Source organism: Novipirellula herctigrandis (assembly GCA_007859835.1).
Classification (GTDB): domain Bacteria; phylum Planctomycetota; class Planctomycetia; order Pirellulales; family Pirellulaceae; genus Novipirellula_A; species Novipirellula_A herctigrandis.
In genome coordinates this window covers 675440-895773 of the sequence record SJPJ01000001.1, presented here as the reverse complement: position 1 = coordinate 895773, position 220334 = coordinate 675440, and the positions used below count along the sequence as shown (strand labels likewise).

Here is a 220334-nt window from a genome sequence, read left to right as displayed (position 1 = left end):
CAGCGTGCCTGCGTTGACCGTGGTTGCACCGGTGTGGGTCATCGTGCCGCTGAGCGATTGGGTGTTATCGCCCGATTTGATCAAGCTAATCTTGCCGTCGATCGAGCCGCTGTAGAGAGCCTCGCCACTGTTGCCGTCGATCGTGAGGATTCCTCCCGTGTCCGCGGTGGGATTGCCCGAGACAATCGCCCCACTGCCGTGCAGTCGGCCCATGGAGATGTTAAGGTCGTTGAGGTCGTTCCGGCCATTGATGTCGAGCGTGCCATCGAGGTAGACATCGCCATCGGTGTTGATGAAGTTGTTCCCCAGGCCGGAGATCGATGTCCCCGCCGCCAGGTTCAGGTCGCGATGCACGACGCCTGGCCGTGCGATGATGGCGCCCTCGGCGACGATCAGGTTGCCGTCATACGTGCTGGACTTGCCCATCACCAGTGTGCCGGCGCCCCGTTTGGTCAGGTCGCCCACGCCCTGGATTCGCCCGACGAGCAACTGGTTGGCCGCGACCCCGACGCCGATCGACGAATCTCCGTTGAGGAAGATCGTGCTCCCGTCATTGTTGTTGCTGCTGCCGAATCGGGTGTTGGAGTCGTTCGATCCATCGGAGTAGAGGGCACCGTTCCCGTCGACACCGTCGCCGGTGATGGTCAGCTTCTCGTTCTGGATTCTCAGACCGGAGTTGATCTGCAGCGTTGCGCCATTGAACACGACGGTGCCGTTAGAATCGTAGGTGTCTGCGGTCGCGGTGCCGGTGTAGACGATGCCGCCGTCACTGTCGAACTCAGCTCCGGTTTCGACGCCGCTGTTGCCCAAACCCTTGACGTGGGCTACTTCCAGATTTGATCCGGTGGGGACGATCGTGACGCCGTCGTAGTAGTTTTCTTTGCCGTTGCCGATCACCCCACCTTGAGAGCGGCCGACGTTGCCGCTTGCCTGCTCGCCAAGCACCAAGAGCGTGTTAGTGTCGTTGATGAGGACCGAGTTGATGTGGTCGTAGCCGTCGACGTCGAAGGTCGTGGTGTCATTGGTTTCACGCCAGTTGTCGTAATAGAACTGGGCGGTGCGGAACAGGGTGGTGTTCTCGAAGTCTTCCGCAGGGCGGTTGCTACTGATGTTGATGTCGACATTGTTGCCGTTGGCGTAGACCAGGGCGTAGTCGTGGTTGAACGGTTGGTCCCCGACCAGCTCGATTTCCACCGCTGTATCCCGAATATCGTTACGATCAAAACCCAAGATCGGTCCATTCACCCCGTCTGCCTTGGCATTGGTGATGGTCGTGTTGTTTCCGACTCCAAAGCCGTTTTCGGTGCCGTAGGCCTCGACATTGTTGAGCGTTTTTGTGCCACCACCAAGCGATGTGGCGAATCCGCTACGCATGTTTGTGACCACAACATTGTCCACCGTCAATCCTGACGAGCCTGTATACATCCGCACGCCCCCTTCGGCGCCAGAGATCAGAAGGTCGTCGGGGATTTGGTTTTGGTGGTAGGTGACGCCGTGCTCCTGGTAGAGCGGGTGATCGATGACATTCTGAGAGGGGAACAATTCGCCAGTCACCGTGCTGTTAGTCAGCGTCGTATCGGTGGAAGTTTGTACGAAGAAGCCGTGTCCGAAAGTGTTGACCTCTAGGTGCATATCGTTGATGACGGCATCGGTGGCCTCACCAACTCGAAACGCGGATGCCTTACGGTGTGCGAGGAAGGGGGTGATGCCTCCCGAAGCGCCCTTGCCGAACGCGTCGCCAAGTCCGTAGGCATCGGTTCGTGAACCTCGCGTCACGACGTGGGCACCGTCCACGGTATTGCTATCGCCGGACAGTTCGACGTACTGCGTCGCCCAATCGGCGTAGCGTTGAGCATTCGGGTCAGTATCCAGAGCGATATCCTGCCCTATCAAGTTGATTCCTCGAACGGTGTTGTTGGAACCCGAAATCCGGATGACATCGACTCCGCTGTCGTGTCCGAGATTCCGCCCGAAGCCGTCGAGTTTGCGGGTGTCGAGATTGATGGTCGCGCCGGCGAGGTGGTAGGTGTTGCCGGTACCACCGAGCTCCATAAAGACCGGCGCGCTGTTGGTCGGGTCGGTATAGTGGTCGCCGTTGATCCAATAATGGCCGGGCGTGACGACGCCGGTCACCGGGTGAGGGTCGCCGCCGGTCGCGCTAAGCGTGACGGTGGAATTGTTCACCGACAACCCGTAGCTCCGCAGCTCCGCAAGGCTGTTGGCGGTGACGGAAGTTTGGGCGTCGGCCGAGGTCACGGCAAACCACGAAAGAGCCGCCATGAACAGAACGATCTGCACATCTCGGTGAGGAAGTAGCGAAGTCAATAAGACCATGAGTATATCATCCTAAAATAGAAAAGCTTTACGGCGTCGACGCAGTATCAGCGGCGACCCCAATCCGATCAACAACACCGCTGAGCTAGGTTCGGGAACCGCGGTGACGACGAAGTCAAAGCTCTGGACCCCTGTGCCCAACTCTCCCACATAAGTCGATCTTTCAAACAGGCCAACCAGTTCGGCGTACGTCAGATTGGGTGCCAAGATCGATCCAAAATCAATCGAGGCTAGCCCGGTCGCCAACGGATCACTGGCAGAAATCTCACCTGCATTGGCGGTGAAGAAGAATCCATCAAACGGATTGCTCAGTGCCCCGGTATTGATGAACATGTCGTCGCTTTCAAGCACAAAGTTCGTGATTCGACCGCCGTCCGCTTCGCTGCCATCGAGCATGACCGCGCCGGTCCGCGGGTTGTAAATCAAATCTGCCAAGTCCGAACTTAGCAAGGAAGCGGCAGCAGAGCTGATGAGTGCATTTTGTGGCGGTAGAGTGGCGCCGAAGTTGCCAAATACCACTCCGATGTCGGCGTTGTCGACGTCTAAGTCCCCATCAAAATCGCCGATCGTCCAATCGGCGTCCGTCGTCGATTGATACGACCCAAAGACCGCTCCGATATCGGCATTGCCAACCGAATCGGAGAAATCGGCATCGCCCATGATCGAGACCCTTGCGGTCACATCGTTAGCGCCGTATTGCACGGCCAATCCAGCATTGAGTCCGTTGACCGTCCCCATCGAGACGCCGCTGATCGAATTAAACTTACCGTTCATTGCGCCGGTGGAGTTAACCAACGTGACGTTGTTTCCGATCTGGTACTGTGAAAGATTGTTCGAGCTGAGTTCTAATTCACCAGCGAGCGAAGTCGTTCCACCGACACTCAAACTGTCTTTAATATCGAGCGCCAAGGCTGCACCGTCTGCTTGGGAATAGTCCCCACCAATCGTCAATTGCTGACTACCAAAAGTGTTTGCGTTGCCTGGTGAGAGTCGGCCGCCGGTGGTGAGGACAACATGCGAAGCGATCGATCCGTTTCCACCGAGCGTTCCGCCGTTAACGGTGTAGTCGCCACCACCGGTATGCGTGCCGTTGATCAGCAGCGTGCCTGCGTTGACCGTGGTTGCACCGGTGTGGGTCATCGTGCCGCTGAGCGATTGGGTGTTATCGCCCGATTTGACCAAGCTAATCTTGCCGTCGATCGAGCCGCTGTAGAGGCCGTTTCCGGTATCGCCAGCGAAATTGAGTGTGCCGCCGTCAGTGTTGCTCGAAGTGAACTGCCCGCTGCCAGACAAACGACCGATCGTTCCGCTGAGAGTTCCACTACTGCGTCCGTTAAGGTCGAGCGTTCCGTCGAGTTGGATCAATCCCTCGGGTGTGTTGAGCATGTTGCCAATGCCCTTGATCGAGGTTCCGGCCATCACCGTAAGATCATGGTTTACCACTCCGCCACGTGCGACCACGTCTCCTTCGGCAATAATCAGGTTACCGTCGAGCGTGCTGGACTTTTCCATCGACAGGATCCCAGCGCCGAGTTTGGTCAGGTTGCCGGTCCCTTGGATGCGTCCCACCAACATTTGGTTGCTGGCGATTCCGACGCCGATCGATGCATCACCGTTAAGAGCGATGGTGCTCTCGTCACTGCGGTTGGAACTGCCGAAGCGGGTGCCGGTACTGGTAAGTCCGTCGCTGTACAACGCCCCCTTGCCGTCGACGCCATCGCCGGTGATCGTCAGTTTCTCGTCTTGAATGCTGACTCCTGGGTTGAGTTCCAGTGTCGCGCCATCGAAGACGATCGAGCCATTGGAATCCAAGGTGCCGTCATCGGCCGAGCCGTTGTTCCCCATTGCTTGAGCATCTTTTGCAGTCATGCGAGTCCCACTTAATACCAGCGTGACACCGTCGTAGTGGTTGCCATCACCACCGTTCACGGTTCCTGCACTCGAGAAACCACCTACATCGTCGCCGTTTGTCCCCAGGACTGTGATTTGGCCAGTGAGATTGTTGACGACCACGCCATCGGCCGGCAGGCTGGTGTTATCAAGATCACGGAGGTCGTGCCGCCAATCGTTGAATCGCTGTCCAACTCGGACATAGGCATCGGCAGGAAGCAAGTCTGGATCGATGTCGCTGGTTAGGGTTACAACGTTGTTCGTACCATTGATGTAAGCGACATCCCAAGTCCGACCGACTTGCGGCACATCGCCAACCAACTCGATTTCAATATTGGTGTCGTCCACGTAACCTTGGCGATAGTAGAGCAGTGGGCCGTTGGTCACGTCGCCTCGCGAATTGGTGATAACGGTACCCAACCCCGGTTCAAAGCCAGTTTCGTTACCGTAGGCCGAGGCGTTATTCACCGTGACTTCACCACGGGCAGCAATCAACGAGAACCCCTCTCGCATGTTGGTCACTTCCACGTTTTCGATAACCAAACCCTCGGACCATGCTAGGTTGGTGCCATCGCCGTAGTAGCGGATGCCGTCTTCGCTGCCGGAGATCAAGATGTCGGGGAACATTTCTTGGCCGTAGACGTTGACGCCATACTCTTGATAGACCGGATTGTTGATCACATCGTTGCTGCTAAACAACTGACCGGTTACCGACGAGTTTCGGATCTCGATGTTGTTACCACCTTGGACGAAGACGCCATGCCCGAACGTGTTCATGTCCAAATCAAGGCCATTGATCTTGATTCCGCTGGCGAATCCGCTGGCGTTGCCGCCGTCGCTCCCGTTAATCAGGACGCCAGACGTTTTGTTGTGACCGATGAAGGCGACGCCACCTTCGCCGGGCGGCAGATCACGGCCAGCGGGTGGCGCACCTTTGCCAAACGCATCGCCATATCCGTAGGGGTTCGAGCCTGCGGTCACGATGTGCGCGTTGTTCAGTTCGTTGTTGGTGCCGCTAATTCGAAGGTAGTTTGCGGATCGGTTTGAATAACGACGAGCATCGGGGTCGGTATCCACGTCGACGTCCAAGCCGGTAAGTTTCAATCCGTTGACCTTTAAATTGCTCCCCTCGATATTCATCACTGAAAAATTGGTCACACCGCCGTAGCCCGCCAATTCCCGAGTATCCAGTTTGAGCTGGGCTGCTGAGAAATCGTAGACCGTGTTGCTGCCGGTGAGACTAATAAACGCGGGACCTGTCAGAGAGCCGTCGATCCAGTAGTCGCCGGCCGCCACCGTGACGACATGGTTGTCGGCGTCGGCGTAAGTCCTTAACTCTGCGATGCTAGTGACCGTGACGTTGGTTTGCCCGAAGGCGGGAGCAGACAACAGCCCCACGAGCCAGAGCCCCAAGAGCCAGAATAAGTGCGGGCCAAAGACGCGTCGTTGAGAAGTTGGATGAATAATTCGTGTCATGAAGAGGGTGCCAGATGTTTCCAATTTCAATGAGTCGTATGCGACCGATTGCGGACCAACGGCCTGTCAGTTGCACATAAGTCAATTTCATCCCGAAGGGATTGCAAGCCATTAGCCGTAGGTAAGCGAAGCGCCACCTACGGAAAACGGCAAGCAAACCATTGTTCGACCCCGAAGGTGGTCGCAGCGAACAGGCTGGGTTATCTGCGACCACCTTCGGGGTCGAAAAACATGCGTTGTCGTTCTGTATCCGGTGGTATCGCTGCGCTCAACCACCGGCTAATGGCTTTAACGCCTCCGGCGTAGTTCGACCAAATGGTCCTCAGGCTGCGGTAGCCTGAGGACCGTTGGCAGATCAACCACTAAAACTACTTGCGTCGACGACGCACCATCGCCAAACCACCGATCGCCAAAAGCGCGAACGAGGAAGGCTCAGGAACAGCGACTGCGGTTAGACGAACCTGAAGGTCGTTGCCGCTGATCTGGCTTTCCCAACCTGAGGAAATTGCGGTCGCACTCAGGGTAGGAGCACCCGTCAGCGTGCCTTCCCAAGTCATGACCGTTGTCCAGACGTTTTCTGCAGCACCGCCCAGGTCATAGGGATCCAGGAGCGAACCGGCTGCGAAGACCACATTGCCTTGCGTGCCAGCCCCGTCGTCACCGACGTCGTCGACAAGGATCACGGAGCTGCCGCCTGCATCAAGTCCGATGCGAAGCATGCCACCGGCATCCTGTTCCCAATATCCATCAGTGGTACCAAAAGTACCGACACCGACCGTCGCGGAACTACCGGCAATATGGAAGGTGCCAGAGTCGCCGATCTCAACATCATTGCGGGAGGCGAACGAGCCACCGGTAATGTTCAGGGTTCCGTCGCCACCGCCGGCGACATTACCGAGTTCAAGGCCCCCTTTACCCGTAATGAATTCGCCACCACTGACGTTGATTGTCCCGCTACCGCCTGTTGCCGTGCCCACCCGAACTCTATTCGCCTCAACGTTCGTAATGCCACTCACAATATTCAGAGTGCTGAACTTGTTGGCCCTGCCGCCAATGACCGCGCTGGTGCCGTTCGTAACGAGAACGTTATTGCTGGCGCCTGAAGCCCCAAAGTCAAAGGTAAGGGAGTGAGTTCCGTTGGCACCACCAGCAGTACTATCCCCCATCAACAAGCGTGCAATCCGGTACTGCGTCGCAGACTGCAAGTTGCCGGCAGTGTTTAGAGCAGTCCAGGTATCAGCATCGAAAACAACCTGGTGATTGTTATTGATTAAGGTGTTTCCACTGCCGTTGTTTAACGGCACAGCATCGGCGGCCCAGTTCAACGCGTCCTCCCAGGAGGTGCCGTCACCCCCGCCATCAAAGGTGTCGGCCTGAGCGACGCCTCCAAATGCCATGGCCAAGGCCATAGCGGCTATAAATCTTCCTGTTGCAAATTTCATTTTGTATTTTTCCATGGAGTTGAAAAGAAACGTGGTGAGGTTGACACCTCACAAATAACGCTTGTTTGACCGTGGGTCACGTGCCCCACAGTCCTTCTTTACGAACCAACTATGGTAGTTGGTCTTCCTGCAAGAGTTACCGAAAAACATTGCCGCCTAAGTCCATGGATGCAATTTTCAGACTTCATCTCGCAAGTCATCTTCTACTTTCGACGGCGTCGGTTCGCCACTCCCATTCCGATAAGAATTAACAAGGCAAGGGCATTCGGTTCCGGCACAGCACTAACAATGATGTCGAAGCTAGGATTGCCGGAACCTAACGACCCCACATAAGTTGACGTTTCAAAAAGACTAACCAATTCCGCATGACTCAAATTGGGTGCCAGGATCGATCCAAGGTCCATCGAGGCTAGCCCGGTCGCCAGCGGATCACTGGCAAAAATTTCACCCGCATTGGCGGTGAAGAAGAATCCATCAAACGGATTGCTCAGTGCCCCGGTATTGATGAACATGTCGTCGCTTTCGAGCACAAAGTTCGTGACCCGACCGCCGTCCGCTTCGCTACCGTCGAGCATGCCCGCGCCGGTCTGCGGGTTGTAAATCCAATCTGCCAAGTCCGAACTTAGCAAGGAAGCGACGGCAGAGCTGATGAGTGCATTTTGTGGCGGTAGTGTGGCGCCGACGTTGCCAAATACCACTCCGATGTCCGCACTATCGACGTCGAAGTCCCCATCAAAATCGCCGATCGTCCAATCGGAATCGGATGTCGAGCCATACGACCCAAAGACCGCTCCGATATCGGCATTGTCAACCGAATCGGAGAAATCGGCATCGCCCAAGATCGAGACCCTTGCGGTCACATCGTTGGCGCCGTATTGCACGGCCAATCCAGCATTGAGTCCGTTGACGTCGCCCATTTAAACGCCATCGATGGAGTTGTTGTCGCCCGTCATCTTCACGTATACCGCTGGCCAGTCGGCAGGCCGACGCGCGTTGGGATCCGTGTCCACGTCATAGCCGGCAAGGTTGTAGGTGTTGTTCGTGCTCGAGAACTCAAGGCACGTAGGCTCGGGATGGCACGTAGGCTCGGGATGGGTCGGGGGCTCGGGATGGGGCGTAGGCTCGGGGTGGGTCGGGGGCTCGGGATGGGGCGGGTTAGCAATGTGGTCGCCATCGAAACGGTAGTCGCCCGCGGCGAGTGTGATCGTCGCATTGCTTAAACTGGAATACGTAAGTAACTCGGCCAAGGTATTGGCGACGTACTGCGCTTTGACCGGAGTGCTGATGCCAAACATGATCTGGGTAACCATTGCTACGCCGATCCATCTAACAACTCGATTTTTGTTAATCAATTGAGGCTCTTTCTCTGTGAATCGAATTCCATGTGTTTGGAAGGATACTTAGGGTTGGGTGGATATCACTCGCAGCGTGTCGCTACGGCCTGAGCCGTCCGTGTCAACAAATTCAAAATGCCAAACGTCCGGATCAACGCCGTGGGCGAACTGCAATCCTTGATCGGTAAGGACGCCATCCCATTTTATGATGTCCCAAGAACCCGAACGATGGGCATCAAGGAAACCAACATCTAGCCAAGCACCTTCTGCGAACGTCACGTCCCCGCCTTCATCGCCACCGACCTCGTCAATCGAAATGGGGGTCACCCCTTGATCATCGATCAAGACTTTCAGAGTGCTGCCGGGATGTTGTATCCAGAACCCGTCATGATCTTTCTCTTTGCCGATTTCGATGCTTGTGGCTGCCGACCCTTCAACGAAAAAGCTCCCCACGCCGTCATCACGGCCCAACGACACACCCCTTCGAGTTAGCAACGAACCGCCACTGATCTTAAAGGTTCCAATTCCGCTTTTGGCGCCAATGTCCAAGCTTCCGACCGCATTATTGACGGCACGCGAGATGGTCAGGTTGCCTCCTTTGAGGTGATAGGTGCCGATCGATCTAGGATCCAAGCCAATTTGAAGTGAATTCAGGTTGACGTCCCCGCCATTTTGGTTGATCGTTCCGTCTCCGCCTCGCAATCCAACTCTGGTGTGACGGCTCGAATTAGAATGGGCATTTAAATTCCCTCCTATGATGTCTAGCTCGCCGGTTCCTCCAATGTTCGACCCGACGTAGAGCGATTGAAATGGTTCGGATGTTCCCTCACTGTAGATTGCCTTGTCGGGGCCAGCGGTATCGATCAGTACCGTGTCGGCACGCAATGGTGTAATCCGTTCGGCCCAGTTTTCAACGTTGCCCCACACATTGTCACCGCCTTGGTTGGTCCAGGATACATTTTCCAAGTCGTGGTGAGCAAGGATCTCTTGAGGGGTGAGAGCTCGGTCGAACATAGCGAACTCGTCCATCCGACCGTTGAAGTTCTGCGCGATCGATTGATCGAGCACATGACCGGCGTTCCCGTTCCCCAATTCGAGTTGTCCGGTTTTCAAGATCGATGCTTGTGAACTCAACCGTGAAAGACCAACAAGTTCGCCGTTGACGAATTGACTGCACGTCCCTCTATGAGCGTCCCATACGAATGCGAGTTGGACCCATGTGCCGAATCTTTCTGGTCGAAGAATTGGTTTGCTCGAATAGCAATCCAACCACGTCGATTCCGATTGTACGTATTGGCCCAAACGCAACCGACCGACGGATAGATCGACTTTGTTTCGCGATATTTGCCATTGGAGATTTCCTTCTGATGAATCGTCCGGCATCAGCAATGCGGCCACATTGGTATCCATTGCGTCAAGTCGTACCGATGCGATTGCCGTCAATGTCTCGTGTTCTCCAGGAACAGAGAATAGGACTCGATCAAAAACATTCTTAAATTCCAAGGCATGTTTTCCCGGCCAACGGCCATCGGTAAAGTCACAGCCAATGATCGTTCCGTCGGTCACGTGTTCCTTGGCACCGCTCGGCCTCAACGCATGGTTTTCCATCACAGTATCGTCCGAATCGGAACCTTCGAAGTCGAAGTAAACCAAACAACTCGGGTCCTCGACAATTGCTGCACGCCGACGCTCCCATGCCTTTCGCTGTAGAACCTTTGCCCTCTGCGTTCGCGACATGACGATGGCGGCCGACGGGAACGTCTCTGCTTTCGAGGGGATTTCACGATAGGTTCCGTCGGTGACGACACCCACCGATTCCCCTTGGCGCAGTTCTCGAATTGGATTATCCGTCGATGGCGAAATCAGTTCCACCATTCCTTTGATGACATGGATTTCCGCTTCATTGTCCGCACTCACATTCATGGCGAACGACGTGCCGCGATTCACGACGTAGACGTGCTCGGTCTGAACGAGAAAGCCGAAGGCCGGTGGTGGGGCATCGACTCTAATGCGCCCGCTTCGGCAACGCATCGCCATATCGCTGATGATCTCAATATCCGCTGGCCCTTCGACTGTGATCAAAGCGCCTCGATTGGTCTGGATTTCGATAAGCCCACTTTCCAATTGAAACCGGCTGGGGCCCATCGGTTCGCCCACTCGCGGTGCACCTTCTGGGTCGAGCCACTGAACAGCCACTGCTCGACGAACGGCCGCCATCCAAACCACATTGTGAGCCGGACTGCCAACAATTTGCTGTGCGTCGAACGCGATGTCTGATTTGGAGGTCGAGTGAAAAATGGACCAGTAGCCAAACACGGCGATCAGCATCGACACGGCGATGCCCGAGACGATCCACTGACTCAGCAGCGGTGAGAGGGATCGTGCTACGTTCGGTTGTTGGGCGGGGTCCTCTAACCGTTGGACAAACGCTTGGTCGTCCCCCCAAACCTCTTGGCCATTTTGCCGCAGCAGCGAATTTAATTTCCCTCGTTGCCAAAATAATTCCCTGGCTTGAGGCGAACTCAAAAGCTCTTCCTCAAGCTCTTGTTTGGTCGCCTCGGTGAGTCCTTCGTCGAAGTAACGGTCAAGCAGCTTCTCTAATCGTTCTGTATCCATGGGGCCTCTAACCGTTTATTTCGAGTTTGGCGTTGATGCATTTTTGCAGCGTGCCTCGTGCACGCGACAACACCACGTAGACCGAGTCGATCGACCATCCCAGGATCGTTGCGATCTCCGAAGCGCTGTGAGCGCGTTTGTAACGCAAGTCGATGGCCCGCCGTGTGTGGGGCGACAGCTCGCACAGGCACTTTTTGAGCGCCGACATTTCCGCTTCGTCACCTTCGTCCAACAGCGGATCGTCCGCTGCACAAACCGCTTCAATTGCTTCGGGTGAAAGCAAAGTCTTGGATTTTTTGAGTCGCTTGCACTCTTCGAGCACTTTGTATCGAGCGATCGTACAGGCCCAAGCCACGAAATTTGTCCCGGCCACAAAGTCGTTGGCCTTCAAGGATGCCGTCAAGAATGTCTCTTGAAGCACGTCATCGGCACGCCCAATGTTCGGCAAAATACTTAGGATGTAACCACGTATTCGCGAGGAGTGTTGGACAAACAAGGCATGGACGCGGTCCTGGTGGGATGGCTCTTTCTGGCTAAACATTGTTGTTCCTAAGTCAATCCTGACGCAATATTTCACGCCTGATGGCAATGGGCGTGCCTTCTTAAATCTAAACTAGTGAAGTCGGAAAAATTCGCAAAAATCAGTGAGTTACGCTCGTTCTTTCCCAGGCCATTTATCCCCCAGGCCATTTATCATCCGTCGAGCACCTAAGCTATACCAATTGGTGTAAGAATTGGATTGAGGCCTCTCGCTACCGTTGGGGCAGGCCAGCCAAAATAGGTGGTCGCAACGGAATTTAGCCGAGACGCGTTAACGTTCCGTAACCCTCCCTTAATTCGAATTCTGCTTCCAAAACATGGGAAAAAAATGCCTTTGATGCTCTTCACGCAACGCTCAGCCCCCTTATGGCGAGTAAAGAAGGTTCAGGGACGCTTGTGAATATCGATTCGCCTTTGAGACCGCTGAAGTGGGTTCATTGGGTTTTAAGCTTCTTTACACGGAAATGGATGTTCTGCGGTCCGGCGATTTTGGCCGGAAGATTATAGGTCTGACTCCAACGCTTGCTGGTCGCGTCGTATTCCGTCTGCCAAAAATCGTTGCCATGAACGCTTTGATCGAGCGGATGGCCATCGACGACAAGTTCATAGTGGCTTGGTGAACTCAGGTCGGTGAAGGTGATCGGCACGTAACCAAGGCCGCCCGAAAGCGTCAATTTTGCTTCGTTGTTCAGCGTGTGAATGCGGACATCGGGGTAGGTGCGTTGGATCTTGCCAATCGATGCTTCTGCCTTGCGATCGTTGTTGACCGCCTCGCGATGAATCATTTGCCATGTGTTCTCGTGCTGCGCTAGTGCAGATCGAAGAGCTTCGTTGGGTCCGTAGTAGTTGCGGGCAAACTGTGGCATAACAATGTGTTCAATCGTGGCGTCGACGAAATCGCCAGGTTCCAAACGAGTGATTCCAGGCGGCGCAACGAAATCGATCGTGGACGTGTCATGGCCTCGAGCATTGACACCGTGTTCTGCGATCCAAGGCGGAGTGTCCTTTCCGCCAAGCCTCGCTTTCCATGAACGAATCACGACGCCACGATTCGCGCATGCTTCTTGATTGCCTTGTTTGGGGCGAGCCACCGCATCGTGAAGTGAGACCCAGGTAGCGCGGCCGGTGCAGGCAACCGGATTGGTTCGATAAGTATTGCCGCCCCATTGAGTGTTCCATTCTTTCAACAATCCGGTAGTGTCGCCGATCGCCATTTTTCGCTCGCCGGTGGAGCTATAGGTGTCAGCTCCGATCTGGAAGATCACCAATCGTGAGAAGTCCGTGGCTTTTTTTACTGCCATCCGCAATCGGTAGGTGCCACGAACCAGATCATCGGTGCGCGACAAACTGACCGTCGCCGCTTGACGGATACCGCTTCCTAAGTGACCGTCAAAAGTGACTTCGGTAAGGCATGGGCCTTGACGATGTTCGGTCGTTTTCATCGCCGTATGGGGAACTCGATTCCCGCTTGGATCGAACATGCGAAAGTAGTCGCCACCACCGACGTTACACGTCCATCGCCACGCCTGAGCATTGTCCGTTGCTCGGACCATCAACGGTCGCACATCCGTGATGCTGCAATTCGCTTGTACTTGATCAGGCTCGTAGCAAATGCTCTCGCCCCACGCCCCGAGCGCACTTTGGTCCCATCTTTGGTTACTTCCCCAGCCGATCAGGCAAAGCTGGGTATGTGATGCGGCGGCAACACCACCCCAGTGTCCGTAGACGATCGACAATTCCAACTCAACCGTCGCGTTCGCCAACAATCGCACTTGCGAGATCCCATGAAACCAATCGCCACGGTAGGTACCGGCTTCCGCGTCGGTGTGCCAATTCTTGCTTAGCTGAACGGGGATGCCAGTTGGATGACCTTGGGCGTCACGAAGCACCGCGGAAACACCCGTAATTGACGACCCGACATGTTGCTTGATACCACCCGATGTCTTCTCAAACATCAGCCTTGCGATCTGCGGCTGATCGCTAGGGTTGGACAAAACGAGCTTGATGCGTTCCATCGAATTATTTTTGTTCGCTTCGGCATCTTTGCCCGCCGTGTTCGGCACGATCGGTTCAATTCCATCCAAGTTGATCCGATGCCAACCGAGCACCGAGTTGTACTTGACCGGCCTTGCTTCGCCATTTGCGATCTCCGTGGCGCGAACATTGACATCGCACTTTGCAGAGACCTTTTCAAATGCGATGGGGTCGATGGCAAGCGACACTTCATTCCATTGTGAAGGATCTGTTTTTCCTTTTGTTGGAAGATCAAGAGAATTCGACAATGTACCGTTTGGTCCACGCAGTCCAATCGCCAACGAGGCCGACTTCCAAATCGAACGGGGTGCGGTCTTCAATCCGACACCATCGCTGCGGAATCTCCATTGCTTTGTTGGCTTAACCTTGGCATCGACTACATCCGGATGTCGAAAATGCTGAAGGATTTCACTGCTGCTGAGAGCGCGATCGTAGTACGTTGATTCATCGATGACACCGCGAAAGTGATATCCGTCGCCACTGTTGTCTTGCCTTCGGCCGAAGGTCAAGGGGCCATCGCTGGGCACACGTTTTCGGCCGATCGGCTGTTTTGCCGATTCCCGGCCGTTGACATACAGTCGTAATGAATCACCGTCGTAGCTAATTGCCAAATGGTTCCAAGTGTTCAATTTCAAAGCATCGCGGAGATCAGCCGTCGCAGTAAACGCGTTGTCGCGGCCGCCACCGATATTGAGTCTTGCTTGTGCCCGACCATGAAGAAAGATGATTCCGAAGTTGCCATCGACCTCTTCATTTCGATCTTTGCAAACCAGCCACGGAAACGTTTTCTCGGAGGCTTGGTAGTTGTGGGGTACATAGGCCCAAAGTTCGATCGTGAAATGTTTGCTATCCAATTCAGCGGAATGCTTTACTTCAAGATGGTTTGTACCGTCGAGCCCGAAGCCGCCGCCGATTCGACCAAAGCTCTTTTCACCCGCTTCGATCGGCATGATTGCGGGGCGAGCTGCGAAAATGAGTCCAAGGCGATCTGACCAGGCGGCCGTTTCAAATCTTGCTTCGACGTTGAGTTCTTGCTCGTCGGTGGATGTGAAAACTAAATCGGTTACGTCGCCACGTTGGAAAAATCGGCCCGATTCGATCAGTCTCGGGCCGCCGTGCTTAGTCCACTTTCCGCCTGCGGCACACTCGTAGGTCTTTCCGTCGACCACGATTCGCAGGCCAAGTTGTGCAGGTGGCAATGTCGTTACTGCATTTGGAATGTCCAGCGGTCCAAAGTGCGGGATTTGCATCGTCTCGGTATCAAGAACGAATCCGTAATTCCCCGATTGGAAACAACGATGCCACCGAGCTGAGGGCGAATGCGATGGAAACCCGTCGGCCCACCACATGGTCGTCCGATCCGATTCCTGAGGCATGATTGAAATTGGATCCAATGCCGATAGGCGGCTGGTGGCGAACACGAGCATCAGGATGCAGGAGAGCGGCTTTAGCCCAATCACGGAGTTATCGGAGCCTCACTTTGGTAGACTCGTTCGGTCTGGAAAGCGTACTCGCAACAATCATTATGGCTTCCTCTTTGGCGATAGCGGCAACACGTTGGCTCGTTCGGCGTACGTGTCCCAAAGGGCGGCCAGTTCCTTTTGCTTCTCGGGCATCTCGCTGCTCAAATCGTTTTGCTCGCTTCGGTCTTTGGCAATATTGTAAAGCTCCCACTTTCCATTTTTGCCTTTAGCGACCAATTTCATATCGCCCACGCGCACCGCTCGATTGCCTTCGTGTTCCCAATAGATTGCTTCGCGATCGATTGGTTTCCCTTGAAACGCGGGGATCAAACTCTTTCCTTCCATCGGCGAGATGGCTTGGCCTTCGTGGTAGGTTGTCGGATACTCTGCACCGGAAATATCCACTGCGGTGGCCATCAAATCAATCAAATGGCTAGGTGTTCTTTCGAGCTCTCCGCGACGCGATATGCCGTCTGGCCAAGACACAATAAGAGGAGTCGAAATACCGCCTTCGTGTACCCAATGTTTGTACTCACGGAACGGTGTATTTGATACGGTTGCCCATCCGATTCCGTAACCGATTGCCGTATCCGCTGGGCCTGCCATCGCTCCTTTGCCTCGTCGTATTGGGTAGCCATCACGAGTTTGTTTCGGTAGTGCATCCGGTTGTATGTAGTCGGCAGACAGCGGAGATAGTGGCGGTTTGGACGCACGATCGGTTCCTTTGCCACCCCGTCCGTAGGCTTCGGCACATCCGCCGTTGTCTTGCAAGAAACAGATCAACGTATTGTTGAATTGTCCAGTTGCCTTGAGCGATTCGACCATCCGTCCGATGCCACGGTCCATCGAATCGATCATCGCAGCGTAGACTTCCATGTTCCGTTTGTCCCAATCCCAATGTTCGGTTTCTTTCAACTTTTTGGGAATGGGCCAATTGACGGTGTTGTCCGCGTCGATCAGTCCAAGTTCAATCATCCGTTCATATCGTGCGTTTCGGATCGCGTCATAACCAGCGTCGTATTCGCCTTTGTACTTTTCAATGTCCTCGGGCAACGCGTGCATAGGCCAATGCGCCGCGGTGAAGGCAACGTACATAAAGAACGGTTGATCGCCCGATTGAAAATGATGTTCGCGAATGAATTTGGACCCTTGGTCAGCGATTGCATCGGTGTAGTAGTACGTTTCACCGGGCCAATGACTCTCAGGATACTCAGGATCATTCAAGGGCGACACAAACGTATTGTCACGAACCAATGATGAGGGATCGAAGAAGCTCCCCGCGCCAGTGATGGTGCCGTAATAGCGATCGAATCCACGTTGTAGCGGCCAATTCTGTTTTTCCGCTTCTGTTTTCGCTTTTACCGCTTTGGTGACGTGCCATTTGCCGGTCATATAACAGCGGTAATCGGCGGACTGCAATGCTTCCGCGATCGTTACGCAATGACGATTTAGTTCGCCGCGATAGCCGTCGTAACCACGGTCTTCCATCATGTGTCCGACGCCGGTTTGGTGTGGATAGAGTCCCGATAACAAACTGGCCCGCGTCGGACAGCAGCGGCCCGTGTTATAGAACTGAGTAAATCGAACACCTTGCTCGGCGAGCAAATTTAGGTTTGGTGTATCGATTTCGCTGCCGTAGCAGCCCACATCCGAGAATCCCATATCATCCGCGAGGATATAGATAATGTTTGGTCGCTGGAAAGATTCAGCGTGGCTAGATTGAGCCTGTATGTTTGGCGGCATCATGGCCTGCACGGCCAACGCCATCAGTGTGGTGAGGAAGATTGTGGTGAGGCGATGATGATTCATGGTGGAAATTCCAAGGTGGGCTGATTTGAACACGTTCACCAGACGGGCAACGATTTGGCGCTATTCGCGGCTACTTTGACGCTCGTTCCAGGAGCAGCATCATTGTAGCGGGATTGTTTAACTGAATGTGCCAACCGTTGTCTTGCAGGTAGGTCGTGCACCTATTGTCGGTGGGCTGACCGAGTGAATCGAGAACGGTGGCTTGTAGCGGGGCTCCCTTATCGAGTCCCCCAAGACTTACTTTTCCGGAAACAGGCTTGATTGCGACAGGGCCGGCACCCCAATTGGCCACCGTTTGAAAATCGTCTTCCCAAGTGAGGTCCCTGTTCGCGGATCGATCCCCGACAAATAGCAACATTTTCTGGCTCGAGCGGATCGGTTGGTCGTCGAGGCTGACTAACACGACGGCGGCGAAGAGGTTGCGGATGTCGACCGATAACTGCGAAGCCCCCGGATAGTTCCCGTTTTGTTCGTCACGCATGAACCCAATCATCGCTTGAACGTTAGGTGTATCGATCACCACTCGGCCTCGTTTCTTGTCCGCTCCGTGCCAACGCAGTTCATTTGTATCCGAAACGATGTCAGCCGGATTCGGCTCCTCAGGATATTCTTGTGTTACTGGTTCAGGCGATAACTTCCATCGCACCCGGTGGACGAGTGGTAAGGTCTTTGGAAAGGCATTGTCAAAGAATGGTCGCTCGAGCCATTGTTCGACGCGAGTGTTGGCAAGCAATTCCGATGGAGAGATCGTGCGGACGATCGTTTGTTTGGCCGGTTTTACGTCGCCACGGTGCCACATCAAAGCGGAGACCATCATCTCGTTGATCTTCATTGGATCCGAACTGAGTCTAAACCACCCGTTCTTTTCAATCGCATTTGGATGGTCGTAGACACCTCGTCCAAATTCATGAAAAACGATGCCGTCCCAATCGTGAAGCATTGCGTATGCTGCGGCGATTGGGAATCCTTCCACGGCATAGCGATGCGGGTAGGGATGATTGGTTTCGCTGATGACAAACGGTTTACCGACCATTGGTGTTCGAGCGAATTGCACAATGGTCGAATCACTCGGGTCATTCACCATCGGATCATTTTTCACTTTCGTGAGTTGACCAATCGATGGGTGCTGCCAATACCCATGTCCATCCAAATAATCGAAGATCGAATTGTTGAGAATATGCGGAAAGCCATTGATGGAATCACTATGGTCCGCATCACCGATCAGCATCGATTTTAGCCCGATCGTCTCTTTGATTAGCGTCTTCATTTGGGACAGAAACGATCGTTCGGTCATCAGGATAAACTGATAGTCCGCCTTAAACCGATCAAGGGAAACCGCTCGGAACTGATCGGGTGAAAGAAGCGTGAACGGTTGGTTATCCGACAAACTCGATTCGTTGCGGAAGCCGGCAATTTGTTCAGCGGAGTAATTTCGGGAGAGCCAACCATTGAATTGGCGATTGAGTTCTTCGGCATACACGACCGGTAGCGGACTCCACGTGTCGCCACTGTTGTCATTCTTGCCGACTAAGCGACCGTTGATCCAACCTTCGATCAGCGAGTTTTCATTGACGATTTCGACGACCAATACAGCGGGTTCGTCGGCGTAGCGGTTCCCGGTGTAATGGTTAACATGGTTGAGCAAATCGGTTGCGTACTTCTTTTCGAGTTCAATGATCCTTGGATGAAAATGGGTGGCCCATTTTCCCAGGCCTAGTTCATCGACATCGGGAAGTCCGTCCTTGTCCCCGTAGGTGCGAAAGACATTCAGGTTCAAATTGCCGTAAATGCCGCGACGACGCAGTTGATCAAAGAGATAGTCGAAGCGTTCAAGATTCGTCTCATCGAGCTGCGATGATTTGCCACCGGTGCGATCAATCGAACTGGTTCCCCAGTTGGAATCGAGGCCATGGAAGCGGACACAGTTGACGCCCAAACGAGCCAACGCATCGGCAAGCTTCTCGGCATCGGCGTGTGAGGGAAAGCAAGAGGGCCCACCCAGATTGACTCCCCAAATCCGCAAACGTTTGCCGTTTTTGTCCACTAAATGTTCTCTGGCGGGGCGGATGAAACCACCGGCGCCAGCGGGCGCATCAAGGAAACCGCTCAGGTCGATGACCGATTGATTAAACGTCGTCCAGTCTAAGGAAAACGGTGCTTTCTCTTGTGCGACACTCGGCACAGAGAAGACGATCAAAAGGACGGCAAGGCAAATCGAAACGATCGGGCGGCGTTTCACGGTGTTAAGGTGGGGTAGGAAGGTGGGAGTTGGAAGGCATGATTATAGTGGATCGATGGTATACCGGCAGTGGCTTTGGGTGCGACACATGGAAACTTTTTGCTGGATGCTCCACTTGGCTTGGTTTTCGGAATTCGCATCAACGGCTATGATCGTTGCTGTGAAATAGGGGCCCCGCCGATTACTGATTTTGATTCGGATTCGTTCACCATGGACGCTGATATTATCCTGAGACAATACCGAATGCTAAAACGGTATGTCGAATGGACAAGCGACGATGCGCAACGTGTTGCCGATTCGTTTGAGCTGGTGGAGCCTTCTCTTGCGCTGTTGATCGATGATTTCTATGAAGAAATCGAACGGCATCAAAGCACACGCCGAGTCATCACCGGCGGTCACGACCAAGTCGAGCGACTCAAAGGCTCTTTGGTACAATGGCTCCGCGAACTCTTTTCGGGAGTGTACGACGATGCGTACGTTCTAAGGCGTTGGCAGGTGGGTGGCCGTCACGTAAGCATTGGACTGCAACAAATATTTACAAATGCCGCTCATTCACGATTGCGGAAAGGGTTGATCCGTGTCCTGCAAGACCGTTGGGTGGGCGAAACGAGTGAATTGTTCCAAGTGTTGGAGTCGCTCAACATGCTTCTCGACATGGATTTAGCAGTGATCCAATCGGCGTACGAATGGGAACACAGCGAACGTCTTAAGCGATCGGAACGTTTGGCCACCATTGGCCAAGTCGCCGGTGGGATCGCGCATGAGCTTCAAAACCCGCTACATGCACTCAAAGCGGGCGTGTATTATCTGACTCGCGCAAGCGATATTCCGGCTGAAAAACTGAGCGAGCATTATCAATTGCTGGATCGGCAGGTCAACAAAGCCAGCGCGATCGTCAAGACATTGACCGACTTTGCTCGACTGCCGATGCCGGTACTCAAACCGATCGATTTGAAAATCACAATCAACAGTGTGATTGAATCCCAAAGCATTCCTAAAAACATTGATGTAGCCGTCGAGATCGGGGAATCCGCTCCGACGCCACTCGGTTGTGCCGACCAAATCGAAGTGGTGCTTTCGAATTTGCTTCGCAATGCGATCGATGCGATGCCCCTCGGAGGCGAAATTGTATTTCGTGTGAGTGAACATCGTGGTTCTGCAAAGATTGTCGTCAAAGACAATGGCGTAGGAATCGATAAAGCGAATTTGGCAAAAATTATGGAGCCGCTTTTCACGACCAAGACACGCGGTTGTGGTTTAGGTTTGGCTCTTTCCAAAGCGATTATCGAGAAGCACGATGGCTTGATGACGGTGTCGAGTGAGCCAGGCGAAGGAACTGAGTTTTGCCTCGAGATCAAGTGCGACCGGTCGCGGCAAGCGCCAAGCTAGAATGTGGATCGATGGTTATTTGACAGAATTGACCGAACCGCCCCAGCCGAGTTTTTCCCGAAGCGTTCGGTAGTCGTCTTGCCCTGGAACCGAAAGCATCTTGAACGTGGGGTCGGCTCGTTCGACTCGCACGCGGTCGCCGGGCAGCAATTGGCTCAATATTCGTCCGTCTACTACCACGCTAGTCGACTCGTAAGGTTCGGTCACCGACAACTCAAACACCGTATCCGCTGAATCAACGACCGGACGATAGGTCAGCGTATGAGGACTGATTGGCGAAATCACGATGGCCTGCAGATTCCGTCTCAGGATGGGGCCACCGGCTGACAAGTTATGAGCGGTGGAGCCAACCGGAGTCGCAAGGATCAAACCATCGCAGCGGTAGCGAGTCGCTAAATGCCCGTCGGCATACAAATCGATATCCAAGATCAGATAAGGCGCACCTCGAAGAATCGCAACTTCGTTCAGTGCCAATTGCTCGGCAATCTCTTTACCATCTCTTAGCACCTTGATGTTAATCATTAAATGATCGATCACATCAAACTCGCCTCGAATCACAGCCGGCCATGCGTGCAGAAAATCATCTGGGGAAAGTGCTGCTAAAAAGCCGAGTCGGCCGCAGTTGATCCCTAAAACCGGTGATTGAGTTTGTCCCATTTGCCGGGCAGCTTGCAAAATTGATCCGTCGCCACCAAGGACGATGACCAAGTCAATTTCTTCGTCTTGGAATTCGTACCGAAACAGCAAGTCTTCGGCAACGATATCGGCTTTGGCGGCGATCACCGGTCGCAAACGGTCAAGTTCCGCTTGCACGCGGTCACGGTTCGGCGCCCCCAACACCACCACGCTTGGCCGATCACCATCGTGACACCATTTAACTGTTTCGCGTGATGGCATGATTCTTTCGTTTTATGTTCGTTTCAAACCACGCTCTGGGAAACGTAGCTTCATGCTTGTCTCAAAATGCATTAACTAAACTCGAAGCTTCCCGACACGTTTGAGCGATCTGTTCGGCGCCGAGTCCCTGCTGGGCCAATAATTCATGGCGATCACCATGGTCAATAAATGTGTCACTTAGACCTAAAAGATGGATCAACCGAGTGTCCAATCGTTGCTGGACAGCGGATTCCAAGAATGCCGATCCAAACCCACCGACCTTTGTATGTTCTTCAAGAGTGATGACGAATTTTCCTTCGCTCATCGTTTCGCGAACCATTGCATGGTCGATCGGTTTGACGAACCGAGCGTTGACGACACCAACATTCAGTGAATGTTCCGTTGCGGAACTGAGTAATTCGGCTGTCGCCAATGCTTGATCCAACATCGCGCCACAGGCGACAATCGTGCCATCGCGTCCTTCGCGAATCCGCTCGCTCTTACCAATTTCGATCGGAGCGGGCGAATGATTCAATCCTAAACTTTCCAATTCAATGGCGGATGCTTTCGGATAGCGAATCGCAACAGGATGTTCGTGCGTCAAACCCTTGCAGAGCATCATGTCAACTTCCGCTGCATAGCCCGGAGCCATCACGACCATGTTGGGGAATAGTCGCAAATAGCCGAGGTCGTAGACGCCATGGTGCGTCGGTCCATCGGGGCCGGTCAACCCCGCTCGGTCGATCATGAAGACGACCGGCAAATCTTGAAGTGCTACTTCTTGGAAAATTTGGTCATAGCTCCGCTGCAAGAACGTGCTGTATATGTCGACGATCGGTCGCAGGCCTGTTTTGCATTGTCCCGCAGCAAACGCAACCGCGTGTGATTCGCAAATGCCAACATCAAAGAAGCGATCAGGGAATTGTTCGCGGACGGGTTCGAGCTTGTTTCCTTGGCACATTGCCGCAGTGATGATCGTAACCCGTTCATCTTCGGCCATGGCACGACTGATCGCGTTGCGGGCATGCAGTGTGAATGGCGGGCATCCGCTACTGGCCGTTGCGATCGGTTTGCCGGTTTCTTCTTGGAATGCAGGTGGCGTGTGGAAAAAAACGGGGTCTTCGGCCGCGGGTTTGTAGCCGTGTCCTTTTTCTGTCACGACGTGAAGTAGCACGGGGCCCTTCATTTCACGAGCCATCGCCAAGTATTTACGCATTAACGCAACGTCGTGGCCATCAATTGGACCGACGTAACGGATGCCTAATTCTTCAAACAACATGCCACCAAGCAGGCCTGCTTTGACACCCTCTTTCATCTGTGCCAATAACCGCTCGGTCGGGTCACCGAACATCGGGACACGATCGAGCAATCGGATGACTTCTGTTTTCAGGCCAGTGTAATAGGGGTTCGAACGCAATCGGTCTAAGTAGGTGGCAACGGCACCGACGCGAGGGCAGATTGACATCTTGTTGTCGTTCAAAACGATGGTCATATCTTCTTCGAGTTCTCCGGCATTGTTCATTGCCTCGAAGACCATTCCACAAGGGAACGCACCATCCCCAATCACGGCAACCGTGCGTCGTTTTTCATTGCCGTTCAGAACATCGCCACTACGAAGGCCTACCGCAGTACTAACGCTTGCACCGGCGTGACCCGTCATGAACAAGTCGTAGACACTTTCGTGCGGATTCGGATAACCCATCAACCCGCCCTGCGTCCGGATGGCGGGAAATTGGTGATATCGGCCAGTCACCAATTTATGCGGATAAATTTGGTGGCCCGTATCCCAGATCAATCGGTCGGTGCGAAAGTCGAACTCGCAGTGCAAAGCAATGCATAGCTCTACAACGCCAAGGTTCGAGGCAAAATGAGCCGTCCGAGTTGCCAACAGGTTGCAAAGCACATCGCGCGTTTCGGCGGCCAAGCAAGCTAATTCGTCACGCGACATCCTACGAAGAGGCGTCGCATCAGCGAGGCTCGCCAAAAGTGGGTGTTTTGCAGCTGCTTTTTCAGGGGTGTTCATCATCGTGTCCGCCAAAAGACGTTCCATCTAAATGTCAATTCAGTGCGTCCGTTGCAATACAAAGTCTGCTAACCGAGTTAACCGCCAAGCCGACTCGCCGAAAACAGCAACATGTTCACGAGCGGATTGGACGAGTTGTTGTGCCTTTGCCCTCGCACCGTCGATGCCCATCAACCCAGGATAGGTCAATTTGCCCTTGGCAGCGTCTTTTCCAACACGTTTTCCCAAGGTTTCATTGTTCGAAGTCCAATCGAGCATGTCGTCTACGACTTGGAATGCCAATCCTAAGTCACTAGCGTAATTGGAAAGGGCGAGCCGTGATTTCGGTATGGCTCCCGCAAAAATCGCCCCAAGTTCGAGCGAAGCCGAAAATAATGCACCTGTTTTGCGTCGATGGATCGATTCGAGGTGGGTTAGTGTACGCAAGGTAGGGTCGTTTGGAAGTCCATTTTCCGCCGGTTTCGGAGGCTGTTCGGCTGCCAAATCATCAAATTGACCACCGACTAGGTGAGCGGCCCCAGCGGCGCGAGCCAATACGTGGACCGCTTCGGCCGTTTTTGCGGGGGCAATATTTCGAGAAATGCTGTTAGAACAAAGTTGTGCGAACGCTTCGGCTTGCAGCGCATCGCCGACCAAGATCGCAGTTGGTTCATCAAATTCAACATGAACGGTGGGTCGGCCACGTCGCAAATCGTCGTCATCCATGGCTGGTAAATCGTCGTGAACGAGGGAATAAGCGTGAATCATCTCGATTGCGACTGCCGCGCCCATCGCGTCGGCAAATTGGCCACCACATGCTTCGGCTGCCATTAGCACCATTGCGGGACGGAGCCGTTTACCGGGGGCCAACACCGCGTACCGAATAGCGAGACCCAGTCGAGGGGGGCAACCATCCCCGAATTGGCAAGCCTTTTCAAGAGCATCTTCGATTAGTGGACGAAGATCATCCATTGCAGAGGGGTTTTCTTGATTCATGGGTCAAAACAGGCCGGGCACATCATCGTCGTCACCGGCATCATCGTCGAAATCCTCTTTACGAGTCTTCTTCGAACTCGGGTTGGTCGACGTCGTTTTGTTGGTTTTGGACTTCGCGTTTCGATTCTTTCGCCCTGCTTTGTTGGGTGACACCTCTGCATCGTCGTCGAAAGGTTCGGTGAGAGGATTTCCGTCAGAATCAAAGCCTGACAACAACGAAATTTTTCGCTCGGCCGACTGCAACAATTTGTGGCATTCGTTCAAACGCTTGATCCCAACTTCGTAATGGTTTAGCGATTCGGTCAGGCCAAGTTCACCTGATTCGAGTTCATGGACGATCCCTTCGACCTCGCCAATCGCGGATTCAAAGTCCATCTCGTCAGGATTGGTACCTTCGTCAGAATCCGAAGGAGACCTTTTCTTTTTTGCCATGTGTATTTTTGACAGCGTTTCGGTTACGACGTAGAGATGAAGTATAGAAAGGGTGATCAGATACGGCCCTTTTTTAATTGATCCTACGTATCAAGAAGATTCGCGGATCAGACAATCAACCGTATTTTAGCGTTTCGGTGAACGAGGCGAAATGCGTCTGGTTGCGTTTAACGTGTCTCATAAAACGATACTCATGTCTCGGAAGTCTCAACGAAATCGAACGACCAGTCCCCAGCGGTCGCCGCACGCCCCGAAAGCAGGTTCGGTAGCAGTCGGTCAGGTTGGCGATAATGTCGTTGAGACGGTTGAGCATGCTGAAGCGGTAATAACGCATGAATCGGTTATCGAATCCGTGGCGATAAGGGCGGAAGGACCGGTTGAGACGGAAGAACTTGGTACCGCCGAAAAGTCTGGCAACATTGAAGAAGCCAGTGCCGCTGATCTGAAAGAGTCCAGTTCGGTTAATGATCGCCTCGTCGAAGCGGTTGTCGGAAACTCATCGCTGCTGTTGCAGCTTCTTGCGGATGTCGACGAGCTGCGTCAATCGGTTCAACGTGAACCGGATCCCGTTGCGTCTTCGGAACCAATTGCGTCGCCAGTGTCCGCAGACGATTTGCTTGAACTCGAATCGCTTCGCGACCAAGTTTTCGAGCTGACCGCCGCGAACCAGCGAATGCAGGAAGACTACGATGAACTCGAGCAGCAGAACGCACATTTAGCGGCAAAAGTCGCTAGCCAAGGCGTTAAGAAATCACTCGAAACGACTTCCTCCGATTCAAACGAGTCACTTTCGTGGGAAGAACGTAAACAGTTGATTCTCCGTCAAATGGAAGAAGATTCGTTTGACGCCGACGACTTTATTAGCAACACGATCGAACAGCACTTAAAAGACGACGCCGCAGCGGAAAATACAATCGACGATCCGGTTGCCTATGTCAACGATTTGAACGAAGAATTATCGCGGCGCACCCGAGAACTGGAGCGTCGCGAGGACGAGATTACGGAGCTCAATCATTTGCTCGAAAATCGGCCTGATTCAAGCCAATCGGGGATCGCCGTCGGTGCGGCCGCGATCGCAGGGATGATCGACGGTGACGAGCTAGTCCGCGAAGAACGCGAGCGTTTGCAACAATTGCAAGTCGAATGGGAAGAGAAGTTCCGTCAATCGGAAATCGAATTGTCGCTCGAGCGAGCTAAGTTGTCGCGTGAACGGCAAGAGTTGTCAAAACAAGCGGCGGGGTTAGAAGAACAGCTCGAACATCTTCGTCACGAATCAAGACAAAACGAGCAAGCGGACGGGCATTCAAGAAAATGGCTCGCCAAGCTAGGTCTGGCCGGTAACGATTCCTAGGGAAACCAGCGTCATCGATCCGTCCTCTGGCGTAAGCGGGGAAGGGACTAACGGCGTGGCTGTAGGTTAGGCAAGTTGTGGCAATCTGGAATCGAGAGCTTTCCGAGGGGCGTGCCGATCGGATTCGGTTCACGGAATTTCGAAAATTCGTGGGCCGCCGCGTGAAAGCCAGCGTTTTCTGTGTGAAAATACCATGAAAGCGCAATAAACTCGCTTTCCAAGGCAGATTAAAGTTGCATAATGTTGAACAGCTATTGTACGAATTGCGTACCACTTGCACGTTTCTATCTGTCTCGGTGCTCAATACCCTGTTCCTTTCTGTGACAAATTCGATTTCCCGAATTGCTTTGGTTGCCTACTTGGTGGGTGGTTGGCTTTTGCCCGCCTCGCATCATCATGTGCATCCACAATCGGACGTTTCGCTCGAGACGAGCGTTGCGGCCACGGCGGATGCTTCTTCGGAAGCGATCTGCTCGGGGCATTGTTGTTGCAGTCATCAAGAAACTGCATCGGTAGAATCCAAACAACAAGAGCTTTCACAGATAGAGCCGTTCGGACGCTCCGCATGTAACGGTTTGTGCGCTCTGTGCGCTGCTCGGACTTTGACGAGCCAACCGGTCCGGATCGTTTTAAACGTCCCGACGGGCCCGCATGTTTGCGAAAATGTTCGTCCCGACGATCGGCTCGTTGCGCTGCAAGAAGAACGAAATGGCATTTCGTCTCGAGGACCGCCGGTATTGGTTTGAAGTTTCTACTTGTCTTCATTCCTGTTTTTCTACCGTTGATTCTTGAAAGAGTATTTTTATGCCTTGCCGATACCTAATGCGCGTGCCGAATCGCATTCGAAACAACACGCGAAAGTCTGCATTTACCCTGGTTGAACTCCTGGTCGTGATCGCGATCATTGGCGTTTTGGTCGGGTTGCTGTTACCAGCCGTACAAGCGGCCCGCGAAGCTGCTCGCCGAATGAGTTGCAGCAACAATATGAAGCAACTGGGGCTTGCGATACACAATTACCATTCCGCTTTTGACCAACTGCCAATGCATGGTGGTGGGACCTGGGTCAATGGGACACCGATTGGAAGTGATCTTACGAACCGGATGGACTTGTCTATCTGGGTCGGCTTGACGCCATTTTTTGAACAGCAGTCGTTGTGGGAGCAAATCAGCAATCCCGCCGAAAACGCGTCAGGCGTTCCCAACCCTTGGCCAGCAATGGGGCCCGAAACGAACCAAGCCAACTATGACCCTTGGGTCACGGAAATTCCAACGTTGCGTTGTCCAAGCGATCCTGGTGTCGGATTGCCAGCGATGGGGCGGACTAACTATGCAGCATGTTTGGGCGATTCGTCCTACTACATGGACAAAGGTCCTTTGGGGATCGTTTCGGATTCGACCGTGACGATTGCCAATTTAGGCGTTCATGGTCAAGAGTCTCGCGCGGCTTGCCGCGGTGCATTCGTCGCTCACAGCAGTACACGATTCCGAGATTGTCTTGATGGTTTGTCGACCACAGTATTCGTTGGAGAAGTTGCAACGGATCTGGGCGACCGCGACATTCGAACCATTCCTGCGGTCGGTAACGATTCGGGTGCAGAATCGGTTCGCGAAGAACCGGATTTGTGTCAACACGAAGGGTTCGCCGACCCAGTGCGTCCGCAGTTTTGGATTGCCGGCAACCCGCCCAACCTCGCTGCGGCTAATCAGGGCCGCGGATACCGTTGGGCTGCGAGTGGTGCGGCGTTCTCAGCGGTGAACACGATCTTGCCTCCCAATCGCGAGCTCTGTTTCGACGGGGCGACTGCTAGTAGTACTGGGATCGCGTCGGTCAGTAGTCGCCACCAAGGTGGTGCCCATATCGTAATGGGTGACGGTGCGGTCAAGTTTATCACCGATTCGATCGAAGCGGGCGACGTTCATCACGGCAACGTATGGTTGTCTGGAACGGGCGAAAGTGCCGCTGGATCGAAGAGTCCCTACGGATTGTGGGGAGCGATCGGCACGCGAGCTAGCAAGGAAGTGATCAGCGATGATTTTTAACCGCCGCCGACGAGTGTGACTAATTCCACTTCGTCGCCGTCGTTGACCATCGTCGCCGCGTATTCTTCACGCGGGACGACATTTGCGTTCACCTCAACGGCCAAATAGTTTGGCGGAACGTCGACCGTGTTGAGCATACGCTCGACACTCATCGGCGATTCGATTTCGACCCTTTGGCCGTTGACAGTGATGTGGATCATCGCTTTTGAACCCTCGGGGTTAATCGTCGAACGCTGCGTCAAACGCAATGTTGCTTGGCGAGAAGTCGAGTTTCTTGGTGAACTCACAGGCTTCTTTTGCACCAAACGTTCGTTCCATTCCACTGTCTTCCCATTCGATCGACAGTGGGCCTTGGTAACCGATTTCGTTAAGGGCTCGGATGATCTCTTCGAAATTCACTCCACCGCGACCGGGGCTGCGGAAGTCCCAACCACGACGTGAATCGCCAAAGTTGAGATGGCTGCAATTGATTCCGGTCCGGCCGTCGAGCGTCACAATCGCATCTTTGATGTGGACGTGGTAAATGCGATCGGGGAATGCGCGAATAAATTCGACCGGATCGACACCTTGCCAAATCAAGTGGCTGGGGTCGAAGTTGAAACCAAATTCTTTGCGATGATCAAGCGCCTCAAGCGCTTTTTGAGCCGTGTAGATGTCGAACGCAATTTCGGTTGGATGAACTTCGAGTGCAAAGTTGACGCCGCATTCGCCGAAAACATCCAAGATCGGGTTGAAGCGATCGGCCAACAATTGGAATCCGTCGTCGATCATGCTTGGGGGAACCGGTGGGAACGAATAAAGCAGGTGCCAAATGCTGCTGCCCGTGAATCCGTTGACCACATCCACGCCGAACTTCTGGGCGGCGCGTGCGGTTTGTTTAAGCTCCTCGATCGCTCGCTCATTCACCCCGGCTGGGTCGCCGTCACCCCAAACGTAGTCAGGAATAATCGATTGATGGCGAGCGTCGATGTTGTCCAATACAGCTTGGCCGACCAAGTGAGCACTAATGGCGTGGCATTGGAGTCCGGCGTCGTCCAGGAATTTCCGCTTGTTATCGCAGTAATCGTCTTCCGCCATGGCTCGGTCGACTTCAAAGTGGTCGCCCCAGCAGGCGAGTTCGATACCGTCGTAGCCGAATTCGGCTAACATCGGTGCCAATTCGGCCAGCGGCAGGTCGGCCCATTGGCCGGTAAACATCGTGACAGGTCGTGCCATTGCAAAAGTCTCCGTGTTGCAAAAGAGGGGAAAGAGGTGGGAAGGTGGATATTGTGACTTTGCTAGCTCTCTGCTGCAACAACCCATAGAAAAAGGCGAGAAGCCCCCTGCCTCTCGGAGCCTCCCGCCTTGAGTTACAAACAAATGGAAGTCTCGAACTACGATCGGAGACTACCGCGACTGAGTCGTTTGCACTCGGGGTCAAAGAAGTATCCATGCAGGTCAAGCCCGGTGGTGTGGCCTTGTGGATGCCGAGTGTCGCCATTTTTCCCAAATTGTCTGGCTCGAGGTCTCCGCGACACTTTCGATTGTTTTGGGGCACGTCGAAAGGCGGGTTAGTTTTTCTTGGGTGATTGGGCAATCAGAGCGAGTGGAAAAATAAAGCGGAATCGGATCGCAATTCGCGGCTGCCCCACTCGGGGAAAGAAAAAGCTTGGATATGAATCGCAAAAAGTGACTGGCGGTTTGCGAACTGTTGTTGTCGCCGCCATCAAAAGACCGTTCACCCCGCACAGGAATATGAGGTGACCGACCGACCCGAGGGCAATGGACTCCGCTGAGGTTCCGTTTCACGCGTCGGAAAGGTAAATGGCGAATGCGACATGCGGGGATCGTGGCAATCAAATCGGTCCCCATGGCCCATGGGCGGTTCGAGACGTTGCAAGCGGAACGCCACTTTGCGGGGCGCGGGACGGCGAAATCCCGACAGGAATCGATCTGCTACGATTTGGCGATTGTTCACAATCCCGACGACAAGGATCTTGCGCCGCCGGACTCAAAGGCTCTGTAAAAGATGATCAAGGCAGCCGAGTCGGTCGGTATTCGTGCGGAATGGGTGACTTGCCAAAATGCAGGCCAGTTGATGAAATGCGACGCGCTGTTTATTCATGGAACCAGTTCCATAAACCACCACACCTATCGGATGGCGCGATGGGCTGAACGTGAAAGGTTAGCGGTGATGGGCGATCCGCAATCGATCATCCGTTGTACAAATAAGGTCTACTTAGCGGAGATCTTGGAGAGAGCCAAAATCGATACGCCAGCAACGATCGTGGTTCCCCGTGGCAATGCGGACTAGATCTTGGCGGTGACCGGTTTGCCTTGTGTCTTGAAACGTCCCGACAGTGCATTGTCGCTCGGTGTGACCAAAGCAGAGACCGAGCACGAGTTGGCTGAAAAACTCGATGCGATGTTTGCAGATTCGGAATTGGTGATTTCCCAGGCGTTCACGAGGACTGACTTTGATTAACGAATCGGGGTGCTGGATGGGCGAGCATTTTTGCCTTCAAATGGCATGTCGCGCGTCGCCATTGGCAAATCGCTAAACATGGAGCCGAAGGAAAACGATCCTTCGGCCGCTCCGAAACCTTGTTGGTCGAAATGGCGCCGAGGCGAGCGATTCGTATCGTTGTGAAAGCAGCCCATTTGATCGGCGATGGACTTTTCGGCGTCGACGTCAAAGAGAGTAACGGCAAGTTTTTCATTGTCGAGGTGAACGATAGCCCGAGCCTCGACAGTGGTGTGGAGGACGCGGTTTTTGCGAGAAGATTTGTATCGCCGAATGATGGAGTCGTTTCTGCGAAGAATCGAACGGGAACAGTCGAGGGGCACAGCGATATGAGTTCAAAGCAAAGGCGTCAGTTGTTTGTAGTGTTCGGTGTGGAACTTGAGTAGGTCCTGGTCGACCGAGACGATGGTTCGGTTCGTAGTCAAGTCGATCAAGTTTTTAAAGTGTCTCGCCAAAACGATTGCAGCAGCCGCATTGACGGGGGTGAATTCCCCTCGCTGATAGTTTGCAGCCAAGCCAACCAATGGTGCCTGAGTCGCTAATCGCAGAACGATTGAGTGCGGCTAGGCAGTGTCAAGCAATGGCTTAATTGGGCTTGGAGATTCGATTAAATCTTTGATCGTTACACCAACGAAAATCGCCTCGGTTGCTGCGTAGGCTTTGTCGATTGTGTCGTGCAGCGGACAGAGGTTCGTGTGACTCTCTCTGTTTAACGGGCATTTGTGGATCCGTTCCATTGGTGAAACGGCATTGACCACATCGAGGATTGTAAGCTTATCGATGGGTTGGCAAAGTTCGTAACCGCCTCCCGGTCCAGGGCGTGAACGCACGAGCCCCTCAACCGCTAAGTCTTGCAACACTCTCGTCAAATAACGCCGCGGCACTTTGGTTTGCTCGAACAGTGCGTCCGCTGAGGCCGGCTTCCCGACTCGACTCCCCAAGCATGTTATCGCTCTGAGTGCATACTCGGCGGTTTTGGAGAGCATCGTCGTATCCTACTTAGTTTTTTTAAGGAGTAGTAATAACATGCGTGTGGGTTTGGACGCCGCGATACTGTGCGGCAAATTCGCCGACATGTGGACAAACGTGTTCGCTTGCGAAGCGAATTTTTCGTCACCCACTTTGACCGTGGCCTCGCCGTCCAAGAACTGCAAGATTGCTGGCACCGCCGCCGTATGTTCAGACAACTCTTGCCCGGCCGCAAATCCAAACAGTACCACTTTTAACTGGTCATCCTGATAAAGCGTTTTGCTAATCGTGCTATTATCAGGGATCTCTACCTCTGATGCTAGGTCAAGATAGGTTGTTGCCACCATTAAACTCGGTTCCTTCGGTTTGGAAACCCATAAAAATGTAACTCCGGAAATCTTCACGTAAGAGTGTAGATTGGTCTTCGATATACCGCCATCGGTTATTCCGGACATTGCTCGAAAATGCTATTCTGGCGGCTCGCTCCAAACATCCTTCCTCCCTCCCTGTGAAGTTAGCTGTGAACCGTTCTTCGACCAATTTGACTGAAAAGAAGCAATCTCGGACCGATTTGGAGGTCAAAGACGCGCAATTGATTTTCAACTCCGTCTTGAAGGACCTTGAAGCCGAATATGGCCGCAACCAGTTGCGGTTCCCCAAAGAGTTGATTCTGCTTGGCGGGGCGCCGGGGGCCGGAAAAGGGACTAATACCGATTATATTCGCAAAGTCCGCGACATTACGTCCAAACCGATCGTGGTCAGTGCACTGCTGGACAGCCCTGAGGCAAAAGCCATCAAAGCGCGTGGTGGCATGGTCGGCGACCGCGAAGTCATCGGGATTTTGTTCCGCGAACTACTCAAGCCCGAACATCAAGCCGGTGCGATTCTTGACGGATTCCCTCGGACCAAGGTCCAAGTGGAATGCCTCAAAATGCTCAACGATGAAATGAAGTCGCTACGCCGCGAACACGCTGGGTCGCCCGAACAGGTTCACTTCAAGCAGCCTTGTTTCCACATCATGGTGTTGTTCGTTGACGAAGCCGAAAGCATCTCGCGACAAATGACGCGTGGACGGCAAGTGATCGCGCATAACGAGGAAGTCAAGCGAACGGGCACAGGAACGCTTTGGGAAGAACGCCCGACTGACTTCAATGAAGATCTCGCTCGGAACCGCTATCGTGTGTTCAAGGAACATACTTACGACGCGCTCGTTTCGCTAAAGCAGATTTTCCATTACCACTTCATCAACGCCCAAGCACCGATGGAAGTGGTGAAGGACAACATACTGAGGGAGCTAGAGTATCAAAGTTCGCTGGAGTTGGACCCGCACACGTTCCATTCGGTTTCGCGGATTCCGTTGGCGAGTGACATTTTGTTGCACGCCCGCCGCGACTTGGTGAGCCGATTGGACGCCTACGCAATGAATCATAGCGATTTGTTTGAGCAGGTGATTGAGTTGATCGAGAGCAAGATGATGCCGATCGTGATTCGCCACGCAATTTCCGGTTACTGTAGCATCAATACGGAATCGGAATTGTTTGGTAATCCGTTGTCCTTGAAGATGTTGATCGACGTTTTTTCCGAACGAGGCTTTCACGCCAGTATCGACTTGCAACGGGATCAGATTCCGGTCCGGTTTAATTTGAAAACAGGCGAAGTGGTTTGTAGCGAAAAGAAAGTGTATCGAATTGCAATCCGGTTCCGAGGTTCCGAAATCCGGCGCGGGTAAGAAGAGGCAGTGGATCGCGTGCCTGTTGGAGTCTAGCGTTCCGCAGCGTCTCCATTTCCGAAACCGAGCCAACCCCAGCTTTGATTTGAGGGAAACGCTAGGCTGCTGTGCGATCTTCGTCAGCTGAATCGGCTTGCGTTGATCTCTCGCCAAGCGAATTTTCGACGGGTCCGATCAATTCGCCCATTTCGCAATCGTGTGAACGTGGCGACTTTGGCTTTCGTTCGGATTCCATGCGATCAAAAATGCCTCCCAGAAATTTCGGGTGGAAGCAAACGTACGCCCAGCTCAGTCCGAATGCGGCTCCGCCACAAACATCACTCAGGTAGTGGGCTCCCGAGAACATTCGCTGCAGCATCACTCCCACCAGAAAAATACTGAAAATCCATCGGCCTCGTGGCAGTACGGCCCATAACCCGACAGCGAACGCGGTTGCCGTTGCCATGTTTCCGCTCGGGAACGCTCGCGTGCTCGAATCGAACGCCGCGACTCGGTCAAGCGACCAATCAAAGACCCATCGCCACGCGATATCGTACGATGCCAATTCGAGGTTGAATGTCCCTGGACGTTCACGAAGAACGAACATCTTCACGATCGTTGCAACCGCGCCGGCGCCCATCGCTAGCACTGCCAAACGCGATATGTAGCGGCGGCTACGAGGGGCCATGAGAAGAATACAGAGCAGGATCAGGAAAATGCCCATCCCGTGTGAGAAGAAACTCGTTAAATCGAGCAATTCATCGATTTCGCGAGGCAGCTTGACTCGGGCGAACCAACGACCCACGGAAACGTCAACGAGCGTCAACATTGGGACGCTAAGAAGAGCAATGCCCGAGATCCACATCAAACTTGTTGTGCGGAACGGGGCGAATTCGTCAGCGTGAGCGCCTCCGAACATCGACAATTTGGGTCGTAATTTCGTGTTGTCACTTGTCGACATGGGACAGCCGAATGGTGTAGGGATGAAGCTAGAGAGGAACGATAAGGTTGGCACGTTACTGAATAAGAAGCCTGCAAGGGAAGATCAATCAGACGCAGCCAACCCCGTCGTCATCGCCAATTCGGGGGAATCCCCGTGGGATCGATGTTTTGGCGAGCTTCGTTTTGGCAGGTATTGGTTCGGCGATCATGGCGGTTGGCACGCATGTTGTTTTGGTGGCATATTGTCGCATTTCACCAACAGAAACCGTGGGAAACTGGTCTAGTCCCCGTTGCAGAGGATTCGCTACGTTGCCAGCAATCGGTTGCACCGCTGTGCGACCAAGAGTAGAACTTATGATGTCATTCTCGTTCGGATGGCATTGAATTATGGATGGTTATGAATGGGCTTGCGAAGAGGCCCGCTCACGGAGGAGAGACATGCAAACGATAAAAACTGCTGCAATCGTCGTTCTATTGATGACGGTGATGTACGGAGCATATGTCTCCCTCACCACCCCCCCGGACACGCTGCCCCCGGAAGTCGCTGAATTGGTGATGGATGGCTCTGGGTTCGATATCGAACATGGGCTTCCCGAATCGCTCGGTGGATTAGAAATCAACACGGGTGTACCGGAGTCTGGTTCGGGGGCTTCCGGTTTTGCTGTTTCCTCGGGCGTACCCGAGGGGCAAGCCTTACCACCGGGTCAAGGAACGTTTGCAAGAATCGATTCTGCTGGAACTCCGGCGGGTACATTCGCGTCGCCATACTCGCCCGCTGGGGAGGTTGGTTCCGAGGCGATCGCTGACGCCAATTCCTACGCACTCACCGGTGGTGTTTCGGCTCAATTGAGTGACAGTGATGAACGGTCTGATTTGACGATTCATCAGCCCGATGACAACGACATCCCCAATCACAACACGACCATCGCATCGTTAGCGTCCGCTAGCACCCACAAGGCTACGTCGCCCAAGGGCGCGCCAACGCAATATCCTTCGACGAACATGTCGTTTGAATTGCCCGAACCTAATCAAGCATCATCAGGTCAAGCGTTCGATCCATCGGCTGCGAGTGCGACTTCGGTGACAGCATCCGTAAGTGATGATGCGTCAAGTATTCAAAACCAAGTGAATATCGAATCCGCAGCCGATCTCTCGGCGGCTAGCTCGTCCCATACGAACATTGGTTTGGCCAACGCATTCAAAGCAGCCGACGCACAATATGCATCCGATCAACGCAAAGAGGCGTTGGCGACGTTGAGTCTATTTTACAACACACCGAATTTGAGCCCCGCCGAACGGGAAGAACTGCTTGGCCGGCTCGATCCTTTAGCGGCCGAAGTGATTTATTCGAAACGGCACCTGCTCGAACAAGCCTACCGCATTGGTCATCATGAAACTCTGATGCAAATCGCCGTTCGTTACGAGGTTCCTTGGCAATTGCTTGCGAATATTAACGGCATCCAAGACCCGATCACCGTGCTGCCAGGAACGGAGTTAAAAGTGGTCCGCGGACCCTTTCGAGCGGAGGTCGATTTGACGCGTCTTGAATTGACGTTGTTTGTCGGCGAACTCTACGCGGGTCGGTTCCCAATCGCAGTCGGCAACGATCCAGCACCCCAACCGGGAACGTTCACGATTCAGGACAAGCAATCCGAGCGAACCTACTATGACGCCAATGGTACGGCGGCTCCTCCGAATAGCCCAAATAATCCGTACGGGACTCTGTGGCTGGATTTGGGTCGCCAATTGTGCATTCACGGCAGTCCCTATGCGACCAAGCCGAGCCCACAAGGGTGTATTAGTGTGGCAGCTGATTATGCGGACGATTTATACGGCATTTTGACACAGGGTTCCTCAGTCACGATTCGCCGTTAAAATGCCGACTCGTCCCACTGAAGACAAAAACCCTAAAGAATGAATCTCGAATGAGTTACGATCGTGACGCGTTAATGGACCTCCTTCGCACCGAGGCCTTGGCTCGCGGCGACTTCACGCTAGCCAGTGGCAAGAAGGCGTCGTATTACCTTGATTGTCGAAAAATTACGCTCCATCCCAAAGGAGCCAATTTGATTGGTCAAGGGATGCTTGACGTGATCCAATCCGGATCTGAAATGCCTGATGCCGTCGGTGGGATGGCGATCGGGGCGGATCCCATTACCGCATCCATCGTCACGATTGCCGGGCAACGCGATTTGCCATTAAAAGGTTTCATGGTTCGTAAAGAGGCCAAAGGGCATGGGACCGGCAAGCAAGTCGAAGGGCCCGTCGAAGCTGGTCAAAGCGTTGTGATTGTGGAAGACGTGATCACCAGTGGTGGTAGCGCGATCAAGGCAGTCGAAGCAGCGGAAGCATTCGGTTTGAAGGTGCTCTACGTGGTTGGGATTATTGACCGTTTAGCAGGCGGCGCCGAAGCATTCGCAGCCAAGGGCTTGGAACTCAAGACGCTTACGACGATCCGCGACTTCGGAATTGAACCCGCATAAACACGGAGGTTTCGCCAACCGTGATGCGAAAGGCGAAGGTGAAACATTCACTCTCAACGGTAGTGATCAAGGACGATGGAAACTTCGCTTCATCAACAACTCAAACGCTGTTACGCGGCGGATGAAGCGGATACGGAAGTCGTGCTGGGGGCCTATCGTATTGACGTCATTCGCGATGACGAATTGATTGAAATCCAATGCGCGGGATTGTCAGCAATCCGAGACAAGTGCCGTGACCTTCTGAAGCGTCATCGTCTGCGCGTGGTCAAGCCGGTCATCGCGCGGACGCGAATCGCAAAAGCAGCCAAAGCGGGCGGACCGATTAAATCGAGTCGAATGAGTCCCAAACGCGGCAACATTCTCGACGTTTTTGAGGATTTGATCTACTTCACTCGAGTATTCCCGAATCGCAATTTGGTTTTCGAAGTTCCCATGGTTCACGTCATTGAGACGCGAATCCCAAGCAAGCGTCGCCGACGGCGCTGGCACAAAGATTATACGGTCGCTGACGTCGCACTCGAATCGATTGGCGAAACTTACGAATTTACTCAAGCAGCTGATTTGTTAGAACTCGTCAACATCCCCGTGGGGACGACCGAGTTTAACACTTCGGATCTAGCCCGATGGATCGATCGACCTCGCTGGGTCGCTCAAAAAATCGCGTACGTGCTCCGGCACATTAGCGCGATTGATACCGTCCAGCGAAAACGCAGCGGAATCGTGTACGCCTGCAAAGAAGTTGAAAACGGATCTCGCCGATCCAACGCTGCGTAACTCCTTCGCCGTTTGTTCATAACGGGTTTCAGCACTCAGGACGATTCGCCGGTTCCGCCGTCACTTTGGTTTCGAGCTCTCGCTCAAGTTTGGCGATCTTTCGCCGCACGAATCTCGCTTCATCGTCGAGTTCTTTGAGGCGTGTTTGCAATCGTTCCAGTGACTTCTCCGGCGATGGGCTGATCACTCGTTCGAGGAAATCGAGCAGCACCAGTGCTCGCAGCACCTTCATTGCTGTGCCACGAAGTCGATACATCCGCGCGACTTGGTTTAACTGAGATAGTCGAACCAGTTTGGTGATTCCAGTCGCCCGGAGCAAACGAAGGGATCGGAGAAACGAAAACAGTGGCAATAAGATGATCGCCAAATCGATCCAGTGCGTTTTGCAATATTTGATCTTCTTTTCGGCAAGCGAAACCATAAGAATGAATTCACCAGCGAAGCAGAACCATATCATACCGGTGGAAAAGTGCAGTGCGAATCGCAACCATTGGTAGTCAGCGACTTGCGACTTCAAAAAGAATTCGATCAATAACACAGGCAGGATTAGGAGAGCGATTCCGATCATCGGCAGGCTGAATTTTCGCTCCAACCGCCGGCGCATTCGCGCGTTCGCTTTTCGCCATCCCAATTCCGGTAGCCATAACCTCTCGCCCATCACAAGACTGCGGGCGCACATCCTTAGCGAAGGGCACAGACAAAACAGCAGCGAGAAAAAGTGAAACCGAATGGTCGATCGATTCCATGGGCAAGTGACCGCGTGAAACATCGATTCGAGAATGATGATTGGCCAAATCAACAGCATCAGGTTGATGGCGAACGCTTCAATTCGAAGAGACGTTGGATCGGGTGTGTAAAATTGTGGGGTTTGGGAGAACTCGCCTGTTTCAGTCACGCCCGATTCAATCACGGCGGTTTCCAAAGCAGTCGCCTCGATTGCCAAGTTATTGCGAAGGTTTGGAACATCGACCCACATTACCACCAAAACGGCCTGGCAGACCAGGAACGTGAGTGACAACCAAAACATCAACGGCGCAGTATGAACTGCGATCAATGTAAGAGCGGCTTGCTTGCGGATGGTTGTCATTTCAGTTTTTGTTCGTTGAGGCGTCTAGCCTTGAGCCACTTTGACCATAAATGCCCGACGCTTGAGGGCTCAACACCCTCCTTTAATGTAGTGAGCATTTGCGGAAGTGAGCTGCGAATATTTCTAAGGTTGATGTCGGTCAGGACGGGTTCTTGTCGACGATCGCCGTACGTCGCTTTGGAAAGTGCTTCAGGGGCACAAACGTCCATCTTCAAGGCCCAAGTCAGCGTTTCACTGGGCGCTGCGTTTGCCACCTTCGTAGACTCTCTTAAATTGACATTTACGCACTCTTTTCCTCACAGCACCTATGTTTTACCGAATATTGTTCGCCTGCGGCTTCGTTTTTACTGTCGCTTCTCCCACTTTTTCTGCTCCACCGAGTGGTGAGCCGCTGCAAGCATTGACTTGGAACCAATGGCGAGGTCCCAACCGGGATGGCCAAATTTCCACTCTCCGCTGGCCCGACAAATTTGAGGGACATCTCGAGCTTGTTTGGCAGCAACCACACGGTCCTAGTTATAGCGGTCCCGTGGTAATGGACGGCTTGGTCTATACCACAGAAACGATCGCCAAGAAAACCGAGCGTGTCACCGCACACAGCCTAGCCGATGGAACGATCGTTTGGGAAAAAGAATGGGACGGGGCGATGGCGGTGCCGTTTTTTGCCGCGTCCAATGGCGATTGGATTCGCTCGACACCGATCGTGGTTCCGGATCACTTGGTCGTATTTGGTATGCGAGATGTCTTGGTTTGCCTTGACCCCAAGACGGGTGCGGAAAAATGGCGAGTTGATTTTCCAAAGGTCATGGGGACTCCGCTCCAATCGTTTGGAGCGGTTTGTTCGCCTTTGATTGACGATGACGCGATCTATGTGCAAACCGGTGGCGCATTGGTCAAACTGGCTTTGACCAGTGGCAAAGTGATTTGGAAGACGTTGCAAGTCGAAGGTGGGATGAGCGGGGGTGCGTTTTCTAGCCCCACGCTCGGTGTCCTCGGTGGCGTCAAACAATTGGTCGTGCAAACGCGTGAACAACTTTGTGGCGTCTCGCTTGACGATGGTGCTGTGCTATGGAATGAACCAATCGAAGCGTTCCGCGGGATGAATATTTTGACGCCGCTTCTGGTTGGTGATGCGATCTTCACGGCGGCCCACAGTGGAAAAAGCCAATTGTTCAATGTCATTCGTTCCGAAAATGGACAATGGAATGTTGCGGAAGCGTGGTCGCAAAAAACACAAGGTTATATGTCGTCGCCGGTATTAATCGGTGATGCAATCTACCTGCACCTCAAAAATCAGCGACTCGCGGCACTAAGTGTTGCGGACGGCAAAATTCGATGGACCAGTTCTCCGTTTGGCAAATATTGGAGCATGATTGCCGCAGGTAACAAAATACTCTGTCTCGATCAAACGGGTGACTTGCGATTGATCGCAGCGGACAATTCAGAGCTAAAGGTGCTCGACCAAATTCGCGTGGGCAGTGACACATGGGCTCATCTCGCTGTTGAAACCGAACTATTGATCATCCGCGATCTAGCGGCATTAAAGGTGTACCGTTGGAAGTAGGTGGCGAACGGAGTGAAGATTCCTTTCCCCTTAAATTTAAATACGAACCCTATCCAAATACGAAACCATGAGCTCTGTTAAACAACAATATGTCAACGCTAGCGAAGCCGACGTGCTTGAATCCATCAAGCAGCGATGGAGTCCCTATCGATTTGAATCTCGCCCGGTCGAGGACGGAAAAATTGTTTGTTGTCTTGAAGCGGCACGCTGGGCGGCAAGCAGTTTTAATGATCAACCTTGGTCGTGGATCGTTGCACGGCGTCAGGAGAGCGAAGCGTTCGATGCAATGGTCGGATGCTTGCTAGAATCCAATCGGGCTTGGGCCAGTCGTGCCGGTGTGTTGATGATCAGCGTTACACGTAACACGTTCCGCCAAAACGGAAAACCGAATCGCGTCGCACTGCATGATCTTGGACAGGCCGCGGCCCACATGGCGTTGCAGGCGACACAGTTGGGGCTTCAGATTCATCAAATGGCGGGGATCAATCTCAGTGCAACGAAGCTGCAATATGACATTCCCGATGGGCACCAAGCGCAAACGGCGATTGCGATCGGCTATCCCGATTTCAGTAAGCCGGAAAGCGACTTTGATAGACAAATGCACAACCGTGAAACGGCTCCACGGACGCGATTGGGTTTAAGCGAGCAGGTGTTTTCCGAAAAATGGGGCGTTTCAAGCGGTTTAGTGGAGGCGTAAAACAATGCGGGATAGGTTGACTTTTACGATTTCATCCAACGGTTGTCGTATTTGGATCGGTGTCGAAAAACCGGTCATCGACGCTAGGGTGATTTATTCTCGGCGTCCTTCGATGTACACTGAAGCAATATTGGGACATACCTCTTTTTGACAAATCTAAACTCTTGAGTTGTCGCTCTGTGTCGGATAAATGGAAATCAGGAATCGCGTTCTCGCAACTTACCGATGTTGGAATGCGTCGAGCGAACAATCAGGATTCCTTGGCATGCTTACCGGCATCCAGTGGCGAGCGGTTTGCCGATCGTGGTCACTTGTTCGTCGTCGCCGACGGAATGGGGGCTCATGCTGCTGGGGAAATGGCTAGCCGTATCGCAACCGACCACATCGCGATGCAGTATTTCCGATCCATTGAGGGAAATTGTGCCGAGGCTTTGCGGGTGGCTGTCGAAGAAGCGAATATTGAAATTTTTCGGCGAGGACAGCAGAACCCCGAATTCTACAACATGGGTACGACCGCCAGTTCGTTGGTGCTTTTGTCGAGCGGTGCTCTGATTGCCCACGTGGGTGATTCGCGAATCTACCGCTTGCGTAATGGCGTTCTCGAACAATTGACTTTCGATCATTCGTTGGTTTGGGAATTTGAAGCCAGCGGCCAAATGGAACCAGGCAGCGTTCTCGGCCAAGCGATTCCCAAAAACGTCATCACTCGCTCGCTTGGTCCGAATGACGTCGTCAACGTCGATATCGAAGGTCCATTTCCGATTCAAGTCAACGACTGCTTTTTGCTATGCAGTGACGGTTTGAGCGGCCAAGTCGAAGACGAAGAAATAGCGACGCTATTGGATTGTTTGCCCGAGGATTTAGCGGCGCGTGTGTTAGTTGACTTAGCCAATTTGCGTGGTGGACCTGACAATTCCACTGTCATTATCGTTCGCGTTGACGAATCGTTTACCAATGCATCCAACGATGCCAAACCATCCAACAAGCGTCAACGAAACTCGCAATCGGCCGTTTCGCCACTCTTGATTGGCACGGTGGTCAGTTGTTTTCTTGGCGCCGCGGTGCTTGGGGGGATGGCAGCGTTTGGGGTGAAGGAAGCGTTGGGACCCATGGTCGTTGCGATCATTTTGGGGTTGATTTCCGTCGCCGTTTGTTTGGTGCAGTATTTCCAATCGAGTGGGAATACGTCACGCAAACCTCTGCCGCAAGTTCCTGGCGGAAAAGGGCCTTACCGTCGCTACAACGCTCAGCCAACGAAGGAATTATTCGAACGCCTTGGACAAACGGTCGAGGAGTTACGAGAAGCGGCCAACCAGAGGAATTGGTTGATGGATTGGAGGAAGATCGACGAGCTTAAAAAACAAAGCGCCGAAGCCTTGGCGAACAAAGACTCTAAGGCTGCGATTCGACTTCAAGCAGAACGGATCATCGAAACGATGCATCAACTCCGCGAATTGAACAATCGAGCTGCCAACGAAACCGCGATTGATCATTAGTCAATCTCGCTAGCATCCACGAAGCCAGCGGACCGGTGTGGCCCGCCATGCGGCTGTGTACGCTGGTTACTGTACCTTGCCCGCATTTTGCGTTCCCGCCTGATTTTTGGAAACCGTTTACCGCGAGAAAGCGGCTCGCGCGGCGGTCCCATCTTCGTGAGTTTACCGACAGTGATTCAAGAAGGAAGCTCGCAAGTTTGGGTTGAAAGCCTCTGTTCCTACCTAATGATACGCCATGAACGCTATCCATTCTCGACGTCATTTTTTGCGGCTTGCTCCAATGCCGCTTGCGTTTCCAGTTCTTGATTTTCTAGCCCAGGATTGCCGAGCTGCGGAATCGATGCAGCCGCTAAACCGGTTTCCTCGCATGGTGCATGAGTACTTTGTGAATCAAGTGCAGATATCAGCCCGCCGTGGTGAACGCGCGTTTTCGAAAGTGACTGACGAAACACAGGCGACCGAGTACCTCAAAAAGACAAAAGCAAAGATCCGCGAATGTTTTGGGCCAATGCCTGAGCGGACACCCTTGAATGCACAAATCACAGGGGTTGTGGAGCGCGATGGTTACCAGATCGAAAAACTGATTTACGAAAGTCGACCCGGTTTTCCGGTTACGGCAAACCTATACGTGCCTACGAATCGGAAATCTCCGATGCCGGGTGTTGTTGGGACCTGTGGGCACTCGCAAAACGGCAAAGCAGCCGAACCCTACCAAGCTTTCGCTCAAGGACTAGCACGGCAAGGATACGTTTGTTTGATTTATGATCCCATCGGACAAGGTGAGCGTTCACAATACATCGACGATGACGGCCACTTGAGATTAAATGGGACCGTGCGAGAACATCTGATGTGCGGAAATCAGCAGTTCTTGGTTGGCGAATTCCTGGGCACTTGGCGTGCCTGGGACGGTATTCGAGCACTGGATTATTTGTTGACTCGAGACGAGGTTGATCGTAATCAAGTTGGTGTCACCGGCAACTCGGGTGGCGGCACGATGACAACTTGGCTATGTGGTTTGGAGTCGCGCTGGTCGATGGCGGCTCCGGGATGCTTTGTCACCACATTTGCCCACAATATGGAAAATGAATTGCCAGCCGATACGGAACAGTGTCCGCCCAAATCGCTGGCTCTTGGTCTCGATCACGCCGACTTTTTAGCCGCAATGGCTCCCAAGCCGATTGTGATTTTGGCCAAGGAACGGGATTTCTTCGATGTGCGTGGTGCCGCCGAAGCTTACGACCGATTGCGACGTCTCTATGCATTCTTCGATAAGGAAGACCAAATCAGCTTGTTTACTGGACCCACAACCCACGGTTACTCGCAAGAGAATCGTGAGGCAATGTATCGTTGGTTCAATCAGGTAACCCGCGTCTGTGATGCAACCAGTGAACCTGAGTTAACAATGGAAGCAGACGAGACTCTATGGTGTACTGCCAAGGGCCAGGTTGGATTGCAGGACGCGAAGAAGGTTTTCGATTTCACGCGGGAAAAGTCACTTGAACTTGCAGTGAAACGTGATCCGGTCAATGCCGACACATTGCCAGACAAGGTACGTGAGGTGTTGAAACTGAAACCACGTTTAGAGGCGTCGCCGCCGTATCGGGTTTTACGCGCCGGGCCAAAGCGAGGCTATCCGTTGCCGTATAACGCAACGTATGCGGTCGAGACCGAACCGGGAATCCTTGCTCTGGTCTACATGATGAGCAACGAGAGGTGGTATTCACGTCCACCGCAGGATACCGAGAAGGCGATTCTATACGTCTCGCATCGAAGCAGCGATGTGGAATTGCGTACCGAAGCGTTGATCCGTGAAACGATCGAAGACGAGCCGGATGCGAGAGTCTTTTCGGTCGATGTTCGCGGCGTTGGCGAATCGCAGCCGAACACCTGCGGAAACAATACTTTCGACGATCCTTATGGCTGCGATTACTTCTATGCGATCCACAGTTTGATGTTGGACCGGCCCTACTTGGGGCAAAAGACCTATGACGTTTTGCGAGTGCTCGACTTTTTGAAGGAAAACGGTTTCACCCAAATTCACTTGGTGGGGAAAGGTTGGGGGGCGCTCGCGGCCACTTTTGCGGGGCTGCTGAGCAATTCGGTTAGGCAGATATCGCTCAAGAATGCGCTGACTTCGTACGCGGATGTTGCCGAGCACAAAGAATACAACTGGCCGCTCGCGACATTGTTACCGGATGTACTATCCCATTTCGACCTGCCCGATTGCTATCGAGCACTCCAATCGAAATCACTTCGACTTATCGAGCCTTGGGACGCTAGTGGCGAGCCCTTGGGACGCTAATGGCGTGCCCTTGGGACGCTAATGGCGTGCCCTTGGGACGCTAATGGCGTGCGGTCTGAATGAAATGACTGATGGAACCGAAGCTGCAACGCCAGAGGACAGTGCGGTGGGGTGCCGTCGAAGGTGGCTGGCTTTCAACCGATCATCAGCAACGCAATATACGGAACAAGGTTGAATACCAAAAACATCAACTTGAATAGGCCGAGGAAACAGTAGATCGCAATCGTGAAGACGTCTTTCGATATCGGAAAGAATTTGTGCTGCGTTCGGTAGACGGCATCGGGGGCGATTACGCATGCCCCAATCCAGAACACCAACAAGCTTCCGTTGAGGATGGTGCACCACATAAAGAATGACTGAAGCATCTCAATGTTCATGATGTTCTCGCTTTTTTTGTGTCAAACGTGTTTCCAACGCGGTGTGTGTCGTCGAACAGGAAAATTCAAACGTTCCGGTAAATGTCTCGGTCCATCGAAGTTGCGCCTTGAAGTCCGCAAATACGAACCGCAAATTGAACGCACCGATCGAGGACGTTTTGATAGGGAAGGTCGCGAAGCAATCCGTCAATCGTTGCAGCGGCAAACGCGTCACCGGCGCCAACGGTGTCGACCATTTGTGGTGGTTTGGGGGCGGCCGCAAAGACGGTTTCGGTTGGGGTAACGGCGTAGGCGCCTTTTGAGCCGCAAGTGATGAAATAGACTTCACCTCCGTATTGCCCGCGAATTTTCGCAACGGCCGCTTCGATTTCTTCCGTCTTTGTGATGGGCATCTGAGTGAGTTCGCTCAGTTCGTCGTCGTTAAGTTTGACGTACTTCGAACCGGTGATCAGCGACGGTAACCACGCGGTATCGAACCAGGGTTTGCGGATGTTGATATCGACAAACCGAGGGATCGAATCGTCTTGAGCGAGTTGCTTGATCGTGTGACGTGATTGGTCTCCGCGCATCGCGAGGCTGCCGTAATACAATAGCGAGAAACCTTCGAGCGAATCGGCAAACGGTGGCGGGCTGATGAAGTCCCAGGCCGATGGAAAGACAATCTCGTAACTTGGTTGGCCATCCTTGACAGTGACATCGACCACGCCTGTCTTTTGACTGGGTAGCGTTTGCAGGCCCTTGGTGTTCATCCCCCATTGGTGCATGCGATCGGCCACGAGATGCCCCGCCGGATCGTCGCCCACAGCGGAAACGAATTGGGGGGCCAGCCCGAGTCCTTGTAAGTTCCATGCGACGTTAAAGGGGGCTCCGCCGAGGACACTGCGTCCATCCGCAAATTGATCGAAAAGAACTTCGCCGACGATTAGTGGTGGTAATCGATCTTGATCAATTGACTTTGACATGTGTTCCTTTTTTCGTTTTCACGTTGGAAACCATGTATTGTATCGGATCGCCGAGCAAGGAATAGGTTGTGGGCCATCATTGCGTATGCAAAAAGCTTGGCCTGACTAGCGCAGTTGGTAAGACAATTCGCAGGTGGTTGCTTGGAAGTCGCAGGGTTGCTTGGAAGATTCGGTTCACATGCGTTGGTCTATTCGCAATGTCTTTGAGTGGACGCCGTATTCATGGATCGCGTTTTGAATCGCTTCCTCGCCGAGATTCTCGAAAAAGCCATACCATGAACCTTTGGGGCGAAATCCCAGCCCGCCTGCCATGGCCGATTCGATATCCTGTGGACCTGCTGCGACGTTCTCTTGAAGCAACAAATTCGCCTCGGTCCACATGGCAATGCTGAGTCGTAGCAGCACTTCGCCGTCGTCTAGCTGGCGGATTTCCCGCTGGTAACGTTGGCAAATTGCCAAGGCGTCAGGTGACAAATCCGTTGACCGCGTGCCGTCGTTGTAATCATAGAAACCGCCGCCTGCGGAGCGGCCCAGGCGGCCGGCTTTGATCATCGCCGGCAAGATCGGTGATGGGTCAATTCGAGTTGGGAACGCTTGCCAATAGACTCGGCCCGCATCAAACATCGTCCTTGATCCGATCAGGTCAATCAGTTCCAGTGGCGAGAGTGGCATGCCGAATGCGATTGCGGCGGCTTCGATTTGCTGCGCCGTCGCACCTTGCGACAGTAGTACCGTCGCTTCGTTCAAGTAGGGCGATAACATTCGATTGACGATGAACCCGGGCGAATCAGATGCGATCAGCGGCGTTCTTCCAAGGCGACGAATGTGGTTTTCGCCGATGGTGATTGTTTCTTCTGATGTGGCAGGCGTCCGAATCAGTTCCACCGCATCCCGGTCGATCACGGGCATGAAGAAGTGCATTCCGCAAACGCGATCGGCACGCGAGAGTGTTTGAGAAATCTCGTTGATGCGAAGGGTCGAAGTGTTGCTACACAGAATCCAATCGGCTGATAACTTCGTTTCGGCCAACTCAAAAAACCCCCGCTTGATTGCTAAGCGTTCAGCGATTGATTCGATCAGGATCGGTGTCAGGGAGGTTGCTGATGGCGTAATCCAAGGGGCCCTTGGATGCAGCGTCGCGGCGGGCATCCCAAGCGGACCGGTGTGAATTTCCGAGATGATCCAATCGGTTGAAGGGATCGAAAGGCTATCGAGGGCTGTTTCAAGAATGCTCGCGTCTTGATCGATGACGGTGACAGCGATGTCTTGAGCCAAGTGAGCTTCGAAAATCGCACGCCCAACTACACCCAAACCTACGAGCGTAATCAGCGGCGTGTCGTCCATGAAAAGCAAGCGGAATGAGAAAGTGTTGGTTTGAAACCGACGGACGCCCGAGGCGTCGCACACTTACTAATCAAGGCGACTATGGCCTGAACCCCAGCGCAGATCAACCTCGGAGATTTTTATGGAGCGACCGTGGCGAGACAAATTCGTTCAACCGTTCTTCAAGCACCGTCAATTGCTCGGTCATCCATTCATCAAAGCGATCGGTTGACTCGATCGACAAGGTTGCAGTCAATTCGTTCCAATTCCCGTCGTCGGGTTTTGGTGTCAGGTTTTTGCTTGAAGTCGTCATTGGAGGAGTCTCCTTGGGTCGCGTTCCATCGCAGATTGATAAGGTAAGCTAACCACGAAAATGATGAAAGGTGAAGCCGCAATATTCTTGTCGTCGTCCGCTTTCACTCACTTAGACAACTGCGATTCCAACTCGGTTCACTGCAAGCGGTATGCCTATGATCCTTTGTTTGCCCGTTGTTTGGACGTAAGTCCATAACATTAAAGGCTTTAAGTTAAATTTGGGATTCTGGCTGCCTGTTTCTTGCGTTATCAAAACGACACTCCATGTCGCAAAATGCCAACAACACAACCAATCCCGCCTCGTTATCGGCCAATTTGGCCCCACAGGTCAAGTATATTCCATTAGGAGGTAATTAGGAAGGAAACAACACCTGTGGTCCCTTCGGTTTTTTTAGAAAATTCAACTCGCGAAGACTGGCTAAATTGTCCTGATTGAATCGGTGCCTGTAAATTTGGCAGGGGGGTGAGTAACTCATCGGCAAGGCGGCGCCCCCGCATGCTAAGCTCGGGTTTGCAGGTTGCATCCTGTGACGCATTTCCTTGCGCTGCAACGCCCGAAAAGCTAGCAACTATTTTCCGTTCTCTTTTCGTGAAACATGCCAAATACGACTTGGTGGTTTTTTGCAACTTTCGTTAAACTTCCGAGATTACGTAGCCGCTGCCGCGCTGCCTAAACCATCCAAAGGGACTTCACAAGATGTGAATGACGCAACTGGGTGGGGCAGTATCCGCAGGCAAACCGCACAGGAGGGAGCCCATGCCAGGCGAGTCGTTTCGTTTTATACACGCCAGTGATTTTCATCTTGAAACGCCACTGGGAGATCTCGATGCAATCCCGAGTCATCTTCGGGAAGCAATGGCCGATGCGCCACGCCGTGCCGCCAAGGCGGTCTTTGAAGCGGCGCTGGCTGAGAATATTGACTTTTTGGTGCTCAGCGGTGATTTGCTGAGTCCCCAAGCTGCTGGCCCGCACGGCATGTCGTTGCTGCTCGATTACTTTGAACAGCTTCACGCTAAGAAGACGCCGGTTTTCTGGGTTGCTGGTATCGTCGATGATCCTCCGAAATGGCCCGACGCCGCGCCGTTGCCTCCCAACGTGACGCTGTTCCCCAAGAATCGGGCGGTTGCCGTGCCAGTTCAGCGGGCGGGGCGAACCATTTGCGTGGTCGTTGGGCGAAGTAGCGAAGGTCGCACGCAGCTACATGTTCCGAGCTATCGTATCGAGCCGACGGACGAATATACCGTCGCGGTGGGGTACGGGACCTCCGATGCCGATGCGCTGGCCGAGGGCCGGTTTGACTATTGGGCACTCGGTGGCGAACACAATCGCGACGAAATCGATGGTGGTGCCGAAGGGGGGGCAGTTGTTTGTGGCAGCCCGCAGGGTCGCAGTCTTGATGAGCACGGTCCCCATGGTTACACCGTCGTTGATGTCGATGCGGATCAGACGACTCGAGTGCATTCGGTGGAGTGCGATGCTTTTCGGTATTGCCGTGTCGAGGTCGATGCATCGGAAATTGCTGCTATGGGCGGGATTCGCAATTTTCTCGGCGAACGAATCGGGCGGCTGCAGCACGACAATGGTGGTCGGCACTTGTTGATTGGATGGGATATTTCGATCACCAGTGGTGAAGATTTGCAGGCGATCGGCGATGTTGAGGAGTTGCGTACTTGGTTGCGCCGCGAATTCGGTTCCGGGGCACCGTCGGCTTGGACTGCGTCACTCGTCGTTCGTCCACCAAAGCAATATCCGAAATCATGGACCGACGAGGATACAATTCTTGGGGACTTCTTGCGAGCGGCAGATAAGTTCGACAAATCCAATGGCCGCGAAATTAACTTGCTTCCTTACACTGAAGAAGTTTCGGGGGTCGTTGGCACCACCGCATCGTTGTTGGCAGATGTGTCACCCACGGTGCGTGAAGAAATATTGGATCAGGCGACGTTGTTGGGTGTGGAATTACTTCGCGGCGGCAAGCCAAATTTGGCATAGGCAAAATTTTGTCGCCTTTTGCTCAGCAGAAGTGCGTCGAGGGAAACGCACTTTCGCGGAGCGAAGGGCGTCATTTACTAGATGAAACGCAACCTCAATTGGTGCAACAATCATGAGAGTCAAGGACATTCAAGTCGACGGATTCGGCGTCTGGACCGGTCTTTCGGTCGACTCGCTACCGGATGGGATGACGTTATTCTATGGCCCGAACGAAGCGGGCAAGACGACGCTGATGCAGTTCCTTCGAGCGCAGTTTTACGGATTCACGCCTGATCGTCGCGAGCGTTACCTGCCGCCCGTTTATGGCGGGGTCCCAGGCGGAGCGATCCGCGTGACGGGGCCTGGCGGTGGTTATCAAATTCGACGCACTAGCCAGTTGACGGACTCGGGTGTGACCGGCCAATTGACCGTGACTGGTCAAGATGGGTTGGCACAAGGCCAGCACCGTTTGACTAATCTGCTTGGCCAAATTGACGAGCCGATCTTTACGAATGTCTTTGCTATCGGTATCCGGGAATTGCAAGAGCTTTCGACGCTTGACGACACTTCCGCGGCCGACGAACTCTACAAACTCTCGAGTGGTTTGGATCGTGTTTCACTAGTAGACGTTCTTCGCTCGCTTCGCGATGGTCGAAAATCGATGGTCGGCAAGGAAGTTGCTGATTCCGAAGAATCGTCCAAGCTCGCTGGAATGATCAAGAAACGAGAAAAGCTTCGCGATGAGGTCGAGCAGTTCACTCGGCATGGGCGTCGTTGGAGTGAATTGGCTAGCCAGCGACGCACGCAGCAGCAAGAAATCGAACAGTCGACCGAGCGAATGGCGGCTTGGGAAACAGAGGCTCGATCGGTCGAAATCGCAACCAGTGTCTATGAAACTTGGCAAGATCGCGCGCGTTTGGCAGATCAGATTGTTCAAACCGAGAAGCAGTCGCAGTTACCAGATGAAGCGCCTGGGCAATTGGTGCAAATTGAGGCTATGGTCGAAGACGCCAAGGCAAAGATTGAAGAGGTGAAGGCGAAACGCCGGGAAATTCGTGTGAAGGCAGAGCAAATTCCTGTTAGTAAGCGGATGTTTGATCTGCAGGGGCGAATCGAAGCGGCGTCCGAGCAAGCAACCTGGGTCGAAGCCCTCGAAGAACAAATCGAACGGCTCGATGTGCAAATTGAAAAAGCTCGCAAGCAGCTTGAGGTAGACGCGGATCGTTTGGGGATGGACGAACGGGATCGAGCGGCGGTTCTCGAGGGCGACATGTCAAAGATGCCCGATCTGTCAAAGCAAGCCTTGTCCGCTCTGGCAGGACCCGCCAAGCGAGTGAAGGAACAAGTGTTCCTGTTGAACCAAGCCCGCAATGAAAGTGCCGAGCATAAAACACGGTCAGAAAAACTTGGGGCCCAGTTACAGGATGTCTTGGCGAGGGCACATGCAACGAATCTGCAGCAAGCGATTCGAGAGCAAACTGAGATGATCGCGAGCTTGCGTCACCGAGTCCAGCTAGGCGAACATCTCGATAAATTGAAACGGCATTATCGCGATCTTGAAAAAGAATCGGTTGATTTGACCACCGACGAAGCGTTGCCGATCGATCGGCTGATCCTGTTGTCGGTTCCGTTTATCTTTGGCGGAATGGCATTGATCTATGGCTTTGCAAACCTTGTAGGTTTGGATTGGTTCGTTGCGGAGCCCGATCCAACATGGGGCATGTTATGGTTGATGGTTGGTATCGTCAGTATGATGGCGTACTATTTCGGTCGCGAAAATGGCATGCGATCTACGTCTCGAGACCTGGATGATTGCGAACGCCAAATTGATAGCCTTCGAAAACAGATTCGCGAAATTGAGGCCGAACGAAGTGATGTTGATTCGTCGCTGCCGACCAGTGCTGAGTCTCTCGAATTGAGAATTCGAGAAACCGAGGCTTTGCTAGCAGAGCTCGAATCCGTCCTGCCAACATATCACAATCACGAAGCGTCGATGCAGTCGTTTAAGTCGGCCCGGTCGCGAGCGAGTGAGGCTGCGGATGGTTTGAAAGAGGCGCGTCGCGATTGGTCCGGTACGCTTGAAGAGCTTGGGCTTAGCGATTCTTTGTCGCCGTCGAGTGTTCGAAAATTAAGCGATGGTTACGAGGCGTTGCAGCAGAGTTACCGTCGGCTCGATGAGCTTAAAGCAGAGAAGGAGCAGCGGCGACGCGAGCGGCAAACGATCGCACGACGTATCGAGGCCCTCTATTTCGAAGCCTTGGATTTGTCGGACGACAGGGCTGAGCTTTCTAGTCGCGAACGTGATCACGACTACCAGGACGATGACCAACAGTCACGCGATGTGACGGCCACGCGAATTCACGCTCGGACAAATCCACTCGATCAATTAAACCATTTGCATGAAGAATTGTCGCGTCAACAGCATTGGATCAAACGACGCCGCGAATTGAAGGAACAGGACCTGAAGCTAAAGAAGCAGCAAGGTTCCTATTTCCGAGCGATCGAACGTGGCGAACAGCAGCGTCGAGCATTGTGGGCTAAGTGTGGTGTTGCGACCCCCGAACAATTCTATGGGATGGTTGACAGTAAGGCGAGTTTGCTGGAGATGCGAAAGGAGCATGCTGAGTTAGAGAAGCAAGTTCGGTCGATCATTGGGAGCCACGTCGAATACGATTCAGTTGCTCGCGAGATCGAAGGTGCGAAGATGGGCGATATCGAGAAACGATGGGACTCATTGACCACGCGAATGACCGAAACCGAAACGCGCATCGCGCAGCTCCGCACTCAGCAGGGTGAGATCACTCAAGAGATGAAGCAGTTGGGCGAAGATGGTCGGTTGACGGCAGCCCAATTGGAGCTCGGTTGCATCGAGCGAAAAATTGCTGCCTCCGCTCGTCGCTGGCAGACCTTGTCGATGGCCAGCTACCTGCTAGAAGACGTTTGCGGAACATTCGAACGCGAACGCCAGCCCGAAACGCTTCGCGAAGCTTCGTCGTTTTTGACTCAGCTAACTGACGGAAAGTACAACCGCATTTGGACGCCGCTCGGAACAAACCAGTTGAAGGTCGATGATACGGCAGGGAAATCGTTGTCGATTGACGTTCTGAGTCGAGGTACTCGCGAGGCGGTATTTATTGCTTTGCGGCTATCGCTTGCAGCGTCCTACGCCCGTCGTGGTGTGATGTTGCCGTTGGTGCTCGACGATGTGCTTGTCAACTTCGACGGTGATCGAGCGATCGCTGCGGCGAAGACATTGAAGACCTTTGCGGAGCTTGGGCACCAAGTGTTGATGTTTACTTGCCACGACCACATCGTTGATATCTTCCACGATATTGATGTGCAGGTTCGGTTAATGCCCGCCCAGGGTGAGCCTGGCCGCGCCGAGATCTTGCTGCCTGAAGAACGAAGTGAAGAAGAAGCGTTCGAAGAAGAGTACGAGGAAGAAGAGGTCGGCGACGAGTCGGTGATGGAACAGGAAGAAGTCGAAGAGCCCGAGCCAGAGCCGGAACCGGTGATGGAAGATCCGAAGCCAAAACCGAGGATCGTCTATCGTGAAAAGAAGCTGGTTCGGCCCGAGCCGAAGGTGATCGTCGTCGAGCGAGCCCCGGAAAAGCCAAAGGTCGTTGTCGAGCCAAAGCCGGCTCCAAATCCGGTTCCCAAACCGGCGCCAAAACCCGTTGTGATTGAGCGTGAGTACGTCGAGCCCGAGTACGTTGAAGATGAGTATGAACAGCCTCAGCCATCAATCGGTTGGGCGTGGTTCGAGCAAGATGCTGAGCAAGACCGAGTCGAAGAGGACAAGATGGCATCGGTGGCCCGCAGCGAATGGATCGAGGAATCTGAGTCCGAAGAGGTTCAAGATGAGCACGGTCCGTGGTGGCGAGCGACAACAGAGTAGGTTCGCCATAGTTGAATTTTCCAACGGCGAGACTGGCGCGCGGTTCGCCCGGTACTGGCAAAAGCCGAAAATCTCGCCATCTTTCGCTGCCTTTTTCGAACTCGTAGTCAAGGCGAGTCGGAATGCGAATTGGGGCGTTGATGTTCGCCAGTAATTTCTTTTGAAGCGGACGCCGGGTTCGTGTCTTTGCGAAGCAACGGGTGGGATGTCTGCGGTGCAAGTATTGTGCATTCGGCGCCACCTTGCCAACATCGGTTGTTCGGAATACCGGTAAATCGCCCTTTCGCTAGAACGAGACCGTTTGATAAGCTGCTTCAAAGTTTGGCTGTAAGGATACAGTCAACATGAGTTTCACGATCAAAATTTCACGCAGGCGTCACGGATGAAACGATTTTCCTGGACTGGCTTCTTGCTAACCGCTTTCATGGCGGTCCAACCTCTCGCCCCGACAGAGAGCTTCGCCCAGCAATCGGGTGGCGTTCCCTCTTATGCTCAACAAGCGAATCCGCAGCAAACGGATGCACCTGATGCGAGGATCGCGGCACAGCAACGTCAGCGACCTGCGGCAAATCGTTCGGCTCCGCAGCAGCCTTTTGAACCGCTCAATGCTGCACAGCAAGCACAGCTAAACCAGCTCCTGTTGGCGTGGCAACAACAAAGCCAGGGGACGAAGACGCTCGATTGTAAGTTCCAACGTTGGCACTACGATAATCAAGCGGCTCCCGCAGGCATTCACGCCACTCGTGCCGATGGCGTCGTGAAGTACGCCTCGCCCGACAAGGGGCTATTTCGCGTTGACTCTTTGGTCTACTTCAAGGGGATGAAGGAAGGCAAGCCAGAGTTCGCGGGTCAGCCGGGGATGTATGGCGAGCACTGGGTCTGCAACGGAACTCAGTTGATCGAGTTTGACCGGAGTGAAAAGAAATGCAACATCCAAGATCTCCCGCCTGACATGCAGGGTCAGCAAATCTTTAATAGTCCATTGCCGTTCGTTTTCAATTTGAACGCTCAGGAAATTCAGCAGCGATATTGGGTCCGCCAAGTGCAAGCACCCGCCGAAGGGTTGATCTTGATTGAAGCGTGGCCAAAGCGCCAAGACGATCGAGCCCAATACAAGATGGTGCAGATCGCGCTCGAGGAGAAAACCTTCTTGCCTAAAGCGTTGATTCTCTACGCACCTAATTTTCATCCTGTCAACGCGGCCAAGTGGGACCAGTACGAGTTTGTTGAGATGAAGAGGAATGGTGTTGGCAATGCGTTGGCGAACTTCATGCAGAACTTCATTAGTGACAAGCCACCGAGCGATTGGACAATCTTCCGCGATAAGTTTAATCCTGTGGTCGATCCACCAGCCCAGCAAGCAGCGAATCCTCAGGGAAAGTCCATGAGGTAGTCGGCGGCTAGGTTCATTGGCCCCGTGCGATTGGAGCGTATGTCAGGATGTCTTGTGCATCGGGGCGTGCTGGGGCCATTGTTCGGTACGCGATCCGCTAGCCAAACGGTCGCTATGGGTGAATTGCTTTGGTTGAATTGGTCGTCTGCTTTTGCGGGTGGCCGTCTGGCCTCAGTCCTGCTTTCTAAATTCTTGGCTCTTTCAGTGCTATGTGCTGCCAAGCAATGCGGGGTTTCTTTGGTGTGCTCGCCGGTTTGTAGCATAAGTTTCTTGTGAAACCAGTCTTGTTTCCGCAAGCCGATTCTTCGTAATCTCCATCATCGTCAACGGATTGGCGGGATGCAAAATACGAACGAGGGCAATAAGCCGTGGGCCGGATTCTTTGTGTGGTGAATCAGAAGGGTGGCGTGGGTAAGACTACCACGGCGGTAAACCTTTCGGCTGCGCTCGCAATTTCCGGCAAGCGGTCACTGCTTCTCGACATGGACCCGCAATGCAATGCGACCGGTTCGCTTGGCCATGAACCGACCGACGGCCATGCAATGATCAGTGATGGATCGCTCGATTCCGCGATCATTCAAACCAAGGTTAACAACTTATCGATAATTCGTGGTAGTCGTACCTTGCAGGATGTTGATCGCTTGGCCGCTGCAGGTGAAAGCGAAACCAGTATCGTTCGCAAGCATCTTGATTCGATCATTGATCAGTACGACTATATCCTGGTGGATTGCCCACCTAGTGTTGGTCCGCTCACGCAGACTGCCTTGGCTGGCAGTACCGAGGTGTTGATGCCAATCCAATGCGAATATTTCGCGATGGAAGGATTGACCCAACTTATTCAAACAATAAAGAAGGTAATTGTCGCTACCGATGGCAGACTGACCTTTGGTGGAATCCTACTAACTATGTATGATCCATATCTTGAATTGACACGAGAAGTCGACGACGAAGTGCGTGACTTCTTTGGTGATATTGTTTTTGACTGTGTCGTGCCTCGGGACGTTTCGCTGTGCGAAGCTCCGAGTCACGGCCAAACCGTGTTTGAGTATGCACCGCGATCCCGCGGCGCGTTTGCTTATACCCAGCTGTGCATGGAGGTGCTCGAGCGTGACTAGTGCAACAACCAATAAGGACCGTCGTTTAGGAAAAGGGCTAGCGGCTCTCTTGGGGACACCGCTCGACGACGAAGGTAATCCTTTGTCCGACTCGGCCGGTGGGCAGGAGGGCGTGAAGATCCAGTCGCTTGAGTTAGCGGTCGGTGACATCCAAAACAATCCTTTTCAACCTCGCCGTGAATTCAATCCAGAAGAGATTGCATCGCTCGCCGAGAGTCTGAAAAACCATCAGCAACTCCAACCGATCCTGGTTCGGATTGTTGACGGAAAGTACCAATTGATCAGCGGCGAGCGTCGGCTTCGGGCCACCATCCACGCTGGCTTGCCGACGATCCGCGCGGAAGTGCGCGAAGCTGATGATCGCCTCGTCGCAGAATTGGCGATTATCGAAAACCTCCAACGGAAAGATTTGAATCCGATTGAAAAGGCGTTGTCCTTCAAACGGTACATCGATGAGCACAAGTGCAAACAAGATGATCTGGCCCGGCGGCTCAGCATTGACCGTAGCACGATTGCGAACCTGATGCGGTTGTTGGAATTGCCAGATGGAATTTTAGATATGTTGCAGGGTGGCGAGTTAACGGCTGGGCACGCTCGAGCACTGCTGCCCATCGGTGACGAAGAAATCCAACGTCGTACGGCCGAAAAGATCAAGGAAGAATCGTGGAGTGTCCGGGCCACCGAGACGCATGTGGCGGAGCTTCTGAAGGCCGAGGAAGACGCAGAGACTGGTAAGAAGGTCGTCAATGCGACGCGTCAGAAGCGGCGAACGATTTCGCCGCAGGTCGAGGCGATGCAACAAGAGATGCGAATGATTTTTGGCACCAAGGTCGAGATCAAAAGCTCGGCTCGCGGTCGTGGAAAGATCACCCTTCACTTCACCGATCCCGATGAATTTGAACGTTTGCGAGACATGCTCTCCGACGCGGGTAAGCCAAGACTTAGAGTAGCTGGTTAGTCAGTGGGTAAGTTGCTTAGAACAATTCAAGCATAATTTGGCCAAGATTCCTCCTGGCAATTCAGCGTCGGTGCAGCTACTGGCGCATGGTGTTGTCCCGCCAATGTTCAAAATTCTCAACTGCTTCATTCCGGTTTAAAACTGGGTTTGGCAGCGAAACGGATATCGTCAAGACTTCTTGCGATTGACGGTACTGATCGAAACGCGAGAGGCGTTTCGCTACCCTGAAAGGTACGGTTACCGAACGCCGGGCATGTTCTCATCTGCAAGGATATTTGCGTCGTAAGTCTTTGTGGTGAGCGTCGGTGTTGATGTAGAGGCCAATGTTAATTTGTGCCGATTGTGGCGATTGTGCAATCTGCCAATTTGGGGCTCTAACAAACTGTACGCTCGCACATTGATGTTGTGTGAAACTTTTTGTTTTGCTAATTGCAGGCAGTCGCTTTTTCTACCACCCGCTGTTGCCGTGATGGAGGCCGGAATGGGATTACTTTTCGGGCGTTCAAGGCGACGCTCTTCTCGGTCTGTGTTTTCCTACATTCCATTTATCCGGTGGATCGGTCCGCTGGTAAGTGTTGGTGGGATCGCGGCTGCCTGCTTGTCTGTCATAACGGGGCGCATCGATTTGTCGGTGCTTGATAAATGGGCAGGTGTGGATGATGAAACAGCAGAGCTGGCAGCTGCCAACGGCGATCTAATTGTCAATCGCAAAGTGCCCCGCGAGCGGTCGAGTTCAACCGTTCGGATTGCGACCTTTAACATCCAGATGTTCGGTGACAAAAAATCTCAGACGCGAACCCTCAGTCAAGTTCCTGGCGTAGATGTGATGGGGACAATTGCGAGCATCATTCGCCAATTCGATCTTGTCGCAATTCAAGACATCCGGTCAGGTGATGTTGGTCCCGTTCGCCGTATGATCGAACTCGTTAATGCGGAAGGCGGTACCTATACGGGGACCGTTAGCCAACCCATTGGACGTTCCTATCAGGACACTCAATGTTATGCGTTCGTGTGGGACGCTCGGCGAATTCGGTTGTTAGGCGAACCGTATGTCGTTCAAGATTCGGCGGACCGCATGCACCGCGAGCCGATGGTTGGGTCTTTCGCGACGATCCCGGTTTCATCGGATGGTCAGATGGATGGAGGTCGTCCTTTCTGTTTCACGCTTATCAACGCGAACAATGATCCAGACCCGGCGCAGCACGCCCTTGCTAGCGCGGAAGTTAATGTTCTTGATGACGTCTTTGTTCGCGTTCGTGATTACGAGTACAGTCGAACAGGCATCGAAGACTATTTGTTGGTCGGTAGTTTGAATACAGGCGTTTCCGGGCTGGGCGAATTGTCGAGGATCCCCAATGTGGTATCGGTGGCGGGTGACATTCCAACGGATGTGCGCCGTCGTGAAACTCTCGATCACATTTTGTTAGACCGGACAATGACGACTGAGTTCACAGGACAAACGGGGGTGATCGATTTGCAGCGAGACTTTGGTCTAAGCGAAATGCAGGCTGCATTGATCAGCGATCACGCCCCCCTGTGGGCCGAGTTTAGCGTCTACGAAAGCGAGCATTCCCAAGAAGTCGCCGTAGAACAGCGGATGATTCGGTAGGCTCGCGGTTGCCGAGCTTGGGGGATGCTCAGGGGGAAATTGACGGAGGCTTACCAGAGCGGGTTTGCAGCACAAAATTCGCTGCGTGCTGTTTGCATCGCTGGAGCACTGCGGCGTTGGGTGACGGACGCACGAGGGCCACGTGAATCGTGAGCGAATTCAACTGCTCTCCGAATTCAACATGCAGGGGCTTAATTAAGCGGTTTTTCGACCACCATTGATGCCGGAAAATCTGCCGATTGCTGGCCACCTTGCTCTTCCCAGCGTTTGTTGTTGATACCACCGGCGGGCTGGTTCATCGGGATGTCCATTCCGCCGCTTTCCCCCAACATCTCGTACAAGCGGTTTTCCATCTCTTTTGCAACCGACTTGTAATCAGGGTTGTTAATCAAATTGATCGTTTCGCCGGGGTCGGTCGTCAAGTCGTAGAGTTCGTCGACATCCCAAAGTCCATAATACGTGATGTACTTGAATCGATCGCCGCGAAGTGCGAATTGGGTCGGCGATTGGGGAAAGTTCTTTTCCCAGTAGTAGACGTACAAGAAATAGTCACGCCATTTCATGTTTGGATTGTTTGGCAAGTCGAGGAAGCTCATTCCGTCCATATAGTCGGGAGCTTTCAAGCCGGCGGCGTGTAAGATCGTTGGTCCGATGTCGATATTTCCAATTACTGAATCGAGGACGGTTCCGCCTTTGTACAGTTCGGGGCATTGCATCATCATCGGGACGCGAATCGATTCTTCGTAGGAGACGCGTTTGTCAATCAAACCGTGTTCGCCCCACATGAAGCCGTTGTCGCCCATGTAAATGACGAGCGTCGAATCGTAGAGGCCCATCTCTTTGAGTTGCTCCATCACACGACCGACACTGTCGTCAACTCCCAGCAATGTTTCACAGTACCTGCGATACAAATAGTCGAGTCCTTCGTCGCTGTGGTACGAAAAGTCGATACCGTGCCAGCTGTTCTTTTGGTCGCGAACCCAACGGGGCGCATCGTTTTGTGCGGTGATGTTTTCGCCTCGAGGCAGAAAGCTCAAATCAGCATCGGCATACTGCCCCGCATGCCTTTCGGCCGGGGTGAAGTTAGCGTGAACTGCTTTGTGGGAGAGGTATAGACAAAATGGTTTGTCGGAGTCCTGCTGTTCTTTGAGCCAATCAATCGCATAATCGGTCAGTTCGTCGGTGATGTAGCCATTTTGTTTAACCCGTTTTCCGTTGACGTTCAGCGTGTAACTCGGTCTCGGCGGCAAGTAGACGCCTTGGCCGCGAAAGCTAATCCAGTGATCAAACCCAGGTCGCGGGTCATCGTGATGCCCGCCCATGTGCCATTTTCCAATGAAGGCTGTCGAATAGCCGGCGTTCTGCAGGTATTGAGGAAAGAACACGGTTCCTTCGGGCACGGTGCGATTATTGTCAATGACGCGGTGTTTGTGGGTATAGAGTCCCGTTAGGATTGACGCGCGGCTCGGCGAGCAGAGCGAAGTCGTTACGAATGCGTTTTTTACATGCACACCATTGTTGGCGATTGCATCGAGGTTGGGGGTTTTCAAGAACGGGTGCCCCATAAACCCCATTGCATCATAGCGATGATCGTCGGTCAAAATGAAGACGACGTTGCGTGGCTTGACGCCATCGTGTTGCTCAAGCGGTTGCAGGATGTTCTGTGGTTCTGCGGCGAAGCAATTCAATAGGTTAATCGCCATGAAGGCGACGATAATTTGGGATCGACCAAGCATAATGTGATGCATATTTGTTGAAAGTGTCTGAGGCGGGCAAAGAAAGACGCGATTCGCAAATTGTCAAACGAGTATACCCTAAATTGTTCGAGATTTCAGTATTTGGGAATTGGATATCGCTTTTAGGGCCTATCGTATCGAGCAATCCGGCTAGGGGTAACTGCAGCGGTCAGGGGCGGCTACGACTACCGCTGCGTTTTGTACCCATTGCGACTGTTTCTCTTAGTAAGCCGACCAGCGATTCTTTCTTCGATTGTTTTCCGCGAAGGGACGAAGACTATTTTGTAGCCCAAGCGTCCGATTCAGTTCCAGTTCGTCGGCGACGAAAGACCACCCTCCTTTCGTCGTAGTGATTGGCAGGCGTCGACGTAGAGTCAGTCCTGAAGAAAATGAAAACCAAGTGGTGCCCTCCCTTTACCGCTTCTCGTTTTTTCTAACTGTGCGTCGACGCCTTGGCAGATTGGCTACTCCATCCATCGTTAGAAACCCTGCTGTTTGCTTCCGAATCGGTTCTTGCAGCAGCTTCCGTTTTGCATTGCAGACGCCAACCCCCCCCCTTCCCGGAGGCATCATGGCCAAGAAAGATACATTCCGCATCGTTTCACGCGGTAGTGACGGTTCGCTTTTGATTCGCGATTACCCTAGTTGTGACCCGCTTGTGGGGATTCACTGTCAGATTGGAATCGACGATTGCAGTACTGATTTGGACATCCGCGGGATGCCCGTTTTTCGCGGTTTGATCGGACCGATGCCGGAGGGCAAGACAATTGTCCGCTATGAGACTCCTGAGGTTTTTGAAGCGTTGACCAAGGATTGGGCCAATGCCAAGCCACGACGCCGAACGCGGCGCAGCAGTGCAGCTGTGGCTGAAGCGAGGGCTGCCGAATCGGCTGCTGCTTCCTGAGCGTTTTCCTACGACTTCGCTCTTAGCGATTTAGAAACAATCCGATGAATAGCACGCTGGCGCATCCGCAGCAGGCTGCTATGTTATGATCCGTCAAATCTTCAGACGTGTATTATTTCGCTTCGGATCATTCGTGGAAAACTGGTACGACTATCCTCAGTATTTCGACATGGTGTTCCGTGACGAAACGGCTGCGGAAGTTCGATTCTTTGAAGCCGCATTCAAGCGGTACATGAAAACCATGCCGCGCCGGTTGTTGGAACCTGGCTGCGGCAGTGGTCGGCTTGTCGGTGCGATGGCAAGCCGTGGCTACGATGTCACCGGTTTGGATCTAAGCCAACCGATGCTCGATTATCTTAAGCGGCGATTGGTCCGTCGCAAGCTCGACGCGACGCTCGTACTTGGCGATATGACCGAAATGTCTTTTCGTAGACGTTTCGATGCAGCGTTTTGTACGTTCAATACGTTCCGTCATCTAACAACCCAGGCAAGCGCATTGTCACACCTGAGGAGCGTTGCCGATGCATTGCGACCGGGTGGCATTTATATCCTCGGTTTTCACTGCATCCCGCTCGATGCGGACGAAGAAAGCGACGAGCGGTGGACGGCGTGTCATGGTGGAACCAAAGTTCATGTAACGTTGAAAGTGATTGACTTCAACCGAAGCCAGCGGATCGAAACTTTGCGAGCCAGTATCAAGGCGGTCACACGGACTGGGCAAATCCACCGTGTCCGTAGCGAGTTTCCGCTGCGATTGTACACGATCAGCCAAGTGAAGCAGCTCTTTGCGAAGGTCGCCGATCAGTTTGAAGTTGCTCAGGCGTTTGATTTTGATTACGACATCGACTGTCCGCGACGGATCGATAACGATTTGTGCGATGCCGTGTTCGTGCTTCGAAGGCGTGCTTTTTGATGCCCGCATCGCCGCCTTTTTGGGTAGCATAGCATTTGGCATCAACGTCCGTCGTCTATCTTCATTGACGACTAAATTCTGTTATGCGGATTAGCGCAGTGACCTCTCGTTCACCGCTGCGACAGAGGTCGCCGTTGCAATCGGTAAAATTGATTCGATATGAACGGCCGTCGCAATAGGTCAGCCCAAACGGAATCTTTTGCCTTGGCGAACTTCTTTGCATGTTCAACCCTTAGTCCGTAGACGATGTAGTCAGTGCATCACAATTCGTTTGACTTGATTTCCAGGTCTGCGTAATCGATCCAAGTTCCAACATCTCACAATAGTCTGCGTGTTGGTTCACAATCGATTTTTTAGTGACGTCAGTCATTAAGTGAAGTTCGAATTGTTGATGTCGAGCCGAGGGGCGGGTGCTCCAGTGGCTTAGGTAAGCTGCGTCCTTGCAACACCCGTATTTGATTCCAGTGGAGAATGTAAGATGAAAAGGTTTTTGTTACCCACGATGACGATCTTGTCGGTCGTCTTTGGGGTGAGTTCAGCTAGCGCTGCCTGTTGCGGTGCTGTAAGTTATGAAGGTTGTGGCGGTTGTGGTAATTCAATCGTCGAAGGCGGTGTCGTTGGTGACGGCGCTGCTATCGGTGGCGGCGGAGCTGTCGCTGGTGGAACTTACACCGTGATGCGAAATGTTCAAGAAACCGTTTACGAGCAAGTTCAAGAAACTCGCTATCGTACACGCAATGAAACTTATTACGAGGACAAGGAAGTAACGGGAACCCGGATGGTTCCTGAAACGACCACTCGTGAAGTTCAATATACCGTGAATGTTCCTACGTACGAAACTCGTACCAAGACGATCAACTACACGGTCATGAAGCCCGTTCGTGAAACACACGAACGAGTGATCAATTACACCGTGCGTAAGCCTGTTTATCAGCAGCACACCAAGACGATCAACTACACCGTCTGCAAGCCAGTGTACGAAACTCACCAAAAGGTGATCAATTACACTGTCAAGAAGCCAGTGTGGGAAACTCGCACCAAGACGATCAACTACACGGTCATGAACCCTGTTCGTGAAAACCACAGCAAGACCGTTAACTACACCGTCATGGTTCCTGTTCAAGAGCAAAAGTCTCGCACGATCAACTACACGGTTTACAACACCGTGAAAGAGCAAAAAGTTCGCACCGAGAACTACAGCGTTGTTGTTCCTCAGCAGTACACCAAGACCGTTCAGGTCAAGGGTGGACATTGGGAAACGATCACGGAAACCGTTCCTGGTCGAATGATGAAGAAAACCATTCGTGAGCCTGGCACATGGACCTACGACGCAAGCAGCTGCAAGTGCGTCTACGTTCCTGGTTGCTGCCGCACCGAATGCGTTCAAGGTTGCCCAAAGACGATCTGCAAGAAGGTCTGGGTCCCCACTTGCGAAACCAAGGAAGTTTGCTGCACAAAGTACGTACGTGAGTGCCGTACTCGTGAAGTACCTTACACGGTATGCCGTAAAGTCCCAGAATGCCGCACCAAGGTGTGCAACTACACCGTCTGCAAGATGGTTCCTGAGTGCCGCAGCAAGGTTGTCAACTGGACGACTTGCAAGATGGTTCCAGAATGCCGCAGCAAGGAAGTTTGCTACAAGGTTTGCAAGATGGTTTGCGAACAACGTCAAAAGACCTGCAACTACACGACCTGCAAGATGGTCAAAGAGTGCCGCAGCAAGGACGTTTGCTACACAACTTGCAGCTACGTCTGCGAGCCACGTACCAAGACTTGCAGCTACACGACTTGCAAGATGGTTCCAGAATGCCGCAGCAAGGAAGTTTGCTACAAAGTATGCAAAATGGTTCCAGAATGCCGCACCAAGACCGTTTGCGAAACGACTTGCCGCAAAGAATGCTTCACCAAGATCGTGAAAATTGCTAAGTGCCGTAAGGTTTGCGAACCTTACACGGTCACCAAGTGCGTTCCACGAGTTATCTGCAAGCAAGTTCCAGTCGAAGTATGTGCTCCAGCACCTTGCTGTGGCGGAGTTGCTTCGGCTTCGGACATGGGTTGCGGTTGCTGCGAAGCGGCTCCAGTTTGCTGCCCAAGCGAAGGCCCAATCCGCGGCATGCTTCGCAAGTTGTTCAGTGGCTGCCACAAAGATTGTGGTTGCGACGCCGGACCAGCTTGTGGTTGCGACGCTGAGCCAACTTGCGGTTGCGAAGTTGCTGCACCAGCATGCGGATGCTAATCAATAGTGATTCTCTCTCATGCCCTGTATAGGGCGTGAGCGAATCAAAGTTGTAGGACGTATGCTACAAAAAACCGAGGCGGGGTGAGACTCTTTCGAGAGACTCGCCCCGCTTTTTTTTTTTGATGATTGCTTTGAGAACGGACGCGGCAGAAACACGCTTTCCCACCGAGCCGGCGGACACAATCTATCAGCATGCTCTTATTGGTAAGCTAAGTTTCACCAGGAGGATGTGCTGCAATGTCGCGAAGGCTTTCCAAACAAAATAAACCAATTGAACGAACGAAGCTCTTCGGGCTGTGGATTGAAAACCGCATGCTTCAAGTCGCTATTGCTACGCCCATCAATAGTGACCGCTATCGATTGGAAATTGACTACTGCGAATGCCCGTTTGAAAGTGGATGGTTGGACTCGAAGAGTCTTGATGCGTTTTCCGATGCAATTGAATCGCTTGTTGAGAAACACGGGATGCGCCGCGGCACCGTCGCGGTTTCGCTCGATGGCGATTTTTGTGTCAGTCGAATTGCACTCGGCAATCGCGATGCGGTGGAACGCGAAGTCCAATCGCTCGATAGCAGAGTCCCTCGCTACTTGCAGCTCGGCCCTGGTGTTAAAGTAACGGGCCAAGTGCGTCAGCGAGTGGATGACGAAACAGACTACGCGATTACCAGTGTTGTGAATCAATCTTTGATTGGCTTGGTCTATGGCACGTTTCGAGCCCATGACGTCGAACTCGCGTACGTGGAACCTTCACTGGTTAGTATTTCTCGGTTGATTGGCCAATCAAAAGCATGCTCCGAGCATCCAGTGCTGATTGCCGACGGAACGGGGTTAACATGGGACGTGGGAATCGTCTTCGACGGTCGGTTGATTTTGGATTACCGTCCTGCAGCGGCCGCATCGGAAACCGAGTTTCACGCCGCTCTTGATGGGCATATTTCACGGTTGCATCGATTCTGCAATCGTTACCTTGGTATCAAGGCAGGTCAACTCGACAAGATGTTGATTTGCGGTAGCGAGGCCCGAGTCAACCAAACGATTGCGTTGTTTCAGCAAAGTGGTGCAATCAAGTCGGAAGCGTTGAGAGTACCACGACTTGACTCGCTGTATGAGATCGACGAGGACCGTCGGCATTCACACAGCGTCCCTGCGGTGGCTTCCGTTTTGCCGTTAATGTTGGACATTCAGGCCGATCAGGTGCCCGATTTGCTGACTGCCGTTCGGCGTGAACCCGATCAGCCGCTCTGGATGCAATCACTCCGAGTGGGGTGGCCCGCAATTGCCGCATTGGTGTTGTGCTTGTTTGGGTTTGGTATTCTTACTCGTCAACGATCTCATGTGACAGAGATGAAAAGTGGTGAAGGTCAAGTCCAGGCAACCGTCACAGCCACACAAAGCCGTATGCACCGATTGGCGGGACAACGGGAACGGATCAACTATCTCCATTCGATCGCTTGGCATTGCCAGGAATCGGATTGGGGAGGGCGACTTAAACAGATTACCCAAAGTTTGCCGGATACTGCTCGGTTAAACGAATTTAGGGTCGAGGATGGACGCAGTATTCGAATTGATGGCAGTGTCTTTGAGGAACGTCTCGTCTACGACATTTTGGCGCAACTTGAGCAATTACCGGGGGTGGCTGAGGTTGCTCTTCACAACACCACCCCCGATACAAACTCGGATACGACACGGTTTGTCATCCGCTTGACGATGGTTGGGCCCGGTGTTCAGGGGCAAGTTGAGGATGCAGGAGCGAACGACAATGAATAAACCAAATAATCGGGCGATCCGAGCAATCGTTGCGAGTGTAAGTTTGCTTGTGATCATCGCGATAGGTACACGGCTGGTCGATGAATACCTACACCTTAGGCAAGACGCTATCACGCTTAGTGAAATGGGAGACCAATTCACGCAAGCTCAGCAGCAAGCCGAACGGCTACAGCAGATCGAGTCAAAGATTCAAGCGGAATTCGAATCGGCAACACGGTCTTCAATTGATCCTGAGACGATCCAAGATGTTCGCAGTCAATTCATCACGATCATTCGTAATGCTGGCGGGCGTTTAAGGACGCTCGAGATCAGCGAAGGACGAAGTCGGCCGTGGGCGTTTGAATTGGATGACCCAAGAAACGAAACGATGCCTCAGTTTGGCGAAGAGTCGGCGTATGACCTTCATGCGCATGAGATTGAACTTCGCGTCGAAGGCTCGCTTGAAACGGTCACACAAGTATTGAGAGGAATCGCAGATCAACACTGGTACATGATCACGAAGAACTTGGTAATGATGCCCACGGATGGGGATTTGCCAATCATCGCTGTCGAAGCAAGGCTAATCGTTTACGGATTAGTTCTGCGACCCGAGGAAGCGGAAGAAGAATTCGCGTTGGAACGACCAAACCGGAAGGCTGATCTACTGATTGCCTTTCATACGGTTAGCCTTCGCGACTGATTGAATTGATACGGAACACTTTTGCCAAGGATGGCAATTCGATGCAAAAATTGAAGCGACTCTTTTTAACGCCACGCCAACAATGCCGGTTGCTTGTATTGGCGTTCGCAGTCGTTTCGTGTCAAAATGCTTTTGGACAATCGGGGTATCACGAAATCGAGCGAACAGAATCGATCCCGACCGACCATCGTGACGTGCCGGACCTCGTGCCGATCCGTCGACAGCGAAAACCGTTGATCGTCCATTCCGCAACGCTTGTAAAGCCGCATGGTCGAATCCACGTCTCCGCAAAGACCGTGCAAGCTCCCACGAATGACGCGTATAGGCACAGTGTTGCACGAAGAGACATTGCCATCGTCGACTCGGGCAATCGCTTCGAAGACGCCGGGCCGCTGACTCCACTGCACCCGATTTCGACCGCCCAATTCCGCGCAGAACCGATTGATTCGCCGACCTCGCCAAATTTGGATCACGCGGTGGAATTGCCGCAGCCTGAGGGTGCATCCGAGCAATTGCAGGTTCCGGTTGTCGCCGATACGATCGAACAAGCACTCGACAGAACGGGGAGCATCACGTTTCGCAAAACGCCGCTTAATGAGGTCGTCTTTTTACTAAGCGAATTGTGGAAGGTGAATATCGTTGTTGGCGAAAGCGTCTCGGGGGAAGTCAGTGGCACGTTTCATGAAACGCCGCTAAAAGAAGTTTTGTCGGCGGTTCTGACGACTTCGGGGTATAGCTACCGGAAAACCGGTAGCAGTTTGATCGTTTTGCCGATTGATCAAATTGGCTCGAGCAACCCGGACTTTGTTTCGCGAACGCTGCGGCTTCCTGGTAAAGAAGAAGATGCTGCTGACACGATCGACGCGGCTCAGCTACTGCTTGGCGAACGAGGCCAAATTCGAAAAGTGGGTAGCGATCGGGTGTTGGTCATCGCAAATGCCGAGTCGGTTGCAAAGGTGGAATCGCTGTTCGCCAGTCTTGTCGAACCCCAAGCAGAGATGTTGCCCGAGCCAGCTGCTGCGTTGGACTCGTCCTTTGGTTCTTCGGAACGTGTCGGTTCGGACGAATCGATTGAGCCATTGATGGCGCAAAGTGGGATCGCATACTTCACACCTCAATACACCGAGGCAGAAGAGATGTCTGAATCACTTCGCCAAGCCCTCGGCGATAGTGTGATCGTGGCGGTATACAACGAAGAAAACCGCATCATGGTTCGCGGGACGGCTGAGGAACTTCGGATTGCATCGCAAGCCATCGAGCAATTGGATGTGCCACGTCCTCAAGTTCGCATTACGGCGGTTATCTACGATGTCGCGATTGGGGAACTGGAACAGCTTGGCGTCAACTGGACGAAAGGCGCGCATAGCAGTACCACGACAACCGATGGGCTCAATAGTGAGGATTTAATCTATCGAAATCTTGTGGGTGGCGCGACGAGCATGTTGACGACGGATTCAGCCACCGCAGGCATAAGTTCGCTAGCAATTCGCACACTCAATAGTACCTATGACGCGACGATGCTGATTCAAGCACTCGATTCCAATTCGGAAGCGAAGATCTTAGCGGATCCTACGATTACCGTTGGCGATCGTAGCGAAGCGTCCATCAAAATCGTACAGAAGTTGCCGGTCCAAAGTACGATTTCGACCACTGGTGGCAGTACAGCCAATGTGACGTTCGTAGATGCCGGAATCATCCTGCAGGTCACACCCCGAATCAGTCGCGATGGAACCATCGAAATGAAGGTTCATCCGGAATACAGTTACAAAGTAGACGAAATCGAGGGTAATCCCGTCATCGATAGTCGAACCGCCGATACCACCGTGCGAGTCGATGACGGTCATCTTTTCGTGCTTGGCGGTCTTCGCCAAAAGAACATTGTGGAGACGGTACGAGGTGTTCCCTATTTAAAAGACATCAAGTACATCGGGAAGCTCTTCCGCAGTCACGATACAGATGTTCGTGAAAGCGAACTGATTGTTTTCTTAAAGCCCGAGATTGTCACACCTACGACAATGGGTTCGCGGCGTCAAGAACAAGCGGCTTGTGTGGTCCAACACGAACTTGGCAAGATTCCCTACGCGACAACCCGTCCCTTGACGCCCGATTGCAAGAACCCGTATTGCCCGAACCACCATCGGCGTTGCCGAGTCAACGGGGGGACATTAGAGCTCGAGATGCTTGGCGGTAGCGGCATCGGGTGTTCGTGCCAGGAGTACGAATTGTACGATGCTCACCATGACTACGGCGCTCACCATGACTACGGCGCTCACCAACACCACGAAGCGAACCAAACCGTCGAAGTAATCGTCGCGGACGATTACTATCAGTAGACGTTGTGTGAGATGCCGGCTTACAAAGGGACCGCTTAGAACGGGCTCTCGAAACTTTCTTTGCCCGCGCGAGTACCAAGAGCACCCCAAATTCCGTAAGGGCTCTTTTGTCCCTGTTCGATATTGGCCATTGGGAACTCGGTGTTTCCAGCGTCAATCGAATCGGTAACGAAGCGAACTGCTCCATCACCAAGCAAAATGTGTACGCCACCTTGATGACGACTACTAGCGGACCAATTCCCTTCCGCAGATGGCCCCCATGATCCCATACAGAGTTCTGTATTGGGCGCCAAGATTGTCGTCATTGCTGTGAAGATGTTGTGGCTCGATGCCCACGATCCACCGCGAGTGGTTCCTGACAAAGTGGCTCCAGTGAATTTTGCGCCGGCGGTCGCGCCAGGGTCATGTGTTGGGAAAATCGACGGATCCCAAAAAGAGGGACGAGTCGCATCGATTTGGTTCGACGAACGGCAATGCTTGACACCGGGTGTAGTGGTATAAACCATGTCACCGTTCTCGAAGGAACCACGAGTTCGTATGTCGCTGTCACCAAGGTCCGTTGCAATCTCGCCCGCCATAATCGTATTGGATAGTCCATCAATAATATCTTTGAAGGCCATCACTTTTCGCGGAACGAAAAATCCTCGCAAATGTCGTTTTACGGCTCTCCGGTCAGCGTCGGACAAGCTTCCTGAACCGCCACGTCTGTGGCTCCATCCCGACGACGATCGTACGCTGTCATCGCCGATGCATGCTGCGTAGTTTGTTCTCGCTAAACCGATGGGCGTTCCTGGATCGCTCGGGCAGCGGAACCCTGGAATTTCGATCATCCAGGGTGAGTATTCTGTGTAGCCAGCGTAGGGCGTTGGTCCCATCGGATTCCATGGGGTCGGTCCAGCACCGGAAGTATTCGCCAGCGGTTTGCTGATTTCATCCCAAAGGGATTGCTGTTCCAAGAAGGGCAGCAAACCAACCATGTAGCTCAAATGCAGTTGATTGGAATTGTATGACTGTTCGTAGATATTTAGTGTCGTATCATCCCAATCGGTGCCGCTGCCTTGTGTTGGCAACTGATTGTGGGTTGTGTGGTAGTTGTGAACCGCCAAGCCAATTTGCTTGAAGTTGTTGCTGCAACTCATCCGTCGAGCGGCTTCGCGAGCCATTTGAACTGCTGGCAAAAGTAGGCCAACCAACACGCCGATAATTGAGATGACGACCAACAATTCGACAAGTGTAAACGCTGACTGTTTCCGACGACGCATTCGATCCACCCTTAGCTAGAAGTCCTGTGATTGGCCCGTGACCGGACATTGACCAACCGAAATAAAACAAACGCAGTGCAATTGCACTGCGTTCAGTTTTGAAAAGCCGATTAGAAGAAATCGTTCGATTCCAACACTATGACGCTCATGATTCAACTATTTTTTTTTGCTGAACCGAGTCGTTTTCGTCGGATCGCCAAAATTCCAGTGCTGCAAATCATTATAGCTAGCGAAGAGGGTTCGGGTACCGCAGTTACGGTGATGTTATGGTCATTAGCAAAAATGCTTGGTGTGTCTTCTGGTCCCAATTCAATGCCAACGAACACAGTGTTCGTAAAACTAAGTAAATCGTTCGAACTCGGTGTGTTGGATGTGTTAGAGGCTAAGAAGCTGATTTCGCCGATGGTAAATGTCGTCGTGGTTCCACTCAATGCTTCGAGGTAATTCCCTGTCAACGTATCTGGTCCACCGCCAAATTGACCGACACTTGCACCGCTGCCACTGATCGTGGTCGCAATAGTGGATTCTTGTTTAAAACCTGCAAGCCCGTCGCGCATCGAAGTGTCGGTGCCTAACACCGTTAAATAAGTGGGATCGAAATCGATGTCGAAAGAAAAAGACTCGACTTCCGCAGGGCCAACTAAATCCATCAACAGGCGAACATTGATTGTGTCTCCAGGCGAAGCCGTGAGCGTAGGCTCGACTGTGCCCGAATTCGCGTCCAAGTCAAAATAGAGCACGACATCCGCCTCAGCCGGAGCTTGCACCAATACCGTTGCGAGGATCGCCATTGCGATGAAACCAGATTTCATGTGGGTAATTCCTGTCATGGAAGTTGTGTGCAAAATCCGCGTCGTTCGCTAGTCGGTCACCTTTGTCGGACCCCACAATCAATCTCAGCGATTGGTCGGGGGGACTCTTGGTACCTGATCGACTAGTGTTGATCCGGCTAGGATACTGAGTCTAACTGAGAAAATCGAGCCTTGCTCGGACAAAAACCTCGGTTTTTCTCGGTTCGGATGTGGCTTTTTGTCACAGGGAGTGTGTTGGGGTACCCCAACCTAGAAGAACATATTGCGGAATTGGCCGTAATTTCCCGTGGTCAATGCGTGTTTAGCAGGCTTTCCAAGTGTATTCGCAGTAGATTTTCGTATTTATCCACCATTTTGTCCCAACTGAATTGGGTGGCGACTTCGGTCGCCGATTTTGCAACGCGTTCTCTTTCGGTGGGATTGTCGACAAGATGTCTCAGGGCGGCGGTTAGGTCTGGGATGCTGTCTGCGACGATCAGGCCGTTTTCACCATCTCGAATGATCTCGCGTGATCCGCTTTGGCAATCCATTGCGATACAGGGCAAACCGGCAGCCATCGCTTCAAGTAGTGCCGATGGGAATCCCTCATAGCGGCTTGGCAGCACAAAAACAGCTGCGCCGGCATACTCAGGATCGATCGGGCGAACCCATCCGGGGAAGGCAATTCGATCCGAAATGCCCCGTGTTTTGGCCAATTCCTCGAGATAACCTCGCTGCGTTCCTTCGCCTACAATCCGCAGTGTCCACTCGGGTGAATCGGCCGCAATCTCGGCGAAGGCTTCGATCAGCCTGTCGAAACCCTTTTCCGTTTGAAGCCGTCCGACCCCCAGTATCACGTTCTTGCGAGCCCCCGAAATCTCTGCCGCGTCAAACTTATCCACAGCCGATGGAATCACCTCAACCGGACGGTGGTTCAGCGGTGCGAGGGATTCGGCGATTGCATTGGTTAGTGCGACGATTTTGGCTGCTCGTGGGTAGATTTTCCGCCGCACTCGTTCCCAAAACGTTCCTAGATTCTGGTGCCTCGGATCACTCCTTTCGCTGATCACAACTGGGACGTTCATCCCGATTGTCGCTAAGAGAACGTCGATATTCGTGCGGTCACAAAATGACAAAACCACGTCAGGGGATTCGTGCTTCACCGTTCGCCGGATTGCCGAAAGCCGACGGCGGATGTTCCTCAGTTTTGCGAACCCGCGTGGCGTTTCTGACATCACGCCGAGTGGCAAGCGACGGACGGAATCGGAGACCGAATGACGATCGTTTTTCGCATCATCCAGCGTCACCAAGGCAACTTGGTGGTTACGAGCGGCTAGCATCGAGGCGAGTCGGGCCATGACCCGTTCCGCCCCGCCGCCGTCGAGCGAGTGGATGATACAGAGGATTTTCACAGCTTTGAGTCCAACATTCTTTTCCGCAAACGCAAGCGACTTGCTCGCCGATTTCCCTTGATTTTGCCGTCACAGGGCCGGAAAAGCCGAATTGTGGGATTGATTCAGTTGCAACGGCATTAGGGGGCAATTAGCGTGGATGATAGCACGGGGGGATTCCATCCACTCATCAAACTCGATTCACCAACGAATTTCACGAAATTCCCCCTGAGGTTTCTCCATGTATAAGCTCGCCATTGCCTTGGTCGTCACGCTCGCGGCGGCTCTTTTGACCTCTGAAACCGCGTCGGCCCAGCACCCTGGATTCCTCGGCGGTTACGGGTGTGGATCGGGTTATAATTATTATGGTGGATTTGGTGGTGGCTACAGGACACCACCGTATTTTGCGATGCACCCCCCCGTTTATTACGGTGCTCGGTACTCACGCCCGTACGGCATGAGCCCCTTTGCATCGATGCCAATGGTGACCGCTCCGGAGAGCTATCGAGGCCGGTTGGAGTCGGAATTCATCCAACCTGGTGTTCCCCAGAGCATCCGCAGCATGAATCCGTGCGTTAGCTATTCCACTACCCTTTCGGCATCGAAATCGAAGAAAGTCGCCCCTGGCCCTGTCCGTACCAATCCCTTCGTGGACGCCGACGCGAGCGTGGATCAATTGGCCAAGAACTAGTCGGCGCGAGGCGCGGATCGCTCATGAGGGATTGTTGGATTTCAGGCTGTATGCCTGAATCGGCAAGTGGCCAAATTCCCATACAACGAGCGGCCATGAGCCTGGACTCCAACCTCTTTCCGGGCTCACCGACGACTGGCCGTGCCCGTGTATGACTAGTCATACATGTTGACGGCGACAATGTCTTTCTGGATCGAGGCAAACAGCGTCACGAACATCGGCGTCAATCGGAGTGCTCCCTCGATGGATAAGTGATATCCGTCTCGATATAGCACGACGTCATCGACTTGAGCAGGCCAGAATGAATCTCGGTTGGTGAGGGCATTCCTTGGCTCGATGACGAAGGCTTCTCCCTCGGCAACCTTGAAGATAACGTCATTGCATTCGCGGTTTTTGCTCTGATACGCGTCGTCGGATGCTCCGACATTGGCCGTATCTTGCGATCGGCTTGCTCGGTGAGCGAGCGTCAGGGTGATATCAGCGTCATGGGAAACCACATCCAAGACGACTGCGACTTGGATATCGTTGGCCCGCAATCGCTTGATGGTATTGCGTAGCGCGGACTCGAAATCGGCGTTCTCCGCATACTGACTCCAGACTCCCGCGAGGATGACAATGTCAACCTGTTGTTCCACTGCGAAACGGACAACGGCGTCGTTGAAAACGGGCGAGGCATCGTTCAAGCCCGCAGCGGTAGGGTACACGAAGTCTAACAGCGGCGCGGTCGCGGAATACGTCGCTTGAAAACCCTTGATATTCGACTGCTCGCATGCCGCGTTAATGGCTGGAACAAGTGCCATCGCATGACTGTCCCCCCATACCAAGCACTTTGATTTACCTGAATCGGAACCAAATGTCGGGACCCCGCCGCGTTGAATATCGGCTGTCTTGACCTGTTGAACAAACGCAATGCTCTTTTTTGCTCGACGATACGCCAGCGTCTTTTCCGACACTCGATCTTGAAACCCGTTGCTGGACACGACCACGGCGGCCAAGACGACTACCGCCATGGAGCATCCACCGATCCCAAGAACCAAAGAGCGGTTCGCGAACCCAAACTGATTCTTACGAAAGGGCTGTTCAACGAAACGCCATGATAGGTACGCAAGCAGCAGGCTAACGACCAAAGCCGTCATTGCGACACCCGCCGGTAAATTCCCATCCAGAGCATAGCGAGCGTAGGCCAACAAGGGCCAATGCCACAGGTATAGCGAATAGGACATCAATCCGAGCATCACAATAGGACGAGCCGAAAGCAGTTTTCCGCACCACGTCAGTTTGGCTGCGTTGGTATAGATGCAAGCAGCAGTGCCCAAACATGGCAACAGGGCATGGAAACCGGGAAAGGGGGTTGTCGAGTCAAAAAACCATGCTGCGACACAAATCGCTAACAAGCCAGCTACATTTAAAATTGCTAGAGTGCGAGATCGCAATTGACTTGGTGGTGTAAAGCACAGCAGGCCACCAAGCGACAATTCCCAAGCTCGAGTTGGCAAAAGGAAAAAGGTCGCGCCGGGGTGATACAGCACTCCCCATTGGCTCACCAGTAGTGAAACGAGTGTTGCGAGCCCAAGCAGTGTGACGAGAGTTCGGTCGCTTGCCCGCCGCAGCAACACTAGGACAAAGGGATAGAACAAATAGAACTGTTCTTCAACGGCCAAGGACCATGTGTGCAGAAGTGGTTTGAGTTCTGCATCGCCAACAAAGTAGCCCGTGTTACGCCAAAAGTAGACGTTTGAGAGCATGAGTTGTTGTGAGAGTGCTGACTGAGCCAAGTCCCGATAGTCGCTGGGAAAAAGGAGAAACCATCCGGCGACCAGGGTGCAGATGACAACAAAGACCGAGGCAGGAAGAATCCGGCGAATACGCCGCGACCAGAAATTAGCGAGGCTAAACTTCCCGGCTCGTTGCTGCTTGACAATTAACCCTGTAATCAAGAATCCGGAAATGACAAAGAAAACGTCCACTCCGATATAGCCGCCTGTGAACCCTAGTTCGGCGTGGAACAGCAGCACGAGAACAACCGCGACCGCTCGCAGTCCATCGACATCCGACCGATATTTGAAGTCCAGCATAGTATTGAGACCGATGGGTGTAGAAATTGAACCGTGCGGTCCTTCTCTCAAGTTTCTGATGGCCTGTCAATTGAAGTTCAGTAGTCCCTCGGCAGCGGGGCGGGAAGTCCCACGCATTTGACCTAGTCGTCGCAGCCTCTCATTGCGTATGAATGGTTTTCGTGTCTTCCTTATACGCAATTCAAACGATTAGAGACCGCTGATGAAGGGAATCATTCTTGCCGGGGGGTCGGGTAGTCGGCTTCATCCGATCACGCTTGGCATTTCCAAGCAAATGATTCCGGTCTATGACAAACCGATGATCTACTATCCCTTGTCGGTGCTGATGTTAGCGGGGATACGCGAGATTCTTGTCATTTCGACACCGTTCGACATGCCCAACTTTCAGCGGATGCTTGGTGACGGATCGGCGATCGGATGCGCGATCGAATATGCCGAGCAAGCCAATCCCAATGGGCTAGCCGAAGCGTTTACCATCGGCGAATCCTTTATCGGTGACGACAAAGTCTCGCTAATTTTAGGCGACAATATTTTCTATGGTTCTGGATTCGGTGAGTTGATTCGTAACCATACTGATCCAACCGGTGCAGTGGTCTTTGCCGCTTGGGTCAATGATCCACAACGATATGGGGTCGTTGAATTTGGGCCAAAAGGAAAGGCGATTTCGTTAGAGGAAAAACCGAGTGAGCCAAAATCAAGCTATGCAGTGCCAGGGCTCTATTTCTATGACAACCAAGTTGTGGAGATTGCTAAAAACCTAAAACCATCGGCTCGCGGTGAACTCGAAATCACAGCAGTCAACAACGAGTATCTCCGGCGCGATGAATTGCAGGTAGGTGTATTCAATCGCGGCATTGCCTGGCTTGACACTGGCACCTTTGCATCACTCAACGAGGCGTCGACATTCGTGCGTGTGATCGAAGAACGCCAAGGAACAAAGATCGGATGTATCGAAGAAGTGGCGTTTTACATGAACTTCATCGACACTCCGGCACTCCTCGCGTTGGCGGACAAGTATGACAAGAGTGGCTACGGTGGTTACTTACGCAAAGTCGCGACATGGCCGCGGGTGACCGATTAGTTTTACTCCTCCATCAAGATCAACAACTAATATGTCTCGCATCTTACGACGCCTGAAATCGGAGTTCGAATTAGCGTATGTCTATTGCCGTGCCAAGTTGTTTGGTCTGGATGAAGTCGTCCGATATCTTCGCAATCCGGCACCCAATGTGTCGGTGCGACTGCTTCGAAAACTAGGTGCGACGATTGGGGAAGAAACAACAATTAAGGGGCCACTCTATTTGGACAACGTGCTTGAGGACATAGGCTCGCGAACGGACTTTGGTAATCTGCAAATCGGAGAAAACGTCTACATCGGATTGGGAGTCACAATGGATCTGGCCAACGTGATCATGATTGCAGACAACGCAGTTTTGTCGGGAAACGTCTCGATTCTGACGCATGCCGATTGCAACCGCAGTCCTGGTGTCAGCGCCATCTATCCCCGCGTCTGCAAGCCCGTTCGAATTGCAACGGGAAGCTGGATCGGGTTCGGCGCGACGCTTCTAGCGGGCGTCGAGATCGGCGAAACGACAGTGGTCGCTGCTCACTCGCTCGTCAATCAATCATGTGACGCCTGCTCACTCTACGCTGGCATCCCCGCTCAAAAAAAGATGTCGCTTCCACTGAGCGAATCGCTAAGTGACACGCCAAAAAGCGGACACGTCGACCATGCCGGGGCTTAAGCAAACCGCCGTCACCGGCGTCAAATACACGGCGTTTGCGAACATCACGACGCAACTATTCAAGCTCTCAACCTTGGCCGTGCTGGCGGTCCTATTGTCGCCTGAAGATTTTGGATTGATTGGTTTGGCAACCATCGTGACCGGTTTCATCGCAATCTTCCAAGACCTTGGCACTGGTGCCGCGATCGTCCAACGACAAGAGCATGACGATTCACTGCTGGGGACTGTTTTTATCTTCAATGTTGCCATCGCGATCACGACTACTTCGATTGTCTATGCTTCTGCGCCCCTGATCGCTAACTACTTTGGCGAAGCTCTTCTTAGCAACGTATTGCGAGTCCTCTCGACGACGTTCGTACTGTCGAGCATTTCGATCGTGCCGGTCTCATTGCTTCAACATCGGCTAGCGTTTCGCAGTTTAGCGATTGTCGAAGTGGCCGCGGCGACAATCGCTGGCGGAATTGGAATCACGTTGGCGATTCTGGGCTACGGCGTCTGGAGTTTGGTGTTTCAATCGATTGCCAGTGTCACAACGATCACCGTTCTCGCATACGCGCTGAGTCGCTGGGTTCCCGTGCTTCATTTCAGCCGCGAGCAATTCGCAAGCGTTTTTCGCTTCAGCAGCAACCTTACTATGTCAACGGTATTGAACTACTTTGTTCGAAACGCAGACTACTTTTTGATCGGAAAGTACTTGGGTCCATCGGCACTTGGAATCTACACCCTCGCCTATCGTCTGATGCTGCTGCCGGTGCAAAACCTCTCCTCGGTAATCAGCAAAGTCATGTTTCCCGTTTTCTCGAAATCACAACACGATCACGAGCGATTCCGAGCGGGTTACTTGCAGGTGTCGCAGATGATATCGCTGCTAAGTTTTCCGGCGATGGTGGGAATGTTCATCGTCGCGGTGCCAATGATTGTTGGTTTCTTTGGTGAAAAATGGTCCGAAAGTGGGCATGTCCTTATGATTCTTGCGCCCCTTGGTATGTCCCAATCGCTTGCCTCGACCGTTGGCATTATCTATCAAGCCAAAGGTCGAACCGACCAAATGCTTCGTTGGACAATCTTTGCGACTGCAGTGGTGGTCCCGGCTTTCATCATTGGCGTACGTTATGGTGTCACCGGCGTTGCCTATTCCTACTTAGCCGCATCGATACTAATTACAATCCCCGGGTTCATGATTCCGTTTAAGTTGATCGAACTGCCGTTATCGAGTTTTTTTTCTGCGATCCGTGCGAATCTGTTCTGTAGTTTGTTGATGGGTTTGTTGGTGTGGATTTCCGGTTACGCGTTTGGGGCGATGCAAGTTCCTGTTCGAATCGCCGTTGTCCTTCAGGTAGTCATTGGTGCGGTCAGCTATGTCTTTATCACCTATTGGTTGAACCGAGAATCGATGTTGATGTTCGTCAAGTTGCTCAAATCACGCACGACCTCTAGTCAAATTGCCCCATGAAAGTACTCCATTCACACCCGGTTTGGTTGCCGCAGACGCAAACATGGATGCACTCGCTCGTGCAATCATTGCCTCCGCGGATCGAGAACGCGGTTTCTTGTCTAAAGACAATGAACTTGGATCAATTCCCGGTCGATTCGATCTGCTGCTTTGCGGATGATGCACCCGTTCGACGAACGCTACATGGAATTGCCAACCGATTGAATTTTCTCCATCGATTCCCATTGAAGTTTGAATACCTGCCCGCGCACATCGATCGGTTCGGACCGGACATCGTTCATACTCATTTTGGTCACAATGGCGCAAGAGATTCGGAGCTACTCAAATCCTATCCCAACGTCAAACACGTCGTCACATTCTATGGCATGGACGTGACACGTTTACCTCAATCGCAACCTTCGATTGTTGCCGACTATCGACGAATGTTTAGCCGCGTGGCGTGTGTTCTTTGCGAAGGCGAGCACATGGCGCGAAACGTCGAAAAGCTCGGTTGCCCGGCCGATCGGATTGTCGTTCAACACCTCGGCGTCGATGTCGATAAATTCCCCTTCGTGGCAAGGCAATGGAATCCGAATGAAAAGTTGCGAGTTTTTTTTGCGGCAGCTTTTCGTGAGAAAAAGGGGATCCCCTACGCACTCGCGGCCCTCGCTCGGTTGGCTGCGGACGTTCCGATGGAAATAACGATTGTAGGCGACGCAGCGGACGATCCTGCATCGCGACGCGAAAAAGAAAGGATCATGGAGGTGGTTGAAGAACACCATCTCGATCCGCTCATTCGTTGGGAAGGCTTGCAAAGCCACCGAAGGATGCTCGAACTTGCCTACGACCATCATCTGTTTGTGTCAACGAGTGTCCACGCGAGCGACGGCGATACGGAAGGAGGGGCTCCGGTGAGTCTAATTGAAATGGCTTCCACGGGAATGCCAATCATTAGTTCCAAACATTGTGATATCCCGAGCGTTGTTTTGGATGAGAAAACCGGATGGCTCGCTGAAGAGCGGGACGTTGATTCGATTGTGGACAAACTGCGCCGAGCCGTGAGCCTACACGAACAATGGCCATCGATCGGTTTAGCAGGCCGACAGCATATCGAAGCAGAATACAGCCTGCAAAAGCAGGGGAAATCGCTCGCGCAGATCTACGACCAAATCGTCCGCGGTGGTTGCCCAGGACGGCTTGCCCTGGACACAAAATAGCTTGATGTAGAGTGTTTTTGTGAGTGAACCGAAGCCAATTTTGAGTTCAACGGTTTACGGGTTGTGGTCGGCTTGGCAAACCGCGATAAAGCGAACCAACGTTTTTGAATCCTTGTTGTCCACGAGTAGCGAATATGTTCCACAATTTGAAGCTGTGGTGTAAGAGCCGCATGAGCGATATCACTCGCCATATGCTCGGCCCCCATGTCAAGGCGCTATTGGTGCAGTCCGAAAGTCACCTGTTCTTGGTCGATCCCGAGGATTATGGGGTCGGACGCCAGTTGCGTTTGAAGGGAATGTACGGCGAGGACGAATTGGCTCGGCTGTTGCCGACAATCACGCCCGAATCAAACGTCTTGGTCGTCGGCACGCATGTCGGAACGCTTGCGATACCGTTAGCGGGGCATTGCCGGGCAGTTTCCGCGATCGAAGCGAACCCAGTCACGTTTGAGCTGTTACAGGCGAACATTGCAATCAATCGAGTTTCCAACCTGACCGCTTACAACATCGCCGCCAGTGATCGCCAGCAGGAGCTGAAATTTTTGGTAAATCGATCAAATTCAGGTGGTAGTAAGATTGTTCCGCAAAAGAAAGAGTACCAGTATTACAGTGACAAACCTGACGAGATCACGGTTCCGGGCTTTCCTTTGGACGACAAGTTTCCAGACCAGGCGTTTGATTTGATTGTGATGGACATCGAAGGTTCCGAGTATTTCGCGCTTCGCGGAATGGAAAACATTTTGAATCAAGCCAAAACGCTTGTCGTTGAGTTTGTGCCTCATCATTTACGAAATGTCAGTAACGTAAGCATCGAACAGTTCCTTGAACCATTGGCGATGTTTGATTCGTTAACTGTTCCGTCGCTAAACAAAACGGTTGGGAAGGATCAGTTTCACAACTGCTTGCGTCAGTTGTACGACTCTGATCAAAGTGACGATGGGTTGCTATTTCAGCGTACGGGCTAGTTCCGTCGCACTCCCCGCCAATCCGCTTGCCACGCTTACACGATTTTTTGCACCAGTTCGTCCCACGACAGGATCTTCTCATCGCAAAAAGTGGATCGATCCGCTGCTTCTGCTTTTTGCAGTGCTTGCTCGATGCTGTCTGGCTGATTCGGTTCATATAAGAACAAGTTGTTTCGATCGGATCGCAACATCTTGGGCGCAAGAATGGGAAGCCGGCAATAGCTATACTGGATCGTTTTCAGCGTGTCGGTGAAGTATTCGGATCCGGGAATGTCCACAAGATTCAAGAGGCCAACGTCGGCGAATTTAATATAGGGAATGGTTTGGTCAAACGGCAATTCTCCATGCCAGCGAATGTTCTTTGATTCAAGCTTTTTGGGAATCCCAATGATATGAAAGTTCCAGTTAGGCCGCAGGGATGCCGCAATGGAAAGAAACTCATAGTCAAAAAAGTTGAGTCCGACAAACACGGCGTTTGTGCCGCCGTCCTTGTATGGTGACTCGGTACACCTGTCAAACAGTTCCTTCCGTATACCGTGAAGATGATGAACCGCGTTTGAACCAGGGAATTTCTTGAGAAACGATTGATAGGGCACGCTGACCAAGTCGAACTGAGGTGCGACATTCGTTTCCGCATCGACCACGATCGGGTGGTTCTTCATGAATGCCAGATCATCGGACACTCGGTAAACGAACTTTGCGTTGGGATTGAGCTTTTTGATCTTTTCAAAAAGGGTGATCGCCGGCACGCTTTCAAAGACGATAACATCCGCACCTTGGACATACCTTTCGCACTCACCGAGCGAAAACCGCGGGTATTGACGCAGAATCGGAGCGAGTATCCGGTTGACAAACGACGAGCGAAAGTTCACTGGATGGAAGGGCGGAAACCAGACATAGCTCCAAAGCCCTTTCTCTTTCTCGATCATACGGTTCCGCTCGGATAAGACAGGATAGCGGAACAGATAATGGTTTTTTAAACGCGACAATTGCGAAAGGGACGTTGTTAAAAACAGCACTTCGTCGCCGCGACGATGGCAAGCATCGGCCATCCAGTGGAAACCCGCTTTCCGATCCGAACCGAGGTAATGTCCCGTAATGAAAACGACCCGTTTATGTTCAGGCATAAAATTTCTTTTCGATTCTAACGTAGTCGCAACTTGAGCGTCGGGATCTGGATGGCAGGCAACCTGAGGAAGGTCAATGTGAAAGGGACCGCCAATGCGACGAAAAGTAGCGTAAGGGTGATCCCTTTGTCAAACATCACGATTCGCCAAACCTCGAGATTGCAACACTGAAACACACCATACATCACGATCACATAGGTCCCTCGGAAATAATGCAGCATCCCGCAAGCCACACCACTCAAAAAGAGAATGACGGACAAAGCGACCACGTTCCATTTCCCTGCCCACACGGCAACTTCCATGAGTGCCGAGTTTGTCGTCAAGCCGTTGTCGATGCCCGCGGTGTCAGGCATCCGACCACTGGTGCTTGGACTGTTGACGGCTTCGATACTTCCTTGGAACGGGGCCGCAAGGTATCGATTGAACTCGCCCGACGCTGCTGCAACAAACGTCTCGGCGCCACGCTTTTGATAGTAGCCATACGTCCGTGAAATCGTTAACGCGCCAATAACAAACATGAAAATGCCTCCCCAGACAGCTACTTCTGCCAGGCTAATCTTGCGCTTCTCGATGCTCGAAGGGGCAAGGAGGTACGTACACCCACCGATCACGACAGCCCAAATTAGTGACAGCCGACTCGAGATCATTGCAATCGCAAGAGTTAAGCAAAGCGAAACAATCGTTCGCATGGAAACTTCGCGAAACGCTAAATAACGAAAAATCGCGATCCCGCCGACCAAGATTGCAACATAGCGAAGCGATAAGAGGCCCAAACTATAGTCCTCATACAGAACCTTCTTTAGCCCGTTCGCGTTGAACGATGTGATTGCCTGAATGCAACCTCCGACCCCCAAAGCACCGACGATTTTCAGCATCGCGAGACCAACCCCTAAGGTTGCAAGTGCGATCCACGCCGTCCAAACACCCGTCATCTCAAGGCCAGCACGTTCCTGCACGCGGGAAACAGGCAGTCGTCGCCCAAGTGGAATGCCCAAGAAATACCCGACGGCGCAAGACGCGACGATCGCACCATAGGCCAACAGCGTCAAACTGGTTTCGTAAAACGATGTGGGGGCCGCAACAAAACCTTTACCCGCCGTGCTGACGGCGGGCAACATCCACACGCCGAAGCTAAGTACTACCCCAACCAACACTCCGACATGAGGGAGCGTTAGCATGCGAAGGAACGAAATATGGCGTTTAGTTTCTAAAGACCGCATCGGAGATTCGTAAAATGGACGGATCGTGGGAAAAGTTGCAATGGATAACGACAGTTTCTATGACGCAGCGACGCTTTGAAGGGCTCGTCTGACGCGTTCGCCCACCTGGGACCAACGGAATTTCGCAGCCTGTTGGAGACCTTTTTGTTTCATTGCGGCGCGAAGTTCGGAATCGTCTAGCACGCGAATCATGCAATCGGCAATGTGGTCGATGTTGTTGGGATCGAACAGGATGCCTGCGTCGCCGACCACTTCGGGAATCGATGTTCGATCCGATGCAATTACAGGGCAACCGCACGCCATCGCTTCGACAAGTGGTAACCCGAATCCTTCGAAAAAGCTTGGCAACACCGTCGCGACCGCTCCCCGATATTGCTCAGCGAGCTTCACGTCACTGGCTCCGCGAATCCATTCGATTCGATCTTTCACCGGAGTCAATGCAACGAGTCGACGGATCGCATCGCTTGGCTTTGCGACCAATTTCAATTCCACGTCGCCATACTTCTCCGCGACGATCGCGAACGCTTTCACTAACGACTCGACATTTTTGTGCGGTTTGGTGTTTCCAACGAAATAGAAATACGGCCTTTTCGATGGCAACGCTATTTCGTCCGGCTTGAATTCCTCCGAAACGCCATTGCCCACCACGACCACTTGTGATTCAGCGATGTCATACCAATCGATGATCTCTTGGCGACTAAACTCCGATACCGTCAACGTCACTGGGGATCGCCGGATCATCGGTCGTTGCACATAGCGATAGTAGGCTCGCTTGGCGATCGACGTTTCATCGGCACAGTGCAAATGAATCAAATCGTGAACGGTCGCAACCACGGGACATGACGCGTAGAGGGGGACGTTGTAGCCAGGCGAAAAATAGATCGATGCTTTGTTTTGCTTCAAGCATTTTGCTAATCGCCACGAATCGCTCGGGCTGGTCGGCGATCCGTCCAATGGCAAATCATCCCATCCGCTGAGACGATTGCGGACTTCGGTTGCAAATCGGCCGATACCGTGTGGGGCACACCACCTTGCGTCGTAATACATCCCGGTCATCGTTCGGTCCTGTCATTTTGCGACAAAACCAGTTCTTCCATTTTCCCGTTTTGCGGCGATTGGACCCCAACGGCTTGATTCACAAACGCTTGGTATTCACTTCGGAATCGTGCTTCCGAAAATTGGCTAGCGTTCGCCGCACAATCGTCGGCGCTAATGGCGTCACCGTCAAATGCTTGTACGGCCGCTGCAAGCGATTCACCGTTTTGATCATCAAAAAAGACACCGGTTTTGTGATCCAACACCGTTTCCAGCACGCCGCCCGCGCGATAGGCGATCACCGGACATCCGGCCGCCTGAGCTTCAACAGGCGTGATCCCAAAATCTTCAATCCCCGGAAAGACGAAACCTCGCGCAACCTGCAATTTGGCTTTCAACTCCGAGAACGGTTGCCGCCCCATGAATTGGATGTTTGGCTTGGCTATCGCTTCGAGCCGCGATCGTTCGGGACCATCACCGATGATAACGAGCGGAATACCGAGTCGATTGAACGCATCGACGGCAATATCAATCCGTTTGTACGAGACCAATTCGGAAACGACAAGAAAGTACGATTCTCGCGGACAATCGTGACGGAATTCATGAACCGCGACTGGCGGATATATCACTGTTGATGATCGGTCGTAGTATCGCTCGATGCGATCCGCAACGAATTTGGAGTTTGCGATAAAATCGGTGACCGACTGGGCGGCTTGGTAGTCCCAATCGCGTAGCCGAGGCGCGAATCGATCGAGTGCCATTCGGGCGGCGAAAGATGTCTTTTTGTATTCGCCGGACATCTCCCAAAGGTATCGCGGGGGCGAGTGACAATAGCAAATGTGTTTCGATACATTTGGTGCTGCAACGCCTTTGATCATCGCCGCGTCGGTGCTTAGCAAGACGTCGATGTTATCGGCGACCTTCAATTTGCTAATCGCCCAAGGGTGGAGTGGAAGGAGATGGCGATACAGTTTGTGCGCTCTAGGGATTGATTGAAGAAAAGTCGTGTGAATGCGTCGACCTTCAATCCCGGGGATCGCGGCCGCAGGATCATGGACGAGCGTGTAGACATCACACTGAGGATGCAACTCGCCGATCTGCTGGAGAACGCGTTCGCCTCCGCGATAGTTCGTTAACCAATGGTGTGCTAAAGCGACTTTCATCGACCGCGTTGTCCTTCCCTGCGTTTTCCAATGAGATCCTGTCCTCCTACGCCGCTGCATTAGCCAACCGAACGTTCGGCCGCTAGAATCCTTGGCGAACGTTGCGGAATCGTCGATTCAATGTCCGTTGCTTCATATTGGCTATGGTAGTCGCCCACATAGGCGTACTTACCGGCCGAGTAGCTGCCGTAGCCATAGCTCTTGGAACTTTGGTCGACGCCGTTGACGACAATCGCAGCGGGGGCGAGCCCCTGGTCTTGCAGGATCTTCGACGCTTGCTCGACAGGCCCGCGTGCATGTTTGTTGACTCGGACGGTCAAGACAACCGCGTCGACCAATGGTGCGATGATCGCTGGGTCAGCAACGGCCAACAAAGGTGGTGCGTCGATCAAAACCAAGTCGTAACGCTGAGTCAGTTCGGCGACCATCGCGCCGAACCGATCCGATTCAAGTAGCTCTGAAGGGTCGGCGGTGGGGCGGCCATTGGGAATGAGATCCAAATTGGACACCTCGGTGTTTTGAATCGATTCGCGAGCCGAAATCGTACCCGACAAGACATCGGACAAACCGGGTTCGCGTTGAACACCAAACAATCCTGCGATCACGGGGCGACGCATATCGGCATCGATCAACAATACCTTCTTGCCCGCGCGGGCGAACGAAACGGCAAGGTTCGAAATGGTCGTCGATTTCCCATCGCCCGGCTGGGGGCTGGTCATCATCATCGTCCGAACATTCGTTTTCCGATTCGCAACCATCAAGCTTGTTCTAGCCACACGGTAAACTTCCGATTCCGCACTCCGCGGCGCGTGGAATGTTACCAATGATGGTTGAATCAACGAACCGCTGCGCGTCTTGCTCTTTAGATCACGTGTATTGAAACGTGGAACATGTGCGATTGCCGGAGCACCAAGGGTACGTTCTAAATCATGAACGTCACTGAAGGTTGAATCGAGCAACTCCGTTGTGATGGCCAATGCTAAACCGAGCATCGCCCCTAGGAACAATCCCAACGCACAGATGATCGGCAATTTTGGCCACGCTGCACCCCGAGAGACTTCGGGGCTGGCCAACAAGTCGGTCGAAAACCCAGCGTAGGATCGCGATAGATTCAATTCTTGAAGCCTGCGAATCACTTCGTCGTATCGCATTTGGGCTCGTGAGTGTCGTGCACGAAGCGACGCGCCCTTCATAAAATCGCCTTCGACCTGCTTTGCCATTCGCATCTCGACCTCTGAATCGGCCAGCAAGATCTCTTTGCGTTTTTCCAATTCCGAGATGTCGTTCTGCAATAGCGAAGTGTAAGTTTTGAGCATCTCGGCAGGGTCGAGTTTCTTGGTTGCGACTTTGGCATTGGTTGGAGCATTTTTTGCAATAAATTGCCGCGTGATCTCGGCCTCTTGGCGAGCCGCCTCGACCAATGGATGTCCCGGGCCGAACGCGTCCGCAAGTGATTGTTCTTTCTGGATCAAATCGAGCAAACGGTTATATTGGGCCTTCGCAACTTCTTGCCGAATCGGTTGTTCTGCTTGAAATGCTTCTGATTGAGTTTCACCGCGGGTCATGTCCAAGAACAACTTCAGTCGCTCGACCTCGTTGTGGCTTAGTAGAGCCAAGTGATCGATGTTGTTGATTTCTTGGCCATTGCGGTCGGCTAAGTATGTCGCGATGACTTCGAGTCGTGAACGGGACTCGGCCAGCGAGTTGGTGACGAGATGTAGTTCCTTTTCTAAATTGGCAAGACGCTCTTTGTGAATGTCTTGGACGCTATCGCCTTCGATCAGGACGGGAACGGATTTGACAAATTCCCGGTAGGCTATATCTGCGGCTGCCAATTCTTCCTCGTGAGTTTGTCGTGCTTGCTGGATCAGTTCGACCGCTTGCTCGGTGCTGTCATGGCCATGCGATTCGACGTAGTCGCGATAGCTGTCGTAGATCGTACTGAGTACCAATGCCGCATCCTCGGGGCTGCTGTCTCGGTACGCCGCACGGAGCACCATCGCATCACGCGAAGAGCCTTCGCCACCGCGGATTACCTCAATGTGTTGCAAGATGTGATCGATTCCGCCGCGACCTTCCTTTGCCGCGTTCTTGAATGACTCCAGTTCTGCAAGTTTGCCGTCCTTAATGGCATCGGAAAGCAGTCGCCGACTGACGAACAGACGCATGTGCGTTGCTAATTGATCGTCTTGGATGGAGTCCCCACTTGCGGCCGCACCGCTAAGCGTTCCGCTGCTGGTCACTTCACTGCTACGTTGACCTACCAGGATTTCGATTTTGGATTCGTACATTCTTGTCGTCGCGGCATAGTAGAACGCTGCTAGGGAGACGCCGACGAGGATGCCGAAGACGATCAACGGCCATCGCCGCCGCAACATGCCTAGCAGATTGATCTCGATGACCGGAGCTTTGCTCGCCGATTCAGTAGTGGGAGAGTCCATACGAGTGGCCTAGCAGGAAGACAGAGGAATCGGCGCAAATGGAAGTAGCAGTCCGTGCTGGGAAAGGAAAGCTGCACCTCTAGCTTTCCCCCCGTTCTGATTTATCGTCTCTGCTAGATTGGCTCGCGACCAAAAGTACGACTCTGAAGATTCTGCCAAATAGTCGGGTTCTATCGCTCCATTTCGCGCTAAATCCCCGAAAGATAACACCATGGCTCATTGGTGTATCCCATTCAAGTAGCACATTACGCGCATGTGGATCCGGTAACTTAGCCGGGGGAATTCCTCAATTCCTCGATCGGATCTCGCGGCGGATCGCGTCGGCCTTGTTCTTGAATCGAGTTTCATCTGGAAAAAGCCGCTGCCCAAGAACGGCTTGGTCGAGAGCTTCGTTGGGGTGCCCGCCTGCTAGCAGACTTTGCGCAAGGGAGAGTCGAATGTGCACATCGAGCGGGCTGAGTCGAAGGGCCTTTTTCCAATGCTCGGCAGCTGCGTCGGGCTGGTCGAGAAGATCGTTCAATCCGGCGAGAGTCACGTGTCGCCGGACTTCATCGAAGCGATCACTCGAATCGAGGTAGTCGCGAACCTCAGCGACTTCGGAATCACCCGACAGTGCAATGGAATCTTCGCCGCGTTTCTTAATCAAGTCGATAATCTGGTCGGGGCGAGTCGCGGGCACCAAGCGTTCGACAACCGTCACCAATGAGGCTCGTTCGCTCGACACATCCAAAATGGTTTGCAATCGCTCGTGACTGATCGACAAGGCCTTCGACCATTGGTCGATCATGGTCTCGGTGTCGTTGCCGTAGTAAGCGACCAAGCCATTGTCGAACAAGATATCCGGGCTATTGTTTCCAAGTGCCACCGAGTTTTGCAGCCATGGAGAGGTCGAAAAGCCGGCCAGTGGCGCGATCATGGCAAGCCGTAAATGAGTATGCGGATGATAAGGATTCAGCCGAAGTGCGCCATGCAGATCAACCAAAACCGCCGCCAGCGATTCGCGAAGGATTTGATCGGTCAGAAATTCGTCACGCAACAATTCGCGATTCGCGGGCGACTGTGACATCAGCAACGGGTGTATGGCACCCATTTCTGTATTGGCAAGCTTGATCGCGACACCTTGGTTCGCGGCGACTTGGACCAGGCCTTTGCGATAGCGGAGCAAATCCACCCGAGCACGCGCGGCGTATAGGTCAACTCGAAGTGGGGCTTCGGCTATCGCACGATCAACGATCACAAGTTGATTGTCTAGTTGCTCAAGCGATACGACGTCGGAGGAATCATCCCTTACGATGGAAGCCAAACAAGCGTCGCCCCGTATCTTTTTTCCCGACAAAGAGATGCCTACGATTGCCATGACGATACCAACCAAAACCCAGGGCAACGGAAATCCGGCGAGCATTCCGAACTTGCGAAGTCGTGTGCCCTCCGCGACGGTTAGTTTTGGTGACATCGATTCAAGTGCCGCTTGCCGACTGACAGCGACGACCGAAATCATGACGCTATAAAGGATCAGATTTGCGGGGATTTTTAAAACAAAGTCCACGATGCTTTGCACACTGCCGCAAACCAGAATCGCGATGCCGATGATGCCCCACATTTTCAGGTTTGTGGTGTTCGAGGTTTCGCCACGAAATCCCTTCGCTGGTTTTGTCTTGGATAACCGGTAGGAAATGATCGAAAACCATAGCATTCCTGCGATGATGATACTGATACCGACCAAGCCCATTTCCTCAAAAACTTCGAGGTATTGGTTGTGCGCCTCGCGGAACCAACTGCGTCTTGCTTTACTTTGAAACGGCAAGCTCGCGTAACCATACGTTCCCAACCCGCTGCCACTGGGCAAATTTGCTAGCGCAGCGTCGAAGCCATCTCGCCATTGTTCCCATCTTTCATCTGCACTGACATTTTTCAAATTGACCTGGCCGGCGCGCGTCTGCAATGTGTCGGAGATTCCGGTCGTCAGCGAGACGGCGATCAGGAGTCCGACTAGCCCCAATAGGACAACCCATATGCGTCGGTCTTTGATGGAAACGCCCAAACGAAAACTGATGGCAATCATTGCGACTAGGAGGGCTGCCCATGCCGCTCGCGACAGCGAGGCAATCAATCCGGTGACCAAAATGCCGCCAAGCAAAATTTGGATCATCGTCATCATCGTCCGCATCTGTTTGGTCCACACGGACCGACCTGCCGTACGTGTTTGACGATACGTTCCATCGGATTGCTTCGGCCGATTAACGAGAGATAAGATCACCAGACTGACGATTGCCGGAAGTAATGCTGCGGCACCGGCGTTCTTGTAGATAAAGCTTCCGAAGGGATTTCCATCAAAGTGGTTTTCTATGCCTGGCAAGATTTCCGAACCATTTCCTGCGCGCTGAACGATCCCCCAAACGGCAATCGCTGTGCCATTGAGAATGATGGTCCACAACAGCCATCTTTTTGAATTGTCAGTGCGAAAACCAATCGCCGCCAACACAGCCAAAGCCATCGCGATTTGGTAGGGGACGAGTGCGTGTTGAGTTAACGTAGCAACCACCGAGCCACGATTCGTTTGAGTGTTTTCAAGCGATTGGATTCGAGATGCCGCAACTTCGTCGAGGTTTTTCGCAGCCTTGCCGATCGAATCAATGGATTCAAGGAAATGTGCGGTTTGTTGGTCGGCGCGATCGAACCAAGGTTCCAATACCGATGGTGTGGGCGCGAATTGAATCCATCCGTAGGCGAGCCAACCGGCCAACAGAAAGAGGAACACTTTCGGCATCAGGTTTGATCGCCGAGACCATGTTTCGGTCACTCCCAACGCCGCGATCAAACCTATTACGGAGAGCCAACTGAGACGTTGTAGCGCGACCGCGTGGACGCCGCCATAGTGCCAAGCCCCGTAGATAAGACTTACCAACACGATCGCCCGGACGACCGCGAGTGCGAAAAGGTCCCTGTGGTTCTGTGGTGTGGGCACCGAGACGGCTGCTTTGGTACGTTGCGGTTTCACGGTCGATGCTATCGAAACGATGGATGGCGGAAGGATGTCAAGAATCCACCCATAACACAATTCGATGCCAAAAATCCAGAGCTTCGCCTGTTTGGGAGGAATTGCCCGCTACTTTGAAGTCGCCCAAACCGTGAATTCGCCCGAGCCGCGTGAAGTCGACCGATTTTCGGCCCTAATACGCACCGCGGCTTCCAAAAACGGCTGCGGGAGTCTTCAAGATGATCAACAGGTCGAGCCAGGGAGTCCAGTTTTTTGCATAAAACCCGTCCAACGTCACTCGTTCGTCGTACGTAGTATCGTTTCGGCCCGAGACTTGCCAAAGCCCGGTCAAGCCTGGCGACATATGCGAATAGGCAAAGTAGTTTTCTGAGTATTTTGCGATTTCGTTCTCGATGATCGGTCGGGGACCCACCAAGCTCATCTCACCAACCAAAATGTTCCACATTTGCGGAAACTCATCCAAACTCCACTTTCGCAAAAATCCGCCGATCCCCGGGATCACTCGCGGGTCATTGCGCAATTTCTGATCGGCTTCCCATTCTGCTCTTAGTTCCGGGTGATCGGTTAGGTATTGCTGAAGCACCCCTTCGGCGTTGACCACCATTGAGCGAAATTTCCAAGCACGGAACACGCGACCATGTTGTCCAATCCGTTTATGTCCAAAGAAGACAGGTCCCGGATCGGCACGGCGAATCAAAAAGGCGATCAAAAGGCCAACCGGCGCCAGAAGGATGATCGTCGGAATACAAATCGCTAAATCGGACAGTCGCTTGAACGTCCGTGGCACGATTCGCATTAACGGAGAATTGAAATGGGTCGCAAATGTGCAAGGGCTTTGAAAGGCGTTGTTGCAAAGAAGCGGAGATTTGAGTGAGCGGAAGCTGACGATCGCAGGACATTGAAATGCCAAACGCTCGATATCTTTGGAACGATCCGAATCGCCCGACGCGATCACAATGACGGGGGCATGATTCTTGATCGCCGTTTCAATCCCGTCGGCAATCGGACCTGTATAAAGCTCGTCTGGACCCCATTTGTCTTTCTCGCCATTCGACTCGCAACCGTAGCCAACCGGGCGGAATCCCCAGTTGAGGTTTTCGTTCAGTTCTTGGCAAGTTTGAAGTGCGGATAAACGTTCGCCAAGGACCAACACTCGCAAGCCCCACCACGTCGATTTGGACAACAGTCGGCGGCTAAGCCAACGTGCCGTCGGCAACAGAGTGCATATGAATATTGATCCGACGACAAAGGTGGCAAATTCCGCTTGTGGCAATTTACCAAGCCATGCGTTGAGCGAGGCAAGCACCACGAAACTGCAGAACGTTGAGCGAACCAAGCCACGAAGCTCAAAGACGTGGCCGCCGCCAATGCCGGGATACATTTGATGCAGCGTCAGGAAAAATGTCTGCAGTACCAATAACGGTGGAATTTGCTTCCACAGCGTATGCGGAACCGAGTGACCGGTTGCGTTGTAAACCAAAAACGAGGCAACTAATAGACTCGCCACACTGATCAATAGATCCACTATCAGGATCGGCAGCGCCGTCATCAACAATTGTGATGTATAGTCGAGCGAAAGTCGCCGACTTGGCCGAACACCAGTATGCTCGGCAATAATACTGTCGACCGACGAAGCGGCTGGCAAACTATCCGTTACCGCCGTGAGCGCAGCGGAGGATGCGGAACTACTGAAGAATAATTCAGGTGCATCGATTTGATGTGTGGGGTTCATCACAGGACTACCGTTCTCCGGACAAAATGTTCCTCCAATTCCGTTCGGAGACAATCGCAGACGCATCTTTCAAAGGACTTGATCCTGATTGGTTTCGGCGCGAAGCCGTCGCGTTCTCATGCGAACTTAGAAAGAAAGGCTAGCAATGCTGGGCACTAGCATAATTAAACGTTTTAACCGTCAATCCCCGAAAAACCGTTGTTTTGGGGCTTTTGAGAACAGGGCGATGGTGGAGTGGCGATCGCAACAAAGAGAGGGGTGGCGGTGCGCTGCGTTCCCTTGTGATCGGATGGCAGGTTAGAGACAACCGATCGCACTCGAGACAGAGACAACCGATCGCACTAAAGACAAGGAACCGCACGAGAGCATTGTCCAAATGGAATTCTAGGGGTGGCTCGATAGCGAAACTTTTAAGACTCTCAGGGATTCAGGGCGATTCGCAGGGATTCAGGGCGATTCGCAGGGATTCACGGCGCAGATCGAAACGCTTGACGACTTCCGCTACCCGGAAAATCAAAGCTGGATGAGGCTCTAGGGCCAAGGGAGTGCGCGGCTATCCGCGTTGTGGTTTGGATTTTGCGGATCAGGTCGACGCAGCACAGTAAATACAAAACTGCAAAACCAATAATTGGGATGCTTCAACAAAAACCGACCAAGTGATTGTCCAGCGGTACGGACGAGGGGCAAGCGTTTGTAGTAGTTGTGTCCGAAGCCGGCTGCATAGCGGATCACTTCGAAACCCACGCTGTCGAATCGAGCTAGTTGGCGATGGGTGGGGCCACGAGTCCAGCTGTAATAGGCGGGGAACTTGCCAAATTGGACCATGTCATGACGAGGCGCAACCAAGTTCAAAATGGGGTCCGATAGCCATTCGGGAATCAAACGATTGACTGTAAACGGCACGGAATAGAGAGTGGGAAAAAAATGGTAGGCGACTCCACCCGGTTTCAGCATGTCAAAAATATTGCGGTGGAATTGCTCCCCGTCTTGGATGTGTTCTGCAACCATTCGCGAGAACACAAAATCGAAGGTTTCGTCGATTTCAAACTCCCGCGAACCGACGTCTGCACAAATTTTTTTGTATTCGGGCGGGGCGTTATCAAGTTCCTGCTGAGCGATATCTAAGACAGAGTAATCGAGTTGATGTTTTTGGACATAGTCGAGACCGAGTTGTGGGTTGCGGCCACCTCCGATATCACAAACTGTCCTTGGTTGAATCGATTCGATCAACGATTCCAAATAGTCATCGTAGCGATCGAATAAATCCGCATACCAGTAGTTCTTGATGTTTTCCTGTTCCATCACTGTTTCTCCATAACGTCACTGGTATACGGAAACCAAGTTCAGCACAAGTGAACTTGTTAGCTTCGGCCGAGGATCTTTTTGATCCCGGCGAGGGACAACGCAGTGCATTCCATGGGCGATTTGCCATCGGGGTAAGATTCTTGTTCAACCGTGTACCATTCGGTTTCGCCGACATCCATGCATGCTTGGAAGATCGGTTCCCATTTAACCGAATCTTGACCGAGGATCGCTTTGCCTTGCCCATCGACGACGGTGGGTTTGCAGTGAATCACTTGGCTTCGCCCAGGAAATTGACGGATCATTTTCACGGGATCAACGCGAGCCGCCGTGGTCCAACCGACGTCTTGCTGTAAAACCACAAGGTCGCTGGTACGTTCGGCAAACAATTCCCAGAAGGTCTTGTCGCCATCTTTCTTAAATTCGTGCGTGTGGTTGTGATAGCCGCACTTCATCCCGGCTGGGGCCAATTTTTCCGCAGCACCATTAAAGATCTCCGCAAGCTCTCGGCTCTTTTCTTTGTTTGAAAAGCGGCCGTCACCTGGGACAATCAAATACTTGCAACCAATCGTTTGGTGAAAGTCAATCGTTTTGGTGAGTTCGTCACCTTGGAGTGTGCCGGTGCCGATATGAGTTGCTGCGACCTTTAGACCTAATTGATCCAGGCGATTTTTCAGCGAAGCTGCTTTGCCAGAGTAGTTGTGGTATCCGGCGAATTCGACAGCGTCAAAACCGACTTCGGCACACCATGCTAATGCGGCGTCGAAATCCTTCGCACAATCATCGCGAATCGAATAGAGCTGAAGAGCGATGCCCGGTTGTTTCGCAGCAGCGTCGGCTGCAAAACCGAAACGGCTCGCCAGGGTTAATGCAGCGGCACTGCCGACGGATGCTTTCAATACACTGCGGCGGTTGAGCAATTGGACGTCAGGGGTGTTTTTCATTGGGTGGGAGTTCCTATATAGAAAGGTGGTGGGACCGATTGCGATGCTATCTAGCGGGCTGAGGCACATCGCCTACTATGCCTTCACCCCAATGCCTTCACCCCAATGCCTTCAACGCTCAAGAGGGCGCTAAGGGCGCAGGGCAGGATAATCTCATCGGTGTTGAAAGGTTATCCTACATGATAGTTCACCACCAGATGGCCCTCGATTCGAACGGTTCAAACCACACTATTTCTGCATCAAATGCCTGATGCAAAACTTGCGCCGTTGTCCATTTCTGCGCCAATCGTTATGGTTCAGTACTGAATCAACGTTTGCCCCGCTGCCACGGTAGCTGTCTCTTTTCCGTTCGCGTTATCTTGACCACTTTTCGCACCGTAATGGATTCCTTCGACCTTCGCACGTCGGGGAAATGGATTGTACTCGCGTCGGTTGTCGGCATCGTCGCGGGGCTCGGGGCGATCATTTTCCAACTATTGGGCCAGATCGTCGTCCATTATTCGTTGACCCAGTTCGCGGGCTATACGCCTCCGGAGGCACAAGGCGAACACAGTATTTTCGAGCATACCACTGGGACCATGGTGCCGTGGATGGTCGTTTTGATCATGATGATTGGCGGATTGATTTCAGGGACTCTCATTTACATGTTTGCTCCCGAAGCAGAAGGTCACGGGACGGACGCTGCAATTGACGCGTTTCACAACAAGCGAGGCGTCATTCGAGGTCGCATTCCATTCATCAAAACGATTGCGTCCGCTATCACACTTGGCACCGGCGGCAGTGGCGGTCGCGAAGGACCGATCGCTCAAATTGGTGCTGGGTTTGGATCGTGGTTGGCGACGGTGTTGAAGCTTTCGCATCGAGATCGCCGAATCATGCTTGCCGCCGGAATGGGAGCGGGCGTCGGTGCGATTTTTCGGGCCCCCTTGGCAGGTGCCGTTTTTGCGGGCGAAATTCTTTACAGCGAAGCGGACCTTGAGGCTGACGTGATCGTTCCGGCGGCGACTGCATCGATTGTCGCCTACAGTGTTTTTACGCAATCGCTGCCGGTGGAAACTCGATTCATGCCCCTTTTTGGCGACACGCTTGACCACCCATTTAGTTCTCCGATCGAATTGATTCCCTACGCTGTTTTGGCGGCCGTGCTAACGGTTGTCGGAATGATCTATGTCCGAATCTTTTACGGTACCCATGATGTGTTCAAAAAGGTGCCGATTTTGCCCCATTTTCGCCCAGCGATTGGGGCCGGTTTGGCCGGATTGTTGGCAATGGGGCTGCTGCATCTGTTCGGTGGCGATATGCGAGTCCTGGCAACCTTGGGAACTGGCTACGGGACCCTGCAAACGGCACTGACTTCGGCGACGGAACTAGGAATTCCGTTACTATTAACGGTCGCATTCGCAAAAATCGCCACGACTTCGCTGACGATTAGCTCGGGCGGATCGGGCGGTGTTTTTGGTCCATCGATGGTGATTGGTGGATGTGTCGGGGCAGCGGTCGGTTTAGCGTTCCAACAAATTTGGCCGTCCGTCGTCACGGAGCCCGAAGCATTCGCTGTGGTGGGTATGGCTGGGTTCTTCGCAGGAGTCGCTCGAGCGCCAGTGTCGACGATTATCATGGTGCGCGCGATGACCGGCGACTTTGGGTTGCTGGTCCCGACGATGTTAGTAACGACGTTAACGTTTGTGACGAGCCAGCGTTGGACTCTCTATAAAAAGCAAGTTCCGACGCGAATGGATTCCAAGGCGCATCGAGGCGATTTTATCATCGACGTGCTCGAAGGGTTAATGGTCCGGGACGTATTCCGCAGCGACCGAAAGTTAATGCTGATCCACGAGGGAATGAAACTCGATGATATTGTGCACCGGTTGGCTCGCAATCATCAACACTATTTCCCCGTCATTGACGATGCTGGCGAAATCGTTGGGATCTTCACGGACAACGACGTGCGATCCTATTTGTACGACGATACGCTTTGGGAATTGGCGGTCGCGCGAGACGTGATGGTGACCGAATTCACCAGCGTTGCGCCTGACGACGATTTGAACACGGCGCTCAAGCGGTTTACGTCGATGAATGTGGACGAGTTGCCAGTGATTGACCCGAAGAACAAGAAGAAATTGCTCGGGATGGTCCGGCGTAAAGAAGTGATTGCGGCTTATAACCAACGGTTGATGGAACACAAAGAAGCCGCTGCGGAATAGTCACCGTTTCTTGATCCGACGGCGTTTGCCGAGAATCTCCGTGAGCTGGCAACATTGAGCTGGCAACATTGAGCTGGCAACATTGAGCTGGCAACGCAACTGCCGTTTGCTGTATCGCGGGCCTGTTGTGTAGTCGCACGTCTGTTTTAGTGTGACGGTCATGTTGGAACCGGCCGGGTAAGCGGCAAAAAAAAACGGCCCACTTTCGCGGGCCGTTTTCAATTTCTAATCGTATTTACTGGCGAATTACGCGTTCAGCTTCGACTCGAGTGACGCCAAGAACTCTGCCAATTCCTTAGGCAACTTCTCGCCAAACTTCGGATAATGGTTTGCCTTGATGTCGGCCACTTCTTTCTTCCAACCTTCAAGGTCGACCGAAAGTAGTTCGTCCATATCCTCTTGTTCAACACCTTCTGGCATGCTGATTTCGCCCTTCGCAGGCATCTTTCCAATCGGTGTATCGACTGTCTTTGCCTTGCCATCACAGCGGTTGAAGATGTACTCGAGGACTCGCGAATTTTCGCCGAAACCTGGCCATAGCCACTTGCCATCGTCGGTCTTGCGGAACCAGTTGACGAAGAAGACCTTCGGCAATTGGACGCCATCTTGCTTGCCAAGATCGATCCAGTGTTGGAAGTACTCGCCCATGTTGTAGCCACAGAATGGCAACATCGCCATTGGGTCGCGGCGAATCGTGCCCGCCTTGAGGTCCAATGCCGCTGCGGTTACTTCGGAACCGACGATCGAGCCCATGAAAGTACCGTGTGCCCAGCTATCAGCTTCGTGAACCAACGGGATTACCGAAGGACGGCGACCACCGAACAGGAATGCGTCGATCGGCACGCCCTTGGGGTCTTCCCAATTCGATGCGATCGAGGGGCAATTGGCTGCCTTGGCGGTGAAACGCGAGTTCGGGTGAGACGAAGGACCTTCGCTCTTGCCTTCTTCCCATTCGTTGCCCTTCCAATCGGTCAGCTTGCCAGGTGCAGGATAACCGATGTCTTCCCACCACACGTCGCCATCTTCGGTCAACGCGACATTTGTGAAGATCGTATCTTTTTCGATCGACTTCATCGCGTTCGGGTTCGAATGCATCGAGGTTCCTGGTGCAACACCAAAGAAACCGGCTTCAGGGTTGATCGCGTAAAGTTTGCCATCGTCGCCGAATTTCATCCAAGCGATGTCGTCGCCCACGGTTTCGACTTTCCAACCAGGAATTGTTGGAACCAGCATCGCCAAGTTGGTTTTACCACAAGCACTTGGGAACGCCGCAGCAACGTGCTTCTCAACGCCTTCGGGGCTGGTCAGTTTGAGGATCAGCATGTGCTCTGCCATCCAACCTTCGTCGCGAGCTTGTGCCGATGCGATGCGAAGAGCCAAGCACTTCTTGCCGAGCAATGCGTTTCCGCCGTAGCCCGATCCGTACGACCAAATCAGTCGCTCTTCGGGGAAGTGAGCAATGTACTTCTTGTCGAGCGGAGCACATGGCCACTGGCCGCCATCGTTTTCGCCTTCGGCAAGTGGTTTGCCGATCGAATGCAAACAAGGAATGTACTCGCCGGTTTCGCCAAGGACGTCAAGCACCTTGGTACCAACGCGAGTCATCGTGTGCATGTTCATCACGACGTAGGGGCTGTCGGTGACTTCAATACCGATCTTCGAGATGTCTGAACCGACCGGGCCCATCGAGAAAGGGATCACGTACATCGTACGTCCCTTCATGCAGCCCTTGTACAATTCCTTCATCGTTGCTTTGAGCTCGTTTGGGTCGATCCAATTGTTGGTCGGGCCAGCGGCTTCTTTGGTCTTCGTTGCGATGTAGGTACGGTTTTCAACGCGAGCGACGTCACTTGGGTCGCTGCGGAATAGCAAGCTGTTGGGGCGTTTCTTCAAGCGAACGGCCAAGCCTGCGTCGACCATGATGTCGGACATTTTCTGGTACTCGGCTTCCGATCCATCACACCAAACCACCGCGTCGGGGGTCATCATTTCGGCGCACTCATTGACCCAGTCAATAAGCTTCTTATTCTTGGTCGGTAAATTCATCTCTACTCCTGTTTAGGGTTTGATCTGCCACTATTAGCTGTTGGGCTGAAAATGGGGCGGTAGAAGAGGCGTGTACGGAAATTTTCCACACGTTCCCACCCGTTGAGCCCATATGGTAGGGACTCTTTGGTGCGTGCGCCAACGGTACAAGGCGCCGTTGGCAACCGGACATGCCGCCGATAGCCTCAAAGATAACATTTATGCTAGTGATTTCCCCCATACCTACTCGCCCCGAGACCTAAGTGCCTGGCGAAATTATTTCCGTACGCGGCTGTCGCGTCCATAATTTGCAAAATATTGACGTCGATCTTCCCCGTGGAAAATTGATAGCATTTTGCGGCGTTTCGGGTAGCGGCAAAACGTCGCTGGCTATTGATACGCTTTATGCAGAAGGGCAACGGGCGTACATCGAAAGTTTTTCTGCCTACACCCGTCAATTTCTCGCACGGCTCGATAAACCCGACTGTGATTCGATTGAAGGGATCCCGCCGGCGATCGCCGTTACCCGGGCTGGGGGCTCGCGAACCAACCGAAGTACCGTCGGAACGACGACCGAAATTGCCGACCATTTGCGATTGTTGTTCGCAAAAATTGGCGATTTGGTTTGTTATAGCTGTGGCCAACCGGTCGTCAATGATGACCCGGAGACCGTGGCCCAGGAAATCATTGCATTTCCTGATCGCACCCGCTGCATGATCGGATTTGGCGTCCATCTGGAAAGTCGCAAATCGGCGAGCGAAATCCTGCTCGGGCTTCAACAAGAAGGCTACCTGCGGCTCGTCGTTGGCAATCAAACTTTTCACCTGTCCGACGACGACCGCACCAAGCTAGCAAAGAAGGTTGGCAAAAACGGCATCGATTGTGTCGTCGTGGTCGATCGAATTGCTTCGGACGCAGAACTCTCGCGAGTGACCGAATCGCTTGAAACAGCGATGAACGAAGGGCATGGTCGGGCGGTCGTTCTCCGGGCGGTGGTCCTTGCCGAAGCGACCTCCTCAAACGCACCCAATCTCGTTGAAATCGATGGTAAATCGTGGATGCGCCGCACCATCAGCCGCGAAAAACGATGTGATACTTGCGACATTGACTACCCCGATCCCGTCCCACGGCTATTCAATTTCAACAATCCGCTTGGTGCCTGCGCGACGTGCGAAGGATTTGGCGACGTCGTTGATCTCGACATGGACTTGGTTGTCCCGGACAAATCGGTTTCATTAGCCGACGGAGCGATCGCGCCGTGGAATACACCCTCCTACGAACATGAAAAGTTCGAACTTTTGGCGCTCGCCGACGACTATCACCTTCCTACCGACGTTCCGTTTTCTAAACTCAGCAAAAAACAGCTCAAACTGATCCAAAAAGGAGTACCGGAGAGGAACTTTGGCGGCCTAGATGGCTTTTTTGCGTGGCTCGATCGAAAAAAATACAAAATGCACATTCGCATTTTCGCGTCGCGTTTCCGCAGTTACCGTCCCTGTCCCGATTGTGGCGGCAAACGGTTCAACCCACAGGCAATGGCATATCGAATCGCAAACAAGAACATCGCAGACGTTCTATCGATGCAAACGGATACCGCGGGGGACTTCTTTGCAAATCTAATCGCATCAGGCTCACAGCTGCTCGGCAGTTCACAATTGCTCGGCAAACGCGAAGCCAAAATCGCCGCGGAACCTCTATCACAAATTCGCGAACGGATTGGCTACCTACAAGCGGTCGGGCTCGGGTATTTGCAGCTCGACCGCACCCTCAGGACGCTTTCAGGTGGCGAAACCCAGCGAGTGGCGCTCACCGCTGCACTGGGCAGCAGCCTCGTCAACATGCTCTACGTTCTCGACGAACCGACTGCTGGTTTGCATCCCGCCGACGTCGATACGCTTGTCTCAGCGATCCTTGGGCTTCGTGACCGCGGCAACACGGTGATTGTTGTTGAACACGATGAAACCTTGATTCGAATGGCCGACCAAACCGTAGAGATCGGGCCGACCGCTGGCCGAATGGGGGGCAAAGTGGTCTTCCAAGGAACACCGAAACAGATGCTCCGACACAAAAAGAGCGTCACCGGCCAATTTCTCAGCGGTCGACGTGGGTGGACCCTGCGTGACCGCGAACCTCGTAAACCACGCGGCACCATCTCTTTGGAAGGAGCAACCGGACACAATCTAAAAGACGTCTCGGTTGATTTCCCTCTCGGGGTGCTTTGTCTTGTCACCGGCGTGTCAGGCAGCGGAAAAAGTTCGCTCGTTCAAGACACGCTTTATGGTGCGATCCGATCACGGAAATCGAACACCCCCACGCCTGCGCTGCCATTTCAAAACATCAAAGGGCTGAGCCAAATCGAAGAGTGTATGTTGATCGATCAATCGGCGATCAGCAAAAGTGCTCGTAGTTGCCCGGTAACGTACGTAAAAGCGTTTGACGCAATTCGAAAAGTCTTTGCCAACACGGTCGACGCGCGAACTCGCAATTATGGTGCCGGACACTTCAGTTTTAATAGTGCGCTCGGCCAATGCAGTGAATGTGACGGAGCGGGAATTCTGCAAATTGACATGCAATTCCTTGCCGACGTGACGATGCGATGCCCGTCGTGCCAAGGTTCGCGGTACCGTGACGAAATTTTGAAAGTTCGCTACCGTGATCGCACCATCGCGGATGTGTTGAACATGACCGTTCGCGAAGCAACGTCGTTTTTCCGTGGCGAGCAAAAAGTGCAAGAACGATTGAAACGATTGATCGATGTAGGCCTTGACTACATTACGCTCGGCCAACCAGGAACGACTCTATCGAGCGGCGAAGGTCAGCGATTAAAACTCGCCGCGTTTTTAGCTTCTGCATCGCGCCGGCGGACACTCTTTATTCTGGATGAGCCAACCACAGGATTGCATTTTGCCGATATTGTCCGGCTTGTCGATTGTTTTGATGCTCTGATTGCGGACGGACATTCGCTTATCGTCGTCGAACATAACGCAATGCTGATGCGAGCGGCCGATTACATTATCGATCTCGGGCCCGGCGCGGCCCAACACGGAGGCGAGGTGGTCGCAACGGGGAGCCCCACTGAATTGATGCAAGTCGCTGCAAGCGTGACCGGCAAAGTGCTCAAGCAGGCGTGAAGTGCTCAAGCAGGCGTGAAGTGCTCAAGCAGGCGTGAAGTGCTCACGCAGGCGTGAAGTGCTCACGCAGGCGTGAAGTGCTCAAGCAGGCGTGAAGTGCTCACGCAGGCGTGACCGGTGACGCAACGAGTGACGTCTAGGGAACCACCTGCACGACGCTGCCCGGTTGCAATTTGTCGCTTGGATACTGAATCACTCGATCGCCCTCTTCGAGGCCCTTTAAGACTTGCGTACGAGATTCATTTTGCAGTCCGATTTCGACTGGCCTCAACATCGATTTGCCATTGACCACGGCTAACACGTGCCACCGCCGGTCGCTGCGAAACAGGGCGCTGTTGGGAATCAATAGTGCCTTTTCAAGCTGATTGACTGTAATCCTCGCTTCCACCCGGTAGCCGTCCCCGAGTGAGGCGATACGATCGGGTGGTTCATTGAAATCGGCGATCACGTTGACCCGTTGTTCCTCGACGCCGAGTGACGATATTTTCGTAAACGCGCCTGGTTCGACGACACGCACATGGCCCGTCAAAGGTGAACCGCCACCCCAATGTTCGATCGTCACTTCCGCACCGTTTTGGATTTTGACCGCGTCGGTCGACAAAACATCAATCTCCATTTCCAAGTTGCTTGGATCGCCAAGTTCAATGAGCGGTGCGCCGACGGCGACGACTGTCGAACTTTCTTGGAACACACGCAAAACTCGCCCCGAAATGGGCGAGAAAATCTCGAACGGTTCGACGTTTACCTCCGTGGTATCGTCCCCGAATTGATCCAATGCTGCTTTGGCCATCTTCAATTCGAAGTTCGCAATTTCAGAGTCAAACGACGCGGTTTCGATGCCCTGAGCAGCGGAGAGCATATCCGATTTGGCAATGTCATATTCTACTTGGGATATCGCGCCTTGCGGCCGAAGTTGTTCCGCACGATTAAGTGTCGATTCACTCAAATCGAGGTCAATCTTCGCCTGACGTTCTCGCGATTGTGCTCTTAAAACAGCCGATTCGGCTGCTTGCACCCGAGCACTCGCTTCGGCTCGCGTGCGCTTGTCCAAAATCGCAGGATCACTCGGCAAAATCACCGCCAGCAGAGTTTTTTCGGTGATGAAATCGCCTTCGTTCAATTCGATCCGCGACAAACGTCCCGACACGGGCGCTGACACTGTGTATTTTTCGCGTATCCGCGTTTTGCCATCTTCTTGGACCGTTACTCGTAGAGCTCCGATTTGTGCAGAAGTGGCTTGGACATCGATCGGCTTGGGGAACATCGCCAAAACGCCGACCATCGCCAGCGCTATCAGCAGGGTTCCCCACAGTAAAGTCTTTAGCGAAAACCTCATTTTCAATCTCTCGTCTTCAAGACGCCTATCAAATCCAAATGTTGCACTTGTCGTTGTACCAGACCCGCTGAGAAAATGGTTGCCAGCACCACAATACCGGCGGCCATCATGTAGGTTTCTCGATTGATTACCAATGGAACGCGGTAGTTTTCGGTGTCCAGTCCGGCGATCATAATCCCCGCCAACCCGTAACCGATCATAAAGCCTATCGGGATCGCCAATACCGTGAAAATGAATATTTCCCCAAGTAGCACTGTCGATACTTCACGGGTCGAAAAACCGACGACTCGCATCGTCGCCAAGTCGCGACTTCGTTCGGAAAGGGATATCCGAGCGGTGTTATACACGACGCCGATCGCGATGATTGCAGCAAAAATGACGATGATCGACCGCATCACCAAGATGTTCTCCGCCACGGTGTTCTCAAAACTTTGCATCATGGCATCCTTGATTGTCACACTGCCGACACCCGGTCGTTGTTCTAGTTCCGTGAAGACTTGGTCCATCGAATTGGGGTCGACTTTTAAAAAGGCACCAGATGCGACTTTCGACTCGAGCAAAGCGGCATGTAAACGCTGCTTGTTCATATAAGCGTTCACTCCCGTATACTCTTCAACGATCGCGGAAACTTCCAATGTCAAAATGGGGCGTTTGTCTTCCAAGACCTCGACGATTACCTCATCGCCAACGCGAACGCCAAGTAATTTGGCTAGCTTCGTATTGAGCATGATCCCAAAATCGGGGACCCGGACGACTCTCTCCTTGGCGTCGAGTAAACGAAAAAGTTCTGCTTCCGGCTCGATGCCCATGATGCCGACGCGGCGCGATCGGTTCTGGAATCGAATGCGTGTTGCCACCGCTCGCATTGTCTCGCTCTGCAAAACCCCAGCCAAGGTTTGCACTTCGTACATGACCGACTCGGTTGCTGGTTCGACGAACGTTACCGTCAAATCTTGTCGTTGAGCCATTCGAAATTGGAAATCCATCATGTAGTTCATCGCATCGAGGGAAAAGTTGCCCAAGATCATGATGGCGACGGCCATGGCGATACCGATGACGGACAAGAACGCTTTGATGGGCCGTCTGGACAAATTGCGAACAACCATTCGCATTTCGGGTGCGAGAGCGTGTTTCGGAAGCATTCGCTCAATGATCGAAAGCCGAAAACTCGGTGGCGGTTCGGGACGCATTGCTTCGGCGGGCGGTAACCGTACCGCACCGCGAACCGAGACATACGTTCCTAGAAGTGCCGCTGAGAATGTCAACAAGAACCCTACCGCGACGGCAAAAAAGTTGATTTGCAATTCGAGTGACGGAAACTTGTAGAATTCCTCGTACATTCCCATCATTCCGTTTCCCATCCAAAAGCCGAATAGCGTTCCGGCAATCGTGGCGGTAACCGTAATCAACAAAACGAGGTTCAGGTAATGGACGCCGACTTCGAGGTTGGTATAGCCAAACGCCTTGAGTGCCGCAATTTGTTCGCGTTGTTGGACGATGATCCGCGAAACGGCAATATTGAGCAAAAAGGCCGCGACGCCTAGGAAAATCGCGGGCGCAATGATGGCCATGCCGCGAAGTTGACTCAATTCGTCACTAAGGTATTGGTGCGACAAGTGCTCGCTTCGGTCATAGGCCCCGATGCTGCCGAAGGGTGTCAGCAACCGATCCAAGTCCTCGATAACCGCGTCGACGTTGTTGCCGTACGCTAACCGCACGGTAACGCTATTGAACGCACCGGTCATGTCAAAGGCAGCCTCCAGATCACGTTCGCTGACCCAAAAGATGCCGAAGCGTTTGTCATCGGGCAGCATTGCTCCGGGTTGAACTTGGATCACGTATTCCGGTGACAGGGCAATGCCGACGATTTTGAAGGATTGTGATTTACCGTTTAGGATTGCGCGGACTTCGTCGCCGGGGAGAAAGTGGTGCGCTTTGGCGAACACATCGGAAACAACCACTTCGCCCGATCGGTCTGGCTGAAGCATTCGTCCACGTTTGATGTACAGGTGGTTGAGGACCGTTTGACCCGCGTCGGGAACGCTGATCAACCGAGCGGTCGCCGGTTCGGTCATCTCGGGAACGTCAAGCAGGACGTCGTAGACCAATCGTGTTTCAACCGTAGCGACGCCTGTGATTTCGCGAAGTCGCGGCAGCATCGCGTTCGGTGTCCGTTGAGTCGATGAAAAGACATCCGCAAAACGATAATCGCGATAAAATTTGTCTTTCGAAGTGGTTAGCGACTGGTACGCGCACATCGACATCACAAACGTCGCGACACCCGTTGCAATGACCGTGAAAATTGCAGTGGCTTGGCCACGCAATTGATACAAGTCACGGAGCAATTTACGGTCAAGTTTTTTCAATGGGGATCAAGCTGACGTTGGAGTTTTCCCATCAGGGTGTGTCCATGCTCGTAAGGTGAACGGCATCGGAAATGGCCCGACAACCGAAATTCGACATTTTTGATTTAGACGATCCTTACCCTTACCACGATAACACGTTGGCTTGGATTTTGGTCGTATTCTTCTCGACTCCTGCGATTTGTCCGTTCGACAAAGAGATCACTCGATCGGCCATTTTGGCAATTTCAGCATTATGGGTAATCACAGCCGTTGTGGTGCCAAGTTTGCGGTTGATCAAGGCAATCGCCTCCAACACGACGATCCCGGTTTTTACATCAAGTGCTCCGGTCGGTTCATCACAAAGCAAGACGTCGGGATTCTTGGCAATTGCCCGAGCAATGGCCACACGCTGTTGCTCGCCACCCGAAAGCTGAGCCGGAAAATGGTCGGCCCGCTCACGCAGATCGACAAGATCAAGTGCATCAAGTGAGTCCATTGGGGAATCGGCGATCTCGGTGATTAGCTCGACGTTTTCCCGTGCTGTTAAACTAGGGATCAAATTGTAGAACTGAAACACGAACCCGACATGATCGCGGCGATAGCGAGTCAGCATGCCTTGGTCGCTGGCGGTCAATTCATTGTCCAGGTAATGGACCGTCCCTGATGTGGGCACATCGAGGCCGCCTAGAATGTTCAACAAAGTCGACTTCCCGCTGCCCGATGCGCCAAGCAAAACGACGAACTCGCCTTCGAACAACTCCAAGCTCACGCCGCGAAGCGCACGCACTTGGACTTCACCCATTTGGTAGGTCTTGGTGATGTCGACGGCGCGAAAAACAGCGGTCTTGGTCATGGGATTTCCTAAGCTGCCTTCGCGCTCCCTAGCAGAGGGCGAATCAATTCATCGTCACGTTGCTAACGGAATCCTACGTGATAGATTCGTCGGCCAAGGTGAATTCTGCGCCCGCTACAATCCGAACCCAATCGGGAACAAGCACGAATCATCTTGTTTGGTGGAATTCAACGGAATTTGATCCACCGAACTTGGCCATGTGATCGACAGTTTTCCGGTTGGTTTGTAATCTCCAAACAGAACATCCGCCACACCTTGGCCTTCGGTTCCCGGCAACCATGCAGCAATAAATGCGTCGGCAGCATCGAGCGTATCGTTGATGATCAGCGGGCGTCCCGAAACCAACACGACAACCATTGGTGTCCCAGACGCTGTGACATTTTTGATCGTCGCTACGTCCTCGGGATCAAGAACAAGTTCCGCGCTGTCGCCCATGAATTCGGCGTACGGTTTCTCACCAATGACGACGATGGCCACATCCGCATCGGCCGCATCTTTGCCGTCTTCCGAGAAAGTCACATCGGCGGCGTCTGCGGCCGTGCTGCGAATTGCTTCGACAATCGTCGTGCCGCCCGTGGTCACTTCGCCCGACTTGCCTTGCCAATCAATCGTCCAGCCTCCGCATTGGTTGCCAATGTCGTCGGCACATTTGCCTGCGACACAAATTTTCGTTGCGCCCTTTGCAATCGGGAACGCCTTGCCATTGTCTTTTAACAGAACAAGCGACTTTTGGACGGCCCGGCGAGCGACATCACGATGCGCTGCGGATCCGAACGCTTCCTGTAACGCGGGATCGGCTTCGGGCGAGTAGTCATCGTCGAGTAAACCCATCGCACATTTGACTCGCAAGATTCGCGTCACCGCATCGTCGATACGCGACATGGGAACGCGTCCTTCGTTGACCAATTCTTCGAGAAACTTGGTGAAGTTTGCATAGTTGCTCGGTACCATCACCATGTCCATGCCGGCGTTGATCGACTGTTCGATCGCCTCTTTGTAGTCGGGCGTCACTTGGTCGATGGCGTTGTAATCGGAAATCAGGAATCCTTCGAAACCGAGTTCCCCTTTTAGGACATCCGTCATTAAATACTTGTGCCCTGACATCTTTTTTCCATTCCAACTGCTGTAGGACGGCATGATGGTTCCAACGCCGGCATCGACTGCGGCGTAGTAAGGAAACAAATGCATGCGTCGGACCATTTCTTCGTCACCTTGCATATCACCTTGGTCAAGCAAACCATCGGCATGGCCTGTTCCGGGACGCGTGCCACCATCGCCAAGAAAATGCTTTGCACAACCGAGCACCCTCTGTGGATCATCGCTAAGTCGTGGACCTTGAAGGCCGAAGACCGCTGCTTCGCCTAGCTCTGAGGCAATCTTTGGATCTTCTGAGTAGCCTTCATAGGTCCGTCCCCAACGCTCGTCTTGTGGGACGGTGATGCAGGGAGCAAAGGTCCACTCGATACCGGTGGCACGAACCTCCTTGGCCGTGATCTCCGAAATTTCCCTAATCAACTCCGGATCGCCAGTACAACCTAAACCAAGATTGTGTGGGAAGATGACGGCTCCAATGACATTGTTGTGTCCATGCACGGCGTCGACACCGTACAGAAGTGGAATGCCAAGTCGTGTGCTCATCGCCTGTTTTTGACAGCGAAGGTAAAGCGCGGTCCACGCTTCGAGTGTATTGCCGTCCTGAGGATCTGAATTTCCGCCGGAAAGGATCGATCCAACGAAGAAGGTTTCGATATCCGTCTCGGATTGGAGTGAATCTTGATCAGGCTGAGTCATCTGGCCGATCTTTTCCTGCAGCGTCATCTTCGCTAGCAGCGGCTTGATTTGCTCGTCATAGGCCGACAACTTCTTTGCGGCGGACGTCGCATCCGCCGTCGGCGATTCACCCAGCGCGGCGGTTGTGGAACTCAGAGCAAAGACCACGGAGAATATTCGAATTGCAGTTCGCATAGTGGGCACTCTTGATGTTGTTATGGGAAAAATGAGGAGTCAGTTCGGATGATTAAATGTTCAGTCTACCTGAATGACTCGTAAATTTGTTGAAATTGGAATGCTTTTTGTTTCTCGTCGTGCAAATGAGAAATGTTCTCAATTGACGGGAAAAACCAGTTGTATTCTATCGTTCTGTGGCGAGGGACCGAGCGTGTAGGAAAAAATTTCGGCTAGACACGTGCTCCCCCTTTCTGCGAAACCCTATTCGGTAATATCTGTTCGCAAATTGAGCTGTGGGAACCGTTTGATGGCCGATTCGACTCCAACCAAATATGCAACGCTTCGCGATGGCTTTGCAGCGACCAGGGAACTGATAATCGTTTTGGCGATGTTAGCTCTATTGGTGACGCCAGAAACGGTTCGCGACATCCTTAACGATGCCGGAATTCGTTCCTTTGCCGGCGTTGAATTCGACGAAGAAACATTGCAGGATGTCGAACAGGCCAGCGCCCGAGTTGCAGAATTGGAACAACAGCTTGCTCTCGCTCAACAGCAAATCAATATCGTTTCACAATCAGGCGAGGTGCGAGCGGATCCGCGTTTGGGGTCAATTTCAAAAATACTCTCCGATGCGCGAAGCAAAGTGGCAAAAACCGGGAAGGATCTCGACGACGCAAAAGGCAAACAGATGGAGTTATGGGAAAAAGCTGGCAGGCCGCAGCGCAGCGCCCACGTCAACCCAATCCGAGCCGCCGATTCGCAGCCAATCCAGCAAGCACTCGTACCACCCGAAGTGCTTTTTCAGCGATAACGCCGTATGATGTGCTTTCGGATTTCCGGTTGCGTACGGTGTAGACACTCGCAATCTAGGCAACACTCGAAGGTGGAAACGGATGGAAAACGCTGCGCGACTTGGGCTGTTTGTTTGTTTCATCTACGTGCTTAATGCGCCGTTGCAGGCCCAGCAGCAGGGCGAAGTTAGTCCAGGAGACCAACTTGAGCGAAACGACTTTCTAGATGTTACTAAAACACCGTATTTTGCGGACCCAACCGGCCACACTGATGCAACCACTACGATCCAAAGGGCCGTCAATGACGCGCGGGATCATGGCGTGGCATGTTACTTTCCCAGTGGAACGTATTTGATTTCGGATACGATTTCTTGTCAGCAGAAAGTGACGAAGCTCAATCAGCCTCGATCCACCGATGGCAGAACGCAGCACTATTGGAACCAACCGAATCGGATTGTATTGCTCGGTTCAACCAAGGGTGAACGACCAATTCTTAAGTTGTCTGAGAAGGCTAAAGGCTTTGACGATCCACAGAACCCTAAACTCGCAGTTTGGGTGTGGGCGCAAACTCGCGACGACGCGCCGGGCAAAATGGAACCGATGTGGGGGAAAGAGCAACCCAATATTTCGTTCAGCCATGTCTTTAAAGGGATCGACATTGATGTTCGTGGACATTCCGGAGCGATCGGGATTCGGCATAGCGGCTCACAAGGGTCAACACTTCAAGATGTCACGGTGCACGCAGAGGGTGCGTACGCGGGACTCAGTAACTGTTGTGGTCAAGGCGGAGGAACTTACAACATCGAAGTGATTGGTGGACGGTACGGCATTACGATTGATCGCGGTAGCCGTTTTCCGCTTCTGGTTGCATGTAACTTCCGAAACCAGACTGATGCCTCGGTAAGGTTTGCGGACCGCAATCAAATGCCGACGCTGTTGGTGGGATGCTGTTTGAAAACGACAAGCGACAGAGCAATCGACATGACGAAGCGTTCCGGTGGCGCAGGAATTAGTTTGGTCGATTGTGTCGTCGAAGTCGAAACCGGTGGCAGCGTGTGCGCTACAAGGCAAGCGGAAAATATCTTTTTGGAAGATGTTTGGGTCTCGAAAGCAAATGCGGTTTTCAAGACGGGAAAATCCCTTCCGAATGAACGCCCTTGGATACGTATCAAACGATACAGTTCGTCGCTTGCTGATGCTGTTCGGCTTGTCAATGGCATGAAGGGTTCTGGTGAGATGCTTGACTGCGCATTGGGACCGGGCGTTCCTGACATCGAGCAGATTCGTGATCGCCACATCGCCACTTATCCCTCATTTGAAGATTCGGATTGCGTGAATGTGAAAGACTTTGGTGCCAAAGGTGATGGTGTTACGAATGATCGCATCGCGTTTGAAAATGCGATTGTCCAAAGCAAGAAAGTGTTCGTGCCACCCGGGAAATACCAATTAACAGGCACGCTACAACTTCGAACGGATACGCAACTATTCGGTGTTGCAGGAGGAATTACCTCAATCGGCGACCATGCGATTCAGGAACGTTCCAACCGTGTTAGCAACGCGGGCGCGTTCATGATCGTCACCGCAGACAACCCGGATGCGAGTCCGTTGATTGCGTTTTTGTCGATTCGCGGCCAAATCGCGTGGAACAGCGGGAAAGGCACTTGCATGTTGGCGCCCGCGAAAATGAGGGTATCCAAAAATGGTGGTGGCCGAATCTACGGCGCGATGGCACGCGGCGGTCCGATGATTATCAGTGGCACGGCGCAGCCACTTTCGTTCTACGCTCTGAACGTTGAGCGGGTGGGGCATGACCCTCAATCAACATTCGATGGGTGCACGCATATTCGAATCTATTTCTTTAAGGTGGAAGCCGGCACCGTCAACCGTGCGGAACATCCGGACGCTAACACCACTTGTCGCATCATCCGTTGTAGTGATGTTCGCGTGTACTGCATGAACGGAGTCGTGCGGCACATGAAAGATCGACCGATGATCGAAGTGATAGATAGCGACGATATTCAAATCTCGCAGTTGCAGACGTTTAGTCCTGGTGACTTCGCTCATTTGATGGAGACGCGCGGTGAGCATCGGTTTACGTTGCCCTCTTCAAAAATGTGTTCTTTGTTCATTCGCGGAAATGAGCATGTGGAACCAGCGGTGCCCGTTGCTCCTTAGATTGCGTGATTCCGATTGCCTGATTCTTACCTCAGGAGCGAGAAATGGCGACTGCGATATTGGGTGGGAGCGGTATGCCAAGAAACGAGGCATTGGGAACAGGCAAAGCGAGTTTCCGGAAAGCGAGTTGCCCCGATGTCTAGTCGCTATGGGCTAATTTGCGTGGCGATTGTGTTCAATATTGCACGTTTTTTGCGTGTTTTTGATCATCATCGCAGCTGTTCCCGTATCGCATATCCGAATTGCCAATGTTCTCGAACGCCTTCATGTGATCCGCTGTTAATTTTTAGCGCTTTTCTGCCTAGCCTTCTCGTGAATGTGGATCATGATGGTGTTTCCGAGCGGGGGTTTGGGCTGCGCTGGATAGGGGACCTGCGGTGCCGACCTTCGTCGTTACAGCCGTGACGCCATGGACTTCGGGAAAACAATCGGCGGCAGTCGATCGTTTGTGGACACCGCATTGGCTGGTGCCGTCCTGCTTCCTTTCCGAGGTTTGGTGGTGTTAGGCGAAATGTTGGTTTCTCGCTAATGGTCTTATAACAATAGGATATGAATTCTTGATTGACATCCGCTCCCGCTCCCGCTCCAGCTACCTCCTGCTGACCGGTTCGACGGGCCTGTTGGGTGAATACTTGATCAGGGATTTGCTTCAGCGAGGTGTCCTATTGGCTGTTGTTGCGCGCCCATCGCCAATCGCTTCGGCGGCCCAGCGAATCGATGCGATTTGTCATCGCTGGCAACGTGTCCGTGGGCAAGCATTGCCGCGACCGGTCGTGTTGGAAGGCCATTTGGACAAGCCGGGTTGGGGTTTGTCGGCGGATCAACACCGCTGGATTGAAACCAATTGTGACGCGCTGCTGCACAACGCGGCCAGTTTGCAATTTGTCGCCGAGTCACGCGAAGGTGAGCCCTGGCTGACCAATATGCACGGCACCGAGCGAATGTTGGAATTGTGCGAGCGTTGGAAGATCGCCGAGTTGCATCACATCAGTACGGCTTATGTTTGTGGTCGACGTACCGGCATCATACGAGAAACGGAACTCGACCAGGGGCAACAATTTGGCAACGACTACGAGGCGAGCAAGTGTGCATCGGAGTTGATGGTCCGTTCAGCATCGGATCGTTTCAAAAGTGTGACGGTTCATCGCCCGGCGATCATCACGGGCGATTACCACACAGGTTACACAAGCACGTTTCACGGACTGTACGCACCGCTGAAGATCGCCGCAAGCTTGCTGTACCAAACGCCGTTGATGGAGGTGTCAGAAAGCACGCTTGTGAAAACCTTGGACTTGTCGGGGAGTGAAGAGAAGAATTTTGTTTCGGTCGATTGGGTTAGCGAAGTGATCAGCAGCATTGTCTGTGACCGTTCGCTGCACAATCAAACTTATCATTTGACGGCTGAGTATCGAACCAACTGCCAAACGTTGGCGAACGTGATGCACGAAACATTTGCCGAGCACGCGATGGAAATTCTAGTAAAGGAAATTGAAAAGGCGGCTGCCTCGCCAGGGCGTCAAAACAAGAATTCATCCTTGCCGACGCTAAGTCTTGAAGGGCTTCAATCGGCTTTTCGAGAGCAGATGGAGATTTACCAGGCCTATTGGCGTAGCGATCCCGTTTTTGATCGATCAAATCTAAACGCCGCATTACCTTATTTGGCTCCGCCGCCAATCGATGCCGACAGTATTAGGCGTCTATGCCGGTTTGCACTCAAGAGCAATTTCGGGTGGCCCAAACCACCGATCACCACACCCAAGTTTTTGGCAGGTGATTTGTTGCAAGATCATGGATTTGCAAAACCGGCCGCGAACAAGTCGAACCGAATCACCACCATTGAAACCGACTCGGTCGCCGATTTGAACTTGCGCGTTCTCGGGGATGGTGGCGGCGACTATGCCGTCCAATTTGGCTCGCGTGGGGACGACGATGCGTGGGTGAACGTTGGATTCGATATTCGCCAAGGAGCACGATGTACGTTGTCCGCCGCGACGCTGCGGCGGTTGGTTGACGGAGAATTGAGTTTGGGGGCTGCCGTTTCGAGGGGGGCTGTGGTGATAGGGAACAAGTGTGCATTCAAAGCTGTTTCGGCTGGAAAATCCAATGACAATTCGCCACGTGTTTGCAAAACGGATTTTGTCAAGGAAATGATGGAGCGTTGGATTAACGTGTTGTCTAGCCAGACAGCCAACCCCATTTCCTCGATTCCCAGGTAGACATCGAACCAATGTCGACGCAGGACTTTGACGCACAGGCCGAGCCGATCGTGGTGATTGGACGGGGTTGTCGTTTGCCAGGGGCTTCAGGGCTTGATGCTTACTGGGATTTGATCCTTTCGGGAGGTTGTACTCAGACGAAGCTTCCCGACGATCGTTTGGATCGCGACCTGCTGTTTAGCCCTGAAAAAGGCAAGCAGAACAAAACGTATGCCGACATTGGTTGTCTCGTCGATCTGCCAAATTTGCGAACGTCCGATTGTCGTTTGCCCTATGGCTTAAAGACGCACCCCGAAACGACCTATGCCACCTTAGCCTCGGTCGCCTTCGATACCGTTGACGACGCGGGACTCGATCCGCTCGATCTTCCCCACGACAACGTCGGCGTATTCATCGGCCACACTCGTGCAAGCAGTTTGGCAGGCGATATCGCGTTTGCCAACTACATCGGACAAGCCGCTTCGCTATTGGATCAAGTTTGCGGCGAATCAAAATTGCCACTTAGAGGATTGAGTTCCGATCGACTGAAACAACTGAAGCAGGATTTGGTCGATCAGGTACGGCGTGATTACCCGAATCAATCGAGTCACCCGCTAGGGGCCAGTTGTAGTGCTCGGGCGGTCAGCGATGCGCTTCGCGTTACAGGACCGACGATGTCGTTCAATGCAGCGTGTGCTTCGTCGACTCATGCATTGATCCAAGCGGTGCGATCACTCCAAACGGGTCGGATCGACATGGCAATCGCTGGCGGCGCGTCCTATTGCCATAGTGATTCCCTTGTCCTTTTTTCTAAAGCACAATCATTGTCGGCAAGTCGCACGCGACCATGGGATAGTGAAGCCGATGGATTAGTCATTGGCGAAGGTTATGTCACTTTGTTGCTGTGCCGACAATCGACCGCTCGTCGGCTCGGATGTCAGGTGCATGGCGTCATTCGCGGGCTTGGTCTTTCCTCGGACGGCAAGGGCAAGAGCCTTTGGGCACCTCGAAAAGAAGGGCAAGTTTTGGCGATCGGGCGTGCCTATCGTGGTGATCTTCAGCGATCCGATGTCGGATACATCGAGGCTCATGCGACAAGTACCCAAGTCGGTGACGCGACCGAAATCAGTGCATTGGCAGAAAGTTACCAATGCGAATTGCCACCCGGAATACGGATTCCGATAGGAAGCGTGAAGGCGAACATCGGTCACACACTCGAAACCGCAGGCATCGCGGGACTATTAAAGTGTATGTTGGCGATGGAACGCGAAACAATCCCTCCGGTAACTCATGTTGCAACACGTAATCCCAAGATTGATTGGGACAATATTCCTTTCGAGTTGCCTGCTGAATCACGTCCCTGGAAAGCAAACAATCAAGGGTGGTTGGCGGGGGTGAATGCGTTTGGAATCGGTGGCCTAAACACGCATGTCGTGGTCCAACGTCCTTTGAAAGACGGACGGGGCGTTGAAAAAGCATCTGCGCCAATCGAGCCCCGCCGAGAAGCCATCGCAGTGATCGGTGTCGGTTGCATTCTTCCAGGTCCAAGCGACGCCAACGGGATGGCTGCGTTTTGGAAGCGATTGATGGAACATGCATCTGCGATCGTCCCTTTGCCAAAGGATCGTTGGAACGGTGACGCCTACCCGACATCGCCTTCACCAAGCGGATTTGATGTCCGCAGCCGACTTGGTGGCGTCGTTCAAGACTACCAATACGATTGGCGACGGCATCGTGTACCGCCTAAACAAATCGCGAATGCCAGTCCACTGCAATTTATGATTTTGGACGCCGTTGATGAAGCTTGCCACGATGCGGGCATCACTTGGACTGATTCGCTCCGGCAATCTTGTGGTGTATTGACGGGCACCACTTTCGGAGGCGAATTTGCCAACCAGCTTCAAATGGGATTGCGACTGCCTGAATTGAAAAAACGGATCGGCGGACTCTTGGAGGACGAAGGGTTGTCGGCTCCGCAACAGCAAGAGTTTCTTGATCGGTTCGCCGAGGTTTTGCTCAAAGAAATGCCCGCGCTTTTGGACGAAACGGGTAGCTTCACCAGCAGCTCGCTAGCGTCACGCATTACAAAGAGCCTGAATTTGATGGGGGGGGCAGCCGCTGTCGATTCTGGACACGGATCATCGGGCGCCGCGATACTTTGTTGTGTCGATCAATTGGTTTGTGGCGACAACGATTTGATGATTTGTATTGGTGCGCAACAAGACCTCGGGCCGTCGCGATACGTTGGGATGACCCGCGCGGGAATCTTGGGCGACCAAGATGGCACCGATGGCATCTTTCCGGGCGAAGGATGTGTTGTGTTGATTCTCGAACGCGAACGAGATGCGATTAAGAACGGGCATCCAATTCGTGCGGTGATCCAAGATATCGCAGCGGGCTATGTGACAAAGTCTCCTCAAGCATCGTTGGCGTTAACGATGGAGCGACTTGTTGCGGAGCATCCCGAACAGAAAGTCGCGGTGGATCATGTCGAATTTGCGAATTCAACCCACGCCTCGCTTCATGCCGAGGCTTCCGCAGCGGTCCGCTGGTCACTGCGTGATCACAACCGATCGGTGCCTGCTGCTGAACACGATGCAAGTCAACTTGTTGGGCATCTGGCAGGAGGCTCGATGGCCGTTTCCGCGCTTGCTTCGATGCCAGAAAAAGTATCATCCAACCAATCGCCCGACAAACCGAGAGATTTCTGTGCCGGATCCAAGCGGATCATCATCGGTGGTGGAATAGACGATCCCAGCTTCCAAGTGTTATTGAGAGACCAATAGACAATGAATTCATCTTCCAACGCTCAAAACTCATCTGCCGGGACAGCACAAAGAAAAAACGCGGCATCGGTGCCTAACCCAGCAGTTGAACCAGAACGACTCGATGGCGGAATCATCCATTTTGACGCCACTGAAGTTCGTCGGAATCGGATGCGTCGCGATGCGGGCCGTTCCATAGAAAAACCGGCGGCACCGGCTCCGACGCAAGAGAGTGTCAACACTCGCGAACGCGAAACGCCATCCGGTTCCTCGCAACCTGTGACTGCGGCACCGGTTTCCGCGCCACCGTCCATAGACGGCAGCGATTGGTGGCAACGAGTGATGCGAGATTTTCCCGAGCAAACCGATGCAGCTGCCACACCGATTCCGACCGCGGATCCGGTTTCGGCCGCTGCATCCACTGCCCCGCCTACTACCCCGCCTACTGCCCCGCCAACGCCGTCTGTTCCTGCCGAACCGATTGCGGCGGCAAACTCCTCGACTCACGATCGAGCGGAATTGCAGGCCTTCCTGATCAACTTCGTCGTGGAACAAACCGGCTATCCCGAGGAGATTGTCGAAATGGAAGCGGACTTGGAAGCCGACCTAGGGATCGACAGCATTAAGAAGGCGCAAATGTTCGGGGAAATCGGTGAGATTTATGGACTGCAGCCTGACGAGAGCCTCTCCTTGGACGATTTCACGACACTCGACCTAGTGCTTGACTATTTAGCCAAAACGATCGGTGTGGAACCCGCGGTTTGTGCGAGCCAGCCACCGCAGGTTGGCAGCAATGGCCGGCATCCCTCGGTGGTTGCGGGTGCGACAGAGTCAGTAGTGACTGCGCAACCCGCACCTGCGGTTGCACCCGTGGTTGTCTCGGACACCGCCGCGACGTCAACCAATGATCTTCGTTCGTTCTTGATCAACTTTGTTGTTGAGCAAACGGGTTACCCGGAGGAGATTGTCGAAATGGACGCAGACCTTGAAGCGGATTTGGGTATTGACAGCATCAAGAAGGCGCAAATGTTCGGCGAAATTGGCGAGTACTACGGATTGGCGCCCGACGAAGATCTCTCGCTAGACGATTTTCCGACGCTGTCGCACGTCCTTGAGTATTTGCGAACCCATGTTCGTTGAGAGTGACCGATGCTAACACGATGAAAAAATACACCGGACCGGTCGCTTCGCTCCGCTAACACAACCAACCGGCTATGACAAAAAGTATCCCTGCGTTTTCTGATAATCCACTGGCGATCGTTTCGATGGCATGTCGCCTTCCCGGCGCAGATTGTCTGGAGGAGTATTGGGATATGATTCGCACCGGCGGCAGTGCGATCGAGGAATTGCCACCGGAGCGATTGAACCAACGCCTCTACTACGACGAGAATCAAGGCGTCAGGGCGAAAACGTACAGCCGGCTCGGCGGAATCATTCGCCCGGAATCAAAGCCCATCGAACGTTTTGCGCTATCGGAGTACGACGTATCTGCGGCCGACAAAGCACACTTAGAGTTGTTGTCGGTCGCCACCGATGCGGTGCGGCGTGCCGGTTGGGACCCGAATGATTTGCCGCAACGTCGCGCTGGTGTCTACGTCGGGCACACTCGCGGGACCGGCCGCAGTGGTGACTTGGTTTATCGTTCACTGGTTCGAGAAACCGCACAGTACTTGAACGACCTTCCGCTCTACCATGAATTGGCGGGCTTGGATAGCGACGCAATCATCAACCAAGTGGTAGAGGAAACCCAGCGGCAATACCCTGGCCGCGACGAAGATGGCGGGCCGCGGGTGGAAGCCTTCCAGGCAGGGCGTATCATCAATCGAGCGTTTAGGCTCGATGGCCCGTATATGGCGATGAACGCCGCCTGTGCGTCATCCCTCTATGCGCTCGCCTCGGGAGCCATGGCATTGCAACTTGGCGAGATCGACATGGCGATCATCGGTAGTGCGTCTCATTGCAAGTTCGATAGCCTGTTGTTGTTTTCCAAGGCAGGGTCGGTTTCCGCAACGGGAACTCGACCGTTCGATGCCGATGCCGATGGTTTGATCACGGCCGAAGGCTATGTCGTGATTGTCCTAAAGACGTTGGCAAAAGCGATCGCCGATGGCGATCACATCGACGCGGTGATTCGTGGAGTCGGGTTTTCGTCCGATGGAAAAGGGAAAAGTCTCTGGGCACCTCGCGAAGAAGGCCAAGTCGAAGCGCTCCGTCGGGCTTACGGCGACACACTTCGCGTTGACCGGGTTCAATACATTGAAGCCCACGCGACCAGCACTCCGGTTGGCGATGCTACCGAGGTCAAGGCGTTGGCCAAAGGACTCGAAGGAAAACTGCCCGACGGCTATCGCATCCCGCTTGGAAGTGTGAAAGCCAATATCGGGCATACGCTTGAGTCGGCCGGTTTGGCGGGTTTGTTAAAAACCGTGTTGGCGATCCAACATCGCACGATTCCGCCAACACCCAATGTCAAGACGCCGAACCCCAAAATCGATTGGGGCAAAACACCGTTCGAGTTGCCAACGACGGCGCGTGAGTGGCCGGAACAACCCGATGGAACACCTCGTCGCGCCGGAGTCAACGCGTTTGGGATTGGTGGTCTCAATGCACATGTTGTTGTTGATCAATATGTTCCGCAGGCTGCCCTGAAATTGTCCCCATCAATCAAGCCGGACTCAACGGACGATCCGGACTCAACGGACCTCAAAGCGATGGAAAACGCTAGCTCGATAGCGATTATCGGGATGGGAGCGATTCTGCCCGGAGCAACGGATTGGGCTTCGTTTTGGCAACAAACTTTGTCTGGCGTATCGGCTGTAACTCCGATGCCCGAAGGACGTTTCTTGGTCGATCCCCTTGGTGTCGACCGGTCACGTCTTTGCGGTGGTTACATGCCCGATTACGAATATGATTGGCGAAAGCACAAGGTCCCACCAAAACAAGTCGCCAACGCAGATCCACTGCAATTCATGCTGTTAGATGCGGTTGACCAAGCCCTGCGAGACAGCGGCTATCGGGACAAAAATCTAAATGCAAAACGGACCGGGGTTATCGTCGGAAGCGTTTTTGGTGGCGAGTTTGGTAACCAATTGCAAATGGGAATGCGGCTGCCCGAGTTCATGGACAATGTCGGAAAACGGTTGAAAACGCGACATGTTGATAAAGCTGCCATTGAAAAACTAGGTGAACAGTATGGCGATCTGTTATTGTCGCGAATGCCCGCGTTGATGGACGAAACAGGGTCGTTCACGAGTAGCACATTGGCATCAAGATGTACCAAGACATTTGATTTAATGGGTGGCGCCACGGCGATCGACGCCGGTGATTGTTCCGCGCTTGCCGCGTTGCATTTGGCATCGCTGATGCTGCGCACCGGAAACACCGATATGATGATCGTCGCAGCCGGTCAGCGGTCAGCGGGCTTCACGCTGTTTGATTCGCTACGAGCCAGCGGACGGCTATCGGGTAACGGCAAAGTTCATCCACTGTTTGACGCACAAGGTTCATTGCCGGGCGAGGGTGTCGGCGTCTTGATCCTCAAACGGCTCGATCAGGCGGAGCAGGATAACGACAAGATTCACGCGGTGATCGCCGGTTTCGGTGTCGGCAGTGGCAACGGTGTTGAACCGAATACGCGATTGTCGATTCAACGTGGAATGGACAACGCGTCGATCGTTGCGGGCGACGTTTCGCTGATTGAATCCTCCGCCAAAGGTGATCCGAAATGCGATCCCCAAGTGCTTCGAGGCATCGTTGCAGCGGTGGAGACGCAGCAGAGCCAAACCGAATCGGTGGCCGTCCCTGCGGATGTGCACGTGCGATGTATCGCCGATTCCATTGGCTCCCTCGCTGGGGCAGGTGGAATGGCATCGATGTTGCGCGCTAGTGAATCGGTGAAACAAAAACAAATCGCTCCGCTGGTACACCCGGTCCGGGCGACCACCATCAAGCAACTTGCCAGTGCCGATCGCAAGTTTACGTTGGCGAACCAGTTGGTAGCACTGCCGACCCGCTCGGACGGCGTTGCGACCGCCGCAATGGTTAGCTCGACGCAAGACGATTCGCTTGGCTATGCAGGAATTGTGACTTCCTATGAACGCGCGACCTTGAACTCGGAGAAAAGATCAAAGACCGAAATGGGAAGGCCGAGTCAACCGGCTGTATCGCAAAGTGATTCCGCGAACATTGCCAGATGGACGATTGTCACTATTGGGGCACCCACCATTTCAGAATTGCTGCACAACTTGGAAGCCAAAGCGGGTAACCCGGAGGCTGCCTTTGAAATTGGCGAACGGCAGTTTGGGTCAGAGGACCGTTTTCGCTTAGCGTTTGTGGTCCAATCGGCAAGCGAGTTTGCCGAGAAAGTTCAGCCCGCGTGGCGAGGGTTGCAGATGGATCGCAATCTAGCCCACTTGGCCGTACAAGGGATCTACTTTGGTGTTGTCACGGAGACGCCAAACCGGGTCGCGATGATTTTGCCAGGTCAAGGTTCACAGTATCCAGGGATGCTGACAAGCTTGATCGAAAACGATCCCGTTTTCGCTGACGCTGCAATCCGAATCGATTCGGTATTGGCGTCACTGCAAATGCCGTCGCTCGACCAGGTGATCAATCGCGAATCCGCTTTGCTTGGCAAAGATGTTTTTCGCACGCAGTTGTCAATGTTACTTGGCGACGCCTTAATGATGCAACAAGTCGCAGCTTGGGGCATGACTCCCGATGTGGTGATTGGGCATAGTTACGGTGAATTGGCGGCGCTGTTTGCTGCTGGCGTTTGGGATTTGGCGACGGTGGTGCGGGCAACGTACGATCGTTGTCGTTCGATCGACGAAGCCAATTTGCCAGAGGCGGCGATGGTTTCGGTAATTGCATCGACCGACCAGGTGCAACCGCTTGTCGATTCGATAGGCGGGAACCTTTGGATTGCCAACCAGAATGCGCCCGAACAAACAGTGATGGGGGGTTCGGTGGAAGCGGTTGAGCGATTCATTGGCTTGCTCAAACAGCACAAGTTAAAGTCGAAACGGTTGGCGGTTCCTTGCGCGTTTCACACCCCGATGATGGCGCCGGCGCAGGCCGCGTTCGCCGACGCTCTGCGGGATGTTCCGATGCGACCTGCGCAAGTCCCTGTTTTGAGCACCGTGTCGGGCCAATACGAATGCGATCCCAATCGCATTAAAACAGGGTTGGTGCATCAATTAGTCACTCCTATTCCCTATGTCGATGTCATTCGGCAAGCTGTCGCTGACGGTTGTCGGTTGTTGATTGAAGTTGGTCCCGGTCAAGTTTTGACAGGACTGAATCGTCGTATCATTTCCGATCGGTCGGATTGTGTGGCTGTTTCGATGGACGAGCCACGCCGGGGGCCGCAGCGAGGCATCACCGCGGTGCGAGCCGCTTTGAGCGTCAATGGACGTCTTGGTCCGCTGCTACAAACCAACCCTGCGATTATCAAATCGCTTTTGAAACCCTCCGCGAAGTTTGCTCCGTCGCGACTTTCTTCGCCTTCCGTTACGGGTTCACCATCCGAAGCACAACCGACTGCGAGAAAAGAATCGACTGCGAGAAAAGAATCGACTGCGAGAAAAGAACCGACGAAGAGTCGTTCGCCTGTTCGTCGCCAAACCGTGACTCAAGGGAAATGTGACAGCGGAGCCGCCGTGAGAATTTTGCCAATGGACGTTGCTTTGGGCTGCGTTACTGAGCAAGAAAAAAACGGTGGAAATGGGAAGCTTAAAGACGTTCCCCAAGAACGCTTCGCTAGGGCAAAACACATACGCACGATTGAGGTGTCCGGATCACCACGGCAAATGGGACGGCAATACGGCGAGCAAGAGCGAGATCGTATTGGTCAGCTTGTCTCTCTATGTGCGGGAACTTTCGCCGAAGGTGGTAGTTCGCTGCCGGATCTTGGCCAGGTGTTACCGAACGTGGAACGATACTGGGACGAAGCATCTCTTGAGGAACTCCGAGGGATTGCCGAGGGTAGCGAGATTGCTTTCGAGAACTTGATGGCGCTCAACCTTTGGCTCTATCCCGACATCGATGCTGGTTGTGCTCACTTCGTTGTTCCTGCATCCGATAATGCCAATGGGTGGTGGCACGGTGCGAACGAGGATTTGCCGATCGGGTTGTTGCTTCGCGGTCCATTGCCACGCAGTGTTTGCGTCCGCAGTCCCCAGCATGGTCAACGTCATGTTTTATTTGGAATCGCAGGCCAGGTCGGATCAATCGCTGGATTCAATGAGGCAGGTTTAAGCGTCAGTAGTTCGATGCTAATTGATCGCCCGATCACAGGTCGTAACCGATTTGGTCTCCTGCATGGCTTGCTTGTGCGCCGCCTGCTAAGCGAAGCGGCGAGTATCGACGAAGCAATCCGGATCATAAAAAGTAGTGATCGGCGAGGCGCGTGGGGCGTTTCATTACATGACGCTCGATCCGGAAAGCAGACCTACTTGGAATACGATGGCTGCCATCTTGAAGCGAACCGGGTCGCTGCGGATTCAGTGTTGGCAAGCAATCACACTCAGTTGCTCAAACCTTCGGGCGAGGTCCCTGACCATTCCACGAATCGATTGGGACGACTGGCGGAACTATTCCCCGCGACGGCGAAACGGTTCTCGTTAGCAGAGGCACAGGATGCGCTGCGCGACCAATATTGTCCCCAACGCGGAAGGGAAACTTCACATGCGACGATGCATACTCTGCGGCGAGTTGATAACCAAGCCAGTATCGTGATGGCACCGGGGCAAGCGAAAGCGTGGCTTGCGGTGACCGATTCTACCCAGCACATTGATGTGAAAGACGAACTTCACGTGACTAGCAACGGTGTGGCGAAAGCAAGCGTATCGGACGCGGCAAGTAATGATTCATCGCCCACCTACCTCGAACTTGATTTTCGACCTTTCGGTTTTAGCGAGGTCAAGCCAAATTCAAGAAACGGATCAGCAGGAACAAAGCAGTCGAAGGCGCCCGAAACCCAGCAACCATTCCAAACAACGACGCACACCGATTATCCAGCCATCGATGCGGACGCATTTATCAAGCTTGCAACCAGCGTTGAGGGCAAACCGCCAACGGATGTTAGCGATAAGATTTGCAATCGGTTCGTTTATCGGATGGTGCCTCGGTCGATCGAAATCGAGAGATCCACAAAGAAGGAAGATACTTCGACGATGGCTCCGTCGACCATGACCGGTGGTGTTTTGGTTGTTGGCGACGGTACCTTCGCAGACCAGTTAGCTAAGACGTTTGACGCTGAGCACAATGAGGTGATGCTGCTAGAAACGACGCTCTCGCTCGAAGAATCGGTCTCGCGAATTGAAGCATCGTTTGAGCAAGGGTTCCCTATGCATGTGATTGTCGCTGAGCCCGGGGACCATCAAGGTATCGATCTAAAAAGTGCCTACGTGAAACAACGCGAACGCGGGGTGATGGGACCCTATCGACTGCTACAGTGGTGGTATGGGAAAGTGACCGAAGCGAAAGCGAGCGATTCGGCGTCCTGTTTTGCGGTCATCCGCACAGCGGGAGATTTTGGTTGGTCAGGTTGTTTGGCCAGTGTTTGCGATGGTGCTTTGACGGGTCTGATGAAAGCGATTCGGTTGGAATCGAAGTCTCAGTTTGGTGACCGGTTTTGCGCCAAAACCATTGATTTGCATCGGACGATTTCTGACCGTGACGCAGTGGGACTGTTTCACGAGGAGTGGAAACTGCGGGCGGTTGAAGCCGAGGTTGGATACGATCAAAAACAGCGGCGGTATGTGCTGCGGCCGATTCTTGAGCCGCTGACGGCCGAGCCAAGCATTTCGGTCGATTCGGTCGAAGGGGCTTGGGTGATTACGGGCGGCGCTCGCGGCGTCACCGCAACGGTGGCCGAAGCGATTGGAAAGCGTGTAAGCGGTACTCTTCATCTTATTGGTTCTACATCGCCACCGAACATTGAGCCGGGTTGGTCGGATCTCGACGATGCGGAATTGCGGCAACTTCGCAGCGAAGTGATGCGGCAGGCGATCGCCGAAAAACAAATTCCTGCGGATCGGTGGTCGGCCGTCGAAAAGGCGATCGAGATCGAACGAACCATGAAGCGATTCGCCGAACAAGGCATTCGATGCCGATACTGGGGATGCGACGTCTCGGACCGTGCAGCGCTAGACAAATTGCTTGACCAAATCCGCAGCAACGGCGAACCCATCGTTGGCGTGATTCACGGAGCTGGATTTGAAAAAGCGAACAAGTTTGTTTCCAAGAAGCCGAACTTGGTAGACCGCACTATCGCGGCGAAAGCGGATGGCTGCGCTGCTTTGATGCAGCTAACGGCAAACGATCCGCTACGGTTCTTTGTGATTTTCGGATCGATCAGCGGTCGCTTTGGAGGCATTGGACAAACGGATTACTGTTTAGCAAACGAGATGGTTGCAAAAATGGGATCGTGGTTTCGGTTCCAACGTCCCGAAACCCGTGTTGTGACACTGGCGTGGCATTCATGGGACGAAGTCGGAATGGCAGTACGGCCCGAAACGAAACATGCCAAATTTCTAGCCAAAATGCGATTCTTGCCCGTCCAGGAAGGCACCTCGCATCTGATCGCTGAAATCGAGTCGGGTAGCTGCGAACCCGATGTCACCATCACCGATTGGCGTCATTTTAAGACCTTCTATCCCGATCCGGTTTGGAAGGGGACGCTGCCAACGCCAAACCAAGCTAAGAGCACGCCAAACCAAGCCAAGAGCACGCCAGAGGATACTAAGGATAATGTGGCGAAGCGGTTCGTGATGCGAATGCAGCCGATGCAAGGAAGCGGTAAACGAGTTCGCGTCTTGACAGGATCGGTTGTTATCGTCGGAGACAACCCCGATGCGAAAGCGATTGCATCGGTCTTTTCTGAAGCTCAAGTAAAGGTTTTTTGCATTGCCACGAACGACCACGAAAACGCAATGCAATCTTTTAAGGCAATTGTAGCCAATCAGGTTCCCGAACATTTGGTGATTGCGACGCCACGTGATGACGCAGCTTGGCGAATTAACGGTTCCAAATCATGGGGCAAACGAGTCGAATCGGGAGTGATGCTGCCATTTGAAATCCTGCAAAGTTGGGTGAGTGCGGCCAAAGAATCGGGGGCAACGCTGCAATCACTGAGTGCGGTGACTTGTTTGAACGGCGATTTTGGGTTTGCAAAACGACCGCTGGCACCTGAGGGTGGAGCCATCAGTGGGCTGCTGAAAAGCATGCGTGTCGAGGCAAACCAGCGTGGATGGAGCCAACTGCAGACAAAGGTCGTTGACGCGTCGCCCGGTGAGTCGCCGCAATCGGTCGCGACGTTTTTGATGGATGAACTAAGCAGCGACGATCCGGCGGTCGAAGTCGCTTTCGTTGATGGAGAGCGTCGAATTCCAATCGCGTTGGAACGATCGCTCGACGACACAATGCCGCTGGTCCCAAAGCCAGGTTCGGTATGGGTTGCCGCAGGTGGCGGTCGAGGGATCACCGCACGCGTAGCGATGGAATTGGCGGGCCGATTCCGATTGAAGATGCACGTGCTCGGTCGCACCAAGATCGATCCGCTTCCTGCGGAAATACTCGATGCATCCGAGCATCAGCTAGCGGAAATTCGACGCAGGGTCACTCGCGACGCCATGGCAGAAGGTAAGAGCGGGCGCGAGATCTGGAACTGTTTGGCCACGCAACGTGAATTGCAACGGAATTTGGATGAAGCAAAAAGAAATGGCATCGATTTCCACTACCACACTTGTGATATATGCAATCGCGAGGAGCTGAGCAACACGCTAAGGGCGATCCGTTCAAAAGATGGCGATATCCATGGGATCATTCAAGGTGCGGGCATTGCGTTTCCTGATCGCATTGAAAACAAGCGTCTTGATCGCGTACGCCAAATGGTAGATGTCAAGTTAACTGCGACGAAGAACTTAATGGAACTAACCCGCCAAGATCCGCTGCAGGTCTTTGTCGGATTCGGTTCCATCAGCGGTCGGATGGGAGCCAACGCCGCGAGCGACTACTCACTCGGCGCCGATGGAATGTGCAAACTGATCGGATCGTTGCGACACGAACGGCCCGATGTTCGCGCGGTCAGTTTCCATTGGCATAGTTGGGGCGAAGCGGGAATGATGTTGCGATCGACTAGCTTCGGTAGTCGGTCCATCTTGAAGTTGGCACTGATGCCAATCGCGGAAGGGGTGGATCATTTACTGCGTGAAATATCGCGTCCGACGGCCGAATCGGAAGTGATTGTCAGCGATGAAAGCTTTTTCGAATTGACGGGCCAATTGTCCGCGAGCGAGTTTAGAGAAACCGACGACCCGCGAACGAAGGACGAAGACTCGACCCACAGCCAAGATCACAAGGACAGCATTCCACTTGCAGACTGCCCGCTTTTGGACGAGCAGGTGTTGCAACGTGATTCGTCGGCATCTAAGCGGTTTTTACTTCGTCTCGATTCGAAAACGGATCCCTTTTTGTCGCAGCATTTGTTTCGATCGAAACCGTTGATGCCTACCGTTGCCTCGATCGAGGCGATTGTGGAAGCGACGTATGGACGGAGCGGCCTATCCACCACACCGATCGTGCTTGGTGACATAGGAATCGAAAAGAGCTTGCCAATCGAATTGGATTCGGTGCACGCAGCGCATGTTTGTGTCGAGGATCAGGGTGAGCATAAGATCGCTCGGTTGGTGGCGGATTTTAGAAACAGTAAGGGGGTGTTGGTCCAATCCGATCAAACCAGGGTGACGTGTATTGTTCCTACGCGAACCGAGATGTCTTCGATCGTGCGGCCAGAAATCAATGGGAACTTGGCTTGGCATCCTGTCAAATACGCTGCCGGTGAATTGATTTCTCATGGACCGGCGTTTCAAACGCTTACTCATGTTTGCTCCGTCAATGGCGTGCTGCTGGGCAAATTGCGTTCACCCGATCCCAACGAGTTGGTCGGCGAGCGGCGTCGCGGTCGACCACTGACGCCAATGGCAGTGATCGATGGATGCATGTTTGCATGTGGTGTCCACGTGTGGTTGACAGACCCTTCGTTGTTCGCCATTCCCGTTGGCATGAAACAGTTGCAGATTCTGCGGATGCCAAATGCTGAAGAGGAATTGCTGGTCGACGTCAAACTTCACGAGAAAGTAGCTGACGCCGCGATCTTGGATTTCAATGTTTGGGACGCTTCGGGCGAAGCCGTTATCAGCGGACTTGGCTATCGATGTACCTTGCTGCAAGGGATTGGGTCCTGATGTGCCAAACCAAACACCCCATTGCGGAATGGTCGATTGAATTGACGCCACAGGGAGGCGCGTCTTGGGAGTCATTGAACCGACGCTCATGTGAGTTGATGGCACGGATGGTTCGGCGTTGGTCGAGCGAAGTCAATTCGGAGCAAAGGATCGAAGTTCGATCGCGGTGCCGTGATGGCAAATCTCGCCGTCCCGTCGCGTTCGTCAAGCATCCGTCGCATTCAACGACTACCGCGTTGCGGTTACGGTTGTCGACCAGCCATATTGAGGGAGCCGTTGCGGCAGCGGTCAGCCGGTCTCGGATTGGAATCGATTTGGTCGACATTCGAAATCCGTTGGCGCCAAGTTTCTTGACGACTTGGTTTGACCGCAATGAACGAATTCGAATTGGCACGCAACCCCCCCACGCGTTCTGGGCCGCGAAGGAAGCCGCCTACAAAGCCTTCTGTCGCTGTGAACCGTTTCGCCCCAATCGCTGGAAGATTGTATCGGTAGAGAACGATTCGGCGAAGTCGCATCCCTCTCGATGTACGGTTCGAAACGACCGCAATGACGCGATGTGTCAACTCGCATCGATTGAATTCCACTTTGTGGACCGCTTCGCCGTGGCGGTGGCTCAGCCGCATTCGGTTCTTGAACAAACAATACCCCATCATTCAAACGAACTTCTCTTAGGAATATGTAAACCATGATCGATCTTACAGGAAAAGTGGCCCTCGTCAGTGGGAGCTCGCGCGGTATCGGCCGTGCCACTGCCATTCGGCTCGCCGAAGCAGGTGCCGATATTGTCATCAACTATGTCACTAGCCGAGCGGCAGCAATGGAAGTTGCCCAGGCGATCATTTCACTCGGTCGGCAAGTTTGGGTAGTCAAGGCCGATGTTAGTGAATCCGAGGACGTCGAAGCGATGATGCAGTTTGTCAAATCGGAAATCGGACGGTTGGATATTATTGTCAGTAACGCCGCGACCGGTGGGTTCCGCAATCTGTTGGCCGCCGGGCCACAGCATTTCAACACTGCAATGCAAACCAACGTGATGTCATTAGTGCATCTGGTCCGCGAAGCAAAAGACATGTTGACGAACGGTTCCGGTCGAGGCAAAGTCATCGCGATTAGCAGCCACGGTGCGGACATTGCCCTGCCGATGTACGGGCTGATCGGCGGCAGCAAGGCGGCCCTCGAGAGCATCTCGCGTCACTTGGCACTCGAACTTGGTGATGAAGGCATCAATGTCAACATCGTCAAAGCAGGTCTGGTCGAAACGGACTCGACTCGTCGTTTGCCCGGTGCGGATCAGATGTTTGAAGGGCGCAAACAGAAGTCGATGGTTGGTGATCGCTTCTTGGTCGACCGCGACGTTGCTAATGCGGTGTTGTTCTTAGCCAGTCCGCTTAGCGACATGGTGCAGGGCGAAACGCTAACGGTCGACGGTGGATCGGCTGTTCATGTCTAAACCAACCGTGTCAAAACCCGTCACACTTCGTCACTTTGCGTTTCGTATCGCTGGACCACGCGAATTTTGTATCGCGGGGGCAATTAATGGGTTGATTGCGTATTGGCTTTACGGGCAAGCTGAATCGGTGACCCTTTTCACCGACTACCCTTTGGCGGCAATGTTGATTCCAATGTCGATCTTGTTGCCTGGGTTGTCTTCGTTTTTCGGTGTGCTCGCTGCGTCACTTGGGCGAAAAGCAGCGGCGATCGATCCGCCGATGGCCAACGAATTGCGATGGCTCCCCTTTGCAATTCGAATCGGAATTGGAATGGCATTGATTGTTGGGCTGTTAACGATCTTGATTCTATGGGGATGTCGATTGCAAGGATTTAACCCATCGTTCAACGGCTTTCATGCGTTTTTGGCAATCACGGTCGGCTCGGGTTTGGCGGCTGCCATTTGCCATGTGAATGCGATTTTTCTGTCCACTCGAGTATTGTAAACATCATGCCTAATTCACCGGCAAATGAGGCGGAACGATTTTCGGCAGATCTGGGAGCGGTCCAGGAAACGTTGCTAATTCCGCTCTACTTTCGAGCGATGGAAACCGAACGCGACGACGCAATTATCCGCGACCCCAAAGCTGTCGAGATCGTGGATTCGATCGACTACGACTTTGCTAAATTCGCGGGGGCCTGGAATTTGCAGATGGATGTTGCGGTTCGAACGGAGATATTTGACGAGCGCGTCCGCGAGTTTATTGTCCGGCATCCCGATGCGGCAATTATCAATCTTGGTGCGGGGTTGGATGGTCGTTTCGAGCGCATCGATAACGGACGAATTCGTTGGTGGGATTTGGATCTACCAGATTCGATTGAACTGAGAGAGCGTTTTTATCGCCCGTCGGATCGAAATGCGTTCATTGCGTCCGATTGTTTTGACACCGCATGGATGGACAATTTGGATCTAGGACCGGATCGTCCGCTATTGGTTACTGCGGAGGGTCTTTTTTGTTATTGCGATGAGTTGAAAGTTCGCAGTCTGTTCGCTGAACTTTCGCAGCGCTGGCCGGGTGCCGAGATCCTCTTTCAATCCATTTGCCCCGCGATTGTGGGAAAGCAGAGCACGGTTGCAGCCGTTTGTAAGACGGACGCTGTTTTTCGATGGGGAATTTGTGATGGCCAAGAGGTGTGCGGTTGGGACCCATGCTACCAATACATCGGAGAATGGTATTTGGTCGATCGACACCGACGACGTTGGAAATCGATTCGCTACCGCACTTGGTTTCCACCGACTCGAGCATGGTTCCGCCAAGTGATGAAAATCACTCAGGTACGGTTGGGTTAGGAATTCTTAGCGGGCTCCGCCACGTCGGGTCCCGATCCGGACAAGAAGAAACGGCCTAGAGGACTGTATAGGATCGCAGGCAACAAGACCAAATCGGCGAGAAGTGCTACGAATAACAGTGAGAACATTAGCCATGCAAAACGTTGGATCGGGATGAAGGGACTGAGCGAAAACACCAGCATCCCTAGTCCGCAAACCAGCGTCGTTTGAACCATCGCCGTGGAGCAGGTGGCAAGTGCTGCAAGGACCGAATGTTGGCGTGAGAGTCCTGATTTGTACCATTCACGAAACGACATGATCAAATGGAGCGAGTCGTCCACGGCGATCCCCAACACGGCGCTGGCGGTCATCACGCCGCCAATTTCCACCTTCCAATTCATCGCGCCCATCCATCCAAACACGACAAACGCCGGCAAAATATTGGGAATCATCGCTAAGGCTCCCGCGAACAGGTTTCGTAAAAAGATTGCCATCGTCGCCCCGATTAACACCATCGCGGTGATATAGCTGGTGCCTAAATCGCTCAATAAACGTTCCTGAGTCTTCGCTGCCAACGGCACGCCACCGCTTAACGTGAAGGTAATGTCAGGATCGCCATGCGTCGCCAGCGTTTCGGAAGTTGCCGCTCTCAACTCGTCCATAATCAGATGGTATTCCTGCGGTTTGGACCCTTCGACACGAGCAGTCAAACGCCACAAACGCTGATCGGGATCGACTCGCAATAGACGCAATGATTGGTAGCGATTTAGCGATTGATTTAATCCTGCGTTCAGGCCCGCTCGGTATGCCAAGGCAGCGAGTGAGCTTGTTTTCGATTTCCGCGGAATAGGAGGCGAGAAATTGACTGCTGAAATGAGACTTCCCACTGGCTCGGTGCGGCGGACCCGAGCTTGCAATTGTCCTAAGAGTGCAAGCTCATCCACCACATCACGGCCGTCCCGACTCGGGCACTCAAGCACAATTTCAACCGGCACAAGTGGCCCGATTCGTTGTTCAATCCAAGCGTAGTCGCCAAGCAATTTGGCATCGTCAGGGAACAGGTCATGCAATCCGGTCGAGATACGCAGTCGCACCAAGCCAACGCCACCGAGGGCGATGCAACTCAAAAAGAAAAACAAAACGAGAGGCCACTTACTCAGCGTTCGCCTTAGTAGCCTAACTTGTAGTGATTGTTGGCGTGTCGGGATCCCGATAGTCGCGTTTCGATTCCCTCCAAAATTCGTTGCCCGGCGCGATGAAGGCAGGTACATCGCAAAGTACCAAAGTGTCAACAACGCGGCCAAGGGAACCGCGATTGCCGTATAGAAACCAAACTTATGCACGGGAACGATCTGACTTATCGCAAGCGATCCGAACCCGATTGCGGTGGTAATCGCAGCAAGGAGCGTTGGTTTGAATGCCATGCGAATGGCGATTCGCGCAGGCGGCGTGTCGCTGCTAAGTTGGCTCGCATGACGATAATAGCCGTACATGTGAATGCCCGCGGAAACGCTGAGCACCAACGTCAAGTTGGCCGTCAGAAGTAGAATGCTATCCATTTGTGATCCACTAAAATGGATCAACGCCATTGCCGCTTGCTCGTTATAGATTGCGATCCCAAAAATAACGATTGCGTACCAAACCCGTCTTAAACAGATGATTAAAAGGCCGATGCAGACGAGGAACGAATAGCCGTTTAATCGCAAAAGCGACGATTGACTCGCCTCGTCGATAGCAACCGCTTCGATCGTTGGTCCGGCAAAATGAACTTCGCTTGCGGGTCGATCCAAGACATCGGTCGCGACTCGTCTGGCGAAATCGATTGCACGATGGCGGTCAGCCATGCCGTCATTGGAGACGAGCGCTAATACCGCGGTGGTCTCATCACGCCCCAATATCCAACCGGCCATCCGCACCTTTGCTTGAGTCGCCGTTAATCCGAGCGGTGGGTCCTGCATTTCCTGCAACACCGAATCGCCCGTCCATACGTCTCGAAAGAAAACTCGGCGCTGTTGGTCAAGCGGATCCGCTGCCAATAGCCTTTCGCGAATTTGAGCCAAATTGGGATCACCGAGCTTCGCCCCTTCCCATCCAATCATCAGCAGCTCGTCGCTGCCGAAGCGGTCAAAAAACTGGATTAACCGTTCGGTCTCTTCGAAGCCGGACGGTAACCAATCTTCAACCTTCGTGCCGCTATTTTCCCAGGCCCTCGTGGCACCGATAATGACGATGGGAAACAGAACTAACGCGAACGCGAAACTGGCCAAACGGACCGTCATGCTTGGCCAACGACTTGGCGTTTCATTCGTTGGGGGAATCTCGTTGTTCATGAGTGAACTATCATCTCTTGTTTCCACATCGACGCTAGTTTGTTTGCTGCGTTTTGCGAAAGAAAATCCGGCATGACTCGCAGCGATAAGTTGATCTTTCCGCCCATGGTGTTGATCGATGATGAAACATGAGTGCCGGGGCGAAGTGGTGGCGAACCGCTGAGGCGTGTTAACTTGAAGTTGCCAACGATGGTCCTTCCCCGTTCATCCAAGGGAAGTTTGTTGCGGAATCGGCGAGTTGGGTCGCCTATGTTTGTGACGACACAGGTTGCCGGGCGAGTTGTTCGCGTGGCAAAGAAGAGGGCGCCTGGTATCCTACGGACCGCTGCAACCCCATTGAGAAACATGCCTGCAACTTTCCATCGTTGAATAAAGCGACTTTCCTCGGTGAGCGATTGAATTGCGGAATCCCAATCTTCGATTCCGTCGCGTTGACGAGCCAAAAATCCATATCCGATCATATTGGCCGCGCTTATTCGTACCGCTTTCCGCGGTCTTAGCAGCACTGGCATGTTCGTGACCAGCCATCCGCGTCGCGACGGAGCGTTATGATCGTCATTCCACTTTGCAATCACTCGCATTAGTGCAAGAATCGCCCACTCATTGAGCGACGCCTCACCATTCGTGTTGGCCGCAAAAACGCGTTCGCTTTCTTCTAAATTGAAAGGAACCTCCATCATGCGAAGGCCGCCGCAACGGTCCCGCTGTGTCGTGTCTCTTTCGATATCAGCGGCAACGGTTTCTGCTCGGCGAGTGACGAACCTTAGCGATTCTTTTGCTGTGAACTTCAGTGCCGTCGAACGGCTTACCGGTTCAGGTATCGCTAGATCGACGTTCGCACGCTGAGTCAGATAACGATGAGTCGGTCGCCGAATTTTTGCCGGATCGAAGTTGCCGATCGATGCGGCGTAAATTGCAAAGACATCGCCGCAGAACTCGACGAAGGACACACCGTCGGTTGCCGCGTGGTGGAACATGAATTCAATCGATGTTTCCTCGCCTTGTTCGATCACATTGCATCGAACCGTTGGCCCGTTGCGAGCATCGACGCGGCGATCCGCTGCGGTGGGCTGATCACCGTTGTCAAAGAATTGGACATCGCTGACTGCGTTTTCACTGATTCGCCAAACGTCATGGTCGACGAGGCTGTGAAGCAACGGATGCCACGATATGGCTTCACGAAACGCTTTGCGAAACGAATCTCGCCGCGGTTCGCCAAGGGCAGCCCAGTGTAAGGCGACGGACATCGGATACGAATCGAGTCGTTCGTCGCAAATCATGTATTGCTCGAACGGTGACAGAGGCAATGGGTCGCCTCCATCGATTTCCGTCGGTTTGTTGGATTTGCTCGGCATTCGACAATGGGTTGGTTTACGACTTGAAACGCATTTCGGAAGGAATCTCCGTGTGTCGCATGAATGCGACCTCTGGCAGCAAATCGGTGACGCCTATTCTAGTTCGCCAATTGGACCTCGGTGTATTGTGATCGGTGGGATTGGGAAATTGGAACTCGTTTGTGCTGATCTGTACACCGCCCGGCATGACAGGGAAAGTCCTCGCAATTGGGATTGTCGACGTAACCTTACTTCTTTCGCTAATGATCCGAGTCGCGGGGTGATTTTGGCGACTATACGAACGGATCATTTTGCGCGTTCTTTGCGCGTAGGTATTGATTCATGGGATGAGTATTGACTACCGCCACCACGGATGATTGGCACGAAAACATGAGTCGCGAATTCGACTTTTACCCGCTCGAAGACCGTATCCTGCTTAGCGGCGAGGGTCTTGATGGACATGACGGTTCTATGGACGTCGATGCGGACCTCGCTGCATCGTTAATGCACCATTTCGCCGATGCGGACGGCGAAGTTCTTGATACGCACGTCTTCGAGCCGACCTCGGTAGGCGATTTGGACGCTCCCGATGCGCAACATGATCAACATGATTTGCTGGACGATGTCCATGACATGGCTGAAGCTCCGGCGTTAGATCCCGCACAACCGATCGAAGTGGTTTTCATCGATACTGATGTTGATGATGCGGATACGCTGTTTGATGGGCTGCGTGCCGATGCGGATGGCGAAACGCAATGGGTTGTCTTTCATCTCGACAGCGATTCAAACGGAATCGACCAAATCACGAATGCCCTCGAAACGCTTTCGGGTGTCGACGCGGTTCATATCATCAGTCACGGTGACGGCGAAGGGATCCAACTAGGAAACGTTCGACTGGATGTCGACGAAGCACCCGGATACGCAGGCGACATCGCCTCGTGGGGGCACGCGTTGGACTCTGACGCAGATATTCTGATCTATGGCTGCGACCTGGCGTCGACCGAGTCGGGGCGCGACCTGATCGACATGCTGGCGATGGTCACCAATTCGGATGTCGCAGCCAGTGACGATGCGACCGGGCATGCGGATCTTGGCGGTGACTGGATCTTGGAGTACACCGTCGGCGATGTGTCGACCGACGTGGCCTTTGGATATGTTGCGCAAGCATCCTGGCGAAGCACATTGGACACCACTACCAACCTGGTTGCCCACTATGAGTTTGATAGCGATACCTTCAGCTTTGCCACAGATTCTTCCGGAACTGGAAATCACGGGGTTTACCAGAATTCAGATAACACCACGACCGGCGTGGTCGGAACGCTTGCGGCTGATTTCACCGGGGATGCGGCCGGTCAGAACCAACACATCACGGTTGATGATGATCCATCGATTGATTTTGGCACCGGTGATTTCAGTGTGTCGTTTTGGGTTAACACCACTGATTCTTTCGCGAGCGAAGCCACGGTCATCGACAAACAGAATGGCGGCGATGGATTTCGCATTTTCGTCGAAGCCGGCGGTGTGATGAAGGTCAATCTTTCTAGCGGCGGTTCCAGCGGTACGTCCAACATCGGAGCGATCAACGACGGAAATTGGCACCATGTCACGTTCACTCGTAGCGGTGGCGCGGTCAAGACCTATCTCGATGGTGGGGTCGTTGGTAGCAACTCGGCATCAACACTTGATATCAGCACCACCGCACAGCTGGTCATCGGAGCCGGTGGCGATTCGACGAACGACTTTGAAGGATTATTGGACGATGTCCGGTTGTACTCGAGACAGCTGAGCGATTCGGACGTTACTGAGTTAGCGACACCTCCTCCGGTCACCTCAATCACGGTCGACACCTTTACCGACACGATCGACGGAACGACAACGGACGTGGCAACACTGCTGGCAAACCGCGGTTCGGATGGATTCATTTCGCTTCGTGAAGCGATCATTGCAGCGAACAACACCGCCGGTGCGGACACGATCATCCTGGGAGCAGGAACCTACGTTCTTGACATCACGGGCGATCATGAAGACGTCTCGGCAACCGGCGACTTGGACATTACCTCAGAAATTTCGATCACAGGTGACTCGCCTGCGACCACGATCATCGACGCCTCGGGACTTTCGGATCGCATCTTTGATATTCTGGCCAGTGGAAATCTAACGATCAGCGACATGACGCTTGCTGATGCATCGCATTCGAATCAGGAAGGGGGGGCGATTGACAACGCGGGAACGTTGATGGCGGTCGATGTTGTCATTAGTGGTAACACGGCTGCCAACAACGCCGGTGGCGGTATTCACTCCAGCGGCACCGCAACGCTGGAACGTGTTGCGATCATCAACAACGCCACAATCACGGGTGCCGGTATCGCCGTCACTGCTGGCACGACAACCTTGACGAACGTTACCGTCAGCGGAAATGTTAGTAACAACAACGCTGGCGGAATCAGCGTCTCGGGTGCTTCCACGGTGGTCACTCTTTCTCATTCCACTGTCGCGGGTAACTCCACCCTTAGCAATGGTAACGGTGGTGGTCTGTATAATTCCAGCGGCACCGTCAATATCGCGAACTCAATATTTGCCGATAACGTCTCGCAGTTTGGTGGCAATGACGTCAACGGCTCGGTCGTTAGTAGCGGCTACAACATCATCGAGCACAATACCGGTTTCAGCGGGACCGTTGGAACGGACATCCTAGGCAGCGACCCAGCTCTGGCAGCACTCGCTGTTGACGCATCTTCTGGGCAGTATGTTCACGCAATCGACGTAACCAGCATTGCCTACAACGCGGGTGGCGGCACGCCGCCTGCGACGGATCAACGCGGTTTGGCTCGTGACGCGTCGGCAGACATCGGTGCTTATGAATTTTTGGGTCTGCCGCCAAGCGATCTTCATTCGAGTGCTACAAATGGTGGTGGATTAAAACTAAACCATGACGGCGGAAATGACGCCTACTTGATCGCCGATGATGGTGGGACACTCCTCGGCGGGCTGACGACAATGACGTATGAAATGCAGTTCGCAACCACACATACAGGAACGTTGAATACGCTCGTTTCCTATGCATCGTCAGGAACCTCCAACGAATTCACGTTGATCATCCGGGACACTGGCAATCTGAGCGTCTATATTGGATCAAAAGTCACTTCGACGGCAATGGACTATGGAATTTTGGAAGACGGCAACAAACACTCCCTGGCGGTGACCTGGAATTCTGCTGCAGGCGATTGGCAGATCTTTGTTGACGGAGTATTGGTTGATAGTGGCACCGGACACAACACAGGACAAGCGATTGCCGGAGGCGGTGAGCTGGTTTTCGGACAGGAACAAGATTCCTTGAACGGCGGCTACGATAACGATCAATTGTTTTCAGGAACGTTTTTTGACGCCAGGTTCTTCAACGACATACGGACCGATGCAGAAATTGCGGCGAGTTATCGCAGTTCACTGCCCTATGACGAAGCGAATATGATCGCCAATTGGCGATTCGATAATTTTTCTAGTAATGCCGTCGTTACGGAAACCGTATCCGGAAACAACTTGACGGTCGAGCACGTCGCTGACGTCGGCTTTACTGCCAGCGAGCCAGTGTTGACTTTCGCGGTCGACGAGAATGCGATCACCGGAACCGTTGTCGGCAGCGTTACAGGCATTGACGCTGAGCGCGAAGCAAAGATCGTGGCGTTGCTGGCTGCCGACCCCAATCTCACTTACAGCGCCGAAACCGGCAAGTTCTACAAGGCGAATTTGAACTCACAAACCTGGGCATCGGCGGAATCATCAGCCATGTCCACACTTTTGTCGGGAGTTTCCGGTCAGCTGGCGACGATCGATTCCGACCATGAAAACCAGCTCGTCAGAAATGTGGCAGACATCGCCGGAGCCATTGGTGTTTGGATTGGAGCCACCGACGAAACGGTTGAAGGTGAATGGTGGTGGCGAAACAACGGTAGTGATGCCGCCCTACTATGGAGCGGTGATGAGAATGGCTTCAATCCTAACCACGCCTACGAAAATTGGTCCGCGGGCGAAGCGAACGGGTACTACGCCGATGAGGACTACGCCTACATGGCAACGGACGAAGTGTGGTACGACGTACGCAGCACAGACAGCTTCGCGTCAGTGATCGAATGGGACGCCGACGATGTTCTCACCGTCACCGACGCTCTCACCTACGCCATCGAATCGCAAACCGTCGCCGCTGCCTTTGCGATCGACGCCAGCACGGGCACGATTACCGTTGCCGATGGATCGTTGCTGGATTACGAAACCAACGCGAACCATTCCTTGACCGTTCGCGTGACGGACGTCGACTCGAATACCTACGACGAAGCCTTTACCGTCTCGTTGAACGACCTGGTCGAAACGGACAACGCGCCGACCGATCTGTCCAGCGGTATCGAACTGAACACCGATGGTGGCAACGACAGCTACCTGTATCTTACCGATGGCCGTCCCGTGCTTGGTGGATTGACCCAATTGACACTGGAAACAACTTTCCAAATCGATTCGGTTCCTAGCGGGTACATTCCAATCATTGATTATCAAGAGGGAGGAATTTCCACCGAATTGGGGGTCGCGATCTATCCCGATGGTTCTCTGCAAATTGTGGTTGCGGATGGTGCCCCACAAACGACCTCGGGAACCTATTCGCAATTAATGGACGGTGGACAGCATCACGTAGCCGTCTCGTGGGACAACACCAACGGTGACGTCCATTTCTATGTGGACGGAGAATACGCAGAATCGATTACGGGGGTTGGAACTGGACATGTGCTATACAACGGTACTGCGACACAGTTGGTCGTTGGCCAAGATGCTGATGATGCAGGAGATTTATACACCAACACCGTGTTCACCGGCACCATCTACGACGTCCGAGTCTGGAACGAAGTTCGCAGCGCAGCAGAAGTCTCCTTCAACTTTCAAGCCAAGTTCGACAGCGGAAGCCTGCCATCCGGTCTGGTCGCCAATTGGCAAATGGACGGCTTCAACGGTTCGAGTGAAGTCGTCGATGTCGTCAGCGGTAACAACCTAAGCGTTGGACACGCGGTTGGCGCAGGCTTTGTCGCAAGCACGCCGTTCGATGATTTGCACGTTAGTGAGAACTCCGCTGACGGAACAACGGTTGGTTACGTTTTGCCGACCGATCCTGATTCGATCGCGAATAGCGACCCGACGCTTTCGTATGACGCGGGGACGGGCAAGTTCTATCGACATGTCAATTCGACGACCGACTTCAATACCGCACTGGCTGGGGCATTGGGAGCGGATTTGAACGGCGTCTCTGGGCAACTGTTGACCGTCAACTCGGACTATGAGAATCAGCTGTTCCAACAAAAGGTCATCGAAACCGGCAATGAGATTTGGCTAGGTACGTTCGACACGAACAATGACGGTAACTGGAATTGGCTGGACGGGAACGTTGAATCAAACGACCAATTCTGGACCGGGGGAGACGCCGGTTCCGCTGCCCCCGGATTCTACGCACCAACCTTTAGCCAGTCGAACAACGCGGGAGAGGATTACGCCCGCATCCAAGCCGATGGAGATTGGTTGGATTATGGATCAGACGGACCATTCGCCTACGTGATCGAATGGGATGCCAGTGAAGTTCTATCCGACTTCATTTTCACGCTAACCGATGATGCAGGCGGACGCTTTGAGATCGACAGTAGTACCGGCGAAATCACCGTCGCCGATGGTTCGTTACTGGATTACGAAACGGCAACATCGCATGATGTCACCGTCGAAGTCGCTGACGCAGCAGGCAACACGTACAATGAAGTCATGGCGATTGCCGTTGATGATCTCGATGATCAGCCGCGAGATCTCTACGCCGTGCCGTCCACAGGCGATGCCGATATCCTGGGCTACTACGGCTTTACAGATCCTGCCGACCTGGGACGTGATGATGCGGGCGATGACGCGGACATCACGCTGTTCAATACGCCTACTCCAACCACAGGACAATCGGGTGGCAACGCAATCGACCTTGACGGCGTCAATCAGTATGGCGACATCACCGGCATCACGACCGGCGGTGCGATGACCATTGCGGGTTCGGTGCGGTTCGATTCAACAAGTAACTGGGAGCGAATCGTCGACTTCGGGCAAACGAACGGTGGTGGGATCGGAAATATCATCGTTGGCCGCTATCTCGGCACCGACGACCTGACGTTCACGATCGAACAGAATGGCGTCTACACCCATCGAGCGATAGCCGTTGGAGCCATCACCAACGGCAACTGGATGCACTTCGCGGCCACCGTTGACGATGCCGGCAATATGGTGCTGTATGTGAACGGTGTGCAGGCCGCGACTCAGACTGGCGTGGCTCCGATCGTAGGAGTTCGGGATAACAATTTCATCGGACGCTCTAACTGGTCCGCTGATGACTACTTCGATGGCGCCATTGACAACTTGCTGATCGCCAATGGTGCGATGGCCGCAGGTGAAGTCCAGGAACTGTTCAACCAAACAAATGGCTTCACTGTGTCCGAAGACGCCACCATTGGGACAACCGTCGGAACGCTCTTAGTAGAGCACCCAATCGCGGGCACAACCTACACATTCGATCTGACGGACGATGCTGCAGGCCACTTTGCCATCGACAATACGACCGGCGAAGTGACCGTCGCTTCCTCGTTGGATTACGAAATTGCGACGTCGCACAACGTGACCGTGGAAGTGACCGATTCGCTCGGCCATTCGTACAACGAAGTGCTGACGATCACGGTCGGTGATGTGAATGTGGCACCCGTGATTAGTTCACCCGGCGGGACGCTTCCGTACAACGAAAATAGTGGCCCGTACCTGATTGGTGCTGCAGGCTCGATCACCGACGCCGACAACACGAACTTCGACGGTGGGCAGCTTCACCTGCAACTGACGTCCAACGCGTTGGCCGAAGACGTACTCGACATCCGCAATCAGGGAACTGGTGCAGGCCAGGTCGGAATCAGCGGCACCGACGTAACCTACGGCGGGACCGTCATCGGAACTTATACCGGTCCTGTCACAGGCAGTACTGCGTTGGTTGTGACGTTCAATAGCAATGCCACACTGAACGTCGTCAACGCGGTCCAGGACAACTTGACGTATGAAAATACTTCGGATAGTCCGTCGACGTCGGTTCGATCGATCGAAGAGTACGTCACCGATGGCGACGGCGGAACGAGCAACACAATTTCCGGCGGGATTCAGCCGGTTTCAGTCAATGATGCGCCGGTCAATACAGTGCCTGAATCACAAACGACACCTGTGAATACTGCAATCGTTTTTTCCGGCGGTAACGACAACCTGATCGCAGTTTCCGATGTGGATGCCGGCTCCAATCCGATCCAGGTGATACTGACCGCCACCAATGGCAGCCTCTCCCTGGCAGGTACCACCGGCCTGACTTTCACTGCTGGAGATGGCACGAACGATCCCTCCATGGTCTTCATCGGCACGGTCGCCGCTATCAACACGGCCCTGGATGGTCTGAGTTTAAACCCTGACACCGACTTCAATGGTACCGCCTCGATACAGATCAATACGGGAGAGCCAATCATCAGCCTGTCAGCGGCAACCAGCGCCACTTTGGGCGGGTTAGCGTTTACAGCGGATGATTTAATCCAATATAGCCCGGCTGATGATAGCGCAATTCTTGATTTCGACGGCGCTTTATTTGCTTTGGGTGAAAACATTGATGCCGTCCACGTTTTGGATAACGGACACATCATTCTTTCTACTACCTCGTCAGCCACCCTAGGCGGTCTGGCCTTTAAGGATGGCGACCTGGTCGAGTATGACCCTGTGGCTGACACGGCCAGCCTCTATTTTGACGGACAAACATGGTTCGGATCGTTAGAGGATATTGATGCCGTCCACGTTTTGGACAACGGCCACTTCGTTCTCTCCACTGCCCTGTCGGCCAGCCTTGGCGGGTTGTCGTTCCAGGAGGGTGACCTGGTCGAGTATGACCCTGTGGCTAACACGGCCAGCCTCTATTTCGATGGCGAGACTTTGTTTGAATCGGGAGAGAATATTGATGCCGTCTATATTTTGGATAACGGCCATATCGTCCTCTCCACGGACCTTGCGGCTACTCTTGGCGGTCTAACTTTTAACGGCGGCGACCTGGTCGAGTATGACCCTGTCACTGACACTGCCAGCCTGTATTTCAACAATACATTGTTCGGATCATCGGAAAATATCGATGCGGCCCACATCAATACTGCTCAAACGGATCTCGATCGCGTTGACATCACCGTTGGCAGTACCAATGAAAATCCGACCATTGAATCCACCATTGTCGACCAAAACTTGGACGAAGATTTTGCCGACTACACGATCGACCTGAATGCCGCCTTCGCAGATGCAGAGACCGCTGACAATGCGCTCGTCTATAGCGTTTCCGGGGACACCAATATCCAGGTCAGCATCTCGAGCGGCGTAGCAACAATCACAACAACTGCAGACTGGAACGGCAGTGAAACTCTGACCTTTACTGCTACCGACGCAGGCAGTTTGAGTATCAGCCAGGACGTCGGCTTTGATGTCACTGCGGTCAACGACGCACCAGAAATGGTGAACACGTATGGGACCAACTTCAATACGATTGACGAAGACGCCGTTGACAATGCGGGACAAACGGTCGCCTCGGTATTGGCGTCCTCTGGCCAGGACATTATCACAGATGCCGATGGTGATCCCGAAGGAATTGCCATCACGAACAACAATCCGGACAACGGGACCTGGGAATACTCGATCGATGGCGGTTCGAATTGGTTTGGCGTAGGCACGGTGTCGAGCAATTCAGCATTGCTACTGCGTGACACCGATTGGCTGCGTTTTAATCCGAATGGAACTCACGGTGCAAATGCAAACCTAGGTTTCCGCGCTTGGGACCAATCCACAGGCACCGAAGGCACAAAAGTCAATTCGTCGACCAATGGTGGAACGAGTGCATTTAGCTCCGACACGGAATCCGCGTTGATTAGCGTGACCGATGTCAACGATGCTCCCGTGCTGACGACCGGAGTCTCGGATGCCGTTGCGAGCTATGACTTTGAAAGCGGAGTTGCTTCGGGTATTAGCGGAGCGCCAGACATCACGGTCAATGCGCCAGCAAGCGTCAGTGGCTCGGACGGAGTTTCCGGCAGTGCGGGTGGCTTGTTGTTCCCGGTTGGGGACAGAGATAGTTGGACCCCTCCGGTCAGCATCAGCTCGATTCCGGGCGTCGCGACATCTGGTGAATTCTCGTTCGCCGCCGATGTGCGTTTTGACGCTGGCAGCGGAAATCGATTTTGGGAAACCGTTTTCAGTTTCGGCGGCGGGGCTTCCGACAGCAACGTCTGGATGGGACGAAACGGACTGTCGGACGATCTGCACGTCACCGTCTATGACGGTTCAACCGAGCTAGGAAACATAAACGTGACCAATGCGTTGCAGGGGATCAGTGGCCAGTGGCATCACTACGCCGTATCGCTTGACGCGGGCGGTCAGTTGGAAGTTTACATTGACGGTGTCTCGGCGGGAACGACGAACGTCGGTGGCGTGCCCGATTACTCGGTGTGGGACGAAAACTACATCGGCAGTTCCAACTGGACGGACGACAAGCAACTGCAAGGTGCGATCGACAACATCGCGATCTTTGATTCCGCACTTTCGGCAGGGGCCGTTGCCTCATTGGCTTCCGGTTCGCCCGCAGTTGCAGGGCCAATCCAATACACCGAAAATGATTTCCCCACGACGATCTCGCCGACGATTTCCTTGTCGGACGTTGATGACACCCACCTCGAATCCGCAACGGCCACGATCACTGGTGGTCACGTCAGCAGCGAGGATTTGCTGAGTTTCACTGACCAAAATGGTATCACCGGATCATGGAATTCGACCAATGGCACCCTCACGCTGACCGGCACTGCAACGGTTGCCCAGTACGAAGCGGCACTGCAGTCGATCACCTATGAAAACACGTCGGATGCCCCCGACGTGACCGACCGCACGGTCAGTTGGTCAGTGACCGACGGCACCACGGCCAGCAACGTCGAGACGAGCACCATTGAACTGACCACTGCGAACGATGAGCAGGTTCTCGCTACCAATTCGGGTGCGACCGTCGCCGAGAACTCCACCGGTAACGTTATCACGACAGCAATGTTGGAAACGACCGACGTTGATAACACGGATGCCGAATTGGTTTACACCGTCACGTCACTCGCAGGCAACGGCACGGTGTTGCTAAGCGGAACAGCACTGGCGCTCAATGCTGAGTTCACACAAGATGATATCGACACGGGCCTGGTAACCTACGATCACGCGGGTGCCGAGGTTTTCCTCGACAGTTTCAACTTCAGCGTGGATGATGGTTCCGGGACGGCCTCAACAGGCACTTTCAATTTCACGATCAACCCGGTCAACGACCAACCCGTCGTGATCACCAGTGACGGTGGCAGTGCGACGGCAGCGATTTCATTAAACGAATCGATCAGCGAAGTCACTTCGCTAACTGTATCCGACGGCGACTTGCCCGGCGACACGTTTACCTATTCGATCATTGGTGGTTTGGACGCGCTGGACTTCAACATCGATGCAAGTGGCAATCTGACGTTCGTCAATCCTACCGATTACGAAGCCCCCGCCGATAGCGATGGCAACAATGTTTACGAAGTGATTGTCCAAGTCAGTGACGGCGTCCATACCGATTCGCAAACGTTCACGATCACGGTGCAGGATGTCGATGGCTCGGCACTGACTGTCACGACGACTTCCGACGTTGATGATACCGGCTTAGGTGCCAGTTACACAATCGAAGAACTCTACGCCGTTGGTGGCGGGAGCGACGGATTCGTTTCACTGCGAGAAGCGATCACCGCTGCGAACGGAACCTTGGGACAAGACACCATTTCGTTCGCGATTCTCAACTCCGACGCGGGCTATACGGGTACGGCAGGGACGGACGCCCACTGGCAAATCTCGCTGACCGCTGCTCTGCCGACGATCACTGAGAGCGTCATTCTTGACGGCACCACACAGACAACTTTCGCCGGTGATGTGAATCCTGGAACGTTGTCGGTACTTGCGAACGTGGGAACCAGTTCGCAAGCGATTAGTGCTGTGGATCGCCCCGAAATCGCCATCATCGGAAACGCAAGCGTGGTGGGTGGCCTGTTCATTGACGCTGACGACGTGACGTTCCAAGGCTTCGCTGTCTATGGCTTCAGCAACGCGGGTGCCGCAGCAGTTAACATCGAGAACGATGTTCTCAATACCGTCATCGATTCGAATGTGTTTGGGGTCGCCGGAACTTCGCTTGCCAACCCTGGTGCGGTGTTCCAAAACAACCAACATGTGAGATCCACGGGCGGCGATAGCGGAACACTCTCAAACAATCTGTTGGCGTACAGTCGTGCGACGGGCATATGGGTTGGACTCGGCTCGGACAATTGGAACATCACTGGTAACCAATTCATCAACAGCGGGAACGATTACAGCAATGGTGACGCGATCGCGATCAACGCGACAACTGGCGCGACCATCGATGGCAACTACATCACAGGAAGTTCCACTCAAGCCATTATTCTATCCGGTGGGACCACCGATGTCACGATTTCCAACAACACGATTGTGAACAACGGCATTGGACCAAACAGTGGTTCCCATATTCAATACGATGCCATCGCCCTGCGAAGCGGAACGTCCGACATTACGATCAGTCAAAATGTCATCGCCAATAACTACGGTGCAGGCGTTTTGGTGAACGACGGGGCTGCGGGAATCCATATCACTCAGAACTCGATTTACGGTAACGGGACCGTTCTTTCACGCCAAGGCGCCGCGGCCTTGGGCGAGATCGGTATTGACTTGCAAAGCAGCGGAGAAGACGTCAATTTAGGCACGGCCCCCTACTACACGCTTAACGACGCGGGTGATGCGGATACCGGCGGTAACAGTTTGCAGAACTTCCCCGTGATTACATCAGCGATTAGTGACGGATCCCTGATCACGGTCGCGGGCACGTTCAACAGCACAGCGAACACAACCTTCACGTTGGAGTTTTTCGATTCTGCTGAATACACAAATGGATACGGGCAAGGCAGCACGTATCTCGGTTCCGTTGACGTTACCACCGATGGATCAGGCGACGCGACGTTCAGTGCCAACTTAAACGTGTTCGTTTCGGCAACTGACTTCGTGACAGCAACGGCGACGAACCAAACAACTAACGAAACATCGGAGTTTGCTGCTCAGTTCGCCATCGAAGGCCCTGTGTATGCCGCCGACGACAACGGACATTTTGTGTTCGATGGCGATGATGTGATCACCATTGCCGACTCCGCTAGTCTTGTGATGACGACGACGATGACGATGGAAGCGTGGATCAAACCCGACAGTTCGGCGCTGTCTCGACTGATTCTAAACAAAGAAGGCGAATACGAGATTGCGGTCGGCGACAATGGGAATCTTTGGTGGGCATTTACCAACACCGACCCGGGTTGGGCGTGGCATGACACCGGCGTCGTTATTTCGACGACCGAGTGGACTCATGTCGCAGTTTCGTATGACAACGGAACTGTTAGTTCGTACGTTAATGGTGAACTGGTCGAATCGTATGCTGGTAGTGGTACCATTGGCGATTCACATCCCACCAAGAACGATTTGCTGATCGGCGGCCGCATGAACAGTCCGACCGACCAATACTTCTTGGGCGGCATCGACGATGTGCGAGTCTGGAACGTAGCTCGCACGCAAACTGAGATCCAAGCCAATCTAACGGCGACGCTCGCGGGTAACGAAACGGGGTTGGTCGGATACTACAAATTTGACAGCCCCGCTTCGACAGTGGTTGACTATTCGAGTGCTGGAAACAATGGCGTTCTAGCCGGTGGAACGCAGACACCCTCTTGGAGCGGAATCACACTTACCGAAGACGCAACCTACTCGGTTTTGGCTGCCAACGGCGTGCTCGCCAACGACGTCGACTTGGATGGCGATTCGTTAACCGTCACCGAAATCGAAGGCAACTCGGGCGCGATTGGCAGCAGTTTCACTTTGGCATCAGGAGCCACCGTGACACTGCAAGCGGATGGGTCGTTTGTATACGATCCCGGTAGCAATTTCATCACTCTGGTTGCGGGGCAAACCGCAACGGATTCCTTCACCTATCAAGTGACGGACGGAAACGGGGGAACGGACGATGCTACCGCGTTCATCACGATCATTGGAGTGGATAGTGCGCCCGTCGCAATCGATGATCCCGGCGACTTCAGCACCGGCGTGCTGGCTCAAGACCCCGTAGGCTATTGGCGTCTGGGCGAGTCATCAGGCCCAACGGCGACGGACTCTAGCCTGAACGGCCTTGATGGAACCTACGACGGGCCAACCCTCGGATCCACTGGCGCCCCAGCCACCGGTGACAACACTGCCGCTGATTTCGACGGCATCGATGACAATATCAACCTTGGCACCTTCGACGTTGATGGAACGGGACTTACATTGTCAGCTTGGATCAAAATCGATGATTTTGACACGGTCGAACAACGTATCGTTTCAAAGGCGTTGTCAACCGGCGGCGGCGCAGAGGCAGATCATTGGTGGATGCTAAGCACCGCACTTAACGGTGATGACCCTGTGTTGCGTTTTCGCGTGAAGGCCGGTGGCACGACTGACACGCTGCTCGCCTCGTCTGGTGCGTTGAATACGGACCAATGGTATTTCGCCGCAGCAACGTATGATGCGTCCACAGACCAGATGAAGGTTTTCCTCGACGGTGTCGAGATTGGTAGCCAAACGCATAGCGTCGGGGGAGCGGTCGACAAAGACCCCACGCAGACGGTTATGATTGGTGCGAATCCGAATGACGATCGCTACTTTGACGGTAACATTGACGAAGTCGCCATTTTCGATAAAGCACTCAGTCAAGCTGAGCTTGTGTCCATTCAAAACGGCGCAACCGACATGTACGTGGTGGATGAAGATGCCACGCTAAACGTTTCCGAGGCGCAGGGCGTGTTGGCCAACGATACTGATCCGCAAAACGATCCAATCACCGCGGTTTTGGTGGCAGGCCCCAGCCAAGCATCGAGCTTTACACTCAACGCAGACGGGTCGTTTAACTACACGGGACTCAGTGACTTCCATGGCACGGATACTTTTACCTATCGAGCGGACGACGGCAGCGAGCAGTCCGAGATCGCGACGGTAACCATCACGGTTAATCCCGTCAACGATGCGCCCGTGCTGTCGAACACATCCACCATCCTGTTCACGGATAGTTTTGAGACGCCCGATGTTTCTGGAGTGAACGGCGACGATCCAGCGGGGTGGATTAGCGACTCTCACCCGAGTTATGTCCAACACGTCGATGAGGATGCCGGGGTTTTCACGACCCCGTATGGCGATCAAGGCATTCGCGTCTACCAAGGTTCGACGATCGGAGCGACGACGGACGCCACCGGTCTGAACGAACCTTTGGAAGCCGACACGCTCTACAAACTGTTCTTCAACGTCGCTCGCGGCACTGCGCTGGTCGGCGAATACATTGTTCAGCTGCTGGCCATTGCGGGTGACAACTCCGAAACGATCTTATCGAGCGTGTCGGGAACGGTAACCGAAACCGACTTCTCCGAATCGGGGTCTATCACGTTCACGACCGACGGGTCGCACACCGCCTTACTCGGCGACCGAATTGCGATCCGTTTGCTGCATGATTCTGCGTCCCATTACACACACAATGTGTATTTCGACAACATTCAACTGGTCAAGAATGTAGCGAATTATGTCGAAGACGGACCGGCCGTCCAGCTGGGTGAACGGATCACTATCGCTGACGCTGAACTCGATGCCGCCGGCGGTGGTTCGGGTAACTATTCCGGAGCCGTTTTGACCCTCGGCCGAGAAACCGTCCTCAGCAACGAAGACGTTTTCTCGTTTGCTGACGGGAACGGAATTTCATTGTCGGGAAGCAACCTGATCAAAAACGGTCAGATCATCGCCAGCTTCGACACAATGGGAACAGAGGGCGAACTGACCCTCACGTTTACTGACGCGAATGTCGAAGTGCCGACCACCGCGGATGTCAACAATATCTTCAAACAGATCACCTACGCCAACAATAGCGATGCCCCGCCCGAATCCGTTCAAATCGACTGGTCACTCAGTGATAGCAATTCGGGTTCCCAAGGTAACGGCGGTCCACTGATTGCCACCGGCAGCACGCGTGTCGATATCACCGCTGTGAATGACGCACCGATTCTGGATTCATCGGGTGGTCTGCACACGCTAACTTCAATCACCGAGGACGACACCAACAATGGCGGGCAAACGGTGGCCTCGATTATCGACAGTACAACTGGTTTTGGAGTGAACGATCCAGATGGACCAACCGTTCCTGAAGGCATTGCTATCCGATCGATCGCCGCCGGGAATGGGACCTGGCAATACTCGATCAACAGCGGTTCCAGCTGGAACAACATGGGAACCGTGACCAGTAGCTCTGCATTGGTCCTGCGCGACGTTGATCTAATTCGCTATGTGCCGGATGGTAAAAACGGCGACATTGCCAACCTCACCTTCGTCGCTTGGGATCAAACTGACGGGTCGACCGAAGGGACCAAAGTCAATGCGCTCACGACCGGCGGCACCACTGCATTCAGTAGCGATGTCAAAACGGCTCGGGTTACCGTCACGGCGGTTAACGATGCCCCTGAAGTCACCGCCCCAGCGACAGCAACGGTTGCCGAGAGTGGTTCGTTAACCTTTGATATCTCGGGTGCGGGAGTAATCGACACCAAGGACGTCGACGGAGACGATCTGACCGTTACGGTAACTGCGAATCATGCCTCGATCACGCTGGCTCAGACCACCGGTTTGACGCTGATTGACAACGATGGTAGTGATGGAACGCTGCAGTTCATCGGCAGTGTAGCGGACATCGATGCGGCTCTCGATGGTTTAGCCTACGACTCCGATGGCGGCTACAACGGCGCTGCAACCTTGGCTGTCTTGGTCGACGACGGAAGCCTGACGGATTCAACAACGGTCGCAATCACGGTGACGTCGGGCCAAAGCACGTTCGTATGGGACGGTGGCGGTGCGAGCAACGATTGGTCGGACGCGGACAACTGGGATCACGATCTCGTCCCCGAAGCAGATGATGTCGTGGTGTTCAATGCGACTAGCGTGAAAGATTCATCGGTGGATGCCGCGTTCGCGGGTTCGATCAGCGAAATTCACGTGGATGCGGGCTACACCGGCACATTGACTCAGGCCCGTTCGATTCAAATCACCAATTCCGTGGTGCTTTCCGGCGGTACGTTCACGACGAGCGGCAATGATTTGGATATTGATGGCGATCTGACACGCACTGCGGGTTCGCTGAACGTCGACGGTAGCGATGTCTATATCGGTGGTGACTTCACTAGCACGGCCGGGGATCCTGGGTTTGCCGGTTCGACATGGCATTTTGATGCTGCGGGTAATCAGACGTATAACGCTTTGGATAACATTGGTTCGATCGACATTAGCACGGGTGGGACGCTGACGCTTGTTAGCGACATGATCATCAACGGCAACTTCACTCACAGCGGAGCTGGCGATGTCGATTTCGGTGGCAATGAAGTGACGTTCCGAAGTTCGGGCGTGATCAACGCAGTCAATCTCGACTTTGATGATGTCAAATTTGATGCTGCCTCGACTCTATTACTCACGATTACTGGCGTGATGGATATTGATGGTGATCTCACGATTGTCGACGCCAATAGCATCAACGGAGACGACATCACGCTAGCCGGCGATCTGTTGGTCACCGATATTTCAGTGGTCGGCACGTCGGATATCATTCTCGATGGCAACACGACCCAGACGTACAGCGCCGACGGTGGCGTCGGGGGCATTGAAAGTTTGATTATCAACAAGACTGGCGGGACGGCGGTGTTGACCGATACGCTGATGATCAGTCGCGACTTGTTGGTGACCAGCGGTACCGTCGACGCAACCGTGCTCGACCTGCGGCTTTTAGGGACCGCAGCGGGAACCGTCGACAGCGACATCGGCCCGGTGGGCGCGTTAATGGTGAACGCGGAGGGGACCAAGACGATCGACGGAACCCTGGACGTACTTGGACTGACCTATCTGTCAGACGTGGGCACGCTCGACGGCGGCACGATCCGAGCGCTGGGTGACCTGCGAAGCCGCGATACCGACTACAACGGAACGGCGACGATCCAACTTGGCGGAAGCAATAATCAATCCGTCATCGATTCGACCGGCAGCGGAACCATCCGCAATTTGGTAATCAACAAATCGGGTGGTACGGCAACGGTTACGGACAATTTGACATTTACCGGTTCGTTCACACACACCGCGGGTAACTTCGACGCAACAGTTGTGACCACGACATTCGCGGACTCTGGATTGGTGATCGACGCGGATGGAGCCAATCTCGGTAACGTGACGTTTGCCAACAGCGCGACCTTCACACTGGTCAGTGATTTAACTGTCGGTGGCGATTTGGATATCCTCAGTATGGCGGGCAGCAGCACCGGCGGCGACATCCTTGTCGCGGGCGACATAAGCAGCAGTGATGTGGTTGTCGTTGGAGATTTTGGGATCATTCTCAACGGAACCGGCGACCAAACGATCTCCGGCGAAGACCTGACCGACGGTCAAATCGCCATCAATAAGGGGTCGGGGGTCGTTTTTCTGGCGGATGACCTCGTGCTCAACGGATCTGGTCAGAATATTACCGTTCAAGCAGGAACACTCGACCTCAGCGGCCAGACAATCACGATCGACGGCGATGTGATTATTGACGGGGGCACGGCAACGGGTAGCGGCACGATCACCAATGATTTCACAGTGAAAAATAGCGGTATTGTTTCGTTAGCGGCTAGTTCGACGAGCATCTATGAAACGATCGCGGTGGGCGGTGCCATGACACTCGACGCTACCTCGGAACTCGTGCTTGATCTAAACGGCATGGCCGTTGGTGGGTTATTGGACGATCTGTTTACTTCCACCAGTGTCACCGGGACTTGGGACACAATCACGCTTGTCAACGATGGCGTTGGATTCACGATTTACGATCACTATGATGCGCCCGCCGGCGCGGTCGATGTCTTTCTAAATACTGATCCGACCGGTTCGATTGGCGATGTGACCGTTGATGAAGATGCAGTACCAACGGTCATCGACCTGTCCGCCGCGTTTGGTGACAGCGAACACGCGGATAGCGAACTGACTTACTCGATCATCAGCAACACCAACGCTGCGTTGTTTTCAGGAACTTCGTACGACAACGCTGCCAAAACCTATACATTCACGCACGCAGCGGATGCCTATGGATTCTCGGATATCACGATCCGAGCGACCGATCCTTATGGCCAAACGGTGGATTCAACCTTCCGGATGACGGTGAATCCGATCAACGATGCACCAACATTGACCGATGGCTCGACCGTCAATCTTGCGGGTACCAATGAAGACACCAATTCCGTCGCCAGTAGTGTCGCAGCGATTTTTGCGAGTGCTGGGGGAAATGACATCGATGCCTCACCGCTTTCGGGTTTGGCAGTAACATCCACGACCGGCAATGGCACGTGGCAGTATTCAACCGACGGAACGAACTGGACGGACTTTGGAGCCGTTTCGGAGAGCAGCGGCCTGCTGCTAACATCGACGAGCGAAGTTCGTTATTCGCCCGACGGTATCGATGGCGAAACGGCAACCTTTGACTTTAAAGGCTGGGATCAAACCATCAGTTCAGGATCTTCATTTGGATCACCAAGCAATGTGGACGCCAGCACCAATGTTGGCGGAATTCACGAATTTTCTTCTGAGAATGCCACCGCATCAATATCCGTCTCTGCGGTAAACGATCCCGTTGTCGCTGTCGCAGATGCCGACGCAGCTACCGAAGCCGGTGGGGTGAATAACGCAACAAGCGGTGTCAATCCGACCGGAAACGTGCTTACCAATGATAACGAAGTTGACCCAGGCGACACGCTCACGGTCGTCGGAATTGCTGCGGGCACGGTTGGGTCGGCGTCGGGCAATGTCGCATCGGCCGTCACCGGAACCTATGGCTCACTGACAATCAATAGTGATGGCAGTTACGTCTACAACGTCGACAACAACAACGCGATCGTGCAAGCGTTGCGGACCAGCGGCGACACCATTACCGACACGTTCTCTTACACGGTGACCGATAGTGGCGGAAGCAGTTCAACCACACAAGTCGTGATCACGATTGATGGCCAAAACGACGCTCCCGTTGCTGTCACGGATAACGTCATTGCAACCGAAGCCGGCGGACTGGGCAACACCACTCCCGGATCCGATCCAACCGGCAACGTTTTGACCAACGATGCCGATGTTGACTCGGGCGACACGAAAGCGGTTTCCGGTGTTGTCGCTGGTACAGTCGGATTAGCCACGGGGAATGTCGCATCGGCGGTAGTGGGAGCGTACGGTTCGATCACGATCAATTCGAACGGATCTTACGTCTATAACGTCGACAATAGCAACGCAGCGGTAGAAGCATTGCGAACTGCGTCCGATACGCTTCAAGACGTGTTCACCTACACGATGGTGGATGCAGACGGCGAAGCTTCGACCACTCAGGTTACCGTCACAATCGAAGGAACGAACGACGATCCGGTCGCTGTCGATGACACGATCACAGCAGTCGAAGCAGGCGGTGTCGGAAACGGAACCGCAGGCAGTGACCCAACCGGCAACGTATTGACCAATGATACGGATGTTGATTCAGGTGATGCGAAAAGCGTCACGGGAGTCGCTGCGGGATCGCAGGCGAGTGCATCAGGCAATGTTGGTAGCGGAGTTACGGGGACTTACGGATCGATCAACGTCGCAAGCGATGGCTCTTACACGTTCACCGTGGACAACTCCAACGCTGCGGTGCAAGCACTGCGAACGTCATCCGATACTCTTTCTGAAGTCTTCACCTACACGATTCAGGACACATCGGGCGCCGATTCGACCGCGGAAGTCACGGTGACGATCCAGGGTGCCAATGATGCACCGACAGCCGTTGCGAATACAGCAACCGCGATTGAGGCAAGCGGGATGAACAACAATATCTCTGGCACCGATCCAACAGGGAACGTCCTGACCAATGATACCGACGTTGACGCTGGCGATACAAAAACAGTCACCGGTGTCGCTGTGGGTGTCCAAGGCAGCACTTCGGGGAGTGTTGGCAGTGCCGTCATCGGTACCTATGGTGAGATCGTTATCAACGCCGACGGAACGTATACTTTCACGGTCGATAACGACAACGCGGCCGTGGAGCTACTAAACGCAGGCGATACGCTTAGCGAGACATTCTCTTACACCGTGGCGGACACCGACGGGCTTGAATCGACAACGCAAATTGTCATTACCATCGACGGGCGTACTGACTTGCCCGTCGCCGAAGCCGATATGGACACAGCCGAGGAAGCGGGTGGAGTGGCCAACGCGACCCCAGGTTCCGACCCGGTAGGAAATGTATTGACCAACGACGCCTCCAATAACGGCAAATTCATCATTGGCGTCGCCGCAGGATCTACCGGTTCCGCATCGGGCGATGTCGGCGTCACCGTCGTCGGGCTTTACGGCAGTGTCGTGATTAATTCCGATGGCTCCTATGTCTACACATTGGACAATAGCAACGCGGCAGTCGAAGCTTTGCTGACTTCGGGCGATCACGTCACTGACATCTTTACGTATACGATGGAAGATGCGTTAACCAACCAATCCTCAACCGAGTTGACCATCTCGGTTGATGGGCAAGACGATGCACCGATCGGCAACAACGACAGTGGCACCGCCACGGAATCGGGCGGACTCAACAATGCGACCACCGGATCTACTGCGACCGGAAACGTGCTTTCTAACGACACGGATGTAGACGCAGGGGACACGAAGACCGTAGTGGGAGTCGCCGTTGGCACGGTCGGTTCTGCATCCGGAAACGTGGGCGCATCGGTCGCGGGGCTGTATGGGAATATTGTGGTCAATAACGATGGCAGCTACTCCTATACGATTGACGAAACCAATGCGACGGTCCAAGCGTTACGCACTAGTGCAGACACAATATCCGAAACCTTTACCTACACGATGGAAGATACCGCCGGTGCAGCATCGACGGCCCAGGTCACAATCACCATCGAGGGTGCCAACGACACACCAACCGCCGTGGTGGATGTTGCAACAGCACAGGAATCCGGCGGAGTACTCGATGGTACCGGTGGAACGGATCCAACAGGGAATGTATTTGACAATGACACGGATGTTGACGGCGGCGACACGAAGTCGGTCACTGGCGTTGCGGCGGGCGTACAAGTTTTCGCTAGCGGTTCGGTAGCATCAGGTGTCACGGGAAGCTACGGATCAATCACCATCAATTCCGATGGTAGCTACACCTATAACGTTGACAACGCCAATGCAGCGGTACAGGATCTGAGAACCAGCGGCCAAACGCTTGACGACGTTTTCACCTATACGATGCAAGACACCGACGGCTTGACGTCAACGACACAAATCACCGTTACCATTCATGGTGCCAATGATGATATCAATGTGGTTTCTGACAATGCCACGGCGGTTGAAGCGGGCGGCATCGGCAACGCAACCGCAGGCACGAATCCGACTGGCAATGTATTGGCGAATGATTCCGATGACGACGCGGGTGATACGATGGCAATCAGTGGCGTTGCAACGGGGACCCAAGGTTCAGCCACCGGTAACGTCGGAGCCAGTGTTGGCGGTTTGTACGGTTCAATCAATATCGCGTCCGATGGTAGTTACACGTATACCGTCGACAACAACAACGCAGCGGTTGAAGATTTGCTCAGCAGTAGCGATACACTCACCGATGTCTTTACCTACAGCGTCCAAGACGCCGCGGGGGCCGAGTCAACGACGCAGGTCACGATCACAATCGAGGGTGCCAATGATGCGCCCGTGGCGATTGCCAATTACGACGATGCATACGAAGCAGGCGGCATTGCCAATGGCACTGCGGGTACAAATCCATCCGGAAACGTGTTGACGAATGATGACCAAGTCGACGCAGGCGATACATGGGCAATCACCGGAGTCGCTCAAGGTGTGGTTGGTACGACCAGCGGTTCGGTAGGTGCCACCGTCGCTGGATTGTACGGATCGATCACAATCAACGCCGACGGCACTTACGACTATACGGTCGACAATAGCAATTCGACCGTTCAATCGTTACGTACGGCAACCGAGACATTGTCTGAAGTTTTTTCCTACACGGTTGATGATGGTTTGGGGCTGGACAGTACATCGCAAATCACCATCACGTTGCACGGGGCGAACGATGCTCCGGTAGCCGTGGGCGAGACCGCAATTGCTGTTGAATCGGGCGGGGTCGACAATGGTACGGCCGGAACGGATCCGTCGGGAAACGTATTGTCCAATGATACCGACGTCGATGCAGGCGACTGGAAGATTGTGGATGGTGTTGCTGTAGGAGTTCAAGGCTCGGCGTCAGGCAACGTCGGCACCGCCATCACTGGCACTTACGGTTCGATCACGATCGACATCAACGGAAACTATTCGTACACAGTTGACAATAGCAACGCGGCCGTTGAAGCTCTGGCAACAAGCAGTGACACGCTTGACGACGTTTTCACCTATACAACGATCGATGCGTCTGACGCAACGTCGACGACCCAGGTCACTGTCACCATTCAGGGGCAAAACGACGCTCCTGAAATCACGATCGAAACCGGTGATTCGGAATCCGAATCGCTGACGGAAACCGACACGACGTTGACAAGTTCCGGGACACTGACCGTCAACGATATTGACCTTAACGATCCCGTCACATCCTCGGTCGATGGCGTGGTGGCCACGGGCACGACCGCTGGCTTGCAATCGAATAATGCAGCCTTGCTGGCGATGTTGACATCGACAACGAATGTTCTCGACGGCGCCGAAATTACTGACCAATTGACTTGGAACTTTAACTCCGCCGCTGAGGCGTTTGACTATCTTGCCGTAGGCGAGTCGTTGACTCTGACCTATACGATCACGGTCACTGACGACCAGGGAGCGACGGACACTCAAGAAGTCACCATCACCATTGACGGCACCAACGACGCACCGGATATCATCGTGGACGTTGGTGACAGCATCGCCGAGACGCTGACGGAAACGGATACGACGCTAATATCCAGTGGAACGCTAACCGTCACAGACCTTGATCTTTCGGATGCTGTCACTTCAACCGTCAGCAGTGTCGTTGCCGGTGGCACCACGACGGGGCTACAGCCAAACAATGCGACCTTGTTGTCAATGTTGTCCTCCACGGCGAATGTCGTTGGCACAGCCGAGTTGACTAATACGCTGACTTGGGATTTCCATTCGGCTGGCGAAGCTTTCGACTACCTCGCCGTGGGCGAATCGTTGACGCTGACCTATACGATCACGGCCACGGATACCCAGGGAGCGACGGATACGCAGGAAGTCACCATCACCATCGACGGCACCAACGATGGTGCTATCGCTCAGTCGGGCACAAACACCGCTACGGAAGATGGCGTTGTCGTGAATGGACAATTGACCGAAACGGATCTCGACACAAGTGACACGCACACTTACACATTGATCACAGACACCAGTGAAGGCTCCGCCACCGTAAACCTCGACGGTTCCTATAGTTACGATCCCGGCAGCGACTTCCAAGACTTGGCCGTCGGCGAAACTCGTGATGTGACGTTCGTGTTCGAAGTCGAGGACAACAATGGAGCCACAAGCCAGGAAACGATTACGATCACTGTCGCGGGAACCAACGATGGCCCGGTCGCTCAATCGGGAACCAACACCGCCACCGAAGATGGCGCGGTCGTCAACGGCACGCTTAGCGAAACCGATGTCGATACCAATGACACGCATACCTATTCGCTGGTGACCGATACTGCCGAAGGCAGCGTCACGGTCCAGTCGAACGGCGACTATGCGTTTGATCCTGACGCAGACTTCCAAGATCTCGCTCTCGGTGAGACTCGCGACGTGACATTTACTTACGAAGTCGACGACGGCAACGGAGGAACCAGTCAAGCCAACGTCGTAATTACCGTCACCGGGACCAATGACGGACCGGTCGCGCAAGCGGGAACCAACACGGCCACCGAAGATGGCGCGGTCGTCAACGGGACGCTCAGTGAAACCGATGCGGATACAACGGATACGCACACTTATTCATTAGTCACCAATACCAGCGAAGGTAGCGCGACAGTTCAGTCCAACGGCGACTACTCGTTTGATCCCGGTGCGGACTTCCAGGACTTGGCCCTTGGCGAAACTCGCGATGTGACTTTCACCTACGAAGTCGAAGACAACCACGGAGCGACCAGCCAAGCCAATGTCGTGATTACCGTGACCGGCACCAACGACGGTCCGGTCGCGCAAGCAGGAACCAATACCGCGACCGAAGATGGTGCGATTGTCAACGGAACGCTTTCGGAGACCGACATCGACACGATTGATACGCACACCTATTCGTTGATCACGGATACCGCCGAAGGCAGCGTGACGGTTCAGTCCAACGGCGACTATGCGTTCGACCCAGGCGCGGACTTCCAAGATTTGGCACTTGGTGAGACTCGCGACGTGACATTTACCTACGAAGTCGAAGACAACAACGGCGCCACCAGTCAAGCCAACGTCGTGATCACCGTGACCGGTACCAACGATGGTCCCGTCGCGCAAGCGGGCACCAACACGGCGACCGAAGACGGGGCGATCGTCAGCGGAACCGTGAGTGAAACCGATGTCGACACTAGCGATACGCATACCTATTCGCTAGTGACGAACACCAGCGAAGGCAGTGCTAACGTTCAATCCAACGGTGATTACACATTCGACCCCGGTGCCGACTTTCAAGATCTCGCACTCGGTGAAACTCGCGATGTGACTTTCACCTACGAAGTCGAAGACAACAACGGCGGCACCAATCAAGCGAACGTCGTGATCACCGTGACCGGCACCAACGACGGTCCTGTCGCCCAGGCAGGGGTCAATACCGCGACCGAAGATGGCGCGGTTGTCAACGGCACGCTCAGCGAAACGGATGCGGACACCAGTGATACGCACACCTATTCGCTAATCACGGATACCGCCGAAGGCAGCGTGACGGTTCAGTCCAACGGCGACTATGCGTTCGACCCCGGTTCCGACTTCCAAGATTTGGCTCTTGGTGAAACTCGTGACGTGACGTTCACGTTCGAGGTCGAGGACAACCACGGGGTGACCAGCCAAGCCAACGTGGTGATCACCGTGACCGGTACCAACGATGGTCCCGTCGCGCAAGCGGGCACCAACACGGCGACCGAAGACGGGGCGATCGTCAGCGGAACCGTGAGTGAAACCGATGTCGATACTAGCGATACGCATACCTATTCGCTAGTGACGAACACCAGCGAAGGCAGTGCTAACGTTCAGTCCAACGGTGATTACACATTCGACCCCGGTGCCGACTTCCAAGATCTCGCGTTGGGTGAAACTCGCGATGTGACTTTCACCTACGAAGTCGAAGACAACAACGGCGGCACCAGTCAAGCAAACGTCGTGATCACCGTGACCGGCACCAACGACGGTCCGGTCGCACAAGCGGGAACCAATACCGCGACCGAAGATGGCGCGGTTGTCAACGGCACGCTCAGCGAAACGGATGCGGACACCAGTGATACGCACACTTATTCGCTGATCACCAACACCGCCGAAGGCAGTGCCACGGTCCAGTCCAACGGTGACTACTCGTTTGACCCCGGTGCCGACTTCCAAGATTTGGCTCTTGGTGAAACCCGTGACGTAACGTTCACGTTCGAGGTCGAGGACAACCACGGTGTGACCAGCCAGGCCAACGTGGTGATCACCGTGGCCGGCACCAACGATGGTCCCGTCGCGCAAGCGGGCACCGATACGGCGACTGAAGACGGGGCCGTGGTCAATGGAACACTCAGCGAAGCCGATGTCGATACCAATGACACGCACACCTATTCGTTGGTCACCAACACCAGCGAAGGCAGTGTCACGGTCCAGTCCAACGGCGACTATGCATTCGATCCCGGTGCGGACTTCCAAGATCTTGCGTTGGGTGAAACCCGTGATGTGACCTTCACTTACGAAGTGGAAGACAACAACGGCGCGACCAGTCAAGCCAATATCGTGATTACCGTGACTGGCACCAACGACGGTCCGGTCGCCCAGGCGGGGGTCAATACGGCGACCGAAGATGGCGCGGTCGTCAACGGGACACTTTCGGAAACCGACGTAGACACAAGCGACACGCATTCGTACTCCCTCGTGACGAATACATCCGAAGGCAATGTCACGGTCCAGAGCAACGGCGACTATGCGTTCGATCCCGGTGCGGATTTCCAAGATCTCGCGCTGGGCGAAAATCGCGATGTGACATTTACTTACGAAGTGGAAGACAACAACGGCGCCACCAGTCAAGCCAACGTTGTGATCACCGTTACCGGAACAAATGATGGGCCTGTTGCTATGGTGGATACCGATACGGCCACCGAAGCAGGCGGGGTCGCCAACGGAACCTTTGGAGCACCGACGACCGGCAATGTCCTGGCCAACGACACCGATGCGGATTTAAGTGACACTCACGCGGTCACAGGCGTAACACTTGGCGTTCAGGGATCCGCGTCGGGAAATGTTGGAAGCAGTGTAACGGGGAACTATGGCGAGATCACCATCAACAGTGACGGCAGCTACGTCTACAATGTCGATAATGGCAACCCAATCGTCGACGCCCTGCGGACAGCAACCGATACGCTCAGTGACGTTTTTACCTATACGATGGTCGACGAAAACGGAGTCGCAACCACAACGCAGATCACGATCACCATCGAAGGATCCAACGACAACCCGAACGACATCGATGCGACTGGAATGGTAATTGATGAAAACCTTGCCGCCGGTCAATTGGTTGGCACGGTCACCGGAAGCGATGTTGACTCAGGCGATAGTCTCACCTTCTCGATACAGAACCCCGATGGGCGATTTACCATCGATGCATCAGGAGATATTCGCGTTGCCGATTCGAGCCTATTGGACTATGAAATAGCGACAAGCCATGCCATCACCGTTCGTGTCACCGACACGTCGGGCGCGTATTACGACGAGACGTTTACGGTCACGCTCAACGATATTGACGAATTCGATATCAGCTTGCCGTGGGACAGCGACGGCGCAGCGAACCAAGTCAACGAAAATGCCGCCATCGGAACCTACGTTGGCGTCACCGCACATGCGATCGACGCAGACGGAAGTAACAATACCGTTACCTATTCGTTATTTGATGATGCGGGATGCCTGTTCGCGATCGACGCGGTCACTGGCGAAATCACCGTCGCCGGTCCATTCGATTACGAATCGCAATCGATCCACACGATCACGGTCCAAGCCGATTCGGTTGATGGATCGACAAGTTTCGTGGACTTCACCATCCAAATTCTCGACGTTAACGAAGCACCGGTTGCAGTGGATGATGCCTACGCGATGTTCGCCGGTGAGACGTTGACGGTCAATCCAGGTGTTTTGCTAAATGACATCGATACCGACATGGATACGCTTCAGATGACCTTGGTCTCCGGACCTTCGAACGGTGTCCTCGTTACACTTACCGACGGCAGTTTTGTCTATACGCCGGCGGGTGGATTCTTTGGCATCGACACCTTCACCTATGTCGCAAATGACGGCGAACTTGATAGCAACACGGTCACGGTTACGATCACGGTCAATGCGGTGGACACAGCCGATAGCGACAGCGGTGATGACGACGGCGATAGCGACAGTAGTGACGACGATAGCACCGATGACAGCGGAGATGATGGTGCTGACGATGGCGATTCCGAGCAAACGGACGACAGTGACCCTTCAGGAGATACTGACACCGCGGATCCATCCACACCAAGCCCGATTGGCAATTCGACCGGGACAACTACGGAAGAGAGCGAACGAGAATCGGCCGAGAAGAAAAATGCCGAATCCGATGTGAGTGATTCTGGAGATGAATCAAGTAGCTCCGGCCAAGCGGTGGCCCGCGGATTGAACGGAATTAACGCGAGAGCGGGCAGTTTCTCATGGGGTGGATATTCGCAAATGTCGTTGACGGAAAATCAATCCGGCGGGATCGAAATGCTTGATCGGATGCTGGTCATGGACATCTCCAATGCCATTCTTTGGCAGGAATGGAACAACAATTTGGAAGCTGCCGAAGACTCCTTGTTCTTCGGCGTCGAAAATGTCGGCGGCATCGGAGCGACCGCCGGAATCGCGACGGTTGGCTATGTGCTTTGGGCACTGCGTGGTGGAGTGCTCATCACCACCATTTTCGGCAGTCTACCTGCATGGCGAATGATTGACCCGTCCGCGCTGTTGACTGCCTATCGGTCCTCCGACAGTAAAACCACCGGTGGTGTTGATACGTTCTTGGATTAATCTTCGCATTCGAAACAGCAAAAATCGCGGTCCGCAGAGGCAAGCAGGATTGATGTCGATTGGATTGCAATGGCTCTGTTTCGTGTGGGTAACAGCCACGTGGTCTTATTTTGGTATACAATTGCTGTCTTTGATCCGCCATTGTCCCCACCTCAAATTTCAACGAGAGAACCTGCGTAATGAACTCATCCTATGACCGTCGCCGTCTGTTTCGCGCATCAGCTGCTGCTGTTGTGGCACTCGGTTTGAAGGATCCGTTTTCGCACGCATTGGCGGCTGACCAATCTTCTCTGGGGAGGCCGGTCAAGCTCGAGGCCGGTGACACGATCCTTTTCCAAGGAGACTCGATTACGGACGCCGGGCGTGACCGCCGGCGCAATGGTGTCAATGATCCGCGTGGGTTCGGCAGCGGATATCCGATGATGATCGCAAGCGGGTTGCTGAGAGATTACCCGGCCAACGGATTACAGATTTTCAATCGAGGGATTAGTGGAAACAAAGTTCCCGATTTGGCGGCTCGTTGGCAACAAGATTGCATCGATCTCGAACCGAACCTGCTAAGTATTCTGATCGGAGTCAACGATATTTGGCACAAGCGATCAGGCAAATACGATGGAACTGTCGAATCTTTCCATTCGGGGTTAACGGAATTGTTGATTCAGACAACGGCGCAGTTACCAGAAACCACGATCGTGATTTGCGAACCGTTCGTTTTACGCTGCGGTGCGATCGATGACTCGTGGTTCCCTGAATTCACTGAGCGACGCGAAGCCGCCCGTAAAGTTGCCGACTCTCTCTCACTTCGTTGGGTGCCATTCCAAGAAATGTTTGATGAAGCCGTCAAAGTTGCGGAGCCAAAATATTGGGCTGGCGATGGCGTCCATCCGACCATGGCCGGTCATGCGTTAATGGCCAAGACGTGGCGTGAAACGCTGGAAATCTAAAATCGCTTAAGTGGTCGCAGCGCCCTCGACGCGGGTGGCATTGGTTGGCCCGTCGTCCACGTTCGTTTCGTAGTACGTTGGCGGTTCGTAGGTCCATCCATCGGCCAATCGTGCCTGCTCGTCGCGAAGCCTTTTCAAAATATAGCGGCCAACGATGGGGGCTGCATGTCGCGACTTTGCACCGTATAGCTCGTGAATGTCGTCGAGTAGTTGCGAGCACATTTTTGCGATCCGTGGCTTGTCCTCGTAGGCACGCTCGGTGGCCCAGAGAACTCCGGAATACTTGACCGGCAAACTTGCTGCTTCCTCGGAAAATCGTGCGCGAATCCGTGCGTCAGGATGATTTTTGTAACGTTCCCAAGTTCGTAAAGTCGTACGAATGATTCGGATTGCACTGGGGCCATTGACGTCAAAGTCACGATGAAAAGCTCGCAATAGAAACTCGGTTTCTTGGCCATCTTTGATATTTGGATGATGGAAATTGAATCTCAATTGCCCATGAATGTCGGGAATCGAAATCTCGCTTCGATCCAACAGCGTGCCTTTGGCTTCGTGCTCGGCATACAATGGCGTGCCAGGGATCGGCGTGTAGAGCATAAATTGGTGAAATTCGCTGTTATGAGCGACCGCGTGATCGATCGCTTCGTCGATATTCTCAGGTGTATGTTCTTCTAACCCAATGATGCTGCTTCCCAAGACGCGAATTCCGTGGGACTGAAGCTCTTTGACCAGCGAAAATGTATCGGTTCCTGCCAACTTGGTGTACTGGGACGATTTTCCTTCTAAGCCCATCCAAACCCAACTCACCCCGAGTGCAACGAGTTGTTCCATGGTGTATTGCTTCAAGATGTTCGCACTGCTGAACAGATATAGCGACCACGGTTTGTTGTGCTTTTGCATCAATTCGAGCAGCCCGAGTGCTCGCTTTTTGTCGACCAAAAAATTCTCGTCCATGACAAAGAAGGCCCGCGTATCGAGCGTCTTTTCGAGTTGGCACATGATATCGAATAGCTGCTGGCCGGTCTCAAAGAACTTGACGTATTTCCCTTTGCCGCCAAACATCGCCGACGTTGAGCAGAAGTTGCATCCCATCGGACATCCAGCCGACGGAATCAGCGTTGCGGCAATATCGCCCGGATGGTTTTTTAGGTTGATACCCATCATCCGACTGCCAATGTTCGCGATCACTTGCGGGTGTTTCAGCGGCGTCTGTGTATCTTGGCCGAGGAAGTCCCGCATCCAACAAATGCCGTCACCGCGAACGACGTGATCATAGTCGCAAAATTGATCAAGCCCAGGAAAGTTACCGATGTGGCCGCCAATCACGATGGTGGCATTCGGTAAATGCTTGCGAATCATCCGACACATTTTGCGGACCTTGATCAAGTTCGTTTGGATCGAACTAATGCCCACCACGTCGTAATCGTTCTCTTTGATTTCCTGCAAAAATCGTTTTTCACTCGGAAAATCAAGCAGCGTGGTGGGAGCTTCCAAGTTGACTTGGATCAGCATCAAACCCCACGACCGCTGGAACGTTCGAAGCGAATACGCTTGCTGCACGCGAGTCACTTGGTTGTGGTACAACTCCATTGGATTGATCAAGCGGCTACCCGCACCATCGTCGACGGCGTAAGGGCCAAATACACTGGTCAGCAGTACCTTCGCGCGTGACCCGAGCGGGTGCTTGTCAGGGGCGGTTGGTTGTGCAATTGGGGTGGCGTTGGTTGAGTCAGGCATGGTCGAGTCAGGCATAGTGCCGATCCGTTTGGGTGGCGGTCAGAGTCCTAATGGGGTGCTCACGCTAGACCATCGCCCCGGGTGGGGTCAATCGCCAATCGGCGGAAGTGGACATAACGTCGCACCAAAGGTGAGGAATTGTAGGCTTTCGACAGGTTTTGCCCGGAATTCTCGGGGCTTTCCAATGATTAGGTTTGGGGGGGCGATTGAGATTTGAATTAGGATTATGATTAGTGGCCATGAACACCAGGATGCCGGAGCCTGTTTTGACTCTACCTTCTTGGCACCTCCCACCTCTCTCCTCACTCGAAGAGTCTTTCGTTATGCGAACTCGCTTTCTTTCCTATGTTGTCCTCGCGTGCTTGACCGCCTTGACCCATTTTTCGGTGGCATCCGCAAAGGAACTCTTTGACGGCCAAAGTTTGGCGGGATGGCAGGGGCACCTCGATAGTGACACGGCCAAGACTGCTGACGTTTGGAGTGTTCGCGATGGTGTGTTGGTTTGCAAAGGGACACCGTTGGGATACCTTCGCACCACCGAAAAGTACACCAATTTTCAATTGAAACTGGATTGGCGTTGGGCTGTCGATGATGAATCGGATGCTGGAAGAAAAGCCAATGCTAAGACTCCCAACAGTGGTGTTTTGTTGCGAATCACAGGAGACCCGATTGGGTTTATGCCCCGCTGTGCCGAGGCTCAATTGCAGAGCGGTAGTGCGGGTGACATTTGGGCGTTCCGCGGATTTCCGCTTACCCCAGGCCAGGATCGCATTCGCGAAGTCAAAGACCACGCAGTGCTAGGCGATTTCTCAGGTGTCGCAGCGATGGCCAAGGCTGAAAAAGAATTGGGGCAGTGGAACTCGTATGACATCACGATGAATGACGGCAAGTTGACAGTCAAAATCAACGGCCAATTGGTTAACGAAGCCACGGGATTAGAAGTTGTTTCCGGGTACATTGGTTTACAGTCCGAAGGGGCGGAGATTCATTTTCGAAATATCGAAGTAACGCCGCTCAACGAGGAGCCGTCGGAAGATTGGATTTCGCTGTTCGATGGCAAATCGTTTGACGGTTGGAAAGTCAACGAAAACCGTGGCACTTGGAGCGTCCAAGATGGATGCCTCGTCACCGAGGGCCCTCGCAGCCATCTTTTCTATGAAGGCCCAGTGGCCAAGCATGACTTCAAGAATTTCGAGTACCAACTTCAAGTAAAAACGCGGCCCGGGTCCAACAGCGGTGTCTACTTTCATACCAAGTATCAAGCCGAAGGTTTCCCAGGTAACGGTTATGAAGTCCAAGTCCACAACACAAACCGTCGGGACGGCCGATACCGCGAATTGAAGTTAACCGGAAGCCTTTACGGCATCCGAAACATCTATCATTCCTTCGCCAAAGATAACCAGTGGTTTTCGATGCGGGTCAAAGTTATCGGCAACCGAGTGCAGGTCTGGGTGAACGATTATCCAACTGTCGACTATTTGATTCCCGAAGATTCACGTCGCGGATTGCAAACCGGCACGTTTGCTCTTCAAGGGCACGACCCGACGAGTTGGGTCGCGTACCGCGATATCAAAGTACGTGTGTTGCCAGACGATGCTACGGTGGAGTCCAGAGCGTCAACCGATGGCTACGGAATTGATCCGCGCGTGATCGACCGCACTTCGCGTGCCGATATTCCGTTGATCGACTATCACGTTCATTTGCGTGGTGGGATGACGGTTGAAAAAGCAATGGATCGCCAAGCGGTGACGGGATTCAATGTGGGCGTGCTTCGCAATTTGGGCAAAGGATGGCCGATTGAAAACGACGAACAACTCGAAACGTTTATCAACCGTGTTGACGATCGTCCAGTGTTCATTGGATTGCAGGTGAATGATCGCGATTGGTATACCGAGCATTCTCAGGAACTGATTGGTCGGCTTGATTTCATTTTGGCCGATACGATGATCATGCCGATGCCCAATGACGACAGCGAACCGGTAAAATTGTTCGTGCCCGAGGCGTTTCAAATCGATGATCCCCAAGCGTGGATGGATCGCTATGTGGCCCACAATTTAAAAGTACTTGCCGAACCGATTACGATTTTGGCCAATCCTACTTGGTTGCCCGAAGTGGTGGCTGACCAGTATGACGCGTTATGGACCGACGAGCGAATGGAAAAGGTCATCCGTGCGGCGGTGGACAATCATGTTGCACTTGAAATCAACGCTGGCAGCGGCTATCCGCATGACGCGTTTATTCGAAAAGCAAAGGCCATGGGGGCGAAATTTAGTTTTGGCTCGAACAACTTTGATGATAAACCGCACGACATGACGCGGTGCATTGACGCAGTGAAAAAATATGAACTGAAGCACTCGGATATGCGTGTTCCGGAAGTGATCGCCGGCCAGTAATTTGTTTGAGTTGGCTCTTTCCGGGCTTGACCTACATGAACCCATTCAGGTAATTCTAAGTACGAAACACGAGGGACTTGGCTTATATGGATTCCAAGCCCCCACTCAACTCTACAAGCTCAACCATGGAAGGTTGCACCTATGGCCGATGCCAACCGCGGCGTCCCCTTGTTGGACGTCAATCGGGATAATCGTCCCCTCCGCGACGAATTTATTGAAGCGTTGACCGAAGTGGTCGACAGTGGCCGATTCTTATTCGGTCCTGACGTGACGTCGCTTGAAAGTGAAATTGCCGGCTATTGCCAAGTCGACAATGCCATCGGATGTGCATCGGGCAGTGACGCGCTGCTGTTGCCTTTGATGGCGCTCGGCATCGGCCCGGGCGACGAAGTGATCGTCCCTAGCTTTACATTTTTTGCGTCGGTTAGCTGCATCACGCGGCTTGGTGCGACCCCCGTTTTTGTCGATATTTGCCCGGATACGTTCAATATTGATCCGGAAGGCATCCGCGAAGCGATCACGGATCGGACTCGTGCGATCATTCCCGTTCACCTGTTCGGCCAATGTGCCCAAATTGACCGGATTTGCCAAATCGCCGGTGACCGAGACATTCCCGTAATTGAAGATGCTGCCCAAGCGATTGGTGCGGCCTACCATTCGCGTCCAGCGGGAAGTTGGGGTTCGGTTGGTTGCTTTAGCTTCTATCCGACCAAAAATTTGGGCGGTATGGGCGATGGCGGCATGATGACCACCAATGATGCCGGCACCGCAGACCGTTTGCGATTGTTCGCCGGTCACGGTATGCGACCTCGCTATTACCACCAAGTGGTCGGCATAAACAGTCGGCTTGATACGTTCCAAGCGGCAGTTTTGCGAGTCAAGCTGCGTCGTTTGTCGGACGCCGTTCAAGACCGTCAAACCAATGCGGACCGATACAGTCGGTTGTTGACGGAATCGAAATTGGTTGCAAGCGATCAGGTAATCTTGCCACCGCTCGACCCAAATGCATTCCACGTTTGGAATCAATATGCGATCCGGATTGGCGATGGCCGCCGAGACGCTTTACGAGCCCATTTGTCCGAACACGGCATTGGCAGCGAGATTTATTATCCCGTACCAATGCATCAACAAGAGTGCTTCGAGTACTTGAATGTTGATCGCGACACGATGGTGGAAACCGAACGGGCAAGCATGGAAGTTTTGAATCTACCCATTTTCCCATCGCTGAGCGAAGATGAGCAACATCGCGTGGTCGAATGTATCGGCAAGTTCTATGCCGCGGGAGCGAAATCGGCCGCAGCATAGAGTCAACGGGAAATAATGCAGAATTGAGTGGCCGACGTCGGAGTAGACGCCGGCCACTTTTTTTTCCTGCAAACAGGGGAATGAAACGCCTGTGAGGGTTTGGTCGGGCTAAGCAGCAGTGGAGGCTGACGAAGCCGGAAAGTCGCTCACAATCGCTCATCTCACCTCGTGACACAAACGTCCGCGGGCAGGCCAAACGCTGCATTTGGCTGCGAATCCGCAAATGTGCCTTGTCGAATGCTTGCCTTTGCGAATACTATAGTGGTAGTTCGATTCAGTGGTGAGACTGGTAGAAATCACCCTCTGAGTTGTGCTGCGTGTTTTCCGCATTTCCAAAACCGGCCTCGAGAGACGGGGTTGTAAGAAGGGATATTATCGACGATGGCAGTCAAACTTACCGAACGAGCCGCAGATGAAGTGAAGCGGTTCCGAAAAGAGCATAATTTCGAAGACACCATGTTGCTCCGTATCGGCGTTGCTGGCGGTGGATGCAGTGGATTCAATTATACGCTGAACTTCGATGACAATTTCGACGAAAAGGCCGACAGCAAGTACGATTGGCACGGCGTCGAAGTCGTCGTCGACAAGAAGAGCGCCCTGTATCTCGACGGCACCACGGTCGATTGGTACGAGAGTCTTGAAAAGCAAGGATTCACGTTCGAGAATCCCAACGCGGTGAAGAGCTGCGGTTGCGGCAGTTCATTCCAAGCATAAGTTGGACGTTCAGCCAATCGGTTGGCCCAAGCCATCCAAAACTGCGATTGGGCTGGGCTTTGCGTTTAAAATTAAGCCTCTCCGAGACGTTCGGGGAAACACATAATCCGCGTTGGCCTTTGGTCAATGGCGGATTTTTTTGTGGCATGATTTTGGCCTCAATCACTTCTGCTTTGAAAAACGGTGCTGAGTTACTATTCACCCCCAAATCGCGGTGTAGAATCCCGCTCCGACACAACTTGGTTTTATTCTTCTGAGTACATGACTATCCGTCACTGAAGGTATTTCATCGAATGAGTATCGTTGAGCAGAAACAGTGGAACGCGGACGATTCCGCATCGTTGTACGAAGTGGATCGTTGGGGCGATGGTTACTTTTTTGTCTCCGAGCAAGGCCGCTTGGTGGTTGCACCCAGCCGGGATTCGAGCGAAACGATCGACTTGAAACAATTGGTCGACGGGTTGACTCAGCGGGGCGTTGATCTGCCTATCCTGCTTCGCTTTAACGGCATTCTGCGTGACCGGCTTAAACGGCTCAGCGAAGCTTTTGGCACGGCGATCGAGGAGCATGGCTACAAGAACCGTTACCGCTGCGTCTATCCGATCAAGGTGAACCAACAGCGTGACGTGGTCGCGCAGTTCGTCCATCATGGTCGCAATTTCGGTTTCGGTGTCGAAGCGGGTAGCAAGCCAGAGATGTTGGCAGTCGTCGCCATGACCGATTCGGAAACGCCGATCATTTGCAACGGATTCAAGGACGACGACTTTATCCACTTGGCGATGCGGGCTCAGCAAATCGGTCGAACCGTGATTCCGGTTGTCGAGAAGGTTAGCGACTTGGACTTGATCCTAAAACATAGCCAAGCACTTGGGGTCCGCCCCACGATTGGGATGCGAGTCAAATTGGCTACGCGAGGGTCTGGGCGATGGCAGGCGAGCGGTGGTTACCGAAGCAAGTTTGGGTTGACGGTTGCTGAGATGCTCCGCCAATTACAGAAGCTCGAAGAACGAGGGATGGCGGATTGTTTCAAACTATTGCATTTCCATGTCGGCAGCCAAATCACACACATTCGGCAATTGAAAAGCGCTATTTTGGAAGCGGCCCGCATCTACGTCGACCTGCATCGTCGTGGCGCAGGTTTGGAAATGCTGGATGTCGGTGGTGGCCTTGGTGTCGACTACGACGGTTCGCATAGTGATAACGACTCGAGCATGAATTACTCGATGCTTGAGTACGCAAAAGACGTTGTCTACCTCGTGCAAACGGTTTGCGATGAAGCGGAAGTGCCGCATCCGGAATTGATCAGCGAATCGGGACGCGCCATAGCAGCTCATCACAGTGTCTTGATTGTCAATACGCTTGGTGTCACGCAGCAAGGAAGTGTTCAAGACTTGCCAACCGAGGTGCCCGATACTTTTGAGCAGCCGGTGATCGATCTTTGGATGACTTACAATAGTTTGACTTCCGAAAATATGCTCGAGTCGTTTCATGATTCACAAACTTCACTTGACTTGGCAATGAACTTGTTCAGCGGTGGGTACTTGCCTTTGGAACAACGAGTTGTTGCAGAGAATCTTTACTTTGCGATCTGCCATCGAGTCCGTGAATTTTCGGCAGCGATGGAGTACGTACCTGATGATGTGACGCATTTGAACCGAGTGTTGTCCGATATTTACTTTGCGAATTTTTCGCTATTCCAATCGGTTCCCGATTCATGGGCGATTGATCAATTGTTCCCGGTAATGCCAATTCATCGGTTGCATGAACAACCAATGCGTCATGCGGTGATTGGCGACATCACCTGCGACAGCGATGGGAAGATCGATCGATTTGTCAGCACGGAAGGAGTCCAACGCACGTTGATGTTGCATCATTTGAACGGTGCCGAGCCTTACCAATTGGGCATTTTTATGGTAGGTGCCTATCAAGAAATTCTTGGGGATCTGCATAACTTGTTTGGGGATACACATGCCGTCCATGTGGACATGGAAGAAGGCTCGGTGACGATCGGATCAGTGGTAAAAGGAGATACGGTCAGTGAAGTATTAGGCTATGTTCAATACGATGATCGGGAACTGAGCCGACGTTGGCTCGAAGCGATCGAATCGGCGGTTCGGCGAGGATTGATCGACAACACACAAGCGGGCGAGATGATACGGTTCTATGAACGGTCACTCGAAAGCTATACCTATTTGTCCGAAGCGGGCAATTCAGTATCGAAGGTTTAGGAGCGTCAAAGTATCAAGCTTGACATGGCTGCTTAGCCGTTTTGGCTGCGACCGATTTCGCTGGAAACGCCAACGGCTTGGGGCATTCAAACCGCAGCTGCTGGCAACAACCTGCTAGGCATGCCCCCGACGATTCCTGATGCGGCATTCCCGAGCCAACGCAGTTTCGCTGGTTGTTTCACGTTGCCTGGATGGTTACACTTTGGTTGGAAAAATACCCATCCCACCCAACCGCCGTTTTCGAGCGTCTTGATCCGGAGTTCTAACCATGTCTGACTCAAAGCCAACCAGTCCTGTCAATCGTCGTGACTTCGTCTCAAGTGCGGGAAAAACCGCGGCGGCGGCTGCCATTTTCTCGGCCTTGCAAACTCGACTCGCCGCCGAAGATGAGGTTGCCGAAGCAGCGGGTGGACGAATCAATCACTCCGTGTGCAAATGGTGCTACGGAAGCATCCCCCTCGAAGATTTGGCGGTTGCGGGAAAAGCATTTGGACTTCAGTCGATTGAACTGTTGCAGCCATCGGAAGTCCCAACGATTCAAAAGCACGGTTTGACATGTGCACTTGTGTCGAATCCGACGGCAAAGACGGCTACTGGAAAGAAGGTTGGTGGAATCCCCGAGGCGTGGAATCGTGTCGAACATCACGACGCCTTGGTCGAAGCATATGAGCAACAAATCAAAGACACCGTCGCTATCGGGCTCGATAACGTCATTTGTTTCTCGGGCAATCGGAACGGACTCGACGACGAAGAGGGGCTCAAAAACTGTGCCGTTGGATTGAAGCGTTTGATGCCGATCGCCGAAAAGGCAGGTGTGAAGATCACAATGGAACTGCTAAACAGCAAAGTGAACCACCCCGATTACATGTGCGACCACACCGATTGGGGAGTCGCACTTTGCAAAGCCGTCGGATCGGACAACTTTAAATTGTTGTACGACATTTACCACATGCAAATCATGGAAGGCGACGTGATCGCCACGATTCGCAAAAATCATTCGTTCATCAGTCACTATCACACGGGTGGGGTTCCAGGTCGGAATGAGATTGATGAGACACAAGAGTTGTTCTATCCCGCGATTATGAAAGCGATCGTTGAATCGGGATTCAAGGGCTATGTGGCTCAGGAATTCATTCCAAAACGTGATGACAAATTGGCCTCGCTTGAGCAAGGCGTCACGATTTGTACCGTTTGATCTCTGCTGATGCGAATTCGATCATGAAGTACTTCTTGCCGGTCTTGATCTTTACCGCCATCCTTGGGTGCGCCGATGATTCGACGCGTCAGGGTGATTCGCAACCGCTTCCATCGTCGGATCCCATGACGCGGGCAACGGCAGCGAAGAACGAGTTGCAAAAGCGGCTTTCGGGCCGGTTGAAGGAGGCGATGAGCACGGCAGGTCCGGTGGCGGCAATCTCTGTGTGCAGCAAAGAGGCGCCGCAGATTGCGGATCAAGTAAGTAAAGAGCAGGGGGTTTTGATTGGCCGCACCTCGGCGAAACTTCGAAACGCCGCGAATAAGCCTCGGCAATGGGTACTTGATGGGATGAATCTTGATGCGGGCAATGGGGACCCAATGACCACCGAGCTAGCCGATGGGATTCATGGCGTGATGTTGCCGATCAAACTTCAAGCGACTTGTTTGATGTGTCACGGGCCAACAGACCAGATTTCCGACAACGTGAAATCACAGCTTGCGAAAAGTTACCCCGACGACCAAGCAACTGGATTCAAAGAAGGAGACCTCCGAGGTTGGTTTTGGGTCGAAGTCCCCGGTCGCTCTTAGGCGATGAACGATCGATTGCGCCTTTGGCTTTACGAGCCTTCACTCCCTTTTGTCCGAATCCTGCGCTCGGAGTGTGGGGGGCTCGGAGTGTGGGGGGCTCGGCTATGCGGCGCGGCTATGCGGCGCGGCGAATGTCATCGCTTGATTGCGGCTGTTCAGGCTCGGGCATCTTCAAGATCGCTCCGGTTTCCATTTCCATGGTGGCGGCTTGATCGATCTCTTCACCACTGAGAACATGTTGCAACTTGCCATCGATCCCGTAGATCTTTACCTCGTCTTCTTCGATGAACCAAATCGCGCGGTGCGATTCCATATGGAAGCAACGACCACAAAAGAACCCGTCGCGAATAAGCATGGATTCCGAAAGGATCTCGTTTGATGATTCCTTCTGTTCGGCACCGACAACGCGGCACAGGTGGCTTCGGATCATAGCGAGACGTTGCGAATTTGTCATACGAAGGGTCGGATTCAATCAGTTCAGAGTCGAAAAAATGAAGCAATCGCCGCGCTGCGAACGTTGCTACCCATCATGTTCTTTTTCGGCTCACTACAATACGTTCAATCGGTCTCTTTGGATTGCTTGGCATTTCAAACCTAAACCACCCAAATTCACTTTTCCGAAACCTGTTTGATAGGAAATCGAGATTCATGCGTGTTTTGCTCGACGAAACCCAGTTGACCCAAGGTGTTCACCAATTGGCGGACGAAATTGACCAATATTACGGCAACAGTCGGCCATTGACGGTGATTGCCGTTATGACAGGCAGTTTGGTGTTGTTTGCCGATTTGATCCGTCGACTATCGATGCCCCAGCGGGTCGGCGTCGTGCAAGCGTCAAGCTATCGTGGTGGAACGACTTCGGGCGAATTGCATGTCGATTCTCAGATGATGATCGACGTGACCGGTCGCGACGTACTGCTTGTCGATGACATTTTTGATACTGGAAAGACGCTCGATCGGCTTCGCGGAATGATGCTTGAGTGCGGCGCATCGAGTATCAAAACAGCGGTACTGCTTCACAAACAGCGCGACCATTCGGTAGAATTGCGGCCTGACTTTGTCGCCTTCGAGATCCCCGACGAGTTCGTTGTCGGGTATGGTCTTGATTACCTTGATATGTACCGTAACCTTCCCTATTTAGCCATTTTAGAGCCTGCTGAGATCGAGGCGACCGCGTCGGAACATCACCTGTGAACCCATTGGACGACACGACTCCAAAACCCCGGACGGTGGGCCAAGATGCTGCGGCGAGAGTATTGCTCGTTGGGCGTCATTTTTGGCCTTCGTCTTCGTTTGATCGCACCGGGTATTTGTGTCAATTAGCGACCGGGTTTCACCGAGGCGGTTTGCATGTCGAAATTTTGACCCCTCGCTACGCAGCATCATGGCCCCAGCGATTCTGTTTCCGTGAAATGCTTGTTCACCGGCCTGCGGCCGCGCCACGCAGCGACTGGTCGATGGGACGGTATATCCGCCACCAAGCCACATGGCTTAAGGAATACGCTCAAAGCTACGACGCGTTGATTGTTGATGCGATTCGTGAAGAGGCATTGGCGGTAACCGAGGCGGGGCGATCTACCGAGACCCCTGTAGCGTTGATTTGTAGCGGCTGGGGGGACCGTCGTGATCCTGTTTGGTGGCAAACCTCGCGATCGGCGCGGCGCTGTGGTGCAGCCGCGAAGTCGGCCGACCACGTCATCGTCAAAGACGCCCAAAGCGAACGTTTGTTGATCAGTCATGGAATCACGCGTGAGAGACTCCATCGCATCGACATCGGATTCGCTAGTAGCCTTGGAATTTCCGAAGACACGCGTGACGAAGTCCGTGCTCGGTTGGGTAGGCTAAATTCGGATCTGTTCACGATGCCCGACACGCCCGTGATCGTTTGTTGTGGACGAATGGAACGTGACGGCGCGATGGATCTATTGGCCCGTTCGGCCCGTTTTTTGGCGTCACGCTATCCCGATCTGCGGATTTGGTTCATTGGTGATGGGCCTTACCGCGAGAACCTTTACGATATGCTGAGATCCGACGGCGTTCGCAGTTCCATTGCGATGCCCGGTACATTTGCTGACATCAGCGACGTGCTATTGTCGGCTGATTTGTTTGTCCAAGCGGACGAGCAAGGGCTCGATTTTGGTTTACCATCGGCGGTATCGGCCGCGATACCGATTGTTGCGATGGATGTGCCTGCGGTGCGCTCGTTGTTAGAATTACCTGCCGATAGTGTTGGTCACACGGAGTCGGTGCCCTGCAACGTTTCGTTATTCAAGGGCGCGACGTCAAAATCGCTTCGCGCTGCGATTCGCGGCGTCTTGGACAATTTGCCTGCTGCACGCGAACGAGCGATGCTGCTTCGTCGGTATCTAACACGAACCCGCCCGCAAAGCAAAGCCATCGACGCGTATATGAAAGTCATCGGAACAATGAAGTCCAAGAATCGTCGTGTCCGTAGCGTGGGGCCACCCGATTCAAATACGATCGAGGCGGCATCATGAAAATAAAGGTCGCGTTGATCATCCCAACAATGGATCGCGGTGGCGCGGAAAAGCAACTCTGCCTACTCGCGGAATATTTGCCCGCAGACCAATTCGATGTCCACGTGATCTTGCTGACGCGTGACGGTCCTTTAACTGAGCGATTGCGGGCTGCTGGGGTTTCGGTGACCCTGATTGGCAAGCGTTTCAAGGTGGACCCTACCGCTCTGTTTCGTTTGCGAAAAGTCCTGAAAAAGTTGAAGCCTGATGTGGTTCACACCTGGATCTTCGCTGCAAACAGTTTTGGTCGGGTCGCCGCGCGTTCCGCTGGCGTGAAGCGAATTATTGCCAGTGAACGGTGCGTTGATCCGTGGAAGACCGAAGCTCATTTCACGATCGACCGCCAATTGGCAAAATTCACCGAAGCGATTACGACCAATAGCAATGGCGTGGTCGACTTTTATGCTTCCCACGGCATACCCCGGCGGTTGTTTCGAGTGATCCCCAATGGAATTGAACCGCGACGACCAACAAACCTGGATCGGGCCGAGGTCTTTGAAAGATTAAACACCGATCCGAGTCGCAAGCTAATTTTGGCGGTTGGAAGGTTATGGCCTCAGAAGCGTTACCGTGATTTGATTTGGGCCGCCGAGCTTTTGGGGACCACTCGCGAAGATATCTCGTTTGTGATTATCGGCGATGGACCTCAAAGAGGCGAGTTGTTGCGATTTCGGGATTCGGTGACGAAGCCCGACCGCGTTCGATTTGCTGGATCTCGCGACGACGTAAACGCGTTGTTGCCGCATGCCGACGTGTTTTGGATTGCAAGCGAGTATGAAGGGCAAAGCAATTCGGTGATCGAAGCGATGCAAGCGGGCGTGCCCGTGGTCGCCTCGGACATTCCGGGCAACCGTGACTTGGTCGTTGATGGGGAAACCGGATCTCTTGTGCCGCTTGGCGACACCGCGGCGTTTGCACGCCAAACGAATGTCTTATTGGACGAACCGAAACGTCGCAAAGAATTTGGCGCCGCGGGGATACAACGCATTGCCACGGAGTTTACCATCGAGGCAATGGTCGCCCATCACGCCAAGCTATACCGCGATGAGAAATAGGGCATTGCGAAGTCGGATGTAGGCTATCCCTACTGGTACTTTGCCGCCATCCTCTTCACCGCGTCGGCGACCTCGCTGCGAAATTCCGCAGGTTCGATGACTTCCGCTTCGGTCCCCAAGGAAAGCACTTTGGGCAAGACTTCGCGCGGATGCGACGCCGGGACGGTTAGGATCGCAGTACCATCGGGTTCAGGCGAGATTTTTTGTTCAGGGTGCCACGGGTCTTCGCCCACCCAGGCGGCGGCGCGTTCGCCCAATCGAATTTGAACCATTGTTGGTTTTTCACCCGAGAAAATTCCGATGCTTCGACCGAGCCGATCAGACAGGTCAATACTCGGATCAGGCTTGAAGTATTCGTCAAGCGCGATCGCTTGTTTAAACCGGTCGAGTTTCCAGTTTCGAAGTCGCTCGGTTGGGTCTTGGACTTCCGGGGCCGTTGCGACCACGTAGATACTGCTTTGGTAGACCGCTAAGCCATAGGGCTCGATTCGTCGTGTTGAAACCGGCTTGCCGACCGGTGCGTACTGAATTTCAACGATTCGATGTTCGAGGATCGCTCGGTTGATCGTCTTGAGCATTCCTTCGTGTTGTTCGTACGTCTTGCTAGGCGTGCCGAAGACATGCAAGGTTTTACGATAACGATCGTAATGTTCGAAAACGCCATCGGGTAGCGCGTCTTTGACTTTGTTCCAGAACGTTTCGATACCACGCCAATACTGCGTTCCTAGCAGAGGGTAAAGAAGTTCACGTCCGATCGAAAGCGAGATCAATTCAGTCGCCGAGATTCCGATTTCGTGGACGCCCTTGTTGGTTTTGCCGAGCTTGTAAACCTTTCCTCGTTCGAGAGATTCGGTGCGAATTCCGTAGCCCGAGGCTTGCAGCGCTTCGAGGTCGCGGCGAACGGTACGGGAGTGCAGTTTGGTTAGTCCCAGATCGCCGACCAATTCGTCACGCAATTCTTCGAGGGTGCTCCCAAATCGCGAAAACTCCAACAGTTGGAGGAGTTTGTGTTGTCGAATCAGTTGCTCGTTTCGCGCCATCGATGGCTCCCTTCCGTGTTCAATAGACCGTCAACCGTGTTCAATAAATTGGCAACAAGATTGTCCCGAAGCCGCCGATCTTTGGGAAGGAGGGTTTATCGATTGGTTATAATGACGCTCCAACCCCGTTCTTCGTCATTCGAATCCTTGACCAATCCCCGTGTCAATTCCGAGGAAAATGTATGCAAATCCCCCTGTTTGATTCACGTCGACGCTTTCTGACGCACACGATGCAGGGGCTCGGCTATGCGGCTCTTGGGGCGATGTTGGCTCCCGATTTGGTCGGCGGCAACTCGTCGGCATTGGCCAATTCGCTCCCGTTGGGCACGCTGCCGCGGATCGGAGGTATCGATGGAATTCCGCATTTTCCGCCGAAAGCCGAACGGGTGATCTATTTGCATATGGTCGGTGGGCCAAGCCAAATGGACTTGTTCGATTACAAACCGGTGATGAACGATTGGTACGACAAGGACTTGCCGGAATCGATTCGAAATGGCCAACGTTTGACGACGATGACCAGTGGCCAAACACGGTTCCCAATCGCCCCGAGCAAGTATAAGTTTGCTCAGCACGGTGAATCGGGAATGTGGGTCAGTGAGCTAATGCCACACACGGCCAAGATGGTCGATAAGATGGCGTTCATTCGATCGATGTATACCGAAGCGATTAACCACGAACCGGCAATCTCTTTCATCCAAACGGGCAACCAAGTCACAGGGCGGCCATGCATAGGGGCTTGGACGTCCTACGGGCTCGGTTCACTTAATTCGGACTTGCCGACTTTTGCCGTGCTTGTCGCTCAGCCAACCAACCGAGAACAATTGCAAGCGATTTCGGGGCGTTTGTGGGGCAGCGGCTATCTGCCTGGAAAGCACGCCGGGGTATCGTTCCGCAGCCAAGGCGATCCCGTGTTATTTATCAAGGATCCGCCGGGGGTGCCGCGATCGATTCGTCGTCAAACGCTCGATTCGATTAGCGAAATGAATCAATTACAGTATCAATCGATTGGGGATCCGGAAACCGTGACACGGATCGAACAGTACGAGATGGCGTACCGAATGCAAACGAGCGTGCCGGAACTTGTCGATCTGTCGAGCGAATCGCAAGCAACTTTTGATCTGTATGGCGAAAATGCGAAGGACCCAGGGACGTTCGCCAATTCGGCATTATTGGCAAGGAGGTTGTCCGAACGGGGAGTTCGGTTCGTTCAGATTTACCACAACAATTGGGACAACCACAGTAACGTTGCGGGACGTTTGCCGAGTCAATGCAAGGATGTCGATCAGGCGTGCGCCGGGTTACTTCAAGACTTGGAAAACCGCGGCTTGCTTGAATCGACGCTTGTGATTTGGGGTGGTGAGTTTGGTCGCACGATTTATTCGCAAGGGAAACTAAGCCGAGAAAACTACGGTCGCGATCATCATCCTCGTTGCTTTACGATGTGGATGGCCGGTGGCGGAGTCAAACCGGGGACGGTCTATGGGGAGACGGATGAGTTCAGCTACAACATCACCGAAAATCCCGTTCACATCCGGGATTTGCATGCCACGATTTTACATTTGATGGGCATTGATCACGAACGATTCAGCTACAAACATCTAGGGCTTGACCAGCGATTGACGGGCGTTGAACCAGCCGCAGCCATTCAAGCATTGATTGCTTAGTGGTGTTGGTCGGTGTCCGGTTTATGAAAACACAGGGCGTGTTTACATGTACCAACGTTGCGACGTCGGAGGATTTTGGGGATCCTTTTGCCGCATTGCGATCGGGTGATGCTTCGACGGGATGATGGATTCTTTTGGCTGTTGTTCCTGTGGCCCGATATTCTTTTCAAGTTGCCGTAGCCATCTCGATTTGAGGATGCCGAGGTTGTCAAAGGCTTCGCCCGGAAACAATTTCAAGACACTATCGGCGACCCGTTGATTCGATCGCGGCAGAGAGGGATTCGGCGTGGTGCGTCGCAGCAGCATGTCGTGCATTGCAATGTTGAATAGCCAAGATGCCGTTGCGCGTTCGGGGGCGGATTGCAAATCGGTCGATTCCTCGGCATAGGCGATCGCTCGTTTGGTATCGATCGCATAGTCAATCGAAGTGGGACACAAAGCCATCATTCGTCCGAGCATTGCGTCGGTCCAACGTTCCACGCCCTGGCGAAGTCGATTGAGTCGTACTGCGGTACGAACACTGCTGCCGCGACCGAACAGCATTAAATGGTGGACGCGCGATCGGATTTCGAGGTGTGAATTGAGAACGCTTTCGGTGATCGGGGATATGTCTTCGGTTTGGTTGGCCAAGTCGATCGTCTTGGCGGTCGCCGCAACGACACGGCAAAGCGTTTCGCTGACTAGGATTTCCTCAAGGACGCTGACGTGGCGCGTCCACCACTGACGCATCGTTAGAGTGTCGCCAACCGTTTCGGCCCTGCGATAACGGGTGATCACTTGGTGCCAAAGTTCAAGGCGACTTCGGTTGCTGGTCCAATAGCCAGCGATGGCCGGGGCCATTTCTCGTTGGGGATTCAAACCGTCACGCTGGAGCGAAAGGGCAGGAGCGTGTTGCGAGACGATAGCGGCGAGATCGGCGAGCAGGACACAATGCATGAGTTTCAGACCCAAGGAGGCAGGAGGCTTTCGTTGAAGCTTCTTGCCGATGCATCTTGTATGCCTTGGCGGTTGAATTCGTTACGAAAAGCGTACGTAACTGCTGTGACTGCAATAAGTTCCGCGTTCTATTTTGCCGAAGTTGCATCGGTTGAAGTCACGGTCATGATGTAAAGAATCAACATTGGGCGGTGTGAATTCAACATTTCGCGCCGTTTTGCAAAAGGCACAGGCACGGAGGTGCCTCGCACAGACACGGAGAGTGGATTGCGATACGGGTGACTCGTGACCTGTCAATCGCTCATTGGTCAATTGCTCATTGGCCAATCGTTTATAGAGGGATGACTACATCCATGGAGATAAAAAAAAATGGCCCAGGATTTTGCCCCCCGTTGCATGAAACGTTGATCGTTTGATGCTGAGTAAAAACCTAAGCCACTTTGGTGTCCGAGTTTGCTGGACAAACTTTGCCCCACACATAGTAATGCACAGTCTTACCCGAACACTTTTTTCATCGGCAGCCTATCCGACCAAGTCCAGTCCGATTAGATGAAAACTTAAACGGACTTAACTATCTGAGGCAAGGCAATGCACCATCAGCGATTGCCACTCATGCCACTGCACGTTTTGGCATGCCAATTCATTCGATCTGTCGGCTTGAGTCGATTTTGCGCAATTGTCGACAAATACAAATGGGTCCGAATAGAGATCGTGGTTGGCGGAGGCGATTTGGTCGATCACGGGGTGTTCTCCAACACGGCGAAACCAGTACTTGGCGTTGCCAAAATCACCTTCGCGGCGGTGCATGATACCGTGCCAAAAGCTCCCTTCGGCCGAATGCAAATCTTGGCTGAGACTGTGGCTTCGGTCCAAATCACCCGCCAGTAACCATAGCCCGCTATTTACCAATTTCACGGTTGTTGCCGTATTCGATGAGCCTTGGTCGGCAGCGAGTTGCGCAAATTCGTCATCGAATTCACCACCCCAGAGTGCGTCGGCGAGGTCACGATTCATTGGACCTGCGGCGATCGCGGGGAGCTCTGCATTGCGAATCATCTGGGACAATGGTTCGGGCAACAACGAGAAGGGCGTTTCCGCGAATGGATGGAGTTTTGGCAAAACGTCTCTCCTAGGTGAGTGGGAATCAACGTGAATGGCAATATTCACCGTTGACTGGGACAACCACGGCCGCTCGGGATATAAAAGGCCGCTCGGGACAATCACGGCCAGCGGAGACAGCCGATCGGCGCGTGCGGAATCCGCTTCGCATCCGAACCCGGAACAAGCCGAGACATGAACAGGAACTGTGGCGACGTTCAAGACTACCGCAGCGGCAATTTGGTTGCTAGACTGGCGGATTGCAATGCTACGGGTGATCGAAGGGTCCGTAGCAGATGTCCCCTTCCAACACTCTTCGCAAACGCATTCTCCCAATAATCTGATGACAAACGGCGATCTTCCCCAATCGGAAACCCCTGCGGAAAATCTAGCGGAAAATCTAGCGGAAAGCACAGCAGAACCTGCTTCCACGCAACCGGCCCCAACGGAATCCGCAGCGGCACAGACGGACGCGACGGAGGCGGCAGTACCGGAGCAAGCCGATTCGGAGCAAGCCGATTCTGGACAGCCCGCTCCCGAAAATGCCACCTCCGAGACAACGCAAACGGACAAGCCACTTGGGCCGCTTACCGGTATGGCTCGTGGGGCGGGACCATTAGCCGCCCGTGGACTTGGGATTGCCAAACCGGCATCTCCGGCTGTGTCCCCCGAAGCGATTGCGGCTGCGGGGAAGAAGAAGTCGACAAAACCGAACAAGCCAGCCAAGAAGAAAAGACCACCGCGACCACGTGTCGGTGGCGATGCTGAGCAGCAAGCCAAGCCGCATACGAAGTCACCTGCTGCGACCAAGGTTGCAGTGCCCAATCGCCGTGACTCACTTTCGGACGATCTTCAAGCAGAACTTGATGCGGAATTGGCGGCAGCCGATGTCGACGCGATCCTCAGTGGGGCGGCGGGGATGCCAGATCGAACCGAGCCGCTCGCCGAGGGGACTCGGGTGAACGCACGTGTGTTGAAAATCAATGAAGACACGGTTTTTGTCGCTTTGGGCGGTCCCGATGAAGGGGGCGTACCGTTCGAACAATTCACCGGCGAAGAACCCAAATCGGGCGACAATATTGAAGTGATCGTTCGAGGGTTCAACAGCGAAGATGGCTTGTACGTCCTGACGCTTCCCGGATCCGCAGTCGAAGTGAGTGATTGGGACGATATCCAAGAAGGCTCGGTTGTCGAAGCGGTTGTTACTGGTCATAACGCCGGTGGGTTGGAGTGCAAGGTTGGCAACCTTCGCGGGTTTATGCCGATCAGCCAAGTGACGGAATATCGTGTCGAGGACCTATCGGAATTTGCCGATCAGAAAATGGTTTGCCTCGTGACCGAGTCGAACGAACGCCGTGGCAACTTGGTGCTTAGCCGGCGAGCGATCTTGGAGCGTGAGCGTGAAGAGAAACGCCGCGAGCAGTTAGAACAGATCGAAGTGGGGGATACACTCGAAGGCACCGTACGTAGTGTCAAAGACTTTGGCGCATTTGTCGATCTTGGTGGCGTCGAAGGATTGATTCACATCAGCAAACTGAGCTGGGAACGGGTCAAGCATCCAAGCGAAGTGATCGAAGATGGCCAACGTGTCAAGGTTAAGATCGACAAGATCGATAAGCAGAGTGGCAAAATCAGTTTGTCGTATCGCGATTTGCTAGAGAATCCTTGGGACACGGCCGAATCGAACTTTGCCGTCGGTACGATTCATCGCGGTACGGTCACGCGGACGGCCCCATTTGGTTGCTTCGTCCGTCTCGGTGCAGGTGTTGAAGGTTTGGTTCACATCAGTGAATTGGCGAACCATCGTGTTTCGAAAGTCGACGCGTTTGTCAGCGAAGGCCAAGAGATTGATGTAAAAGTGCTCAGTTTTGACCGCGATTCCCAAAAAATTGGGCTATCGGTCAAAGCGGCCCAAGCGATCACGGCCGGCGACGCCGCGAAGACGCCTGAGGAAGACGTGGACGAACCGCCTCGTGAACTAGCTGTCAAACCATCGCATCAAGGGCCACTCAAAGGTGGCAATGACCAAGATACCGGTGGCGAACGATTTGGGTTGCGGTGGTAGGGTTGCAAACCCGAAATCAGTCGATAGCCGAAGGCTTTTAGCCGCGCGACGCTTGGCCTCGTGACGCTTGGCCTCGCGACGCTTGGCCTCGTGACGCTTGGCTACTTTGCTGCAAGTCCGGAGGGAGGCTACTTTCGAAAAGCAGCCGTGAAGCAATTGCGGCTAGCCGGGTTTATGCCGATCGGTCAAGCAAGTCGATGAACTTCCGCATCCAAGCGGGATGTGCCGGCCAGGCGGGGGCTGTGACCAAATTGCCCTCAACATGGGCCGAGTCCATCGTGTCGGCAGGGCTCACGTAGGCTCCGCCGCTTAGCGTTACTTCGGGACTGACGGCCGGGTAGCAACTGCATTGTCGTCCCTGTAACACTCCGGCCGCTGCCAAAATTTGGGGCCCGTGACAAACGGCCGCAACCGGTTTGTTGGTCGTAAAGAAATGGCGCACCACATCAAGCACTTGTGGATTGAGCCGCAAATACTCGGGCGCTCGGCCACCCGGGATCACCAATGCATCGAAATCGGCGGGGTCGATGGACTCGAAATCGCCCGTGATTGCGAACCGATGCCCGGGCTTTTCCGAATAGGTTTGATCGCCATCGAAATCGTGAATCGCGGTGGCGACCGTATCGCCAGCACGTTTTTCAGGGCAGACAGCGACGACCTCGTGCCCAAAAGTCATCAAAATTTGCTTCGGCACCATCGCCTCGTAGTCCTCGACGTAGTCCCCCACGAGCATCAATATTCGCTTGCTGGCCATCGTTTTTCCCTTTTGCGGTGGTATGAATCGTTAGAATTGGTCTAGCCGGCCCTGTGGTCCGTCCGGCATCTGCGATGATTTTTTCCGGCGTTCGCCTTTCACTCTGCAGCTGATTAGAATGAGAGCCATCTGTTTTGAAAAAACCTCGTTCCCTTTTCGCATCCATCCTATCAGGTGTTCGCTGTGCGTATGTCACTGACCTGTCAGCCCATTCATCACTTCCCAGGCCAAACTCGGGTTGCCGACCGATCGACTAGCCGAATCCGACCAGCCGCGATGCTGCGGGCCGCGATGCTTCCGGCAGTGATGCTTCCGGCAGTGATGCTTCGGGCCGCGATGCTTCGGGCAGTGATGCTTCGGGCCGCGATGCTTCCGGCAGTGATCGTCGGTGCTGCTTTATTGTGGACCGGTTTGTTTGCCACGACTAGCGGTGCTGCGGAGTTCTTTACGAACGCCCAAGCGTCCCGTTTGGGGTTGGTCGAGGTTTGGCGGCGGCAAATCGAAGTTCCTTTGAATGCCCAGTCGATTGTGGAACAACAACTGTACGTCCACATCAATAATCCGCGTCAGTATGTCGAAGTCGTTCGGGGCCTTAAGACCGCTGAAGATACTGGCGAAGAATCAGCGGATGCCAAAGCATCGGAAACCCCGGCGGACCAGGATTCAAAACCACAATCACCACTAGCCGAACTGGATGTTTTGCTTCGGATTCCGACCGACCGAGTCAATTCCTTTGGTCAACCGATTGGGAAAGAGGAAGCTGAGCGATTGGCCCGAAACGAAATTCGACGTTTGAAACGACGTGGCATTGAAGCGAGGATAGAAAATCGCACCGTTTCACGCGTCATGCTCTACACACTTAGCGATGATGGTACCGTTGATTGTCGTGACGCCGAAACCGGCGAGCCGTCTTGGATGGTTCGCGTTGGTGAACGTCGGTTTGGCTACATTGGTATGGGGGTTGGTGAGGAATATGCGACGATCGTCAATGGCGGCAACGTCATCGAACTCGATGTTAACAACGGCGAAATCGTAACCCAAACCACGACGACCAACACGCCGATGTATGGTGCTGTGCAATGTGAAGGCTACACGATTTTCGCGACGATCCGAAATGGTATCGAAGCCTATCCGTTGGTCGATCCAACCTTAATCCCGTTTCGTGAAACCGTCGCTGGACGCGCACTGAAATTACCTGTCATTGCACCAGGGTCGACTCGCTTGGCGTGGGCAACCGACCAAGGATTTGTCTACTGTATGGAAGCAGGCGGCGCCGAACCGGTGGTGTTGTTCCGATTGAAGACGGATGGGATTGTCAGCGGCCGATTAGCAGCAGCCAGTGGACGTCGCTTTTTCTTTGGGTCCGAAGCCGGCCAAGTATACGCCGTTAAGGGAACTCGAAGCGGAAAGGTCCTCTGGAGCCGCCCGTATGGCGAGCCTTTCTTTGAGGAGCCCGTTGTAGAGGGAAACCAGCTTTTGATTCGGTCCGCCTATGGGAATTTGTTTTCGCTTGATACCGAAACGGGACTTCTCACTTGGGATGACGTCGCGACCGGCGTGGACCATTTGTTCGGTGTCGTCGATGGTAAAATATATGCGACCACCACAACCAGTTCGATCGGCGTATGGGATTTAAAAACGGGGCGACGAATCGAAACGCTCACGGGAATGCGTCCCCAAAAGGTGCTTCGCAATATCGCCACCGATCGCTTGTATTTGGTCGGCAGCAGCGGACATGTTCAGTGCTTGCGTCCCGATCGTCCTTCCGCTGAACTACCCTCGCTCGGCAAAGGATTTGGAGAAGACTTGATGGAATTGGAAGCTGAGCTCGTCGAAGCCAAACCCGAAAAGGAGGTGGAAGTGCAGGAAGACTTTACACCCGATAGCGGAGCCGACCCATTTGGTGGAGATGCGGACCCGTTTGGTAGCGGAGCCGACCCGTTCGGCGGCGGTAGTGATCCATTTGGTAGTTAGTGCCAAACAGAAAAACAACACCGTCGGCTAACTCTTGAAGTAGTCCGCCGATGCTGTTCGTTGTCATGAGGTTCCGTCGGTGATTGAATCCAGGATTCCAAGCAGACGCTTTGAATATTGTTGCTAAGTGTCTGTTAATTTCTCATACGCTCGCACCAAGAGCTTGACGGCGTTATCAATTTCGTTTTCGGTATTGAATTTGCCTATTCCGAAACGAACGCTTCGTCGAGCCTCCGATTCGCTGCGTCCCATTCCCATCAACACGTGGCTGGCCCGCGGATCGACGCTACTGCACGCGGATCCGCTGCTAAAGGCGACGTCGGGTGTGGCGGCCATCCACGATTCTCCTTCGATCGCTTCCATTGTGATGTTCAGGTTACCTGGCAAACGATCTGGTAGTGATAAATTGGGGCCGTTCAGGAGGATGCCTGGGATTTGTGATGTAACACCCTTCCATAATTTGTCGCGTAGGGATTGGACGCGGGCCGTCGTTGTCGTCATCTCTTGCGCTGCGATTGCGATGGCAGTTGACATCGCGACGATCGCTGCAGGATTCATCGTTCCGCTGCGTCGTCCGTGTTGTTGTCCACCACCAATAATTTGCGGTTTGATGCGGACGCGTCGATTGCCACCACCGACGACCAAGAAACCAATTCCCTTGGGGCCGTAGAACTTGTGCGCCGATGCGGAGAGTAGGTCGATATCGGTGCCACGGATATCGATCGGAATTCGACCAACTGCCTGGGTCGCGTCACAATGCAAGATTGTCCCTTTTTTGTGACACAGCTCAGCAATCTCTTGCATCGGAGCAATCGAGCCAACTTCGTTGTTTGCCCACATCACCGAGACCAACGCCGTGTCGTCGTCGATCGCGTCGGCAAGTTTGTCCATGTCGACACATCCGGCCCGAGGGTGGTTGATGCTGTACGGCGGAATCCGCGAGACTCGAAAACCGTCACGCTCCATTTCGGTCGCAAGGTCCAACACAGCTGGGTGCTCCGTCGCTACGGTCACGAAATGCCGTTTTTTTTGACGAGGGTGCTGGCAAAATCCACGGATTGCCAAATTGTTGCTCTCGGTCGCACCACTGGTGATCACCACCGATTCGGGTGCAACGCCGATGGCCAACGCCATCGTTGCGATCGATTGATCGATCGCTTCGGCGGCCAATCGACCCATTTCATGCGAATCACTGTGGGGATTGCCATACTGGTCCGAAAACCACGGCAACATCGCTTCGACGACTCGTCGATCACAGGGTGTGGTTGCATGGTTGTCAAAATAAATCATGTTGGTTTGCGCAAAGAAATTCGTATGCGTGGTCCCAGCGAAGCAGTTAGAATACGCTGTTAATCCCTTCGAAACGAGGCGTTGCGCGTATGAATTCACCGGAAAATGAAAAAGACCATCCCCGTGGAGCGTTGAGTGAACTTCAACGCATGCGGGAGCAGGTTAGCGTTTGTGTGGTGTGTAAGGATCGTAGTGGACGAATCGTTCATGCCAACGAACAATTTTGCGCTTCAATGCGTGTCACGCGCAAAGAGATTGTTGGCAAGACTGACTTCGATCTGTTTCCGGCGGATTTGGCAAAAGTCTATTCCGAGAACGACCAAGCGGTGATGCAGAGTGGCAAACCCGAGCATGTCATCGAAGCGCACCAACGCGCGGATGGCAAACGGTCGTACGTGGAAGTGCTCAAACTTCCCACGTTCGATGAAGACGAGAATTTAACAGGTCTGCAAGCTGTATTTTGGGACGTAACGGAGTCCAAACAAAATCAATTTGAGCTTGAACAATCACAGTTTCTGATGGACACATTGCTCGACAATGTGCCCGATGCGGTTTACTTCAAAGATAAACAAAGTCGGTTCCTTCGTGTTAGCCGTGCCCATGCTCGGTTGTTTGACTTGGATGACCCAGCGGAAGTCATCGGCATGAAGGACTCGGATTTCTTTGGGCTTGAACATGCCCAAAATGCGCTCGCTGATGAACGGCGCATTATGGAAACGGGCGAACCGATGATTGGCAAGGTCGAGCAGGAGACGTGGCCTGATCGCGAGGACACTTGGGTTTCGACCACGAAGTTGCCACTGCGTGACCGATCCGGCGAAGTGATCGGCACGTTCGGTATTTCGCGTGATGTAACCAAGCAAATCCGCGCCGAATTGGAATTGGAACGCGAGCGTGATTTGCTGAAAACGATCACCAACAACATTCCTGATTTGATCTATGTCAAAGATCGCTACGGACGTTACGTCACCGGCAATAGTGCCATTTTGAAGTTGCTTGGACTCGAATCGGTCGACCAGTTGGTTAACAAAACCGATTACGACTTCAACCCTCCTGAGCTAGCGTGTAATTTCGTCGCGGATGATCAAATCGTTGTCCGCTCTGGCGAGGCGCTTTTTGACCAAGAAGAATCGTCTCGGCGTGCGGACGGCAGCCCTCTATGGTTGCTGACTACCAAGGTGCCACTACGAAACGCAGATGGCGAAGTCATTGGTATTGTTGGGATTGGACGCGATATCACGCTGCGAAAGATTGCCTCGGAAGAATTGATTGCCGCAAAGAATACCGCCGATGCCGCCAATCGTGCCAAGAGTGACTTTCTAGCAAATATGAGTCACGAGATTCGCACCCCGATGAATGCAATCATAGGCATGACCGAATTGCTTCTCGATACGAAGTTGGACGGCTCGCAGCGAAATTACTTGAAGATGGTTCAAGAATCAGGCGATGCGTTGATGTCGATCATCAATGATGTTTTGGACTTTTCCAAGATTGAAGCGGGCATGATGGATATCGATTCCATCCCCTTTGATTTGCGTGAGAACCTTGGCGATACGATGAAGACGTTGGGTGTCCGGGCGCACGCCAAGGGATTGGAATTGGCGTTCCGCGTGGCACCGGAGATTCCCGACTATGTGGTTGGCGATCCCGGACGACTTCGGCAAGTAATGATTAACTTAGTTGGCAACGCGATCAAGTTTACCGAGCAGGGTGAGGTGGTTGTCGACGTGGAGCTAGAAAAACAGTCCGAATCAACTCTGGAATTGGTGTTGTGTGTTCGTGACACGGGGATTGGGATTTCACCTGAAAAATGTAAAACCGTCTTCAATGAATTCGAGCAAGCGGATTCGTCGACGACCCGTCGCTTCGGCGGCACGGGGTTGGGGCTAGCCATTTCATCTCGGCTAGTCGAGATGATGGGTGGGACGATTTGGGTCGAAAGCACTCCGGGAATCGGCAGTCGTTTCTTTTTTACGGTTGTGTTGGATCTCGCTCCCGAAAACGTCGAGACCAATGCGTTGCGTGGGACTGTCGTGGTCGGTGGCACCCGTGTGTTGGTCGTCGACGACAATGAAACGAATCGTTTGATTTTGCATGAAATGCTTGGCAATTGGGGAATGGTTCCGACGCTTGCTAGTGGCACCGAGGAGGCGTTGACGTGTCTGAAAACGGCGTTCGATAGCGAATCACCTTTTGGGTTGACGATTGCGGACGTCAACATGCCCGAACTCGACGGTTTCGATTTTGCCGAACGCGTGCGAACGAATCCAAAGGCATCCGAAATGCCTATCATCATGCTCACTTCCGGAGGGCGTCCGGGCGACAAGAAAAGGCGAGACGAATTGAAGATTGCCGATCGCCTGATGAAACCTGTCAAACAATCGGAATTGTTCGATTCCGTCGTTCGCGCGCTCGGAGTAAACGGTTCAGAGGATGAACCCCTGCATCGTGAGGTCCCGAGTTTTGGAATCGAACGTCTGAATATTTTGCTTGCCGAAGATAACGTCGTTAATCAAAAGTTGGCTTTGGGGGTTTTGAGAAAGCATGGTCATCGAGTAACGATTGCGAACAACGGAAACGAAGCGATCAAGGCCATCACGGAGGGGGCGTTTGATGCCGTGTTGATGGATGTGCAAATGCCCGAGCTAGACGGAATGGCTGCAACGCGTGCGATTCGTGAATTAGAGAAAGGGACCGGGAAACGTATTCCAATCATCGCGATGACGGCGCATGCAATGAAAGGGGATCGAGAGGAGTGTTTAGAAGCGGGGATGGACGAATACGTGCCAAAACCAATTCGAGTTGCCACGTTGTTCGAAAAGCTGAAACAGGTGCTAAATTCAGGTGGGCAGGAGAACACAATCAGGGACAAAGTGCAGTCGGAGGATGAAGCCAATTCAGAGCAAGGCGGCGGGCAAAGTGAAACACTCAAATTGCTCGAAGCACCCGAAGCACCCGAAGCACCCGAAGCACCCGAAGTACCCGAAACACTCGAATTAGCCAAGTCGGCGGAACCGGCCGAAAAGACGGGACAGGCTAATACCGGCATGATCGACTGGGAAAAACTTCGTCGATCGGTTGGCGATAATCAATCGCTGACGGCGGAGCTATTTAGAGCTTTTTCGGAGGAATGTGGGCCGCTTATGAAGGCCATCCAAGCCGCAATTGAAAGCCAAGAGGGTGTGTCACTGCGTACCGCATTGCACACGTTGAAGGGAGCTGCTTTGGCAGTTGGGGCATGCCAAGTGGCCGACATCGGTGCGGAATTCGAGCGAAACAGCAACGCGGATAAGTTTGAGAACGCTCAAACCAGTTTTCGAAATCTAGAAGTTGCTGTCGCGCGAACGCTAAAAGAGACCCAGGCGTTTCTTCAACAATAGCCGTAGCTCGCTTTCGTGCGGGGTAACATCGCACTATGATGGGGGTATCGCAATCGCATCTGTTTCTTATACCTGGAAGGAGAGAACATCATGGCGCGGGTATTGTTGGCCGAAGATAGTCCTACTCAAGTTGTGATGCTTCGGGCATTGCTTGAAGAAGACGCACACGAAGTTCAAGTTGCTTCAGATGGTGCCATTGCCTTGGAGATGATCGAAAAGGAAATGCCCGACATCGTCGTCACCGATATGCAAATGCCCAATGTCGATGGTTTGCAGTTGGTGCGAACATTGCGAAATCAGAGTTCTCAGGTGCCCGTGATCCTGATCACCGGCTATGGTAGCGAGGATCTTGCATCCCAAGCGCTCAAGGAAGGTGCCGCTTGCTACTTGCCGAAAACGCAAGTCGATGAGTCGCTGCTCGATTCAATCGATCATGTGTTGGAGTTGATGGCAACCGATATGAGTTATCGGAACTTGATCGAGAATCTCGATTACAACGAATACCAATTCACGCTGCCGAACGAGCCTTCGTTAATTGGGCCATTAGTGAATTTGATGCAACAGGTCGCCGGTGGACTTCAATTGTGCGACGACATCGTTCGCGCACGGATCGGGATGTCGGTCCAACAGGCGTTGCTCAATGCACTCTATCATGGCAACCTCAGCATGTCGCGAGAACAGGTTGTCGACGATGAAGAGATCTATGTCGAAGGCGAGCCGTCGTTGGCCCAAAGCCGAGCGAAACTATCGCCATACAAGGACCGGAAAATTCATTTCCGAGCGAACCTAGGGCTGCAACGCCTTGAGTTCATCATTCGTGATGACGGCGATGGCTTTGATACGACAAAAATGCCGACCACCGATCACCCCCAATCCTTGGATATCGATGGCGGCCGAGGGTTGGTTTTAATCCATTCTTTCATGGACGAAGTCCGTTTCAACGACAAAGGGAATGAGATTACCATGATCAAACATACCGGTTCCAAATAAACGCTTTTTCAGGTCGAAGTTCTCTGGTATGATTCAGTGTTTCGTAGCCCAACAAGGCTACAATAAAACGGATTTGTCGTCATTGGTTGACTCATTGTCCCGGCGGTCAGCAGGATCGTGTTTGAGTCACGTTTTCGACGTCCAGGTGAGCGTAGTGATCCCAATAGTGGCGCTGTCCCAAAAGTGGTGCTGGCCCAACAGTGGTGCCGTCCCAAAAGTGGCGCTGTCCCGAATTGGGGGGATACTGAAACCGTTGGTATGGAAATTTAGTGAGAGCCGTTGAATGCTGAAGAAGCAAAAGAAGTTGATCTTGACTGAGGCCCAACAGGAATCGATGCGACGAGCTGGGCGTGTGAACGCGCAGTTGATGGATTTTCTGCGTCCATATGTGGTGGAGGGAACGAAAACCTGCCAAATCGATGAGTTGGTGGTTCAGTGGACTGCGGATCATGGCCATAAAGCTGCGACTTTGGGGTACCAGAACTTCCCCAAGAGCTGTTGCACAAGCGTTAACGAAGTGATTTGCCATGGGATTCCTGACGACTACGAATTGAAGTCGGGTGACATCGTCAATATCGACATCACCACGATCGTTGACGGATGGCACGGCGACCAAAGTGAAACGTTTTTGATTGGCAAAGTCTCGGAAGAAAAACGCTTGGTGACTCAGTGCGCATTTGACACCATGTTTATGGCAATCGACGCGCTCGAGCCGGGCTGTAAGGTTTCGACTATTGGCGAGGTAATTGTTCCTGAGGCCCAACGACGTGGATTCTCGGTGGTCCGTGAATACGTTGGACACGGATTGGGGAAACAATTTCACCTCGATCCGTCGATTCCCCACTTCCCGAACCGCCAAGCGCGGGCCGATCGGCTTTACCCGGGAATGTGTTTTACGGTGGAACCGATGATAAATGCTGGTTCGCGTTACACTCGATGTGACAAAAAAGACGGATGGACGGTACGAACCAAAGATGGTCGGCCGTCGGCCCAATTTGAACATTCCGTGATGATGACCGAAAACGGTCCCGAAATCTTGACGCTGACCGAGAATGGTCCCCGGCGAGGCCACCAATTCCAACCACCCGAAGAAGCGTCCGAAGAATCGTCCAAAGAAGCTTAGTCACTGTCGCCCGATCATCGCGGATCGGATTAGGTTGCGGATCGGGGAAGATTGCTGGCTGAATCGAGCCGCCAACGGGCTGACAGGTACCTGGGGGGGGGATAGTGAAGCTAATCTCTCCACAATTGGTGACATCATGGTCGTCACTGAGCCAATTCCGATATTCTTGGGAAATAATCCCTTGCTGCGTCTGATTGTCGCGGCTAGCTTATTGATATCGTGAATGGACGTGACTCGGCGGAGTCTGCGTTTCATTAGGGATTTGCGGCCGCTTGCAGCCTAGAACTGCTAAAGAGCCATGATAAAGAATATGACTAAATCTTCCGACGCAACCGATCTCGGTCGCGCGACGTCTTCCAATGGTGGATCGGGTTCCGATTCCGCGTCGACTTCATTCTCGCGTGATTCACTCCGGTCGAGTCACGCCCTGCCTGAAAAAGCATCTGACGAGCCCGTTTCGGTGACCAAACCGGATATCGGAACGTCAACCCAGTGTGTCCATGCAGGCGAACAACGGCAAAAGTCCGAAGGTGCGATTGCCTCGCCAATCTACACCGCTTCCACGTTCACGTTCGAATCGACGGATGCGATATTGCGGTTCGTCGAAGGCGATGAGAAACGTGAGGAATACGGTCGTTACGGTTGTCCGAATGAAAAGAGTGTTGAAGCCAAATTGGCGGCACTCGACGGAGCCGAAGACGCGATTGTGTACAGTTCAGGCATGGCCGCGATTGTCGGCTTGTTGATGACGAAGTTGAGCGCGGGCGACGAAATCGTTTTCTTTGATCAATGCTACCACCGCAGTCGAGAATTTTGTAGCAAGCACTTGTCACGTTTTGGCGTGATCACGCATCAAGTTCCTACGGGCGACTTCGATGCACTCGAGTCGGCGATCACGCCGCGGACGAAGATGTTGGTTAGTGAATCGCCGACGAACCCGCATTTGACGGTTGTGGATCTGGAAAAATTCGTAGCGGTCGGAAAGGCCAACGAAGTTGAAACACTGATCGATGCCACTTTGGCGACACCGTATAACATCTCGCCGATCGATTACGGCGTCGATTACGTGTTGCATTCGGCAACCAAATACCTCGGCGGTCACAATGATCTTTTGGCGGGCGTGATTTGTGGGCGTCATGAATCGCTCGAGCCGGTCCGCGGGATGCGTGGGATTTTGGGTAGCGTCAATTCGCCCCAGAATCTCTACCAGCTTGAACGGGGGCTTAAGACCTTTGCACTGCGGATGCAGCGGCACAACGAGAATGGTTTAGCCGTGGCACGATTCTTGGAGGCACACCCTCGTGTCGCCCGTGTCTATTATCCTGGGGTTGATTCGCACCCGACTAGCGAAATCGCGAAACAGCAAATGCGCGGCTTTGGTGGGTTGATCACGTTCGAGTTAAAGGACGCGGATTGGAAACAGACATCACGAGTGGTCGACGCAGCACAAATGGCGCGTATTGCACCGAGTCTCGGTGGTGTTGAATCGCTGATCGAACAGCCTTACGTCATGAGCTATTACAATTGCTCCGTCGAAGACCGTAGGCGGTTTGGAATTGCCGACAATATGATTCGGCTGTCGTGCGGGATTGAAGATACCGCCGATTTAATAGCGGATGTTGATCAAGCCTTAGCGGCCAAGTAGCCGAAGCCTTCGTCGAATCACATCGCTATCATGTTTCCGGAGCGGCATGGCGCCGGCCGCGGGTCTGGGAAACCGTTTTTACCTTGCTGACAGCGATGGCTATCGCGTTGGTGTTTTCTCTTAGAGCTATTGCCATGAGCGAGTCCAATTCAACCGAAAATCTATCCCATGCCGACTTTCGCACACGCGCGATTCACGTCGGCAACGAGATTGATCCTTCAACCGGTGCCGTTGTGCCGCCGATCCATTTGGCCAGTACGTTCAGGCAACCCGGCGCAGGGGAGTGGGGCGAGTTTGATTATTCACGCAGTGGCAACCCGACTCGCCACAATCTCGAAACCACACTGACGTCACTCGACAGCGGCGCCGGAGCGTTGGCATTTTCGTCCGGTATGGCAGCGATCCACTGTGTCACGATGTTGTTGCGCAGCGGGGACCATGTCGTTGCCGGGTGCGATTTGTATGGCGGCGCGTACCGCTTGCTGCACAAAATTTGCAGTCGCAGCGGCATTGAAGTGACGTTGGTCGATATGACCGACCACTTGGCGGTCGAGTCGGCGATCAAAACAAAAACACGATTGGTTTGGGGCGAAACGATTGGCAACCCCCGTTTGACGATTCCCAATTTGTCTCGTTTGGCGGAGATCGCTCATGCGAAAGGATGCCTGTTTGGCGTGGATAATACGTTCGGCACCCCGGCTTTGATCCGTCCGTTGGAACTTGGGGTGGATATCGTCATGCATTCGGCGACGAAGTACCTGGGCGGTCACAGCGATTGTCTCGGCGGAACTTTGGCCGTCGCAGATCGGTCGCTCTACGATGAACTCTACTTTATTCAAAACGCAACGGGAGCGGTGCTTGATCCTTTCAGCTGTTTCTTGGTGTCGCGCGGCCTGAAAACATTGGATCTCCGCGTACGTGAGCAATCGGCGACGGCGTTACGGTTAGCGCAATGGCTTGAGCAACATCCGCGAGTGCGGTCGGTTCTGTATCCAGGGCTGGCCTCTCATCCGCAACATGAATTGGCCCAATCGATTCTCAGTGGCGGATTCGGGGCGATGGTGACGTTTGAGCTGGACGCTGAGAAAAGCGAAACGGCCAAGGTTTGCGAATCGACCCAGTTGTTTCATTTGGCGGTCAGCTTGGGAGCCGTGGAATCACTCATTGAACAACCCGCGACGATGTCGCACGCCAGCTACGACGCAGCCGACCGTGAGCGATTTGGAATCTCCGATGGATTGATCCGGTTATCGGTCGGATTAGAGTCGTTCGAAGACTTGCAAGCGGATTTACAGCGAGCGTTTTGCCAATAGCTGGAGCGCCGGCAAAGACGTGGTGACGTGGCGGTCCAACCGCCGGCAGCGGCGGTTAAATCACCGGGTGCGGCGGATAAATCACCGGGTGCGGCGGATAAATCACCGGCAGCAGATCGATCGTTTCGGCAACGATTCGTATATGGCGGGGTTTTTGTGTTGTTCGGCGATTGGTACGGCAACTGCACTAGATGGCGTGCCGACACATCGTCGTCCGTGAATGCTCACCCCAAATGATAGAGAGAAACCCTTGTTCAAAACGGATTCAATGAAATGGTCAAAGAAAGGATTCACCCTTGTCGAACTACTTGTCGTGATCGCCATCATTGGCGTATTGGTTGGGCTGCTATTGCCAGCCGTCCAAGCAGCTCGCGAGGCGGCGCGGCGGTTGCAATGTTCCAATCGTCTCAAACAGATTGCGTTGGCGTGTCACAATTACCAGAGCGTTTTCAAGAAATTTCCGCCGTCGGCAATCCTTGATCTCGACAACACCAACACAGGGAACAACGGCTCGTGGGGCGTGCATGGCCGAATTTTGCCCTTCTTGGAGCAAGGCAACGTCTACGAAGGTGTCGATTTGTCGATCGCGTGGGATTTCCAAGAATCAATCGATGGTTTGAAAATTCCTACCTACAGTTGTCCAAGTGATCCCGGAAGCGACCAGGCTCGCACCTTTAGCGATGATCGTCCCACACTTTATCCGACCACCTACGGATTCAATTTCGGTCGTTGGTTCGTTTACGATCCCACCACAACAAAAGGTGGCGATGGCATGTTCTATCCGAATTCGTTTCTGAGTTTTCGCGATTGTCTCGACGGCACCACCAATACCCTGCTGGTGGCCGAAGTGAAAGCGTGGACGCCGTACCAGCGGAACGGTGGTCCAAGTTCGACGGTCTTGCCGACGACGCAGGCCGAAGCGGAGACGATTGTCGCCAGCGGGGCACAATTCAAAAACACCGGTCATACCGAATGGCCCGATGGTCGCGTTCATCACACAGGCTTCACGGTTACAATGCCACCCAACGCCAAAGTCCGGTTTACCAACAGCGGCCAAGAATACGAGCAAATGGATTTCAATTCCTGGCAAGAAGGCAAAAACGGACGCTTGGGAAGTCAAAGCTATGCCATGATCACTTCGAGAAGCTATCACGTTGGGCTTGTCCAGGTCGCCATGGTCGACGGATCGGTGCAAACGATCACCGAATCGATCAATCGTGATACGTGGCATGCGCTGGGGACTCGAGCCGGCCGAGAAGTCGTTTCGCTCGATCGTTGAGCAACAGTAATTTTAAAGACGCGTGTCGATATTGCGCGCACGGTGATTGCACGCACGGTGATTGCGCGCACGGTGATTGCGCGCACGGTGATTGCGCGCAAGGTGATTGCACGCACGGTGAATCTCAATTTAGCAGTTCCTATGATACAATGAGCCAATCAAACCAGGCTTGTTGATGGAAAAACGAAAATCATGTGTGGTCGATTCACCCTGCGGATATCGCATACCAATCTTCAACGATTCTTTCAGTTGAAAGATTCGGTTGTCGACCTTTCGCCTCGCTATAACATTGCTCCCACGCAAACGATCTTGGCAATCGTTCGTGGGTCTAACGATCGCTCTCGTCGAACCGTTCGGATGATTTGGGGACTCGTGCCACCGTGGTCTGACGATGTCCGCATTGGGGCTCGGATGATCAACGCCCGCGCAGAGACTGTCGACGAGAAACCCTCATTCAAGCAACCGCTGAAGCATAATCGATGCTTGATTCCGGCCGATGGTTATTATGAATGGAAAAAGGTTTCCGACGGAAAGCAACCGTTCTTGATGCACCGTCCTGATGAGGGCCCCTTCGCCTTTGCCGGACTATGGCAGCGTAATAGGAAAGCTTCGGGTGACGGTGGCGAAATTGTGACATGTACGGTTATCACGACGAATGCGAACCAGCGGACCGAGGACGTCCACGACCGGATGCCCGTGATACTCGATGTCGACGATTACGACCAATGGCTCGATCCCGATTTCAGCGATAGTGAGACACTCAAAGGGTTGCTTCGGCCTGCACCCGAGGAGTTGTTAGTGGTCACCGCTGTCGATCGAGAAGTCAATAACGCCAGAAACGATAACGCGAAATGCGTTGAACCGGTTTGACCCGCGTGATTTGGTCCTCGGGAGTTAATCGTTGTGAAGCGACCTTAAGAGTCTTGGCCCATCTCGGCGGCTTCACGCTCGTACAATGCTCGGATTTCATCCAAATCGGCTTCGACTTTTGGCAATTGCGGGTCCATCTCTTTCATGGTCTCGTGGACAATGTGAGCAACGGCTGCATCGCGGTACCATTTTTTGTCGGCGGGGATAATGAACCACGGTGCCCGTTTTGTACTGCACTTTTCAAACACGTCCTCATAAGCTTGGTGATACTTGGGCATTTTGTCGCGGACATCGTAATCCCCAGCGTTCAATTTCCAATGCTTTTCCGGGTAGTCTAAACGCTCTTTGAATCGCTCTAGTTGTTCGCGTGCACTGATGTGCAAGTAGAACTTCAAAATTCGCGTTCCTCGTTCGCATAGCAAGGATTCAAACTGGTTGATTATTTCATACCGCTTACTCCAAATGCTCTTCGGCACAAGGTCCTCGACTCGAACAACCAAGACGTCCTCATAATGGGAGCGATTGAAGATTGAAATTTGGCCGGCTGCTGGTGTGCATTGATGGGTTCGCCACAAGAAATCGTGTGACAATTCGATTGGTGTCGGCACCTTGAATGGATATGTCCGCACACCTTGTGGGTTCATTCGGCCAAGTGTTTTGCGGATCAAGCCGTCTTTGCCAGCCGCGTCGGGCGCTTGCAAAATGATCAATAACGACTGCTTCCCTTCGACGAACAACCGATATTGAAGGTGTTGCATCTTCGTGATCGTATCGGCGACATATTCGCGGGCGTCTTCCTTGCCGTCAAACGGGCCATCGGGTTCGGTGGCGATCGATTTGAGTTTGACGGATTCGCCAGGTTTCACAATATGCTTTTTGATCAGATCCATCGATTGGGCCTTGGGGGAAAGGATCGGCGTGAGTCAATGCTGTAGAGATTAACTAGTCTACACTGCTTTGGCTCAAATTGTTCTTTTCCGCTGCCGTTCGGTAATCGACGACATCCCAAACCAATCCCGTAGCGCGAAGCAGCCGAATTGCTTGCCATGTGACATCGAATTCCCACCACTTGTGACCATGCTTGGCCATTCGTGGATAAGCGTGGTGATTGTTGTGCCATCCTTCGCCGTAAGCAACGATCGCAACGAACCAATTATTGCGGCTGTCATCGGTCGTGTCGTAATTTTTGTATCCCCACATGTGTGAGGCACTGTTGACCATCCATGTCGCGTGTAGCACGCCAACCAAGCGGACGAACATGCCCCAAACAACCAACGAAGTCCCAAGCTGGGTCCCGCCGAACGCGTAGCCGATACCGAACAGTGCCAAGCCCATCATGATGTGAAGGGGCAAGAACATCACATCCAAAATCCGCATTCCACGCTGTTTGTAAAGGTCCGGTACCCAGCGTTTTAGATAAGCGGTGCGGTCACCGTTATGCGTGTGATAAGCAAGCCAAAAAATGTGGGACCACAACCCGCCATCGTGGGGTGAATGCGGGTCACCGTCTTGGTCGCTATGGGCATGGTGTTTCCGATGGTCGGCGACCCAATCGAGCGGTGAACCTTCGCCCGCCAACGTGCCGATTGTCGCAAAGGTGTAGCGGACCCAGGAGTGCGTTTTCATTCCTGTATGAGTCAAAAGTCGGTGGTAACCCAGACAAATCCCCAACGATCCGGTGATCCAGTGCAATAGAAGCATCACGGCGATGCCCGCCCACGAGAACGTGTAGGAGAAGGTGAAGGGAATCGTCAGGACGACTAAGTGAGCAAGACTCAACCAACCAATCGCCCAAGGGCTAAGGTTGCTGAAGCGACGTCGCTCGGTCGTGTTGGGGTCAGTGTTAACGGGTGCTTTAGAGGCCTTTGAAGGAGCGACCTTTTGCGTGATTTTGTGATTCGAACTCGTCCGACGTTTGCTCGATCTTTTTTTGCTTGGTGGCTGGATTACCGAAGCCATAGGAAATTCCTGTCATTAGGTTACCGCATCCAGTGCGGAGATAAGTGAGTCAGGATTTTAGCTATCTGTCCATGGGCTTCTGTCACCAGATCGACTGTAATTTGTAACGGCTAGGTAAAAATCGATTGAGCGTTGCCCTGAATCGCGATGCCCTGAATCGCGTTGCCCTGAATCTGGTGTCGCTCTTGGGGCCCCCCGCCATTTGCTCTTGGAGCCCCCCGGCCATTTGAATGAGAGCGATTAGGGGTTAGTCGTAGGATGCCGAATTTGAACCTAAACGCTCTGTGCGGTCCCAATATCAACTCCCTCGTCTACATAAAAACGTACATTTTTTGCTGTAGCACTTGCCGATCCGAGCCCCACTTGCCGACAATATCCCTACAGACGGACCCTGTTTTTGCAAAATTCATCTCGGAACCCATTCTTTGCTTCATTTTTGTCGGATCGCTACCGCAATCACGCTGCTGTTGCACTCGGTTTTTGGGTGTGAATTGCATCATTTGCATGCATGCGATCACGTTGGAAACGATAGCGAGGTACAAAACGAGCTTGTCTTTCCAAACGCCGAGATTGCTTTTCATTCGGGCTGTTGCCAACATGACTCCCGCCGCGATTCGATCCCCGCCGAGAAGCCTTGTGACAGCAATCAACCGGGTTGCCATAGCGAGTTAGAGTGCAGTTTCCTCAGCTCGCCCTCTCTACTGTCGTTATTCGACTTCGTCACTGTCGCATTTGATGGAGGGTTGACGCCGTTGCGCCATCAATTTGTTGACGCTTCTTTTGTCTGTTACGGCTCTAAATCCGTCCTGATTGGGTTAGCGGATTCGACTTCACGCTGCGCGCTGCAGTGTTCTTGGCAATTCTAGCCAACGCGAGAATCTTGTCGTTTCCCCCATCCCGTTGGCTTGGGGGGGCAATGGCGTCTTGGCTGTCGCTTCTCGAACAGCCACGGATGTTCCATTTTCGTCAGCCAAAGCGTTGATTCAATTTCAGCAAAACACAAAGAGCGGTTCTGATGCAACAATCGAAACGATCCAATCTTCGTACGTCGATTAGCCCCTTGATTGCGATTGTCGCCATCGCAGTGGTCGGGGCGGTTGTCTATCGATTCACCGACTTGGCCGAACGGTTTGGGATCGGGAATGCACCGATGGCCGCAGTGGACGACGCTTGTCAGAGCGAGGATTGCCAAGATCACGCCGGACATGATCATGCCGGTCACCCCGAAGGAGAATCGCTTGAGCTGAGCGCCCAGGCACGTGCGAATTTGCGACTTCAAGTTGCTCCGGTTCGCGTCGGTTCCTTTGTCGACTACATCGAAGTTCCTGCCACGATGTCCGATTGGCCGGGCAAGACGCATTACGCGGTGACGGCACCGATGACCGGCATCATCAACTCGATCTCGGTTTCGCGTGGCGAGTTGGTCGACAGTGGCACGCCGCTTTTTACGTTGCGGTTGACGCACCAAGATTTGGTCAATACGCAAGAGAACTTTTTATCGATGCTTGGGCGAATGGATGTCGAGCAACGAGAGATCAGCCGCTTGACGGCGATCGCAAACTCGGGTGCGATCGCTGGGAAAACACTTATCGCTCGGGAGTACGAACGAGATAAATTGTTGGCCGAAATTGGCGCTGCCAGCCAATCGCTACTGCTACACGGGTTGTCGCAGAAACAGATCGATCAAATCGAACGAACGCGAAACTTGGTCCGTGAAATGACCGTGTTCGCCCCGACTTTACATACAGACCGCTCGCTGCACCATGATTCACTCGGCGATCAGCATACGCTCGAAGTTCCCACGCGACCCGACCGATACGCGTCGATGTTGCAACCGCCCCCGGCGATTCATCCTGAGCATCTTGAAACGTCGTTTCTAGTGACGGTATTGGACGTGTCGCCCGGACAGGCGGTTGAGGCGGGACAACAATTGGCTCGGTTATCGGACTATACGCATATTCTGATCGAAGGCTCCGCGTTCCCTCGCGATGCCGCTTCCCTTCGCATGGCAGCGGATTCCGATGTGTCACTGCAAGCGGTGATCGAATCTTCGAGTGGACAGTTCGAGGTGGTTGACGGTTTAAGTATCGCCTATATCGGTAACGAAATCGATCGCCAATCACGAGCTTTGCCGTTCTTTGTTGCCATGGATAACGTCATTGAACGATCACAGCAGGTGGGGAAACACCGCTACATCAGTTGGCGATACAAGCCGGGACAACGATTGAAACTTCGTGTACCAACAACGGTGCTTCACGATGTGATCGTGGTTCCGAAAGAGGCGGTGGCCGAGGAAGGTCCCGATCGATTCGTGTTTGTCGAAAATAGTGACCATTTTGAACGCGTCGCCGTTCACGTTCTGAAATCCGATTCGCTTCATGTTGCGATTGCCAACGATGGACAAGTGTGGCCGGGCCAAGCGATCGCGATTCGCGGTGCCCATCAATTGCAGATGGCGATGAAGAACCAAGGGGGCGGAGCGATTGACCCGCACGCCGGGCATAATCATTGATGGTATTGGCACGGACGCAAGCAGTCATTGACGCAACAGGTTACACTCTATGCTAGATCGCATTATCCACTTCTCGCTTCACAATCGACTTCTCGTGCTCGTCGGCGCGATGATCTTGCTTTGCGTTGGAACATGGCAATCGACTCAATTACCGATCGATGTGTTTCCGAACTTGAACCGACCCCGCGTGGTGGTGATTACCGAGGCCCCGGGGATGGCACCTGAGGAGGTGGAAACATTAATTACGTTTCCACTCGAAACAGCGCTGAATGGTGCCAATGGCGTGATGGCGGTGCGCAGCAGCAGCGGTGTTGGCATCTCGGTCATCTATGTCGAGTTTGATTGGGGCACGGATATCTACAACGACCGGCAAGTTGTCAACGAACGATTGCAATTGGTTGCAGAAAACTTGCCCAGCAACATTACGCCGACGTTGGCGCCCATTTCTTCGGTCATGGGCCAAATCGTCATGTATGGGATTTGGAGTGAGGGTGGCCAAACGCCACCGATGGAAGTCCGAACGTTGGCCGATTGGGTGATTCGCCAACGATTGCTAACGCTCCCAGGCGTATCGCAGGTGTTCACAATGGGTGGCGGCAGGATGCAGTACCAAGTATTGGTGGATCCCGATTCGCTACGGACTTACGACCTAACGATGGACGACGTCTACAAAGCCGTGTCCCGATCGAATTTGAATGCAACCGGTGGATATCTCGACGATCGTGGTGCAAATGAATTATTGGTTCGCGGATTAGGCCGAGTGACCGACATCGACGATTTGCGAAAGGTGACGCTAACGCTGCGGAACGAACGACCGGTGACGCTTGGCGATATCGCCCGGGTGGTAATGGCGCCCCAAGTCAAACGTGGCGACGCGTCCGCATCGATTCGAAGTGAAACGGGTCAAATCGAAGGTGGTCCGGCAGTTGTGTTGACGGTGAACAAACAGCCCGACAGTGACACGCGGGCGGTTGATTCAGCAATCAAGGAAGCGTTAGTCGAACTGCGCGGGTCGTTGCCTGATGACATTCGTATTGCCAACGTCTACTCACAGCGGAAGTTCATTGACCGCGCGATCGATAATGTTATCGAAGCGCTTGCGGATGGTGGCGTATTGGTTTTAATGATCTTGTTCTTGTTCCTGCTGAATTTTCGCACGACCCTGATTACCTTGACGGCGATCCCGTTATCAATCATTGCGACTGTTTGTGTTTTTGCGATGTTTGGGTTATCGATCAACACGATGACGCTAGGCGGATTGGCGGTGGCGATTGGTGAATTGGTTGATGATGCGATCGTCGATGTTGAGAATATTTTTCGACGACTCAAGGAAAATCGGCAACTTCAAAATCCTAAATCGACACTGGGGGTCGTGCTTCGCGCTAGCATCGAGGTACGCAGTTCGATCGTTTACGGAACTGCGATTGTGGTGTTGGTGTTCGTACCGCTTTTGGCGCTCGAAGGGATGGAAGGAAAATTGTTCATTCCGTTAGCGGTAGCCTATGTCGTATCGTTGTTGGCATCGCTGCTGGTTTCTTTGACTGTAACGCCTGCCCTTTCGTCGCTGCTGTTGATCGGGCGATGGGCTTGGAATGTCGCATTGCCGTTTTTGTCGCTCGCTGTCGCTGCGTTGCTTGTTTATTGGGTCTTGCCGCGAATCGCCCCATTCGTTTCGTTGCCTTTTGCGTTGCCGGGCGATCCGTTGTGGTGGACGTTGGTACTCACCATTCCGGTATGGTTGCTGATCGCAGTAGCGGAGGTGTGGCTCGGTGGTGAAGATGCTGACGAAGGGCAATTGCTTAGCAAGTTAAAGGGACTCGCAGGGTTTGCGATCGATCTAAGCACCCGCGCGTCGTACGCTGTCTTAGCCGTTGTTGCTGCAATTGTTGTGATCGCTGGGCTTTTTCTCTCGACGCTCGACCGCGATTTTCTGCCGCCGTTCAACGAAGGGGCGGTTCAAGTGAACGCACTTTTGGCCCCTGGTACCTCACTTGCAACGAGCAATGGGATTAGCGAGTCGATCGAGCGTCGTTTAATGCAGATTTCCGATGTCGAAATGTTGGTGCGGCGGACCGGGCGGGCCGAATTGGATGAGCACGCCGAAGGAGTGAACGTAAGCGAATTTGTTTTGGAAATGAAAGAAGGTGCAAATCGCGAGGCAACCATCAACGAGATCCGTGCGGCAATGAAAGAGATCCCTGGCGTCGTGGCAAGCACCGAGCAACCAATTGCCCATTTGATCAGCCACATGCTATCAGGGGTGCGAGCTCAAATTGGAATCAAACTCTATGGCGATGATCTTGACGTGCTTCGAAACAAAGCTGCTGAAATGGAAAGCCAGATCAAAGGGGTCGACGGATTGACGGATGTTTTGGTGGAACAGCAAACCAATATTCCGCAACTGCAGATCAAGTTGGATCGTGACGCCTTGATGCAGTACGGGTTGCTTCCGGCGGATGTGATGGAATTGGTCGAGACGGCGATGAATGGCCGAGTGGTCAGCCAAATCTTGTTGGGTCAGCGAACCTTTGACTTGGTCGTCCGGCTTGATGAACCTTATCGCGAAGACGAATCCAAATTGCGGCGGTTGGCGATCACCTTGCCGGACGGAGGAATCATTCCGCTCGAGAATGTTGCGACGATTTTCGAGAGTGCCGGGCCAAATACGATCAAACGCGAACAAGTGCGCCGCCGTATTGTGTTACAGGCGAACGTTTCGGACCGAGGTGTGGTCGATGTGGTTGACGATATCAAAGAGCGACTGGCAAACGTTGAATTGCCTGCGGGGTATTTCCTCGAATACGGTGGGCAATTTGAAAGCCAAGCCTCGGCCTCGCGGCGGCTGGCCATTTTAGCGGCCGTGGCCCTGTTAGGAATGTTCTTGGTTCTATACAAACTTTTCGGCGACGCGAATTTTGCGATCCAAGTGTTGGTGGCATTGCCTGCGGCTTTCGTGGGTGCTGTCGCCGCATTGGTGATCACCGATCAGAATTTGACGATCGCTGCGATTGTGGGTTTCATTTCGTTGTGTGGTATTGCTAGCCGCAATGGGATCTTGCTTTTGAATCACTACCTGCATTTGGTCGAAAACGAAGGGGAAACCTTTAGCCGCGACATGGTCGTCCGGGCCGGCAAAGAACGGTTGGCGCCGGTGTTGATGACGGCATTGACGAGTGGCATTGGATTGTTCCCGCTCGCGTTGGCCGCCGGCGAACCGGGGAAAGAGCTTTTATACCCGATCGCGACAGTGATTGTGGGTGGTTTGTTGACCAGTACACTCGCGGAGTTCTTCCTTCGGCCTGCATTGTTTTGGGCGATCGGACGGCGTGCCGGTGAGCGAATTGTCAAGCGGGCTGTTGCCTCCCAAAAACAATCCGACAAGATGTCTGCTTCGCAAATCTCCGCAACGATTTGATCGGGCAACTTGTGACGAAAGCCAAATCGAAAAGTCTTCCGACGTCAGTTATCGATCGCATCGTGGGTGTTGTTGATTTGAAGCAAGGGATGGCGGTGCATGCCGTTGCGGGTAAACGTTCCGAATATCGGCCCGTACAATTGGCCAAGCAATCGGCGGGCGATGCCTCTGCACTACTATGCCATTATCGCAAACTAGGAATTGGATCACTTTACATTGCCGATCTTGATGCCATTTGTGGTGGTCAAACGCAAGTGGATTTGATTTTGCGTTTGTTGGAGCACGGCGGTTTTGACGACGTGTTGGTGGATATTGGGTTTTCGGGTGCTGGTCCTTGCAACAAATGGATGCAAGTCCGTGGGCGAGCCGAATTGGTGCTGATTGCCGCGACAGAATCGATGCAGAACACGGATGGTTTGATCGAACTAGTTGATCGAGTCGGTCCATCGCAAGTGGCGTTGGGTCTCGATTACCAAGCGGGCGTGTTTCGAAGTGTGGTCGGGAGTGAAGCGGAATGGCTTGTCACGGCGGATCGGTGTGGGGTGCGTCGTATGGTGGTTCTTGATACCGCGGTTGTGGGCACACGATCGGGGCCGAGTACTCTCGAAATGTGTTGGCGACTTAGCCAAGGAGATCCGCGATTAGAAATCGACAGCGGTGGCGGCGTTCGGGATGCAGAGGACGCTAAAGCGTTGTTCGCGGCTGGTTGCGCGCGATGCCTGATGGCGACGGCGCTATTGGAATGCTCGGCAAATTAACCAACGGTAGGTGAGTGAGCGACGATTTGTCGTGTTTCGTCGTCACGAAAGTAGTTCGGCAATTGTCGTGAAACGGAACTACGAGGGATACGTGATCCGGAACTTCTTCATTTTTCGCCATAACGTCGTCTTGTCGATTCCGAGTGTTTTGGCGGTGTTACCACGATGCCCGTTATGTTGACGGAGGGTTTGGATAATCACATCTGCTTCGGCGGCCGTAAAAGGAGTGGCTTCGACGTGTTTGGTCGGCTCAACCAATAGATCAGGCGGCAAGGATGCGAGTTCGATTTGATCGCCGCGACTGAGCACGACCGCATGTTCGATGATGTTTTGAAGTTCGCGGATGTTGCCTGGGTAGGAATAATCCAGCAAACGCTTCAATGCATCTTCCGACACACTGCGAACGCGTTTCTCTTGCTCGACGTTAAAACGTTCGATGAAATGATGGATCAGCAGCGGGATGTCTTCACGACGCTGGGAAAGTGTTGGCAATTCGATGCGAACAATGTTAAGCCGATAATAGAGGTCTTGGCGAAAGACGCCACGAGCGATTTGATCCGTCAGTGGTTTGTTGGTTGCGGCGATCACGCGCACGTCCGATTGGACGGTCTCAGTCGAACCGAGTGGTTCGTATTCGCGTTGCTGAAGCACACGAAGCAGGCGGACTTGCAATGCCATCGAGATGTCCGCGATTTCATCTAAAAATAGCGATCCCTTTTGAGCCATCGCGAATCGGCCTGGTTTGTCGTTGTCCGCACCCGTGAACGCACCTTTCTTGTAGCCGAACAATTCCGACTCAAGCAGCGTTTCGGGTAAGGCGCCGCAATTGATGGCGACGAATTTTTCGTCCGCTCGACGACTGAGGTTGTGAATCGCGCGGGCGATCAGTTCTTTGCCGGTGCCGGTCGCCCCTTGGATCAATACGGACGTGTCACTGTTAGCAATGTCGGGCAGCACGTCCAATATCCCAAGCATCCGGTGGTTCTTGGTGACGATATCATGCTGAGTGTATTGTCCTTCGAGTTCGCGTCGTAAACTTTCGATTGTGGACAGATCGCGAAAGGTCTCCGCACCACCAAAGGTGGCGCCATTTTCGTCGCGCAGAATCGATGTGCTGATACTGACCGGAACGGTCTCGCCGTTTCGATTAAGAATATCGATCCGTTGATCGACCCATTGTCGCCCTGTTGAGATTGTATCGTGGAGGGCGCAATTGCCTTGGCAGATGCTGGCTTGGAAAACGTCAAAACATTTTTGGCCGATCGCTTCGTTGCGAGGCACGCCGGTAATCTCTTCGGCCGCTCGATTGAAAGAGGTGATATTCCATTCAGCGTCGACCGTGAAGACACCATCCGCGATCGAATTGAGAATCGCGTCGGTTGAACTAGGCAGGGACTCGGAATGTTTAGTCATTTTCCTATTGTCATGGTCCGATGGAAATTTTTCCACCCCGCTTTGGCACGCTTTCGGCGAATGAGCGGATAGCGTATTCGCAGCGAATCCTTGTAGTGAAAGTAGCATGCGATGCTTTGCCGCAGCTAATTTGATGCGACTAATGCTGCGTTTTCAACAATCCCATTTCCACGACTTTTGTGTATTCGGTCGCAATGACACGCTTGTAGGCGTTTGCGTCGGATTTGGATTGTGATGCGATCCGTCCCGGGATGTCGACACCATTGAGGACGTCGGCAACAACTGTGCCGAGTGCGGGTAGGCTTTGCGGTGTAAGAAGAGGTTGGATCCAAGCAACTCGGCCGTCCATTTCCATCAGCACTAGAGAACCGGGGCCAAGGGCGAGTGAACGAGCGATTTCGTTTCGATTGTCGATGACGCTGGCAATCGTGACCGATTCGCGAAGCATGTTTTGTGTCTCCGCTGGCATGTCTGCGATGCCCTCTTCCATCAGCGCAATCGGTAAGACTTTCGTTTGCAAAGCGGCGGGGAATTTCCTGTACCAATCTTGAAGCACCATTGCCGAGACTAGCGATGATTGTTCGTTTGCCACATAGACCATCGCCAACACGGCGGGCTTTTCCGGTGAGTCCTTGGCGACGGTTGTTGTCATTGCCTCAATCCCGCGGACTTTTGATCCGAGAGTGGATATTGGTGGCGCCGGTGGCAAGGGAACAAAGCGTGTGACGAACTTTGGTTTTGGTGGCAACGATTCGGCTCGTGGACTCATTGTGGGTGGATCAAATGTCGCGCCCGACAATTCGAGGGATAGCTGCATCGTTTTCGGCCGTTGGTTCGGTTCGTTGGGAATCACGACCGGCGGTAAGTCGACCTGGCGAACGAGTCCAAATTGTGTATCAATCCAAAACGTGTACTTGTCGGTTCCTGAGGTGACTACGATTGCTTGGCACGGTTGGCCTTCGATATTAGTTTGCAAGCCAAAAGCGAATTGGTTTTCGGGTTCAAAAAGCCCTTTCATAGGCTCATCAGCGAACAACCATTCGAGTTGCGGCGGCGGACCGGCAAGTCCGGCAGCGATGCGTTCGATTAGAATGAGATCGGTCAGCAAGACTTTCAATTTCGGGCGTCGCTCGACGGCCGGCCCACGCAATACTTGCGAGTCAAAATTGTGGGTCGATGGATCGACGATCCACGCGGAGATACCGTTGCGGTCGGACCACAATCGCGTATCGTACGCCTTCAAGTAGACAATCGATGGATCGAACCAAACGGAAAGTGGTGCTACTTCGCTTGACGGTTTTCCTTCCTTTTCAAACTTCAATCGAACACGCCCGTCGTCCCGGTACGAACCGGCCACGCGATAGCGCGAGAAGATTGCACCCAAGTAGTCGCGTGGCGACGATTGCGCATGCGTAACGTTCCGAACCGAATCGTTCAGCAGAGCATCATTGTTTTCGATGACGGGCGTGCGCGGAGAATCACAGCCAGCAAAAACGACATAGAAACTGAGCACGCCGCCTAACCAGAGCGATTGGGTCAGAAGCCGTTTTCGGTTTTTGCAAGCATCCGAGCACATGTGGTCGCCATGGGGCCATCGGAACGAAGTGGAATTGGAGATGCGTATGTTAGGGAAAAGAGCCGACGGAACACAATTGCACTGTCTCGTAAATGTGAATTGACACTCTCTTAGGTGAGCCGCAAGACGATAGCCTGGATTTTGCATCCGCTAATTCCTTTTGGCCAGTAGCGCGAAAGCCTTGGGCATGTTAGGCATTGGAGTTACCGCACTTCCAATCCCGCACAGAACCAAGGCTTCGCAATCACAGAGCGTCAACGAAAACGCCCCCTCCCGAAAACGCCTCCGCTGGCAAGCCGTTGAGGTGGATTTCGATGGTGGCACGCTTAATAGCGACGGTGGCTATCTGCTGATTCGCGAAATCGATCGGCGACTCGACTTGGTGCGTCGGTGCGACAAGAACGACGTGAACGATGTCTTTGGATTGCAAAAGAACAACGTTTTGGGGCGAAAATTGGCATGTGAATTGGCACGAGCCCGTATCCGGCAGGCTCACTCGGGAGGCAAATGGCCTCCACACGAGCGGCAACTTGGATTGCCAGCGTTCGCTACGTCACCGCTTGACCACGACCCAATGGGGCAGCTCGACGGCGACCCAATGGGGCAGCTCGACGGCGTCGATTGCCGGCGGTCCGCTTGCGATGATCGCTACCGGTCTCCAGCGGAACGCCCTCCGAATCTGGCCCGAGTTCCGGTGGTGGATCAGCAACGATCGCTCGAAGACGCGACACGAGATTGCATGACAACGAATGCATCATGATGCGAAATAGGTTTGCCATGTAACGATGGTCACTTAAACGATCGATGCTCAGGTCAACAGTCGATTCCTTATTGTGATTTTCACTCTCTCCTCGATCACCATATTCCTGATACGTGCCATCGGGATACTGCGCGGCTCAAGGACGATTGGTGACCACAATGTGACGGGTGGTCCCTTGATTATGCGCTTCACATTTAATGACTATATCCCGTGCGTGGGACCACCCTCGTGGCTGATGCGATAGAGACCTATAGTTCTTCGTCTCTTGTCCCGTTTCCTCAAACTGGTGAAATTTCGAATCCATCAATTTATGACACCTCTCGGCGAACGCCACACCTTTTGAATTGGTTCGGCGATAGAAGAGCCTGTGCCTCACAAATTCGGTTTTCCCAAACTCAAACCACTTCAATCTTGAAACAACCGGTGCGTTAACTGCTACGCGGTGCTGCCGATTTGTCTCGTTTTCTTGCCTCTCGCCAGACTGCTTGCACTCAAACTCGACTAAAAATCGGGCTTTACGCTTCCAAAAGACCTCGGAATTCAACGGTCAAAATCTTCGTTCGATTTTTTGACTACACGGGGTGCATGTGTGCTACGTCCGCCTTGGCACACACGCACCGCTTTCGGAACGGATCTATTTTAGTACACTGGCGGAAACAAAATTCCCGTCAGTACTGCGTCATGGAGAGGCTGTGAAGCATTCTGCTCCGCAGAAACGGTGTGAAGGGACGCTGCTTTGGCGTAGAAAAGGATTGTGATGAACCATTGGGACAAATGTTCTACATAGCAGCGACAGACGACATTCATTATTTCGTTGGACATTCTTTTTGAAGCGGCAGAATGAGCATTCAGAATCGGGTCAAGCAATTTGCCGTCGTGTTCTTTAGCGCAGCCGTGGTGAGCTCATTTTGTGCTGCGGCACCACCGGCCAAGCGTCTGAAAAAAATCCCCGATTTCACTGAGGGAGACAAAACCAACGGTAGCCACGATTGGACGCTTGGCCCCACCGGCGCACGAGGCTGGATTTATGCGTGGAAGCATACTGCCGATGCCCGTCAAATCTTGATCACGAAGGTTGCCAAAGGCTCACCTGCCGACGGCGTCCTGAAAGTCGATGATGTGATATTGGGCGTTGACGGCAAGCTATTTGATGATGACGCGCGAATACTATTTGCCCGCGCCGTGACGCGCGCTGAGCGGGAAGCATCGCGTGGTGTCCTCAAGCTCGTCCGCTGGCGTGCGGGTCCATTGGAAGCGGGTCAATCGGAAACTGGCCAATCGGAAGCGGGTCAATCGGAAGCGGGTCAATCGGAAGCGGGTCAATCGGAGAACGTTGAGATTCGCATTCCAGTGATGGGGACCTACAGCGATACCGCCCCTTTTAATTGTCAGAAGTCGGCAAAGATTTTCCAGCTCGGTTGCGAGGCGATTGCGAACAAGGGGCTCAGGCGGGTCTCGATCCCCAACAGCATCAACGCCCTTGCTCTGTTGGCTAGCGGTCAGCCCAAATATCGGCCCATGCTGGCAAGCTATGCCGAGCAGGTATCCCGCTATCGGGCGGACGCTTTTGCGACCTGGTATTACGGCTATTCGATCATGTTTCTGGCGGAGTATGCTCTGGCGACCGGCGACGACTCGGTCATGCCAGGGTTAACGCGTTTGGCGATGGAGGCGGCCCACGGTCAAAGCAAGGTCGGTTCCTGGGGCCATCGATTTGCGATGCCCGATGGTCGGGTCGGTGGATACGGGTGCATGAATTCACCGGGAATCCCGTTGACCATTTCCATGGTGCTGGCCCGTGAGGCCGGCGTGAATAACCCCGACCTGGACCTCGCGATCACCCGCTCTGCTCGGTTTCTGAGATGGTATGTCGACAAAGGCGCGATTCCCTACGGTGATCACGCGCCCTGGCCCGGCCACGAAGACAACGGGAAGTGTTCCATGGTGGCGGTGCTATTTGACCTGCTAGAAGATCGCGAAGCGGCCAGTTTTTTTGCCAAGATGAGCACGGCAGCTTACGACGAGCGAGAACGTGGCCACACTGGCAATTTCTTCAACATGCTGTGGGCGATGCCCGGCGTGTCTCGCTGCGGTCCGCTAGCCAGCGCAGAATACTGGCGCGAGACCGCCTGGTTTTATGACTTGGCTCGCAAGTGGGACGGCAGTTACCGTTACCAAGGATCGCCGGACGGCGAAGAGGAGCACGGAAAATACGCCGACTTCGAAAGCACCGGTGCGTACCTGCTGGCCTATGCTTTGCCGCTCGAGAGCCTTTACATCACCGGCAAAAAGCCCAGTTCGTTTCCTGCACTCAAGAAGTCGGAGGTGGATGACGTCATTGCCGCGGGACGAGGCTTCTTTGAAACAAAACAAAAGGATCGCTTCCGGTACCAGGATCGTAGCGAAGAGGAATTGCTGAATGGGTTATCCAGTTGGTCGCCCTCGGTTCGCCGGCGTTCGGCCCAGGAACTTGGGAAACGTAAGGGAGTTTTTCAACCGGCGCTACTGAAACTCATTGCCTCCGATGATCGCTATACTCGCTATGGTGCCGCCGAAGCACTCGGGAAACTTCGCTCGAATGCCGATGCGGCCGCCAGTGTGTCGGCCCTGACGGAGGCGTTGGAATCGGATGATCTGTGCCTGCGAATCCTTGCCGGACAAGCCCTTGCGAGCATCGGCCAACCAGCGATGTCGGCCGTTCCCTTAATGCTCCAGCGGCTCGCAATGACCGATCTGGAGAACGATCCCAGGGGGATGGAACAACGCTTCCTCTGCTTCAGTCTTTTCAACCGTCGCGACGGTCTGATCGGCAGGTCGTTGGAGGGCGTCGACCGTGAACTGTTGTTGCGAGCGGTTCGTGTCGGCCTGCAGAACGAAGATGGACGCGCACGTGGCAGTCTTGGTTCGGTGTATCAAATTCTCACCTATGAGGAAATCAAACCATTGCTGCCCGCGATCCATCAAGCGATCGTCGAGCCCGCACCGAGCGGGATCATGTTTGCCAGCCAGATCCGTCTTAGCGGCGTTGAGCTGCTGGCCAAGCACCGCATTCGAGAGGGCATGCCGCTGTGTATTGAAATCATGGAGATCGATAAGTGGGGCAAGAAGACACGTATCACGCAATGCCTGAAAACGCTGGAAACCTATGGTGCAGCGGCCAAACCTGTCTTACCTAAACTCCGACAGCTCGAAAAAGACTTACGGGCCCACCCCGAGCCGCAAATGATGGCGCCTATTATCAAGCAAATCAGGGACCTGACCGAAGAAATCGAAAACGGTACTGAGTCGGTTGAACTGCGCAGTCTCCCAAAGACGTAGTCAAGCTAGCGGGCTGTCGATTTAGTCGAATGGTTATAATCAATCGTGAGCGGCAAGACGCTAGCACACGTATTGCCAGACGCCCATGCCGTTTTAGCCCATAGGCCCGGGGCCGCGAATCACACCCGAGTTCTCACTGCGTGGACCCAGCACTGGCAATGTCGCGATTGCCCTGCATTGCCAACTCTCTGGTTTATTTCCAGTACTTGTTCAGCAAGTATTGATTGTCTTTGCCGTGCTGCAACCATTCGTCGTACTCCGCTCGAGAACGGAAAGGTGGAATGTGGTGCGGCTGTAGTTTCTCGGACGTTTTCACGAGCGGTGCCGGCGACTGCGGGATCTTGGCGGCTAGTTCGTTCTTGATCTGAGAAAATTTCGGATCCTGCGCCAGGTTATGCCATTCCTCGGCATCCGATTGATGATCATAGAGTTCTTCGCTGCCATCGATGTAACGCGTGTACCGATAACGATCGCTTCGCACCGAAAATTCGCCATAGTCGTAGGTGGTCAATGCGACGTGATCCCATGGTGCCTCAGGCCTCTTGAGAAGAGGTGTCAAACTTCGCCCGTCGATCTCGTTGTTCGTGGGCAGTCCACATATATCGACCAGAGTTGGGTAGATGTCTTGCAAGGAAACAGGGCGATGGCACAACTCTCCATCCGCCGAACCATGCCGCAGTCCGGAAGCCTCCTTTGGAACATGGATCATCAACACCGAACGGACGACGTTGTCCCAGAGCGCGAACTTGCGCCAGTGCTGTTTCTCGCCAAGTTGCCAACCATGGTCGGACCACAACACCACAACCGTGTTTTCGCGTTGACCGCTCTCGTCCAGGCCATCGAGCAAGCGTCCAAACATTGCATCAGCAAACGCGATCGACGCCAAATACCCCTGGACGGCTCGTTTCCACTGACCGGCGTCCACAACGTGCTGATGGTAGCCTCCGCCTCGGAATGCGATGTCTCGTACTCGTGGTCCAACATCGGCAAGATCATTCTCCACCCGTTTAGGAAGGACCACGTCATCTAGCGGAAACATGTCGAAATATTTGCGAGGCACATACCACGGCAGGTGTGGTCGATAGATACCGCAAGCCAGGAACAGCGGCTTGTCGCCTGACTTGTTGCGCCGCGTGTTGAGTTGCCGCAGCACGTAGTCGACACTTTTGAAGTCTCCCATCTGTTCATCGGGGACATCCAGGGCCGACCAGTCGAACATCCCATACATTTGATGGAACGCCGGCATGTTCATCGTTTTTGGATTTGGGTTATCCGCCGTCGCCAGCGTGGATTTGGTAAAATCGGGAAACACTTCGTCGGGCATGTTTTGCAGCTGCGACGGCCAATACGCGTCCCAGCATTCGGGATCGACCATGTGGTAGTGGAAGATTTTGCCTGCACCGCAGCTGAAATAGCCGTGCTGTCGAAAATAGGCTCCGATCGTTCGATGGTCCGGAATCGCCTCGCGCCAGTCCTGATAGTTGGAGTAAACGCCGGACGTATAGGGGGCCAAGCCGGTCATAATCGCCGTGCGTGATGGGTTACAGCCAGGGCTCGGGCAACTTGCGTTTGTGAAGCAGACCGAACGCTTCATGAAACGAGTGAAGTTCGGCGTGACGGCCTGAGGATGCCCCCCCAGCGGTTCAATCCAATCGTTCAGATCATCCACCGAAACGAAGAGAACGTTGGGTCGCTGCTCCTGTCCAAAGGCTGAGGTAAACGCGGGCAACGCGAATACGCAAGCCAACATCAGCTGCCATCTGTGTATCATGAGTTTTCCGTTCATTAAAGCGTTGTGCAAGAATCCCGGTTCAACAATGTTCCCGGTTCAGCAATGTTCGCGGTTCAACAGCTCGTTAACAATATATTTCGTCTGAGGTCTTTTTTCGTTGATAGGTTGAGCTAATCACGGGCCTCTTCCAGGAGGACGTCAACCATCTTCATCGCAATAGGATGTTGAGCTTGGATATGTTCGGACAGGGCGCGACGGGCCCGCGCCCAGTGTTTCGCAACCAGTGCTTTGAGTATCTGTCGATGCTGCGCGGCCATTTCTGCAACGACATGCGCCTCGGGGGCAGCACGATCAAGAACGGCCGTGTAGTAGGCCGCAGTGTATTGCCCAAAGAAGTTCTGGATGTAGCGATTCCCCGACTTTTCGATCAGGTACTTGTGGAGTCGATTGTCCAGTCGAGGCAATTCGTGCCCTGGTGTCGGTGGGTTTCCTTCCAGCATTTGATCTAAGTCCTGGCGAACGAGATGAGGCTTAGCAAGTTCGAGCGCTTTCAATTCCAGGGCCTCACGAATCTCCAGGTAGGCACACAGGTCTTCGCCCTGGATCGGATGCACCCGCCATCCACGCCGCGGAACGTGTTCGATCAGCCCCGCGCCCGCCAACCGGCTGAGCGATTGCCGAATCACCGATCGGCCGATGTCGTATTTCTGTGCCAGAGCTTCCTCACGCAAATGGACCGCATCTCGCTCCAAACTGGCGACCATGACCTCTTCGACGAGCGTTTGATCCCAGTCGGCGGCAGTCTTTGGCGGCCCTATCGCTTTGGCTGTGACTCCTCCGGTGGGGCTCCGTCTGGGAATCACGTCCAATCGCCCGTTCGACTGCTTACGGACGACTCCCTCCGCAATTAGTTTTGCAACGGCAGTGCGGACTGGAGTAATGCTGACCTGGTAGTGCGTCGCAAGCCCTGGGAGAGTCAGTTTGCAGGGCAGCTTCTGCTGCGATTGAATTCGCTGCTTTAGATCCTCGCGGATGTACGCGGCTAGACTCATGGATGTTCCTTCACATGCTCGATCCGACACTCGCTCAGTTTCCTGTGCCTTCGCCTTCGGTCCCCTCGTGATCAAGGTTCTGCCAAAGATTTGACTTTGTCAACAGAGTCACTATATTGCCGGGATGATCTTTGTCAACAAAAGCAAGTTGTGTGAAATTTGGAAGGAATCGTCATGACGAAAGACCTGACCGCAGACTCAATTCAGGCGATTGCCGGAGGATTGACATACCGTACCGAGGCCTTCATCGGCGGCCAGTTCGTTGGCTCTGCATCCGGTGAGGTTTTCGCCACGGAGAACCCGGCGACCGGACAACGGTTGGCCCAAATCGCCGCGTGCGATCAGGAGGATGTCGATCGGGCAGTTGCCTCCGCTCGGGCCGCATTCGAGAGCGGTGTTTGGGCATCTCAGAGTCCGTCCGACCGAAAGGCCACTCTGCTCAAATTTGCCGACTTGATCGAGGGCAATGCCACTGAGCTGGCCGTGCTTGACGCGTTGGAAGCAGGCAAACCGATCACGGATTGCCTGGAGATCGACATCCCCGAAACAATTGGCTGTATACGCTGGCATGCTGAGGCGGTCGATAAGCTGTACGATCAGGTCTCGCCAACCGGACCGGAGCATCTGGGCTTGATTGTGCGGGAACCGATCGGTGTGGTGGGTGCAGTCGTCCCGTGGAACTTCCCAGCATTGATGGCCGTCTGGAAGCTCGGGCCCGCGCTTGCTTCAGGCAACAGTGTCTTACTGAAACCGGCGGAACAGACATCACTTAGCGCCTTGCGACTCGCAGAATTGGCTGCCGAGGCAGGCCTGCCCGACGGCGTGCTAAATGTCGTGCCGGGCTTTGGCGAAACGGCCGGCGCGGCCATTGGTCGCCACATGGATGTGGACATGGTAGCGTTCACAGGATCCACGGAAGTGGGTCGCTACTTCCTTCAGTATGCCGCCGAATCAAACTTGAAGCGAATCACGCTCGAATGCGGTGGGAAGAGCCCTCAGGTTGTAATGGCGGACGTCGCCGATCTTGATTCGGTTGCTGAAAATGCCGTGAATGCTGCGTTTTGGAACATGGGAGAGAATTGCTCGTGTGGTTCACGCCTGATCGTCCACCGGGATGTCAGAGATGCCCTTTTGGAGAAAATCGTTGCTCAAACCCGAGCATGGACCGTGGGAGACCCACTTGACCCGGCCACCAAGATCGGGTCGATGATCGAACGTCCTCACATGGAAAAGGTTCTTTCGCACATCCGGGCCGGACAATCGGAGGGAGCCAAGGTCGTGCTTGGAGGAAATCAGACCTGCCAAGATTCCGGTGGTTACTTCGTTGAGGCCACGATCTTCGACGACGTAAACAACGACATGTCGATTGCCCGCGAAGAGATATTCGGACCGGTGCTTTCAACGATCACGTTCGACGACGTCGATGATGCGATCCGGATAGCGAATGATACGTCCTACGGTTTGGCAGCATCGCTCTATACGGACAACGTCCACACGGCTCATCGTGTGGCGAGACAGCTCAAGGCGGGCAATGTCTCAGTCAACTGCTACTCGGAAGGCGACATGAGCACGCCGTTTGGCGGTTACAAGGAATCGGGCTTCGGTGGCCGGGACAACGGAATCCACGCACACGATCAGTACACCGAAACCAAAACGATCTGGATGCAGTTGCGATAACACTTCCATCGACAAGGAGCCATGGTATGTCAAACACGTTTAGCGGAATCTTCCCGGCGCTCGTTACACCGATGTCAATGGACGAGGAACCGGATTATCGGAGGCTGGCTGATTTCACCAATTATTTGATCGAGTGTGGCGTGCACGGCCTCATTCCGTTAGGTAGCACCGGCGAGTATTACGCACTCAGCCCTACCGAACGCGAAGCCGTCACGAAAACGACTATCGAGGCAGCGGCCGGCCGAGTGCCCGTGGTGATTGGCACCAACGCCGGTAGTACACGCGAGGTCATTGAATTCTCTCAGCAAGCCGAAACACTAGGTGCTGACGGCGTGCTGCTGGCCGCCCCCTACTATTCATTGCCGACACCAGACGAACTGTTCGAGCACTTCAACGCGGTCAACGATGCGATCGGTATCCCGATCATGCTCTACAATTACCCTGGCCGAACCGGCGTGGACATGACTCCCGACTTGATCGACCGTCTGGCCGAGTTGGAAAACATTCGGTACGTGAAGGAGAGTACCGGCGACGCGACTCGTGTGAGCGAGATTATCCGTCGCTCCGGTGACAAGATCCAGGTGTTTTGCGGCTGCGATACACTGGCCTTGGAGAGCCTTCTGATGGGAGCTGTTGGCTGGGTAGGTGGTGTTGTGAACGTGGTGCCGCGCGAGCACGTGCGGCTATTCGAGTTGGCCTCTGAAGAAGGAGGCTTCGTCTCGGCCCGCGAGTACTATTTCCGCATGCTTCCCGTTCTGTCCTTGATCGAGGGCGGCGGGAAATACACGCAGTTTGTCAAAGCGGGATGTGAGTTGACCGGGCACCCTGTTGGCCCGCCGCGCCGACCACTACAGCCGGCTAGTTCAGCGGAAATCGAGAGCCTGCGACAGGTACTCGGCAGCCTCCAATCAATTCAAAATGGCGAATGAACACGACGAGAGTTTGTAGTCATCGCAATGGAATAGGGTGGCTACCCGGAAAGAACGCATCCTACATGCCATTCAGATCTTGTCTAAACCCTTGATGATACGTTTCGATACCGAGTGGCCAACATGCCTGACGCGGTAAGTCTCAGCTCCACCTATGCCTTGACCAAGCGGTTGCCAAATCCCACGGCCTGAAAGACACCGAATACAACGCATGATGAGCCTGAATGCTCGCCGAAAGGACGTGAATGTGATGAACAGTGGTAGTTTGTTAAAGCAGATGCTTGGTTGGGTTGCTGTGGTCTCCTTGATACCGGTTGCCATCGGCGCAGAGATGTCACGGGGAAACGACATCCGTACCAATACCTTGTGGTACAAGCAGCCA

The 220334-nt window shown here is 53.4% G+C and carries 131 protein-coding genes and 1 pseudogene; 72 read left to right on the top strand and 60 right to left on the bottom strand.

What is annotated here, in order from left to right; genetic code table 11:
- The 10 genes from CA13_RS03005 to CA13_RS02960 form a co-directional block, all read right to left on the bottom strand.
- Positions 1-2334 (bottom strand): autotransporter-associated beta strand repeat-containing protein (locus CA13_RS03005; protein WP_146403342.1); only part of this gene is annotated, 2334 nt, incomplete at its 3' end.
- A 12-nt stretch (positions 2335-2346) separates the two neighbouring features.
- The gene (locus CA13_RS03000) at positions 2347-5700 is read right to left on the bottom strand and encodes an autotransporter-associated beta strand repeat-containing protein (protein ID WP_146394538.1); all 3354 of its coding nucleotides are present in this window, start codon (positions 5698-5700) and stop codon (positions 2347-2349) included.
- Positions 5701-6068: 368 nt separating this feature from the next.
- On the bottom strand, positions 6069-7142 hold the full coding sequence (locus CA13_RS02995; RefSeq protein ID WP_419193871.1) for a PEP-CTERM sorting domain-containing protein: 1074 nt from the start codon (positions 7140-7142) through the stop codon (positions 6069-6071).
- A 203-nt stretch (positions 7143-7345) separates the two neighbouring features.
- The gene (locus CA13_RS02990; protein WP_146394536.1) at positions 7346-8059 is read right to left on the bottom strand and encodes a PEP-CTERM sorting domain-containing protein; all 714 of its coding nucleotides are present in this window, start codon (positions 8057-8059) and stop codon (positions 7346-7348) included.
- Positions 8060-8452, bottom strand: a complete 393-nt coding sequence (locus CA13_RS02985; protein WP_146394535.1) for a hypothetical protein — start codon at positions 8450-8452, stop codon at positions 8060-8062.
- 90 nt (positions 8453-8542) lie between these two features.
- The gene (locus CA13_RS02980; protein WP_146394534.1) at positions 8543-11092 is read right to left on the bottom strand and encodes a LamG-like jellyroll fold domain-containing protein; all 2550 of its coding nucleotides are present in this window, start codon (positions 11090-11092) and stop codon (positions 8543-8545) included.
- A 7-nt stretch (positions 11093-11099) separates the two neighbouring features.
- Positions 11100-11633 carry a sigma-70 family RNA polymerase sigma factor gene (locus CA13_RS02975; RefSeq protein ID WP_146394533.1) on the bottom strand — a complete coding sequence of 178 codons (534 nt, stop codon included), beginning with the start codon at positions 11631-11633 and terminating at the stop codon, positions 11100-11102.
- 433 nt (positions 11634-12066) lie between these two features.
- Entirely contained in the window at positions 12067-15042 is a 2976-nt protein-coding gene (locus CA13_RS02970; RefSeq protein WP_419193870.1) for a LamG-like jellyroll fold domain-containing protein, read from the bottom strand.
- Between the two features lie 147 nt (positions 15043-15189).
- Positions 15190-16938 carry an arylsulfatase gene (locus CA13_RS02965; RefSeq protein ID WP_419193869.1) on the bottom strand — a complete coding sequence of 583 codons (1749 nt, stop codon included), beginning with the start codon at positions 16936-16938 and terminating at the stop codon, positions 15190-15192.
- Positions 16939-17008: 70 nt separating this feature from the next.
- Positions 17009-19177, bottom strand: a complete 2169-nt coding sequence (locus CA13_RS02960) for a hypothetical protein (protein WP_146394531.1) — start codon at positions 19175-19177, stop codon at positions 17009-17011.
- 210 nt (positions 19178-19387) lie between these two features.
- Here CA13_RS02960 and CA13_RS02955 point away from each other — a divergent pair, with 210 nt between their 5' ends.
- Positions 19388-20566 carry a sensor histidine kinase gene (locus CA13_RS02955; protein WP_146394530.1) on the top strand — a complete coding sequence of 393 codons (1179 nt, stop codon included), beginning with the start codon at positions 19388-19390 and terminating at the stop codon, positions 20564-20566.
- Positions 20567-20581: 15 nt separating this feature from the next.
- Here CA13_RS02955 and CA13_RS02950 read toward each other — a convergent pair whose 3' ends face one another.
- The 4 genes from CA13_RS02950 to xseB form a co-directional block, all read right to left on the bottom strand.
- Positions 20582-21463 carry an NAD(+)/NADH kinase gene (locus tag CA13_RS02950; RefSeq protein WP_146394529.1) on the bottom strand — a complete coding sequence of 294 codons (882 nt, stop codon included), beginning with the start codon at positions 21461-21463 and terminating at the stop codon, positions 20582-20584.
- Positions 21464-21524: 61 nt separating this feature from the next.
- Positions 21525-23492: a 1-deoxy-D-xylulose-5-phosphate synthase gene (gene dxs / locus CA13_RS02945; protein ID WP_419193868.1), complete on the bottom strand. Its 1968-nt coding sequence runs from the start codon at positions 23490-23492 to the stop codon at positions 21525-21527.
- Between the two features lie 12 nt (positions 23493-23504).
- The gene (locus CA13_RS02940) at positions 23505-24416 is read right to left on the bottom strand and encodes a polyprenyl synthetase family protein (RefSeq protein ID WP_419193867.1); all 912 of its coding nucleotides are present in this window, start codon (positions 24414-24416) and stop codon (positions 23505-23507) included.
- Positions 24417-24443: 27 nt separating this feature from the next.
- Positions 24444-24872 (bottom strand): exodeoxyribonuclease VII small subunit, encoded by a 429-nt coding sequence (gene xseB, locus CA13_RS02935; RefSeq protein ID WP_146394528.1) that lies wholly within the window; start codon positions 24870-24872, stop codon positions 24444-24446.
- Between the two features lie 193 nt (positions 24873-25065).
- Here xseB and CA13_RS02930 point away from each other — a divergent pair, with 193 nt between their 5' ends.
- Together CA13_RS02930 and CA13_RS02925 are read left to right on the top strand one after the other, a co-directional pair.
- A complete protein-coding gene (locus tag CA13_RS02930) occupies positions 25066-26223 on the top strand; it encodes a coiled-coil domain-containing protein (RefSeq protein ID WP_146394527.1) in 1158 nt (385 codons plus the stop codon).
- Positions 26224-27027: 804 nt separating this feature from the next.
- Positions 27028-28263 (top strand): DUF1559 domain-containing protein, encoded by a 1236-nt coding sequence (locus tag CA13_RS02925; RefSeq protein ID WP_419193866.1) that lies wholly within the window; start codon positions 27028-27030, stop codon positions 28261-28263.
- Here the strand turns inward: CA13_RS02925 and thiS are convergent.
- A complete protein-coding gene (gene thiS / locus CA13_RS02920; protein ID WP_146394526.1) occupies positions 28260-28463 on the bottom strand; it encodes a sulfur carrier protein ThiS in 204 nt (67 codons plus the stop codon). The genes CA13_RS02925 and thiS overlap by 4 nt on opposite strands.
- A gap of 19 nt (positions 28464-28482) precedes the next feature.
- Positions 28483-29478, bottom strand: coding sequence for a sugar phosphate isomerase/epimerase family protein (locus CA13_RS02915; protein ID WP_146394525.1), 996 nt, complete (start codon positions 29476-29478; stop codon positions 28483-28485).
- A 793-nt stretch (positions 29479-30271) separates the two neighbouring features.
- On the opposite strand from CA13_RS02915, the gene CA13_RS02910 reads away from it, so the two are divergent.
- The 3 genes from CA13_RS02910 to CA13_RS02905 all read left to right on the top strand — a co-directional run bounded on the left by CA13_RS02910 (position 30272) and on the right by CA13_RS02905 (position 31152).
- Positions 30272-30556 carry an ATP-grasp domain-containing protein gene (locus CA13_RS02910; protein WP_146394524.1) on the top strand — a complete coding sequence of 95 codons (285 nt, stop codon included), beginning with the start codon at positions 30272-30274 and terminating at the stop codon, positions 30554-30556.
- A 9-nt stretch (positions 30557-30565) separates the two neighbouring features.
- Positions 30566-30727, top strand: coding sequence for an ATP-grasp domain-containing protein (locus CA13_RS34570; RefSeq protein ID WP_419193865.1), 162 nt, complete (start codon positions 30566-30568; stop codon positions 30725-30727).
- Between the two features lie 131 nt (positions 30728-30858).
- Positions 30859-31152 (top strand): hypothetical protein, encoded by a 294-nt coding sequence (locus CA13_RS02905; protein ID WP_146394523.1) that lies wholly within the window; start codon positions 30859-30861, stop codon positions 31150-31152.
- A 177-nt stretch (positions 31153-31329) separates the two neighbouring features.
- On the opposite strand, the gene CA13_RS02900 is transcribed toward CA13_RS02905, so the two are convergent.
- Together CA13_RS02900 and CA13_RS02895 are read right to left on the bottom strand one after the other, a co-directional pair.
- On the bottom strand, positions 31330-31752 hold the full coding sequence (locus tag CA13_RS02900) for an RrF2 family transcriptional regulator (protein WP_146394522.1): 423 nt from the start codon (positions 31750-31752) through the stop codon (positions 31330-31332).
- Between the two features lie 9 nt (positions 31753-31761).
- Entirely contained in the window at positions 31762-32082 is a 321-nt protein-coding gene (locus tag CA13_RS02895) for a cupin domain-containing protein (RefSeq protein WP_146394521.1), read from the bottom strand.
- A 173-nt stretch (positions 32083-32255) separates the two neighbouring features.
- On the opposite strand from CA13_RS02895, the gene CA13_RS02890 reads away from it, so the two are divergent.
- Positions 32256-33464 (top strand): nucleoside monophosphate kinase, encoded by a 1209-nt coding sequence (locus tag CA13_RS02890; protein ID WP_146394520.1) that lies wholly within the window; start codon positions 32256-32258, stop codon positions 33462-33464.
- Positions 33465-33561: 97 nt separating this feature from the next.
- Here CA13_RS02890 and CA13_RS02885 read toward each other — a convergent pair whose 3' ends face one another.
- Positions 33562-34404, bottom strand: a complete 843-nt coding sequence (locus CA13_RS02885; RefSeq protein ID WP_146394519.1) for a phosphatase PAP2 family protein — start codon at positions 34402-34404, stop codon at positions 33562-33564.
- Positions 34405-34823: 419 nt separating this feature from the next.
- Here CA13_RS02885 and CA13_RS02875 point away from each other — a divergent pair, with 419 nt between their 5' ends.
- The 3 genes from CA13_RS02875 to CA13_RS02865 all read left to right on the top strand — a co-directional run bounded on the left by CA13_RS02875 (position 34824) and on the right by CA13_RS02865 (position 37642).
- Entirely contained in the window at positions 34824-36260 is a 1437-nt protein-coding gene (locus CA13_RS02875; protein WP_146394517.1) for a L,D-transpeptidase family protein, read from the top strand.
- Between the two features lie 50 nt (positions 36261-36310).
- Positions 36311-36868, top strand: coding sequence for an orotate phosphoribosyltransferase (gene pyrE / locus CA13_RS02870; protein WP_146394516.1), 558 nt, complete (start codon positions 36311-36313; stop codon positions 36866-36868).
- A 75-nt stretch (positions 36869-36943) separates the two neighbouring features.
- Positions 36944-37642, top strand: coding sequence for a DUF8091 domain-containing protein (locus CA13_RS02865; RefSeq protein WP_146394515.1), 699 nt, complete (start codon positions 36944-36946; stop codon positions 37640-37642).
- Between the two features lie 28 nt (positions 37643-37670).
- Here CA13_RS02865 and CA13_RS02860 read toward each other — a convergent pair whose 3' ends face one another.
- Positions 37671-38729 carry a potassium channel protein gene (locus tag CA13_RS02860; protein ID WP_146394514.1) on the bottom strand — a complete coding sequence of 353 codons (1059 nt, stop codon included), beginning with the start codon at positions 38727-38729 and terminating at the stop codon, positions 37671-37673.
- Between the two features lie 307 nt (positions 38730-39036).
- Here CA13_RS02860 and CA13_RS02855 point away from each other — a divergent pair, with 307 nt between their 5' ends.
- The 4 genes from CA13_RS02855 (at position 39037) to CA13_RS02840 (ending at position 44788) form a co-directional block, all read left to right on the top strand.
- On the top strand, positions 39037-40293 hold the full coding sequence (locus tag CA13_RS02855) for a PQQ-binding-like beta-propeller repeat protein (RefSeq protein ID WP_146394513.1): 1257 nt from the start codon (positions 39037-39039) through the stop codon (positions 40291-40293).
- A 67-nt stretch (positions 40294-40360) separates the two neighbouring features.
- Complete coding sequence (locus CA13_RS02850) at positions 40361-40990, top strand: nitroreductase family protein (protein ID WP_146394512.1); 630 nt, start codon at positions 40361-40363, stop codon at positions 40988-40990.
- A 164-nt stretch (positions 40991-41154) separates the two neighbouring features.
- Complete coding sequence (locus CA13_RS02845) at positions 41155-42486, top strand: PP2C family protein-serine/threonine phosphatase (protein WP_419193864.1); 1332 nt, start codon at positions 41155-41157, stop codon at positions 42484-42486.
- A 235-nt stretch (positions 42487-42721) separates the two neighbouring features.
- A complete protein-coding gene (locus CA13_RS02840) occupies positions 42722-44788 on the top strand; it encodes an alpha/beta hydrolase family protein (protein ID WP_146394511.1) in 2067 nt (688 codons plus the stop codon).
- Between the two features lie 134 nt (positions 44789-44922).
- Here CA13_RS02840 and CA13_RS02835 read toward each other — a convergent pair whose 3' ends face one another.
- The 4 genes from CA13_RS02835 to CA13_RS02820 form a co-directional block, all read right to left on the bottom strand.
- Positions 44923-45165 (bottom strand): DUF6868 family protein, encoded by a 243-nt coding sequence (locus CA13_RS02835; RefSeq protein WP_146394510.1) that lies wholly within the window; start codon positions 45163-45165, stop codon positions 44923-44925.
- A gap of 65 nt (positions 45166-45230) precedes the next feature.
- The gene (locus CA13_RS02830; RefSeq protein WP_146394509.1) at positions 45231-46127 is read right to left on the bottom strand and encodes a carbohydrate kinase family protein; all 897 of its coding nucleotides are present in this window, start codon (positions 46125-46127) and stop codon (positions 45231-45233) included.
- 174 nt (positions 46128-46301) lie between these two features.
- Positions 46302-47471 (bottom strand): 3-hydroxyacyl-CoA dehydrogenase, encoded by a 1170-nt coding sequence (locus CA13_RS02825; protein WP_146394508.1) that lies wholly within the window; start codon positions 47469-47471, stop codon positions 46302-46304.
- A gap of 103 nt (positions 47472-47574) precedes the next feature.
- On the bottom strand, positions 47575-47763 hold the full coding sequence (locus CA13_RS02820) for a hypothetical protein (protein WP_146394507.1): 189 nt from the start codon (positions 47761-47763) through the stop codon (positions 47575-47577).
- A gap of 759 nt (positions 47764-48522) precedes the next feature.
- On the opposite strand from CA13_RS02820, the gene CA13_RS02815 reads away from it, so the two are divergent.
- The 6 genes from CA13_RS02815 to CA13_RS02790 all read left to right on the top strand — a co-directional run bounded on the left by CA13_RS02815 (position 48523) and on the right by CA13_RS02790 (position 58710).
- The gene (locus CA13_RS02815) at positions 48523-49758 is read left to right on the top strand and encodes a metallophosphoesterase family protein (RefSeq protein WP_146394506.1); all 1236 of its coding nucleotides are present in this window, start codon (positions 48523-48525) and stop codon (positions 49756-49758) included.
- 112 nt (positions 49759-49870) lie between these two features.
- Positions 49871-53635 carry an ATP-binding protein gene (locus CA13_RS02810; RefSeq protein WP_146394505.1) on the top strand — a complete coding sequence of 1255 codons (3765 nt, stop codon included), beginning with the start codon at positions 49871-49873 and terminating at the stop codon, positions 53633-53635.
- A 382-nt stretch (positions 53636-54017) separates the two neighbouring features.
- Entirely contained in the window at positions 54018-55028 is a 1011-nt protein-coding gene (locus tag CA13_RS02805; protein ID WP_419193863.1) for a TIGR03009 domain-containing protein, read from the top strand.
- 368 nt (positions 55029-55396) lie between these two features.
- Positions 55397-56143 carry a ParA family protein gene (locus CA13_RS02800; RefSeq protein WP_146394504.1) on the top strand — a complete coding sequence of 249 codons (747 nt, stop codon included), beginning with the start codon at positions 55397-55399 and terminating at the stop codon, positions 56141-56143.
- On the top strand, positions 56136-57101 hold the full coding sequence (locus tag CA13_RS02795; RefSeq protein ID WP_419193862.1) for a ParB/RepB/Spo0J family partition protein: 966 nt from the start codon (positions 56136-56138) through the stop codon (positions 57099-57101). Before CA13_RS02800 ends, CA13_RS02795 begins: the two co-directional genes overlap by 8 nt.
- Positions 57102-57582: 481 nt before the next feature.
- A complete protein-coding gene (locus CA13_RS02790) occupies positions 57583-58710 on the top strand; it encodes an exonuclease/endonuclease/phosphatase family protein (protein WP_146394502.1) in 1128 nt (375 codons plus the stop codon).
- 191 nt (positions 58711-58901) lie between these two features.
- Here the strand turns inward: CA13_RS02790 and CA13_RS02785 are convergent, their stop codons facing one another.
- Positions 58902-60446, bottom strand: coding sequence for a sulfatase family protein (locus CA13_RS02785; protein ID WP_419193861.1), 1545 nt, complete (start codon positions 60444-60446; stop codon positions 58902-58904).
- A 571-nt stretch (positions 60447-61017) separates the two neighbouring features.
- On the opposite strand from CA13_RS02785, the gene CA13_RS02780 reads away from it, so the two are divergent.
- From CA13_RS02780 to CA13_RS02755, 6 genes are all read left to right on the top strand, one after another.
- A complete protein-coding gene (locus tag CA13_RS02780) occupies positions 61018-61350 on the top strand; it encodes a hypothetical protein (RefSeq protein WP_146394500.1) in 333 nt (110 codons plus the stop codon).
- A gap of 133 nt (positions 61351-61483) precedes the next feature.
- Positions 61484-62263, top strand: a complete 780-nt coding sequence (locus CA13_RS02775) for a class I SAM-dependent methyltransferase (protein ID WP_419193860.1) — start codon at positions 61484-61486, stop codon at positions 62261-62263.
- A gap of 478 nt (positions 62264-62741) precedes the next feature.
- Positions 62742-64499: a hypothetical protein gene (locus CA13_RS02770; RefSeq protein ID WP_146394498.1), complete on the top strand. Its 1758-nt coding sequence runs from the start codon at positions 62742-62744 to the stop codon at positions 64497-64499.
- A gap of 240 nt (positions 64500-64739) precedes the next feature.
- Positions 64740-66269: a hypothetical protein gene (locus CA13_RS02765; RefSeq protein WP_146394497.1), complete on the top strand. Its 1530-nt coding sequence runs from the start codon at positions 64740-64742 to the stop codon at positions 66267-66269.
- Positions 66262-66948 (top strand): hypothetical protein, encoded by a 687-nt coding sequence (locus CA13_RS02760; RefSeq protein WP_146394496.1) that lies wholly within the window; start codon positions 66262-66264, stop codon positions 66946-66948. Before CA13_RS02765 ends, CA13_RS02760 begins: the two co-directional genes overlap by 8 nt.
- A gap of 41 nt (positions 66949-66989) precedes the next feature.
- Positions 66990-69281 (top strand): type II secretion system protein GspD, encoded by a 2292-nt coding sequence (locus CA13_RS02755; RefSeq protein WP_146394495.1) that lies wholly within the window; start codon positions 66990-66992, stop codon positions 69279-69281.
- A gap of 35 nt (positions 69282-69316) precedes the next feature.
- On the opposite strand, the gene CA13_RS02750 is transcribed toward CA13_RS02755, so the two are convergent.
- The 3 genes from CA13_RS02750 to CA13_RS02740 all read right to left on the bottom strand — a co-directional run bounded on the left by CA13_RS02750 (position 69317) and on the right by CA13_RS02740 (position 72746).
- A complete protein-coding gene (locus tag CA13_RS02750) occupies positions 69317-70543 on the bottom strand; it encodes a DUF1559 domain-containing protein (RefSeq protein WP_146394494.1) in 1227 nt (408 codons plus the stop codon).
- Positions 70544-70695: 152 nt separating this feature from the next.
- The gene (locus tag CA13_RS02745) at positions 70696-71355 is read right to left on the bottom strand and encodes a PEP-CTERM sorting domain-containing protein (protein ID WP_419193859.1); all 660 of its coding nucleotides are present in this window, start codon (positions 71353-71355) and stop codon (positions 70696-70698) included.
- Positions 71356-71645: 290 nt separating this feature from the next.
- The gene (locus tag CA13_RS02740) at positions 71646-72746 is read right to left on the bottom strand and encodes a glycosyltransferase family 4 protein (RefSeq protein WP_146394492.1); all 1101 of its coding nucleotides are present in this window, start codon (positions 72744-72746) and stop codon (positions 71646-71648) included.
- 220 nt (positions 72747-72966) lie between these two features.
- Between CA13_RS02740 and CA13_RS02735 the strand changes: the two genes are divergently transcribed.
- Positions 72967-73416: a hypothetical protein gene (locus CA13_RS02735; RefSeq protein WP_146394491.1), complete on the top strand. Its 450-nt coding sequence runs from the start codon at positions 72967-72969 to the stop codon at positions 73414-73416.
- 155 nt (positions 73417-73571) lie between these two features.
- On the opposite strand, the gene CA13_RS02730 is transcribed toward CA13_RS02735, so the two are convergent.
- Positions 73572-75491, bottom strand: coding sequence for an acyltransferase family protein (locus CA13_RS02730; RefSeq protein ID WP_146394490.1), 1920 nt, complete (start codon positions 75489-75491; stop codon positions 73572-73574).
- A gap of 202 nt (positions 75492-75693) precedes the next feature.
- Between CA13_RS02730 and rfbA the strand changes: the two genes are divergently transcribed.
- The 5 genes from rfbA to CA13_RS02705 all read left to right on the top strand — a co-directional run bounded on the left by rfbA (position 75694) and on the right by CA13_RS02705 (position 80850).
- Entirely contained in the window at positions 75694-76572 is an 879-nt protein-coding gene (rfbA, locus tag CA13_RS02725) for a glucose-1-phosphate thymidylyltransferase RfbA (protein ID WP_146394489.1), read from the top strand.
- 31 nt (positions 76573-76603) lie between these two features.
- On the top strand, positions 76604-77236 hold the full coding sequence (locus CA13_RS02720; protein WP_146394488.1) for an acyltransferase: 633 nt from the start codon (positions 76604-76606) through the stop codon (positions 77234-77236).
- Positions 77193-78689, top strand: coding sequence for an MOP flippase family protein (locus CA13_RS02715; protein WP_146394487.1), 1497 nt, complete (start codon positions 77193-77195; stop codon positions 78687-78689). Before CA13_RS02720 ends, CA13_RS02715 begins: the two co-directional genes overlap by 44 nt.
- Positions 78686-79885: a glycosyltransferase gene (locus tag CA13_RS02710; protein WP_146394486.1), complete on the top strand. Its 1200-nt coding sequence runs from the start codon at positions 78686-78688 to the stop codon at positions 79883-79885. Before CA13_RS02715 ends, CA13_RS02710 begins: the two co-directional genes overlap by 4 nt.
- Positions 79886-80055: 170 nt before the next feature.
- Positions 80056-80850, top strand: a complete 795-nt coding sequence (locus CA13_RS02705; protein WP_419193858.1) for an FkbM family methyltransferase — start codon at positions 80056-80058, stop codon at positions 80848-80850.
- Between the two features lie 35 nt (positions 80851-80885).
- Here CA13_RS02705 and CA13_RS02700 read toward each other — a convergent pair whose 3' ends face one another.
- The 9 genes from CA13_RS02700 to CA13_RS02660 all read right to left on the bottom strand — a co-directional run bounded on the left by CA13_RS02700 (position 80886) and on the right by CA13_RS02660 (position 94812).
- Positions 80886-81977, bottom strand: coding sequence for a GumK N-terminal domain-containing glycosyltransferase (locus CA13_RS02700; RefSeq protein WP_146394484.1), 1092 nt, complete (start codon positions 81975-81977; stop codon positions 80886-80888).
- Positions 81978-81994: 17 nt separating this feature from the next.
- Positions 81995-83197, bottom strand: a complete 1203-nt coding sequence (locus CA13_RS02695) for a hypothetical protein (RefSeq protein WP_146394483.1) — start codon at positions 83195-83197, stop codon at positions 81995-81997.
- Between the two features lie 57 nt (positions 83198-83254).
- Positions 83255-84253, bottom strand: a complete 999-nt coding sequence (locus CA13_RS02690; protein ID WP_146394482.1) for a glycosyltransferase family 4 protein — start codon at positions 84251-84253, stop codon at positions 83255-83257.
- The gene (locus tag CA13_RS02685; protein ID WP_419193857.1) at positions 84250-85395 is read right to left on the bottom strand and encodes a glycosyltransferase; all 1146 of its coding nucleotides are present in this window, start codon (positions 85393-85395) and stop codon (positions 84250-84252) included. Before CA13_RS02685 ends, CA13_RS02690 begins: the two co-directional genes overlap by 4 nt.
- A gap of 59 nt (positions 85396-85454) precedes the next feature.
- Entirely contained in the window at positions 85455-87836 is a 2382-nt protein-coding gene (locus CA13_RS02680) for a polysaccharide biosynthesis tyrosine autokinase (protein WP_146394480.1), read from the bottom strand.
- 286 nt (positions 87837-88122) lie between these two features.
- A complete protein-coding gene (locus CA13_RS02675) occupies positions 88123-90834 on the bottom strand; it encodes an O-antigen ligase family protein (RefSeq protein ID WP_146394479.1) in 2712 nt (903 codons plus the stop codon).
- Positions 90835-91006: 172 nt separating this feature from the next.
- Positions 91007-92566 carry an exopolysaccharide biosynthesis polyprenyl glycosylphosphotransferase gene (locus CA13_RS02670; RefSeq protein WP_419193856.1) on the bottom strand — a complete coding sequence of 520 codons (1560 nt, stop codon included), beginning with the start codon at positions 92564-92566 and terminating at the stop codon, positions 91007-91009.
- A gap of 531 nt (positions 92567-93097) precedes the next feature.
- Positions 93098-93868, bottom strand: coding sequence for a class I SAM-dependent methyltransferase (locus CA13_RS02665; RefSeq protein WP_146394477.1), 771 nt, complete (start codon positions 93866-93868; stop codon positions 93098-93100).
- A gap of 59 nt (positions 93869-93927) precedes the next feature.
- Positions 93928-94812, bottom strand: a complete 885-nt coding sequence (locus CA13_RS02660; protein WP_419193855.1) for a sugar phosphate isomerase/epimerase family protein — start codon at positions 94810-94812, stop codon at positions 93928-93930.
- A 380-nt stretch (positions 94813-95192) separates the two neighbouring features.
- Here CA13_RS02660 and CA13_RS02655 point away from each other — a divergent pair, with 380 nt between their 5' ends.
- Positions 95193-97016: a chloride channel protein gene (locus tag CA13_RS02655; protein ID WP_146394475.1), complete on the top strand. Its 1824-nt coding sequence runs from the start codon at positions 95193-95195 to the stop codon at positions 97014-97016.
- 246 nt (positions 97017-97262) lie between these two features.
- Here the strand turns inward: CA13_RS02655 and CA13_RS02650 are convergent, their stop codons facing one another.
- Positions 97263-99062, bottom strand: a complete 1800-nt coding sequence (locus tag CA13_RS02650; protein WP_146394474.1) for a phosphoenolpyruvate carboxykinase (GTP) — start codon at positions 99060-99062, stop codon at positions 97263-97265.
- A 242-nt stretch (positions 99063-99304) separates the two neighbouring features.
- Between CA13_RS02650 and uvrA the strand changes: the two genes are divergently transcribed.
- Entirely contained in the window at positions 99305-102172 is a 2868-nt protein-coding gene (gene uvrA, locus CA13_RS02645; RefSeq protein ID WP_146394473.1) for an excinuclease ABC subunit UvrA, read from the top strand.
- A 136-nt stretch (positions 102173-102308) separates the two neighbouring features.
- Here uvrA and CA13_RS02640 read toward each other — a convergent pair whose 3' ends face one another.
- The 4 genes from CA13_RS02640 to CA13_RS02625 all read right to left on the bottom strand — a co-directional run bounded on the left by CA13_RS02640 (position 102309) and on the right by CA13_RS02625 (position 108671).
- Positions 102309-103508, bottom strand: a complete 1200-nt coding sequence (locus tag CA13_RS02640; RefSeq protein WP_146394472.1) for an efflux RND transporter periplasmic adaptor subunit — start codon at positions 103506-103508, stop codon at positions 102309-102311.
- A gap of 2 nt (positions 103509-103510) precedes the next feature.
- Positions 103511-105874 carry an FtsX-like permease family protein gene (locus tag CA13_RS02635; protein WP_146394471.1) on the bottom strand — a complete coding sequence of 788 codons (2364 nt, stop codon included), beginning with the start codon at positions 105872-105874 and terminating at the stop codon, positions 103511-103513.
- 121 nt (positions 105875-105995) lie between these two features.
- Positions 105996-106706, bottom strand: coding sequence for an ABC transporter ATP-binding protein (locus tag CA13_RS02630; protein WP_146394470.1), 711 nt, complete (start codon positions 106704-106706; stop codon positions 105996-105998).
- Positions 106707-106820: 114 nt separating this feature from the next.
- Entirely contained in the window at positions 106821-108671 is a 1851-nt protein-coding gene (locus CA13_RS02625; RefSeq protein WP_146394469.1) for a glycoside hydrolase family 3 protein, read from the bottom strand.
- 289 nt (positions 108672-108960) lie between these two features.
- On the opposite strand from CA13_RS02625, the gene CA13_RS02620 reads away from it, so the two are divergent.
- The 10 genes from CA13_RS02620 to CA13_RS02575 all read left to right on the top strand — a co-directional run bounded on the left by CA13_RS02620 (position 108961) and on the right by CA13_RS02575 (position 130610).
- Positions 108961-109464 carry a hypothetical protein gene (locus tag CA13_RS02620; protein WP_146394468.1) on the top strand — a complete coding sequence of 168 codons (504 nt, stop codon included), beginning with the start codon at positions 108961-108963 and terminating at the stop codon, positions 109462-109464.
- Between the two features lie 82 nt (positions 109465-109546).
- Positions 109547-111619, top strand: a complete 2073-nt coding sequence (locus CA13_RS02615; protein ID WP_146394467.1) for a glycosyl hydrolase family 28-related protein — start codon at positions 109547-109549, stop codon at positions 111617-111619.
- Between the two features lie 557 nt (positions 111620-112176).
- Complete coding sequence (locus CA13_RS02610; RefSeq protein ID WP_419193854.1) at positions 112177-113835, top strand: SDR family oxidoreductase; 1659 nt, start codon at positions 112177-112179, stop codon at positions 113833-113835.
- 11 nt (positions 113836-113846) lie between these two features.
- Positions 113847-116600 carry a beta-ketoacyl synthase N-terminal-like domain-containing protein gene (locus CA13_RS02605; RefSeq protein ID WP_146394465.1) on the top strand — a complete coding sequence of 918 codons (2754 nt, stop codon included), beginning with the start codon at positions 113847-113849 and terminating at the stop codon, positions 116598-116600.
- A gap of 3 nt (positions 116601-116603) precedes the next feature.
- Positions 116604-117719, top strand: coding sequence for a phosphopantetheine-binding protein (locus CA13_RS02600; protein ID WP_146394464.1), 1116 nt, complete (start codon positions 116604-116606; stop codon positions 117717-117719).
- 74 nt (positions 117720-117793) lie between these two features.
- Positions 117794-127828, top strand: a complete 10035-nt coding sequence (locus CA13_RS02595; protein WP_146394463.1) for a type I polyketide synthase — start codon at positions 117794-117796, stop codon at positions 127826-127828.
- The gene (locus CA13_RS02590; RefSeq protein WP_419193853.1) at positions 127828-128520 is read left to right on the top strand and encodes a 4'-phosphopantetheinyl transferase family protein; all 693 of its coding nucleotides are present in this window, start codon (positions 127828-127830) and stop codon (positions 128518-128520) included. Before CA13_RS02595 ends, CA13_RS02590 begins: the two co-directional genes overlap by 1 nt.
- Positions 128517-129281, top strand: a complete 765-nt coding sequence (locus tag CA13_RS02585) for an SDR family oxidoreductase (protein ID WP_146394461.1) — start codon at positions 128517-128519, stop codon at positions 129279-129281. Before CA13_RS02590 ends, CA13_RS02585 begins: the two co-directional genes overlap by 4 nt.
- The gene (locus CA13_RS02580; protein WP_146394460.1) at positions 129274-129765 is read left to right on the top strand and encodes a hypothetical protein; all 492 of its coding nucleotides are present in this window, start codon (positions 129274-129276) and stop codon (positions 129763-129765) included. Before CA13_RS02585 ends, CA13_RS02580 begins: the two co-directional genes overlap by 8 nt.
- 5 nt (positions 129766-129770) lie before the next feature.
- Positions 129771-130610: a class I SAM-dependent methyltransferase gene (locus tag CA13_RS02575; protein ID WP_146394459.1), complete on the top strand. Its 840-nt coding sequence runs from the start codon at positions 129771-129773 to the stop codon at positions 130608-130610.
- Here the strand turns inward: CA13_RS02575 and CA13_RS02570 are convergent.
- A complete protein-coding gene (locus CA13_RS02570; protein ID WP_146394458.1) occupies positions 130607-132919 on the bottom strand; it encodes an efflux RND transporter permease subunit in 2313 nt (770 codons plus the stop codon). The two genes, CA13_RS02575 and CA13_RS02570, sit on opposite strands and share 4 nt — an antisense overlap.
- A complete protein-coding gene (locus CA13_RS02565; RefSeq protein WP_146394457.1) occupies positions 132916-134274 on the bottom strand; it encodes a hypothetical protein in 1359 nt (452 codons plus the stop codon). Before CA13_RS02565 ends, CA13_RS02570 begins: the two co-directional genes overlap by 4 nt.
- Positions 134275-134607: 333 nt before the next feature.
- On the opposite strand from CA13_RS02565, the gene CA13_RS02560 reads away from it, so the two are divergent.
- Positions 134608-162732: a VCBS domain-containing protein gene (locus tag CA13_RS02560; protein WP_146394456.1), complete on the top strand. Its 28125-nt coding sequence runs from the start codon at positions 134608-134610 to the stop codon at positions 162730-162732.
- A gap of 179 nt (positions 162733-162911) precedes the next feature.
- Positions 162912-163676 carry an SGNH/GDSL hydrolase family protein gene (locus CA13_RS02555; RefSeq protein ID WP_146394455.1) on the top strand — a complete coding sequence of 255 codons (765 nt, stop codon included), beginning with the start codon at positions 162912-162914 and terminating at the stop codon, positions 163674-163676.
- 6 nt (positions 163677-163682) lie between these two features.
- On the opposite strand, the gene CA13_RS02550 is transcribed toward CA13_RS02555, so the two are convergent.
- Positions 163683-165428 (bottom strand): B12-binding domain-containing radical SAM protein, encoded by a 1746-nt coding sequence (locus tag CA13_RS02550; RefSeq protein ID WP_146394454.1) that lies wholly within the window; start codon positions 165426-165428, stop codon positions 163683-163685.
- Between the two features lie 308 nt (positions 165429-165736).
- On the opposite strand from CA13_RS02550, the gene CA13_RS02545 reads away from it, so the two are divergent.
- The 6 genes from CA13_RS02545 to CA13_RS02520 all read left to right on the top strand — a co-directional run bounded on the left by CA13_RS02545 (position 165737) and on the right by CA13_RS02520 (position 173838).
- A complete protein-coding gene (locus CA13_RS02545) occupies positions 165737-167806 on the top strand; it encodes a DUF1080 domain-containing protein (RefSeq protein WP_419193852.1) in 2070 nt (689 codons plus the stop codon).
- A gap of 141 nt (positions 167807-167947) precedes the next feature.
- Positions 167948-169111, top strand: a complete 1164-nt coding sequence (locus tag CA13_RS02540) for a DegT/DnrJ/EryC1/StrS family aminotransferase (protein ID WP_146394452.1) — start codon at positions 167948-167950, stop codon at positions 169109-169111.
- A gap of 381 nt (positions 169112-169492) precedes the next feature.
- Positions 169493-169825 (top strand): HesB/IscA family protein, encoded by a 333-nt coding sequence (locus tag CA13_RS02535; protein ID WP_146394451.1) that lies wholly within the window; start codon positions 169493-169495, stop codon positions 169823-169825.
- Positions 169826-170118: 293 nt separating this feature from the next.
- Positions 170119-172053, top strand: a complete 1935-nt coding sequence (gene speA / locus CA13_RS02530; RefSeq protein WP_146394450.1) for a biosynthetic arginine decarboxylase — start codon at positions 170119-170121, stop codon at positions 172051-172053.
- Between the two features lie 268 nt (positions 172054-172321).
- Positions 172322-173248: a hydroxypyruvate isomerase family protein gene (locus tag CA13_RS02525; RefSeq protein WP_146394449.1), complete on the top strand. Its 927-nt coding sequence runs from the start codon at positions 172322-172324 to the stop codon at positions 173246-173248.
- Between the two features lie 23 nt (positions 173249-173271).
- Positions 173272-173838, top strand: a complete 567-nt coding sequence (locus CA13_RS02520; RefSeq protein WP_146394448.1) for a c-type heme family protein — start codon at positions 173272-173274, stop codon at positions 173836-173838.
- A gap of 115 nt (positions 173839-173953) precedes the next feature.
- Here CA13_RS02520 and CA13_RS02515 read toward each other — a convergent pair whose 3' ends face one another.
- A complete protein-coding gene (locus CA13_RS02515) occupies positions 173954-174268 on the bottom strand; it encodes a hypothetical protein (RefSeq protein ID WP_146394447.1) in 315 nt (104 codons plus the stop codon).
- A 218-nt stretch (positions 174269-174486) separates the two neighbouring features.
- Here CA13_RS02515 and hpt point away from each other — a divergent pair, with 218 nt between their 5' ends.
- The 3 genes from hpt to CA13_RS02500 are packed head-to-tail and all read left to right on the top strand — an operon-like array spanning position 174487 to position 177430.
- On the top strand, positions 174487-175032 hold the full coding sequence (gene hpt, locus CA13_RS02510; RefSeq protein ID WP_146394446.1) for a hypoxanthine phosphoribosyltransferase: 546 nt from the start codon (positions 174487-174489) through the stop codon (positions 175030-175032).
- Positions 175029-176336, top strand: coding sequence for a glycosyltransferase family 4 protein (locus CA13_RS02505; RefSeq protein WP_146394445.1), 1308 nt, complete (start codon positions 175029-175031; stop codon positions 176334-176336). Before hpt ends, CA13_RS02505 begins: the two co-directional genes overlap by 4 nt.
- A gap of 2 nt (positions 176337-176338) precedes the next feature.
- Positions 176339-177430 (top strand): glycosyltransferase family 4 protein, encoded by a 1092-nt coding sequence (locus tag CA13_RS02500; protein WP_146403328.1) that lies wholly within the window; start codon positions 176339-176341, stop codon positions 177428-177430.
- Between the two features lie 29 nt (positions 177431-177459).
- Here CA13_RS02500 and CA13_RS02495 read toward each other — a convergent pair whose 3' ends face one another.
- Complete coding sequence (locus CA13_RS02495) at positions 177460-178470, bottom strand: helix-turn-helix transcriptional regulator (protein WP_146394444.1); 1011 nt, start codon at positions 178468-178470, stop codon at positions 177460-177462.
- 182 nt (positions 178471-178652) lie between these two features.
- On the opposite strand from CA13_RS02495, the gene CA13_RS02490 reads away from it, so the two are divergent.
- Entirely contained in the window at positions 178653-180134 is a 1482-nt protein-coding gene (locus tag CA13_RS02490) for a DUF1501 domain-containing protein (protein WP_419193851.1), read from the top strand.
- A 42-nt stretch (positions 180135-180176) separates the two neighbouring features.
- Here the strand turns inward: CA13_RS02490 and CA13_RS02485 are convergent, their stop codons facing one another.
- Together CA13_RS02485 and CA13_RS02480 are read right to left on the bottom strand one after the other, a co-directional pair.
- Positions 180177-181070, bottom strand: a complete 894-nt coding sequence (locus tag CA13_RS02485; RefSeq protein WP_146394443.1) for a hypothetical protein — start codon at positions 181068-181070, stop codon at positions 180177-180179.
- A 567-nt stretch (positions 181071-181637) separates the two neighbouring features.
- The gene (locus CA13_RS02480; RefSeq protein WP_146394442.1) at positions 181638-182189 is read right to left on the bottom strand and encodes a hypothetical protein; all 552 of its coding nucleotides are present in this window, start codon (positions 182187-182189) and stop codon (positions 181638-181640) included.
- 322 nt (positions 182190-182511) lie between these two features.
- Between CA13_RS02480 and CA13_RS02475 the strand changes: the two genes are divergently transcribed.
- On the top strand, positions 182512-184233 hold the full coding sequence (locus CA13_RS02475) for a 30S ribosomal protein S1 (protein WP_146394441.1): 1722 nt from the start codon (positions 182512-182514) through the stop codon (positions 184231-184233).
- Between the two features lie 172 nt (positions 184234-184405).
- Here CA13_RS02475 and CA13_RS02465 read toward each other — a convergent pair whose 3' ends face one another.
- On the bottom strand, positions 184406-184987 hold the full coding sequence (locus tag CA13_RS02465) for a DJ-1/PfpI family protein (protein WP_146394439.1): 582 nt from the start codon (positions 184985-184987) through the stop codon (positions 184406-184408).
- A 189-nt stretch (positions 184988-185176) separates the two neighbouring features.
- Here CA13_RS02465 and CA13_RS02460 point away from each other — a divergent pair, with 189 nt between their 5' ends.
- Positions 185177-186961 carry an outer membrane protein assembly factor BamB family protein gene (locus tag CA13_RS02460; RefSeq protein ID WP_419193850.1) on the top strand — a complete coding sequence of 595 codons (1785 nt, stop codon included), beginning with the start codon at positions 185177-185179 and terminating at the stop codon, positions 186959-186961.
- 123 nt (positions 186962-187084) lie between these two features.
- Here CA13_RS02460 and CA13_RS02455 read toward each other — a convergent pair whose 3' ends face one another.
- Positions 187085-188251, bottom strand: a complete 1167-nt coding sequence (locus CA13_RS02455; RefSeq protein ID WP_146394437.1) for a cysteine desulfurase family protein — start codon at positions 188249-188251, stop codon at positions 187085-187087.
- An 89-nt stretch (positions 188252-188340) separates the two neighbouring features.
- Here CA13_RS02455 and CA13_RS02450 point away from each other — a divergent pair, with 89 nt between their 5' ends.
- From CA13_RS02450 to CA13_RS02420, 7 genes are all read left to right on the top strand, one after another.
- Complete coding sequence (locus CA13_RS02450; protein ID WP_146394436.1) at positions 188341-191631, top strand: PAS domain-containing protein; 3291 nt, start codon at positions 188341-188343, stop codon at positions 191629-191631.
- Between the two features lie 90 nt (positions 191632-191721).
- Entirely contained in the window at positions 191722-192621 is a 900-nt protein-coding gene (locus CA13_RS02445; protein ID WP_146394435.1) for an ATP-binding response regulator, read from the top strand.
- A gap of 283 nt (positions 192622-192904) precedes the next feature.
- Positions 192905-193744, top strand: coding sequence for a type I methionyl aminopeptidase (gene map, locus CA13_RS02440; protein ID WP_146394434.1), 840 nt, complete (start codon positions 192905-192907; stop codon positions 193742-193744).
- A 310-nt stretch (positions 193745-194054) separates the two neighbouring features.
- On the top strand, positions 194055-195389 hold the full coding sequence (locus CA13_RS02435) for a trans-sulfuration enzyme family protein (RefSeq protein ID WP_419193849.1): 1335 nt from the start codon (positions 194055-194057) through the stop codon (positions 195387-195389).
- A gap of 134 nt (positions 195390-195523) precedes the next feature.
- On the top strand, positions 195524-196702 hold the full coding sequence (locus CA13_RS02430; protein ID WP_146394433.1) for a trans-sulfuration enzyme family protein: 1179 nt from the start codon (positions 195524-195526) through the stop codon (positions 196700-196702).
- A 268-nt stretch (positions 196703-196970) separates the two neighbouring features.
- Positions 196971-197981, top strand: a complete 1011-nt coding sequence (locus CA13_RS02425) for a DUF1559 family PulG-like putative transporter (protein WP_146394432.1) — start codon at positions 196971-196973, stop codon at positions 197979-197981.
- A gap of 192 nt (positions 197982-198173) precedes the next feature.
- Positions 198174-198851, top strand: coding sequence for an SOS response-associated peptidase (locus tag CA13_RS02420; protein ID WP_146394431.1), 678 nt, complete (start codon positions 198174-198176; stop codon positions 198849-198851).
- Between the two features lie 44 nt (positions 198852-198895).
- Here CA13_RS02420 and CA13_RS02415 read toward each other — a convergent pair whose 3' ends face one another.
- From CA13_RS02415 to CA13_RS02405, 3 genes are all read right to left on the bottom strand, one after another.
- Positions 198896-199741, bottom strand: a complete 846-nt coding sequence (locus CA13_RS02415) for a polyphosphate kinase 2 family protein (RefSeq protein ID WP_146394430.1) — start codon at positions 199739-199741, stop codon at positions 198896-198898.
- Between the two features lie 52 nt (positions 199742-199793).
- Positions 199794-200810: an acyl-CoA desaturase gene (locus CA13_RS02410; protein WP_146394429.1), complete on the bottom strand. Its 1017-nt coding sequence runs from the start codon at positions 200808-200810 to the stop codon at positions 199794-199796.
- A 311-nt stretch (positions 200811-201121) separates the two neighbouring features.
- The gene (locus CA13_RS02405) at positions 201122-201391 is read right to left on the bottom strand and encodes a hypothetical protein (protein WP_419193848.1); all 270 of its coding nucleotides are present in this window, start codon (positions 201389-201391) and stop codon (positions 201122-201124) included.
- A 434-nt stretch (positions 201392-201825) separates the two neighbouring features.
- On the opposite strand from CA13_RS02405, the gene CA13_RS02400 reads away from it, so the two are divergent.
- The 3 genes from CA13_RS02400 (at position 201826) to CA13_RS02390 (ending at position 207495) form a co-directional block, all read left to right on the top strand.
- Entirely contained in the window at positions 201826-203322 is a 1497-nt protein-coding gene (locus CA13_RS02400) for an efflux RND transporter periplasmic adaptor subunit (protein ID WP_146394427.1), read from the top strand.
- 49 nt (positions 203323-203371) lie between these two features.
- A complete protein-coding gene (locus CA13_RS02395; protein WP_146394426.1) occupies positions 203372-206737 on the top strand; it encodes an efflux RND transporter permease subunit in 3366 nt (1121 codons plus the stop codon).
- A 62-nt stretch (positions 206738-206799) separates the two neighbouring features.
- Positions 206800-207495: a HisA/HisF-related TIM barrel protein gene (locus CA13_RS02390; RefSeq protein WP_146394425.1), complete on the top strand. Its 696-nt coding sequence runs from the start codon at positions 206800-206802 to the stop codon at positions 207493-207495.
- Between the two features lie 78 nt (positions 207496-207573).
- On the opposite strand, the gene CA13_RS02385 is transcribed toward CA13_RS02390, so the two are convergent.
- Together CA13_RS02385 and CA13_RS02380 are read right to left on the bottom strand one after the other, a co-directional pair.
- Entirely contained in the window at positions 207574-208908 is a 1335-nt protein-coding gene (locus CA13_RS02385) for a sigma-54 interaction domain-containing protein (protein ID WP_146394424.1), read from the bottom strand.
- Positions 208909-209047: 139 nt separating this feature from the next.
- Positions 209048-210484, bottom strand: a complete 1437-nt coding sequence (locus tag CA13_RS02380) for a hypothetical protein (RefSeq protein ID WP_146394423.1) — start codon at positions 210482-210484, stop codon at positions 209048-209050.
- Positions 210485-210671: 187 nt separating this feature from the next.
- On the opposite strand from CA13_RS02380, the gene CA13_RS34565 reads away from it, so the two are divergent.
- On the top strand, positions 210672-211244 hold the full coding sequence (locus CA13_RS34565; protein ID WP_419193847.1) for a hypothetical protein: 573 nt from the start codon (positions 210672-210674) through the stop codon (positions 211242-211244).
- Positions 211245-211248: 4 nt separating this feature from the next.
- On the opposite strand, the pseudogene CA13_RS34560 reads toward CA13_RS34565, so the two are convergent.
- A pseudogene (locus tag CA13_RS34560) lies at positions 211249-211299 on the bottom strand (hypothetical protein); the annotation flags it as partial.
- Positions 211300-212084: 785 nt separating this feature from the next.
- Between CA13_RS34560 and CA13_RS02370 the strand changes: the two are divergent.
- Positions 212085-214562: a DUF6288 domain-containing protein gene (locus tag CA13_RS02370; protein WP_146394422.1), complete on the top strand. Its 2478-nt coding sequence runs from the start codon at positions 212085-212087 to the stop codon at positions 214560-214562.
- A gap of 193 nt (positions 214563-214755) precedes the next feature.
- Here the strand turns inward: CA13_RS02370 and CA13_RS02365 are convergent, their stop codons facing one another.
- Entirely contained in the window at positions 214756-216333 is a 1578-nt protein-coding gene (locus CA13_RS02365; RefSeq protein ID WP_419193846.1) for a sulfatase, read from the bottom strand.
- A gap of 131 nt (positions 216334-216464) precedes the next feature.
- On the bottom strand, positions 216465-217346 hold the full coding sequence (locus CA13_RS02360) for a GntR family transcriptional regulator (RefSeq protein ID WP_146394420.1): 882 nt from the start codon (positions 217344-217346) through the stop codon (positions 216465-216467).
- Between the two features lie 174 nt (positions 217347-217520).
- Here CA13_RS02360 and CA13_RS02355 point away from each other — a divergent pair, with 174 nt between their 5' ends.
- Together CA13_RS02355 and dapA are read left to right on the top strand one after the other, a co-directional pair.
- The gene (locus CA13_RS02355; RefSeq protein ID WP_146394419.1) at positions 217521-219023 is read left to right on the top strand and encodes an aldehyde dehydrogenase; all 1503 of its coding nucleotides are present in this window, start codon (positions 217521-217523) and stop codon (positions 219021-219023) included.
- 26 nt (positions 219024-219049) lie between these two features.
- A complete protein-coding gene (gene dapA, locus CA13_RS02350; protein WP_146394418.1) occupies positions 219050-219952 on the top strand; it encodes a 4-hydroxy-tetrahydrodipicolinate synthase in 903 nt (300 codons plus the stop codon).
- Positions 219953-220334: the final 382 nt, after the last annotated feature.

Bases quoted from the DNA above. Each gene is read 5' to 3' on its own strand.
- CA13_RS03000 (WP_146394538.1), bottom strand. From the start codon at position 5,700: ATGACACGAATTATTCATCCAACTTCTCAACGACGCGTCTTTGGCCCG.
- CA13_RS02995 (WP_419193871.1), bottom strand. From the start codon at position 7,142: ATGAAATTTGCAACAGGAAGATTTATAGCCGCTATGGCCTTGGCCATG.
- CA13_RS02990 (WP_146394536.1), bottom strand. From the start codon at position 8,059: ATGGGCGACGTCAACGGACTCAATGCTGGATTGGCCGTGCAATACGGC.
- CA13_RS02985 (WP_146394535.1), bottom strand. From the start codon at position 8,452: ATGGTTACCCAGATCATGTTTGGCATCAGCACTCCGGTCAAAGCGCAG.
- CA13_RS02980 (WP_146394534.1), bottom strand. From the start codon at position 11,092: ATGGATACAGAACGATTAGAGAAGCTGCTTGACCGTTACTTCGACGAA.
- CA13_RS02975 (WP_146394533.1), bottom strand. From the start codon at position 11,633: ATGTTTAGCCAGAAAGAGCCATCCCACCAGGACCGCGTCCATGCCTTG.
- CA13_RS02970 (WP_419193870.1), bottom strand. From the start codon at position 15,042: ATGCCTCAGGAATCGGATCGGACGACCATGTGGTGGGCCGACGGGTTT.
- CA13_RS02965 (WP_419193869.1), bottom strand. From the start codon at position 16,938: ATGAATCATCATCGCCTCACCACAATCTTCCTCACCACACTGATGGCG.
- CA13_RS02955 (WP_146394530.1), top strand. From the start codon at position 19,388: ATGGACGCTGATATTATCCTGAGACAATACCGAATGCTAAAACGGTAT.
- CA13_RS02950 (WP_146394529.1), bottom strand. From the start codon at position 21,463: ATGCCATCACGCGAAACAGTTAAATGGTGTCACGATGGTGATCGGCCA.
- dxs (WP_419193868.1), bottom strand. From the start codon at position 23,492: ATGGAACGTCTTTTGGCGGACACGATGATGAACACCCCTGAAAAAGCA.
- CA13_RS02940 (WP_419193867.1), bottom strand. From the start codon at position 24,416: ATGGATGATCTTCGTCCACTAATCGAAGATGCTCTTGAAAAGGCTTGC.
- xseB (WP_146394528.1), bottom strand. From the start codon at position 24,872: ATGGCAAAAAAGAAAAGGTCTCCTTCGGATTCTGACGAAGGTACCAAT.
- CA13_RS02930 (WP_146394527.1), top strand. From the start codon at position 25,066: ATGTCTCGGAAGTCTCAACGAAATCGAACGACCAGTCCCCAGCGGTCG.
- CA13_RS02925 (WP_419193866.1), top strand. From the start codon at position 27,028: ATGCCTTGCCGATACCTAATGCGCGTGCCGAATCGCATTCGAAACAAC.
- thiS (WP_146394526.1), bottom strand. From the start codon at position 28,463: ATGATCCACATCACTGTCAACGGCCAAAGGGTCGAAATCGAATCGCCG.
- CA13_RS02915 (WP_146394525.1), bottom strand. From the start codon at position 29,478: ATGGCACGACCTGTCACGATGTTTACCGGCCAATGGGCCGACCTGCCG.
- CA13_RS02910 (WP_146394524.1), top strand. From the start codon at position 30,272: ATGATCAAGGCAGCCGAGTCGGTCGGTATTCGTGCGGAATGGGTGACT.
- CA13_RS02905 (WP_146394523.1), top strand. From the start codon at position 30,859: ATGGCGCCGAGGCGAGCGATTCGTATCGTTGTGAAAGCAGCCCATTTG.
- CA13_RS02900 (WP_146394522.1), bottom strand. From the start codon at position 31,752: ATGCTCTCCAAAACCGCCGAGTATGCACTCAGAGCGATAACATGCTTG.
- CA13_RS02895 (WP_146394521.1), bottom strand. From the start codon at position 32,082: ATGGTGGCAACAACCTATCTTGACCTAGCATCAGAGGTAGAGATCCCT.
- CA13_RS02885 (WP_146394519.1), bottom strand. From the start codon at position 34,404: ATGTCGACAAGTGACAACACGAAATTACGACCCAAATTGTCGATGTTC.
- CA13_RS02875 (WP_146394517.1), top strand. From the start codon at position 34,824: ATGCAAACGATAAAAACTGCTGCAATCGTCGTTCTATTGATGACGGTG.
- pyrE (WP_146394516.1), top strand. From the start codon at position 36,311: ATGAGTTACGATCGTGACGCGTTAATGGACCTCCTTCGCACCGAGGCC.
- CA13_RS02865 (WP_146394515.1), top strand. From the start codon at position 36,944: ATGGAAACTTCGCTTCATCAACAACTCAAACGCTGTTACGCGGCGGAT.
- CA13_RS02860 (WP_146394514.1), bottom strand. From the start codon at position 38,729: ATGACAACCATCCGCAAGCAAGCCGCTCTTACATTGATCGCAGTTCAT.
- CA13_RS02855 (WP_146394513.1), top strand. From the start codon at position 39,037: ATGTTTTACCGAATATTGTTCGCCTGCGGCTTCGTTTTTACTGTCGCT.
- CA13_RS02850 (WP_146394512.1), top strand. From the start codon at position 40,361: ATGAGCTCTGTTAAACAACAATATGTCAACGCTAGCGAAGCCGACGTG.
- CA13_RS02840 (WP_146394511.1), top strand. From the start codon at position 42,722: ATGAACGCTATCCATTCTCGACGTCATTTTTTGCGGCTTGCTCCAATG.
- CA13_RS02835 (WP_146394510.1), bottom strand. From the start codon at position 45,165: ATGAACATTGAGATGCTTCAGTCATTCTTTATGTGGTGCACCATCCTC.
- CA13_RS02830 (WP_146394509.1), bottom strand. From the start codon at position 46,127: ATGTCAAAGTCAATTGATCAAGATCGATTACCACCACTAATCGTCGGC.
- CA13_RS02825 (WP_146394508.1), bottom strand. From the start codon at position 47,471: ATGGACGACACGCCGCTGATTACGCTCGTAGGTTTGGGTGTAGTTGGG.
- CA13_RS02820 (WP_146394507.1), bottom strand. From the start codon at position 47,763: ATGACGACTTCAAGCAAAAACCTGACACCAAAACCCGACGACGGGAAT.
- CA13_RS02815 (WP_146394506.1), top strand. From the start codon at position 48,523: ATGCCAGGCGAGTCGTTTCGTTTTATACACGCCAGTGATTTTCATCTT.
- CA13_RS02810 (WP_146394505.1), top strand. From the start codon at position 49,871: ATGAGAGTCAAGGACATTCAAGTCGACGGATTCGGCGTCTGGACCGGT.
- CA13_RS02805 (WP_419193863.1), top strand. From the start codon at position 54,018: ATGAAACGATTTTCCTGGACTGGCTTCTTGCTAACCGCTTTCATGGCG.
- CA13_RS02790 (WP_146394502.1), top strand. From the start codon at position 57,583: ATGGGATTACTTTTCGGGCGTTCAAGGCGACGCTCTTCTCGGTCTGTG.
- CA13_RS02785 (WP_419193861.1), bottom strand. From the start codon at position 60,446: ATGCTTGGTCGATCCCAAATTATCGTCGCCTTCATGGCGATTAACCTA.
- CA13_RS02780 (WP_146394500.1), top strand. From the start codon at position 61,018: ATGGCCAAGAAAGATACATTCCGCATCGTTTCACGCGGTAGTGACGGT.
- CA13_RS02770 (WP_146394498.1), top strand. From the start codon at position 62,742: ATGAAAAGGTTTTTGTTACCCACGATGACGATCTTGTCGGTCGTCTTT.
- CA13_RS02765 (WP_146394497.1), top strand. From the start codon at position 64,740: ATGTCGCGAAGGCTTTCCAAACAAAATAAACCAATTGAACGAACGAAG.
- CA13_RS02760 (WP_146394496.1), top strand. From the start codon at position 66,262: ATGAATAAACCAAATAATCGGGCGATCCGAGCAATCGTTGCGAGTGTA.
- CA13_RS02755 (WP_146394495.1), top strand. From the start codon at position 66,990: ATGCAAAAATTGAAGCGACTCTTTTTAACGCCACGCCAACAATGCCGG.
- CA13_RS02750 (WP_146394494.1), bottom strand. From the start codon at position 70,543: ATGCGTCGTCGGAAACAGTCAGCGTTTACACTTGTCGAATTGTTGGTC.
- CA13_RS02745 (WP_419193859.1), bottom strand. From the start codon at position 71,355: ATGAAATCTGGTTTCATCGCAATGGCGATCCTCGCAACGGTATTGGTG.
- CA13_RS02735 (WP_146394491.1), top strand. From the start codon at position 72,967: ATGTATAAGCTCGCCATTGCCTTGGTCGTCACGCTCGCGGCGGCTCTT.
- CA13_RS02730 (WP_146394490.1), bottom strand. From the start codon at position 75,491: ATGCTGGACTTCAAATATCGGTCGGATGTCGATGGACTGCGAGCGGTC.
- rfbA (WP_146394489.1), top strand. From the start codon at position 75,694: ATGAAGGGAATCATTCTTGCCGGGGGGTCGGGTAGTCGGCTTCATCCG.
- CA13_RS02720 (WP_146394488.1), top strand. From the start codon at position 76,604: ATGTCTCGCATCTTACGACGCCTGAAATCGGAGTTCGAATTAGCGTAT.
- CA13_RS02710 (WP_146394486.1), top strand. From the start codon at position 78,686: ATGAAAGTACTCCATTCACACCCGGTTTGGTTGCCGCAGACGCAAACA.
- CA13_RS02705 (WP_419193858.1), top strand. From the start codon at position 80,056: ATGAGCGATATCACTCGCCATATGCTCGGCCCCCATGTCAAGGCGCTA.
- CA13_RS02700 (WP_146394484.1), bottom strand. From the start codon at position 81,977: ATGCCTGAACATAAACGGGTCGTTTTCATTACGGGACATTACCTCGGT.
- CA13_RS02695 (WP_146394483.1), bottom strand. From the start codon at position 83,197: ATGCGGTCTTTAGAAACTAAACGCCATATTTCGTTCCTTCGCATGCTA.
- CA13_RS02690 (WP_146394482.1), bottom strand. From the start codon at position 84,253: ATGACCGGGATGTATTACGACGCAAGGTGGTGTGCCCCACACGGTATC.
- CA13_RS02685 (WP_419193857.1), bottom strand. From the start codon at position 85,395: ATGAAAGTCGCTTTAGCACACCATTGGTTAACGAACTATCGCGGAGGC.
- CA13_RS02680 (WP_146394480.1), bottom strand. From the start codon at position 87,836: ATGGACTCTCCCACTACTGAATCGGCGAGCAAAGCTCCGGTCATCGAG.
- CA13_RS02670 (WP_419193856.1), bottom strand. From the start codon at position 92,566: ATGAACCCCACACATCAAATCGATGCACCTGAATTATTCTTCAGTAGT.
- CA13_RS02665 (WP_146394477.1), bottom strand. From the start codon at position 93,868: ATGGAACAGGAAAACATCAAGAACTACTGGTATGCGGATTTATTCGAT.
- CA13_RS02660 (WP_419193855.1), bottom strand. From the start codon at position 94,812: ATGAAAAACACCCCTGACGTCCAATTGCTCAACCGCCGCAGTGTATTG.
- CA13_RS02655 (WP_146394475.1), top strand. From the start codon at position 95,193: ATGGATTCCTTCGACCTTCGCACGTCGGGGAAATGGATTGTACTCGCG.
- CA13_RS02650 (WP_146394474.1), bottom strand. From the start codon at position 99,062: ATGAATTTACCGACCAAGAATAAGAAGCTTATTGACTGGGTCAATGAG.
- CA13_RS02640 (WP_146394472.1), bottom strand. From the start codon at position 103,508: ATGAGGTTTTCGCTAAAGACTTTACTGTGGGGAACCCTGCTGATAGCG.
- CA13_RS02630 (WP_146394470.1), bottom strand. From the start codon at position 106,706: ATGACCAAGACCGCTGTTTTTCGCGCCGTCGACATCACCAAGACCTAC.
- CA13_RS02625 (WP_146394469.1), bottom strand. From the start codon at position 108,671: ATGCGAACTGCAATTCGAATATTCTCCGTGGTCTTTGCTCTGAGTTCC.
- CA13_RS02620 (WP_146394468.1), top strand. From the start codon at position 108,961: ATGGCCGATTCGACTCCAACCAAATATGCAACGCTTCGCGATGGCTTT.
- CA13_RS02615 (WP_146394467.1), top strand. From the start codon at position 109,547: ATGGAAAACGCTGCGCGACTTGGGCTGTTTGTTTGTTTCATCTACGTG.
- CA13_RS02605 (WP_146394465.1), top strand. From the start codon at position 113,847: ATGTCGACGCAGGACTTTGACGCACAGGCCGAGCCGATCGTGGTGATT.
- CA13_RS02600 (WP_146394464.1), top strand. From the start codon at position 116,604: ATGAATTCATCTTCCAACGCTCAAAACTCATCTGCCGGGACAGCACAA.
- CA13_RS02595 (WP_146394463.1), top strand. From the start codon at position 117,794: ATGACAAAAAGTATCCCTGCGTTTTCTGATAATCCACTGGCGATCGTT.
- CA13_RS02590 (WP_419193853.1), top strand. From the start codon at position 127,828: ATGTGCCAAACCAAACACCCCATTGCGGAATGGTCGATTGAATTGACG.
- CA13_RS02585 (WP_146394461.1), top strand. From the start codon at position 128,517: ATGATCGATCTTACAGGAAAAGTGGCCCTCGTCAGTGGGAGCTCGCGC.
- CA13_RS02580 (WP_146394460.1), top strand. From the start codon at position 129,274: ATGTCTAAACCAACCGTGTCAAAACCCGTCACACTTCGTCACTTTGCG.
- CA13_RS02575 (WP_146394459.1), top strand. From the start codon at position 129,771: ATGCCTAATTCACCGGCAAATGAGGCGGAACGATTTTCGGCAGATCTG.
- CA13_RS02570 (WP_146394458.1), bottom strand. From the start codon at position 132,919: ATGAACAACGAGATTCCCCCAACGAATGAAACGCCAAGTCGTTGGCCA.
- CA13_RS02565 (WP_146394457.1), bottom strand. From the start codon at position 134,274: ATGCCGAGCAAATCCAACAAACCGACGGAAATCGATGGAGGCGACCCA.
- CA13_RS02555 (WP_146394455.1), top strand. From the start codon at position 162,912: ATGAACTCATCCTATGACCGTCGCCGTCTGTTTCGCGCATCAGCTGCT.
- CA13_RS02550 (WP_146394454.1), bottom strand. From the start codon at position 165,428: ATGCCTGACTCGACCATGCCTGACTCAACCAACGCCACCCCAATTGCA.
- CA13_RS02545 (WP_419193852.1), top strand. From the start codon at position 165,737: ATGCGAACTCGCTTTCTTTCCTATGTTGTCCTCGCGTGCTTGACCGCC.
- CA13_RS02540 (WP_146394452.1), top strand. From the start codon at position 167,948: ATGGCCGATGCCAACCGCGGCGTCCCCTTGTTGGACGTCAATCGGGAT.
- CA13_RS02535 (WP_146394451.1), top strand. From the start codon at position 169,493: ATGGCAGTCAAACTTACCGAACGAGCCGCAGATGAAGTGAAGCGGTTC.
- speA (WP_146394450.1), top strand. From the start codon at position 170,119: ATGAGTATCGTTGAGCAGAAACAGTGGAACGCGGACGATTCCGCATCG.
- CA13_RS02525 (WP_146394449.1), top strand. From the start codon at position 172,322: ATGTCTGACTCAAAGCCAACCAGTCCTGTCAATCGTCGTGACTTCGTC.
- CA13_RS02520 (WP_146394448.1), top strand. From the start codon at position 173,272: ATGAAGTACTTCTTGCCGGTCTTGATCTTTACCGCCATCCTTGGGTGC.
- CA13_RS02515 (WP_146394447.1), bottom strand. From the start codon at position 174,268: ATGATCCGAAGCCACCTGTGCCGCGTTGTCGGTGCCGAACAGAAGGAA.
- hpt (WP_146394446.1), top strand. From the start codon at position 174,487: ATGCGTGTTTTGCTCGACGAAACCCAGTTGACCCAAGGTGTTCACCAA.
- CA13_RS02495 (WP_146394444.1), bottom strand. From the start codon at position 178,470: ATGGCGCGAAACGAGCAACTGATTCGACAACACAAACTCCTCCAACTG.
- CA13_RS02490 (WP_419193851.1), top strand. From the start codon at position 178,653: ATGCAAATCCCCCTGTTTGATTCACGTCGACGCTTTCTGACGCACACG.
- CA13_RS02485 (WP_146394443.1), bottom strand. From the start codon at position 181,070: ATGCATTGTGTCCTGCTCGCCGATCTCGCCGCTATCGTCTCGCAACAC.
- CA13_RS02475 (WP_146394441.1), top strand. From the start codon at position 182,512: ATGACAAACGGCGATCTTCCCCAATCGGAAACCCCTGCGGAAAATCTA.
- CA13_RS02465 (WP_146394439.1), bottom strand. From the start codon at position 184,987: ATGGCCAGCAAGCGAATATTGATGCTCGTGGGGGACTACGTCGAGGAC.
- CA13_RS02460 (WP_419193850.1), top strand. From the start codon at position 185,177: ATGTCACTGACCTGTCAGCCCATTCATCACTTCCCAGGCCAAACTCGG.
- CA13_RS02455 (WP_146394437.1), bottom strand. From the start codon at position 188,251: ATGATTTATTTTGACAACCATGCAACCACACCCTGTGATCGACGAGTC.
- CA13_RS02450 (WP_146394436.1), top strand. From the start codon at position 188,341: ATGAATTCACCGGAAAATGAAAAAGACCATCCCCGTGGAGCGTTGAGT.
- CA13_RS02445 (WP_146394435.1), top strand. From the start codon at position 191,722: ATGGCGCGGGTATTGTTGGCCGAAGATAGTCCTACTCAAGTTGTGATG.
- map (WP_146394434.1), top strand. From the start codon at position 192,905: ATGCTGAAGAAGCAAAAGAAGTTGATCTTGACTGAGGCCCAACAGGAA.
- CA13_RS02435 (WP_419193849.1), top strand. From the start codon at position 194,055: ATGACTAAATCTTCCGACGCAACCGATCTCGGTCGCGCGACGTCTTCC.
- CA13_RS02430 (WP_146394433.1), top strand. From the start codon at position 195,524: ATGAGCGAGTCCAATTCAACCGAAAATCTATCCCATGCCGACTTTCGC.
- CA13_RS02425 (WP_146394432.1), top strand. From the start codon at position 196,971: ATGAAATGGTCAAAGAAAGGATTCACCCTTGTCGAACTACTTGTCGTG.
- CA13_RS02420 (WP_146394431.1), top strand. From the start codon at position 198,174: ATGTGTGGTCGATTCACCCTGCGGATATCGCATACCAATCTTCAACGA.
- CA13_RS02415 (WP_146394430.1), bottom strand. From the start codon at position 199,741: ATGGATCTGATCAAAAAGCATATTGTGAAACCTGGCGAATCCGTCAAA.
- CA13_RS02410 (WP_146394429.1), bottom strand. From the start codon at position 200,810: ATGGCTTCGGTAATCCAGCCACCAAGCAAAAAAAGATCGAGCAAACGT.
- CA13_RS02405 (WP_419193848.1), bottom strand. From the start codon at position 201,391: ATGAAAAGCAATCTCGGCGTTTGGAAAGACAAGCTCGTTTTGTACCTC.
- CA13_RS02400 (WP_146394427.1), top strand. From the start codon at position 201,826: ATGCAACAATCGAAACGATCCAATCTTCGTACGTCGATTAGCCCCTTG.
- CA13_RS02395 (WP_146394426.1), top strand. From the start codon at position 203,372: ATGCTAGATCGCATTATCCACTTCTCGCTTCACAATCGACTTCTCGTG.
- CA13_RS02385 (WP_146394424.1), bottom strand. From the start codon at position 208,908: ATGACTAAACATTCCGAGTCCCTGCCTAGTTCAACCGACGCGATTCTC.
- CA13_RS02380 (WP_146394423.1), bottom strand. From the start codon at position 210,484: ATGTGCTCGGATGCTTGCAAAAACCGAAAACGGCTTCTGACCCAATCG.
- CA13_RS34565 (WP_419193847.1), top strand. From the start codon at position 210,672: ATGTTAGGCATTGGAGTTACCGCACTTCCAATCCCGCACAGAACCAAG.
- CA13_RS02370 (WP_146394422.1), top strand. From the start codon at position 212,085: ATGAGCATTCAGAATCGGGTCAAGCAATTTGCCGTCGTGTTCTTTAGC.
- CA13_RS02365 (WP_419193846.1), bottom strand. From the start codon at position 216,333: ATGATACACAGATGGCAGCTGATGTTGGCTTGCGTATTCGCGTTGCCC.
- CA13_RS02360 (WP_146394420.1), bottom strand. From the start codon at position 217,346: ATGAGTCTAGCCGCGTACATCCGCGAGGATCTAAAGCAGCGAATTCAA.
- CA13_RS02355 (WP_146394419.1), top strand. From the start codon at position 217,521: ATGACGAAAGACCTGACCGCAGACTCAATTCAGGCGATTGCCGGAGGA.
- dapA (WP_146394418.1), top strand. From the start codon at position 219,050: ATGTCAAACACGTTTAGCGGAATCTTCCCGGCGCTCGTTACACCGATG.